This is a genomic window from Candidatus Pantoea symbiotica (assembly GCF_056491525.1).
Genome location: NZ_JBSZHR010000002.1, coordinates 2,810,436 through 3,041,121 on the forward strand (window position 1 = coordinate 2,810,436; position 230,686 = coordinate 3,041,121).

Genomic DNA, 230,686 nt, shown 5'->3' on the forward strand with positions numbered 1-230,686 from the left:
GAATGGTCACCACCATTGCGCCGATATAGGGAATCAGCACCGAAATACCCACCAGCACCGCCAGCAGAAGCGAATAGTTGAGGCCCAGCAGCAGGAACGCCAGCCAGGTGACAAATCCCACCGCCACCATCTCCAGCACTTTGCCGCGAATGTAATTGGTGATCTGCTGATTCATCTCTTGCCACACCACGCCCGCCAAACCGCGATTGCGCGGCAGCACGCGGCGTACCGCATTCAGCATCTGCTCTTTGTCTTTCAGCAGGAAGAACACCATCAGCGGCACCAGCACCAGATAGATCATCAGCGTCATCAAACCGACCAGTGATGCCAGCGAATACTTCACCAGCGATTCGCCCAGGCCGGTGAGACGGCTGCGCAGGTTCTCAACGATGATATCGATGATGCCCGCATCGACCAGCGCCGGATAACGCTTCGGCAGGCCAGCGGCAAACACATAAAGCTTGTTTAGCATGTTTGGCAGGTCACGCGTCAGGTTGATACCCTGCTGCCACGCCACTGGCGCGACAATCAGCACCATCACCAGCAAGATGCCGGCAAACACCACCAGCACCGCGCTGGTTGCCCAGGTTCGGCTACAGCCAACGCGCTGCAAGCGCACCGTTGGCCACTCCAGCAGATAAGCCAGCACCAACGCCACTAACAGCGGTGCCAGCAAACCGCTGAGGAAGAACAGAATGCAAAACGCCGCCAGCAGAATCACCAGCAGCCCGATAGCCTGCGGATCGCTGAAGCGGCGTTTGTACCATTGATAAAGCAGAACGAGCATTTTTACTTCCAGTTGAACGTAGGGTCGCCATTCATGGCGACCGATTGATAATTTGATTGAGGGGATTAATGCGTAATGCTACTGACCAACGCATCCTGGCCGGAGATCATCACGCAGTTGCGTCCGGCATTTTTCGCCTGATAGAGCGCGGCATCGGCTTGCTTGAGACTCTGCTCCTGCGAACCACTTTCCGGCTGCCAGTCGGCAATGCCCACCGACAGCGTGACATTGCCGACCTGATCGATCCAGTTTTCCTCAATGCTGATGCGCACGCGCTCGGCCAGAATGCGCGCATCCTCAACCGAGGTCGCAGGCAGCAGCATCAGGAACTCTTCCCCGCCGTTACGGCACACCACATCGGTTTGACGTGCGCTGCTGCGTAAGGTTCGCGCCACATGTTTAATTACCTCATCACCGACGTCATGACCAAAGGTATCGTTGACACGTTTGAAGTGATCGATATCCAGCGCCAGCACCGAGAACGGTTGACGCATGGTGGCGAAGTAGTCGAGCACCGCGCTCAGGCCACGGCGGTTGAGCAGATTGGTCATGGGATCGCTCTGCACTTCCGATTTCAGGCGACCAATTTTGTCCTGTACTAAACCAATGCCGGTAAGCAGCGCACGTTTGACCTGCGCCGCTTCGAAATACCAGGCGCGAATACCGCCAATCTCGCTCGATACTCCTTGTGAATCCATTTGGCTGGCTTTACGCGCCAGTTGCCACAGCGGCAGCGCAATCAGACGCGCCAGAATCACCGCCACCAGCAAGGTCAGCAGCGCAAACGGCACCGAGTTTTTCAACACTTTCAGCAGTAAACCGGTGAGCGGTGCCAGCGTGACATCGGTCGGTTTCAGCGCCACCACCATCCAGCCGGTGGTCGGCACAATGGCGTAACCGGCCAGCTTGGGCACGTTCTCTTCTGTCAGTTGCACTTCACCGTTGGTTTTCTCTTCGCGCTGGCGATCGCTGACGATGCCCGGCACGCTTTTACCAATCAGCTGAGTATTCTGGTGATACAGCACCTGATTATTGCGATCCAGCACGTAAACATGGGTGCCATCGCGATAGAACTGCTCGCCGAGCAGCGCGTTGAGGATGCTTTTCTTCTTCAGGTAGATGGTGCCGCCGACGTAGCCAAGGTAGCGTCCGTCTTTGCTCCAGATCGGCCAGGAGACAAACACAATCAGGTTATTGGCGGCGGAGATGCTGGGTTTGCTGACCATCGGCTGACGCTGCGCCAGCGCCTCACGCGAAGCCTGGCTGGTCAGCTGCATGCCTTTCAGCATCAGCGATTCGGGCGAAATGGCTTTCACGATGCCGTTGCTGTCCACAACTGCCACCGAGTTGAAACTGTTGGTTTGCTCACGCAGGCGATTCACTTCCTGCTGCGACAAATCGGCATTATCAAAATCATTGCCCAACTGCGTCGCGCTGTAGTGCAGCTGCGACTGAGCCAGCTGAAAGAAGACCTCAGTGGTCGCCGCCAGTTTGGTAGCGTAGGCGCGATTGGCTTCGAGGGTGCTTTCGATCAGGACCATACGTTGCACGCGCCAGGTGGCGTACAAGGTGTTGGCAAGCGTGATGACGATGCTGGTGATCGCCAATAGCGCAATCAGCGTTCGCAGGTCAGTTTTTGGCCGCAGGCGCATTAGCATAACGCGCCGGCCTTAGTGAATAGATTCATCAATATGTGTGCCTGACAGTCTTGTTATTGTTGGATGCACTTGCCCTGGTGAGCTAACGGGCGATTGTACACCCACAACGCAAATTGAGCACGAAGCATCCTGTCAGCCACACACAATTCTTTCTCTGCGCTGGCGCTAATCGATCAAACCGTTGGCATCGTAAAACGGCCACGGACCAGGATAATCGCCGATAGCACACAAATGCGTGCTCATGCCCTGCTGCGCATGCCAGCGATGCAGCAGGAAACCGGGCGGCTCCAGCACAAAATTGGCTGGGCCATTTTCCGCGAGATCAAACGCCACCTGATGCGATACGCCGGGCGCAACACAGGCCAGGGTACCGGCAAAACGCGCCTGTACCGAGCGATGCAGATGGCCGCTCAGCACGCGTTCCACCTGCGGATGGCGCTGGATAATTGCCGCCAGCGCCGCCGGATTGCGCAGCGGTTGGTTATCCATATGTTCTATGCCGCAGAGAAACGGCGGATGATGCAGCATCACCAGCGTCGGCAACTGCGGCTGGCGCTGCAACTGCTCATCAAGCCAGTGCAATTGCGCTTCATCCACATAGCCCCACGGCTGCTGCGGCACGCTGGAATCGAGCGCCAGCAGTTGCACGCCTTTTACCTGCATCTGCCAGTTCAGGGTTTCGCCGTGCTGCAGATAGTGATGCTCCGGAAATGCCGCACGCAGCGCCTGACGATCGTCATGGTTGCCTGGCATCAGTAAAAATGGCAGCTGCAGCTGGCGCAGCGCCTGCTTCAATGTTTGATACTCTTCTGCCGTACCGAAATCGACCAGGTCGCCGGTGATCACCACCATGTCCGGGCGTGGCGAAAGGCGGTTTAGCGTCTCGATGACCCGCAGCAGCGCGGCTTGGGTGTCGACTTTTTTGTAGGACAAACGGCCGTTGGCCTTGATGTGTAAATCGCTAATTTGCGCGATTAGCGTCATTGCTTCAGACACAATAAAGTTTCTCCGACTGCAAAAATTGCAGCGTAATATTTGTTAGCCACCGCTATCACAACGCTTACGGTTCGTAGCGGCGCAATTTATTGCGCGATGAATCGCGCCGCTACGAACCGTGCGGCAATCAATTTCAGCGCTAATACAATGACATTATGAAAACTGCAGCGCAGCGTCCTGCGCCAGCGTCCAGCTCACCGCTTGTCCGGCATGCCAGGCTTCACGTGCGTGGCGATCCACCTGAATCGGCGTGGCCAGCCCGATATCGATCATCAACCGCTGCGACGCGCCCAAAAAGGTGCTGGCAACAATAAAACCCTGCCGCTGATAGCGATCATCGCTAGCCAGCAGCACATCTTCCGGACGGCAGAAACGCTGCGGATTGCCGCGCGTATCGACATCCACGCAGTTAATCGCACCAACAAAATCGGCGACAAATTTTGATGCCGGATGCTGGTAGATGTTCTGCGGCGTATCGATTTGCACCAAACGTCCCTGCTCCATCACCGCGATACGGTCGCCGAGCGCCATCGCTTCCTGCTGATCGTGCGTCACGTAGACTGCGGTGATCGCCAGCTTCTTCAGCAGCGCGCCGATCTCCAGACGCAGACGATCGCGCAGGCGCGCATCCAATGCCGCCAGCGGCTCATCAAACAGCAGCACTTTGGGCCGCGCAGCTAACGCGCGCGCCAGTGCCACACGCTGCTTCTGCCCGCCGGAGAGTTTGTCGATGCTGCGCTGTGCCAGCGCGGTGAGATCCACCAGCGCCAGCATCTCCTGCACGCGCGCTTCGCGTTCGGCACGCGCCACGCCCTGCACTTTCAGGCCGTACGCCACGTTCTCGGCCACATTGAGATTCGGGAACAGCGCGTAGTTCTGGAACACCATGCCGACGTTGCGTTTTTCAATCGGTAAGGCGGTAACGTTGCGATCGTCAAACCACACTTCGCCGCCGACGTCGCAGCTCTCCAGCCCACTGATAATGCGCAGCGTGGTGGTTTTGCCACAGCCAGAAGGACCCAGCAGCACCAGCGTTTCGCCGGGATGAACGGTGAGATCGAGCGGTTGCAGCGCCTGATGATGATTAAAGTGACGTGCGCAGCCGCGCAGCGTCACGGTAACGGCCGCAGGATTCATGCTGCCTCCTTGTGTTGGCGCGAAACCGCGCGGTTAAGCCAGTGATTCACGGCATTGAGCATCAGCAGCAGCGGCAGAATCATCAGAATGAAAATCAGCGTGTAGGCGGAGCCCACTTCCAGCCGCATCGAGGCGTAGCTGTCGGCAAGACCAACCGGCAAGGTTTTAGTCAGCGGCGTGTGCAGCATCCAGGTGATGTTGAATTCGCCCACCGACAGCGTGATCACCATAAAAGCACCGGCGAGAATGCCGTTGCGGCAGTTCGGCACCACCACTGTAAAGAAGCGCTGCCACAAGCTGGCACCAAGGCTGGCCGATGCTTCTTCGAGGCGCGGCATATCCACCGCCTGCATCACCGCCAGCACCGGCCGCATCATAAACGGCAAGGTAAACAGCACGTGACCAATCAGGATAAACAGCCAGCTGTCGCGCAGGCCGGAAAACTGGCCGTAGAGCAGAATGATACCGAGCGCGGTCGCCAGACCGGGCAGCGCCACCGGTAGCATCAAACACTCTTCAATACGCGCCGCCCAGCGGCCCGGCGCTTTCAACAATCCCCACGCGGCGGGCACTCCAATCACCAAGGTGAGCAACAGGCAGAACAGCGCGATCAGCAGCGACAGCCAGAAGGTATCAGCGTACATCTGCCACACTTGCTCCACCCACTTCAGCGTGAAGCCGCTGCGCAGGCCGATAAAATAGTTATTGGTGACGCCCGCCAGCATCGACAGCACCACCGGCACGATCATAAACAGCGCGGTGATGGCGGTGATCAGCAGTTGCAGGCTAAACAGTCCACGACGTTTCATGATTGCGCTTCCTTAGCCTGCGCCAGACGGCGCGCCAGCATCAGCGCCAGCCAGGCGAATCCGCCCATCAACACTGATAGCGCGGCGGCGGTGGCAAAGTTGGCGTAGTTGGTGAACTCGCCGTAAATGGTCAGCGGCAGCACCGCTAAATCGGTGCCGAGCGTAAAGGCGGTGCCAAAGGCGCCCATGCTGGTAGCGAAGCACAGCGCGCCGGTAGAGAGCAACGCCGGTTGCAGACCCGGCACAATCACATCCCAGGTGATGCGCCACTGGCTGGCACCAAGCGAACGCGCCGCTTCTTCCAGCGAGCGATCGAGTTTTTCACTCGCCGCCACCAGCGTGATGATGGCACGCGGCAGCGAGAAATAGAGGTAACCGATAAACAGCCCCGCCAGCGTATAGGCCAGCGTCCAGCGCTCATGCACCAGGCTCATGCTGATTTGCGCCAGCAATCCCTGACGCCCGGCCAGCATCACCACCAGAAAACCCACCACCACACCGGGAAACGCCAGCGGGAAGGTCAGTAGCGCCAGCAAGGTGCCGCGCCCGGTAAAGCGCTGGCGCGCCAGAAAGCAGCCGACGATAGCGGCAATCAGTAACGTCACCAGCGTCACCGCCAGCGACAGCAGCACGGTGTTCAGCAGGCTCAGCAGATAGTGCGGCTGGGTGATCACCGTCCAGTAACCGCTGTGCTGGGTGCTGCGATCGTCCTGCATGCCGATTTGCAGCAAACGGGCAAACGGCAGCAGCCAGAAAGCGCAGAAGAACAGCAGCGCGGGCAGCGTCAGCCACAGCCAGCGGCTGCCCGGTTGCGTAGGTATCTGGCGGCGCGAGGCCGCCAGGGTGTCAGCCATCGACATTAACGAATCTCGCTCAGGTATTTCGCCGAGAAGGCTTTCTGCGCATCGGCCATCTGCTGATAGTTCACGGTTTGCGCACGCGCATAATCGCTGTCTGGCAGGAAGAATTTCTTGGCCTCTGCTGACATCGCCGAGGTGCGCACCGGACGCAGGAAGGCATTGGCCCAAATCGCCTGACCTTTATCCGACAACACGTAGTCGATCACTTTCTTGCCGTTGTCTGCGTGCGGCGCGTTCTTCACCAGGCTAATGACGTACGGCACCGTGACCGTGCCCTCTTTCGGAATCACAAAGGCGACATTGGCGTGATCTTTATATTTGGCGCGATAGGCGTTGAAGTCGTAGTCGAGCAGGATTGGAATCTCACCGGAGATCAGGCGCGCGTAGGCGGTCTGCTTCGGTACGATCGGCTGGTTAGCCTGTAGTTTTTTGAACCACGTCAGCGCAGGCGTGAAGTCATTCATATTGCCGCCCTTCGCCTGGTTGACCGCTACGGCCGCCACGTAACCGACAAAAGCACTGGCTGGATCGAGGTAGCCGATCATCCCTTTGTATTCCGGCTTCAGCAGATCATCCCAGGATTGCGGCACCGGCGCGCCGCCCAGCGCATCGACATTAACCATAAAGCCCATGGTGCCGGAGTGCAGCGCCACCCATTTGCCATCGGGATCTTTCATTCCGGCTGGGATTTCGTCCCAATGCGCGGGCTTATAGGCGCTGATGACACCGGCGCTGTCCGCCTGGATGCCAAAACTGACGCCGTAATAAACCACATCTGCCACCGGATTACCCTTCTCCGCCACCATTTGCGCCAGCGCCTGGCCGGAGTTTTTGTTGTCCTGCGGCACCTGAATCCCGGTGTCTTTGGCAATGGCGTTAAGCTGGGTTCCCCAATCCGCCCACTCGGGAGGACAGTTGTAGCAAATCGCCGTCTCAGCGGCCTGGGTGAAACTACTGAACAGCGAACCGGCGGTCAGTGCGAGCGCCCCGGCAATGATGGTGACTTTTTTCATGATGGTTCCCTGATGTTGGCAATTGAAGAAAAAACGGTTGCGGGTGCAGCGATGCTTTCGCCGCTGCGCAACCGATGTGCCAGTACGCGGGTACCGCGGCTGGCTTGTTGTAACAGCATGTCGATGGCACCCGCGCCGAGCATGTCGGCGGGTTGCGTCACGCTCGCCAGCGACGGCGCGATTTGCTCGCCGATATCGATGCCATCAAAACCCATCACCGACAGCTGCTGTGGAATGCGCACACCGGCGCGCGCCGCCGCACCAATCAGGCTGATGGCGAGCAGATCGTTAGTGCAAATCACCGCGCTAAGCGGCGTGTCGCCTTGTAGCTGCGGCTGCAGCAGCGCGAAATCAGATTGGGTATGGCTGGGCATTTCGATCACCGGCAGCGCGTCGAGTCCGGCTTGTTGCATCGCATCGCAATAGCCTTGATAGCGCAGACGTGCGCGATCCGATTGCAGCATCGGCCCGGCCACCATGCCGATGTGGCGATGACCGAGTTCAAGCAGATGTTGAGTGGCTTCTTGCATCGCCTGACGGTTATCGACGCAAATGGCTGGCCAATGGGTTTCCTGCGGCACGTTGTGCGTCAGGACAAACGGCATGCTGGCTTGATGCAGCGTATGCAGAATGGCGCTGTTATCGGCGTCGGCAACGGTAAGAACCAAACCGGCAACACGCTGATTCAGCATGTGCTCGACAATCGCCGCTTCGCGCTCTGGCTGATAATCACTGGTTGCCACCAGCAGACCGTAACCGGCGGCACGCGCCTGCCGCTCCATCGCTTGCAGTTGGCGGGCGAAGATCGGATTGAGCAGCGACGGCAGCAGCACGCCGAAGGTGGTTGAACTCTGAGTACGCAGTTGGCGGGCAATGTGATTAGGGCGAAAGCCGAGCTGCTCGGAGGCGCTCAACACTTTTTCCAGCGTGTCAGCACGTAGCAGATGCGGATCAGAGAATGCGCGTGCAGCGGTGGCGCGAGAAACGCCAGCCAGTTTGGCCACGCTGATTAAATCGGACATGTTCGCCTCGTAAAGTGCCAATGAGATCGATCTCATTGGCGCTTAAACTAGCGGCGAACTGTGACAGCAACATCGCGGATAAATGACAGCGAGATGACAGCAGCGCTAACTGCTGTCAGTCAGAAATTACAACATCAGGAAGGCATAACCTTCGTTTTGCAGCGACGCCACGGTGGTGCCGCTCGACAGCGTGTGAGTAACGCGCGTATCAATCCAGTCACGTTCCAGCTGATGGAAAGCCACCGACTGATCGCAAATGGTCACCTTCACGCCGGCTTTTCTCAGCTCATCAATCAGCTTGAGATTCGGGTTATCGGTGCCGTACGCTTTGCGGAACTGATCGTTGTTCAGCGCAGCAGGAACCGCATCGCTGTTGATCGACACCACAAACTTCAGCTGATCGAGCGGTACGCCCGCCGCGTAATAGAGGTTAGTGACGCGCGCCACACGCTCCAGCCCGAGGTTGGCCTGATGAATATCCCCTTCATTACGGTTGATCTGGAAGACGATTTTATTGCTCAATCCTGGCGTGGTGGCCGGATTGTAGTCCGGCACACTCACATAATGGATTTTGCCGTAGCCGTCGATCGCCGGCGTGCTCCAGAAGTCAGCCGGTTCGGTTTTCTTGTCGGCAAATTTATCGCTGACCTTGTCGACCAAATCGGGGAGCTGTAATACATTGCCGCCGACAAAACCTGCCAGGGCCGCAATAACGATATAGGATGCTGGACGCATTTCACTTCTCCTGTGCCTGAGATTTACATCTGTAAGAGTGCATAACCCTGATTTTCCAGCGTCGACACGGTGGTCGGGCTGGAGAGTGCATGAATCACCGATGGGTCAATCCACTCTTTCGGGAAGTGATGGAACGCCACCGACTGATCGCACACTGAAACTTTCACGCCCAACTTATTCAGCGCGCCAATCAGCGCCAGATTAGGGTTGTCCGCTTTGTAGAACTGCTGGAAATGCGCGTTATCCAGCATCGCAGGTGTGGCATCGCCGGTAACCGACACCACAAAGTGCAGGTCGTCGGCCGATACGCCCGAAGCGATATAGAGATTCACCACGCGCGCGACACGTTCAAGACCAAGATTTGGCCGCGTCATCTCTCCTTCACTTTTGGTGATTTGAAACACCACTTTGTTGCTTAAACCGACCACCGGTTTGAAGGCGGCATCCGGCTCGTAATGGATTTTGCCGTAGCCGTCGACGGCGGGCGTGCTCCAGAAACCGTCGGGATCGGTAGGTTCGGCAGAAAAATGGCTGACAACACGCTGATATAAGTCATCACCTTTGCTCACGGTGGCGCCAACAAAGCCACCGACAATCGCGATAAGGGCGTATGAGACTACAGAACGCATAAAAACTCTCCGGCATGCACTGCGCGTCAATTCACAGTCCGTTTGAATAAAGTGCCTTATCTATACCACAGCGTGAGCAGGGCAAAAGTCCTGTAGTGACGGGCTGTCCGGCTGAATGGTTGCGTGCGAAATAATTAGCAGGGTTAATTGAAAAAAGCTTTCGATTGACGCTTTGGCAGGAGTTGAGAAAAGAGTGGATGTGAAATTGTGACCATTATCCAGAAGGGATAAGTTTACGTGCGTTTAAAATCCGTCCAACAATTACTGTGCAAAATGCCCTTAACACCATAATCACGATTAAAATCACTGATGGATAACGCGGGCCAACAGCGCTGATTTGCCTCTTCTTTTCAGAGTAAACCTGGAAAAGTTCATGCCAGGCTCAATAATTTTGAGCAACTTTACGTAACTTTAACTTTTTCCGGTTAAGAAGCCTGTTTATCTCGCTGCAGCCTATTCAATTTTTTGCTGCAATTTCGTCGCGCTGTAACCATTTTTTCATTTATACCCCATCAAGCTTCGTCATTTGCTTGTTGCAGCAGTCTGGTTAAGATAGAGCGCGTTACGCAAATGGAAAATAGTGCAGAACATTTGAACCACTTACCTGTCCAATTTCGGGTGACTTTTACAGGATCAAGGCATGTTTAACCGGTTGAAAAAATCATTGCTGGCGGCCCTTATTCCTACGCTGCTGCTGACGCCTGCGCTGAGTGCGCGCGCTGACGTCAGCGATATGCTGCCCGACATGGGCACCACAGCAGGTTCGACGCTCTCGATTAATCAGGAACTGCAGATGGGCGACTTCTACGTGCGCCAGCTGCGCGCCAGTGCGCCTCTGATTAACGATCCGCTGTTGAATCAATATATTAATGAGCTCGGTCAGCGTCTGGTGGCGCATGCCAACTCGGTACGCACGCCGTTTCACTTCTTTTTGATCCAGAACGATGAACTCAACGCCTTCGCCTTCTTTGGCGGCAACGTGGTGCTGCATTCGTCGCTGTTCCGCTACACCGATAACGAAAGCCAACTGGCATCGGTGATGGCGCACGAAATCTCGCACGTCACGCAGCGCCATCTGGCGCGCGCCATGGAAGAGCAGCGACGCAATGCGCCGCTGACCTGGGTGGGCGCATTGGGGTCGATTCTGCTGGCGATGGCCAGTCCGCAAGCGGGCATGGCGGCCCTGACCGGTACGTTGGCAGGCGCGCAGCAAGGCATTATCAGCTTTACCCAGGGCAACGAGCAGGAAGCCGACCGCATCGGCATTCAGGTGCTGCAACGCGCCGGATTCGATCCGCAAGCGATGCCGACTTTCCTGCAGAAGCTGGCGGATCAGAGCCGCTTCTCCTCCAAGCCACCGGAAATTTTGCTGACGCACCCGTTACCCGACAGTCGACTGGCTGATGCGCGTAACCGCGCCAACCAGATGCGTCCGGTGGTGGTGCAGTCGTCGCAGGATTTCTACATGGCGAAAGTGCGTTCGCTCGGTATGTACGCCACGGGCCGCAATCAGCTGACCGATGACCTGCTGAACGAATACGCCAAAGGCAATGTGCGCGAGCAGCAGGCTGCGCAGTACGGCAAAGCGGTGCAGTTCCTGCAGGCTAAAAGCTTTGATAGCGCCAAACGCGTGATCGCCCCGCTGCTGGCGAAGCAGCCGGATAACGTCTGGTTCCTCGATATCATGACCGACATCGACATCGGCCTGAATCAGCCGCAGCAGGCAATCGCCATGCTGACCAGCGCCAAAGGTAGCAGCACCAATCCGGTACTGCAGCTGAACCTGGCTAACGCCTATGTCGAAGCGAAGCAGCCGGCCAACGCCAGCCGCATCCTCAATCGCTACACCTTTGCCCATCCAGACGATGTTAACGCCTTTGATCTGCTGGCGCAGGCTTCGGCGGCGCAGGGTTTACGGGATGAAGAACTTTCAGCGCGCGCGGAAGGTTTGGCGCTCAACGGCCAGCTCGATCAGGCGATCTCTACCTTGAGCAGCGCCAGCGCCCAGGTGCCGCTCGGCAGCCTGAAACAAGCGCGCTATGACGCCCGCATCGATCAGTTCCGTGAACTGCAGAAGCGTTTTAAGGTGTATCAGAAAGGGTAATTTCCTCGGTGCGCATAAATGCGCACCCTACAAAACCCACATCGAACACGCGTAGGGCCGCCATTTATGGCGACCGCCGGTTTCAACAGATCAAAGGAATGCCCAAACTATGATCAGCATTTATCACAACCCGCGCTGCAGCAAGAGCCGCGAGACGCTGGCGCTGTTGCAGGAGAAAGGCATCGAGCCTGAAGTGGTGCTCTATCTTGAGACGCCGCCCGACGTGCCAACGCTACAGCGCCTGCTGCAACAGCTCGGCATGCACAGCGCGCGCGAACTGATGCGCCGCAAAGAGGATCTGTATAAAGAGCTGGCTTTAGCGAATAGCGAGTTAAGCGAGGATCACCTGTTGCAGGCGATGGCGGATCATCCAAAACTGATCGAACGTCCGATTGTGATCAAGGGCGAACAGGCGCGCATTGGTCGTCCGCCAGAAGCGGTGCTGGAGATTCTCTAAAGCTCCAGCGCTTCTTTAACAAAGGGAATGGTAAGTTTGCGCTGGGCGCTGATGGAGGCGCGATCAAGACGATCCAGCGTATCAAACAGCGTGCGCATCTCACGGTCGAGGCGTTTCAGCAGGAAGCGCCCGACATCTTCTGGCAACTCAAAACCACGCAGTCCAGCACGCAGCTGCATCGCCTGTAATTTGTCGTCATCCGAGAGCGGCTGCAAACGGTAAATCTGTCCCCAATCGAGGCGTGAAGCCAGATCCGGTAAGCCGAGATTTAGCTGACGCGGCGGTCGATCGCCGGTAATCAGCAAACGCGTTTTGCCGATTTCCAGAATGCGGTTGTAGAGATCAAAGATCGCCATTTCCCACTCCGGATCGCCTGCAATGCACTCGATATTATCGATGCACACCAGCGCCAGATTCTCCATCCCTTCCAGTACTTCCGGTACAAACCACGTGCGCTTATCCAGCGGCACATAACCCACCGCTTCGCCGCGCGCCGAGAGTTCCGCACAGGCTGCGTGCAGCAGGTGACTGCGGCCACCGCCTTCGCGCGACCAGAAATAGAGATAGCTACCGTGTTGCTGAGAGAGTGCGCCTTGCAGCGCCGCCAGCAGAGACGTGTTTTCCCCCGGCCAGAAACTGGCGAAGGTTTCATCATCGGGTAAATAGAGTGGCAATGAGAGCTGTGCCGGCGTGTTCAGAAGTACCTCAACGGATGAGCGGGCAGAAAACCGCGCAAGTTTATCACGATCTTTGCCGGAGATGAACCGGGCTTCCCTGCCCGGCTTAAAGCCTTAACTTTCGCGCTTCTCTTCAGCGTCCAGCACCACTTCTTCCGGACGTAATACGCTGATTAAACGGAAGATCAAAGCCAGGCCGACACCAACGATGGTCGCCAGCGCCATGCCTTTCAGCTCGGCCGCGCCGATATGCACTTTGGCACCGCTCACGCCGATGATCAGGATCACCGAGGTCAGGATCAGGTTCTGCGCTTTGTTGTAATCCACTTTAGATTCGATCAACACACGAATACCGGACGCGCCGATCACGCCGTACAGCAGCAGCGATACGCCGCCCATCACCGGCACGGGAACCGCCTGAATCGCCGCCGCCAGCTTGCCGACGCACGAGAGCAGAATGGCAAAGATCGCCGCGCCGCCAATTACCCAGGTGCTGTAGACGCGAGTAATCGCCATTACGCCAATGTTCTCGCCGTAAGTGGTGTTCGGCGTGGAGCCGAAGAAACCGGAGATCATGGTGGATAACCCGTTGGCGAACATCGAGCGATGTAGGCCCGGATCGCGGATAAGATCTTTCTTCACGATGTTGGCGGTAACCACTAAGTGACCCACGTGCTCGGCAATCACCACCAGCGCGGCTGGCAGAATGGTCAGCATCGCTACCCACTCAAAACGCGGCGTGTAGAAAGTTGGCAGCGCAAACCACGGCGCATTTTCCACCGCGGTCCAGTCCACAATGCCCATCATGTATGAGAGCGCATAGCCGACCAGCACGCCGACTAAAATCGGGATGATGGCGAGGAAGCCACGGAACAGCACCGAACCAAACACGGTCACTGCCAGCGTCACCATCGAGATGATCACGGTTTTGCTGTCTGGTGATGTGCCGTCAGCGGGCAGTAAACCTGCCATATTCGCCGCCACGCCCGCCAGTTCCAGACCGATAACCGCGACAATCGCGCCCATCGCCGCCGGTGGGAACATCACATCAAGCCAGCCGGTACCGGCTTTCTTGACGATCAGCGCCACAATGCAGAACAGCAAACCGCAGAGAATAAAACCGCCCAGCGCCACTTCGTAACCCAGCGGCAACAGCAGCAGCACCGGCGAAATAAAGGCAAAGCTCGAACCGAGATACGCCGGGATTTTGCCTTTACAGATAAACAGATAGAGCAGTGTTCCAACGCCGTTAAAAAGCAACACCGTGGCCGGGTTGATGTGGAACAGAATCGGCACCAGCACAGTTGCGCCAAACATGGCGAACAGATGCTGTAGGCTGAGTGGAATGGTTTGTAAGAGCGGTGGGCGTTCGCTAACGCCGATTGCACGACGAGTCATTATTATCCCCTATCCTCTTCGTTCTTCGAGCCATGGCTGCGTTGGCTGCTCTCGTTCACCCGAATCACTTACCTAAGTAAGCTCATCGGGATGAACTCGTTTGCCGCCTTGCCCTGGCTCGAATAACTCGAGGATGACAATGTTGTGTTTTTGCCAAAAAAAAGCCGACTCTCTGGCCGGCTGGTTTCTTTTATTTGGTTCCGAAAATCTTGTCCCCGGCATCGCCGAGTCCAGGAATGATGTAACCCTTCTCGTTCAGTCCCTGATCGATTGATGCGGTGTAGAGCTCCACATCCGGATGCGCTTTCTCCAGCGCGGCAATACCTTCAGGTGCGGCCACCAGCACCAGCACTTTAATGCTGGTACAACCGGCTTTCTTCAGCAGATCGATAGTAGCGATCATTGAACCACCGGTTGCCAGCATCGGGTCGACCACCAGCGCCAGGCGCTCTTCAATGTTCGACACCAGCTTCTGGAAATACGGCACCGGCTCCAGCGTCTCTTCATCACGATACACGCCAACCACGCTGATGCGCGCGCTTGGCACGTGCTCGAGCACTCCTTCCATCATGCCGAGGCCAGCACGCAGAATCGGAACTACAGTGATTTTTTTACCTTTGATCTGATCGATTTCAACCGGACCATTCCAGCCTTCAATCGTGACGCGCTCGGTTTCCAGATCGGCGGTGGCTTCATAGGTCAGCAAGCTGCCCACTTCCGAGGCCAGCTCGCGGAAACGCTTGGTGCTGATATCATGCTCACGCATCAGGCCCAGTTTATGTTTGACCAGCGGGTGTTTGACTTCCACGATCTTCATGATTGTTCTCCCGGAATTGAGTTGAGCTAAAAAAAATCGCCGGATTATACCGCCTTTTCGCCGCTGCGCCACATGTCATCGGTCAATAGCCTGCGTCATCTAAGGATTGGCGAAAATCTGAGGCTATGCAAAGGCAGCATGAGATGGGACTCGCAAACGTTTGCCTGCGCTGTTAGAATTGCCGCGCTTAATTTTTGCCACCAACCGCAACTCGCGTGGGGATTCCGCAGTGACCGACAAAACCTCTCTCAGCTACAAAGACGCCGGTGTTGATATCGATGCTGGTAACGATCTGGTTGACCGTATTAAAGGCGTAGTGAAAAAAACCCGCCGCCCGGAAGTCATGGGTGGATTGGGCGGATTCGGCGCGCTCTGTGCGCTGCCGCAGAAGTACCGCGAGCCTGTGCTGGTCTCCGGAACCGATGGCGTCGGCACCAAGCTGCGTCTGGCGATGGATCTCAAACGCCATGACAGCATCGGCATCGATCTGGTCGCAATGTGTGTTAACGACCTGATTGTGCAGGGTGCTGAGCCGCTGTTCTTCCTCGATTATTACGCGACCGGCAAGCTGGATGTGGATACCGCTTCATCGGTAATCACCGGCATCGCCGAAGGTTGCTTGCAGTCGGGTTGTGCGCTGGTCGGCGGTGAAACCGCTGAAATGCCAGGCATGTACCACGGCGAAGATTACGACGTGGCGGGTTTCTGCGTCGGCGTGGTGGAAAAATCAGAAATCATTGACGGTTCGAAAGTGCAGGACGGCGACGTGCTGATCGCGCTGGGTTCCAGCGGTCCACACTCGAACGGTTATTCTCTGGTACGCAAGATTCTTGAAGTCAGCCAGACCGATCCGGCCACCAAACAGCTGGATGGCAAATCACTGGCCGATCACCTGCTGGCGCCAACCCGCATCTATGTGAAAAACATCCTCAGCCTGATCGAGCAGGTTGATGTGCATGCGATTTCGCATCTGACCGGCGGCGGCTTCTGGGAAAACATCCCGCGCGTTCTGCCAGACAACACCCAAGCGGTGCTGGAAGAGAGCAGCTGGCAGTGGCCGTCTGTGTTCAGCTGGTTGCAGCAGGCGGGCAACGTTAGCCGTCACGAAATGTACCGCACCTTTAACTGCGGCGTGGGCATGGTGATTGCGCTGAGCCCGGCAGAAGCCGATAAAGCGATACAGCTGATGACCGACGCGGGCGAAAAAGCGTGGAAAATCGGTGTGATTAAAGCGTCAGATTCTGAAGAGCGTGTGGTTATCAATCCATGAAGAAACTGGTTGTACTGATCTCCGGCAACGGAAGCAATCTTCAGTCCATCCTCGACGCCTGCGCAAGCGGGCGTATCAACGGCAGCGTCGCTGCCGTTTTCAGTAATAAAGCCAGCGCCTATGGTTTAACGCGCGCGCGGGAAGCCAACGTCCCGCCGCATGCGTTAGCCGCCAGTGATTTTGCCGACCGGGAAGCCTTTGATCGCCAGCTAATGCAGGAGATTGATGCTTACGCGCCGGATCTGGTGGTGCTGGCCGGTTATATGCGCATCCTCAGCAGCGCTTTTGTCGCGCACTATCACGATCGTCTGGTGAATATTCATCCGTCGTTATTGCCGAAATATCCGGGCTTGCACACGCATCGTCAGGCGCTGGAAAACGGCGACGAAGAGCATGGCACTTCAGTGCACTTTGTCACTGACGAACTGGATGGCGGACCGATTATTTTGCAGGCGCGCGTGCCGGTGTTTGCTGGCGACAGCGAAGACGAAATCAGCGCGCGCGTGCAGCATCAGGAACACGCGATCTATCCGCTGGTGATCAGCTGGTTTGTTGATGGGCGTTTGCAGATGCGTGAAGGTAAGGCGTGGCTGGATGGTCAGCCGTTGCCACCTGAAGGATATGCACACGACTAATGTAGGGTCGCCATTTATGGCGACCTTCATCACGTCCGCACCATCACCCAAATCTTCCCGTAATGTAATCTTCGGTACGCCGCGCTTTTGGCGACGTGAAGATGCGATCGGTTTCGTCAAACTCCACTAATTGTCCGTTATGCATAAACGCGGTGTAATCTGACACGCGTGCCGCCTGCTGCATATTGTGCGTCACCAATACCAGCGTGAAATGCTGCTTCAGCGTGGTCATCAACTCCTCGATCACCAGCGTTGAGATCGGATCAAGTGCCGAGGTGGGCTCATCCAGCAGCAACACTTCCGGTTCAATGGCAATGGCGCGCGCAATCACCAAACGTTGCTGCTGGCCGTTAGAGAGCGTTAAGGCGTTCTGCCCCAGCTGATCTTTCACTTCGGCCCACAAGGCCGCCGCACGCAGCGCACGCTCACAGGCTTCATTCAACACGCGACGGTCGCGCACGCCCTGCAAGCGCAGGCCGTAAACCACGTTTTCGTAAATCGATTTAGGAAACGGATTTGGCCGCTGGAACACCATGCCAATGCGGCGCCGCAGCGCGGGAAGATCCTGGTTCGCCTGCATCACCGCGTAGTCATCCAGCAGAATCTCACCCTCAATGCGGCAGCGATCGATCACATCATTCATGCGATTAAAGCAGCGCAGCAGCGTCGATTTGCCGCAGCCGGAAGGACCAATCAACGCCGTGATGCGGTTTTTCGGGATCTGCAGATCAATGTTATTCAGCGCCTGGCGTTCGCCATACCACAGCGACAGCTGATTAACGCGAAGGGCAATGTCGTAATCGGGCGTCATCAGAAACCTTTTTAGTGCGTCATGAGCCGGTAACGCTCACGCAGCCGATGGCGCAGCGCCATCGCCAGCAGATTGAGCGACAGGATGATCACCACCAGCAGCAAAGCGGTGGCGTAAACCAGCGGTCGATCAGCATCGATGTTGGGGCTCTGGAACGCCAAATCGTAGATCTGAAAACCGAGGTGCATGAATTTACGATCGAGGTGCAAATAAGGGAACACCGCATCAACCGGCAGCTCTGGCACCATTTTCACCACGCCCACCAGCATCAGCGGCGCGGTTTCTCCGGCGGCACGCGCCACCGCCAGAATCAGGCCGGTAAGCATGGCCGGTACCGCCAACGGCAGCACCACGCGCCACAGCGTTTCCGCCTGGGTTGCGCCCAGCGCCAGCGATCCCTGACGCAGATTATCCGGAATGCGCGACAATCCTTCTTCGGTGGCAACAATCACCACCGGCAGCGTCAGCAGCGCCAACGTTAGTGCGGCCCACAGCAAGCCCGGCGTACCAAAAGTGGGATTGGGTAAGGCGCTGGAGAAGAACAGCTGGTCGATGGTGCCGCCAATCAGCCAGACAAAGAAGCCAAGGCCAAACACGCCGTAGACAATCGATGGCACGCCGGCGAGATTCACCACCGCGATGCGCACCAGCCGCGTCAGCGCATTGCGTCCGGCGTATTCGTGCAACCACACCGCAGCGATGACGCCGAGCGGCATGACGATGATCGACATCAACAGCACCATCAGCACGGTGCCAAAAATTGCCGGAAACGCCCCGCTTTCGCCGCCACCGGAAGTCGGTGAGTCGCTGACGAATTGCCAAATCTGGCTGAAGAAGTGCAGCGTTTTGTTGGTTAATGTCATGGCATTCGGATACCACGCATCAACCACCTGCGCCAACGGGATGGTGTGATCCACGCCGTTCACATCGCGCAGCACCAGCGTATCGCGCTGACTTTCGTGCTGCAGATGGGTTAACTGCTGCGCTAGCGCGTTAAAGCGGCGCTGTAACGCCGTGCGGTTGGCATCAAACTCGGACTGCACTTCCAGAGTGAAGCTGCCGTTACGCTGCTGCTCATCGGCCTGCTGCTGCAGGCTTTCCATCTGCGCATTGAGGCGCGCCATCTTGATGCGACGGATGTTACTCGCCTGGCGCAGTTGCTCATGTACCTGCTGCAAACGCTGATGCAGCAAGGCATCGCGGCTTTGCGCGGTCATCACTTCATTATCCTGGCGCAGCTCCACCAGCCAACCATAAGCATTGCCGCCATTGCGGCGCTGTAGCACCAACACATCGACAGGACGACGGGTTTTCGCCTCGCCCTGGCTGTAAAGCACGCGGAAATCCGGCGCGGCAAAGTCACGGTTACCGGTTTTCACCACATAGCGCCACTGTTCGCCCTGCTGCTGCTTTTGCAAGGTTTCGCCTAGCACCATCACCGCGCTGCCTTCTGGCGGCTGGAATTGATATTGATCGACCGGCTGCGGCCAGAAAGCGCGCACGCCTTGCCAGCCGAGCAAACCAATCAACAAGGTAAACGCCAGCAGGCAAACCGCGACAGCTCCGGCGGTGAGCCAGCGCCAGCGATCGTTCTGTTTCATCGCCGTCATCCCTGGCCCTCATGCTGGCTGTAGCGTTGACGCAGGCGCTGACGAATCAACTCGGCGATGGTGTTGATCACCAACGTGAAGATCAACAGTATCAACGCGCTAAGGAACAGAATGCGGTAATGCGCGCTGCCCGCTGCGGCTTCGGGCATTTCAATGGCAATGTTGGCGGAGAGCGCACGCAGGCCAGCAAATAAGCCGCCTTCGCTGACCGGCGTGTTGCCGGTGGCCATCAGAACAATCATCGTCTCGCCGACGGCGCGGCCAAAGCCAATCATTAATGCAGCGAAGATGCCCGCCGAGGCGCCCGGCAGCACCACACGCGTCAGGGTTTGCCACGGCGTGGCACCCAGCGCCAGCGAGCCCTGCCCGAGCGCGCCCGGCACGCTAAACAGCGCATCTTCCGATAAGGTGAAAATCAGCGGCACCAGCGCAAAACCCATCGCCAGCGCAGCGACTAATAGGTTGCGCTGTTCGTAATGGGCTAAACGCTCGCCAATTTCTGGCCACAACAGCGTCGGCAGCCACAGCGTTAACAGCGTGACGACGAGCAATACCGGCAGCAGCAGAATCACTTCAAAGCCGGGACGTCGCCAGCTGGCAGGCAGCCGCGGACTGAGCACGCCGCACAACAGTAAGGTGGCCGCCAGCACCAGCGGTAGCAGCAACACGCCAACCAGCGCGGTGCTGATGTGCGGTGCCAGCCACACGCCTGCGATCAAACCAATCACCACGCTTGGCAGCGCGCCCATCATTTCTATAGAGGGCTTCACCCAGCGACGTAAACCCGGCGACATAAACCAAGCGGTGTACATTGCGGCGGCCAGCGCCAGCGGCGTGGCGAACAACAGCGCCAGACTGGCAGCTTTCAGCGTACCCAGCACCAGCGGCATCAGGCTGAACTTAGCCTGATAGCTGTCGCCCGCCGCAGTGGATTGCCATACCCAATCGGCCTGCGGATAGTTTTCGTACCAGATTTTCTGCCACAGGTTGCGCCAGGTGAAGTCCGGCCACGGATTATCTAAAGCAAACTGCTGCCATTCCCCGGCGCGTTCAATGATCAAGGCATCACCGCGCGGCGCGAAGGCCAGCGCCTGAATGCCCGGTGCCAGCTGACGCGTTAAGATCGCGCCCTGCTGCTTGCTGGCGAACAGCTGAACCTTGCCCTGCGCATCGTAAGTGGCAAACACGCGGCGCTGCGGTTCCGGCGTGATGCCGCGCGCCTGCTGGCTGCCGTTGAAGGTGTGAATCTGTTGCAGACGCGGCCCTTTATCACTGGCGATGGCAAACCATTGCTGGACGCCCTGCGCATCCTGAATCAGCAAGGTGCGTCCACCGGCCAACATATGCAGGCTTTGTGGCGGCAGATTGAGGGTTTGGGTTTCGCGTAGCTGCGCGCCATCCGGCGTGATTTGCCACACGCGCAGCAAACGCCCGCTGCTGGCGTAAAGCAAGGTGCCATCCGGCGACAACAGCAGATGATCGGCCTGCTGCTGCGGCAACAGGATCTGATTCACTTTTTGCTGATTTTCCAGCGTGAGCAGGCTAATGCCTGCTGCAGTTTGCGCGGCAATCAACCATTGATGATCGTTGAGCGACGTCAGCGCCATGTTACTGACCGGGCCTTGCGGCAAGCGCAGCGGACGATCGCCCAGCGGGAAACCCCATTCGCCGCTGCCGTTGCGGATAACCGGTTGCATTAACAGCAGTTCGCCCTGCATATTGAGCAGCACGCTGCGGTTATCAAAGCTTACGATCGCCGCATCGGGCTTGCCATTCAACGCCAGTGCCGGTGCCGCGGGTTGACCATCGAGCGGAATAAAGCGCGCTTCGTTGCGACTGATGCGCCAGCCCAAATGGCCGTCGCTGCCCATCGCCAGCATTGGGGCTTTGTCCCACAACTGAATATTGGTGGTGGCATGCATCCCGGGCGCGCTAAACAGCGGCAGCACCACCCAGATCAGCCAGAAGAACAGCAGTAACATCAGCAGCAAAATTCCCACGCCGCAAGCTGTGACAACGCGGCGCACTAAATTATCAGTGGCGCGTCGACGACGGTCGCTAAAGTGGACGGGAATACGATTTATGCTCATGCAGGCCAGGTTACCGGTGGAAACAAGTCGCTATGTTGCCCGTAGCTGATTGATAAGACAACCTTTGACGTTGGACAAGCCTGCCATACTCTCGCCATAATGGTGACGGACACTGAGCGGTAACGCATTTTTGTGCATTTTCCGCCGGACATTCCGTCCAGCATCAGCATCTCGGAGTCAGAATGGGTCAGGATAAGCTGTATATAGAAAAAGAATTAAGCTGGTTAAGCTTCAATGAACGTGTGTTACAGGAAGCCTCGGATAAAAGTAATCCGCTGATTGAGCGCATGCGCTTTCTGGGAATTTATTCCAATAACCTCGAAGAGTTCTATAAAGTCCGTTTTGCCGATCTCAAGCGGCGGATTCTGATCAGCGAAGAGCAAGGCAAACCGACCTCTTTGCGACATTTGTTAAAGAAAATTCAGCTGCGGGTACAGAAGTCGGATCAGGAGTTTGATGCGCTGTATAACGATCTGCTGCTGGAAATGGCGCGTAATCAGATCTTCCTGATTAACGAACGTCAGCTGTCACCGAATCAGCAAGAGTGGCTGCGCTACTACTTCAAACATCAATTACGCCAGCACGTTACGCCGATTCTGATTAACCATGACACCGACCTGATCGAATTCCTGAAAGACGATTACACCTATCTGGCGGTGGAGATCATTCGCGGCGACGATATTCGTTATGCGCTGCTGGAGATTCCGTCGGATAAAGTGCCGCGCTTTATTAACCTGCCGGCTGAGTCGCCACGTCGCCGCAAACCAATGATTCTGCTAGATAACATCCTGCGCTATTGCCTTGATGAAATTTTCAAAGGCTTCTTCGATTACGATACGCTGAATGCCTATTCGATGAAGATGACGCGCGATGCCGAATACGATCTGGTAACAGAAATGGAATCGAGCCTGCTGGAGCTGATGTCCTCGAGCCTGAAGCAGCGTCTCAATGCCGAGCCGGTACGTTTCGTTTATCAGCGCGATATGCCGGATGCGATGGTGGAAATGCTGCGCCATAAGCTGTCGATTTCGAATTACGATTCGATTGTGCCCGGCGGCCGCTACCATAACTTTAAAGATTTCATCGGCTTCCCGAACGTCGGCAAAAGCAATCTGGAAAACCGTCCGCTGCCGCAGATTCGTCACATCGGTTTTGACGGCTTCCGCAACGGTTTCGACGCCATCCGTAATCGCGATGTGCTGCTCTACTATCCGTATCACACCTTTGAGCATGTGCTGGAGCTGCTGCGTCAGGCCTCGTTCGACCCGAACGTGCTGGCGATTAAGATCAACATTTACCGCGTAGCAAAAAACTCGCGCATCATGGATGCGATGATTCACGCCGCCTATAACGGTAAGAAAGTCACGGTAGTGGTGGAACTGCAGGCGCGCTTCGATGAAGAGGCCAACATCCGCTGGGCGAAACGCCTGACCGAAGCGGGCGTGCATGTGATCTTCTCCGCGCCAGGTCTGAAAATTCACGCCAAGTTGTTCCTGATTTCGCGCCGTGAAGGCGAAGAAATAGTGCGTTATGCGCATATCGGTACCGGGAACTTCAACGAAAAAACCGCGCGCATTTATACTGACTATTCATTGCTGACCGCCGATGCGCGCATCACCAATGAAGTGCGCCGCGTGTTCAACTTCATTGAGAATCCGTATCGCCCGGTGACCTTCGAGCATCTGCTGGTATCACCGCAGAACTCGCGCGACATGCTGTATAAATTCATTGATGCCGAGATCGCCAACGCGCAGCAAGGCAATCCTGCTGGCATTACATTGAAGATCAACAACCTGGTGGATAATGGTTTAGTTGATCGGCTGTATGCCGCCTCGTCGGCAGGCGTGAAAGTGAATTTGCTGGTGCGCGGTATGTGTTCGCTGATCCCCGATTTACCGGGCATCAGTGAAAATATTCGCATTACCAGCATCGTTGACCGCTATCTCGAGCACGACCGCGTCTATATTTTTGAGAACGGCGGCGAGAAAAAGGTGTTCCTCTCTTCCGCGGACTGGATGACGCGTAACATTGATCACCGCATTGAAGTTGCCGTGGCGATTCTTGATCCACGCGTGAAGCAACGCATTCTGGACATTATCGCCATTCTGTTTAGTGATACGGTGAAAGCCCGCATCGTCGATAAAGAGCTGAGTAATCGTTATGTGCCGCGCGGCAACCGTAAAAAGGTGCGTTCGCAGCTGGCCATTTACGACTACATCAAGAAACTGGAACAACCCGAATAACGCCTATGCCAATCTCACATAAAAGTACGCCGAAACCTCAAGAATTCGCGGCAATCGACCTCGGCTCGAACAGCTTCCATATGGTCATTGCCCGCGTGGTGGATGGCGCTTTGCAAGTGCTGGGACGCCTGAAACAGCGCGTGCATCTTGCCGATGGGCTGGATGCGCACAATCGCCTGAGCGAAGAAGCGATTGAGCGCGGGCTAAGCTGTCTGGCGTTGTTCGCCGAACGTTTGCAGGGCTTCAGTGCCGCCAACGTGACGATCGTCGGTACGCACACGCTGCGTATCGCCAGCAACGCCGAAGAGTTCTTGCAGCGCGCGGCTGAAGTGATTCCCTATCCGATCGAAGTGATTTCCGGCAACGAAGAAGCACGTTTGATCTTCATGGGCGTGGAACACACGCAGCCGGAAAAAGGTCGCAAGCTGGTGATTGATATCGGCGGCGGTTCAACTGAACTGGTGATTGGTGAAGACTTTGAGCCACAGCTGGTAGAAAGCCGCCGCATGGGCTGCGTTAGCTTCGCCAATCTGTTTTTCTCGAAAGGGGAAATCACGCCCGAAAACTTCCGCCGTGCGCGCCTCTCCGCTGCGCAAAAGCTGGAAACCATGGCGTGGCAATATCGTCTGCACGGCTGGCAATATGCGCTGGGCGCTTCGGGCTCCATCAAAGCGGCCTGCGAAGTGCTGCTGGCGATGGGCGAAAAAGAGAAGCTGATTACGCCGGAAACGCTGGAGTTACTGACCACCGAAGTGCTGAAGCATAAGTCGTTCAACGCGCTGAGCCTGCCAGGCTTGTCGGAAGAGCGTAAAGCGGTGTTTGTGCCGGGTTTAGCGATTTTGTGTGGCGTGTTTGATGCGTTAGCGATTCGCGAACTGCGTCTTTCTGACGGCGCACTGCGTGAAGGCGTGCTGTATGAGATGGAAGGCCGTTTCCGCCATCAGGACATCCGCAGCCGCACTGCGCAAAGTCTGGCCAATCACTACGCGATTGATAGCGATCAGGCGCGCCGCGTGCTGGAAACCACCGAGAAGCTTTATCTCCAGTGGCAGGAGCAGAATCCAAAGCAAGCCAATCCACAACTGTCGGCGCTATTAAAGTGGGCCGCGCTGCTGCATGAAGTGGGATTGACCATCAATCACAGCGGCATGCAGCGCCATTCGGCCTACATCCTGCAAAACTCCAACATGCCGGGCTTTAATCAGGATCAACAGATGCTGTTGGCGACGCTGGTACGTTATCACCGCAAAGCGGTGAAGCAGGATGAGATGCCGCGTTTCACCTTGTTTAAAAAGAAACAGTTTCTGCCGATGGTATTCCTGTTGCGTCTGGGCACGCTGCTGAATAATCAGCGCCAGGCGACTACCAAACCGGATTCGCTCAAGCTGAGCACCGATGATGGCCACTGGACGCTGACCTTCCCTGCCGGCTTCCTCAGCCAGAATACGCTGGTGCAGCTGGATCTGGAGCGTGAGCAAGCCTACTGGAATGATGTCACCGGCTGGAAACTGATGCTGGAAGAAGAGGAGTAAAGCGGGCAGCTGGCCCGCAATCTGGTTATGACTACACGCCCCGATAACTATTACGCTGAAAAATACGGTCTCACGCCGACCCATTCTGAAGTGCTGGCGGCCCTGCCACATCTTGAGGTGGGGAAAGCGCTGGATTTGGGCTGCGGCCAGGGCCGCAATAGCCTGTTTCTCAATCAGCATGGCTTTGAGGTGACGGCCTGGGACAGCAATCCCGCCAGCCTGGAACGCCTGAACAGCATCATTGCGGAAGAGAATCTGCAGAACATTCACACCGAGCTTTGCGATCTCAATAGCGTGCGGTTCAACGGCGCCTATCAATTTGTGCTGTCGACCGTGGTGATGATGTTCCTGCAACCGGCAACCATTCCCCAGCTGATTGCCGATATGCAGGCCAGCACGCGTAAATATGGCTACAACCTGATTGTGGCGGCGATGGATACCGATGATTATCCCAATACGCAAAATTTCCCGTTTGCGTTTAAATCCGGTGAGCTCAGCCACTATTACCGCAACTGGCACATCGTGAAGTACAACGAAGATGTCGGTGAACTGCATCGTCGTGATGAAAACGGTAACCGTATTAAAATCCGTTTCGCCACGCTGCTGGCGCAGAAAGCCAGCTACTAAGCCAACGGCCGCCTTGCGCGGCCGTTACTTTGTCTGATGTCGATCAATCCGCCGCACCTTTTTTGCTCATTTTTCACACAGCGATTGCTTTAGCGATCCAAGTGTGACTAAATATTGCCTCCGCCCAACCGGGCAATTACAGGAACCACCCCGCGTGAACAGCGCTATCTCTGCACGAAGACGTCCCAAAACCGGTACCATGACCCGCGTGGTTTTACTGGTCAGCTTCTTAATTTTGTTCGGCCGCCTGCTTTTCATCATTCCCGGTGCTATTGAGCATCATCAGCAAAAGAAAGCCATCCCTGAACCGGTCACTCTGAGTACCAGTGATTCGCGCTAAATACTTTGCGGGTCGCCTGTCGCTGCTAAACATTGTCCTTTGAGACAATGCTGCTTTTTACGTCCTGTTACCCGCAACGCGCTACACTGTGAGCTGACTTTACAGACACAAGGAACGCGTTATGTCTGCTTCGCATTCACAAAAATTAGCTGAAACCCGCCATCACATCCTTAACCTGCTGCTCAACGAGCATGATCTGGTTGATGTTCTGCTGGATAAATCCGTCGATCTTAATGCGGGTGAACTGCGTGATATCACCGACTGGCGTCATGAATTAGAGCGTGAGCTGCAGCAATTACACGCCGCGGATTTGGCCGACATCCTCGAAGCCTTGCCAGAAGAAGAGCGTCAGGCGCTGTGGCGTTTAGTGCCGACGGCGCAGCGCGGTCACGTGCTGGTTGAGGCTTCAGAAACCGTTTGGGCCAGCCTGACGGAAGAAATGTCTGATCGCGATATTCTGCACGCCATCGAGCCGCTGGATATCGACGATCAGGTATATCTGGCGCGCTATTTGCCGCGCGATTTAACCGGACGTCTGCTCACCACTCTTGAGCCAAGCCTGCGCGCACGGTTAATGAGCGTGATCGAGCTGGATCGCGACCGCGTCGGGCAGATCATGGATTTCAACATCCTGACGGTACGCTCAGACGTAACCTTAGCCACGGTGCAGCGCTATCTGCGTAAAGGCAAAAAAATGCCTGACGGCACCGATAAGATCTTTATCACTGACGAACAGAATCAACTGCAGGGTGAGCTGACGCTCACGGATATTCTGCTCAACAAACCGAAGATGCTGGTCGCCGAAGTGATGAATCCGCATCCCACTACGTTTCAACTCAACGATAAAGCGGAAGACGCCGCCAGTGCGTTCGAACGTTATAACCTGATCTCCGCTGCGGTAACCGATGCACAAGGCAAGCTGATTGGCCGTATCACCATTGAAGACGTGGTCGATTTGGTGAACGAGGAGAATGAAAGCAACATCCGTAAAATGGGTGGTATCAGCCAGGGCGAAGACGTGTTTGCGCCGGTGCGCAAAGCGGTGGGCAAACGCTGGGCCTGGCTGGCAGTTAACCTGTGCACCGCATTTGTCGCTTCGCGCGTGATTGGCCTGTTTGAAGCAACCATATCGCAGTTGGTTGCGCTGGCGGCTCTGATGCCTATCGTTGCGGGCATCGGCGGCAATACCGGCAATCAAACCATCACCATGATTGTGCGCGCATTGGCGCTGCATCAGGTTGAACCGGGTAACTTCTCATTCCTGATTATGCGTGAACTCGGCGTGGCATTAATAAACGGCCTGTTCTGGGGCGGCATTATGGGCGGCGTCACCTGGCTGATGTATGACAATCTGCAACTCGGCGGCGTGATGATGCTGGCGATGGTGCTAAACCTGCTGCTGGCCGCGCTGATGGGCGTGCTGATTCCGTTAATCATGACTAAGATGAAACGCGATCCCGCCGTCGGCTCCAGCGTGCTGATCACCGCCATCACCGATACCGGCGGATTCTTTATCTTCCTTGGTCTGGCGACGATATTTTTGCTGCATCATTAAGGCTTTAAACAGTGTGCGTAACGTTGCAGCATATGCTGTAAATTGAGTTGCAACGTTGCGCGCGCCAGTTCACTCAATGCTGGATTGACCCGCGTTGAACCACGCTGATTTAACCACTCCAGTACATCGATTAAATGCCATAACGCTGTTTTTCCATCATGAATCGGACGCGGAAACTGCGGGCTGTGGCTCAGCATTAGCTTGCGCATATTCTGCCGCGAAACACCTATCAACTCTGCAATATCAGTCAGCCCGACTAAATCCGGTGCGGCTTCAATCAGTTCAGCATCTGGCAATGCCTGAAAAACATCATCTAACGCGCTGCGTACCGCGTCCTGTGCAGTGCTGGCTTCGCGGCAGAACGTCATGCTTAATTTTCCCGCTACACCCGCGCCAATTAACGCATCAGTGCAACCTTGCGAACCAAGACGCTCAAGCGTTTCATCGGTGTCGATCTCATCACTGAGCTGAAAACGCAGCGTAAACTCAAATTCCATGTTTCACTCCTCGTCACTTAATCCGCTTAGGACTTTCACTGCAGTTATCCACCACCCGCCTTAGCAATTTGGCATGCGTTTCAGGATTTTTTGGCGTGCTCCAGATGCAGGTAATACAGTAATCCCCACATCGACACTCTGCCGAGTTATCTGGGCAGTACATCTTGCCCCACGCATGGTGGCCGCCGACTGCAATTTTCCAACCTCTTGCTTCTGCATATCGCAAAGCTTCTTCTACCGCTTTATGCGGATGCCGCTTCCTGTCTGATATCGCTGGTTACCTTATGCTCACTGCAAAAAGTTGTCAACTGACAACTAGAGATGTTTCGATACTATTTTCAGCGGCGAATGCTGCAGAAAATAACCAGAACGGTCTCAACGCGCTTTGATTCAATTTATGCTGGAAGACAGCGCACAAAATCAAGCGCACAGTGCCTGAAGTGCATATAGACTCTGTTGTTATCACTGACCTGACGGAGAAGAAGCATGTTTAACGTGGATGATTTTGTGCAGTCTAAGACCGGCGGCCCAAAGATGCAGGTGCTGCGCGTGGAAGGAGATATGCTGTGGTGCGCTCGCGTTGATGATCACATCAAACGAGAAATTGAAGTCAGAGCCGATACCGTGAATCTGTATCATGAAGACGGCGATTTCGGCGTCTGTTAAAAAACGTAATGCTTGTCAGTTAAGCGTGAATCGGTCGCCATGAATGGCGACCCTACGTTTATTTGGCAGGATTTTGTAGGGTGCGCATTCATGCGCACCTGCATATATAGGCAATTTTTTATGGGTTGTCGCGCTGCACATTGTTCTGCCCGATACCGCCAATAAACGGCAGACGCAGCCTGAACGGTGTGAAATCCAGCCCCATGTTTAATCCCAGCAAGTTCACTTCCAGCCCCTCTTCCGCGCCAACCGTTACGCCCAGCACACCCAGCAGGGAAAGCTGTACGCCACGACCTGACGGCGGTAAACCCACCGGATTGAGTAGCGAGCGATAATCTTTGCCGAGCGCGTTAGCCGGTAGATCCAGTTTCAACGCCGGTACCTCGCGGCCAATGTGCGCCATAAAAGTATTGCTGTTGGGTCCCGGCCAGGCGTGATAGGTCGTTGGCCACGGATAGGATTTAATTGCCGCTTCGATCTGCGGAATCATCGCTTCTGCGCTACTGCCGCGATGATCAACCAGCAGACGCGGCTTCGCGCCGTACCAGTAGCCATCCGGGAGATTACTGTTGCGCCGCACTTTATCGCCGCTGCCCCAGCTAATCACTTCATAGCGGTTGTAGCGGGTTTCACCGGCGCGTTTAAAGATAATCCATGGATGCACCGCTACGGCGCCCTTCCAACCATAGGTTGGCGCAGCATAAACCTGCACGATAGCTTCAGCCGCATAACGCTGTGGATCCGGTGCGATACCGGCAGAATCCCGCCTTGCGGACGCCCAGCCACCGCGTTCAGAGGTGAGCTCACCGCTACGCGTTGCCTGCGCCAGACTCGCGCCTAATGAAAGCAAGATGATGCAAAGAAAAGAGATCAGTACGGCTTTGAAAGGCAACATCGACGGCATCCTGATGAGTAAAAATCACTCGCTATCTTGCAACGAAACGGTTGGCTTTGTATTCACGAACTATGCGATGAGGCGAAAAAACGACATGCCTAACAAAAGTACTGTGATTGTACAAAATTTGATTGCCCCATTGTCATTTATAAACGACACTACGGACAGGATTCAGTGCTTGCGAGGATGCTATGCTGTACACGACTCAACGTTATCAGGACGCAACCGGAAAGGTTCCCTACACTGAGTGGATTAAAAAGTTACGCAAAAAAGATCCTCGTGCTGCAGCAAAAATTGATATCCGCATTGACCGCGCTGAGAGCGGCAATTTTGGCGATCATAAGTTTGAATTGGATGGTGTTTGGGAGCTGAGAATTGATTACGGCCCCGGTTATCGAGTCTATTACGCGCTTGATGGCGACAGAATAATTTTACTCCTCATTGGTGGAGATAAATCCACCCAGGCAAGTGATTTAACGAAAGCTGTAAAATTTTGGCGGGATTATCAAAAGAGGTAAGAATATGACTATCATCATTCAGTCTGCTAACAAGAAAAAAGCAATCAGCCACGATGATGCGATGGTCGCAGAGCTGCGCGAAAACCCTGAATATGCACAAATTTATCTGCAGACCGCTCTTGAAGATATTTATGAAGAAGGGGGTATTGCAGCCTTCCTTATCGCCTTGCGCCGTGTTGTTGAAGCGCGAGGTGGCATCAGTGAAATATCTAAAAAATCAGGTCTGTCACGTCAGCAACTTTATAAAACGCTATCTGAAAACGGCAATCCTACCTTGACGACTCTCACGGAGATCACCCGTGCAGCAGGTGTACGGCTTATTCCACAACCTTAAATAGCAGATGTCATAAAAAAGCCCGCAATTAAGCGGGCTTCGTTTTTACGCAGTAATCAGAGCAGGATTTATTCCCACTCGATCGTCGCAGGTGGTTTACCTGAAATATCATAAACCACGCGGGAAATGCCGTTCACTTCGTTGATGATGCGGTTAGAGACGCGGCCGAGGAAATCGTACGGCAGGTGCGCCCAGTGCGCGGTCATGAAGTCGATGGTTTCCACCGCACGCAGTGAAACCACCCAATCATATTTACGACCATCGCCCATTACGCCAACAGAACGCACTGGCAGGAACACGGTGAACGCCTGGCTGACTTTGTTGTACAGGTCAGCTTTATGCAGCTCTTCGATGAAGATAGCGTCTGCACGGCGCAGCAGGTCGCAGTACTCTTTCTTCACTTCGCCCAGCACGCGCACGCCCAAACCTGGACCTGGGAACGGGTGACGATACAGCATGTCGTATGGCAAGCCGAGTTCCAGACCGATTTTACGCACTTCGTCTTTGAACAGCTCTTTCAGCGGCTCAACCAGGCCCATCTTCATCTCTTTCGGCAAACCGCCCACGTTGTGGTGCGATTTGATCACGTGCGCTTTACCGGTGGCCGAAGCCGCGGATTCGATCACGTCAGGATAGATGGTGCCCTGCGCCAGCCACTTCACGTCTTCCAGACGCAGTGCCTGCTCGTCGAATACTTCAACGAATACGCGGCCGATGATTTTACGTTTGGCTTCTGGATCGTTCTCGCCCGCCAGCGCATCAAGGAAGCGCGCTTCAGCGGCAACGTGCACGATGTTCAGGCCGAAGTGGTCGCCAAACATGTCGAGCACCTGCTCAGCTTCATTCAGACGCAGCAAACCGTTGTCGACGAACACACAGGTCAGACGCTCGCCGATGGCGCGGTGCAGCAGCATCGCGGTCACAGAAGAGTCCACACCGCCAGACAGGCCGAGGATCACTTTGTCTTCGCCAACCTGCTGACGAATACGCTCAACCGCATCTTCGATGATTTTGGCTGGCGTCCACAACGCTTCACAGCCGCAGATGTCACGAATGAAACGCTCCAGCATGCGCAGGCCCTGACGCGTGTGCGTCACTTCCGGGTGGAACTGCACGCCATAGAATTTCTTCTCTTCGTTGGCCATGATGGCGAACGGACAGGTTTCGGTGCTGGCAACGGTTTCGAAACCGGCTGGGATGGCGGTGACTTTGTCGCCGTGGCTCATCCACACGTCCAGCAGCGGTTTACCTGCTGCGCTAATCGCATCTTCGATGTCACGCACCAGCGCGCTCTGGGTCAGCACTTCAACCTGCGCATAACCAAATTCACGCTCGTTAGAGCCTTCTACCTTGCCGCCCAGTTGCATCGCCATGGTCTGCATGCCGTAGCAAACGCCCAACACAGGCACGCCGGCGTTAAACACGTATTCCGGGGCACGCGGGCTGTTCAGCTCGGTGGTGCTCTCCGGACCGCCAGAGAGAATGATGCCGTTCGGGTTGAACTGGCGAATTTGCTCTTCGGTGACATCCCACGCCCAGAGCTCGCAGTAAACACCCAGTTCGCGCACGCGGCGCGCAACCAGCTGCGTATACTGAGAACCAAAATCGAGGATCAAAATACGATGTTTATGAATATTTTCAGTCGTCATTGAGGCGTTTCCATTGGGATGGACTTAATAATAAAAGCGCCCGGCGGGTGCCGGGCGCTAAATTTTACGGGATTATGAACCCATGCGGTAGTTTGGTGACTCTTTGGTGATGGTCACGTCATGCACGTGGCTTTCATTGATGCCCGCGCCGCTGATACGCACGAACTCCGCTTTGGTACGCAGATCGTCGATGGTTGGGCAACCGGTCAGGCCCATGCAAGAGCGCAAGCCGCCCATCTGCTGGTGCACGATCTCTTTCAGGCGGCCTTTATAGGCAACGCGACCTTCGATACCTTCCGGTACCAGTTTGTCTGCGGCGTTATCGCTCTGGAAGTAACGGTCTGAAGAGCCTTTGGACATCGCGCCCAGTGAACCCATACCGCGATAAGATTTGAACGAACGGCCCTGATACAGCTCGATTTCGCCCGGAGACTCTTCGGTACCGGCCAGCATTGAGCCAACCATGACGGCCGCTGCGCCTGCTGCAATCGCTTTCGCGATGTCGCCAGAGAAGCGAATACCGCCATCAGCAATAACCGGAATTCCGGTGCCTTCCAGCGCGGCAACTGCATCAGAAACGGCGGTGATCTGTGGAACGCCAACGCCGGTAACGATACGTGTGGTACAGATTGAGCCAGGGCCGATACCCACTTTCACCGCGCTCACGCCTGCCTGCGCCAGCGCCAGTGCGCCTGCGCCAGTAGCGACGTTGCCGCCGATGATTTCCAGGTTCGGGTATTTTGCACGGGTTTCCCGAATACGCTGCAGCACACCTTCTGAGTGACCGTGTGACGAGTCAATCAGCAGCACGTCAACACCGGCAGCCACCAGCGCATCGACACGCTCTTCGTTGCCTGCACCAGCACCTACCGCCGCGCCTACGCGCAGACGGCCTTCCGCATCTTTACAGGCGTTAGGTTTACGTTCGGCTTTCTGGAAATCTTTAACGGTGATCATGCCCAGCAGGTGGAAGCTGTCATCAACAACCAGCGCTTTCTCAACACGTTTTTCATGCATTTTGTGCAGCACAACTTCGCGTGCTTCACCTTCTTTCACCGTTACCAGACGCTCTTTCGGGGTCATCACCGCAGAAACTGGCAAGGTCAGGTCGGTAACAAAACGCACGTCACGGCCAGTGATGATACCCACCAACTCGTTCTCGGTGTTCACCACCGGATAACCGGCGAAACCGTTACGTTCGGTCAGCTCTTTCACCGCCGCCAGCGCGGTGGTTGGCAGCACGGTTTGCGGATCGGTAACTACACCGCTTTCGTGTTTTTTCACCTTACGAACTTCATCCGCCTGGCGCTCAATTGACATGTTTTTGTGAATAAAGCCCAAACCACCTTCCTGCGCCAGCGCAATGGCCAGACCGGCTTCGGTCACGGTGTCCATGGCAGCAGAGAGCATTGGGATGTTCAGACGGATATTTTTCGTCAGTTGAGTGCTGAGATCAGCGGTGTTCGGTAAGACAGTGGAGTGAGCGGGAACGAGCAGAACGTCGTCAAATGTGAGGGCTTCTTTAGCGATTCTTAACATTGCAATATCTCCACCTGGGGGCGATTAAAACAGATAAAATATTGCCGCGGCATTATACAGGCCGAAACCGATTGCCTCCAGTGTTTTTTCAGAAAAAGTCTTGATCCTCAGGGCAAGCAATGTAGTATCAGTTGATTAACCCTCTGATTTAAAATTTGATCTACATCACATGTCGCTACCGCCAACCGCCAATATTTTTACTGTCAGCCGCCTGAACACCACGGTGCGCCAACTGCTGGAAAATGAGATGGGCCTGGTGTGGCTCAGTGCTGAAATTTCAAATTTCACTCAGCCCTCTTCCGGTCATTGGTACTTCACGTTGAAGGATGATGGCGCACAAGTGCGCTGCGCGATGTTCCGCAATAGTAATAGGCGCGTCACCTTCCGTCCTCAGCATGGCCAGCAGGTTTTAGTGCGTGCCAGCATCACGCTGTATGAGCCGCGCGGTGATTATCAGCTGATTATCGAAAGCATGCATCCCGCTGGTGAAGGCTTGCTGCAGCAGCAATTTGAACAGCTGAAAGCGCGTTTGGCTGCGGAAGGCTTATTCGATCAACAGTTCAAACAGCCGCTGCCGGATCCGGCGCGTCAGGTCGGCGTGATTACCTCCGCTACCGGGGCGGCGCTGCACGACGTACTACGCGTACTGCATCGACGCGATCCCTCCTTGCCGGTGATTATTTATCCAACGGCGGTGCAAGGCGTGGATGCGCCAGCCAGCATTGTGCGTGCCATTGAGCTGGCCAACCAGCGCGATGAGTGTGACGTACTGATTGTGGGCCGTGGCGGCGGTTCGCTGGAAGATTTGTGGAGTTTCAATGACGAGCGTGTAGCGCGGGCGATCTTTGCCAGCCGCCTGCCTATTGTCAGCGCCGTTGGGCATGAAACCGATGTCACTATCGCTGACTTCGTAGCGGATTTACGCGCGCCAACGCCTTCTGCTGCGGCAGAACTGGTGAGCCGTAACCAGCTCGAACTGCTGCGCCGTTTGCAGTCGCAGCAGCAGCGCATGGAGATGGCGATGGATTTCTATCTGGCACAGCAGCAGCGTCGCTTCACGCGCATCCAGCACCGTTTGCAGCAGCAGCATCCGCAGCTGCGTCTGGCACGTCAGCAGACTGCGCTCTTCCAGCTGCAGCGTCGTCTCGGTGAAGCTATGGACCAGCGCCTGCGTGTGGCTAATCGTCAGCAGGATCGCCTGCTGCAACGCCTCAATGCCCAGCAGCCGCAGGGACGTATTCTGCGCGCTCAGCAGCAGCTCCAGCAGTGGCACTATCGCTTACAGCAGGGCATGGAAAAGCAGCTCAATCACAATCGTCAGCGCTTTGGCACGCTGGCAGCACAGCTGGAAGGCGTGAGCCCACTGGCGACGCTGGCGCGTGGCTTCAGCGTCACTACCGACACGCAAGGTCAGGTGGTAAAGAAAACCCAGCAGCTCAGCAAAGGCGACTTGCTACGTACCCGGCTGGACGATGGTTGGGTGGAAAGCCAGGTTACCGCCCTCGAACCGCAGAAATCCCGGAGTCGCAAAGCACGTTCATAGTATGAAAACTATACTTTCTGGCACATTCGTTAAAAAGCCAGGGAGATTGGTATGTCTTACAGCGTTATCCCACCCTACATTCTGCGCAATATCATTGATAACTGCTCCGGCGCGCAACAAGACTACGCGCGCCGCACCCTCACCCACGTCCAGCACTTAATGGGCGAACACAATGCTAAACCGGCAAGCACCGCCACAGCGCAGCCTGGCACGGTGCTGCGGGCTATCTACGACGCCGAAGGAACACAAAATCTGCCCGGCACTTTGGTGCGCGATGAAGGCCAGCCGGGAAATGGCGATGTCGCAGCCGAAGAGGCGTGGAACTATCTCGGCATTACCTACGATTTCTTTTGGCAAACCTACCAACGCAATTCGCTGGACAACAAAGGCCTCAAGCTCGATGGCACCGTGCATTACGGTAAGGAGTACCAGAACGCCTTCTGGAACGGTCAGCAGATGGTGTTTGGTGACGGCGACGGCGAGATTTTCAATCGCTTCACCATCGCGCTGGATGTTGTGGCGCACGAGCTGACGCACGGCGTGACGGAAACCGAAGCGGGATTGATCTATTTTCAGCAGGCAGGTGCGCTGAACGAATCGATGTCTGACGTGTTTGGCTCGCTGGTGAAGCAATTCCATCTCAAGCAGAGCGCCGATCAGGCCGACTGGATCATCGGCGAAGGTTTGCTGGCGCAGGGCATCAACGGGCGCGGATTGCGATCGATGTCATCACCCGGCACCGCCTACGACGATCCGGTGCTGGGCAAAGATCCGCAACCAGCCGACATGGCTCACTACATCGAAACGCGTGACGACAACGGCGGCGTACATCTCAACTCTGGCATTCCCAATCGCGCCTTCTATCTCGCCGCTAAAGCGCTGGGCGGCTTCGCGTGGGAACAGGCGGGTCAAGCCTGGTACGACACGCTGTGTGATAAAACGCTGCCGCAGGATGCCGATTTCAGCACCTTTGCACGCTTTACCGTGCAGCACGCGAAACAGCGGTTCAACAACTCAGTGGCGGAGAAGATCCAATCCGCCTGGCAGCAGGTAGGCGTAACATGGACATCCAACTGACCGATGACGCAATCATCGAGCTGGCGCGGGAAGGCGGTATCGCTTTTATTCCCAAACTGCGCGGTGAGCGGCGCTTTGCGCTGGCGGAATTGCCGGAACCGCAAAAGCAGCGCGTCTGCGAGGTGCTGGAACAGGCGATGCCGCTGGGCGAACCGGAAGATCAGGCGGCAAACATCGGTCGCGGCGATCAGCGCTATTACCGTATTCAAATTTCCTACACCACACACCGAGAGGCGGCAAGTCTGGTGATTTTAATTCCCGAACAACTGGCACCACCCGAACTGCAATCGCTGTGGCGAGACGGCGAATAGGTTATCAGAGATCTCTCAAGGCAGAGCGTAACTGGTTGACTATACTCATTATGTGGCTAGCTAGTCCACGTCGAAGAAAACACCCTTAGATGAGGTCTCTGCTATGACACAAAAAAAGCAACGAGGTGGTGCCGGGAACTTTGCAGAGGATCCGGAGCGCGCCAGGGAAGCAGGTAGCGCTGGCGGCAAAGTCAGCGGGGGTAATTTCAGAAACGATCCTGAAAGAGCCAGGGAAGCTGGAAGAAAAGGAGGTCAAAAAAGCCGTCGCCCTTCCAAGCCGCAGTAATTAAGGTGCCTTAAAGGAAGTGTTGTGCCACGGATGGTTAAAAAAAAGGCCGACATCATGATGTCGGCCTTTCTCATCTTGAGAACTTACTTGCTGTCTGGCAACGCGTAAGCAATCACGTAATCACCACGGTCTGGCGACTGACGTGCGCCGCCTGCGGAGATCAGGATGTACTGTTTGCCGGTTTTCGGCGAAACGTAGCTGATTGGACCGCCCTGGCTGCCAACTGGCAGACGTGCTTTCCATACTTCTTTACCGGTTGAGCTATCGAAAGCGCGCAGATAGTAATCCTGCGTACCGGCGATGAACACCAGGCCGCCCTGCGTTGCCAGCGTGCCGCCTAAGGTCGGCATACCAATTGGCATCTTCGCGCGCATTTTGACACCAAACGGACCGGTATCTTCAACGGTACCAACCGGCACCTGCCACACGATCTGACGGGTTTTCATGTCAATCGCCGACAGCGTACCGAACGGCGGAGCCTGGCACGGAATGCCCAGCGGCGACATAAAGCGGTTTTTGTTAACCGCGTACGGTGTGCCTTTCAGCGGAACCGCACCCATACCAGTGTTGATGGCTTCGCCACCGTTGCTGGCTGCAGTCTTGCTGGTGTCTTGTGGGATCATCTGTACCCACAGGCCGAGACGCATGTCGTTAACGAACATGTACTGGTTGTTCGGGTCAAACGAGATACCGCCCCAGTTCATACCGCCCAGCGAACCTGGGAAGCTGAGGGATTTATCGGTATCCGGCACGGTGAACAGGCCATCGTAACGCATGCCTTTAAAGGCAATACGGCACGCCAGCTGATCAAACGGCGTTGCGCCCCACATATCCGACTCAGTCATTTTCTGGTTGCCGATATTTGGCATTTCCACTGAGTGCGGCTGAGTTTTGGTGTACTGCTCGTTCGGGATGTGACCCTGCGGCATCGGCAGCTCTTCAACTTTGGTCAAAGGCTTGCCGGTCAGGCGGTCCAGCACCCAAATCATGCCGGTTTTCGCCCCGATAACCACGGCTGGCTTATTGGTGCCATCCTTCATCGGGAAGTCTACCAGGCTCGGCTGCATTGGCAGGTCAAAGTCCCACAGATCGTTATGCACGGTCTGATAAACCCACTTCTGCTTACCGGTGGTGGCATCCAGCGCCAGGATTGATGCGCCGTAAGTGTGATCCAGTTTGGTACGGTTCGCACCCCACAGATCCACTGAAGAGCTTCCCATTGGCAGGAACACCGTGTTCATTGCCGGATCGTAAGACATTGGCGCCCACGAGTTCGGCGTACTGCGGGTGTAATCTTTACCCGGCATCAGCACCGCATTGGGGTCGTCGTTGCCTGGGTCAAACGCCCAACGCATCTGACCGGTGATAACGTCAAAACCACGCAGCACGCCGCCAGGCATGTCGGTCTGTACGTTATCCGCAACGCGGCCGCCCACCACAACGGTGGTACCGGCCATTGCTGGCGGTGAAGTCAGCTGATACTGCGGATCTGGCGCACTGCCGAGACCGGTTTTCAGGTCAACCACACCGTGCGTACCGAAGGTGTCGCACAGCTCACCGTTGTCGGCGTTGATAGCAATCAGACGCGCATCGATGGTGTTCATCAGAATACGACGCTGGCAGGTATCGCCCGCAGGCAGCACAGCGGCAGTGACTGGCGTTGAGCCCGGCTGCGTTGGCTGCTGCAGCGGTTTGGTGGCATCGAAATAGGCTAAGCCACGGCAGCGGTTCCACACTTCTGCCTGCGCGTTGATTTCGCGTTTCCAGATTTCCTTACCGCTGTCAGCTGCAACCGCAATCACATTGTTGTGCGGGGTGCACAGGAACAGCGTGTTGCCAACCTGCAGTGGAGTTTGCTGATCTTCCGCACCGTTACCGGTTGGGCTGATCGGCGTGTCACCGGTGTGGAAAGTCCAGGCGACCTGTAAGTCTTTCACGTTGTCGCGGGTAATCTGATCGATGGCAGCGAAGCGGTCGCCACCCGGCGTACGGCCGTAGCTACTCCAGTCTTGCTGAGGTTTTGCTTTATCGACCGGAATCAGCGGCAGCTGTTTGCCGTCAAACGCCACGGTAGGATGCGGCTGGAACATCTGCACGAAGGTCGCCACCATGCCCACCGCGATCACCGCAGAGAGCACATAAGAGGCTTTCGCCAGAGAGCTTTTGCCTTCGCTTTTACGCAGAGCTGGCCAGGTGAGGAATGCAAACAGCATCAAGCCGGCCGGCACCATCAAACGTGATACCAGCGGCCAGAAATGCAAGCCTGCATCAAACAGTGACCAAATCAACGTGCCAGCAAACACCAGAATAAACAGGGTGACGGCGGATGATTTGCGACGGAAGAACTGAATGGCCGACAGCAGCATGACGATACCGGCGATGAGGAAGTACCAGCTGCCGCCCAGCGCAACCAGCTTGCCGCCGCCGATAGCGAAGAACAAGCCGATAGCCAGCAGGACCAGGCCAAACAGTACGGACCAGATGCTCAGCCCTTTGCCGGGACGAGCGGAATTTTCTGCCATAACAAAAACTCTCCTGAAAAAATAAAGCGCTGGCGCCAGTAAATCTGTGGCAGCCGATAACAAGGCTCCAGCCGCAGCGGGAGACAGGAATAATTCCGTTACGCTTTATTTTATATCTATTGGTACGGGTGCAATGCCCGTGATTCGGCGCTTGTGAGCGAGGACACAACGCAGGTGAGAGTTATTCTCGCTACAAGGCGGCAGGATTGTACCACCTGGTACAATAAAAAGTGAATATCCATAACGCGGCAGTCACTGGTTAATAGCATTTTTGCTACAAATCCAGTCGTAAGCTATTAATAAATATGACGGCGTATCGTGACTTTTCTTATTGCGACGTTAAGTCGGGGATGAATTCGACACGTTTTTTGGAAATAAGGCCGTCGCCGTGCTGGCAGAAGTAGTCCACCGCACCGCAGGCTTTCAGCACCTGCAACGGTTGATGGCAATCCGGGCATAAGGCGATGAGTGCGAAATGACGTTCACAGCTGGGGCAGTTAAAACCGGTTTCATTGTGAGTGAGTAGTTGCTGACAGGCTGGGCAGGAAAAATTCATCAATTGTCCTCTGCGTGGTGCGCATCGGTCGCCATGAATGGCGACCCTACGCGTTACAGGTTCATAAAAAAAGGGCCCTGCTGGGCCCTTCTCATCTTAACGCTTGTTCTTCTTCAGATGCGACATCAGACGCTGACGTTTACGCTGCTGCGTTGGCGTCAACAGGTTGCGTTTGCCCGCGTACGGGTTATCGCCCTCTTTGAACTGAATGCGAATTGGCGTGCCCATCACGTTGAGTGAACGACGGAAGTAGTTCATCAGGTAACGCTTGTAGGAATCGGCCAGATCTTTCACCTGATTGCCGTGAATCACCACGATTGGCGGGTTATAACCACCGGCGTGCGCATATTTCAGCTTCACGCGGCGACCACGCACCAATGGCGGCTGGTGATCGTCGGCGGCCATGGTCATGATGCGCGTCAACATTGCGGTGCCCACACGTTTGGTGGAGCAGTCGTAGGCTTCGGTCACCGATTCGAACAGGTTACCGACGCCGCTGCCGTGCAGGGCTGAAATGAAGTGGATGCGCGCAAAATCGATAAAGCCCAGGCGGAAGTCCAACATCTCTTTGACTTCATCTCGGGCTTCCTGCGTCATGCCATCCCACTTGTTGACCACGATCACCAGTGAGCGCCCACTATTCAGGATAAAGCCCAGCAGCGACAGATCCTGATCGGAAATTCCGGCACGTGCATCAATCACCAGCATTACAACGTTAGCGTCTTCGATCGCTTGCAACGTTTTGATAACTGAGAATTTCTCGACGGTTTCGGTGATTTTACCGCGCTTACGTACGCCAGCGGTATCAATCAGCACATACTCACGATCGTCGCGTTCCATCGGAATGTATATGCTGTCACGCGTGGTGCCCGGCATGTCGAAGACCACGACACGGTCTTCGCCAAGAATGCGGTTAGTTAGCGTTGACTTACCCACATTCGGGCGGCCAACGATAGCGAGTTTGATCGGCAGTGTGGTTGGGTCGAAGTCTTCTTCTTCCTCTTCCTCCAGCGCATTCTCAGTCTCTTCTTCTAAATCGGCCCAATAGGCGGCGTTCTCTTCTTCTTCAGTGAGTTCGACTTCTGGAACAATTTCTTCCATCCACGGCAACAGTGCGGTTTCCAGCAGGCTGTTAACGCCACGACCATGCGAAGCCGCAATGGCGTGAATCTCACCTAAGCCCAGCGCATAGAAATCCAGCACCGCTGCTTCCGGGTCGATACCGTCAGTTTTGTTGGCGACCACAAAGGTGGCTTTCTCACGCGCACGCAGATGATTGGCGATCTGCTGATCCGCCGGCATCACGCCCGCGCGCGCATCCACCATAAACAGCACCACATCGGCTTCTTCAATCGCCAGCAGCGACTGCTCCGCCATGCGGTTTTCAACGCCCTCTTCGGTGCCATCGATACCGCCGGTATCAATAACAATGAATTCGCGCCCTTCCACTTCGGCGCGACCATATTTGCGATCGCGAGTCAGTCCAGGAAAATCCGCCACCAGCGCATCACGTGTGCGTGTTAAACGGTTAAATAGCGTAGATTTTCCCACATTGGGACGCCCAACCAGCGCGACCACAGGTACCATAACACTTGCCTCAGTTTTTAAAATAATTCGCCCGAATGGCTTGATTATAACGACATTTGACGCCAGGCGTCAGGCTGAAGGCGCAAAGAATACCATGCCTGACTAAAAACGAAACGGCCCCTGACGAATCAGGAGCCGTGTAAGCGAGCGGGAAACGGGTTCCCGCAGAGCCAATTCCTTAACGGGTGATGGCGTAAACTTCTCCGCCTTTCGCCTGGATCAGCAGCTTGTCACCGGCGACAACCGGTTCAGTCTGGAAGCCATCGCTGTCCAGTTTCTGCTGCGCCACGAAGCGGCCGTCAAGGGTGTTGATCCAGTGCAGATAACCTTCGCTATCACCCACCACCAGATAACCGTTGAACAGCACCGGCGAGGTTAGATTACGATGCAGCAGATCGCTTTGACGCCAGATGGCCACGCCACCGTCAGCATTCAGGGCAATCACGCGGTCATCCTGATCGACCAGATAGATACGACCCGCATCCACCACCATGTCTTTCACGCCGCCAATCTCACGCTTCCACAGAACCTGACCAGAACGCAGTTCCAGTGCGGTGAGGTTGCCGTTATACGCCAGCGCATAAATCACACCGTTTACCACGACTGGCGTGGTATCGACGTCGCTCAGGCGATCGATTTCCGTTGCGCCGCTTGGCTGCGAAATACGCTGCTGCCAAATCAGCTGACCTTGGTTGACGATGACTGCGCTCACGCGGCCATTGTCGCCACCAACAATTGCGCCACCAAAGGCCACGGTCGGAGCCGATTCACCGCGCAGTGACAGCGCAGGCATATCGAGGTTGACGGTCCATTTGATCACGCCAGTGCTCTGATCAAGACCTTGCAACATACCGTTGCTGGTGTGGATCAGCACTAAACCGTCGCTCACTACCGGACGCGACAGCGCTTCACCGGCGACCTTGGTCTGCCAGGCAATGCCACCATCGCTGGTATTCAACGCAAATACCTGACCACGTTCGCTACCGATATAGATGCGATCGCCGCTGGCCGTTACGCCGCCAGAAAGCAGTGCCGAGATGTTTTTCGAGAAGAAGCCGGTTTTCTCAGAGAGATCGACTTTCCATTTCTCTTTACCATTGCTGGCATCAAGCGCTTTAACCACACCAAAACGATCCGCAGCATACACGGTACCGTCCAGCCAGGCTGGATGCAGATTGGAATAGAAATCACCAACGCCGTCTCCGACTGAGGTGCTCCACGCGGTCTGCGGCGTAAACTGGTTTTCCACTTTAGGCAGCGGGGCCATTTTCACTACATCTTCTTCGCCGCTGAACAGCGAGCAACCGCTGAGCAGAGTGACTGAAATCAGCCCTGGCAGCAGGTATTTACGTAATTCCATGTGCGCTCTCTTGACTGGCTTAACTTAAGTTATTCATCTTCATCTGCAGCATTTGCTTCAGCGCAGGAGAGGCCTGCGATTCAGCACCTTTGCTCCAGGCATCACGCGCGCCCTGCTTATCGCCTTTGCTCAGCAGTGCTTCGCCACGAATGTCCGCCACAATGGCTGTCCAGCCATCACCTTTAACATTGTTAAGGGTAGAAAGTGCGGCATCGGCCTGACTTTGCTGCAACTGAATGCGTGCCAGACGCAGGTTAATCACCGCCTGCAGGTTGGCATCTTTGGTATCTTTCAGCCCACTCTGTAACAGAGTGATAGCTTTATCGAGCTGATTGGTTTCAACATACTGCTTCGCCAGATCCAGCGACGCCAACGCACCATAGGTGTTGTTGTTTTCGCTAGCGAAAGTGGCTACCGCTGCCAGCGAATCCGGCTTGTCCGCCTGCATCGCACTGGTAAGCTGTTGATATTCTGCTGATGCCGCTTTATCGGTTCCTTCCTGATGGCTGGACCAGAAACGCCAGCCACCCAGCGCAGCGATACCGATGATTACGCCAACGGCCAGGAATTTGCCATTGTTGGCAAAGAACTGACGCAGTGCGTCAACTTGTTCGTTTTCGTTGCTGTAAACTTCCACGCAATCCCTCTCTTTAAAATGGCTGTTGCAGTGCTGCGCTTACTGCAGCAGCGTGCGCAACGTCGCAGCGGCGTCGCTCTGAGCCAGCGTCTGTTGATCGCCAGTACGCAAGTCTTTCACCACAACCTGGCCCGCTTTCACTTCATCTTCGCCCAGCACCAGCGCAATGCGTGCGCCCCACTTGTCTGCACGTCCAAACTGCTTCTTGAAGTTACCGCCACCGAAGTTGGTCATCAGCTTCAATGCCGGATCAGCATCACGTAGTTTTTCCGCCAGTTGCATCGCGGCGGACTGAACGCCCTGCCCCGAAGCGATAACATAGACATCAACAATGCGCGTCGGTTCAAATTCTGGATTAACCGCTTGCACCAGCAATACCAAACGCTCCATGCCCATGGCAAAACCAACCGCTGGCGTGGCACGGCCACCCAACTGTTCAACTAAACCATCGTAACGTCCGCCGCCGCATACGGTGCCCTGCGAACCGAGGCTGCTGGTCACCCATTCAAACACGGTACGGTTGTAGTAATCGAGGCCGCGTACCAGGCGCTGGTTAATGCGATATTTAATGTCCGCGTCGTCCAGCAAGGCGCACAACCCGCTGAAGTGCTCGCGTGACTCCTCATCAAGGAATTCGCCCAGCGTTGGCGCATCGTTTAACAGTTTCTGGATGTCAGGATTTTTGCTGTCGAGCACGCGCAGTGGATTGGTGTACATGCGGCGTTTGCAATCTTCGTCGAGTACGTCCTGATGTTGCTCCAGGAACGCTACCAGCGCGCTGCGGTAGTTGGCGCGCGCGTCCAGCGAACCGATAGAGTTCAGCTCAAGCTCAACGTGATCGGCGATACCCAACGCTTTCCACCAGCGCGCGGTCATCATGATCAGCTCAGCATCCACGTCCGGGCCTTGCAGACCAAAGACTTCCACACCCATCTGGTGGAACTGGCGATAACGACCTTTCTGCGGACGCTCGTAGCGGAACATCGGGCCGGTGTACCACAGACGCTGTTCCTGATTGTACAGCAGACCGTGCTCGATACCGGCGCGCACGCAACCTGCGGTGCCTTCCGGACGCAGCGTCAGGCTTTCGCCGTTGCGGTCTTCAAAGGTGTACATCTCTTTCTCAACCACGTCGGTGACTTCACCGATCGCGCGGCTGAACAACGGGGTGTGCTCAACGATTGGCAAACGGATTTCACTGTAACCATAGCTGGCCAGCACCTGCTTAAGGGTGCCTTCAATACGCTGCCAAATCGCGGTATCCGCCGGCAGGTAATCGTTCATCCCGCGAATCGCTTGAATATTCTTCGCCACGTTAGAATCTCTTTAAGACAAAAAAACCTGAGCGGCATCATACCTTATGAGGATGAAACCGCACAGGTTCAATCACAAACTGGCACGCGACAGGCGCGCACCACGATTATTTTTCCAGCTGCTGCACGTTGATGCGGCGGCTTTCATCCAGCATGCTAGCCTTGGCGCGAATACGCGCTTCCAGCTGGTCGATCATGTCGTTGTTATCGAGACGATCGCGCTGGCGCACACCATCTTCGTAAAAGCCGCTTTTCTTGGCGCCGCCGGTCACGCCGAGAGTTGAAACTGTCGCTTCACCCGGACCGTTCACCACGCAACCGATGATGGAAATATCCATCGGCGTGATGATGTCTTCCAAACGCTCTTCCAGCGCATTCACCGTACCGATGACATCAAACTCCTGACGCGAGCAAGTCGGGCAAGCAATAAAGTTGATGCCGCGCGCGCGGATGCGCAGAGATTTGAGGATGTCGTAGCCGACTTTCACTTCTTCAACCGGATCGGCCGCCAGCGAAATACGCAGCGTATCGCCAATGCCTTCGGCCAGCAGCAGACCTAAACCGATCGCCGATTTCACAGAACCCGCACGCGCGCCGCCCGCTTCGGTGATACCGAGGTGCAGCGGCTGATCGATGGCTTTCGCCAGCAGACGATAGGATTCAACGGCAAGGAAGACGTCGGAGGCTTTGACGCTCACTTTGAACTGATCAAAGTTGAGGCGATCGAGGTGATCAACATGGCGCATGGCGGATTCGAGCAGCGCTTGCGGCGTTGGCTCGCCGTATTTTTCCTGCAGATCTTTTTCCAGCGAACCGGCATTCACGCCGATACGGATCGGAATATTGTAATGACGCGCACAATCCACCACCTGGCGGATACGCTCATTGTTGCCGATGTTGCCTGGATTGATACGCAAACAATCCACGCCATATTCAGCGACTTTCAGTGCGATGCGATAGTCAAAGTGAATGTCCGCTACCAGCGGCACGTTGACCTGTTGCTTAATCAGTTTGAAGGCTTCAGCCGCATCCATCGTGGGAACGGAGACGCGCACGATATCAACCCCGACGCGCTCAAGCTGGCGAATCTGGTTAACGGTGGCGTCCACATCAGTGGTGCGGGTGTTGGTCATTGACTGAACGGCGATGGGCGCACCATCGCCAACTGGCACCTTGCCGACGTAAATCCGTGTTGATTTGCGACGGATAATGGGTGCTTCGTTATGCATATTCTCTCTCCACAATTACCCGGAAAGCGCGCTGCGCGTTATTGCGCACCCAGCGTCAGACGGGCAACCTGGTTATTACGGATAAAACGACTTAAATCAACGGGCTGATTCTGATATTGCACGTCAACCGCACTTGGTGCGCCAATTTTCAGACGATACGGAGCCGTTCCGGACAAACTCAGCTTACCGCCGCTACGTTGCAGACCGCTGAACAACTTCCTGCCGGTCGCATCGCTGACTTCCAGCCAGCAATCGGCTTTGAAGTTCATCACGATGGCATTCGGATCGCCTGCCGGTTGGCTGACTGCCGCATTTCCGGTAGGCATTTGGCCGGCAGGAACGCTGTTGGCTGGGGCCGGAGACGTCGCCGCTGGCGGTGCCGTATCAATCGGCGCCTGGCTTGGCGAAACCACGGCGTTGTCGCTGCCGTTGGTTTGCGCGGTATTACTCGTGCTCGCCGCAGGTGCGGCGGTATTGCTTTCCGGCGTGGCGACAGCGCCAGCACCGTTATCAACTGGCGTACCGGCAGCGTTGGTATCCGCATCGGCATTACTGTCGGTGCTGTTATCGCCCAATGGAATGGACTGGCTATTGTCGCCGCTGCCGTTTTGATCGGCCATCGACACCAAATCAGCCTGTGACGCTTTATGGTTCTGCCACCACCACGCACCGGTTAAACCGACTACGACAAAAATCACCAACCAGGTGAAGATCATCAGCCAGCCATCGCGCTTTTTACGACGCTTACCCAATGAGAAGCTCTGCATCGGCTCGATCTTGGCCGCGCGCACCGGAGCCTGTTTTGCCATCATCGGCAGCAGGTCATCTTCCGGTACATGCACCAGTCGGGCATAGGAGCGAATGTATCCGCGCAGGAATGTCGACGCTAAATCAGCAGGTGACTTATCCTCTTCAATATCACGCACGGTAGTAAGTTTCAGGCACAGGCGTTCAGCGACGTTTTGCTGGGTCAGCCCCATCTGCTCACGGGCCAGACGCAGGCGTTCACCTGTGGAATGTACTGCAGAATTCTCTTGAGTGGCTTCAGTATTCATTAGCTAAATAACGCTGGTACTGTATCGATTGTGGAAAACTTCGCGCCAACCGGTCGCCATAACGTGTAACGTCAGCAGCGTTTCCCTGTTGCGCGGCGAAACGTATCTGTAACCACAGGCTCTCTGCCGTTGCCGGCAAACGCTGATGGTACACTTCTAAAAGCAGCGGAACCGACTGCTGTTCCTGCTGTTCAAGCCGCCTTTCCACTTCCCTTAGCAGTTGACTGCCCTGCTCCGGTGCGGCATCCAGCGCGTAACCTAACTGCTCGCGCGCTGCGGCACTCTCATCAGCCTGCAGGTAACAATAGCCCGAAAACAGGAATGCATCCTGACGAGCATCGATTTCCTGCGCCTCAATTGCCAGCTTAAACTGTTGATGCGCTTCGTCATACTGCCTTAAACCGCAGAGAAACGCACCGTAATTGTTAGCCACATAACCATTCAACGGCGCTAACTGCTGCGCCCGCTGGTAGTGCCAGCGAGTTTGCGCGCTATTCTGCTGAGCCTGCGCCACCCGAGCAAGGGCCAACGGGACACGATAATCTTTTGGCGCTGCCTGCTGAGCACGCAATAAATTGCGCTGTGCGGCGGCATAATCCTTCACCGCCAGGTAGTGCAATCCAAGCTGCAAACGAATATCCGCTGCGCTTTGCTGTGCGGGATGATTGACACAACCGGTTACAACAAAGCCAGCCAGAATCGCTGCGGGTAATCCTTTACGCATTTCAGTCTCTCCATGAAAAATATGCGGAGAGACTGACATGAGTTACGCCCGGTGAATATCAGCAGGCGCTGGCTTTCAGAGCGCCTTCACAGAGATGGCTTCGCCTGCCATTTTCTTACGCAGCGTACGCTTGGTACGGTCGATTACATCACCCGCCAGCTGACCACAAGCGGCGTCGATATCGTCACCACGGGTTTTACGCACGATGGTGGTGAAACCGTAATCCATCAGGACTTTGGAGAAGCGGTCGATACGGCTGTTGGAGCTACGGCCATACGGCGCGCCGGGGAACGGGTTCCACGGAATCAGGTTGATTTTGCACGGCGTCTCTTTCAGCAGTGCCGCCAGCTCATGCGCGTTGTCGGTGCTGTCATTGACGTGATCCAACATCACGTACTCAATGGTGACACGGCCCTGATTGGCGTTGGATTTGCCGATGTAGCGTTTTACCGCCGCAAGGAAAGTCTCGATGTTGTACTTTTTGTTGATCGGCACGATCTCGTCACGAATCGCATCGTTTGGCGCATGCAGCGAAATCGCCAGCGCTACGTCGATCATGTCGCCCAGCTTGTCCAGCGCCGGCACTACACCCGAAGTGGAGAGCGTAACGCGACGTTTTGACAGGCCGAAACCAAAGTCGTCCAGCATGATGTCCATTGCCGGTACCACGTTGTTCAGGTTCAGCAGCGGCTCGCCCATGCCCATCATCACCACGTTGGTGATCGGGCGCTGACCGGTAATTTTTGCGGCACCGATGATTTTCGCGGCGCGCCATACCTGGCCGATAATTTCTGATACGCGCAGGTTACGGTTAAAGCCCTGCTGCGCCGTCGAACAGAACTTGCACTCCAGCGCACAGCCTACCTGCGAAGAGACGCACAAAGTTGCGCGATCTGCTTCCGGGATATAGACGGTTTCAACCAGCTGGTCGCCCACGCGGATCGCCCATTTAATGGTGCCATCGGTGGAACGCATCTCTTCCGCCACTTCCGGCGCACGGATTTCAGCGCGCTGCATCAGCTTACCGCGCAGCACTTTGTTGATGTCGGTCATCTGCTCGAAATCATCGCAGCAGTAGTGATACATCCACTTCATGACCTGATCGGCACGGAACGGCTTTTCGCCCATCTCAAGAAAGAATTCGCGCATCTGCTGACGGTTAAGATCCAGCAGGTTAATTTTTTCATTTTTTGGGGAAACAACCACGGGGGAAGCGGACGACGGCGTCACAATCTGTTCGGACATAATGTTCTCTGGCCTCGTTGTTACACGTTACGGCTCTGGTTAATAGTAGGAAAAAAACAGCGCCCTCGCTGAGGCTGGCTCAACAAGGGCGCATAATTGTACTACATCTGCTGCATGATGCCAGGGGAACCGTTTCACAGATGTTGAACAGCTGTAAAGACGCGTGTTCGCTTAGGCGATCAACGCACTTAGCGAGTGCGTGGGCAGACTTCGTTTTCTGCGAAGAAGTACGCGATTTCGCGTGCTGCAGATTCAGCAGAGTCAGAACCGTGGGTCGCGTTCTCGGTGAAGCTGTCCGCGTAATCAGCACGCAGAGTACCTGCCAGCGCGTTGTCTGGGTTAGTTGCACCCATCAGATCGCGGTGACGCTGAACGGCGTTTTCGCCTTCCAGTACAGAAACCACAACTGGGCCAGAAGTCATGAATTCAACCAGACCATCAAAGAATGGACGGCCTTTATGCTCAGCGTAGAAGCCTTCAGCCTGCTCTTTGGTCAGGTGCAGCATTTTTGCGCCAACGATTTTGAAGCCCGCGCTTTCAAAACGGTTATAGATTGCACCAATCACGTTCTTAGCGACGGCGTTTGGTTTCACGATTGAGAAAGTACGTTCGATTGCCATGTTGACCTCTAGTTAGCATCCTGAAGAATCCGGGAGCTCCTCCCGGTAAGAAAACGCGCCGATTATAGGGATATCATGGCGCGTTGCCTATTAGCGATTAGCGGAATTATTGAAAATAATTGATTTTTGTCGGGGCGCGCAGGCAAAAAGTATGCCATATCCATGCACTCAACCGCGGGTAAAGGCCACCGATGAGAGCTGCCCCGCTTCATCCATCACCACCAGTTGATAACTTCCCGGCTCATCCAGCACCAGCGCCGCACTATTATTATTCGCGTCCCGCTCCAGCGGCTGTCCGTTTAAAAACCACCAGCGCTGCTCACCTTGTCCGCCCTGCACCGCTACCGGCATCACCAGCACAACTTTACCCGGAAGCGGTTGAACGCGCTGGCCGTTGATCACACCGGTAATCACCATCGGCGGCGCGTTGCCCTGATTGAGCGGCGGACAAGCAGGATCGATCGGCGGCAAGCGCTGAGCACGGCGTTCAGCTACCGGCAACCAGGGTTCAAGCGGCAGCGGCCACATCAGGCGCTCGTGGCTTTGTGCATCCGGGCAATCGGCCGCCACGCGTAATCCCCGGCTGTTCTGCCAGTAGCGCTGGCGCAAACCATTAACGCCTTCCTGCCCCGGCGCCAGCAGCGTTGGCGGCACGGTTTGATTCAATACCCAACTCTGACGACGCTGGCGACAATTCTCGTCGCCGATGGGCAACGGTTGACCGCCAGGCCAGCAAATGCTCATGGCGCTGACCGCTTGCGGACGCGGATCGCGCGGCGCACCGTTCACCGGCATATGGCCAGCCAGCAAATTATTGACCTGATTCATCACCGGTACCGCCGAAGCAAAACCAAATTGCCCGGCGACCGGCGTCGCATCGGGTCGCCCAACCCACACGCCAATCAGATAGCGCGGCGTAATGCCAATCGTCCATGCATCGCGATAGCCATAGCTGGTACCGGTTTTCCACGCCAATGGGGCGATCTCCGGCACCGTGCCGCTGGCCGGAGGTTGCGCCGCGCCAGCCAAAATGCGCCGTACAATCCATGCCGCACCCGGCGACAATAGCGGCCTTTCCTGCAGCGGTTGTGTCGTCAGCCAGCGCAAGTGTGCCGCATTGCCGTGACGGGCAAAAGCGCTGTAGGCCGCCACAATCTCATCCATGCGCGCGCCGGTACCGCCCAGCACCAGCGACAGATTGGGTTCTGCGCCGGCTGGAAAGCGCAGATTCAATCCCACGTTACGCAAGCGCGCGGCGACACTTTTTGGCCCCAGCGCATCCAGCAGCTGGACCGCAGGGAGATTGAGCGATCGCTCCAGCGCATCGCTGGCGCTCACCGGTCCGTGAAAACCCGAGTCGAAGTTACCGGGACGATAGTCACCGAAGCGGCGCGGCACATCCTGCAGCAGCGATTCACCATGTATCAACCCATCGTCCAGCGCCATGCCATAGACAAAGGGCTTCAGCACTGATCCGGGCGATCGCACGCTGGCGATCATATCGACGTGACCAAAACGGCTGTCGTCATTGAAATCCACCGAACCGACATAGCCGCGCACTTTCATGTTTTGGTGATCCACCACCAGCAGCGCCAACGAGGTGCGCGGCGGCAAGTTGCTTTTTAGCGACGCCGCCAGATTCTCCAGTTCGCGCTGCAGCGACACATCAATTGTTGAGGTGATTTTGTTGTCGGGTGACAGCGACAACAAGCGGCGGGCCAGCAGCGGCGCACGTTGCGGCATTTGGCGAGGCGGCAGCCACACCGCTTCTTGTTTGATATCGGCGACATCCTGCACTGACCAGACGTGATATTGCGCGAGGCGATCCAGCACCTTGTTGCGTGCGGCTTCGGCGCGCTGTGGCCAGCGGTCGGGCCGCAGGCGGCTCGGCGCCTGAGGCAACACCGCCAGCAGCGCCGCTTCCCCTTTGGTAAGTTGCGAAGGCGGTTTTCCCAGCCACATCCAGCTCGCCGCGCCAACGCCCTCAACCGTGCCGCCAAAAGGGGCGCGATTGAGATACAGTGTGAGGATGTCGCGTTTAGAGAGATGATATTCGAGCTGTAGCGCACGCCACGCCTGCACCACTTTACCGCGCAGCGTGCGCGGTTGCGGATCAATAAGTCGCGCCACCTGCATAGTGAGCGTGCTGCCGCCGGAGACCACGCCGTGATGCAGCACGTTCTGCCCGACAGCGCGCACAATCGCCATCGGATTGATGCCGGGATGATGCCAAAACCAGCGATCTTCGTAAGTCAGCAGCGCCTCGATATAAGCGGGCGAGACATCCTCCAGCGTCACCGGATAGCGCCACACGCCTTGTTGATCAGCAAAGCGCCACAGTGGCGTACCGTCTTCGGCTACCACCACGCGCGCCGGCTGCAACTCACGCAGCGGCAGCGGCGTAAGTCGATCCAGCAGCCACAGCGCGGCCAGCAAAATCAGTAAAAAAAGCGGCAGCCAGCGCCACCGCTTTAGTTGCTTACTTCCAAACATCAATGGTTAACGCACATTGAGTTTTTGCGGCGTGCTGCCAATCGCGCGCCATTCCGGCACATACATCGATTCCACCTGCGGCGGCGGCAAGCGATAGCTGCCCGGCGTGACCGCGCGCGCCAGATACAGCAGCGTGCCCGGCGTGTAGCCATCCAGCGCCAGCGCGGCGACAAAGCGGTCGTCACGGAATTCGATATGCTTAATGTTGGCTTGCTGCATATCCATCATGCTCTCTTTCAGCGCATCGGCACTGTCGCCTAAACTGGCGCTGCTGTCGCTCAGGTTCTGGTTTTCCAGCTCAAGTCCAGCAGGCAGCAGATCCACCACCAGCGCATCACTGACGCGCTCGCTGGCCGCGACTTTGAGACGTACCACCAGCAGTTCACCACTTTTCAGGTTGGTGAGATCCGCTGGCTTACCATCCAGCGTGAAGTACTCACGACTGATCTGCAGCACGTTGCTCATCGGCGACGGTGCGGTGCGCGGATAGCCCACCACATTTAGCGTGCCGTAAAGCGGCGACGCGTTGTCGCTTTTCACCGACACGCCCTGGCGCAGCTGATCTTCCGTCATACCAATATTGAGCGGCTGATTGCTGCTGAGCGGTTCCGCTTTGCCTTGTAGTGTCGCCTGCCAGCTTTCGCCTTTATGTTGCTGCAAGGTGCGGGCGGCTAGGAACAACGCGTTGTTTTCCTGCGTCGAGAACCAGCGCTGTCCATGCACGGCTTTCGCCAGATCGATCAGCAGCGGACCTTGCATCTCCGGCAGCAGCTGGTTTTCCGTCAACAGCGACAAAATCAGTGCGCGATCGCGCACCGGGCTGCCGTAATCGCCGAGCCAGCTGTTAGGCTTACGTTCCAGCCCAATGCCCTGCGCCAGCGCCAGTTGTGCGCGCTGTTGATCGCCCATCAGCTTCAACGCCACGCCAAGCTGCACCATCGCCAGGCCGGATTTAGCCTGATCGCGCTTTTCATACAGCGCACGCAACGCGCCGAGCGGTGCCTGCTGCTGACGTGCCAGCACCAATCCGGCATAGGCCTGCACGCTGAAACGCAAACCATCGGCATCGCTGCTCCAGCTGGTTTCGATCTGCGCGGGATCCTGCAGATAGCGCAGCAGACGTTCGTCGGCGCGGGTAATCACACCATCCGGCACGCTGTAGCCGGCTTCGCTGGCGCGCAGCAGGAAATCAGTGACGTAAGCCGTCAGCCAGAACTCTTCCTGGCTCTCTTTGCTCCACAAACCGAAGCTGCCGTTGCCGCGCTGCATGCCGGCAAGGCGCGCGATGCCGGTATCAATCGAGGCGCGACGCGCTTCATCGTTGCTGGTTTTGATGCCCATAGCCGTCAGCTGCGCATGGTTGGTGAACACCGACGGCCAAATGCCGCTGGCGGTCTGTTCAAGGCAGCCATAAGGATAGGCATACAGCGAACTGATATAGCTGGCGATATTCAGCGGTGGACGGTTGCTGAGTGACAGCTGTCCGCTCAAGGTATCCTGCTGCAAACCATTGAAGGCGCCCGCCATCACCTGCCAGTTTTGGCCGGTTTGCATCACGTTATCGAAGCTCAGCGTTTGTGCCGGATACGCCGGACGCACGCCAATTTTCCATTTTCGCTCGCTGGCGGCCAGCGTTTCGCCCGGCAAACTCATGCCGGACACCTTGACCTGCACATCGCCCTCACCAAAGCCGCCCTGCGCTTTGACCGGAATTTGCAAAGTGGTGCGCGCGCCTTTCGCCAGCTGCACGCTGGCGGGGATCTGGCCGTTAAGAGCGATCAGCCCGCTGGCCGTGACGTTGATTTTCAGCGTCTGCAGTTGATCGGTGAGGTTGGTGAGATCCAGCGCCAGCGTAGATTGATCGCCGCTGGCCAGGAAGCGCGGCGTCGCCAGTTCACTGATCAACGGTGCAGCAACCACCAGCTTGCGATCGACCGAGCCGAAGCTGTCGTCGCTCCACACCTGCGCCATCAAACGCAGTTCGCCATTAAACGCCGGAATTGGCAGTTCCAGCGTACCTTCGCCATTGGCATCCAGCGTTACGGGCTGCAACTGCTGCGCCACAATCTGCACCTCTGTGACCGGTTTTTTACCGCCGCGCGACAGCGCATCGGCATCGTCGCCGTCACCACCAAAGCGCAGCGCGGCCAGCTTGCCACCGCCTTCAATCAGCTGACCAAACACATCGTACTGATCGGCGTTGTAGCGCTTACGGCCAAAAAACGCGTCCCACGGATTCGGGGTTTTGTAATCGGTAATGTTAAGCACGCCGCTGTCCACCGCCGAGAGCAATACCTGAACCTGCTGCGGCAACGCGCCACCTTCACGACTGGCTTTGACCTTCACTTTTAGCGTCTGCTCAGGACGAATTTTATCCGGCGCGTCGAGCGCTAAGCTGAGGCGACGCGCTTCAGTCGTCATCGGCAGATGCAGCAAGCCCACCGCACGTTTCGGCGTGACGCCGCTGGCTTTGTCGCCGTCACGCACCACGATGGCGCTGAGATAGAGATCGTGTCGCTTCCAGCTGTCGCTAATCGGTACATCAATGGTCGCGCCGCCCGCCGGAACGTTTAGCGGTTGCCACCACAGCGTGCCACTGCTGGATTCCACCATCAGATAGCCTTTACCGGCAGCAGGCGATTCCACCTGCACATGCGCGGTGTCGCCCGCCTGATAGGCAGTTTTATCGATTTTCAGTTTGACCTGATCCGGACGCAGTGCGCCGGTGCCGTTGGTGTTGTCCTGCCACCAATATCCGGCCTGGAAGCGCACGCTGCTAATGATGTTGTCGCCGGCATGCACTTCCAGGCGATAGGTGCCCCACTCCACCGGGAAGCTCACTTTCTGGCTGCCGCCCGCTGCAATAGTGATGCGCTGCTGCTCCTCCTGCAGATCCTTTTGATCGAAGCGCGACTGCCAGCCTTCGCTGTCGGAGAAGCTCCAGTAATAGTCGCGACGTTCGTGGATCAGGCGCACATCAAGATCTGACGCCGCCAGTTTTTCGCCCTGCGGATTGGCGTAGACCACGTCGAACTCCGCCAGACTGTTTTCCGCGACGGTCGGCTCATCGTGATAACGGTCGGTGCGATAGTCATATACCGATTCGCTGTTAAACAGCGGACGAATGCCAGGCAGCGCCGGAGCCGGCCAAATTGCCTGAGTCGCGCGGCGCGTCACCGGACGGCCGCCAGTTTCCAGCAGGCTGGCTTGCAGAATCAGATTGAGCGGCGAATGGCTCTCTTTCCAGCTGCTCTCAACGTTGAGTTGCAACTTACCGCTCTCATCCAGCTTCTCATCCACATCATTGAGTGAACGCTTCAGCTCTTCAGTGATGTCGCCAAATTGATAGCCTGGCAGCGCGGCCACCGCTTCACGTGCCGGGCGCAGGAACAGCTGCCCTTGCAACTCGTTACCTGCGGCAGGCGCACCGTACAAATAGCGGCCTTCGACCGCAAAAGTAATGTCGTCATCTGGCGTCACCGGCTGCGCGCTGTTGGTTAGATCCAGTGCCATGCGCTCTGGCAGGAAATCTTCGACGTGGAACGGCCAGCTACGCGGCTGGTTATCGCCGCTGTTGATGCGCAGCGTCCATTCGCCAGTCATTGCGGAAGCAGGTAATGCAAAGCGATGTTGATAGACGCCGTTTTCCGGCTGCCAGACAAAGGTCTGCGACACTTCGCCATTCGGCTGCACCACTTCGGCTTTCACCGGCTGCGGCGGCAATGGTTTGCCGTCAGCATCACGCAGCAGCGCGTTGACGATCACCGTTTCACCCGGACGATAGAGATCGCGCGGACCAAATACGAAGAACTGTTTGTCGTAGCCTTGCGGACCATCAATCGGAAACTCAGCCAGATCCAGCGCCGGACGATTGAGATCGATCAGCGAGGTTTGGCCCTTTTGCGTCGCCAGCAGCAGTTTGCCTTTGGCATTCGCCGGTAAGCGCAGATGACCGTTGCTGTCGCTGGTGCCGCTGGCGAGTTGTTTGCCTTTTTCATCCAGCAACTGCACGCTGACATCATCCAGCGGCGCGCCGTTGGCCAGGCTTTGGGCGAACAGTTCCAACTGTTCGGGGAATTGGTGCAGCGACAAACCGATGTCGCTCAATGTGAAGAGGGTCGCCGGCTGCGTGTAGTTGTAGGTTCCGGCCTGTTTCATCACCGCCAGATAGACGCCCGGCTGTTTCAGCGCATCGACATCGCCCAGCGGCAGCTGCATTTTCTCGCGCGTGTTGCGTGCCGGATTAAGATCGAAGCGGGCGCCGTAAACCAGATCGGCATTCTTCAGTAGCTCGCGCGATTCCCAGTACGACATGTTGTTGCCGTAATTCCACTGGGCGAGAAAATCGGCCAGCGAGGCACTTTTCACGCGGAAGAAATCGACGTCGACGTTATTCACATTTAATGCCAGCACCGGCAAACCCTGCGTCAGACGCAGCGGCAACAGCGATCCGCGACTGGCAAAACCCACCATCGGCTGGATATCGCGCGTGGTGAGTGTTTGATTAAATGGCGTGGATAAGGTGCTGCCATCGGCCGCTTTGAGACCGACATCGACGTTAACCGTCAACTTGCGCGACGGTTCAGGATGACGAAAACGCAGCGCTTTACCGTTTTGCGCCAGCTCCCAGCCGCCGTCGACCTTGCCGCTTTTCTCATCGGTAATTTGCACGTGCGCGGCAAAATCCTGTTTGCTATCAAGCGGCGAGTTGAAGGTCAACACCAGCGCGGCAGCGCCGTCGAGTTGCAGTTCGGAGAAATCAATAACGGACAGCGATTGCGGCGTTGCTGCTGCGGCTGCCGTTTCCTGCGCGTGAATCGTCGAGGTTACGCCGCCCAGTAATACACCACCGATCAGCGCGCTGAGCAGCAGCCGGTTAAAACGTTTTGCCATGGTAATTCCCTCACCAGTCCCAGAAGTTAAGAAAACGTAATTTCGCGCAATTTCACATCAACCCGCCAACTTTAGCAATCACACCCTTGAGATAGCGTTCACATTCCCGGACACTGGGCTTTTCCCGTTTGCTGAGAAGAGGTTGCTATGACAGCCATATTTGTGTCCGCTGATTGGTTGAAAGAACATTACACCGAGGAAACATTGCAGGTGCTTGATGCCCGCATGTTGCCGCCTGGCCAGGAAGCCGTACGCGATCTGCAGGCTGAATATCTGGCTGGCCATCTGCCGAATGCCCCGTTCTTTGACATCGAAGCCTTGTCCGATCACACCTCGCCTTATCCGCACATGATGCCGCGCGCCGAATCCTTTGCGGTGGCGATGCGCGAATTGGGCGTCAGCCAGGATAAACATCTGGTGGTGTATGACGAAGGCAACCTATTCTCGGCACCGCGCGCATGGTGGATGCTGCGTGCCTTTGGCTGCGAAAATGTGTCGATTCTGGCCGGAGGATTACAGGGCTGGAAAGCGGCCGGTTTCGATGTCGCCACCGGACCAGTAAGTTTACCGGAAGGCGAATTCGAAGCGACTTATGATGGCGCACAGGTGAAACGCCTGACCGACGTGCTGCTGATCAGCCACGAAGGCGGCGCGCAAATTGTCGATGCACGCGCGGCCAACCGTTTTAACGCCGAAGTGGATGAACCGCGCCCGGGCTTGCTGCGCGGACATATTCCTCACAGCCTGAACGTGCCGTGGAACAATTTGGTGGTAAATGGTGAACTGAAACCGGCAGCGGAACTGCGCGATCTGTTTGCTCAGGCGGGCGTAAAACTGGATCAGCCAGTGATTGCCAGCTGCGGTTCAGGTGTCACGGCGGTGGTGGTGATTCTGGCGCTGACGTCGTTGGGTGTGCGGGATGTGACGCTGTACGACGGTTCGTGGGGCGAATGGGGCAGCCGCGACGATTTACCGATCGAGAAGTGATAGCAGGTCGCCATAGATGGCGACCTTACTTGTAAAATGCGGATTATATAATCCGCTGGCTGCCCTTAAAATCGCGCAGGAAACTGCCCCAGCGACGTTCATAGAATGGCGTGATGTGGGCAGTAAAGAAGTGGCTCACGCCGCGATCTTCATTCACCACTTCACAAATATCAATGGGTGCATCATCGGCCAGCGTATCCGTTGCTACGCCGCCCGCCGCCTGAATAATTTCATCGATATCGCTATCTGCTTCGATACCAATCAGCAGGTTGGGTTCTTCGGTAGCGCTTTCACGAATGCTGGCGATGTAAGCACGGCGCACCTGTTTGTATTTGGCAAACAGCTGCGTTAACGAATCGACCATCTGCGCTGGCGGCTCGGCCACTTCAGACAGCAGCAGCGCCTGGCCGCCTTCCAGCACGGTTTGCTGGCTCAGCGCACTGCCCTCTTCGCCAATCAGATGCGCGATTTCACCCGGCGAAAACTCTTTGCCCGCTGGCAGCTTCGGATTGAGGAACAGCGTTTCGCCTTGCGTAATCTCAAACAGCGTACGCACTGGCATGCGCAGATAAGGCTGCTCATCTTTGATTGCCTCACCCATCGCTTCTTCGGAGGTGAAGAACGGGATCACGCTGCCGCCACCCTCTTTTTCCCAATGCTGTAATTCGACCGGCGAAGTTGCATCAAACTGCTCAGCGGGACTTTCGCCTGGCACCCAAACATCGGCGTCCAGCAGCAGTTGGAAAAATTCCGGACGGTGCGCAGGCTCGGTGGCCGCCAGCTTCAGCACCTCTTCAAGACGGTTACTCATTTGTCGTATTCCAAAAAAGACGGCAAGCTTACGCCTGCCGTGATGAGGGCTATTTCAGTAACAGATTGGCGACGGTGCGCACACCCAAACCGGTCGCACCAGCGGACCACTGATCCACCGCGCCTTTGCGATACGTCGCGGAGCAGTCAATGTGCAGCCAGCCTTGCTGATATTTGCTGACGAAATGCGACAGGAACGCCGCCGCGCTGCTGGCACCTGCCGCGTGTGACGGGCTGGCGATGTTATTCAGATCGGCAAAGTTCGAAGGCAGATGGCTGCGATGGAACTCGGCCAGCGGCAAGCGCCAGAAGGCTTCGTTTTCGCCGGTCGCGCTGCCAAGCAGCGATTCCGCCAGCACATCGTCAAAGGTAAACAGCGCGTGGTAATCGTTACCCAGAGCAGTTTTCGCCGCGCCGGTCAGCGTTGCCGCATCGATCAGCAGTTCAGGATTCTGTTCGCTGGCATCGATCAGGCCATCGGCCAATACCAGGCGACCTTCCGCATCGGTGTTCATCACTTCTACGGTTTTACCGTTGCGATAGCGAATGATGTCGCCCAGACGGAATGCATTGCCGCTGACCATGTTGTCGGCGCAGCACAGGTACAGTTTCACGCGCTTATTCAGACCGCGCGAAATTGCCAGCGCCAGTGCGCCGGTCAAGGTTGCCGCGCCGCCCATATCGGACTTCATCGAGTCCATAAAAGCGCTTTGCTTCAGGCTGTAACCGCCGGTATCGAAGGTGATACCTTTACCGACCAGACAAGCATAAACCGGCGCACTTTCATCGCCGCTTGGGTTGTAATCCAGCGCCAGCAATACCGGCGCGCGCGTTGAACCACGGCCCACGGTGTGAATACCGGCATAACCCTGCTCGCGCAGATCGTCGCCTTTGGTGATGCGATAGCTCACCGCTTTGCCGCCCACTTCATTGATCAGATCAACCGCGTTATGCGCCAGCTGCTCTGGACTAAGATCTTCCGCCGGCAGGTTGATGGTGTCGCGCACCCAATCAACGATCTTCAGGCGACGCGCAAATTCAGCCTGATCGGCCTCATTGAATTCCGGCCACTCGACCTGGCGTTTGCCTTTCGGGCTGCGATAGCCTTGCCAGAATGCCCAGCACTTATCTAAATCCCAGCCTTCGCCCTGCAGTGAGACGTGACGAATGCCCTGACCGTCCAGCTTGCGACCCGCGCGCTGGATGCTCATCAGCGCATCTGCGCCAGTCAGGTGAATGGTCATGCCACTTTCGTTGCTGCTCAGCAGCGCTTTGTCACCCCAGCGCGCGTCGGCGGCCTGGGAGCTGAGCGTAATTATCATCGGTTGTGTTGTCATCGCGTGGCTCCGTTTGCGTTAGGTGTCACCTTGCGCCAGAACCGGCGCAAGGGGTGCATGAATTAGCGGGCGTTTGTTGCAGGCGAGAGCGCCCGCAGACGTGTTACCGCTTTGTTAACCAGCTCAATAGCGTACTCAATTTCCTCTGCGCTGGTGAAGCGTCCGAGCGAAAAACGCAGCGAGCTGTGTGCCAGCTCCTGCTCAACGCCCATCGCGCGCAGCACATAGGAAGGTTCGAGACTGGCCGAGGTACAGGCGGAACCGGATGACAGCGCCAGATCTTTCAGCGCCATAATCAGCGATTCGCCATCGACGTGGGCAAAACTGATATTGAGGATGTTCGGAGCGCCCTGCTCCAGCGAACCGTTCAGGTTCACGTTACCCAGTTGACTGATGCCATTCCACAGACGCTGGCGCAACTCGGCCAGACGCGCCATTTCGCTGCTCATCTCTTCGCGCGCAATGCGGTAGGCTTCGCCCATGCCGACAATTTGATGCACCGGCAATGTGCCAGAACGCATGCCGCGCTCGTGGCCGCCACCGTGCATCTGCGCATCAATTTGCAGGCGCGGTTTGCGGCGCACCCACAGCGCGCCGATGCCTTTCGGTCCATACAACTTGTGCGCCGAGAAGGACATCAAATCCACCGGCAGTTCAGTGACGTCAATCGGCAATTTGCCGACGCTTTGCGTGGCATCAACGTGGAACAGGATGTCACGCGCACGGCACAGCGCGCCGAGTGCGGCGATATCCTGAATCACACCGGTTTCATTATTGACGTGCATTAGCGACACCAGCACCGTGTCGTCGCGCAGTGCAGATTCGAGCATCTGCGGCGTGACGATACCGTCGCTGCCCGGCTGTAAGAAGGTGACTTCAAAGCCTTCTTGCGCCAGTTGCTGGCAACTGTCGAGCACTGCTTTGTGTTCGGTTTGGCTGGTAATAATGTGCTTGCCGCGCGCCTGATGGCATTGTGCGGCACCTTTAATGGCAAGGTTGTCCGCTTCGGTCGCGCCGGAGGTAAAGACGATTTCACGCGGATCGGCGTTGACCAACTCCGCAATCTGATTGCGAGCCACATCAACGGCTTCTTCAGCCTGCCAGCCAAAACGGTGGGAACGGGACGCGGGGTTACCGAAAGTGCCATCCATCGTGAGGAACTGCATCATTTTGGTGGCGACACGCGGATCCGCAGGTGTAGTGGCTGCGTAATCCAGGTAAATCGGTAATTTCATTGCGCTAAAACTCCGTATAAAAAATCATACGTCTTTATAGCACGAATCGGCCTTTCCAGTATGAACCCGTCATGCTTCAAGTTATAGGTGCGTTGGCTGCACTCACTCACCCCAGTCACATACTTATGTATGCTCCTGGGGATGCGCTCGCTTGCCGCCTTCCTCTAACTCGAATCATTTAGGGTTGGGAAAACCACGCTAAGTTAGATTACGCGCGCAGATTAACGTTGATGGTTTCTTGCACACGATGCTGCTGAAAGCGGCGATTATCGACCGTGTTCTGGCGATCGGCCACTTCGAGGATTTCCTGATTATTCACCAGTTCCGCCAGCGTGATGTTGTTGAGGAAGTCGCTAATGCGCTCACTCAGATCACGCCACAAAACGTGGGTCAGGCAACGCTCGCCGCCCTGGCAGCCTTCTTTGCCCTGGCATTTGGTGGCATCGACAGATTCGTCAACGGCGGTGATGACCGCGCCCACAGCAATCGCGCTTGAATCTTTACCTAACAGATAACCGCCACCTGGACCACGAACGCTGGCCACCAAGCCGTGCTTACGCAGACGTGAGAATAACTGCTCCAGATAGGACAACGAGATGCCCTGACGCTCAGAAATGTCAGCTAGCGGCACCGGGCCCTCATTGGAGTGCAGTGCAACGTCCAGCATAGCGGTTACGGCATAACGTCCTTTGGATGTCAGTCTCATAGCATACAACCTCGTAAGCGTCCGTCCGGTTATCGGCGGGTTATCTGATGAATTGGATGCAGTCTGACATTCCTGAGTAAAACGGTCAACTATTTAACCGAGTAATTTGCTCAACTATTTAACCAAGTGTTTTACTCAACTATTATCCACATTACCTTTGCGCTTTTCGAACGATGCCATCATGCCGCGCAGGATGTTCAGTTCATCACGTTCAGGACGCGCACGCGTATATAAACGACGCAGCTTGCTCATTACCTGGCTTGGCGTGCCTTCACGGATAAAGCCGCTGTTCAGCATCATCTGTTCGATGTGCTGATAGAAGCGCTCGAGATCGTCAACCAGCGGATACGGTGACTCAACAGCTTGTTCCGTCGGCGCGGCTTTTTCCTGCGCGTCCAGCCAGGCCATGCGCACTTCGTAAGCGATAATCTGCACCGCCATCGCCAGATTCAGTGAGCTGTATTCCGGATTGGCCTGAATCGCGACGTGATAGTGACACTTCTGCAACTCTTCGTTGGTCAGGCCGACGCGCTCGCGGCCAAACACCAACGCAACCGGCGCCTGCTGGCCCTCTTCAACGCTTTTAATACCGCACTCGCGTGAATCCAACATTGGCCACGGCAGCGAACGTGAACGTGCGCTGGTGCCAACCACCAAACTACAGCCGGCAATGGCTTCATCCATGGTATCGACAATGCGCGCATTACCAATGACATCGCTGGCACCGGCGGCGAGGGAAATGGCCTGTGAATCCGGTTTCACCAGCGGATTGACCAGATAAAGGTTGGTTAAGCCCATGGTTTTCATCGCGCGTGCGACGGAGCCCATGTTGCCAGTGTGCGAGGTTTCTACCAGTACGATTCGGATATTCTGCAGCATAATTAGAGGTGGTCAGGGAAATGATGGCGCGCATCCTAACATAAAAAGAGGACATTTGCTGAACACGCTGATATACTCCGCGCCGTTTTCCCCGTTCTTTAACATCCAGCGAGAGATACCGATGCATCCGATGCTCAACATCGCCGTGCGCGCAGCGCGCAAGGCCGGAAATTTAATTGCCAAGAATTATGAAACCCCGGACGCAGTTGAAGCTAGCCAGAAAGGCAGCAACGACTTCGTTACCAATGTTGACCGTGACGCAGAACGTCTGATTATCGAAGTAATTCGTAAATCGTACCCGAAACACACCATCATCACCGAAGAAAGCGGTGAACTGGCGGGCGAAGATCAGGACATTCAATGGGTAATCGATCCGCTGGATGGCACCACCAACTTCATCAAACGTCTTCCACACTTCTCAGTATCTATCGCTGTGCGCATCAAAGGCCGCACCGAAGTGGCTGTGGTTTACGATCCAATGCGTAACGAACTCTTCACCGCCGTACGCGGTCAGGGCGCACAGCTGAACGGCTATCGCCTGCGCGGCAGCACGGCTCGCGATCTGGATGGCACCATTCTGGCTACCGGCTTCCCGTTCAAGTTGAAGCAGCATGCAACGCCTTACATCAACATCGTTGGCAAACTGTTCACCCAGTGTGCCGATTTCCGTCGCACCGGTTCAGCGGCGCTGGATCTGGCTTACACCGCAGCGGGTCGCGTTGATGGTTTCTTCGAAATTGGCCTGAAGCCGTGGGATTTTGCCGCGGGCGAACTGCTGGTGCGTGAAGCGGGCGGCCTGGTGACTGACTTTACCGGCAACCACGGTTACGTAATGTCAGGTAACATCGTTGCGGGTAACCCACGCGTAGTGAAAGCGATGCTGGCATCGATGCGTGAAGAATTGAGTGAAGCGCTGAAGCGCTAAGTGAGAAAAGGCGGCTGAATCAGCCGCCTTTTTTATTTACCGACGTTCGTGACTTAATACCTGACGCGGCTGCGTCTTGCGCCCCACGCGTCCCATCAACGCCGCCAGTACCGCTTCAATCACCAGCATAAAGAAGGTGAACCAGCTTGCTTTCGCCGTTGCGGCAGCGGCTTGCTCAGCCACTTCACGCGCTTTCTGCTCTGCCTGCTGTTTCAACTGCTGATATTGCTGTACGGCTTTTTTGTAGCTCTCTTCAGTCTTCGTCACGATCTGCTCAACTTCCTGATCGCTTTTACCGGTACGCGCCTTAATTATATTTTTCAGCGCATCACGATCGGCAGCCTGCAATGTATCTGAATGACGATTCATAACGCCTTTCAACCAATTAGCCAGATCATTGTCAGCATTCTGTGGATTTTGTGCCGTTTGCTCTGCTTGATTTTGCGCGTTATTGGCTTCGTTATTTACATCCTTTTGCAGATTCTCAGGTTGTAATTCTGACTTGCCGGTTTGACGCAGCGTGGTTTGTAATTCATTTTTTAAATCATCTAAATTGATATTACTTTCCTGCAGCTTCTCTTTTGCCATATTGGTGAGTGAAGGCGCCGCAGCGGAAATTCCACTGCCAACCGCATTAACCCCAGCGCCTAAAATATTAAAGGCTCCTCCAATTATTCCAGTGGCTAAGGTAATCGCCAGCCACAGCGTGAGAATGGTGCTGACACCAAACATAAGTAATCCGTGCATCGCCCCTTCGCGCTGCGCCAGGCGCCCTGCAACGTAGCTACCCACGGCCATGGCGATTAACATACTCACGCCAGTCCAGATTAACGCGCCAGTTCCCAGATGCTGCAGTGGGTTTTGTTCCTGCTGCGGATCGATGGTGGTCGCACCAATTGCCGTGCCCAATATACCTAATAAAATATGAATGATTAGCGCAGCGATAACGCCTGCAAATACCGCGCTCCAGGAAATACGCTTCAACGGCAAACCGACATGATTTTCATGAACAGTTTCTACACCGCCATTATTAATCCGGGTTTCAGGCATCGTTTTTTCCTCGCAAAATATTACGATAAATAATTATTGTTACTGAATGGACCAGAAGCCTGACTGGTAACAATTAGCGTAGTCGGTGAACGCTATTTCCACCAGATTAGTACAGGGATGAGATTTAATTATATGAGGCGGATAACGGTTTAAACGCAGACGATACTATTACCGCTGCGTTTATTATTTTTTAGACTACAAGAAAGGACGAATTCCGCCGCCAATGCCTGGTGAAGCACTTTGCCATAATGCAACGCCCGCAACGATTAACAGCACGCTACCCAACAAGGCGAGCAGCGGCACCAGCAGCTTAGCAGAAGGATGGCTGCTGCCAGCCTGTCCTAAACGTTGCGCCAGCACACGGGAACGCTGCACTAACAAGCCGAGCGCCGAAACTGTCAACGCCGTGCCCACCGCCATCGCTACGGCAGAGGCAACGCCCCACACATAAACGCCAATCACTTTGGAAAACAGCAGCATCATGATGGCACCGGAACAGGGCCGCAGCCCCATGGAAAACACCACCAGCGCCTGAGTTTTAGCGCTAACCGCCTGATCCATCTGTGCGGCGCTGGGCAGATGCGCATGACCGCAGCCGCAGTGTTCATCATGCTGATGTGTAGGACGAATAGCGTGGATCTGCAGCTTTGGCTGAGAACGCAGTTGCTGGCGCAGCGATCGCAATGCACGCCAACCGACCCAAACACCCAGCGCGACAACGAGCAGATAACTGCCCTTCTCCAGCCAGTAACTGCCGAGGTGCATCTGCCGTGACGAGGTTTGCAGCACCACCAACATCAGCGTCACCAAACCAATCGCCACGCCGCCCTGCAGCAAAGCCGCCAGCAGCGTCAGTTTCATGCTGGTTTTCAACTTTGCCGGATGAGTGGCGAGGAAGGTGGTGATTACCACTTTGCCGTGTCCCGGACCCAGCGCATGCAACACGCCATATGCCAGACTAAACAGCATCAGCGTCACGCCCGCCTGCTGCGGCTGTTCAGCGACCTGTTGCAACAGCTGCGTCATCTCGCGATTCAGGACTTTTTGCCACAGCACGCTTTGCAGCAAAATCTGCGACCAGTGCTGCCACAGCAGTACGCCAGCAAGCAGTAATAATGCCGCCATCAGCCACAGCGGCCATAAACGACGTGAGCGAGAAGGCAGCGAAATCAATGACATGTGAGCGTTACCGTTTGGGCGAATTGCTGGCCAAGATCCATATCCTCCGGCGGCGCATCGGCTTTATCCAGCGACAGCGCATATTGCTTCAGCGAGTCATCCGGTTTCGGCGTGTGCAGATCGATTTGGCAATGGGATTTAATGGTGTCGTCCATGGTTAATGCCTGTGGATTATCGTAATACATATCAACGAAATAGCTGGGATCAAAGGTCTGAATGCGATACTGCTTCGCACTTAATAACTGTGGCTCGCCAAACGGCACGATGAACTCCAGCACCGCTTTGTTGCCATTACGCGATAAGTTGTACTCTTTCGGCAGATTGAGGAACTTGACCCGATTCTTGTCCTGCCACACTTCAGTGAAATAGTGCTGACCGAGCACGTTGGCCATCACCTGCGCCGCCAGCTTTTTCCATACCACATCGCCAGGTTTGGCCTTACCTGCGTCGTATAGCAGATCGGCAGAAGTAATCTCATCCATGGTCCACACCATTTTCATGCCGCTGAGATGTTGGTTGTCACTGATGAACTCGGTTTTCATGTCAATAAAGCTGTGCGGATGTGACCAGGCTGCGGTGCTGAACAACAGCGTAAACGTAATGAGTGCAATTTTCATGTGTTATAAAGTAACAATTTTAAAGTGAAGTGTAGAGTGGTCCAGAAAAATTGTGACCCGCCCTAAAGCTCTGAACAAAAGTCACGACAAAGTGCAAGGTTACCGCGTGGAGTTAGCTATTCTTAGCTCAAAAGTGACCTGCGGATAAACCATTGATGAGTTCTGCACCTTCCTCTGCACCACTCTTCAGCCGCTCCCAGCGTCGTTGTCATCTGTTACTGCTGCTATTTCTGCCCGCTCCCGCGTTGACGCTTGATAAGCTCTGCCAGTTAAATGGCGTGGCGCCTGTTGTCGCCCGACAGGATATCGCGGATGTCGGAGAGGAGATACAGCGTTACCATCAACTGGAGCTACACCAGATGGTCGATGGCAGCTTCCGCATTCATGGGACGGAACTGGACAGGCGGCTGTGCCTGATCCACTGGCTGCGACGCGCGCTGCGTTTGTCGCAGGATTTTGTCTGCGAGCATTTTGCCCCGGTGCTGCGTCAGCGCCTGAAAGTACTGAAAATCGAGAAAGCGCTGTGGGATGAAACCAACCTGCAGGCGCTGATCCAGCACTGTAGTTTGCGCCTGGCGCGCGACTTCAGCGCGCGCGACCGCCTGTTTCTGCAAATCTTCATGAAATACTCGCTGTGTCAGCGGCAAAACGCCCTGTTCAATGACGGGCAACGTGCATGGCTGGCGGAAAAAGCCGAACGTGCTGCCGCCGACGACGTAATTCATCACTGGCAGAAACGCTGCCATATAACGCCGGACGTGAGCGAAACCGACTTCTGGACGCTGTTGTTTAGCTTGATTCACGCGCCAATCGCTACGCAACTGGAGCATCCACAAGCGGTAAAGCTGATGCAGTCAGTGGAAGCGCTGATTACGCGCTTTGAGCAGCTGGCACAAACCACCTTTAAGAATCGATCCGAACTTACTCAGCAACTCTTTACACATCTGGCGCAGGCGCTGGATCGCAGTCATTTTGCCATCGGCATTGATAACAGCGTGGCGCTGGATGTCGCACGACTCTACCCGCGCCTGCTGCGCACCACGGAGCGCGCGCTTGAGCATTTCAGCCGTAATTTTGCCACGCGCTTTAGTGCCGAAGAGGTGAGTTTGGTGGCGGTATTATTTGGTGCCTGGCTGATGCAGGAGAGTGCATTGCAGGAAAAGCAGGTGCTGCTGCTGACAGGCGCGGATGCCGCGCTGGAGCAGTTGCTGGAGCAGCAGCTACGTGAAATGACATTGCTACCGATTAACATCAGCTATCAGGATGTTGTGCACTTTCAGCGTGAAGGCGCGCCGCGTGATATCGCGCTGGTGATCACGCCGTATGCCATTTCGTTGCCGCTGTTTTCACCGCCGCTGATCCAGGCTGAGCTGCCGCTGAGTAGCCATCAGCAGCAGCGCATTCGCCAGTTGCTGGAGAGTTAAGCGGCGCGCGGACGCAGGAACAGCGCCGGCAGCGCCACTAACGCCATCACCCAGAACAGATGTCCTTGCAGATGAGCAAACAGCACACCGCAAATCATGGTCATCACCGCAATACCGCCGCCCATGGCCAGCGCCGAGTAAAGCGATTGCAGACGAATCACTTCCGCACCTTTGCGCGCGGCAATAAATCGCATCGCCGCTAAATGGCAGACGGTAAAGCTACCGCAGTGCAGAATCTGCGCCACGATCAGCAGCGGCAAGGCGGTGCTGGAGCCGAGCATCGTCCAGCGGATAATGGCGCACACGCCCGATAACAGCAGCAGATCGCGCGCGCTCCAGCGGCGGAACAGCCGGCTGCTAAGAGCAAAAATGATGATTTCAGCCACCACGCCCAGCGACCATAAATAGCCGATAATCGATGCGGAATAACCGCTCTCCTGCCACCAAATCGCGCTGAAGCTGTAGTAAGCCGCATGTGCGCCCTGCAACAATGTCACGCATAACATAAAGCGCCACACCGCATTTTCGCGCAGCAAATCACGCCATGCCTGCCAGCCACCGTCGGTGGATGTCTGACGTTCACTGCCCTGCGGCTTAGTCGCAGGCGTTAACATCATCCCACCCAACATGCTGATCGCGCCCAGTGACAGCAGCACCAGAATCGCCTGAGACGAGAACGCAGTAACTAGCATGCCGGTTAAGGCAGAACTGATGACAAACGCCAGCGACCCCCACAAACGAACCGGGCCATAAGTCAGACCGATTTGCTGCGTCCAGGTGGCGGCCAGCGCATCGCTTAACGGCACCAGCGGTGAGAAAAACAGGTTGAAGCCGATCATCACGAACAGCAGCCACATCCACTGTTGCCCCAGCCAATAACCGATGGCGAACAGGCAGGTCATCAGCGCCAGCAGGCGCAGCGCGGTGATCAGCTGGGAGGGATTTTTTACCTGCGAAGCAATCAGCAAGCTGCCGACAAAACGCGCCACCATGCCGCAACCCAGCAGCAGGCCGATTTTTTCCGCATCGAGTCCGGTGCCTTTTAGCCAGACGCTCCAGAAAGGAAGATAAATGCCGTAACAGAAGAAGTAAGTGAAGTAGCCCAAACCGAGCCATTTGGCGGAGCCGATTGCCATATTCCCTCCAGCAAAAATGCTGCTAAGCAGCACGAGTGGCCGCTACTTTGTCAGAGCGCTGCCGCGACGGCAATAAAAAAAGGATGGCTTGCGCCATCCTTTTTTGCACTGCATCGACTAGCGTAAAACTTACGCGTACACCGGCAGACGGCTGCAGATTTCCAGCACTTTCTGTTTAGTACGTTCGATGGTCGCTTCGTCGTTGATGTTGTCCAGCACGTCAGCGATCCAGCCTGCCAGCTCGCGAACGTCAGCTTCCTGGAAACCACGACGCGTCACCGCTGGGGTACCAATACGCACGCCTGAAGTCACGAACGGGCTCTTCGGATCGTTGGGTACGCTGTTTTTGTTCACGGTAATGTTAGCGCGGCCCAGAGCGGCATCGGCTTCTTTACCGGTCAGGTTTTTGCTGACCAGATCGATCAGGAACAAGTGGTTGTAAGTGCCACCGGAAACGATGTTGTAACCGCGCTCCAGCAGAACTTCCACCATTGCTTTCGCGTTCTTAGCAACCTGCTGCTGATAAGTTTTGAACTCTGGCTCCATCGCTTCTTTGAATGCCACCGCTTTACCGGCGATAACGTGCATCAGAGGACCGCCCTGACCACCCGGGAACACCGCGGAGTTCAGTTTTTTATACAGATCTTCATCACCGTTTTTCGCCAGGATCAGGCCGCCGCGCGGACCCGCCAGGGTTTTATGGGTGGTTGAGGTCACGATATGGGCATGAGGAACCGGATTTGGGTAAACGTCTGCGGCGATCAGGCCCGCAACGTGCGCCATATCAACGAACAGGTACGCGCCAACGCTGTCTGCGATTTCACGCATTTTGGCCCAGTCGCACACGCCAGAATAAGCAGAGAAGCCGCCGACGATCATTTTTGGCTTGTGGGTTTGCGCCAGTTCAGCCAGCTCTTCGTAGTTGATTTTGCCAGTTTCATCGATGCCGTAAGGGATAACGTTGTACAGCTTACCAGACAGGTTTACCGGGGAACCGTGCGTCAGGTGACCACCGTGCGCCAGGTTCATACCCAGAATGGTGTCGCCCGGCTGCAGCAGCGCAGTATAAACCGCGAAGTTGGCCTGAGAACCAGAGTGCGGCTGCACGTTAGCGAAATCTGCGCCGAACAGCTCTTTAGCGCGATCGATCGCCAGCTGCTCAACGATATCGACGTATTCACATCCGCCGTAATAACGTTTGCCCGGATAGCCTTCGGCATATTTGTTGGTGAGCTGTGAACCTTGGGCCTGCATTACGCGTGGGCTGGTGTAGTTTTCAGAAGCAATCAGTTCAATGTGCTCTTCCTGACGCACTTTCTCTTGCTCCATAGCCTGCCACAACGCGGCATCATAATCGGCAATGTTCATATCACGCTTTAACATCCGGACTCTCCTGACTCAGCTAACTTTTTAACGGCAGTTTAGGCCCCGGCTAGGGGGCGAAGGCGAACAGTGTAAACGGTTTTGACAGGTGACGGTAGCGTCAATCCCCTCTTTTTGCGCAAACGATTGGCATGGCGCTGGAACGGGTTTTTTACGCTTTTTTGCAAGCCGGAAAATCACGAAATTTGCTCACTTTCATCGGGAAAGAATTTCAGCTTTGCGGGCCAGCCCGCACCTTTTTTGCTTAATCCTTAATCACAAAGAGGGATTTACAGGCGCTTCGATTACTCATAAGATGCATTTTAAATACATGTTTAAATTCACTCTGAGGATTTCACCATGCTCGACGCGCAAACCATCGCTACCATCAAATCGACCTTGCCCGCCATTGCCCAGATCGGTCCGCAACTTACCGGCCATTTCTACCAGCGTTTACTGACGCAACATCCTGAACTGAAAAATGTGTTCAACATGAACAATCAGCGCAGCGGCAATCAGCGGGAAGCGTTGTTCAACGCCATTGTGGCGTATGGCAGCAACCTGGAGAATTTGGCCGTGCTGTTGCCAGCGGTGGAGAAGATTGCGCAGAAGCATGCCAGCCTGAACATCCAGCCTGAGCAGTACGCGATTGTCGGTGAAAATCTGCTGGCGACGATTGATGAGCTGTTGCATCCGGGTGAAGAGGTGCTGACCGCGTGGGGCAAAGCGTATGGTGTGCTGGCCGATGTGTTTATCCAGCGTGAAGAAGCCATCTATTCGGCCTCCGAAGAGAAAACCGGCGGCTGGCGCGGTGCGCGTGATTTCCGTATTCGCGCCATCAATCAGGAAAGTTCGGTGATCAAGAGTTTTGAACTGGTGCCAAACGACGGTCAGCCGGTGGCAACCTTCCTGCCCGGTCAGTATCTGGCGATCAGCTTACAACCGGCAGGTTTTGAAAATATCCAGCATCGCCAGTATTCGCTGACGCACCAACCAAATGGGCAGTTTTATCGCATCGCAGTTAAACGCGAAGCGCTGGGCAGCGTGTCGGGCTGGCTGCACGATAACGCGCAGGTGGGTGATATCGTGCAGTGCGCGGCACCAGCCGGTGATTTCTTCCTGCAGGCTGAAGCAGTTACGCCGATTACGCTGATCTCGGCTGGCGTCGGCCAAACCCCCATGCTGGCGATGCTGGCTAACCTGGCGCAGCAGCAACATGCAGCGGCGGTTAACTGGCTGCACGCCGCAGAAGCCGGTTCGCAGCATGCATTTGCCGAAGAGGTGAAATCCCTTGGCGCACGCCTGCCAAACTTCACCAGCCACGTTTGGTATCGTCAGCCAGAAAGTGCAGATGCCGGACGCTACGACGCGCAAGGCTTGATGGATTTAGCGAGCGTATCCGCCGCGCTTAACCAGGCCGAGCGTCAGTTCTGGATCTGTGGTCCGCTGCCATTTATGCAGTTTGTCGCGCGTCAATTGGTTGATGCCGGCATCAATGCCGATCGCATCCATTACGAAGTGTTTGGTCCGCACAAGGTGCTGTAAAACAAAAAAACCTGCGCGAGGCAGGCTTTTTCAGGCAATGCGCGAAGGGGCTTAAATCGCCTCTTCGTCCTCTTCACCGGTACGGATACGCACAACGCGCGCCACGTCAAAGACAAAGATTTTGCCGTCGCCGATTTTGCCGGTCTGCGCGGTTTTCATAATGGTTTCTACGCAGGTATCGACGATATCGTCACCTACCACCATTTCGATTTTCACTTTTGGCAGAAAATCGACCATGTACTCAGCTCCGCGATACAGCTCAGTGTGACCTTTCTGACGACCAAAGCCTTTCACTTCACTGACCGTCATCCCGGTGATGCCCACTTCAGCTAACGCTTCACGTACATCATCGAGTTTGAATGGTTTGATAATTGCATCGATCTTTTTCATGACAGATCCTTTTTAACTCCCTCCATGATGGACGGATAAATATAGTATACGTGTTCCTGCCGCCGCCGCAGCAAGCTACTCTTTAAATTCGCTGGCGTCCAATTCATGGCGCGACAGCAGCTTATAGAATTCAGTGCGGTTACGTCCAGCCAGACGCGCAGCGTTGGTGACATTTCCTTTGGTCATCTGCAGCAATTTACGCAGATAGTTGAGTTCAAACTGATTACGCGCTTCGACGAAAGTGGGCAGCGCGGTATTTTCGCCCGCCAGCGCCTGTTCAACTAAAGCATCACTGATCACCGGCGCGGTACTTAAGGCGACGCACTGCTCAATCACGTTGACCAGTTGGCGCACATTGCCCGGCCATGCGGCGCTGACCAACCGCTTCATTGCATCCACCGAGAAGCTACGCACAAAAGGTTTATGGCGATCGGCAGATTGGCGCAGCAGATGATTTGCCAGCAGCGGGATATCTTCAGCACGCTCGTGCAGCGCGGGAATTTTCAGGTTCACCACGTTAAGACGATAGTAGAGATCTTCGCGGAAACTCTTCTTCTCCATTGCTTTGGGCAAATCGCGGTGCGTCGCGGAAATAATCCGCACGTTGATATCCAGATCGCGGTTGCTGCCTAACGGACGCACTTTGCGCTCCTGCAGCACACGCAGCAGTTTCACCTGCAGCGCCTGCGGCATGTCGCCAATCTCATCGAGAAACAGCGTGCCGCCTTCGGCCGCCTGAAACAAACCTTCACGTGCGCTGACCGCGCCGGTAAAGGCGCCTTTAGCGTGGCCAAACAGTTCGGACTCTAAAAGTTGTTCCGGCAGCGCACCGCAGTTGATGGCGATGAACGGCTTAGTGGCGCGCGGGCTGGCGGCGTGAATTGCCTGCGCCAGCACCTCTTTACCGGTGCCACTTTGGCCGTTTATCAATACGCTGACGTCAGATTGCGCCACCATGTGCGACTGCTCCAGCAAACGCAGCATCTGCGGATTACGGGTCACAATCGCTTCGCGCCAGCCGTCATCGCTGACCGGCGCGCGCTGGGCCAGCGCTTCATCTATCGCTTTATACAAAGCGTCACGATCGACCGGTTTGGTCAGAAAGCTGAACACGCCTTGTTGTGTGGCGGATACCGCTTCCGGGATCGATCCGTGCGCGGTGAGAATGATCACCGGCAAGCCCGCATGACGTTTCTGCACTTCACCGAACAGCGCCAGACCATCCATTTCATCCATGCGCAGGTCGCTAATCACCAGATCGACCTTCTCTTTTTGCAGATGGCGCAGGGCTTCTGGCCCGCTGGCGGCTGTCGCAACCTGATATCCTTCACTGCTCAGGCGCATGCCAAGCAGTTTCAATAAGCCCGGATCGTCATCCACCAGCAATAAACGTGCGGCTTGTTTCATGATTACTGATCCTCACTTTGCACATCGCTGCCGCCGTGCGATGCGTCGCTGCTGTCGGGCGCTTTGCGCGACGACAGCTGGCGTTCAATATCGGTTAAACGCTCTAACTTGCGTTGGGTATCGGCCAGCGACTGACGCATTTTGGTTTGCTGCTGGCGCAAGTTATCCATCTCGGCGTCATTACTCTGCTGCAAAGCGGCGTAACGTCCACGCGCTTCACTCAGCTCCAGTTGTGCCGCCTGATTGCTACGCCACAGCTGCAACAACGGACGCACCGACGCCGGATAAGCGGCGCTGTAACCGTCTAAGGTGGTGACAAAATCACGGCGCTCAACCGGCGTGACGTTACCGTTAGCGAGCAAGATGCCCTGCTTGAAGGCGCGCGCCCAGCCTTGCACCGGCCAACGACGTGCTTCTGCCCGCGCTTCGGCTGGCGATAAGCGCTCAGCGCAATCAATGGCGCGCTGCCAATAGAGCGGATTGCCGGAGGCGGCTGGCGTTTCGATTTGCCACACGTTTTGGCAATCGGTCGCCAGATAATCCGGCAGGCGCACGTCCGGTTCAGGCACGCTGACGCCATTATGCTGCGTACGATCTTGTGACGGTGCCTGGCAGGCGCTGAGGCCCAAAACCAGCACTGCACTGGCCACAAGTTTGAATAGGGTTAATTTCATTAATCAGGCATTCCCGGCGCTGGTCGTCAGAATGATACGAAAACAGACATCCGCATCCTTGCGCGTTACCAACTGCAGATCGCCGTGCATCCTGCGCAGACAATCTTTGGCGATGCTTAAGCCCAGCCCGCTGCCTTTGACCGGCCCTTTGCGCTGTTGGCTGCCCTGATAAAAGGGCTCAAAAATCATCGCCTGCTCTTCAGCCGGAATCGGTGTGCCGGTGTTTGCCACCTCAATCCACACCTGGTTGCCCTTCTGCTGGCTCTGCAGCCAGATGTTACCGGATTCGCTGCCGTAGTTCACGGCGTTCGAATAGAGGTTATCAATCACCCGCTGCAGCAGCGTCGCTTCCGCCAGACAGTGATGCACTTGCAGATCAACATGAGTGGTCATTTCACGCGCATTGGCGGGCAACGAGTGCACTTTTACCACTGAATCAATGATTTCATTTAGCGCCACGGGCTTAAGCGCCATCGGCCCATCAGCCAGTTTGCGGTTGTAATCGAGTAACTGCTCGATCAGCCGCTGTAAATGGCGGCTGCTGGTATCGAGGATTGCCACCACTTCCTGCTGCTCGGCATTCAATGGACCAGCGACCTGATCGGCCAGCAGTTCAGTGCCTTCACGCAGGCTGGCGAGCGGCGTTTTTAGCTCGTGCGACAGGTGACGCAAAAATTCGTGGCGCTGCTCTTCCAGCCAGCTTAAGCGCTCACTCAGCCAGACGATGCGCTGCCCCAGCGACCGGATCTCACGCGGCCCCCGGAAGCTGCCGCTATCACCCAGCGCTTTGCCTTCGCCCAATCGATTGATCATGCGTTCTACCCGTTTCACCGGACCGATGATCATCCCGGTAAACAGCAAAACCAGCACCAGGCTTATCAGGAACAGAATCAGCGCCTGCCAGCCAAAAAACTGGCCGCGATCGGCGATTTCACGCTGCAGCTGTAAGCCGCGCGAAAACACCACTTCACGTGTTGCCTGCACCATTTGTGTGTTGGTATCGGAAAAGCGCTCCAGCGCGCTGGCAGCTTGCGCCTCGGGATTGCCGTTATCGCACTGCAACTGCTGCAGCTGCGGCAAGGTGGTTTGCAGCACTTTAAAGGAAGGCAGATCGGGCAAACTGGCGGCGTGACTGCTGAGCATTTGGCCGTAGCGCGTCCACTGCGTTTGATACAGCTTCGCCAGCGACGCATCACCGAGCACGCAATATTGGCGGTAGCTGCGCTCCAGCTCCAGCGCGGTTCGCGCCATCGCTTCGCTTCGACGCACATCGGTAAAGGTGTTGCGGTTGGTATCCGCTGCCTGGTTGCTTAACGCCGAAAGACTTTCCCACGCTTGCCACGCCAGCACCAGCAACGGCAGCAGTACCAGCAGGAAAGCCATTAACACTAATTGCCGCAGGGATCGGGGAAACAGACGCCATTTCATCACAACCGCGCTTCCTTAAATGTGAGCTGCAGGCATGCTAGCGAAGTATCAAAACGGAAGAAAGGCCAGATATGAAAACGGCAGGCCTTTTGGCCTGCCGTGAGAGCGACGCCGCAGCATCGCTTGCAAATTAGGTGGAGCCTAACTCAACGTTGCGTCCGATGTTTGATAACGTTGCAAAGCAAACGATTATCGGTGAGGTGGACGACAGGCTCCGTTTGGTGCGTCATTCGGTTTTTATGAGCTCAGCCGCTAAAGCGGGGCAATCATAAACAGGTGAATGAGCCACGCAAGGAGTATAGCAAGTATCGTGCCAATAAATAAATAGCGTTTATTATCAGAGGAATGCCAGACAGGAAGCGGGATCCGGGAGAAAAGCGGACCGGACGGTCAGTGAAAAGTGTCGCTGATTAGCAACGGGTTTGGCGTGTTAATTTCCCATTCATATAAATCAATGAGTTAAATGTCACCTTTTGGCGACAGTGTAATGGCGGGATTGTCGTTGTTTTCCGACAGGTTGAAACTTATGCAGATTTTAGCAAGGTCGCCATGAATGGCGACCTTACAAAACACGCAGAAGAATAAAAAAGGCCGCTATTTAGCGGCCTTTGTTTTGCTTATCCCAACTGCTTGCGCGCGTTGCGGAAAATACGCATCCACGGGCTGTCCTCACCCCACTCTGCCGGATGCCATGAGTTGCTCACGGTACGGAACACACGCTCTGGGTGCGGCATCATAATAGTGACGCGACCGCTTTCGTTGGTTACCGCAGTGATGCCGTTTGGTGAGCCATTCGGGTTGGCCGGATAGCTTTCTGTCACTTTGCCGAAGTTATCGACGAAGCGCAGCGCCACTAAACCTTTGCTCTCCAGCTGTGCCAGATGCGCGCCGTCACGCACTTCGACAAAACCTTCACCGTGCGATACCGCGATTGGCATATGCGATCCGACCATGCCATCCAGCAGCAGCGATGGACTCGCCGCCACTTCAACCAGGCTGAAACGCGCTTCGAAACGCTCGGACTGGTTGCGCACAAAGCGTGGCCACAGCTCGCTGCCTGGAATCAGTTCACGCAGGTTCGACATCATCTGGCAACCGTTACACACGCCGAGTGCCAGCGTTTGTGGACGATGGAAGAAGTTCTCGAACTCATCACGCACGCGGCCGTTGAACAGGATGGATTTCGCCCAACCTTCGCCCGCACCCAGCACGTCACCGTACGAGAAGCCGCCGCAGGCGACCAGCGCCTGGAACTCTTCCAGACCGCGACGGCCAGCCAGCAGATCGCTCATGTGCACGTCAACCGCAGTAAAGCCCGCACGATGGAAGGCGGCAGCCATTTCCACGTGTGAGTTGACGCCCTGCTCACGCAGCACTGCCACACGCGGACGCGCGCCCGTTGCGATCATCGGTGCCGCAACATCTTCTTCTGGCTTGAAGGTCAGATGGACGTTCAGACCTGGATCGTTATCGTCTTTCTTCGCTTCATGCTCCTGATCGGCGCAGGCTGGGTTATCACGCAGACGCTGCATCTGCCAGGTGGTTTCTGCCCACCATGTACGCAACGTGGTACGGCTTTCGCTGTACACCGCGCTGTCGCCAGAACGGATCACGAAGCGATCGCCCGGCAGTGCTTTACCAATCACATGCAGGTTAGCGCTCAGGCCGTGGTCAGCAAACACCTTCTCGACTGCTGCACGATCCGCTGCGTTGATCTGCAGCACCGCGCCCAGCTCTTCGGTGAACAATGCGGCTAACGCATCGCTGCCCAGCGCGGCGATATCCGCTTCGATGCCGCAGTGACCGGTGAAGGCCATCTCCGCCAGCGTGACCAGCAGGCCGCCGTCAGAACGGTCGTGGTAAGCCAGCAGTTTCTGCTCGGCCACCAGCGCCTGAATGGCGTTGAAGAAGCCCGCCAGCTGCGTGGCGTCACGCACGTCGGCAGGCTTGTCGCCCAGCTGACGATAAACCTGCGACAGCGCAGTCGCGCCAAGCGTGTTCGCGCCGTTGCCGAGATCCACCAGCAACAGCAGGTTGTCTTGATCCGCTTGCAGCTGTGGCGTCACGGTGCGACGCACATCTTCAACGCGGGCAAAAGCGGTGATCACCAGCGACAGCGGCGAGGTCATTTCGCGCTGCTCGGTGCCATTCTGCCAGCGGGTTTTCATCGACATCGAGTCTTTGCCCACCGGAATGGTGATGCCCAGCGCCGGACACAGCTCTTCGCCGACCGCTTTCACCGCAGCGTACAAGCCGGCGTCTTCGCCCGGGTGACCAGCAGCGGCCATCCAGTTCGCAGACAGCTTAACGCGTTGCAGCGAACCAATTGAGGTTGCTGCGATGTTGGTCAGCGCTTCACCGACGGCCAGACGACCTGAGGCGGCGAAGTCGAGCAACGCCACTGGCGCGCGCTCGCCGAGGGAGAATGCTTCACCGTGATAGCTATCGAGGCTGGCGGTGGTGACAGCGCAGTTCGCAACCGGAATCTGCCACGGACCTACCATCTGATCGCGCGCGACCATGCCGGTTACGCTGCGGTCACCAATGGTGATCAGGAAGGTTTTTTCTGCCACGGTCGGCAAGTGCAGCACGCGATTTACCGCATCCGCCACGCTAATGCCGTCACGCTGCAGCGCATCACCTTTAGCCTGCTGGCTGGCAACATCACGCGTCATCTTCGGCGTTTTGCCCAGCAGCACGTCGAGCGGCATGTCGATTGGCTTGTTGTCGAAATGGCTGTCGGCAAGGTTCAGATGTAGCTCTTCGGTGGCTTCACCGATGACGGCATAAGGTGCGCGTTCACGCTTACACAGCTCGTCAAACAGCGCCAGTTGTGCAGGGGCAACCGCCAGCACATAACGTTCCTGCGACTCGTTACACCACACTTCCAGCGGGCTCATGCCTGGCTCATCGCTGAGGATGTCGCGCAGGTTGAAGTTACCGCCACGATTACCGTCGCTCACCAGTTCTGGCATGGCGTTCGACAAACCGCCCGCGCCGACGTCGTGGATAAACAGAATCGGGTTGGCTTCCCCCAGCTGCCAGCAGCGGTCGATCACTTCCTGGCAACGACGTTCCATTTCTGGGTTGTCGCGCTGTACTGACGCAAAGTCGAGATCGGCATCCGATTGGCCAGACGCCATCGAAGATGCCGCGCCGCCGCCTAAACCGATGTTCATCGCCGGTCCACCCAGCACGATCAGTTTGGCGCCCACCACGATTTCGCCTTTCTGCACGTGATCGGCACGGATGTTACCGATGCCGCCCGCCAGCATGATTGGCTTGTGATAGCCGCGCAGCTCAACGCCATTGTGGCTGTTTACGCGCTCTTCGTAGGTACGGAAGTAGCCGTTCAGGGCTGGACGACCAAATTCGTTGTTGAACGCCGCGCCGCCCAGTGGGCCTTCAGTCATGATATCCAGCGCGGTGACAATGCGATCCGGCTTACCGAAATCCTCTTCCCACGGCTGTTCAAAACCAGGAATACGCAGGTTCGATACCGAGAAACCGACCAGACCGGCTTTTGGCTTCGCGCCACGTCCGGTTGCGCCTTCATCACGGATTTCGCCACCGGAACCGGTCGCGGCACCCGGCCACGGTGAAATGGCGGTTGGGTGGTTATGGGTTTCGACCTTCATCAGGATATGCGCTTCTTCCTGATGGAATTCATATTCGCCCTTCTGCGCATCGGCGTAGAAGCGGCCAACCTCAGAACCTTCCATTACCGCTGCGTTGTCTTTATAAGCAGACAGCACATGCTCAGGATTATGTTCAAAGGTGTTTTTGATCATTTTAAACAGCGACTTCGGCTGCTTTTCGCCGTCGATAATCCAGTCGGCGTTGAAGATCTTGTGACGACAGTGCTCAGAGTTTGCCTGCGCAAACATGTAGAGCTCAATGTCGTTTGGATTGCGGCCCAGCTTAGTAAAGGCATCAAGCAGATAATCGATCTCATCATCGGCCAGCGCCAGGCCCAGCGTGGTGTTGGCCTGCTCCAGCGCACTGCGACCGGCGCCCAGCACGTCAACGCTTTTCAGCGGCTGCGGCTGATGGTGAGCAAATAGCTGCTGCGCATCGTTGAGGTCAGCGAACACCGTTTCCATCATGCGGTCATGTAGCAGGCTCGCCAGCTGCTGCCACTGTGCTTCTGTCAGCTCAGGTGCCTGCACATAGAAGGCCATACCGCGCTCAAGACGCAATACCTGTGGCAGATCGCAGTTGTGGGCAATGTCGGTGGCTTTCGATGACCACGGAGAGATGGTGCCGGGACGCGGCGTTACCAGCAACAGACGCCCTTGTGGCGCGTGTTCGGCGAGAGAAGGACCGTATTTCAGCAGGCGTTGCAGGCGGGCTTGCTCATCCGCGCTGAGCGGTGCACTAACATCGGCAAAATGGACGTACTCGGCGTAAATATCACTCACCGGAAGGTGAGCGTCCTGAAAGCGGGTCAGCAGTTTGTTTACACGAAATGCCGACAGAGCGGGCGAACCACGCAGAATTTCCATCATTAAAGATCTCTCGTCTTTGAAGTGCCGGGCGACGCTTCATTGGGCGCAACAGGGGAAAACGGGCGGTATTATAGAGAAACAGCACGGGTTACGAAACCGTTTGCGCATAAATTCTGGCACCTGGCGTTTGGCTGAATTTTGCACAATTCTTGCTATAAAAGTTGCCCTGCCCCTTTTTGTTGCGCAAAATGCCCCTCGCTCTGGGAGTTAAAACAACATAAATACTGCCTTTAAAAGACAGAGGCCTGTGAGCCATTACGAGACAACTATTTGAAACGCCTAAAAATAAACTATCTGTTTATCGGTCTGATCACCGTGCTACTTGCGCTAGCATTGTGGCCTTCCATCCCGTGGTACGGGGGCGGAACAGACGCGCTATCACAGATCAAATCACGCGGAGTGCTGCGCATCAGTACCGTTAACTCTCCGCTGACTTACTACACCATTAACAATGCACCAGCCGGTATGGATTACGAGCTGGCGAAGCGCTTCGCCGATTACCTGGGCGTGAAACTGGAAGTTGAGGTGCGTCCTAACCTTGGCGATCTGTTTGACGACCTTGATGACGGTAAAGCGGATTTGCTGGCTGCCGGCTTGATCTACAACAGCGAGCGCCTCGCGCACTACCAAAGTGGCCCGAGCTACTATTCGGTGTCACAGCAACTGGTGTACCGCATTGATAAGCCCCGGCCGAAGAATCTCGGCGATCTCAAAGGCCGCCTGATTGTGCAGTCTGGTTCGGCATATCTGTCAACTTTACGTTCCGCCAAAGCTGACAGCTATCCCGATCTCGACTGGGCGATCTCCACCGATCAGGGCCAGAAAGCGCTGCTTGAAGCGGTTGCCGACGGCAAACTCGATTACACGGTGGGCGATTCGGTCACCATCGGCCTGCTGCAGCGTATTCATCCGCAGCTGGCGGTAGCATTTGATGTGACCGATGAAGAGCCGGTAACCTGGTATTTGCCGCGTAACGATGACGACAGCCTCAGCGCGGCGATGCTCGACTTCTACAGCCAGATGGGCGAGGAAGGCACCATGGCGCGGCTGGAAGAGAAGTATCTCGGCCACGTTGGCACCTTTGATTACGTTGATACCCGCACCTTCCTGCGCGCCATTGATAACACGCTGCCGGATATCAAACCGCTGTTTGAGAAATATTCTGCCAGCATGGATTGGCGTTTACTGGCGGCAATCTCTTATCAGGAATCGCACTGGAATCCGCAGGCTACGTCGCCAACCGGCGTGCGTGGCATGATGATGCTGACGCGCAATACCGCCGATAGCCTTGACGTTGACGATCGCCTCGATCCCGAACAGAGCATTCGCGGCGGCAGCGAATATCTCAAGCGCATGATGGAGAAAGTGCCGGAGACCATTCCGGAGGATGAACGCATCTGGTTCGCGCTGGCGGCATATAACATGGGCTACGCGCACATGCTGGATGTACGCAAGCTAACGGCGAAACAGGGCGGCAATCCGGACAGCTGGGCCGACGTGAAGCTGCGTTTGCCGATGCTGAGCCAGAAGCGCTACTACACGCAAACCACCTACGGCTACGCGCGCGGCCACGAAGCCTATAACTACGTTGAGAACATCCGTAAGTATCAGATCAGTTTGGTGGGATATTTGCAGGAGCAGGAGAAGCGTTTAGCGCAGCAGTCGGCGTTGGAAGCGGAGTTAGGCGCCGGTTACCCGGCGGTCGAACCGAAAATTGCGATGAATTAACCGGTGCGCTGCGCCTGACGCAGCGCCTTCTTCTGCTCGCGACGCATGCGGAAGAAGTCACTCAGCATCCCGGCACACTCTTCCGCCAGCACGCCGCAATCAATCTGAATTTGATGATTCATGCCAGGATGACCAATCACATCCAGCAGTGAACCGGCCGCGCCGGTTTTCTCATCTTTAGCGCCATACACCAGTCGCGTGATGCGGCTATGCACCATCGCACCGGCGCACATCACACAGGGTTCCAGCGTGACGTACAGCGTGGTATCCAGCAGACGATAGTTTTCCAGTACTTTGCCGCCCTGGCGCAGCGCCATGATCTCGGCATGCGCGGTAGGATCGTGCTGACCAATCGGCCGATTCCAGCCTTCGCCAATCACCTTGTCGCCCTGCACCAGCACCGCACCGACCGGCACTTCGCCCTGCTCCCACGCGCGCTTCGCCAGTTCCAGCGCATAACGCATCCAATATTCATCAGTTTGTGGGTTCACCGGGCAACTCCTGTGGACATTTAAGGCGGCGCATTATAGCGATGCTGCTGCTGGAATCGAAGCGTTATTCCAGCTGTTGCAGCTCACCGCTTGGCGTGACGCGCCAGCGATGCTGACAGAAGAACAGCAGCGGGTTGTCCTGCTTGCTGTCGCTGTAGCCGCTATACAGTTGCAGCGGCGTGCCGATTTTCTCCTCCAGCTGCGCCACCTTTTCATGGCCGAGACAGCGCATCGACAGTAAACGTCCGCCACGGCCCGGTTTCATCTGGCTGGCGATCAGTTGCACGCGCGGTAAAAATGCCGAATCGAAATAGACTTGCTCCACCAGCGACTGCGGCGAACCGGTAATCAGCCAGACATCGGCATCATTACTGCTGAGATAGTCGGTAAGCCGCTGCTGCACCACCGGAAAAGCGGTAACACGCTGGCGGAACCACTCGGCGAATTCAGCCTCACGCTGGCGCAGACGTGTTTCGCTGTGCCCAAAGGTGATCGCCCACAGTAACAAACTCATCGGCCAGCGTGCGGCACGGCCTTTGAACAGCATCCCAAGACCGATCACCGGCAACAGCGGCACCACCAGCAGCAGATTGATCGGCTGACGTCGCAGCAGATAGCGCATAAAGGTGCCAAACATGTCTTGCTGATGTAGCGTGCCATCGAGATCGAAAAACACCACGCGTCGTTGTGTACCCTTTGTCAAACAGCACTCCTTCTCTATCCTTCGCGGTTTCTGCACTACAGTGTAGCCAGCTTCGGCGTTCGAGGCGAAAGCTGCTATTTTTAATTCCAATGACTACAATGCCATTTGAATAGTTTATTCTTCGCGTTTACGCGCTGTTTGCGGATAAAGGAATTAAGGATCGAACCATGAGTTCATTGCTGCGCATTCGTCAGCTCTACCCTCGACTGGCGCTAAATGAGCGTCGGCTGGCGGATTTTTTGCTGTCGCAGCCGGATCGTGCACGGCATCTCAGTTCACAAAAACTCGCCGAGGAATCGGGCGTTAGCCAGTCCAGCGTGGTGAAGTTCGCCCAGAAACTGGGCTATAAAGGCTTTCCGGCGCTGAAGCTGGCGCTGAGCGAATCGATGGCCGATCGCGATGCGATCACCGTGCATAACCATATTCTCAGCGACGATCCGCTGAAAGTGGTCGGCGAAAAGTTGCTGACCGAGAAGATCTCAGCGATCCGCGCCACGCTGGATATCAACAGCGAAGAGAAGCTGCTGCAAACCTTACAGCTGTTGAAGAACGCCAATCGTATTTTGCTGGTTGGCATCGGTGCGTCCGGTTTAGTGGCGAAAGATTTTTCGTGGAAGCTAATGAAGATCGGCATCAATGCGGTGGCGGAACAGGATATGCACGCCTTGCTCGCCAGCGTGCAAGCGATGGCGCCGGGCGATGTGCTGCTGGCGATTTCTTATACTGGCGAACGTCGCGAAATCAATCTTGCTGCGCAGGAAGCGGCGCAAGTTGGTGCCGATGTGCTGGCCTTTACCGGTTTTACGCCGAATGCCCTGCAGCAATGCGCCACGGTTTGCCTCTACACCGTTGCGGAAGAGCAGAGCACGCGCAGCGCGGCGATCTCGTCAACCAGCGCGCAGCTGGCGCTGACCGATCTGCTGTTTATGGCGCTGGTACAAAACGATCCCGAACGCGCCTCCAGCCACATCCGCCACAGCGAAGAGTTGGTGAAAAAGCTGGTCTGATGAGATCAGGCGCGTATAATACCCGCGCCTTTTCTGCTGTTATTGGACTTCCGCTATGGCCCTGCTCATCACCACTAAATGCATCAATTGCGATATGTGCGAACCTGAATGCCCAAACCAGGCAATCAGCTTAGGCGATGCGATCTATGAGATTGATGTCGACCGCTGCACCGAGTGCGTGGGCCATTATGATGTGCCGACCTGCCAAAGCGTCTGCCCGATTGATAACACCATTATTCTCGATCCACAGCACCCGGAAAGCCGCGAGGCGCTGTGGGAGAAGTTCGTGGTGTTGCACCCTTAGTTCTCGATAATCACCGTTGCGCAGGCGTAATGGCGTTCATCCGCTAACGTCACATGCACGTGCTTAACGCCGAGCTGGCTGGCAATCACCTTGGCCTGCTCAAAGAAACGTAATCCCGGCTTGCCCAGCGCATCGTTATACACTTCGAACTGATTGAAGGCCAGCCCCCCGCGAATGCCGGTGCCGAAGGCTTTTGCTGCCGCCTCTTTCACCGCAAAACGTTTGGCAAGAAAGCGCACCGGTTGCTGGTGCGCCTGATATTGTTGCCACTCGGCTTCGCTCAATACGCGGCGCGCCAGACGGTCGCCGGAGCGCTCAATGACGCCTGCAATGCGCTCGATCTCTACGATATCGCTGCCGAGTCCGAGAATTGCCATTAGCGACGCGCTTCCCGCATCAGCTGCTTCATTTCGCTGACCGCATCGGCCAGACCGCTGAACAGCGCGCGACCAATAATCGCATGACCGATATTCAGCTCGTGCATTTCCGGCAGTTCAGCAATCGGCTGCACGTTGTGGTAGGTCAAACCGTGGCCGGCATTCACTTTCAGGCCAAGGCTGGCGGCGAAAGTCGCGGCTTTACGAATGCGTGACAGCTCAGCCTGGCGCTCAAGACCTTCGGGCGCTTCGGCATAAGCTCCGGTGTGAATTTCGATGTAAGGCGCGCCGCTGGTAACCGCCGCTTCAATCTGGCGGTGATCGGCATCGATAAACAGTGAAACCAGAATACCGGCGTCGCTCAACAGGCGCACCGCCGCATTGATTTTATCCTGCTGACCCGCCACATCCAGCCCACCTTCGGTGGTCACTTCCTGACGCTTTTCTGGCACCAGGCAAACGAAGTGCGGCTTGATTTCGCAGGCAATGTCGATCATCTCGTCAGTGACCGCCATCTCCAGATTCATGCGCGTCTGGATGGTGTCACGCAGAATGCGCACATCGCGGTCGGTGATGTGGCGGCGATCTTCACGCAGATGCACGGTAATGCCGTCGGCGCCGGCCTGCTCAGCAACAAACGCGGCCTGCACCGGATCGGGATAGTTTGTGCCACGTGCGTTACGTACGGTGGCAATGTGGTCAATGTTGACGCCTAACAGCAACTCAGCCATGACAATCCTTAAATGTGTTCAGTGTGTTTGCAGTGTACCGCGCTGAATATATCAGGCGGTACGACCAGCGCTAGTCGTTTGCCACATCTGGTTTCTTTTTTGGCACAAACTGGCGAAACAGTTCCTGACTCTTCAGCGGTTTGCCGCCAAGATAGGGCTTCAGCGCCATACGCGTAAAGCGTTTGGCGGCGCGCAGCGTATCAGCATCCGGGAATTCGCGTTCCCACAACGCCCGCAGCTGACGGCCGGTAAAGCTGCGCTGATTGACCACCAAACTGGCAATGAAGCCCTTCTCTTCCCGGTAGCTGTAGGTCATGCCGTCAGCGACCTCTTCGCCACTGCCGGCGCAATGCAGAAAATCCACGCCGTAGCCGAGATGCCCAAGTAGCGCCAGCTCAAAGCGGCGCAGCGCCGGTTCAGGCGAGCCGTTGCCTGCCGCCAGCGTTTGGATGCAATTCAGGTAATCGAAGAACATGTCAGAGAAGGGAATTTGCTGTTCCAGCACGCGCGACAGCAGCTCATTGACGTAGAGTCCGCAATAAAGCGTGATGCCGCTGAGCGGCAATGCCAGCGAAACGGCTTCGGCATTGCGCAGCGTTTTGACGTCACCGCGTCCACCCCAGCGCACCAGCAGTGGCGTGAAGGGTTGCAGCGCACCTTTCAGTTGGGAGCGGCGCGATCGGGCGCCTTTGGCAAGGACGCGGACGCGTCCTTCACTTTCGCTGAAGAGATCGAGGAGCAGGCTGGTTTCGCTGTAAGGGCGACTGTGCAGCACAAAGGCGCGTTGCCAGCCTTCCATCAATTAACCTTCGTCAGAGTAACCTAAGCTGCGCAGCGCACGTTCATCGTCCGCCCAGCCAGATTTCACTTTAACCCACAATTCGAGATGCACTTTCGCTTCAAACATCTCTTCCATGTCTTTACGCGATTCAATGCCGATGGTTTTGATCTTGGCGCCTTTATTGCCGATGACCATTTTCTTCTGGCCTTCGCGCTCAACGAGGATCAGGCCATTGATGTCGTAGCCACCGCGATCGTTCGAAACAAACTGCTCAATTTCTACGGTAACGGAGTAAGGCAGCTCAGCGCCAAGGAAGCGCATCAATTTTTCACGGATGATCTCAGACGCCATAAAGCGCTGTGAGCGGTCAGTGACATAATCTTCCGGGAAATGATGCTCAGATTTTGGCAGGCATTTGCGCGCAATCGCCGCAATAGCGTCAACATTTTTGCCGCTTTCCGCTGAGATCGGAACGATTTCGAGGAAGTTCATCTGCTGGCTAAGGAACTGCAGATGCGGCAACAGAATGCTCTTGTCCTGGATGTTGTCGACTTTATTGATCGCCAATACCACAGGAACTTTGTTATCACGCAGCTTGTTGAGCACCATCTCGTCGTCTGGCGTCCAGCGCGTGCCTTCAACCACAAAGATCACCAGCTCAACGTCACCGATGGAGCTGCTGGCGGCACGGTTCATCAGGCGGTTGATTGCCCGCTTCTCTTCCATGTGCAGCCCTGGCGTATCCACGTAGATCGCCTGATAAGCGCCTTCGGTGTGGATGCCCATGATGCGGTGACGCGTGGTTTGCGGCTTGCGTGAAGTGATCGACACTTTCTGCCCCAGCAACTGGTTCAGCAAAGTGGATTTACCGACGTTTGGTCGGCCTACAATCGCGACAAAGCCGCTATATGTTTCGAGTTCGCTCATTCGAGTCCTGACTTGGGCAGCGTCGCTTTCGACGCTGCGATGTGACTATTTATTCGAGGCCAAGCTTAATTAACGCCTGTTCGGCGGCTGCTTGCTCGGCTTTACGGCGGCTGGAGCCAATGCCCACCACCGGTTCCGCCATGCCACTCACCTGACAGTGAATGGTGAATTCCTGATCGTGGGCTTCGCCACGCACCTGCACCACCAAATACGATGGCAGCGGCAGATGACGTCCCTGCAAATACTCCTGCAGGCGCGTTTTCGGATCTTTTTGTTTATCGCCCGGACTGATCTGTTCCAGTCGCGAGTGATACCAGTCGAGAATTAACTTTTCGACGGTTTGAATGCTGCTATCGAGGAAAATGCCGCCAATTAAGGCTTCAACGGTATCCGCGAGAATCGATTCACGACGGAAACCGCCGCTTTTCAGCTCGCCCGGACCGAGGCGTAAACATTCGCCAAGGTCGAACTCTCGCGCCATCTCCGCCAGCGTATTGCCGCGAACTAACGTGGCGCGCATGCGGCTCATATCGCCTTCATCCACACGCGGGAAGCGGTGATAGAGCGCATTGGCGATCACGTAGCTGAGAATAGAATCGCCAAGAAATTCAAGACGTTCATTGTGTTTGCTGCTGGCGCTACGATGCGTCAGTGCCTGCTGCAATAAATCCGGATGAGTAAAAGTGTAGCCCAGTTTGCGCTGCAGCTTGTTAATGACGATGGGGTTCATGCTATTCCAGTTATTCTGTGCGTCTATCACTGCATACGAAACAGGGCTGAGGTTCCAACCTGTTCTGTTTGGTGTGCACTGGCCTCCCGAAAGAGAGGCCAACCTTTTTTGAAGCTAATTAGTGAATCCCACCAATGCGGCTAAAGCGCACGCCGGTCGGCCACTGTCCTTCTTGTTTCTCGAAGCTCATCCAGATAGCCACCGCTTTGCCGACCAGATTCTTCTCGGGCACAAAGCCCCAGTAGCGGCTGTCGGCGCTGTTATCGCGGTTATCGCCCATCATGAAATACTGCCCTTGCGGCACAATCCAGGTCGATTGCGGCTGGCCCGGCTGCTGATAATACATGCTTGCCTGACTTTGCGCTTCGTTTACCAGCAAGATATCGTGCGTTACGCTGCCCAATGTCTCTTTACGGGTGCCGAGACGCAGGCCGCCCTTCATGGTTTCGCCCTGCGGCGCCTGGAAGAAGCCGTTGCCGGTTTCATTGCCATCAAAGCCGCTGAAGGTCTGAATGAAGTTGCTTGGCTCAACGTTAGTGTAAGTCACCGGCAGCGCTGTGTCGCAATTGCCGCTGCTGCAACCCGGATTGATGGTCAGGGTTTTGCTGTAAGGATCAAACACCACTTTGTCGCCCGGCAAGCCAATCACGCGCTTGATATAATCCACGCTTGGGTCTTTCGGGTATTTGAATACCGCGACATCACCGCGCTGCGGATGGCCAGTTGGGATCAGCGTGGTTTGAGTAATCGGATCTTTAATGCCGTAAGCAAACTTCTCCACCAGGATAAAGTCGCCAATCAGCAGCGTTGGCATCATTGAGCCCGATGGAATCTGGAACGGCTCAAAAATAAACGAACGCACGATCAATACCACTGCCAGCACCGGGAACACCGATGCTGTGGTTTCAACCCAACCCGGCTGCGCGGCTACTTTCGCCAGCGTTTTACTGTCAAGTGCATTGCCAGCTTGCGCTTGAGCAGCAGCCTGTTTCGCACGACGCGCCGGTGCCCATTTAAAGCGATCGATACACCAGATAACGCCAGTGATCAGTGTTGCGATCACTAAAACCAGGGCGAACATGTTAGCCATTAAAAATCCTTATTTGCTGTCTTTACCGACATGCAGAATGGCAAGGAATGCTTCCTGCGGCAGCTCAACGTTGCCGACCTGCTTCATTCGCTTCTTACCGTCTTTCTGCTTCTGCAACAGTTTCTTCTTACGGCTCACGTCACCGCCATAGCATTTCGCCAGGACGTTTTTACGCAGCTGTTTTACCGTTGAGCGAGCGATAATGTGGTTGCCGATTGCCGCCTGAATCGCAATATCAAACTGCTGACGTGGGATCAGATCTTTCATCTTCTCCACCAGATCGCGGCCACGATATTGTGAGTTATCACGGTGAGTAATCAGCGCCAGCGCATCAACACGTTCTGAGTTAATCATCACGTCGACACGCACCATGTCAGAGGTCTGGAAACGTTTGAAGTTATAATCCAGCGAGGCATAACCGCGCGAGGTTGATTTCAGACGGTCAAAGAAGTCGAGAACCACTTCCGCCATCGGAATCTCATACGTCAGCGCAACCTGCTTGCCGTGGTAAACCATGTTGGTCTGCACGCCACGTTTTTCGATACACAGCGTAATGACGTTGCCGAGAAACTCCTGCGGCAGCAGCATGTGACACTCCGCAATCGGTTCACGCAGCTCGGCAATATTATTCAGCGGTGGCAGCTTCGACGGGCTATCAACGTAGATAGTTTCGCCGTCGGTGGTTTCCACTTCATACACTACGGTTGGCGCGGTGGTGATGAGATCCAGATCGTATTCACGCTCCAGACGCTCCTGAATGATCTCCATGTGCAGCAGACCGAGGAAGCCGATGCGGAAACCGAAGCCCAGCGCCGTTGAGCTCTCTGGCTCATAGAACAGGGACGCATCGTTCAGGCTCAATTTGCCCAGCGCATCACGGAACGCTTCATAGTCGTCAGAGCTAATCGGGAACAGACCGGCGTAAACCTGTGGCTTCACTTTCTTGAAACCAGGCAACACTTTCTCCGCCGGATTGCGCTGCAAGGTCAGGGTATCGCCCACTGGCGCGCCGAGGATATCTTTAATCGCACACACCAGCCAGCCTACTTCACCACAGTTCAGTTCGTTGCGATCAACACGCTTCGGCGTGAAGATGCCGAGACGGTCAGCGTTGTAGCTTTGACCGGAGCTCATGACTTTAACTTTGTCGCCTTTGCGCAGCGTGCCGTTCTTAATACGAATCAGCGATACCACACCAAGGTAGTTATCGAACCAGGAATCGATGATCAGCGCCTGCAGCGGACCTTCCGGATCGCCTTCTGGCGGCGGAATGTCACGCACCAGACGTTCCAGCACATCGGGCACGCCGACGCCGGTTTTCGCCGAGCAACGCACCGCATCGGTCGCGTCAATGCCGACGATATCTTCAATCTCTTCCGCTACGCGCTCTGGATCGGCGGCAGGCAGGTCGATTTTGTTCAGTACCGGTACCACTTCCAGATCCATTTCCATTGCGGTGTAGCAGTTTGCCAGCGTCTGCGCTTCAACGCCCTGCCCTGCATCGACCACCAGCAATGCTCCTTCACACGCCGCCAGCGAGCGGGAAACCTCATAAGAGAAGTCAACGTGACCGGGAGTATCGATAAAATTGAGCTGGTAAGTTTCACCGTTCAGCGCTTTGTAATCGAGCGTCACGCTCTGCGCTTTAATGGTAATGCCGCGCTCACGTTCCAGATCCATGGAGTCCAGAACCTGCGCCGCCATCTCACGATCGCTCAGGCCACCACAAATTTGAATCAAACGGTCAGAGAGCGTTGATTTGCCGTGGTCGATGTGAGCGATGATGGAGAAATTTCGTATGTGCTTCATTTATATGAATATCTTCACGTAGAAAATCAGTGGGAAACTTGAGCACGGACACATTCAGGAAAGTGAGCTTTACCCGGAACCCTGTCGGCCTCATTAATGACGACGCATATTACACTGTTAACGCCGCGCGTTAAAGAATGGAACTGTGGGGAATCGCAACAGATTTCAGCGGTTAAGCCGATTGGGAAAGGCCGCATCAAATGCGGCCTGGACGGGGATCATGCTTCGCTTTCCACGCGCAGCGCATCAGGCGGTAACGCAACGCTAAGAATCACCGGCTGGAAAGCCTCGCGATCGCCGAAGAGTTTGGATACACCTTTCGCGACGATAAAGCCGCCAATGCCGCCCAACAGCGCGCCACAGGCCGCAGCCAGATCGCTGGCGAACAGCATCTGGAAGATGCCCGCCACTAAAAACAGGCCAAACAGCGGCGTCATGTAAACCAGCAAAGCGGAACCCAACAAGCTGCTCTCGCGGATGCCTAACTCAATGCGCTGGCCAGGTTGCAACGGCTCCGCGCTGGCGATAGTCATCACGTGGGCATTTTTCGGTCCCAGCTGATTAAGCGCGTGGCTGCCGCAGCCTTTACGCGCCGAGCAGCTGTTACAAGACGTTTTCGCTTCCGTGTGCAGTGTGGCGATGCCTTCTTTCCACGCCACCACGGTGGCCCATTCTCTCATCATTTTGGTGAACCCGAATCTATGCTGTCCGCAATACGTTTAGCCGTGGCTGGCGGTAACTCGCCCACCACCGTGATTTCGTTATTATTGCGTACTTCTGTCTGCACCGTACGGCGCCCAGTGCGCAATGCCTGCACGCTGCTGCTTTTATCTGCTGGCGTAACGTTGATGGCAAAGCTAAACAGGCCATCGCTGTATAGGCGCGATTCGACCGTTTTGTTCATCGATGGGATATCACGGCGACTTTGTGAGATCAGTTTCATGCCCGCCGGGAGCCAGCCTGGCTGCCAGCTGAGTTCAACTTTGTCACCCGCTGGTAAAGACAGCGATGGCGGCAAGTTGGCCTTCTCCAGCCCTTGCATCAAGTTGCGTACGCCTTCATCGACGGCAAAGCTGATGACACGGAACTGCTCCAGCGTTTCGCCATCACGATCGAGCAGATCGATACGCAGCGGCAATTTGGTATCCACATCCAGCCACACAACATAGCTGTAGCGCGTGCCATCACGTGACACGATGCGCACCACTTCGCACATCTGATCGGCCATGCGCGAGCGACCAACCGGAATGAAATCATAGGCTTCGCCCAAACGGGAGAAGTCGGCGAACATCAAACCGGGTAAGGCATCGATGATGTGATTGCCCGGCAGCGAGAAGGGATCTAATCCCGGCTCGAAATAACTGATGTCGTTTCCGCGCTGGATCACTTCACGGCGCGGCCCATCCATCTGCAGCAGTTGGGCGAAGATACGATTGTCGATAACCGCGTGGCGATAACGCAGAGATTCAATGCCGAGACGCGAGACATTGATGTAGGCAAATTCGTAGTTGAGGTTCTGGCTTGCCTGCTCCATCTGTTGTAACAACGCCCCGGACGCAGAGGTCTGCGCCGAGGCGATAGATGAGCAAAACAGGCTGCCTGCCAGCAGGCTAACGGCACACCAAAGCTGCTTCATTACTGCTGCTGAGTTCCTAACGACTGATTTCCGGGAACATTAGCCTGAGCCTGTTGCGGATCGTTTTTCTCAAACTGAACCTGATCGGCATGCAGACGACGTTGCAGTTCATAATCCTGCAGCATGGCATTGACGCGACGACGCTGTTCCTGCACCTGCTGATTAGAGCTGTTGGTGTCGAAGGCTTCAGAAGGCACGCCTAAGCTGACAGGCGAAGCTTTACCCATCATCGGCAAGGTATTGAATGCCGGTGAATCGGACGCTTCAGTCGCGCTGCCGGTTGGTGAACTGTTGTAGTGCTGAACACCAACAATCACCGCCAGTGAAACACAGGCAGCAACACCGACTTGCGTCAGCTGTGCCGCCCAACTGCCACCGCGACGCCAGAACGGCATCTTCTCGTAACGTGACGGCTCAGGCTGCGCTTCAGGGATCAGCGGAGTGACTTTGCGTGCCGGCTCGTTTTCGATGGCCGCAGCCACACGTGCGGAGATATCAAAATGCAGCACTTCTCCGATATCACCTCGTAAGGTGTCGCGGATGAGATGGTAGCTTTCCCAGCTTTGCTGAAGATCCGCATCCTTAGATAACGACGCCAACAGCTCGTTATCTAAAGTTTCACCATCCATTAAAGCGGAAAGTTTTTCTTTCTGCATGCCTTGGTACCCTTCCAGTAGCCGTTATCACTGACGTTGGATAAGCGGTTGAACTTTATTATCAATAGCCTCTCGTGCACGGAAGATACGCGAACGTACGGTACCGACCGGACAATCCATGATGACGGCAATCTCTTCGTAACTCAGGCCATCCAATTCCCTGAGGGTAATGGCCATACGAAGATCTTCGGGAAGCGCCTCAATGGTACGAAAGACGATTTGTTTCAGTTCCTCAGACAACATTAAGTTCTCAGGGTTCGAAATTTCTTTCAGTGCACCTGCACTTTCGAAATTTTCCGCATCAATTGCATCCACATCACTGGATGGCGGACGTCGCCCCTGAGCAACCAGATAATTTTTCGCTGTATTGACCGCGATGCGGTACAGCCATGTATAAAAGGCGCTGTCGCCACGGAACGATTCCAGTGCGCGATACGCTTTAATAAAAGATTCCTGAACCACATCAGGCACATCGCCTGACGGAACATAGCGTGAAACCAGGCTCGCCACTTTATGCTGGTATCGAATCACCAGTAAATTAAAGGACTTTTGATCTCCCTTCTGAACCCGCTCAACGAGAACCTGATCCGTTAACTGCTCGCTCATCCGAGGTAATATCTCCCCAAAACTTTTTTATGCGTAAGTGAACTGCCAGCACATCTCATTGTTCTGAGCAAGCATGCGCTTAGAGTGACCTAATGGTCTGAAGTTCACTACGACCAGAAATTTTCCGTATCGGAACCACGACATCATTGTTGTTGATTGTCTTTCAGTGTAGCGACTTGCCACGCTGGTGGTGTCTTTTGCGGCACCGATAATCGCTGGCAGAGTACCTTATGACGCCGTCATTTTCACCTTTATTACCTGAATTTTCAGAGTGTTTGATATAAAAAACACATTGTGCTTAATTTCAGAGTTAACTTACTGAATTCACGTTATTATCTCCCTCTGCTGAATAATTTTTCCGCGCAATTTGTTCAAAATACTTCACAGCATCCCCATCCCGGCTTATGCTCAAGCCACCTTTTGTTTAGTAAATTAAACACCATGACTTCTCTCCCGGAATATCAGTGTGATGTCCTCATCGTAGGCAGCGGTGCGGCAGGTTTATCGTTAGCGCTGCGCTTAGCGCCGCATTATCAGGTTACCGTGCTGAGTAAAGCGCAGGTGAATGAGGGCTCAACGCTGTATGCACAGGGCGGGATTGCGGCGGTGTTTGACGAAACAGACAGCATCGAATCACACGTTGAAGACACGCTGGTTGCTGGCGCAGGCTTGTGCGATCGCGATACGGTGAGCTTTATTGCCAGCAACGCGCGTCACTGCGTGCAGTGGCTGATTGATAACGGCGTCGCCTTCGATAAAGAGCCGCAGGCTGATGGCGAAGCGCGTTATCACCTCACGCGCGAAGGCGGACATAGTCACCGCCGCATTCTGCATAGCGCCGATGCCACCGGCCGCGCGGTAGAAACCACGCTGGTAAGCCAGGCGCTGAGCCATCCGAATATCCGCATTATAGAGCGCACCAATGCGGTGGATTTGATTCTCTCCGACAAACTTGGCCTGTCCGGCAAGCGCCGCGTGGTTGGCGCGTGGATTTGGAACCGTAAACGTGAGCAGGTGGAAACCTGTCGCGCGCGCGCCGTGGTGTTAGCCACTGGCGGCGCAGCGAAAGTCTATCAGTACACCACCAATCCAGACGTGGCGTCTGGCGATGGTATTGCAATGGCATGGCGCGCCGGTTGTCGCGTGGCGAACCTCGAATTTAATCAATTCCATCCCACCTGTTTATTCCATCCGCAAGCGCAAAACTTCCTGCTGACCGAGGCACTGCGCGGTGAAGGCGCCTGGCTGTTACGTCCCGACGGCACGCGCTTTATGCCTGACTTTGATGAACGTGCCGAGTTGGCGCCGCGCGATATTGTGGCGCGCGCCATTGATCATGAGATGAAACGGTTGGGCGTCGATTGTATGTATCTCGACATTAGCCACCAGCCGGAAAGCTTTGTGCGCGCGCACTTCCCGATGATTTACGAAAAGTTGCTGACCTTTGGCCTCGATCTCACCAAACAGCCGATTCCGATTGTGCCAGCCGCGCATTACACCTGCGGCGGCGTGATGGTCGACCAGCAAGGCCGCACTGACGTAGATGGGCTTTATGCGATAGGCGAAGTGAGCTACACCGGCTTACATGGCGCAAACCGTATGGCATCCAACTCTTTGCTCGAGTGCCTGGTTTATGGTTGGTCAGCGGCTGAAGATATGATCGCACGCTTGCCGGACGTCGCGGCGGTAGAACATCTGCCTGCGTGGGACGAAAGCCGCGTTGATGATGCCGATGAACGCGTAGTGATCCAGCATAACTGGCATGAACTGCGGCTATTCATGTGGGATTACGTGGGCATTGTGCGCACCACTAAGCGTCTGGAGCGCGCACTGCGACGCATTAATTTGCTGCAACAGGAGATCGATGAATATTACGCGCACTTCCGCCTCTCTAACAATTTGCTTGAGCTGCGCAATCTGGTGCAGGTCGCCGAATTGATGGTGCGCTGTGCGCTGGAGCGAAAGGAGAGCCGAGGGCTGCACTTTACCCTCGACAATCCTGATCTGCTGGATGAAGCGTTACCAACCATCCTGCAGCCCGAAGTTAGCGGAACAGGTAAAAGTCTTTCACCAGACTGAGCCAGTCGGCTGAATAGCTTTTATCTTCATCACGAATGGCGAGACGTTCCAGCAACGTTTCGCCGGCGGAGGGAGAAAAGCCCAACACCACGCGATTCGGCGGACGCTGCGCATAGGCGGCGACATCATAGCGATAACGCAGATGCCAGCCATCCGCCAGCGCCAGCGAAATCAATGCTTCGCCTGCTTCAGCCGGCAGCACCACACAAAATAGCCCTTCCTCTTCAATCAACTGGGCGGCACAGCGCAGCAGTGTGAGATGGTCGAGCGTGGCGGTGCTGCGTGCGGTATCACGCGCGACACTGCCTGTTGCCATGCCGGGCGCAAAAAACGGTGGGTTACTGACGATGAGCGAAAAGCGTTTTTCACACTGCTCGCTCCAGCTGACAATATCCTGATGGTGCACATGAATGCGATCCGCCCACGGCGAAGACTGCATATTTTCCTGTGCCTGCTGTGCTGCGCTGGCTTCCAGTTCGACCGCATCAATCTCTACCGAATCGGGCGTGCGTTGCGCCAGCATCAGCGCTATCAACCCGCTGCCGCAGCCAATATCGAGGATGCGACGCGAGCCTGCCACTGGCGCCCAGGCCCCAATTAACACGCCATCGGTGCCGACTTTCATCGCACAGCGATCGTGCGCCACGAAAAATTGCTTAAAGGTAAAACCATCTTTTCTTAACGTCGGCCGCACCTGCGGCTGGTCCTGAGACATACTTCACTACCATTGAATTTTTTACTGCCAGAAGTGTAACGTGGTGGCGATGGGAATTCACCTGCGCCTGTAATACCTACACAAACAGATGAAGATTATATTCGTTCTGTCTATAATCAGCGCCCCAAACTGAGGTAGACCATGACCGTAACCACATTCTCCGAACTCGAACTCGACGAAAGCCTGCTACAAGCTTTGCAGGAAAAAGGCTTTACTCGCCCTACTGTTATTCAGGCCGAGACCATTCCTGCCGCGCTGGAAGGCCGTGACGTTCTGGGTTCGGCTCCAACCGGGACGGGGAAAACTGCAGCGTTTTTGCTGCCCGCTTTACAGCATTTGCTCGATTTCCCGCGCAAGAAATCAGGCCCACCACGCATTCTGATCATCACCCCAACGCGCGAACTGGCGATGCAGGTTGCCGATCACGCGCGCGAACTGGCTAAACACACGCATCTGGATATCGCCACCATCACCGGTGGTGTGGCGTATATGAACCATGCCGAAGTGTTCAGCGAAAACCAGGACATCGTTGTCGCGACTACTGGCCGTTTGCTGCAGTACATCAAAGAAGAGAACTTTGACTGCCGCGCAGTAGAAACGCTGATTCTTGATGAAGCTGACCGCATGCTCGATATGGGCTTTGCGCAGGACATCGAAACCATCGCCGCAGAAACCCGCTGGCGCAAACAGACGCTGCTGTTCTCAGCGACGCTGGAAGGCGATCACATTAAAGACTTCGCCGAGCGCTTGCTCAATGAGCCGGTGTTTATTGAAGCCGACCCAAGCAAAAGCGAACGTAAAAAGATTCAGCAATGGTATTACCGCGCCGACGATCTGCAGCATAAAAACAAGCTGCTGATTCACCTGTTGAAACAGCCAGACGCCACGCGCGTCATCGTGTTTGTGCGTAAACGTGAACGTCTGCATGAGCTGGTCACCTGGCTTCATGAAGCCGGCATTCGCACCAGCTATCTCGAAGGCGAAATGGTGCAGGTTAACCGTAACGAAGCGATCAAACGTATGAATGATGGCCGCGTTACGGTGATGATTGCCACCGATGTTGCTGCGCGCGGTATCGACATTGACGATATCTCGCACGTGATTAACTACGATTTGCCGCGCACCGCTGATACCTATCTGCACCGCATCGGCCGTACCGCGCGTGCAGGCCGTAAAGGTACCGCAATCTCGCTGGTCGAAGCGCATGACCACGTGCTGCTTGGCAAAATCACCCGTTACATCAACGAGCCGTTGAAAGCGCGTGTGATTGATGAGCTGCGTCCAGAAAGCCGTGCGCCAAGTGCCAAAGTGACGGGAAAACCGTCGAAAAAAGCCCTTGCGAAGCGTCAAGAGCGTAAAGAGAAAGAACAAGAGAAACCGCGCGTCAAACAACGCCATCGCGATACCAAAAATGTGGGTAAACGCCGCAAGCCAAGCGGTAGCGATGCACCAGAGTCTGGTGCGGAATAAAACAGCACTCGCTGTAATTAATCGCCTCTTTTGAGGCGATTTTTTTGTTTTAAGCGTAGCGAAAAAGCGCTTTCGCTATCAAACGGCCTCAATAAGTCTTTCTTTGTCATCAAGCCATATAAAAAAAGCCGCACCAATCAACATTGGCGCGGCTTGTATTGCTGTGTGTCTTTTCGTCAGCGCTGCAATTACAGGCTTTCGGTGAATGTACGTGTAATCACGTCACGCTGCTGCTCTGCCGTCAGCGCGTTAAAGCGTACGGCATAGCCTGATACGCGAATGGTCAACTGCGGATATTTTTCCGGATGATTGACGGCATCTTCCAGCGTTTCGCGACGCAGCACGTTAACGTTCAGATGCTGACCACCTTCGATACGCACTTGCGGCTTCTGCTCAAGTGGAATTTCACGGTAAGCGATTTCGCCGAGGTCGCTGATAGCAACAACCTGATCTTCCGCGAAATCTCCTTTAGCGCACAGGCAGCGCGCTTCGGCTTTATCATCGTCCAGCAGCCAGAATGAGTTCAACAGCTGTGGATTATTTGCCTGAGTAATTTGAATACCGGTAATCATAGTAGGTCTCCAGGGCTTTACGCTGTCGCAACCGGACAGCGAGGTTCATGAGGTTATGGAATGCTGTGGTATATCACTGCAAGAAACCCGCCGTTTTGACCTGTATCAATTTCGTCCAGTCACTATTACAAGCTGAAAAACTAACAACTTGATTCATAACAACTTTACTCGATAACTTTTTACGTAAATATTCAAATTATTTTTACCCTTCTGCTGTTGAGTTCGACACGTTAAGCTAGGCGCACTATTTTGCAGGGAGTCAATGATGGCTGAGAAGCTGACCTGGCACGACGTGCTGGCTGAAGAGAAAGAGAAACCTTACTTCGTGGAAACGCTGAAAGCGGTGGCCAATGAACGCGCTGCCGGCGTAACGGTGTATCCGCCGCAGAAGGATGTGTTTAATGCCTTTCGGCTGACCGAACTGGGCGATATCAAAGTGGTGATTTTGGGTCAGGATCCTTATCACGGCCCGAATCAGGCGCATGGTCTGGCCTTTTCTGTGCTGCCCGGAGTGGCGATCCCGCCGTCATTACTGAATATGTACAAAGAGCTGGAGCAGGATATTCCCGGCTTTGTGCGCCCTACGCACGGTTTTCTTGAAAGCTGGGCAACGCAAGGCGTGATGCTGTTGAACACCGTGTTAACGGTGGAAGCCAGTAAGGCGCATTCACATGCGCGCTTTGGCTGGGAAACCTTTACCGATAACGTTATCAGCGCCATCAACCAGCATCGCGAAGGGGTGATTTTCTTACTGTGGGGATCGCACGCGCAGAAGAAAGGCAGCATCATTGATACGCAACGTCATCATGTGCTGAAAGCGCCACACCCTTCTCCGCTCTCCGCGCATCGCGGCTTTTTTGGCAGCAAACACTTCTCGCAGGCGAATGCGTTGCTGAGCCAATCAGGCCAGTCACCGATTGACTGGATGCCGGTGCTGCCTTAAAAAACAAACGGCCGCATTACGCGGCCGTTGTTATGATAGCGACGGATTAGCCTTTGGCTTTGGTCACTGCCACCATCGCCGGACGCAGCAGGCGACCGTTGAGGGTGTAACCGCGCTGCATCACCATCAGTACGTGATTGGGTGCCATCTCTTCTGATTCCATCATCGACATAGCCTGATGGATCTCTGGATTGAATGGCACATTGGTTTCGCCAACCACTTCCACGCCAAACTTACGCACCGCTCCCAGCAGCGACTTCAGCGTCAGCTCGATACCTTCAATCATCGAAGCCAGTTCAGCGTTATCTTTGTTTGCGACTTCCAGCGCGCGCTCCAGGCTATCGATCACTGGAAGCAGCTCGTTGGCAAATTTTTCCAGCGCAAATTTATGCGCCTTTTCCACATCCATTTCAGTACGACGACGGATATTCTCGATCTCCGCCTGCGCACGCAGCTGTGCATCACGCACGCCGGTTTGCGATACGGCTAACTCGGCTTCCAGTTGCGCGATACGCTCATCACGCGGATCCACCTCAGCGGTTGTCTCTGCGTCCACGTGCTGCTGATCCTGTTGAATTTCGTCTGAGACTTGCTCGTTTGGGGTGTTCTGTTCTTTACTACTCATGAATTTCTCCGCGTTTTGCACATTCATCTCGCTGGTTGGCTTATTATGGGGATCAGTTTGACGGTTTCAAGTAAACCCATCACATTGCCTGGCCGTTTTGGCTTATAAGGAACTCGCGCTAAATGAACAAACACTTTAACTGCATCGGGATTGTCGGCCATCCGCGCCATCCTACTGCGTTAACCACCCATGAAATGCTCTGGCGCTGGCTAACGGCAAAGGGTTATGAGGTGATTGTCGAGCAGCAGATTGCGCGCGAACTGGATTTGAAAAATGCCGAAACCGGCAGCCTTGCGGATATTGGTCAACGCGCTGATTTAGCGGTTGTAGTAGGTGGCGATGGCAACATGCTTGGTGCTGCCCGCGTGCTGGCGCGCTATGACATCAAAGTAATTGGCATTAACCGTGGCAACCTCGGTTTTCTGACCGATCTCGATCCGGACAACGCGCAGCAGCAGCTGGACGATGTGCTGCAGGGCGATTACTTCGTCGAAAGCCGCTTCCTGCTGGAGGCGCAGGTGTGCAAAGAAGATTGCTCGCCGCGCATTGGTAGCGCTATTAACGAAGTGGTGTTGCATCCCGGTAAAGTCGCGCACATGATTGAATTCGAAGTCTATATTGATGAGGTGTTTGCCTTTTCACAGCGCTCCGATGGTTTGATCATCTCCACGCCAACCGGTTCCACCGCCTATTCGCTCTCGGCTGGCGGCCCCATTCTAACGCCGTCACTGGATGCCATTACGCTGGTCCCGATGTTCCCTCATACGCTCTCAGCGCGCCCGCTGGTGATTAACAGCAGCAGCACCATCCGCCTGCGTTTTTCTTCCCTGCGCAGCGATCTGGAGATCAGCTGTGACAGCCAGATTGCCTTACCTATTCAGGAAGGTGAAGATGTCCTGATTCGCCGCAGCGCCAATCATCTCAATCTCATCCACCCTAAAAATTACAACTATTTTAATACCTTAAGTTCAAAATTGGGTTGGTCTAAAAAATTGTTCTGAAAATCAGCACTGACTACTTTACTGTATAAAAAACCAGGATATACTGTATGTAAAACCATATCTGTTTTTACATACAGGTGATTCTATGCTGGCACAACTGACCATCAGTAACTTTGCTATCGTTCGTGAACTGGAGATCGACTTTCATCGTGGTATGACGGCGATCACGGGTGAAACCGGCGCAGGTAAATCTATCGCCATCGATGCGCTGGGCCTGTGTTTGGGCGGACGCGCTGAAGCAGATATGGTGCGTCAGGGTGCCAGTCGTGCGGATATCTGCGCCCGCTTCCAACTCAAGGCTTCGCCTTCCGCACAGCGCTGGCTGGTGGAGAATCAGCTGGATGAAGGCAATGAGTGTCTGCTGCGTCGTGTGATTAGCGCGGATGGTCGTTCGCGTGGCTTTATCAACGGCACGTCGGTGCCGCTGTCGCAGCTGCGTGAATTGGGTCAATTGTTGATTCAGATTCACGGCCAGCATGCGCATCAGCTGTTGCTCAAATCCGATCACCAAAAACATCTGCTGGATGCTTATGCAGCCCACGATGATTTGCTATCTGAAATGCGCCAGCACTATCAGCGCTGGCATCAGAGTTGCCGTGCGCTGGCGCAGCATCAGCAGCTCTCGCAAGAGCGTGAATCACGTCGCGAGCTGCTGCAATATCAGTTGAAAGAACTCAATGAATTCGCCCCGCAGTTGGGCGAATTTGAACAGATTGATGAAGAGTACAAACGTCTGGCGAATAGCGGCCAGTTGCTCTCTACCAGCCAGCAAGCGCTGCAAATTCTCGCCGATGGTGATGACACCAACCTGCAGAGCCTGCTGTATAGCGCCCGTCACATGCTGGGTGAATTGGTGACGCTGGATAATAAAGTCAGCGGCGTGTTCAATCTGTTGGAGGAAGCCGCAATCCAGCTCAGTGAAGCCAGCGACGAACTGCGTCACTATTGTGAACGTCTGGATCTCGATCCCAATCGCCTGCATGAGCTGGAGCAACGTCTGTCACGGCAGATCGCACTGGCGCGTAAGCATCATGTCTCACCTGAAACCTTGCCGGTGCTTTATCAGCAGTTGCTAGATGAAGCGGAACTGCTTTCGCAGCAAGAGAGCGACCAGGAAACCTTGCAATCTGAAGTCATCGCTCACCATAAAGCCGCGTTAGTCAGTGCTGAAAATCTGCATCAACTGCGTGAACACTCCGCTCAAGAGTTGAGCCAGCTGATTACGCAAAGCATGCGCACGCTGGCGATGCCGCACGGCCAATTTGCCATTGTGCTGGAGTTCAATGCGGATCAACTCACTGCAGATGGCGCAACGCGCATTGATTTCCGCGTCACGACTAACCCAGGTCAACCGCTCCAGCCGCTGGGTAAAGTGGCGTCCGGCGGTGAGCTGTCGCGTATTGCGCTGGCAATTCAGGTGATCACCGCACAGAAAATGGAAACGCCAGCAATGATCTTCGATGAAGTGGATGTCGGTATCAGCGGCCCAACCGCCGCAGTCGTAGGCCAAATGCTGCGTCAACTGGGCGAATCAACCCAGGTGATGTGTGTTACACACCTGCCGCAGGTTGCTGGCTGCGGTCATCAGCACTTCTACGTCAGCAAAGAGACCGATGGTGCGATGACAGAAACCCATATGCAGCCGCTAGATAAACGCGCGCGTCTGCAAGAGTTGGCGCGTTTGCTGGGCGGCAGCGAGGTGACGCGCAACACGCTGGCCAACGCTAAAGAACTTTTAGCCGCCTGATACAGCACTTTTTTCCCGTCTGGTGGTCATATGCTTGCTCTGTAGAGGTTTCAAATAGCGAAAAGGTTTATTATCATCGGCAGTTATGTCGTCTGAGTAATAAAGCCTGCCGCAGGCAGAGTTCAGAATTTGATGGCAAAAAAATAGCCTGCTGAAAGGCGTTTGGCCCCAGAAAAGGAATGTATAGATGCGCTGTAAAACGCTGACTGCCGCGGCAGTAGTAATGTTGATGATGACCGCTGGATGTTCCACCCTTGAGCGCGTTGTGTATCGTCCGGATATCAATCAGGGGAATTACCTGGTCGCCAACGATGTGTCGAAGATTCATAACGGCATGACGCAGCAGCAGGTTGCCTACACGCTCGGTACGCCGATGATGCGCGATCCATTTGGCAGCAACGTTTGGTACTACGTGTTCCGCCAGGAACCAGGTCATGAAAGTGTGAAACAGCAAACCCTGACGCTGACCTTTGATAGCAACGGAACGCTGACCAACATAGACAATAAGCCGAAGCTCACTGGCAAAGAAGGCTAAGTGAACGGCAATAAAAAAGGCGCTTAAGCGCCTTTTTTAGTTTTTACTTTCTGACTATTTCTTTTCAGCTGAACGCTCTGCTCGCTGACGCCGCAACTCTTTCGGATCGGCAATCAGCGGACGATAAATCTCAATGCGATCACCATCCTGCACGACATCAGCCAATTTTACCGGGCGGCTATAAATCCCGACCTTGTTCAAGTTCAGGTCAATATCTTTACGCAGTGACAGCAAACCCGACGCCTTGATCGCTTGCTCAACGGTAGCGCCTTCCTCAAGCGTGACGGCTCTTAAATACTGCTTATCCGGCAGTGCGTAAACCACTTCCACGCTGATATCAGGCACGATAAACCTCTTTCGCGCGCTGACTGAATGCCTGCACCATGCTGTTCGCCAGCTCTTTAAAGATGCGGCCGAACGCCATTTCTACCAGCATATTGGTGAACTCAAAATCGAGGTTCAACTCAACTTTGCAGGCATCATCACCCAATGAGGTGAAGTGCCAGCCGCCGGTTAATTTACGAAACGGGCCATCAACCAACTGCATCAATATGCTTTGGTTGCTGATCAGCGTATTACGTGTGGTGAAAGTTTTACTGATGCCGGCTTTCGAGACATCAACGGCCGCGGTCATTTGATCTCCGCTGTTATCCAGCACGCGACTGCCGGTGCAGCCCGGCAGAAACTGAGGATAAGCATCCACGTCATTCACAAGACGGTACATCTGCTCAGCGCTATAAGGGACCAGCGCTGAACGACTAATCTGGGCCATAATGGTTCCTGTTCATCACAAAACCATTGAATAATACCATTTTCGGTCACCAAACAAAAATTCACGGCTTTGCTTGCTGTGCTAAAATGGAGTGTTTTTTACCGCCCTGCAGGACAGGGGATGCGCCCATAAACTGAGTGATGTAGACTACGCCGCACTATGACAAAGAAAAAAGTTAACAAACCCGGTTCAGCCACTATTGCCCTCAATAAACGCGCACGTCATGAATACTTCATTGAAGAAGAGTTCGAGGCGGGTATGTCGTTACAAGGATGGGAAGTCAAATCACTGCGTGCCGGTAAGGCAAACATCAGCGATAGCTACATTCTGCTGCGCGATGGTGAAGCTTACCTGTTCGGCTCTACTTTCCAGCCGCTAGCGGTGGCTTCAACGCATGTGGTGTGTGATCCCACGCGAAGCCGCAAGCTGCTGCTAAAACAACGCGAACTCGATTCGCTGTATGGTCGCGTTAACCGTGAAGGCTTTACCGTGGTTGCACTGTCGATGTACTGGAAAAATGCCTGGGCCAAACTGAAGATTGGTGTGGCGCGCGGTAAGAAAGAGCACGACAAGCGTGATGACGTTAAAGAGCGCGAATGGAAGATGGATAAAGCACGTATTATGAAGAATTCAAAGCGTTAAGCGCTGGATCTTGACGTCACTTGTCTGTAGTATTGAAATTTCTTGGGGCTGATTCTGGACTCGACGGGATTGTGAAGCCTTAGGAGCATGCCGAGGGGCGGTTTGCCTCGTAAAAAGCCGCAAAAAAATAGTCGCAAACGACGAAAACTACGCTTTAGCAGCTTAATAACCTGCTTTGAAGCCCTCTCTCCCTAGCTTCCGCTCTTAAGACGGGGATCAAGAGAGGTCAAACCCAAAAGAGATCGTGTGGATGCCTTGCCTGGGGTTGAAGCACTAAATCTAATCAGGCTAGTTTGTCAGTGGCGTGTCTGTCCGCAGCTGGCCGGCGAATGTAAAGACTGACTAAGCATGTAGTGCCGACGGTGTAGTAATTTCGGACGCGGGTTCAACTCCCGCCAGCTCCACCAAAATTCTCCATCGATGATTACCAGAGTCATTCGATGAAGTCCTAAGAGCCCGTATGGCGCAAGCCTTACGGGCTTTTTTGTATCTGGACTCTTTCAAGGCGACTCGCATGAAAATCCCAAACCGACTCCAGCCTCTCGTCGATGATGGCTTGGTAGATGAAGTACTACAGAGACTAAGAAGCGGCAAAGAAGCTGACGTTTATACCGTGTTAACGGGCGGCAAAATCCAATGTGCCAAAGTGTACAAGGACGCCACGCAACGAAGTTTTAAGCAGGCCGTACATTATCAGGAAGGACGTAAAGTCCGTAACAGCCGCAATTCACGTGCGATGCAAAAAGGGTCGAAATTCGGGCGTAAGCAGCAAGAAGAGACCTGGCAAAGCGCCGAAGTTGATGCGTTATTCCGCCTGGCGAATGCTGGCGTGCGCGTCCCACAGCCCTACATTTGCATCGACGGCGTATTGTTGATGGAGCTGGTCACAGACGCAGAAGGCCTGGTTGCGCCACGCCTGAGTGATGTGTTCCTCTCCGAAGAGAACGCCATGAAGGATTTCGATACCATGATCCGCAATATCGTGCGCATGCTGTGCGCCGGCATTGTTCATGGCGATCTGTCGGAATTCAACGTGCTACAGGATGCCAACGGACCGGTCATTATCGACTTGCCGCAAGCTGTCGATGCCGCCGCAAACAACCACGCAGAATCAATGTTTGAGCGCGATGTAAACAACATCACCGCTTATTACGGGCAATACGCGCCGCAGATTTTACAAACGCGCTATGCGAAAGAGATCTGGCAGTTATATGAAGACGGAAAGCTGACGCCAGAAACGCCGCTGACCGGCCTCTTCGTAGAAGAGTTGCATGAAGTGGATATGAATTCTCTGATGGATGAGATCATCGCCGCCGAAGATGAGTTCTACGATCGTCAGCGCGCCGCTAAAGAACGCGACGAAGAATAGATGCGGCTCCACAGCTCGGGCTGGCTGGCAATAAACGCCTCGGCTATCGCATGCTTATTGCCCCCCGGATTCCATAACGTTACCAGCGTAACATTCAATCCCTGATTGCCGACTTCGGTGGGCAATAGTTGCACATTGCGCCACTGCTGGGCCTGAAAATGCATCGGCAGGAATCCCCAGCCTGCGCCACTTTCCAGCAAATGTTGCAGGATGGCGCGATCGTTAACGAACAGGGACTTGCCAGAAATTTGCAGGCGTCGGCTAATCTGTTCATCGTAGTGGGGATGCATCACCAACTGCGGAATCAGTGACAGATCAAGCAGCGTCACCGGCTGCGGCTGATCGCGGAAGAGCGTGCGGGCGGCGAAAAAATTAAGTTCGATGGTTCCCAGCGCCTGCCATTCCATCTCATTTCCCAGCGTGCGATGCTGCGCCTGGCAGATAGCAACATGCGCCCTCCCATTTTTGAGCGCCGCTTCAGCCTCATCACGCGTAACGCTCCATGTGTTAAAACGGATGTTCTTCTCGGCCATGTATTCAATCACAGCGTGAAGAAAAGCGTGCGGAACGAAAGGATCGTAAACCAGCACCAGTTCCTGCTCGATGGCAGCAGGCAATGCGCGCGCGTAAGATTCAAATGCCTGCGCCTGGCGCAGAAAAAGATGCGCCTGGCGATGTAGCTGTTGGCCTTTCTCAGTCAGCAGTAACCTGCGCCCTTCCCGTAAGAACAGCGTGTAACCCAACGCATCTTCAAGATAATCCAGCAAGTCACGCACCGTGGTGCGATCCTTCCCCAGCAACAGGGCAGCTTTCGAAACGCTGCCGGTTTCAGCAATCGTGGCAAAGGCTTCAATTTGCGAAAAAGAGTAGCGCAACGCGGTCATAACAGATTCCATAATTGAGAGGGTTTTTCCCCCATTTAGTGATTTTATCAGGGGATTAACCGTTCATATACTGCTGCGTATTCACTCCTCAAGCGCAGAGAACAAAATGCAAAAACGTCTTTTACAACCCATCCTGATGGCCGCATCGCTAAGCGCGATCGCCCTTTCCTTCGCCTCGCACACCTTCGCGGCGGAAACACAGAATTGCGGTGGCGTAATGCTGCAATCTTGCCCGCAGCCTTTTGATAAAAAGCTGCCGAATCCGCATCAGATGCTGAGCTGGAGCCAGGCCGATCGCGTGGTGGGATTCCGCAATGATTACCGCAACTACGCGGGCGATGTATTTCATCATGGCGATTCAACGCCATTGAAAGCCGCCAGCAAGCCGCTGACCGATGCTTCTTACACCTTTAACGGCGAACGCTATTCATTGTCCGATTACCTGAAACGGGAAAATGTCAGCGGCATGCTGGTGCTAAAGAACGGGAAAATTGCCTATAAATATCTCGGCGAAGGCAACACCGACCAGACATTATGGACGTCTCGTTCAGTGGGCAAATCGGTCGTTTCCACGCTGGTAGGCATTGCTATCAAGCAAGGTAAAATCCATTCACTTGACGATCGGGTGACGGATTACGAACCAGATCTCAAAGGCAGCGCCTGGGATGGCGTCACGCTGAAGCAATTGATCCAGCACACTTCCGGTGTTGCCTGGAACGAGGATTACACCAATCCCAACTCTGACTTTGCGCATCTGACGCAGTGTGAAGCGCGCCCTGGCACCTACGATTGCGTGCGCAATATCATCAAACAGCTGCATCGCGCACATCCGGCGGGAGAATCCTGGTCGTACTCATCCGGCGGTGCGTGGTTGCTCGGCGATGTGCTGGAGAAAGCGACCGGCATGTCAATCGCCTCCTGGCTGGAGCAATCCATCTGGAAGCCTTACGGCATGGCCAGCGATGGCGTGTGGCATGCCTATGCCAAAGGCCAGCACGACGTGGGCGCGCATGGTTTTAACGCCACGCTGGAAGATTGGGGCCGCTTCGGCTTGTTCATCATGAATGATGGTCGTTTGCCAAATGGTCAGCAGATATTGCCCGATCACTGGCTGGATGATGCATCCAACTGGACGCAGGCGCGTAACTCGGTATCCGCCGCTCATCCTGAAGGCACCTATGGCTATCAGTGGTGGAACAACGCGGTTGCCGCCAATGCGCAACATGTCGCTCCAACCGCCGATAAAGCGTTGAAAAATTCCCTGTGGGCGCTGGGAATTTATGGTCAGGTGATTATGGTGAACCGTGCTGAAAACCTGGTGATCGTGCAATGGTCAACCTGGCCGGAAGCGGAACCAAAGATGAATGCTCAGCCACTTGAAGCGGCGTTAATGTATAGCGCGATTGCGCAGCAACTGGCAGATTAATGCTGCGCGGCCACCGTTAAGGTGGCTCCCTTCACTCTCTGCAACAACCTAAAATGCTATCTGGTGTCGATTTAACCAACGAAACTAGACCTTTTTCATTCCTGGTTTATTCTTAAATCTTTCCATCCCGGCCTATGCCAGGATGAATACCTGAGACGACATATTTCATGAAAGAGGGAATTATGAAAAAGACCATTATTGCACTGTCAGCCATTCTGATGGCTTCTTCGGCTTTTGCCGCGACCACACATGCAACTGATGAGACTGTCGCTAACGCGCAGGCCGGTGCTAACACCGCTAAAGAAAAACTGCATCAGGCGCAGAACGAAGGTAAAGAGCAGCAGCTCAAAGCCAAGCATGCCGCTGAAGGTAAAAGCGACAGCATGACCAGCAAAGCTAGCGAAGGTACGCAGAAAGCCTGGAACAAAACCAAAGAAGGTTCTGAGAAAGGTTGGGATGCCACCAAAGAAGGCACGCAGAAAGGCTGGAATAAAACCAAAGAAGGTGCCAGCGATCTGAAAAAGAAAGTGACTGAATAACTTTCTTCGCTCAACTAAGAGGCCGCTTTTGCGGCCTTTTTTATTGCCTGTTTTTCCTCAACTTTGCATCTTCAGCGCTATCCCCTTAGACTTTACGCAACACTCCATTAACCAATAAAGCTTATGTCTGACTCCTTTACCCGCCAGCCTTTGCCTTTACCCAACGGTCACAACAAAGTGCTGTTGCACTCCTGCTGTGCGCCCTGCTCGGGCGAAGTGATGGAAGCGATGCTGGCTTCCGGCATCGATTACACCATCTTCTTCTACAATCCGAACATTCATCCGCTGAAAGAGTACGAGCTGCGTAAAGAGGAGAACATCCGTTTTGCCGAGCAGTTTGGCGTGCCCTTTGTCGATGCCGATTACGACAAAGATAACTGGTTTGAGCGGGCGCGCGGCATGGAGTGGGAACCGGAGCGCGGCGTGCGCTGCACCATGTGTTTCGACATGCGCTTTGAACGCACCGCGCTGTATGCACATGAAAACGGCTTCCCGGTGATCACCAGTTCACTCGGTATTTCGCGCTGGAAGAATATGCAGCAGATCAACGACTGCGGCGTGCGCGCTGCGGCGCACTACCCCAATATGCTTTATTGGGAGTTTAACTGGCGTAAAGGTGGTGGCTCGTCACGCATGATTGAGATCAGCAAGCGTGAACGTTTTTATCAGCAAGAGTATTGCGGCTGCATCTATTCACTGCGCGACAGCAATCGCCATCGCGTAGCCAGCGGCCGCGAGCGCATTGAGATCGGCGTGCAGTATTACCAGCCAGACGAAGAGTAAAGAAAAGGGCAGGAAATTCTGCCCTTTTTCGTTAACGAAACACCAGCGTTAACACCACGATGACGATCATCATCAGTATCAGGTGAAACACCACCTTATTGAGATTGCGGTTACGCATTTCGCCTCCATGTGTTTAAAACCACTGACCAAAACGCTTGATGTAGAGCATTTTCATGCCCTGCGCGACCACGCAATAACCGAGCAGCGTCGCCACCAGCCATGGAAAGTAAGACCATGGCAGCGGCACCAATCCCACCATCGCACCCAGCGGTGAGAACGGCAGCAGAATGCCGGCGATCATCACACACGCAGTGGTCAGCAGCACCGGCAGCGCCGCACGGCTCTGAATAAACGGAATCTTTTGCGTGCGCAGCATGTGCACCACCAGCGTCTGCGACAGCAAGCCTTCAATAAACCAGCCGGACTGGAACAGTGACTGCATTTCTGGCGTATTCGCCGCGAACACGTACCACATCAGCGCGAAAGTGGTGATATCGAAAATCGACGACGTTGGCCCAATCCACAGCATAAAGCGTTTGATATTACGCGCGTCCCATTTACGCGGTTTGCGCAGGAACTCGCGGTCCATTTTGTCCCACGGCAGCGCCAGCTGGGACAGATCGTACATCAGGTTCTGAATCAGCAAATGTATAGCCAGCATCGGCAGGAACGGAATAAAGGCGCTCGCCACCAACACCGAGAATACGTTGCCGAAGTTAGAGCTGGCGGTCATGTTCAGGTACTTGATGATGTTGCCGAAGGTTTCGCGTCCCTTCATTACGCCCTCTTCCAGCACCATCAAATCTTTTTCCAGCAGAATGATATCGGAGGACTCTTTGGCAATATCCGCCGCGCTATCAACGGAAATCCCGACATCGGCATCACGCAGCGCCGGGGCATCATTAATCCCGTCGCCGAGGAAGCCCACGGTATGCCCTTGCTGCTGCAGCGCGCGCAGAATGCGTGATTTTTGCAGCGGCGTGAGTTTAGCGAATACCGAACTCTGCGCGGCGGCATCGGCCAGCTGCTCGTCGCTCATCAGGGCAATCTGATCGCCGATGATGATGGCGCCGCTGTCGATGCCAACCTGCTGGCAAATGCGCGCGGTGACCACCGGATTATCGCCTGTCAGCACTTTGACGCTGACGCCATTGTCGCGCAGCGCGCCGATGGCTTTGGCGGCACTCTCTTTCGGTGGATCGAGGAAAGTCAGCAGCCCTTCAACCGTTAATCCTTGCTCATCCGCCACGCTCAGCGGCTGTTGTAAACCCGGCTCCGCCAGCACGCGGCTCGCCACCAGCAGCACGCGGAAACCCTGCTCATTGTATTGATGTGCCAACGCCAGCAGTTCTGCCCGACGCGTTTCGTTCAGCGGCTGCACCAGTTTGCCTTCACGCTCGGCAGTCGCGATGCTCAGCATCTCTTCCACCGCGCCTTTGCAGATCAACATCTGTTGATTGAGACGACGATCGCGCACCACCACCGAAACGCGACGGCGAATGAAATCGAACGGCAGTTCATCCACTTTGATATAGGTATCGCCCACCGCCTCGCTGACGCGGTTTTTGCCGTACTGCAAAATTGCGCGATCCATCAGGTTCAACGTGCCACTTTGATAATGGCTGTTGAGCCAGCTCAGCATCAGCACGCGTGAGTTCTCCACGCCAGCACAATCCAGATGATGCTCCAGAATGATGTTGTCCTGCGTCAGCGTGCCGGTTTTGTCGGTGCAGAGAATATCCATCGCGCCAAGGTTTTGAATCGCATTCAGACGCTTGACGATCACTTTACGCCGCGACATGGCGATGGCACCTTTCGCCAGATTCGAGCTGACGATCATCGGCAACATTTCAGGCGTTAAGCCCACCGCCACCGCCAGCGCAAACAGTGACGCGTCAAGCCAGTCACCTTTGGTTAGGCCATTAATCAGCAGCACTATCGGCACCATCACCAGCATGAAGCGGATCAGCAGCCAGCTCACGCTGTTTACCCCGCGATCAAAGGCGGTTTGTGAGCGGTTACCAACAATCGATTTCGCCAGGCTGCCGAAATAGGTTTCGCTGCCTGTCGCCACCACTACCGCTTTCGCGCTACCGCTGGACACGTTGGTGCCCATCAGGCAAACGCTACCCAGTTCCAGCAGCGAGGTGCCCTGCTCGCTGGCCCCGCTGCTTTTACTGGTGACGTGGCCGGTGACGTCATATTTTTCAACCGGTAACGATTCGCCAGTCAAAATCGCCTGGCTGATAAACAGATCGCGTGAATCCAGCAGGCGCACATCGGCAGGCACCAAATCTCCCGCCGACAGATAGATGATGTCACCCGGCACCAGCGTGGCGATATCCACTTCCTGTTTGAGCGGCGCTTGCTGCGCTGACTCACGACGCAGCACCGTTGCGGTGGTGCGCACCATTGATTTCAGCGCCTGCGCCGCTTTATTGGTACGGAACTCCTGCCAGAAGCGCAGCAAACCGCTGAGCGTTACCATCGTCACAATGATGATGACACCGGTCAGGTCGGTCTCCTCGCCGTTGCGCAGCGGCAGCCAGAAATCAGTGAAAAAGCTCACCAACGCCAGCGCCATCAGGACATAGATAAACGGATTGTTGAACGCCTGCAGCAACTGCAATAACGCCGGTGGCGCTTTGTCGTGCTCAACCTGATTGCGGCCATAGACGCCTAAACGTGCCTCGGCTTCACGTTCACTCAGGCCAAGCGCATCGCTGCGCAGACGCACCAGCGTTTCATCGGCAGTGAAACCGGCTTCATCTTCAATCAGGTAACGAGGTGTTTTTTGACGCGGCTGGCGCGTGGTATTCCAGGCCTTTTTTTCCTGGTTGAGTTTCATGTCAGTCATGGTGACATTCCTCTTTATTACGGCAATAAAAATCCCTGCATGCGTGGCACACAAATTAAATTAACGGCTATGCGTTTTTTAAATTAAAAATAACCTGTCGGGAATTTCCATATCACCTCCCGGAAATTAAAGACGAAAAGAGTCGCTCGCAAAATAACGAGTAATAAATAAAGACGAAGGTAAACACCACGCAATCGAACAGCGAAAAGCTGTCTAATGCGCAGCGCAAATCAGCACGCTGAGGTTCAGCGCGCGTATCGAGGCGGAGGGAAAAGTGTGTTAAAAATCATGTGCATGATGATCTTCCCACGGGCTTTGGCCCGTTACAGTGTCGTTTTAAGGGAACAATCATCAAAAAAAGGGAGGATTGCTGCCCGCCATGGTGGCAAGCAGCGACAAAAAAGTTCGCGCGTCAGCTTGCCTTGTGATGCCAACTAAAAGGGTGACTGTCCAACTGAACTCTCCTGCTTTGAAATTGCGGCCATTATATTCCCGGAAGGAACGAAGTAAAGTTAATTATTGGTTAATCACAGAACATTTATATTTCGTTGCAGTTGAGTTGATATATACCATTCCGGTCGCCATGAATGGCGACCCTACGATGGCCATGCAACCTTCAACCCTTATAACTGAACCACCCGACTTAGACCATTAATGCATATGCATAGCCTGAAATTGACTATTCTTCACTGCTGCGCTCTCGTAAACTCGCGTTACTTTTTTTAGGCAAGGAAACAACATGAAAAAAATTATTCCATCACTGCTGGCGTTATCGCTGGTAGCCGCCTTCTCTGTTCAGGCAGCGACGCCGAAAGATACGCTGGTTATTGCCCAGTCCACCGACGATGCCGACAGCTTCGATCCCGCGCAGGGCTTTGAACTCACAACAGTGCAAGCGTTCACTAACATTTATCAGCGCCTGGTTCAGTCCGATCCGACCAATCCTACCGACTTGAAGCCAACGCTGGCTACCTCCTGGCAAGCGGGCAGCGATAATCGCAGCCTGACGTTTGAACTGCGCAAAGGCGCTCAGTTCGCCAGCGGCAATCCGCTGCGTCCGGAAGATGTTATCTTCTCGCTGGGTCGCGTGGTGAAACTGAACCTCGATCCCTCCTTTATTCTTACCCAGCTCGGCTGGAATAAAGATAACGTCGATACCTTCCTGAAGAAGGTTGATGACAACCACGTCCAGATCAGCTGGAGCGCTAACGTCAGCCCGGCGTATGTGCTCAGTCTGCTCTCCGCGCCGGTCTCTTCGATTGTTGATGAGAAAACCGCGCAGGCCAACGCGAAGAACGGTGACTTCGGCCACGCATGGCTCGGCACCCACTCTGCCGGTAGCGGCCCGTATCAGATTCGTAAAGTGGTGCTGCATGAAGCGATTCTGCTGAGCGCCAACCCAACATCACCGGCGGGCGCACCGAAGCTGAAAAATATTCTGATCAAAAACGTCCCGGAACCGGCTGCGCGCCGTCTGCTGCTTGAACAGGGCGATGTAGATATCGCGCGTAACCTCGGCGCGGATCAGATTGCCTCGCTGAAAGGCAAAGCGGGTGTGAAGACCGAAGCGATCCCGATGGCGTCGCTCTATTACATCCAGTTCAACATTGGTGAAAATCCGGTGCTGAAGAACCCGGCGCTGTGGGAAGCGGCTCGTTACCTGTTCGACTATAAAGGTATCGCTAACGACCTGCTGAAAGGCCAGTTCGACGTGCATCAGACCTTCCTTCCAAAAGGCTTCCTCGGCGCAATCAACGACACGCCATACACCTACGATCCTGAGAAAGCCAAAGCGATTCTGAAGAAAGCCGGTCTGACTAACGTCAGCTTCAAGCTCTCCACCAGCAATCAGCCGCCTTACCTCGATATCGCGCAGGCGCTGCAGGGCAGCTTTGCTAAAGGCGGCGTGAAGGTTGAAGTGCAGCCTGGCCTGAGCTCTGAAGTCTCTACCCGCGTGAAGGCGCACAAATACGAAGCCACCCTCAATGCCTGGGGCGCAGACTATTTCGATCCTAATACCAACGCCGCGTCCTTCGCTTACAACCCGGAAGATGGCAGCAAAACTGTGGCTTACCGTTCTGACTGGCATATTCCAGAGCTGAACAAGCAAACGCTGGCCGCCACCGCCGAGAGCGATAACAACAAGCGCATCGAACTTTATCAGGCGATGCAGCGTGAAGTGCTGAAGAACTCGCCGTACGTGATTGGCTTGCAGGCGAAAAACCTGATTGCGCTGCGCGACAATCTGCAAGGCTATGTGCAGGGCATCAACCCGGACATGGTCTATTACTCGCAGGTTTCTAAGTAATGGCAGTGTCAGCTTCACAGGCCGGGTTCGCCCGGCCACTCTGGCAACGTTTTAGCCACATCGTCACCAGCCTGCTTTCGCTGCTGGTGACGTTGGTCGGTTTGTTAGCGTTCACTTTTATGCTGTCGCACCTGTCGCCTGTCGATCCGGTGCAACAGATCGCCGGCGATCACGCCAGCGAAGCCACTTACGCGCAGGTGCGCCACGATCTCGGCCTCGATCAGCCGGTGCTGGTGCAGTTCTGGCGCTATATCAGCCATCTGGCGCGCGGCGATCTCGGCTTATCGCACCTAACCAATCAACCGGTCAGCGCCGACCTGATGCGTACCTTCCCCGCCACCATTGAGCTGGCGACCTGCGCGATGATTTTTGCTGCAGTGTTCGGCATTGCCCTGGCGCTGCTGGCGGCGTGGAAACCGGGCAGCATCATCGATAACGTGGCGCGCTTTGTGTCGCTGCTTGGCTACTCGGTGCCAGTGTTCTGGCTCGGCCTGCTGGGTTTGCTGCTGTTTTACGCCGTGCTGCACTGGTCCGCCGGACCGGGCCAGCTCGATGACATCTGGATCTACACGCTGGAGCCGAAAACCGGCTTTGTGCTGATTGATAGCTGGATGTCCGGCGATCCCGAGATGTTCCGCAATGCGATTGCCCATTTGTGGCTGCCAGTGGTGATTCTCGGCCTGCTGGCGATGGCGGGCATTACGCGCCTGCTGCGCGCAGCGCTGCTGGAAGAGAGCAACAAAGAGTACGTGGTACTGGCGCGCGCCAAAGGTGCCAGCCGTGGCCGCATTTTGCTGCGTCATATTTTCCCCAACGTGCTGGGCACGCTGATTACCGTTATCGCCCTCTCCTACGCCACGCTGCTGGAAGGTTCGGTATTGACCGAAACGGTATTTGCCTGGCCGGGCGTCGGTCGCTACATGACCAACGCGCTGTTTTCCTCTGATGTACCGGCGATTCTCGGCTCGACCTTGCTGATTGGCAGCTGCTTTATCCTGCTCAACGCGCTGGCCGATGCCCTGACCTGGTTAACCGATCCGAGAACCCGATGACTCAACAACTCTCTGAACTGGAAACGCTGCGTCCGCGCCGCCGCCGCGCGCGCGTGACCTCACTCACCATCGGCCTGACGCTGGTGCTGATTGTGGTGGCGATGGCATTGTTCGCGCCGTTGCTGGCGCCCTTTGATCCCAATGCGCAGATCATTTCACAGCGTTTACAAGCGCCGTCGGCGCTGCACTGGTTCGGCACCGATGGCTTTGGCCGCGATCTGCTGTCACGCGTGATTTACGGCGCGCGCCCAACGCTGCTGCTGGTGTCACTGATTCTGGTGTTGACCATTCCGGTTGGCCTGTTGGTAGGCATCACCGCCGGTTACGTTGGCGGCTGGACCGAGCGCGTGTTAATGCGCATTACCGATATCTTCCTGTCGCTGCCGAATCTGGTGATCGCGCTGGCGCTGGTCGCCATGCTCGGCCCCGGCTTGATGAATGGCGCATTGGCGCTGGCGCTTACCAGCTGGCCGCCGTTTGCCCGTCAGGCGCGTGCGGAAACGCTGGCGCTGCGCCGCAGTGATTACCTCGCCGCCGCGCGCATGCAGGGCATCACCGGCTTGCGCCTGATGTTTGGTCATATTCTGCCGCTGTGTATGCCAACGGCGGTGGTGCGCGCCGCGCTGAGCCTCGGCGGCATTATTCTTTCTGCCGCTGGCCTCGGCTTCCTCGGCATGGGCGTGCAACCGCCTACCGCTGAATGGGGTTCGATGGTGGCGGAAGGCAGTAAAGTGATCTTCGACCAATGGTGGGTTGCCGCCGCACCCGGCGGCGCGATTCTGTTCGCCAGCCTGGCGTTTAACCTGACAGGCGATGGCCTGCGTGACCGACTGGATACTCGCCATGCCAAATGATCTGTTAATTGATGTACAAGGCCTGACGATTCGCAGCGATGATGCGCTGCTGGTCGATAACATCGGCTTTCAAATTGGCCGCGAGCGCGTGGCGTTGGTGGGTGAATCCGGCTCCGGTAAATCACTCACCGCGCGCACGCTGATGGGCTTGCTGTCGCCTTCACTACATCTGAAGGCCGAGCGTTTGCAGATTGTCGGCACCGATGCGCTGAGCCTACGCGAGCGTGACTGGATCCAGCTGCGCGGTAGCAAAGTAGCGATGGTGATGCAGGATCCGAAATATGCGCTCAATCCCACGCGCACTATTGGCTGGCAGGTGGAAGAACCGCTGGTGCTGCACCACAAATTGAGCCGCGCCGAGCGCAAAGAGAAAGTGTGCGAGATGCTGGATGCGGTTGGCTTGCCCGATCCGCGTCAGCTGATGAAGCGCTATCCGCATCAACTCTCTGGCGGCATGGGACAACGCGTGATGCTGGCGATCGCCCTGATCACCGATCCTGTATTACTGATCGCCGATGAACCGACCTCAGCACTCGATCACGCAATGCGCGATCAGGTGCTGGCGCTGATTCGTCGTCTGGTGGAGCAGCGCAACATGGGTTTGCTGCTGATCAGCCACGATCTGCAGCAGGTTTCCGAACACTGCGAGCGCGTGATGGTGATGTATCAGGGCCGCGTGCTGGATACCTTGCCGGCGTCCGAGCTCTCCAACGCCAGCCATCCTTATACCAGCACGTTGTGGGCCTGTCGTCCGAGTAAAGCCACGCACGGCGAGCGCTTGCCGGTGCTGGATCGTGCGGCGCTGGAGAAGAATTATGATTGAGTTATCGAACCTCAGCGTTTCGCACAAGCAAGGTTACGAGCTGCGCACCGTGGTGCACGATGTGTCGCTGCAGGTTGCGGCCGGCGAGTGTTTTGGTCTGGTTGGCCCGTCCGGCTGCGGCAAGTCGTCGCTGCTGTGGGTGCTGGCGGGATTGAATCCGCACTGGAGCGGCAGCATGTCGCTGGCGGGCACCGCCGTGCAGCCCGGTAAAGCCTTCACCGGCCAACTGCGTCGCGATGTGCAGATGGTGTTCCAGGATCCCTACGCTTCACTGCATCCGCGCCATCGCCTGCGTCGCACGCTGGCGGAACCGCTGAAAATGCTCAAGCGTGATAATATCGATGACCGCATTAATGCCGGCTTCCGCCATGTCGGGCTGGATCCGGCGCTGGCGGATCGCTATCCGCATCAGCTTTCGGGCGGTCAGCGTCAGCGCGTGGCGATTGTGCGCGCCCTGCTGCTGGACCCGAAGATCCTGCTGCTGGATGAGCCGACCTCGGCGCTGGACATGTCGGTACAGGCCGAGATCCTCAACCTGCTCAACGATCTGAAGCAGAAAGATGGTTTAACCATGGTGCTGGTCAGCCACGATCCGGATGTGATCGATCACATGTGCGATCGCGCGGCGCGCATGGCGCAGGGCCACATCGTGGAACAACATTCAACAACAAGGAATACCGTATGACGGTTAAGTTACGCCCGCTGGAGCGGGAAGATTTACGCTTTGTGCATCAATTAGATAATAACGCCAGCGTGATGCGTTACTGGTTTGAGGAGCCGTACGAAGCCTTCGTCGAGCTTTCTGACCTGTATGACAAACACATCCACGACCAAACCGAGCGTCGCTTTGTGGTAGAGCATGATGGACACAAAGCCGGTTTGGTGGAGTTGGTCGAGATTAATCACGTGCATCGCCGCGCTGAGTTTCAGATCATTATCGATCCTTCACATCAGGGCAAAGGCTTAGCCACGAAAGCGGCAAAGTTAGCGATGGATTACGGCTTTTCGGTGCTGAATCTCTACAAACTCTATCTGATTGTTGATGAAGAGAATAAGAAGGCGGTGCATATCTACACCAAGCTGGGTTTTGAGGTGGAAGGCGTACTGAAGCACGAATTTTTCATCAACGGCGAATACCGCAACACTATCCGCATGTGCATTTTCCAGCAGCAGCATCTGGCGCAGCATAAAAGCGCTAATGCGATGGTGAAGCCCACCGCGCAGTAATCGTTGGGTCGCCATGAATGGCGACCCAACAGCTGTTTGCCGAGGTTTTCGTAGGGTGCGCATTCATGCGCACCTTCATACATAAGCATTTATTGCTCAAGTGAGCGGCATTACGCCAAAAATGGCGGCGTAATCAACCGCGCGCCCCGACGACGTTCAGCTTCGGCTGCGGATGTTCAGGTTTGAGATCGTACATACCGCCATAAAAGGGATCGACCAGCAGCCAGCCGGGGAAGCCCAACAGCGGAATATTGCCCAGCAAATACCACAAATTGGCGTTGGCCTCGATCGGCAAGGTTAGCGGCACGTAGCCCGGACTCTCCAGCATCACCTGATAGTGCTTCTTACCAAAATAATTCCCGGTAGATTTCGCCAGCTCAACGGTTTGCGGCGTATAACCCTGTGCCACCGCGCGTCCGGTCTCATCCTGCACGGTGAAACGCGCGCCCTGCGGCAAGGAGTCGATTTTTACCGGTTGCGTTTCAGTGCCGACAATAGTGGCGCAGCCGCTCAGCAGTAGCGCACAGGCAGGAAAAAGAGGTCGCAGGTTCATAGCAGGTCCGCTTCAGCATCAGATAGGACAGTGTAAACTGCCCTTCTGTGCTTAATCGCGCTATCACTGATGATTTTCTGCGCTTTATTGCGGTTGACAACAAGCAGCAATCGCCGCGATATCCTGCGGCGTGGTGCGGCAGCAGCCGCCAATCAGACGTGCGCCCGCCTGCTGCCATTCGGCGAACTTGTCGTGCAGCGTGCAACCCGATGGCGCGGAGTGCCAGGTTTTGCTGCTGGCGTCGTACTGCTCGCCGGAGTTCGGATAGACCAGCAGCGGTTTGTCACACAGCGCCTGTAAGCTGCGCAGTGCGGGCGTCACGCTCTCCAGCGCCACGCAGTTGATGCCAATCGCCACTACTTGCGGTGCCGCATTCACCAGCTGCGCCACTTTGCTCAGCGGCGTACCGTCGCTGATGTGTTCGGCATCGCGCAGGGTAAAAGAGAACCATGCGCTGCTGTCAGGGAATTCGGCCAGTAAACTCACCAGCGCCTGCGCCTCAGCGAAGGACGGCAACGTTTCGCAGGCTAGCAGATCGACACCCGCTTCCAGCAACGCCGTAACGCGCGGACGGTGGAATGCTTTCATCTGCTCTTCCGGCAGCGCGTAATCACCACGATACTCCGCGCCATTCGCCAGAAACGCGCCATATGGCCCGACGGATCCGGCCACCAGCAATGGCGCGGTGCTGGCCGAGGATGCGCGATAATCGTCACGCGCGCGCTGCGCCAGCTGTACGCTCTGGGTGATCAGTGCCAGCGCCTGCGCTTCATCTAAGCCGCGCGCGGCAAAACCCTGTGGCGTGGCCTGATAGCTAGCGGTAATCGCCACATGCGCGCCAGCAGCAAAGTAGTCGTGATGCACCTGATAAATCAGCTCAGGATTTTCTACCAGCACTTTGGCCGACCACAACGCATCGGCCAGATTGCAGCCGCGCGCTTCCAGCTCGGTCGCCAGCGCACCATCAAGAATCAGCGTGTCAGTTTGGGTTAGTGCCTGCGCGATGGGATTACGCGACATCGTTGGCCTCCTCAGCCTTAAGGGATGACTTGCGTCGTTGCGTGACATGGTATGCGGCATAGCAGAACAGCACAAACGGAATGCCGCACCACAACGCAATGCGCTGCGACGGATCGAACGCCAATCCGACGCACGCCAGCAGGCAAAGCAGGAAACCCAGAATCGGCGTCAGCGGATAGAGCGGCGCGCGATATGCCAGCTGTTGTAAAGTGCCGCCCGCCTGCAGATGGCGACGACGGAACACATAGTGTGAGGCGCAGATGCTGAGCCACACCGCTACCACGGCAAAACCGGAAATCGCCGACAGCGCCACAAACACCGTGTCCGGCGCAATCACGCTTGAGAACAGCGCCAGCAGGCCGCCAATCATGCTTACGGTCAGCGCCAGCACCGGAATGCCGCGACGATTAACGCGCGCAAAACAGCGCGGCAGCGTCTTCTCATTGGCCAGCGACCACAACATGCGGCCAGAAGCATACAGGCCGGAGTTGGCGGCGGAGAGGATGGCGGTAAGGATCACGAAGTTGAAGATATCCGCCGCGTACGGGATGCCGATCTTTTCAAACACCAGCACAAACGGGCTTTTGACGATCCCCGCCTGATCCATCGGGATCAGCGCCGCCAGCACGAATACCGTGCCGATAAAGAAGATGATCAACCGTGCAACGGTGGTGCGGATCGCCAGCGGCAACGCTTTTTGCGGCTGCTCGGTTTCACCGGCGGCGATGCCAATCAATTCCGTGCCCGAGAAAGCGAAGTTGACCGCCACCATGGTCATCAGAATCGGCAACGTGCCATGCGGCAGCCAGCCGGAAGCGGTGAGATTGTGCAATCCCGGCGCGGCGCTGCCGTCTTTCATCGGGATAAAACCAAAGATCGCGCCTGCGCCGAGAATGATAAAGGCGATGATGGTGATCACTTTGATGATGGAGAACCAGAATTCACCTTCGGCGAAGAAGCGCGTCGAGACAATATTCAGCAGATAAATAGCGATGCAGAACACCAGACACCACATCCATACCGGCACGCTCGGGAACCAATACTGCATGCAGAATCCGGCGGCGGTAAGGCTGGAACCCAGCGCCACCGTCCAGGTGAGCCAGTAAAGCCAGGCGACGGTATAGCCTGTGGCCGGGCTGAGATAGCGTGCGGCATAGACGTGGAACGCGCCGGTTTCCGGCATCGCAACGGCCAATTCGCCGAGACAAACCATTACCAGCCACACCACCAGCGCACCAATCAGATAGGCCAGCAACGTACCGGCTGCGCCGGTGGTTGAGATGATATAGCCGGTATTGAAGAACAGTCCGGTTCCGATCACACCGCCAAGCGACAGCATCACCAGATGCCGTACTTTCATGGTGCGCTTAAAATTTTCCTGCGGAGGCGTATCCTGAGTTTGCATCATATTTATCCGTATGGACGTCTGAACATCTATATGGACACAGGGTTATACGCGTCAGCGTGCGGATTTGCAACGGGGCAGAAGGTAAGGATTAAGTGAGGATTTGCGGCCCCGCGTTGACGGGGCGCAAGATCAGGCGCCGAATACGCCTTGCAGATAACGCTCAAGCGCAACGCGCGAGCTGAAGCCGTGCGGAATACCGTAATGCTCCTGCGAATCGCCCATTAAATAGAGTGGGAATTGTGTGTAGTGATCGCAGGTTTTCATCTCTGAGGCCGGTTCAGCAAAGCTCTGGCTTTTTTCTTTCAGCGTCGGGTGAATGATTAAGGCGGTCCGTCCCATACGCGCTTCGCGATTGACGTACACATAGTTATCGCCGCGACGATAACCGTAAATTTTTGGCGTTTGGGTATCCATTTCGAAGCCCACTTTCTCAAGTACGCGCGCTACCTCATCTGGTCGTAAATACATGCTTGCTCCTCTCTTCTCACAGCCCCGCAACCTTACAGCAGCAGGATGGCATGGGCATTCGGAATTTTCCCTAAAGCCTGGCACATCCCTGCGTTTAATCACGCTTCGTCTACACTGAGTATTACGTTTTAAATCAAAGGGAGCTAAAAAATGTTTAATCGAAGCGCAAAAAACGATGACATTGATATTAATCAGGATGTAAACGAACTGGCCGATTCGCTAGAGGCGTTACTTAAATCTTATGGCAGTGAAGCTAAAGATGAGGTTGATAATGCACGCAGCCAGGCGCAGGCGCTGCTGAAGCAGACGCGTGCCAAACTGAGCGGCGGACAGAGTCGCGTATCGCAAGCGGCGCGTGACGCCGGTACGCAGGTTGATGCGTATGTACACGACAAGCCGTGGCACGGCGTTGGCGTGGGTGCGGCAATCGGTTTAGTGCTAGGTGCGCTGCTGGTGTCTTCACGCCGATAAGCCTGAAAGTAGACTCAATAAGCCTCGCTGATGCGGGGCTTTTTTGTGGGCGCGAGATAGTGCTCGCTTTCCCTCACCCGCAAGCGGGAGAAGGCTGGGATGAGGTCCAGATCGCACAAAATCCAACCAACCTTCCCACCTCATTCCCTTTACAAAAAATTTTTCCGGCCTGGAAGGCGCATGATCTCTGGGCTTAGCGATTATCCGAAGATCAAAATAACAAAACCCTATATCTGGTGGGCTTGACCCTTTTAATCACTACATCTAGTATTCAACCCATCAACCAGCTACCAAATGTCGTCAAGGACGAAGTTCGATGCAAACAGGAATTTGCTTCGTATCTCGCAATCTGACCGCAATCAAAGGGAAATACGAATCATGCGCATTATTATTTACACCAAAGACAACTGTGTCCAGTGCAATGCGACAAAAAATGCCATGGACCGCAAAGGTATCGACTATCAGCTGATTAACCTTGATACCCAACCCGAAGCCATCGACAACCTCAAATCTCTCGGCTATCGCCAGGTGCCGGTGGTGATGACGCAGGACGATCACTGGAGTGGCTTCCGTCCCGACAAAATTGCCAGCCTGCGCCAGCTCGCGGCCGTCGGGGGATAAGCCATGTTTCCACTGGTCTATTTCTCTAGCCAGTCGGAAAACACGCACCGATTCATCACGCGTCTTGGGCTACCTGCCCGCCGTATTCCGGTTGATGGCACGCAGCGCCTGCATATCGAACAGCCCTACATTTTAGTGGTGCCGAGCTACGGCGGCGGCAGTTCGCGCGGAGCCGTGCCGAGACAAGTGATTCAATTCCTTAATGATGATGCCAACCGACGCGGGATTCGCGGGGTGATTGCTGCCGGTAACCGCAACTTCGGTGAAGGCTATTGCCTGGCGGGCGACATCATTGCGCAGAAATGTCAGGTTCCCTATCTCTACCGCTTTGAGCTGATGGGAACCCCCGACGATATCGCTAATGTAAAAGCGGGAGTGACCCAATTTTGGCAACGACAGACACCCTAAACAGCTCGCTGACTGATTACCACGCGCTTAACGCGATGCTGAACCTGTATGACGCCGATGGCCGCATCCAGTTCAGCAAAGATCACGAAGCGACGCGCCAGTTCTTCCTGCAGCATGTGCAACCCAATACCGTGCAGTTTGCCTCTGCGGGTGAACGCCTGCGCTATCTGGTGGCCGAAGGCTACTACGAAGCCGAAGTGCTGAATCAGTACGATTTCGCTTTCCTGTGCCAGCTGCACGATGAAGCCGATGCGGCGGGTTTCACTTTTCACACCTTCCTCGGTGCATGGAAGTTTTACACCAGCTACACGCTGAAAACTTTCGACGGCAAACGCTATCTGGAAACTTTCGAACAGCGCGCCTGCATGGTGGCGCTGACGCTGGCACGCGGCAATGAAACCTTAGCGCGCGAGCTGCTGGCAGAAATGCTGAGCGGTCGCTTCCAGCCGGCTACGCCAACCTTCCTTAACTGCGGTAAGCAGCAGCGCGGCGAGCTGGTCTCCTGCTTCCTGCTGCGCATCGAAGACAATATGGAATCGATTGGTCGCGCTGTGAACTCGGCGTTGCAGCTGTCGAAACGCGGGGGCGGCGTAGCGTTCCTGCTCTCCAACCTGCGTGAATCAGGTGCGCCGATTAAGCGCATTGAGAACCAGTCGTCCGGCGTGATTCCGGTGATGAAGATGCTGGAAGATGCATTTTCCTACGCCAACCAGCTCGGTGCGCGTCAGGGCGCAGGCGCGGTGTGGCTGAATGCCCATCATCCGGATATTTTCCGTTTTCTCGATACCAAACGCGAAAATGCCGACGAGAAGATCCGCATCAAAACGCTGTCGCTTGGCGTGGTGATCCCGGATATCACCTTCCAGCTGGCGAAAGAGAATCGCGATATGGCGCTGTTCTCGCCGTACGATGTTGAGCGCATCTACGGCAAAGCCTTTGGTGATATCAGCATCAGCGAGCATTACGACGAGATGCTGGCGGACGATCGCATCACCAAAACCTATATCAAACCGCGCGATTTCTTCCAGACGCTGGCAGAGATTCAGTTTGAGTCGGGCTATCCGTACATCATGTTCGAAGACAGCGTGAACCGCAGCAATCCGATTGCCGGCCGCATCAACATGAGTAATCTCTGTTCCGAGATTTTGCAGGTTAATAGCGCCAGTGAGTTCTATGACGATCTCAGCTACCGTCGCGTCGGCAAAGATATCTCCTGCAACCTCGGCTCGCTCAACATTGCCCATGCGATGGATTCGCGCAATCTGGCGCAAACCGTGGAAACCGCCGTGCGTGCGCTGACCGCAGTTTCCGAGATGAGTGAGATCAATTCGGTGCCGTCGGTGGCGGAAGGCAATCGCCGCTCGCACGCGATTGGCCTCGGCCAGATGAACCTGCACGGTTATCTGGCGCGCGAAGGCATGGCGTACGGTTCAGAAGAAGCGCTGGATTTCACCAATCTCTACTTCTATTGCGTCACCTATCACGCCGTGCGCACCTCGAATCTGCTGGCGCAGGAGCATCAAAAGAGTTTCGACGGTTTCGCCGACTCGAAATACGCCAGCGGTCAATATTTCGACAAGTACACCGAACAAGCGTGGCAACCACGCACCGCGCGTGTGGCAAAACTGTTCGCTGATGCCGGACTGGCTCTGCCGACGCAGGCCGACTGGCAAGCGCTGCGTGCAGCGGTGATGCAGCATGGGCTGTACAACCAGAACCTGCAGGCGATTCCGCCAACCGGTTCGATCTCGTACATCAACCATGCGACCTCCAGCATTCACCCGATTGTGTCGCGCATTGAGATCCGTAAAGAGGGCAAAACCGGCCGCGTCTATTATCCGGCTCCGTTTATGACCAACGACAATCTCGACCTTTATCAGGATGCGTACTCGATTGGGCCCGAAGCGATTATTGATACCTACGCCGAAGCCACGCAGCATGTCGACCAAGGCTTGTCGCTGACGCTGTTCTTCCGCGACGACGTCACCACGCGCGATATCAACAAAGCGCAGATTTACGCGTGGAAGAAAGGCATTAAAACGCTCTATTACATTCGTCTGCGCCAGATGGCGCTTCAAGGCACCGAGGTGCAGGGCTGCGTCTCCTGCTCACTGTGATGAAAACTATGCAACTAAAACAGATTCAAGCGATTAACTGGAACCGCATCCAGGACGAGAAAGACCTCGAAGTGTGGAACCGACTTACCAGCAACTTCTGGCTGCCGGAAAAAGTGCCGCTCTCCAACGATCTGCCAGCGTGGCAGTCGCTGGACCACCAGCAACAGCAGCTGACCATTCGAGTGTTTACCGGTTTGACGCTGCTCGACACCATCCAGAACGTGATTGGTGCGCCGGGTCTGATGGAAGATGCGATTACACCGCATGAAGAAGCCGTGCTGTCGAACGTCTCCTTTATGGAAGCGGTGCATGCGCGTTCGTACAGTTCGATTTTCTCCACGCTGTGTAATACCGCAGATGTCGATGCGGCGTATCGCTGGAGTGAAGAGAATGAAGCGTTGCAGAATAAAGCGAAGATTGTGCTGGAGCACTATCGCGCCGAGGATCCGCTGAAGAAGAAAATCGCCAGCGTATTCCTTGAATCGTTCCTGTTCTATTCCGGTTTCTGGCTGCCGATGTATTGGTCGAGCCGTGGCAAGCTGACCAACACCGCTGACCTGATTCGTCTGATCATTCGTGACGAAGCGGTTCACGGTTACTACATCGGCTATAAGTACCAAAAAGCGCTGGAAAACGTTGATGCTGGCCGCCGCGAAGAGTTGCAACAGTTCGCGATTGATTTGCTGCTGGCGCTGTACGAAAACGAAGTGGTGTATACCGAAGCGTTGTACGGCGAAGTCGGCTGGGCGGAAGAGGTGAAAACCTTCCTGCACTACAACGCCAATAAAGCATTGATGAACCTCGGCTACGAAGCGCTGTTCCCGGCGGAATTGACCGCAGTGAACCCGGCGATCTTGTCCGCGCTGTCGCCTAACGCCGATGAAAACCACGACTTCTTCTCCGGCTCAGGCTCTTCCTATGTCATGGGCAAAGCAGTAGAGACCGAAGACGAAGACTGGAACTTTTAACATTAAAACCCGGTGCGCATTAATGCGCACCCTACGTCGTAGGGTCGCCATTTATGGCGACCTGGATTCCACATTTATTTCCATCGCCTCGTCATAATTGATATTTAAATATCCCTAAACCGCACTTCTCTATTTTCCCTCACAACATCTTTTTTCACGTCATTGACACCATTTTCGCCATGAAATAGTGATAAACCCCACTCTCCTTCATAAAAAATTAATCCACGCGCATCCCTTGTGAGCACTGGCGATTTTAGCCATTGACCGCTGCGTGCGCCACCGAATATCGCCATCCAGGGTTGTCAGATAATTTCACTATGCTAGGGTATAGGGCGCTTAAATTTAATCAGGACCACAACAAGAAATAGTTAAACATTTAACCGGGAAATTAATTACTGCATGGCAATTAAACTCGAAGTAAAGAATTTATATAAGGTATTTGGGGATAATCCCGAAAAGGCATTTAAGCTGATCGATAAAGGCGAAAGCAAAGAGAGTATTCTGGCAAAAACCGGTCTCTCTGTTGGCGTCAAAAATGCCAGTCTGGCCATTGAAGAAGGCGAGATCTTCGTCATCATGGGGCTTTCAGGTTCAGGTAAGTCCACCATGGTTCGCCTTCTCAATCGTCTGATCGAGCCCACTCGCGGCCAGGTAATCATAGACGGTGTCGATATTGCCAAAATATCGGAATCGGAACTGCGTGAAGTACGCAGAAATAAGATCAGCATGGTATTCCAATCCTTCGCATTAATGCCGCACATGACGGTGCTAAATAACGCTGCTTTTGGCATGGAATTAGCCGGCGTCGCTTTGGCGGAACGTCAGGAAAAAGCGCTGGAAGCATTGCGTCAGGTTGGCCTGGATAATTACGCTCACTCTTATCCCGATGAACTTTCTGGCGGCATGCGTCAACGCGTTGGATTAGCCCGCGCATTGGCGATTAATCCTGATATTTTATTAATGGATGAAGCCTTCTCAGCACTTGATCCGCTGATTCGTACCGAAATGCAGGATGAACTGGTAAAACTGCAGGCGAAACATCAGCGTACCATCGTGTTTATTTCTCACGACCTCGATGAAGCAATGCGTATTGGCGACCGTATTGCCATTATGCAGGGCGGCGAAGTGGTGCAGGTCGGCACGCCGGATGAAATCCTCAATAATCCTGCCAACGATTATGTGCGCACCTTCTTCCGCGGCGTCGATATCAGTCACGTGTTTAGCGCCAAAGATATTGCGCGTCGCAGCGCAGGTTCACTCATCCGTAAAGCCGCCGGTTTTGGCCCGCGATCCGCCATCAAGCTGCTGCAGGATGAAGATCGCGAGTATGGCTATGTGCTGGAGAAACAGAAGTTTGTTGGTGTGGTCTCCACCGATTCACTGAAAGCCGCGCTGGCGGCCGGTGAAGGGCTGGATAGCGCGCTGCTCGACACGCCGTTAGCGGTTCCTGCCGATACCTCCCTGAATGATCTGCTATCGCATGTGGCACAAGCGCCCTGCGCCGTGCCGGTGGTCAGCGAGGAGAATCAGTACGTCGGTATCATTTCGAAAAGCATGTTGTTGCGTGCTTTAGACCGTGAAGGAGCCTAATCATGAGTGAACAAACAGCGAATCCGTGGGAAAGCGCCAGCCAAACCACCCAGCAACCTGCCACAACCGATACCAGCGCCGCCGCCAGCAGCAGCGATCCCTGGGCGAGCGGCGGTGCCGCGCCAGCGGATAATAACAGTGCCGATGCATGGGGCGATCCCTCCGCCGCCAGCAGCGGTGGCCACGATGCCGCCAGCAATGCTGCCAGCAGCAGCGACTGGCTGAGCAGCGCGCCCGCCCCCGCTCCCGAGCACTTCAACATCATGGATCCGTTCCATAAAACCTGGATTCCCCTTGATAGCTGGGTAACCGAAGGCATCGATTGGGTGGTCAGCCATTTCCGTCCGGTGTTTCAGGGTATTCGCGTGCCGGTGGATTACATCCTCAGCGCGTTCCAGCAGTTATTGCTCGGCATGCCCGCGCCGGTAGCGATTGTGGTGTTTGCGCTGATCGCCTGGCAGATTGCCAGCCCAGCGATGGGTATTGCCACGCTGGTCTCGCTGATTGCCATCGGCGCAATTGGTGCCTGGTCGCAGGCGATGGTAACGCTGGCGCTGGTGCTGACCGCCCTGCTGTTCTGCATCATTATCGGCTTGCCGCTCGGCATCTGGCTGGCGCGCAGCGAACGTGCCGCGCGCATTATCCGTCCGCTACTGGATGCGATGCAGACCACGCCCGCCTTCGTTTATCTGGTGCCGATCGTGATGCTGTTTGGTATCGGCAACGTGCCGGGCGTGGTGGTGACCATTATCTTTGCGCTGCCACCGATTGTGCGCCTCACCATTCTTGGCATTAAGCAGGTGCCAGCCGATCTGATTGAAGCGAGTGAATCCTTCGGTGCCAGTCCGCGTCAGATGCTGTTCAAAGTGCAGCTGCCGCTGGCGATGCCGACCATCATGGCCGGTGTCAATCAGACGCTGATGCTGGCGCTGTCGATGGTGGTCATCGCCTCGATGATCGCGGTTGGCGGTCTCGGTCAGATGGTGCTGCGCGGCATTGGTCGACTGGATATGGGCCTCGCCACCGTCGGCGGCGTGGGTATCGTGATTCTCGCCATCATCCTCGATCGTTTGACGCAGTCGATGGGCCGCGACAGCCGCAGCCGTGGCAGCCGCCACTGGTACAGCACTGGCCCGCTGGGTCTGCTGCTGCGCCCCTTCAGTAAAAAAGCCTGATTTCAATGGGCGGTCCGCTGCGGCCGCCCGTCTCCGACGTAACACGTAAAATAAGGAATGACTATGCGCAAGACAGCTCTCATCGCCGCCGTCCTGACGACGTTCGCCGCGACGCACGTGTCCGCCGCCGACCTGCCCGGTAAAGGCATCACCGTTAAACCAACTCAAAGCACCATATCTGAAGAGACCTTCCAGACGCTGCTGGTGAGCCGCGCTCTGGAGAAACTCGGCTATACCGTTGAGAAGCCAAGCGAGATTGATTACAACGTGGCGTACACCACCATCGCAGCCGGTGATGCCACCTTTATTGCCACTAACTGGAAACCGCTGCACGACGATATGTATAAAGCAGCGGGCGGCGATGCCAAGTTTTATCGTCAAGGCACTTATGTCGGTGGCGCTGCGCAGGGTTACCTGATCGATAAGAAAACCGCCGAGCAGTATCACATCACCAATATCGAGCAGCTAAAAGATCCAAAAATCGCCAAGCTGTTTGATACCAATGGCGATGGCAAAGCGGATTTGACCGGCTGTACGCCAGGCTGGGGCTGTGAAGCGGTGATTAATCACCAGATTGATGCCTACAAGCTGAGCAATACCGTAGAGCACAATCAGGGCAACTACTCAGCGATGATCGCCGATACCATCACGCGCTTTAAGCAGGGCAAACCGGTGTTCTACTACACCTGGACACCGTATTGGGTCAGCGATGTGCTGAAGCCGGGTAAAGATGTGGTATGGCTGCAGGTGCCGTTCTCTTCAATGCCAGGCGAACAGAGCAAAGTTGATACCAAGCTGGCGAACGGTGCTAACTACGGTTTCCCGGTGAACACCATGCACATTGTCGCCAACAAAGCCTGGACCGAGAAAAATCCGGCAGCAGCAAAACTGTTTGCTGAGATGAAGCTGCCAATTGGCGACATCAACGCCGAGAATGCAGCGATGCATGCGGGCCACGCTTCTGAAGCCGATATCAATGGCCACGTTGATGGCTGGATCCAAGGTCACCAGGCGGAATTCGATAAGTGGATTCAGGACGCACTGGCGGCAGCGAAGTAACGCAATTTACATTAGCGTTGGTATTGTGGCGGCGCGATTTATCGCGCCGTTTTTCTTGCGATAAATGCACTAAAATCACTTTGCGCAATAAATTGCGCCGCTACGGTAAGTGACTGTCTCAATCTTTCCCTCTCCCCAATAAGCGAAGCGTGCGCTATAGCGCACTGGTACGTCCTGTTAATTAACACACCATTGAAATAATTTTTTCGGTTACTATTACCCACAAATGATTATCTCTCTTCTCCTCGCGCAATGAATGCTTCCCGCTTAGCGATCGAATTCCATCATTTTTGCTGGTATCGCATCCGCGCGGACGTTGTTAAGAGCATGTTAATCAACACCTTGATTTTAGTGGACAAGCTGCGTGCTAAAAGTGTTTAGAAATCGTAAAGATGAGACCAAACCGCTGAGCGATACTGTTCATTGATGATTGGCTTTGTTATGGTTAGCAGCGCAGTTATTCACCAGAGTTATTTTTTCTCGCGAAATTATTTATCAGTAAAAAGGTTTCCCGGGATCAATTGATGACATCGGCTGCCTGCATGATCAGGCGGGATGTCAGGGCAAAATGCCCTGGGTTAAGGAACAACCTGGAATGTCAGATGTTGACAATGTGATCGTACTAACAATCACCTGCGGAAATTGTGACTACGCTTAATCTGTCACCATCATTACTATACCAGTTGCAACTAAGAGGTTTTTTTAAAATGGAAAGTTCGTTTACTCCCATTGAACAGATGCTAAACATCCGTGCTAACCGCCATAAAGATTTTCCGCTGCAGGAGATCATTCTGACCCGCTTGTGCATGCATATGCAGGGAAAACTGCTGGATAATCGCAACAAAATGTTGAAGGCGCAGGGAATTAACGAGACCTTATTCATGGCGCTGATTACCCTTGATGCGCAGGAAAATCAGAGCATTCAGCCTTCAGAACTGAGTTCTGCTCTCGGCTCTTCACGCACCAATGCCACGCGTATCGCCGATGAGCTGGAGAAGCGCGGCTGGATCGAACGCCGTGAAAGCGAGAACGATCGTCGCTGCCTGCATCTGCATTTGACCGAAAAAGGTAATGAGTTCCTGCGTCAGCTGCTGCCACCGCAGCATCAGAGCCTGCAATACTTGTGGTCTTCGCTCTCCACTAACGAGCAGGATCAGCTGGAATCGATTACCCGTAAGTTACTTAACCGTCTCGATAAAATGGACGAAGATCAGGTTATCGCTTCCCTGTCGCGCTAATAGCAAGAAGTGCGACACAATCACCTTCCGAAATCGCTATTTTAATCCCCTTTTGTCCGGCCAGCGCTCAAGCGCTGGCTTTTTCGACTCGGGCAACCGTGTTGAAGGATCAGCACATCCCGACTAAATGGAAAACGTGGAGAACGACATGAGTGCGACAGCGGAAGCTCAAAGCCCGCAACAGCCAGCGAATAAAAAGAAGAAGCGCAAAGGTGTGCTGATCCTGCTGGCTATCGTGTTTGTAATTATTGGTGTTTCGTATCTGGCTTACTGGTATTTGGTGCTGCGTCACTTCCAGGAAACCGATGATGCCTATGTGGCAGGTAACCAGGTGCAGGTGATGGCGCAGGTTTCCGGCAGCGTAAACAAAGTGTGGTTTGATAACACCGACGTGGTGAAGAAAGGCGACGTCCTGGTGTCGCTGGATAAAACCGATGCCGAGCAGGCGTTTGAGAAAGCGCAGACCGCCTTGGCCACCAGCGTGCGTCAAACCCACCAGCTGATGATCAATGGCAAGCAGTATCAAGCCACCATCAAGCTGCAACAAACCGCGCTGGAACAGGCCGAAGCTGACCTGAAACGCCGCGAGCCGCTGGGCGCGTCTAATCTGATTGGTCGCGAAGAGCTGCAACACTCGCGTGATGCCGTGGCAACCGCCAAAGCACAGCTGGATGTGGCAGTGCAGCAATACAACGCTAACCAGGCGATGATTCTGAATACCGCGCTGGAAAACCAGCCGGCGGTACAGCAGAGTGCGGCTGAATTGCGCGATGCCTGGCTGGCGCTTCAGCGTACCGAGATTCGTAGCCCGATTGATGGCTTCATTTCACGTCGTAGCGTGCAGGTGGGTTCGCAAATCTCCACCACCACGCCGCTGCTGGCGGTGGTGCCGTCAACTAACCTGTGGATCGATGCGAACTTCAAAGAGACGCAGCTTGCCGGTGTGCGTATCGGCCAATCGGCCACGGTGATCAGCGATATCTACGGCGATGACGTGGAGTATCACGGCAAAGTGGTAGGTCTGGATATGGGTACCGGCAGCGCCTTCTCGCTGCTGCCTGCGCAGAACGCCACCGGTAACTGGATCAAAGTGGTTCAGCGTCTGCCGGTGCGTATCGAGCTGGATCCGAAACAAGTGGCGGAACATCCGCTGCGTATCGGCCTCTCCACGCTGGTGAAAGTAGACACGCAGAACAAAGATGGCGCCACGCTGGCCAGTGCCGCGCGTTCGCAAGCCGCGTATGAAAGTAATGCGTTGGCAATCGATCTCGCACCGGTTAACCAGCTGATTACTGACATCGTTCGTGCCAACGCTGACTAACGCCGCGGGAGGCTGTTATGGCACAAAAACCGCTTGAAGGTGCGCCGTTAGTCCTGATGACCATCGCCCTGTCGCTGGCGACGTTTATGCAGGTACTCGACTCCACCATCGCTAACGTGGCGATTCCGACCATCGCCGGTAACCTCGGAGCCTCGAACTCGCAGGGCACGTGGGTAATTACCTCTTTCGGGGTGGCAAACGCCATCTCGATTCCGATTACCGGTTGGCTGGCGAAGCGCATCGGTGAAGTGAAGCTGTTTACCTGGGCGACCATTCTGTTTGTGCTGGCGTCCTGGGCGTGCGGCATGTCCGAAAGCCTCGAGATGCTGATCTTCTTCCGTATCATTCAGGGCGTGGTTGCCGGTCCGCTTATTCCGCTGTCGCAGAGTTTGCTGCTGAACAACTATCCGCCCGCGAAACGCAGCGTGGCGCTCTCGCTGTGGGCGATGACGGTGATTGTCGCGCCGATCTGCGGCCCGATTTTGGGCGGCTGGATCAGCGATAACTATCATTGGGGCTGGATCTTCTTCATCAACGTACCGATTGGTTTGGTGGTGGTATTGCTGACGCTGCAAACGCTGCGCGGACGTGAAACCAAAACCGAAATCCGCCCGATCGATATGGTGGGTTTGGTGCTGCTGGTGGTGGGCATTGGCTCGCTGCAGGTGATGCTGGATCGTGGTAAAGAGCTCGACTGGTTTAGCTCCACCGAAATCATTGTGCTGATGGTGGTCGCCGTGGTGGCGCTATTGGTGTTGCTGGTGTGGGAGCTCACCGACGACCATCCGATAGTCGATCTGTCGTTGTTCAAGATGCGCAACTTCACCATCGGCTGTTTGTCGATAAGCCTTGCCTATATGCTCTACTTCGGCTCGATAGTGTTACTGCCGCAGCTGTTACAGGAGGTATATGGCTACACCGCCACCTGGGCCGGATTGGCGTCGGCGCCGGTGGGGATTCTGCCGGTAATCCTGTCGCCGATTATTGGGCGCTTCGCGCACAAGCTGGATATGCGTAAGCTGGTGACCTTCAGCTTCATCATGTATGCCGTCTGTTTCTACTGGCGTGCCTACACGTTTGAGCCGGGGATGGATTTTGGTGCATCGGCGTGGCCACAGTTTATTCAGGGCTTTGCGGTAGCGTGCTTCTTTATGCCACTGACCACCATTACGCTTTCAGGCTTACCGCCAGAACGTATGGCGGCGGCATCGAGCCTGTCGAACTTCGTGCGTACGCTGGCGGGTTCCATTGGTACTTCGATCACTACCACTATGTGGAGTAACCGTGAATCGATGCATCACAGCTATCTGTCGGAGTCGGTGAATCCGTACAACGTCAATTCACAGCAGATGTATGACCAGCTGGAAAGTCTGGGCATGACCCAGCAGCAGGCCTCGGCGTATATCGCGCAGCAAATTACTAATCAGGGTCTGATTATCTCGGCGAATGAGATCTTCTGGGCATCGGCGGGAGTGTTCTTGATCTTGCTGGTTCTGGTGTGGTTTGCGCGTCCACCATTTGGTGCGGGCAGTGGCGGTGGTGGCGCTCACTAAGCGATACAAATAAAAACGGGCCTTACGGCCTAATGCCAGTCAGTTAAGCCTGACTGGCATTTCTTCTTTTGGCTGTCGGGTACTTCCAGGGCCTCTCTTTCACCACTCTCGGGAACGACCTCTCCCGTCGCCCCGGCAGTTTGACTATCTGCGCTATCGCGTCCACATTTTTCACCAGTTCCGGGATCCGCCCCGGTGACGCGCCCTCAAGCGTCCAGAGCAGCTTCATTACCCAGGCCGCAGACTCGCTGAAGCTCAGCTGACTAGGCCAGTATCCCTTAAGCGTCGACGCCATTTTTATCATCTGATATCTCACCAGATTATACGCAAGCAGCACGCCCCACAGCTCCTGACGCACCATCTCCGGTTTTTTGCTGCGCAGCGTCAGCCGGTTATCCTGCAGCCCCTGCTTGAATTCCCGATATCCCAGCTCTATCTCCCAGCGATGGCTGTACAGGTCCGCTATCTCTTTCCCCGGATAGCGCATCGCATCCGTCATCGACGTCAGGAACCGCCACGTCTTTCCTTTAATTTCCCGGCTGATAAGCCTCATCACTGCATATTCCGCCAGATGAGGCCACTTCTTCCGCGCCTGAGGGGACGTTTTAACACGGATGAGCGCATCTCCTTTTCCCAGGCGGCGTACCTCTTCGTACTGCAGGTCTTTGCGGGCTGCTATCATCCAGTGACGGTTTTCCCCCGCCTGATGCCAGGCGCTGAGCAGGCCGAACGAGGTATAGCCCTTGTCGAACAGCGTCAGGCTGTTGTCGGGGACGCGTGGGATAAGCCCTTCCGCCAGTATCATTTCGTTCTCATTCTGGCAGCCCATCACGGCGCCGCCGATAAGATGGCTGGTCAGCTCCATCAGGCAGACCACGCGTACCTGCGGATAGGGCGATGCACCGGCAACCGTTTTTGTGCGGGCGATAGCCTTTTCATTATCCGGCGTTTCCTGCGTGCGCCAGACGACGCCGTCAACCGCGTGAAGCGTCAGCCCACACCAGTCAGGATGCGTGGTCTGCGCGTGCCAGAGGTCGCTGCTTTGTTCGAAGACACGCCTGACGGCATCGTCTCCCAGGCGCTGCCGGGCCTGCACCACGGCGCTGGGCGCAACAAAAGGCCGGTTTCCCGGCAACAGAATATCAAGGCGATTCACGATGGCGTGCAGGGGCTCTTTGCGCTCAAGCGCCATGCCGATAAAGCACCAGACCATCATATCGGTGGTAAGACGGCGCTTGCGAAGGGTAACGGAGCCTGACTCCTGAATGCAGCGGGCGATCAGTTCGGGCTCAAGGACATCCGCGAGTGTAGTGAGTGGGTTACGCAGAGAATCGTAGCAAGAGACAATATCAAAGGCCTGACGGAGCTGCATAAAAAAATCCGGAAACGAAACGTTCCCGGATTCTTACACAGCCACTGGATCGTTCAACTGATCCTTAACTGATCGGCATTAGGCCTTACGGCCCGTTTTTTTATGCGTTCTGACGCCACCATTCGGCGAGCAGAATACCGGTCGCCACGGACACGTTGAGACTTTCAACGTTGCCGGTGCCACCAATCGACAGGCTGAGATCGCCCTGCTGGAAAGCGCTGTCTGACAGACCTTCGCTCTCCTGACCCAACACCAGCACCATTTTGGCAGGCAGCTCGGCTTTCGCCAGCGGTGTGCCTTCGTGGCTTGAGGTGGTAACGATGGTGTAACCCGCTTTACGGAACGCTTCCAGGCCATCGGCAAAACTTTCGCCGCTGATTGCCTGTACGTGCTCAGCGCCACCTTCGGCGGTACGTACTGCCGCACCCGATTCCAGCAGCGAAGCATCATTCACCAGTAAACCTTTCACACCGAAGTGCGCGCAGCTACGCATAATGCCGCCAAGGTTGTGCGGGTTGCTGACATCTTCCAGCGCCAGCACGCAATCTTTGGTCGGTGCCTTTGTCAGCCACTCAGTAACCGGCATGCCCATGCGTTTTTTAATGATGAAGCACACGCCACCGTGATGTTCAGTTCCTGAGGCTTTGGTCAGCTCAGCATCTTCTACCACGTGATAGGCTTTGCGGTTGGCCGCCAGCCAGCGCAGGGTTTCGCGGAAACGCGGTGTCACGCTCTGAATAAACCAGGCGCGCACGATGCTTTCCGGACGGCTCAGGAACAGCGCCTGACAGGCATTTTCACCGTAGACGCGCGTCTCTTCCTGACGCTGACGGCGAATCTGCTCTGGATCGATCACCGGCTTGTTCGCGGCCTCATCCAGTTGGCTGTCATCGGCAACCGGTGGACGAGAAACGGTGCGCCACGGCGAATCACCGAAGCTGCGGTTGTCGTCACCACGATCGTCACGACGACCAAAGCTGCGTCCGCGCTCGGTATTGCTCGCACCGCGCGGTGCCGAGCTGCGTGCGCCGCTACGGCCACCTTCTTCATTATTACGTGCACCGCTGCGAGGACCAGAACGACGATTATCTTCCTGGCGCGCAGCAGGACGGCCGCCTTTGCCGGTACGGGGATTCGGCTTTTGACCGCCATCCTCATCACGTACGTACATCACTTTTACCTTGCCGCTTTTGCCTTTAAATTCGTCGTTCATCTGTTCCTCCAGCATTGAGAGCGCGAAGATTACCTGATGTGTCGGTGCTTAGCTATCAACTATTGAACCTATTGGGCAATCCAGATTGAGCATAGCACTCAACCTTTTCATAATGTCCGGCAATCATCAGATTTACAGGTCCGGGTTGAGGTAAATATGAATACAGTTTGTGCCTCCTGTCAGGCAACCAACCGCGTGCCCGAGTCGCGCATTGCCGATGGAGCAAAATGCGGTCGCTGCGGCGGTGAGCTGTTCAACGGTGAAATCGCCAACGCGACGGCCGCCACGCTGGATAAATATCTGCAAGACGATCTGCCCGTGGTGATCGACTTCTGGGCGCCGTGGTGCGGTCCATGCGTTAACTTCGCACCGGTGTTTAAAGATGTCGCAGACGAGCGCCGCGGCAAGGTACGCTTCGTGAAAGTGAATACCGAAGCCGAACCTGCGCTGAGCTCGCGTTTCCGCATTCGCAGCATCCCTACGATTATGCTGTTCAAGAACGGTGAGATGGTCGACATGCTGAATGGCGCAATGCCGAAAGCGCCCTTCAACGAGTGGCTCGACGAATCGTTGTAAATCGCTGATGGCCAGCCGCGTGCTGGCCTTCCTTATTACCTTTCCCGGCTAATTCCATTACACTGGCGTTTTTTATCCTGCCTGCGAACCTATGTTTGAAAATGCCGTTCTGCGCTTACGTGCGCAACGTTTAGCGCGCGCCACGCGCCCGTTTCTTGCGCGCGGTAATCGTGTCATACGTTGCCAGCGCTGCCTGCTGCCGCAGAAAAACTGTCTGTGCGCCACCATCCAGCCACAGCAAGCGCGTAGCCGCTTCTGCCTGGTGATGTTCGATACCGAGCCGATGAAGCCGAGTAATACCGGAAGATTAATCGCTGATGTTCTGCCGGACACCGAGGCGTTTGGCTGGTCACGCACCGAGCCGGATGCCGCACTGCTGGCAGCGGTGAAGAATGAGCATTATCAGCCGCTGGTGGTTTTCCCCGCGTCTTACGCCGATGCCGATCGTGAAGTGCTCACCAGCCCGCCACTCACCGGCAAACCGCCGCTGTTTATTATGCTCGACGGCACCTGGACTGAAGCGCGCAAGATGTTCCGCAAAAGTCCGTGGCTGGATGCGTTGCCGGTGATGTCGCTGAACGTTTCTGCGCCTTCGCGCTACACGCTGCGCGAAGCCCACGGCGAAGGCCAGCACTGCACCGCCGAAGTGGCTGCCGCGCTGCTGGAACAGGTGGGCGATCTTGCCGCCGCCGCCGAGTTACAGCACTATTTCGCACGCTTCCGTCATGCTTATCTGGCGGGAAAACCGCATCATCCGGTGCATAGCCTCGAAAATGTCCTTTAAGGATTTGCTTCTTTTGTAACCTGCTAATTTGATTTATAGTCGCGCATCGCCACGGAGTTGGCCTTACTTGCAAAGGATGCACGATGAAAATCTTCTGGCTGCTCATGCTGCTGCTCACCGGCTGCAGCACCGCCCCACAACCCGATCGCACTTTTCCGCCGCAGCTGCAATCAGCCAGCACGCGACCTACTATTCTGATTTCATCCAGCGACTTGTTGCCCGGCGATCTGTTGCTCTCATCTGCCACGTCACCTCAATCCTGGGGCATTCGCCTGTTTACCCTGACCGGCGTAAGCCATGCGGCGATTTATCTTGGCGATGAACAGGTCGCGGAAGCGGTAGGTAGTGGCGTTAAAATCATCACGCTCAATCATGCTATAGATGAAAGCAATAATCTGCTGGTGCTCCGCGTACCGGGCATGACCAGCGATCAGATGCTGCGCTTGCGTGAGTTTGCTGATTTACAGCAAGGCAAAAAGTACAACTTCAAGGGCATCGTGATGTTTATGCCGTTTATGGTGTCACGCCGCTTGTGTGAACTGCCGCTCGTCAATGAAGAAGTGCGCAGTACCTGTTTAACCGCGCTTGCGCGCTTGCAGTTGGCTGATGTTGATGACCCCCAAGCCAATCGTTTTTTCTGCTCCGAATTTGTATTGGCGGGCTATCGCCACGCAGGTATTGAACTGTTGCAGGGACAAGCCAATTGGGTCAGCCCGGCGGATTTACTGCATTTACGTGACGGTGATGTCTCTACCTGGCAGACGCAGCAAAATATGCAGTACGTCGGCCATTTAAAACGCTGGGATTTGAAAGAGATCCTCAGCCTGCGATCGGCGAATCGGCAAGCGCGGTAAAAAGCGTTTACAATCATGCCAATCTTGATAGCAGGAGCGGATGATGAGCCAACGCGGACTGGAAGCGCTGTTACGACCTAGATCAATCGCGGTAATCGGTGCATCAATCACACCGGGCCGCGCCGGCTACTTTATGATGCGTAATCTGCTGGCCGGTGGATTTAGTGGTCCGGTATTGCCGGTAACGCCGAAGTATAAGGCAGTGAGCGGCGTGCTGGCCTGGCCCGATATCGCCAGCCTGCCCTTCGCACCCGATCTCGCCATCATCTGTACCCACGCCAAACGTAATCTCGACCTGCTGCAGCAACTGGGTGAAAAAGGCTGTAAGGCCTGCATCATTCTCTCGGCGCCGTCCAGCCAGCTGGAAGAGCTGAAAGCCTGCGCGAGTCAATGGCAAATTCGCCTGCTCGGGCCCAACAGCTTAGGCTTGCTGGCGCCGTGGCAAGGATTGAATGCCAGCTTCTCGCCGGTGCCGATTGCTAAAGGTCGCATTGCTTTTATTTCGCAATCCGCAGCGGTCTCTAACACCATCCTCGATTGGGCGCAGCAGCGTAATCTCGGTTTTTCCTGGTTTATCGCGTTGGGTGATAGCCTGGATATCGACGTAGATGATCTACTGGATTTTCTCGCGCGTGACGGCAAAACCAGCGCTATTCTGCTCTACCTCGAACACCTCAGCGATGCGCGCCGCTTTGTTTCCGCTTCGCGCAGCGCCTCACGCAACAAACCGATTCTGGTGATAAAAAGTGGTCGCAGCCATCAGGCGCAGGCGATGCTCGGCACCCACAGCGGGCTAGATGCTGCCTGGGATGCGGCGATTCAGCGCGCCGGTTTGCTGCGCGTGCAGGATACGCACGAGCTGTTTACGGCGGTTGAGTCGCTGAGCCATATGCGTCCACTGCGCGGTGATCGCCTGATGATCATCAGCAACGGCGCGGCACCGGCAGCGCTGGCATTGGATGAACTGTATGCACGCAACGGTAAGCTGGCGACATTGAGTGATGAAACGTTGCAGGCGCTGGCCGCACTGCTGCCTGAAGGCGTTGGGCGCGGCAATCCGCTCGATTTGAAAGATGACGCGACACCCGCGCGCTATGTTGCCTGTATTGAACGGCTGCTGGATAGCCATGAACTCGATGCACTAATGATCATTCATGCGCCAAGCGCCGTTTCGCCATCCAGCGAAACCGCCGAGCAGATTATCGCTGCGGTTGCCAAACATCCGCGTGGTAAGCAGGTCACGCTGCTGACTAACTGGTGCGGCGAATACTCCTCGCAGGCCGCGCGCCGCGCTTTCACTCAGGCCGGCATTCCCACCTGGCGCACGCCGGAAGGCACCGTCACCGCGCTCATGCATCAGGTGGAATATCGCCGCAACCAGAAGCAACTGCGTGAGACGCCCGCGCTGCCGATCGGTTTGACGCAGAACAGTGCGCAGGCGCATCAGCTGATTCAACAAGCGCTGGATAAAGGCATTACCACGCTGGATACCCATGAAGTTCAGCCGGTGTTGCAGGCTTACGGCCTGGCGACGCTGCCCACCTGGATTGCCAGCGACAGCGTCGCTGCTGCCAGCATTGCCAATCAGATTGGTTATCCGGTCGCGCTCAAGCTGCGTTCGCCGGACATTCCGCATAAGTCTGAGGTACAAGGCGTAATGCTGTATCTGCGTAGCGCCGCAGAAGTGGAACAAGCGGCTGAAGCCATTTTCGATCGCGTGCGTGAAACCCATCCGCAGGCGCATATCGATGGCCTGCTGGTGCAGAGTATGGCGAACCGCGCCGGGGCGCAGGAGTTACGCGTGGTGGTCGAACAGGATCCGCTGTTTGGCCCGATTATCCTGCTGGGTGAAGGCGGCGTGGAGTGGCAGCCAGACAAGCAAGCTGCCGTGGCTTTGCCACCGCTGAATATGACGCTGGCGCGCTATCTGGTGATTCAGGCAATGAAAAGCGGCAAAGTACGCAGCCGTAGCGCGATGCGACCGCTGGATATTACCGGGCTGAGCCAGCTGTTAGTGCAGGTTTCCAACCTGGTGGTCGATTGTCCGGAAATTCAGCGCCTGGATATTCATCCGCTGCTGGCATCGGCCGATGAATTCACGCTGCTGGATGTGACGCTGCAGCTGGCGCCTTTCAACGGTGATAACGAAACGCGCCTGGCGATTCGTCCTTATCCACATCATCTTGAAGAGCAGGTGCAGCTGAAAGATGGGCAATATTGCCTGTTCCGCCCCATCCTGCCGGAAGATGAACCGCAGCTGCGCGCCTTTATCGCTCAGGTAACTAAAGAAGATCTCTACTATCGTTACTTCAGTGAAATCAATGAGTTTACTCATGAAGATTTGGCGAATATGACGCAAATCGATTATGACCGCGAAATGGCGATTGTCGCCGTACGCCAGCACAATGGCGTCGATGAGATCATTGGCGTAACGCGCGCGATCTCCGATGCCGACAATATCGATGCTGAATTCTCGGTGCTGGTGCGATCTGACCTGAAAGGCTTGGGCATGGGCAGGCGCTTGTTGGAGAAGATGATTCGCTATACGCGCGATCATGGCCTGCAACAATTGAACGGTATCACCATGCCAAACAATAGCGGCATGATTACGCTGGCGCGAAAACTCAATTTTCGCGTGAATATTCAACTGGATGATGGCATTGTCAGCCTGAATTTGCCGCTTGGTGATGTCATCAGCTAACCTGTACAGAAAGGTAAAAGTCCTCCTCTACAGGCCGGTTGATGGTATTATTTACCGTTAGGATCATGATTTGATGGCAAAAGGCCATGCAATGAACAGAGAAGAAGTGCACTGTGATGTTGTCTAAATTTAAACGTAATAAACACCAACAACACCTCGCACAGCTGCCTAAACTGTCACAATCCGTGTCGGATCTGACGACGCTTTACTCGCCTGCCGAGTTTCGCGAAACCCTGCTGACGAAAATTGCCGCAGCAGAAAAGCGTATCTGTATTACCGCGCTGTATCTTGAAAATGATGACGGCGGGCGGGGAATAATGCAGGCGCTGTACGCAGCGCGTCAGGCACGTCCGGAGCTGGATGTCTGTATTCTGGTTGACTGGCATCGTGCGCAGCGTGGTCGCATTGGCGCCGCCCGCGGCGTGACCAATGCTGACTGGTATTGCGAAATGGCGGCTCAGCATCCGGATATCGCTATTCCGGTTTACGGCATTCCGGTTAACACCCGTGAAGCGCTCGGCGTGCTGCATTTAAAAGGGTTTATCATTGATGATACGCTGCTCTACAGCGGCGCGAGCCTGAACGATGTCTATCTGCATCAGCATGATAAATACCGTTATGACCGCTATCAGCTGATCCGCAATCCACAGCTTACCGATACCATGTATGCGTGGATCTGCGAAAATCTCAAAGAATCCGATGCGGTTAATCGCCTCGATAAAACTGAGCGCCCTTCCAGCCCGGAAATTAAGAACGAAACGCGTCAATTCCGTCAGGAACTGCGCAGCTTTAACTATCAGTTTACCGGCAATGCAGATAATGAGTCACTTGCCGTCACGCCGCTGGTTGGCCTGGGCAAACGCAGTCTACTGAATAAAACCATTTTCCATTTGATGCCTTGCGCCGAGCGCAAGCTGACGTTGTGCACGCCTTATTTCAACCTGCCAGCTATTCTGGTGCGTAACCTGATTCATTTACTGCGTCAGGGCAAAGAGGTTGAGATCATCATTGGCGACAAAACGGCCAATGACTTCTACATCCCGCCAGAACAGCCGTTTAAGATTATCGGCGCGCTGCCTTATCTTTATGAGATCAACCTGCGTCGCTTCCTTAGCCGTTTGCAGTATTACGTCAATAACGGTCAGCTGACGGTGCGCTTGTGGAAAGATGGCGAGAACAGTTATCACCTGAAAGGCATTTGGGTGGATGATGAATGGATGATGATCACCGGTAATAATCTCAATCCGCGCGCGTGGCGACTGGATCTGGAGAATGCGGTGCTAATTCACGATCCACTGAATCAATTGGCCGAACAGCGTGAAAAAGAGTTGGCGCTGATTCGTGAGCATACTTCCGTGGTGCAGCATTTTCGCGAGCTGGAAAGTATCTCGGATTATCCAGCGAAGGTGCGCAAGCTGATTCGTCGCCTGCGCCGTATCCGCATCGATCGTTTGATTAGCCGTCTGCTCTAGCCGATGCGTGCGCTCATCCTCTACGTGGTTTTGCTGTGTAGTGGATGTGCGCATGTCGCCCAGGATAACTGGACCGGCAAAGATAAAGCACAACACTACTTCTCTTCCGCTGTTCTGGCTGCCGCTGGTAGCGAAATTTCCCAGCATCAAAATCACAGCCACCGGCAGAATTTGCGTTTCGGCTTTCTGTTTTCGTTAAGTTTTGGTGTGGGGAAAGAATTATATGACAGCCGCTCGGCAGGGAGCGGCTGGAGTTGGAAAGATCTTAGCTGGGATGTCGCCGGTGCCGCCAGCGGTATCACGCTGTGGAATCTCAGCCAGTAGCTACAGCACAATCCCCTTTCCTTTGCGATGCAGCATCAGCGATACCAGGAATGCTAAAGCGCCCATTGCCGAAACATACCAGAAGAAGCTGGTTTCAATACCTTCCCTTTTCAGCAGCAAGGCTACGTATTCTGCCGACCCACCAAAAATAGCATTCGCCACCGCATAGGAAAGCCCAACGCCTAGCGCCCGGACTTCTGGCGGGAACATCTCGGCTTTCAGGATTCCACTGATCGCGGTGTAGAAACTGGTGATGATCAGCGCCAACATGATCAAAGCGAATGCCAGCCAACTGCTCTGCACATTTTGCAACAGCATCAGAATCGGAACCGTGCAGATTGCTGCCCCGGCACCGAAAATCATCATTGAGGCGCGACGACCGATTTTATCTGACAGTGCGCCAACAATCGGCTGAATCAACATGAACACCAATAAGCAACCGGTCATTAATCCACTGGCACTGCGCGCATCCATCCCGGCGGTGTTCACCAGATATTTTTGCATGTAGGTCGTGAAGGTATAGAAGCTCAGCGAACCACCTGCGGTAAAGCCCAGCACCATTAGAAACGCACGAGTATGGTTGCGCAGTAATCCCGTAATACTGCCGGCATCACGATGTTCGCGATGTTTTTTCTCTGAGGTTTCGTTGAGTGAACGACGCAACCACAAAGCCACGACAGCCAGCGCCGCCCCGAGGAAGAATGGGATACGCCAGCCCCAACTGCGGAGTTCTTCATCGCTAAGAATTTGCTGCAAGACGACGACGGTCAGCACCGCCAATAGTTGGCCGCCAATGAGCGTCACATACTGGAACGAGGCATAAAATCCTTTTCGTCCTTCCAGTGCTACTTCGCTCATATAAGTGGCACTGGTACCGTATTCCCCACCAACCGATAATCCCTGAAACATACGCGCCAGCAATAGAATTACGGGTGCGGCCAGGCCTATTTCGCCGTAGCCAGGTAGACAAGCGATCACTAATGATCCCAGACACATCATGCACACTGAGATCAGCATTGAAGCTTTGCGGCCATGACGATCAGCGATGTAGCCAAATAGCCATCCACCTATCGGACGCATTAGAAAACCAGCAGCGAAGACGCCGGCAGTTTGCAGCAATTGGGTGGTGGTATCACCGCTTGGGAAGAAGACGTGGGCAAAATAGAGGGAGAAGAAGGAGTAGACGTAGAAATCAAACCATTCGACTAAATTGCCGGAAGAAGCGCCAACAATCGCCCAGATGCGTTTTTTACTGTCGGCTGCCGTTTCAGATAGTGCCACTTTTTGTTGTTGTGAGTCAGTCATGCTTACCTCTTTTCCTTGCGAAGAATTAACGCCAAAGGATTCAGTAAAGCATCTATTAACTGGTTGCGGGAGTAGTCTCGATTCCTGGATTACAAAATGTGACTAACAGGGAGTTTTTAGTGCAATTTTTTGCTGATTTTCATGCAGATTCAGTTAACTACTGACTTTAAACAGCTATATAAAGACGTAAAAAAGCCCCGAACTCTCGTTCGGGGCTTCTTCACTTGTTTGATGCCTGGCAGTTCCCTACTCTCGCATGGGGAGACCCCACACTACCATCGGCGCTACGGCGTTTCACTTCTGAGTTCGGCATGGGGTCAGGTGGGACCACCGCGCTAAAGCCGCCAGGCAAATTCTTTGTGCAAAAACGAATAACATCCGCTTCCGCTGATTCTTTAATCCGTAAACAAGCTGAAAATATCCGGTCTCTCAGACCAAAACGCCTCTGGCGTTGTAAGGTTAAGCCTCACGGGTCATTAGTACCGGTTAGCTCAACGCATCGCTGCGCTTACACATCCGGCCTATCAACGTCGTAGTCTTCAACGTCCCTTCAGGACTCTCAAGGAGTCAGGGAGAACTCATCTCGGGGCAAGTTTCGTGCTTAGATGCTTTCAGCACTTATCTTTTCCGCACTTAGCTACCGGGCAATGCCATTGGCATGACAACCCGAACACCAGTGGTGCGTTCACTCCGGTCCTCTCGTACTAGGAGCAACCCCCCTCAATTCTCCAGCGCCCACGGCAGATAGGGACCGAACTGTCTCACGACGTTCTAAACCCAGCTCGCGTACCACTTTAAACGGCGAACAGCCGTACCCTTGGGACCTACTTCAGCCCCAGGATGTGATGAGCCGACATCGAGGTGCCAAACACCGCCGTCGATATGAACTCTTGGGCGGTATCAGCCTGTTATCCCCGGAGTACCTTTTATCCGTTGAGCGATGGCCCTTCCATTCAGAACCACCGGATCACTATGACCTGCTTTCGCACCTGCTCGAGCCGTCACTCTCGCAGTCAAGCTGGCTTATGCCATTGCACTAACCTCCTGATGTCCGACCAGGATTAGCCAACCTTCGTGCTCCTCCGTTACTCTTTGGGAGGAGACCGCCCCAGTCAAACTACCCACCAGACACTGTCCGCAGCCCGGATTACGGGCCTACGTTAGAACATCAAACATTAAAGGGTGGTATTTCAAGGTTGGCTCCACGCAGACTGGCGTCCACGCTTCAAAGCCTCCCACCTATCCTACACATCAAGGCTCAATGTTCAGTGTCAAGCTATAGTAAAGGTTCACGGGGTCTTTCCGTCTTGCCGCGGGTACACTGCATCTTCACAGCGATTTCAATTTCACTGAGTCTCGGGTGGAGACAGCCTGGCCATCATTACGCCATTCGTGCAGGTCGGAACTTACCCGACAAGGAATTTCGCTACCTTAGGACCGTTATAGTTACGGCCGCCGTTTACCGGGGCTTCGATCAAGAGCTTCTCCTTGCGGATAACCCCATCAATTAACCTTCCGGCACCGGGCAGGCGTCACACCGTATACGTCCACTTTCGTGTTTGCACAGTGCTGTGTTTTTAATAAACAGTTGCAGCCAGCTGGTATCTTCGACTGCCTTCGGCTCCATCCGCGAGGGACTTCACCTGATGACAGCGTGCCTTCTCCCGAAGTTACGGCACCATTTTGCCTAGTTCCTTCACCCGAGTTCTCTCAAGCGCCTTGGTATTCTCTACCTGACCACCTGTGTCGGTTTGGGGTACGATTTCGTGTTACCTGGAGCTTAGAGGCTTTTCCTGGAAGCAGGGCATCAGTTACTTCACCACCGTGGTGGCTCGTCATCACGCCTCAGCCTTAAGATATCCCGGATTTACCAAAGATATCAGCCTACACGCTTAAACCGGGACAACCGTCGCCCGGATAACCTAGCCTTCTCCGTCCCCCCTTCGCAGTAACACCAAGTGCAGGAATATTAACCTGCTTCCCATCGACTACGCTTTTCAGCCTCGCCTTAGGGGTCGACTCACCCTGCTCCGATTAACGTTGAACAGGAACCCTTGGTCTTCCGGCGAGCGGGCTTTTCACCCGCTTTATCGTTACTTATGTCAGCATTCGCACTTCTGATACCTCCAGCACCCCTCACAGGACACCTTCAACGGCTTACAGAACGCTCCCCTACCCAACAACGCCTAAGCGTCGCTGCCGCAGCTTCGGTGCATGGTTTAGCCCCGTTACATCTTCCGCGCAGGCCGACTCGACCAGTGAGCTATTACGCTTTCTTTAAATGATGGCTGCTTCTAAGCCAACATCCTGGCTGTCTGTGCCTTCCCACATCGTTTCCCACTTAACCATGACTTTGGGACCTTAGCTGGCGGTCTGGGTTGTTTCCCTCTTCACGACGGACGTTAGCACCCGCCGTGTGTCTCCCGTGATAACATTCTTCGGTATTCGCAGTTTGCATCGGGTTGGTAAGCCGGGATGGCCCCCTAGCCGAAACAGTGCTCTACCCCCGAAGATGAGTTCACGAGGCGCTACCTAAATAGCTTTCGGGGAGAACCAGCTATCTCCCGGTTTGATTGGCCTTTCACCCCCAGCCACAAGTCATCCGCTAATTTTTCAACATTAGTCGGTTCGGTCCTCCAGTTAGTGTTACCCAACCTTCAACCTGCCCATGGCTAGATCACCGGGTTTCGGGTCTATACCCTGCAACTTAACGCCCAGTTAAGACTCGGTTTCCCTGCGGCTCCCCTATACGGTTAACCTTGCTACAGAATATAAGTCGCTGACCCATTATACAAAAGGTACGCAGTCACCCCATAAATGAGGCTCCCACTGCTTGTACGTACACGGTTTCAGGTTCTGTTTCACTCCCCTCGCCGGGGTTCTTTTCGCCTTTCCCTCACGGTACTGGTTCACTATCGGTCAGTCAGGAGTATTTAGCCTTGGAGGATGGTCCCCCCATATTCAGACAGGATACCACGTGTCCCGCCCTACTCTTCGAACTCACAGTATGTGCACTTTCGTGTACGGGGCTATCACCCGGTATCGCGCGACTTTCCAGACGCTTCCACTAACGCACAAACTGATTCAGGTTCTGGGCTGTTCCCCGTTCGCTCGCCGCTACTGGGGGAATCTCGGTTGATTTCTTTTCCTCTGGGTACTTAGATGTTTCAGTTCCCCAGGTTCGCCTCGCAACACTATGTATTCATGTTGCGATGATGCACTGAGTGCACCGGGTTTCCCCATTCGGACATCGTCGGCTGTAGCGGTTCATATCACCTTACCGACGCTTTACGCAGATTAGCACGTCCTTCATCGCCTCTGACTGCCAGGGCATCCACCGTGTACGCTTAGTCGCTTAACCTCACAACCCACAGGCGTTTTGCAACGCTGCAGACTGCAGGCATTGAGAGACTCGAACATGTTGTTATTCATTTCCTATTACGGAGAAATGAACCAACACGTCGTTTCAATTTTCAGCTTGTTCCGGATTGTTAAAGAGCATAATACTTCGCAGCACACCGTTTCCGGTACGCTCTGAAGTATTGTTTTGAGTCACTGTAATGGTGGAGCTAAGCGGGATCGAACCGCTGACCTCCTGCGTGCAAGGCAGGCGCTCTCCCAGCTGAGCTATAGCCCCATACAGTTACTGCAGAGACCACTACTACCACTCACCAGGAGTCACATTTTTCTCACGAAGAATGCTAATTTCGTCTCAGGCAAGGCAAAGTGTCACGACGTATAGTTCACTATACGAGCGGCGCTTTAACGCAGCATGAGAAGAAATTTGGTAGGCCTGAGTGGACTTGAACCACCGACCTCACCCTTATCAGGGGTGCGCTCTAACCACCTGAGCTACAAGCCTGTAGAGGTTTTTTCTGCTCGTTACTTTCTATCAGACAATCTGTGTGAGCACTATGCGGGAAGGTATCTTCAGGTAAGGAGGTGATCCAACCGCAGGTTCCCCTACGGTTACCTTGTTACGACTTCACCCCAGTCATGAATCACAAAGTGGTAAGCGCCCTCCCGAAGGTTAAGCTACCTACTTCTTTTGCAACCCACTCCCATGGTGTGACGGGCGGTGTGTACAAGGCCCGGGAACGTATTCACCGTAGCATTCTGATCTACGATTACTAGCGATTCCGACTTCACGGAGTCGAGTTGCAGACTCCGATCCGGACTACGACGCACTTTATGAGGTCCGCTTGCTCTCGCGAGGTCGCTTCTCTTTGTATGCGCCATTGTAGCACGTGTGTAGCCCTACTCGTAAGGGCCATGATGACTTGACGTCATCCCCACCTTCCTCCAGTTTATCACTGGCAGTCTCCTTTGAGTTCCCGGCCGAACCGCTGGCAACAAAGGATAAGGGTTGCGCTCGTTGCGGGACTTAACCCAACATTTCACAACACGAGCTGACGACAGCCATGCAGCACCTGTCTCAGAGTTCCCTAAGGCACCAAAGCATCTCTGCTAAGTTCTCTGGATGTCAAGAGTAGGTAAGGTTCTTCGCGTTGCATCGAATTAAACCACATGCTCCACCGCTTGTGCGGGCCCCCGTCAATTCATTTGAGTTTTAACCTTGCGGCCGTACTCCCCAGGCGGTCGACTTAACGCGTTAGCTCCGGAAGCCACTCCTCAAGGGAACAACCTCCAAGTCGACATCGTTTACGGCGTGGACTACCAGGGTATCTAATCCTGTTTGCTCCCCACGCTTTCGCACCTGAGCGTCAGTCTTTGTCCAGGGGGCCGCCTTCGCCACCGGTATTCCTCCAGATCTCTACGCATTTCACCGCTACACCTGGAATTCTACCCCCCTCTACAAGACTCTAGCCTGCCAGTTTCGAATGCAGTTCCCAGGTTAAGCCCGGGGATTTCACATCCGACTTGACAGACCGCCTGCGTGCGCTTTACGCCCAGTAATTCCGATTAACGCTTGCACCCTCCGTATTACCGCGGCTGCTGGCACGGAGTTAGCCGGTGCTTCTTCTGCGGGTAACGTCAATCGGTGAAGTTATTAACTCCACCGCCTTCCTCCCCGCTGAAAGTACTTTACAACCCGAAGGCCTTCTTCATACACGCGGCATGGCTGCATCAGGCTTGCGCCCATTGTGCAATATTCCCCACTGCTGCCTCCCGTAGGAGTCTGGACCGTGTCTCAGTTCCAGTGTGGCTGGTCATCCTCTCAGACCAGCTAGGGATCGTCGCCTAGGTGAGCCATTACCCCACCTACTAGCTAATCCCATCTGGGCACATCCGATGGTGTGAGGCCCGAAGGTCCCCCACTTTGGTCTTGCGACGTTATGCGGTATTAGCTACCGTTTCCAGTAGTTATCCCCCTCCATCGGGCAGTTTCCCAGACATTACTCACCCGTCCGCCACTCGTCACCCGAGAGCAAGCTCTCTGTGCTACCGTTCGACTTGCATGTGTTAGGCCTGCCGCCAGCGTTCAATCTGAGCCATGATCAAACTCTTCAATTTAAGTTTGATTTGCTGAAACAAGTTCAGCGATGCTCATCTGTAAAACGTCATAATGAATTTCATTATGTGTTCACTCGTGAGGCTTTGATATTTTTTACGTCCGGAGACGCTGATATCAATCCTGCGAGTGCCCACACAGATTGTCTGATAAATTGTTAAAGAGCGTTGCGAACAGCGGCTGAACCGTCTGTCGCGAGGTGGCGTATATTACGCTTTCCTCTTTCGGAGTCAAACACTTTTTTCAGCGTTTTCATCCGGCGGGATGAATTTCTTCACTCCCTGCTGAGCCGTCTGCGTTGCCGCTTTGCCGTCTCAGTGGTGGCGCATTATAGGGAGTTCCTTTCAGCTGACAAGTGCTAATTTGAAGTTTTCGCGCAACCGCTCACTTTCCAGGCTATACGTTGTAAAAAGCAGCTAATTCTTGTGATAAGGTCAAAAAAAACGGGCCCGCAGGCCTAATGCCGATCAGTTAAGGATCAGTTGAACGATCCAGTGGCTGTGTAAGAATCCGGGAACGTTTCGTTTCCGGATTTTTTTATGCAGCTCCGTCAGGCCTTTGATATTGTCTCTTGCTACGATTCTCTGCGTAACCCACTCACTACACTCGCGGATGTCCTTGAGCCCGAACTGATCGCCCGCTGCATTCAGGAGTCAGGCTCCGTTACCCTTCGCAAGCGCCGTCTTACCACCGATATGATGGTCTGGTGCTTTATCGGCATGGCGCTTGAGCGCAAAGAGCCCCTGCACGCCATCGTGAATCGCCTTGATATTCTGTTGCCGGGAAACCGGCCTTTTGTTGCGCCCAGCGCCGTGGTGCAGGCCCGGCAGCGCCTGGGAGACGATGCCGTCAGGCGTGTCTTCGAACAAAGCAGCGACCTCTGGCACGCGCAGACCACGCATCCTGACTGGTGTGGGCTGACGCTTCACGCGGTTGACGGCGTCGTCTGGCGCACGCAGGAAACGCCGGATAATGAAAAGGCTATCGCCCGCACAAAAACGGTTGCCGGTGCATCGCCCTATCCGCAGGTACGCGTGGTCTGCCTGATGGAGCTGACCAGCCATCTTATCGGCGGCGCCGTGATGGGCTGCCAGAATGAGAACGAAATGATACTGGCGGAAGGGCTTATCCCACGCGTCCCCGACAACAGCCTGACGCTGTTCGACAAGGGCTATACCTCGTTCGGCCTGCTCAGCGCCTGGCATCAGGCGGGGGAAAACCGTCACTGGATGATAGCAGCCCGCAAAGACCTGCAGTACGAAGAGGTACGCCGCCTGGGAAAAGGAGATGCGCTCATCCGTGTTAAAACGTCCCCTCAGGCGCGGAAGAAGTGGCCTCATCTGGCGGAATATGCAGTGATGAGGCTTATCAGCCGGGAAATTAAAGGAAAGACGTGGCGGTTCCTGACGTCGATGACGGATGCGATGCGCTATCCGGGGAAAGAGATAGCGGACCTGTACAGCCATCGCTGGGAGATAGAGCTGGGATATCGGGAATTCAAGCAGGGGCTGCAGGATAACCGGCTGACGCTGCGCAGCAAAAAACCGGAGATGGTGCGTCAGGAGCTGTGGGGCGTGCTGCTTGCGTATAATCTGGTGAGATATCAGATGATAAAAATGGCGTCGACGCTTAAGGGATACTGGCCTAGTCAGCTGAGCTTCAGCGAGTCTGCGGCCTGGGTAATGAAGCTGCTCTGGACGCTTGAGGGCGCGTCACCGGGGCGGATCCCGGAACTGGTGAAAAATGTGGACGCGATAGCGCAGATAGTCAAACTGCCGGGGCGACGGGAGAGGTCGTTCCCGAGAGTGGTGAAAGAGAGGCCCTGGAAGTACCCGACAGCCAAAAGAAGAAATGCCAGTCAGGCTTAACTGACTGGCATTAGGCCCGCAGGCCCGTTTTAATCGGAAGTGATTACTGATGAGCAACTATCACATCATCTTTTACATCCATTTCGATGGTTTTTCCCGGAACCAAGGCACCAGAAAGAATCTGCTGTGCCAGCGGATTTTCAATCTGCTGCTGGATAGCACGTTTCAATGGACGCGCACCATAAACCGGGTCATAGCCATTCTCGCCGAGCAGTTTGAGCGCCTCATCGGAGATATGCAGCTGATAGCCGCGCTCCTCAAGACGTTTATACAAACGTTGTAACTGAATCTGCGCAATGGAAGCAATGTGTTTTTCGCCCAATGGGTGGAACACCACCATGTCATCGATACGGTTGATAAACTCTGGGCGGAAATGCTGCCCCACAACCGTCATCACCACCTCTTTCATTTCCGCGTAATCCAGAGAACCGAAACGTTCCTGAATAAGATCGGAGCCAAGGTTGGAAGTCATGATCACCACGGTATTACGGAAATCGACCGTGCGACCCTGTCCATCGGTTAAGCGACCATCATCCAGCACCTGCAACAGGATATTGAAGACATCAGGATGCGCCTTCTCAACCTCATCCAATAAAATCACTGAATAAGGACGACGACGCACCGCTTCAGTCAGATAACCGCCCTCTTCATAGCCGACATATCCCGGAGGCGCACCCACCAGCCGTGATACCGAGTGTTTTTCCATAAACTCGGACATATCAATACGCACCATCGCGTCATCGCTGTCGAACAGGAAGTTAGCCAGCGCTTTACACAATTCGGTTTTACCGACACCCGTTGGTCCAAGGAACAGGAAGGAACCAATTGGACGATTCGGATCCGACAAGCCGGCGCGGCTACGACGAATCGCATTCGAAACCGCTTCTACCGCTTCGTTCTGACCGATAACCCGTGAGTGCAGCTCTTGCTCCATACGCAGCAACTTATCACGTTCACCTTCCATCATGCGTGCTACAGGAATTCCGGTCCAACGCGCCAGCACATCGGCAATCTCCACATCCGTTACGCGATTACGTAACAGCTTCATGGTTTTGCCTTCAGACTGCGTAGCAATGGCTAACTGTTTCTCAAGTTCCGGAATTTTTCCGTACTGCAGTTCAGACATCTGACCCAGGTCGCCAACGCGACGTGCTTGCTCCATAGTCAGGCGCGCTTGTTCCAGCTCTGCTTTGATGTTCTGCGTGCCAGTTAAAGAGGCTTTTTCTGCTTTCCACTCTTCTTCCAGCTCAGCATATTCACGCTCTTTCTGGCCAAGTTCGCTTTCCAGCATTTCCAGACGCTTCACGCTGGCATCATCAGACTCTTTCTTCAGCGCCTGCTGCTCCAGTTTTAACTGGATGATACGGCGCTCAAGGCGATCGAGTGATTCTGGCTTCGAATCCATCTGTAAACGAATACTTGAAGCTGCTTCGTCTATCAGGTCGATGGCCTTATCCGGCAGCTGGCGATCAGAGATATAACGGTGCGACAAAGTCGCCGCAGCCACAATCGCCGGATCGGTGATCTGCACATGGTGGTGCAGTTCATAGCGTTCTTTCAGTCCGCGCAGAATCGCGATGGTATCTTCCACACTCGGCTCAGCAACAAAGACTTTCTGGAAACGACGTTCCAACGCCGCATCTTTCTCAATGAACTGACGATACTCATTCAGCGTGGTTGCGCCGACACAGTGCAACTCACCGCGAGCCAATGCTGGTTTCAGCATGTTGCCCGCATCCATTGCACCATCGGCTTTACCGGCGCCAACCATGGTATGCAGTTCGTCGATAAACAGAATGACGTTGCCTTCCTGCTTCGCCAGGTCGCTAAGCACGCCTTTGAGGCGCTCTTCAAATTCACCACGATATTTGGCGCCCGCGACCAGCGATCCCATATCCAGCGCCAGCACGCGACGGCCTTTCAGCCCTTCCGGCACTTCACCATTGATGATGCGCTGCGCTAAACCTTCGGCGATAGCCGTTTTACCGACGCCGGGTTCACCAATCAGTACCGGGTTATTTTTGGTACGACGCTGCAACACCTGAATGGTGCGGCGGATTTCTTCATCACGACCAATCACCGGATCCAGCTTGCCGAGTTCGGCACGCTCTGTAAGGTCGATGGTGTATTTTTTTAACGCCTGACGCTGATCTTCAGCCCCTTGATCGTTCACGCTGTCTCCTCCCCGTAATTGCTCGATGGCCTTAGAGAGTTTTTCCGACGTCGCGCCAACTGATTTCAAAAGATCAGCCAGCGAACCACGTGAATCGAGGGCCGCCAATACAAATAATTCAGATGATATAAAGTTGTCGCCGCGCTTTTGCGCCAGCTTGTCGCACAAGTTAAGTACCCGAATCAGATCGGCGGATGGCTGTACATCGCCATCGGTCCCTTCAACCTGCGGTAGTCGATTAATCGCTTGTTCAATGCTGGTACGCAGGCCAGCCACATCGGCACCCGCTGCGCTGAGCAACGGACGCACCGATCCGCCTTCCTGATTGAGCAATGCGCTCATCAAATGAAGGGGTTCAATGAATTGATTGTCATGTCCCAGAGCAAGGGACTGTGCATCGGCAAGTGCCAGTTGAAATTTATTAGTAAGACGATCCAGACGCATAATTCCTCCCATTACAGGTCAAAATGCTACTGGAGATTAAATGAGGTCATCCCTCAAATTTTTCAAGGTTAATGACCTGAGTTGTGAGCAAAAAATACGCTAACTGGACCGTCTTGTGGAGTAAGGTTATCTCAGCCAAATCAAAGTTGCCATACGCCCGGTGATTCCGTCGCGTCGGTAGGAGAAAAAATCATCGCGCTCCTGGAAGGTACAACGCGTAGAACCACTGATGGAATGTACGCCGGCCGCTTGTAACCGCTGACGAGCCAGCAGCCAAATATCCCCGAAGTATTTGTTACCAACCGGGCGGAAAGCTTCTTCCGCTTTGGAATCATGCGCCATAAATGCCGTTCTGACTTCCGGACCAACTTCAAATACCTGTGGCCCAATCGCCGGACCAAGCCATGCATGAATGTCATGTGGCGAGCAGTGAAACTGTGACAACGTCTGTTCCAGCACGCCATTACAGAGACCACGCCAACCCGCGTGCGCTGCAGCGACTTCACTACCATCCTTGCTACAAAACAGCACCGGCAAACAATCCGCCGTCATCACTGCGCAAACAACCCCGCTTTCACGGGTGATGGCGGCATCTGCGCGTGGTAGCGGAGCGCTGGCGGGTAAACGTGCAACCACTTGGCCATGAATCTGATCCAGCCATTGCGGCATTGCAGGTAGCGCCAGTTGCTCAACTAAATGTTGACGATTCTGCGCAACATGCGCTTCAGCGTCGCCAACGTGCCCACCAAGATTCAACGAATCCCAGGGGGCAGCGCTGACGCCGCCGTATCGCGTGGTGGAACATGCCCGAACATGCTGCGGCGCAGGCCAATCCGGGATGATCCATTCACTCATAGCCAATCCATCTGATCGCGGAATTCAAGGGTATCGGCTTTCAGCGCATCAATTAAATCGACCATATCCTGCGGCAATGGCGCATGCCATTCCATCTCAATACCGGTAATGGGGTGATAGAGACGTAACATCGTGGCATGCAGCGCCTGGCGATCAAAACCACGTAGCGTAGTGATGAACGCTTCTGATGCACCTTTTGGCGGACGCGGACGGCCTCCGTACAGCGGATCGCCCACCAGCGGATGGTTGATATGCGCCATATGTACACGAATCTGATGCGTACGACCGGTTTCGAGGCGTAAACGCAAACGCGTATGGGCACGGAAGTGCTCCATGATGCGATAGTGCGTGGTGGCCGGTTTACCCATCGGGTGCACCGCCATGTGTGTGCGTTTAGTTGAGTGGCGCGCCATTGGCTGATCCACAGTACCGCCTGCGGTCATGGTGCCAATCGCTACCGCTTCATATTCACGCGTGATTTCGCGCAGCTGCAGCGTTTCAACCAAGTGAGTTTGTGCAGGAACGGTTTTCGCGACCACCATCAAACCGGTGGTATCTTTATCCAGACGATGAACAATCCCTGCGCGAGGCACGTCAGCGATCGGTGGATAGTGATAAAGCAGTGCGTTAAGCACCGTGCCATCAGGATTACCGGCGCCGGGATGTACCACCAAACCGCGAGGTTTGTTGATAACCAGAATGTCGTCATCTTCATAGACGATGTTCAGCGGGATGTTTTGCGCTTCCCAGCGTTGCTCTTCTTCGATCTCAGCATCAATCGAGACATGCTCACCGCCAAAAACTTTTTCTTTTGGTTTATCGATGATAGTGCCGTTGACGCTGACTCGGCGCTCAAGAATCCATTCTTTTATGCGAGAACGTGAATAATCAGGGAACAATTCTGCCAAAGTCTGATCTAAGCGTTGTCCAAGTTGTGCTTCGGACACCGTTGCGGTGAGTTGAACTTGTTGTGCCATATACAGCTTCTTCGTTAACGTTGGGTTTTCACGGCGATGCCGTTTAATATAATGTGCTATCGTACCTGGTCATAACTGGGAGCTATACGGACAGCTTCTGCTACAACACTTTGAGGATAATCATTTCGTCATGACGCGTATGAAACATCTGGTGGCTGCTGCCACACTGAGCCTGAGCCTGGCGCTTGTGGGTTGTTCTGGCTCATCAGATCCAGTCCCGGACAGCCCGCCGTCTGAAATTTACGCCACGGCCCAGCAAAAGCTGCAGGACGGTAACTTTAAAGCGGCGATTAAGCAACTGGAAGCACTGGATAACCGCTATCCATTTGGTCCTTACTCGCAGCAAGTACAGCTGGATTTGATCTACGCGTATTACAAAAATGCCGATCTGCCACTGGCGCAAGCCGCTATATCTCGCTTTATGCGTCTCAATCCAACCCATCCGAATATCGACTATGTCATCTATATGAAAGGTCTGACGGATATGGCGCTGGATGATTCTGCACTGCAGGGCTTCTTCGGTATCGATCGTTCCGATCGTGATCCGACGCACGCTCGTGATGCTTTCCGTGACTTCTCGCAATTACTGCGCGGTTATCCAAACAGCCAATATGCTGCGGATGCGCAGAAACGTTTGGCATTCCTGAAAGAGCGCCTGGCGAAGTATGAACTCTCGGTGGCGCAATTCTATACCAAGCGCGGTGCCTATGTCGCTGTTGTTAACCGCGTGGAAACCATGATGAAGGATTATCCGGATACTGAGGCGACGCATGAAGCGCTGCCGTTGATGGAAAATGCTTACCGCCAGCTGCAGTTGACGGCTGAAGCCGACAAAGTAGCAAAAATCATTGCGGCAAATAATCAGTCCTGATTATGACACCCACAAAAAAGCAGCCCATGAGGCTGCTTTTTTTTATGTCATTTAGTAGATAACTTAACAATTTTAGAGATTTATCGCTGCGGTTATCCATTCAATCATGCGCCCTTCCGCACTGGTCTTCAAGCATTTCCGGCTACTTTCCCGGCCTTTCTCACAATTAAGCGGCATTGACAAAAAGTGACATTTCAATGTGATTTAGATCACACATTTTCTTAATATCCGCGGTATGCTGGTCCTACCCAGACGGAAATGACAGAGAGGTTTAACTATGATTCTGAACATTACCAGCAAACAAATGGAAATCACCGAGGCCATCCGTAACCACGTTGAAGAGCGTCTCGCCAAGCTGGAAAAATGGCAAACACATCTGATAAACCCTCACATTGTGTTATCGAAAGAGCCGAAGGAGTTTGTGGCTGATGCCACTATTAATACCCCTAACGGAACGCTGGTTGCCAGTGCGAAACATGATGATATGTACACGGCCATCAATGACTTGATTGCTAAGCTGGAGCGACAACTTAATAAAGCGCAACATAAACCCGAAGCACGTCGCGCCAATAGTAGTGTGAAAGATTTTCTTCCTACGGAATAAACAAACATCTTTAGTAACGCGCCTTCGGGCGCGTTTTTTATTGACAGCTTTAAATCACTGCGGTTACTCTCAAGCCACTTCATTTATGGAAACAACCATGAAACATCTGCCGTTCTTCTTCGCATTCTTTTTTACCTTCCCCTGATTGGGAGGCGATTCGTCATGTGAAAATGAATGCGAAGACGAACAACAAAGCCTCCCAAATGGGAGGCTTTTTTATTGGACATTTTACAGGTGAGCCCTATGAATCCCGAAAATCCGCTGCTGGCCTTGCGCGATAAAATCAGCGCCGTTGATGAAAAACTGTTAGCGCTTTTGTCGGAGCGTCGCACACTGGCTGTTGAAGTTGCCCAGGCTAAACTGGCAACGCATCGCCCTATCCGCGACGTAGAACGTGAACGCGCGCTGCTGGAAAACCTGATTTCTCTGGGTAAAAAGCATCAGCTTGATGCGCATTACATTACCCGCCTGTTCCAGTTGGTGATTGAAGATTCTGTTCTTACCCAGCAAGCCTTGCTGCAAAAGAATCTCAACCATCCACACGCTCACGCGCCGCGCATTGCATTCCTCGGCCCGAAAGGTTCTTACTCACATCTTGCCGCGCGTAAATACGCCACCCGACATTTTGATTCGATGGTGGAGATTGGCTGCCTGAAATTCCATGACATTATTCATCAGGTGGAAAGTGGCCAGGCGGATTACGCAGTAATGCCGATCGAAAATACCAGCTCTGGCTCGATCAACGACGTTTACGATCTGCTTCAGCAAACCTCGCTATCGATTGTGGGTGAACTGACCATTCCGATTGAGCACTGTGTGCTGGTCAACGGCAGCACCGATCTACAGCAGATCGAAACGGTGTATAGCCATCCACAGCCATTCCAGCAGTGCAGCCAATTCATCAATCGCTTCCCGCAATGGAAAATCGAATACACCGAAAGCACCGCCGCAGCAATGGAGAAAGTGGCCGCGATGAATTCACCGAAGGTGGCCGCATTAGGTAGTGAAGCGGGCGGTGAGCTGTATGGATTGCAGGTACTGGAGCGCAACCTGGCCAATCAGCAGCAGAACCATACGCGCTTCATCGTGCTGGCACGTAAAGCGATTGAAGTTTCCGGCCAGGTTCCGGCAAAAACTACGCTGATCATGGCAACTGGCCAACAAGCGGGCGCATTGGTTGAAGCGCTGATGGTATTACGTAACCACGGCCTGATCATGAGCAAACTGGAAAACCGTCCAATCAACGGCAATCCATGGGAAGAGATGTTTTATATTGATGTGCAAGGCAATCTGCAATCAGAGAATATGCAGCTGGCGTTAACGGAGTTAAGCGGCTTAACCCGTTCATTAAAAGTTCTCGGCTGCTATCCAGGCGAGAATGTGGTGCCGGTTGAACCGCGCCTCTAAGCAAAAAGGCATCCTCACGGATGCCTTTTGTTTTTACTGCCGGCTATCGTTCGCCGATCGCAGCATGCTTCTGCTTTCGACCAGGAAGCGTTTCGCGTAATCACCAAACCAGTGTTCAACGCGCTCGAAGCTATTGATGAAGGCTTGCTTATCGCCCTGCTCGAGCAGTTTGATCGCATCGCCAAATCGTTGGTAATAACGTTTGATCAGCGCCAGATTACTCTCCGAGGACATAATGATGTCCGCGTAAAGCTGTGGGTCCTGTGCGAACAGACGTCCAACCATCGCCAGCTCAAGGCGGTAGATCGGTGAAGATAGCGCCAGCAGCTGATCCAGATTAACGTTCTCTTCCGCCAGATGCAGACCATAAGCGAAAGTCGCAAAGTGACGCAGTGCCTGAATAAACGCCATATTCTGGTCATGCTCAACGGCACTGATACGATGCAGCCGCGCGCCCCAAACCTGAATCTGCTCAAGGAACCACTGATAAGCTTCCGGCTGACGGCCATCGCACCACACCACAACCTGCTTCGCCAGGCTGCCGCTGTCTGGGCCAAACATCGGATGCAAGCCCAGAACCGGTCCGGTGTGCGCGGCTAGCATCGCTTGCAGCGGGCGATTCTTCACCGAGGCCAGATCGACCAGAATGCAATCTTCTGGCAACTTCGGCAGCTCACCGATAATTTGCTCTGTCAGATGGATTGGCACACTGATGATCACCATGCCCGCATCTTTCAGCAGCTCGTCCGAACGTTCCCAATCGCCTTTATCCAGAATGCGGACCTGATAGCCAGAAAGTGTCAGCATCTTTTCAAACAGACGCCCCATCTGGCCGCGGCCACCCACTATTACCACCGGACGCAGCGTAGGACACAGTGTTTTGAAGCCTTTGTCATTTTCATGCGCATAAGATTCACGCATCAAGCGACGCAATACATCTTCAATCAAATCCGGCGAGACACCGAGCGCTTCAGCTTCCTGACGGCGAGAAGCCAACATGCTGGCCTCACGCTCGGGAACATAGATCGGCAAACCGTAGCGGCTTTTAACTTCCCCTACTTCGGCTACCAGCTCCAGTCGCTTTGCCAGTAACCCAAGCAGTGCTTTATCTACTTCATCGATTTGATCGCGTAGCGCGGTCAGTTCAGCCACCATGTCTCATTACACCTCGTGTGACAGACGCGCCGACAGCACTCCCTGCAGATCCTGATGGATTTCACGCAGCAACGTTTCAGTGGTTTCCCAGTCGATGCAAGCATCAGTGACGGATACACCGTATTTCATTTCGCTACGTGGTTGTTCAGAAGACTGGTTGCCTTCATGAATGTTGCTTTCCAACATCAGGCCAATGATGGAACGGTTTCCATCTTTAATCTGCGCGATAGCCGATTCGGCTACGCCAGGCTGGCGGCGATAGTCTTTGTTAGAATTACCATGGCTGCAATCTATCATTAAGGCCGGACGCAGTCCCGCTTTCAGCATCTCTTTTTCACACTGAGCGACATCTTCTGGACCGTAGTTTGGTGCTTTACCGCCGCGCAGAATCACATGTCCATCTGGGTTGCCCTGGGTTTGCAGTAAGCAAACCTGACCAGCCTGATTGATACCTACAAAACGGTGCGGCATTGCAGCGGCGCGCATGGCGTTAATCGCGGTACCAAGGCTGCCATCCGTACCATTTTTAAAACCAACCGGCATGGAAAGGCCTGAAGCCATTTCACGGTGGGTTTGTGATTCGGTGGTACGCGCACCGATCGCTGACCAGCTAAACAGATCGCCAAGGTATTGTGGGCTATTTGGATCCAGTGCTTCGGTCGCCAGCGGTAATCCCATCTCGACGAGATTAACCAGCAGCTGACGTGCGATATGCAGGCCGGCTTCCATATCAAACGAGTTGTTCATGTAAGGATCGTTGATTAACCCTTTCCAGCCGACGGTGGTTCGAGGTTTTTCAAAATAAACGCGCATAACGATGTACAGCTGATCCTTCAACTGTGCAGAGAGAGATTGCAACTGACGGGCATAGGCAAGTGCGGCTTCGGTATCGTGAATTGAACAAGGACCACAAACCACCAACAGGCGCGGATCGCGGCCCGCAATAATGTCGGCAATGGTCTGGCGAGAAGACGCAATTTGCGCTTCCTGCGCCGCAGTGAGCGGGAATTTGGCTTTCAGCTCTTGCGGGGTAATCAAAATTTGTTCGTCGGCGATATGCACATTGTTCAGCGCGTCTTTTTGCATGATTGCGATCCTTTTTACTCGTTTATGCGGTTTGGGATCCTCTGTGAGGATGGCGCTTACTTTACCACACCCTGTACATCTTGCAATCCACACATGTACACTTTTATTACCACTAAAATAAAAAACCACTTTAAAACACATATAAGATATAAATATCATTAACTTAAACAAAACCACCAAAACATCAAGATGTAAATAAATAATTACACAACAATAAATCCCGTTAATGATTTTTGCCAGCAGCCGAGCTAACATTTTGTTATTCATTATTTTTCAGGGATCGTGCGATGTCCATTTCGCTTGTCACACTGCGCCCTTTCACGTTGCAGGATATCGATGCATTCACTCAAGCCGTCAACGAATCGCTAGGTACGTTAAAACCCTGGATGGCTTGGGCTCACGATAGTTATCATCCCGATGAAGCGGCCAGCTGGATCGATTTCACGCGCATTCAACGCAGTAAAGGCGAGGCGGAAGAGTTCGCTATTGTGGATGGCAACGATCGGTTGCTGGGAAGCGCCGGTATTCGTTTCGCAAAGAATCCGGACGAAAGCAGTACATTAGGGTATTGGGTGCGCAGCGATGCTCAGCGGCAAGGCGTTGCGACGCGTGCGGTGGTGCAGTTGGTCGAATTTGGCTTCCAATATCCACGTATCAATCAGCTGGAGATTCTGGCAGCAGAAGAGAATCAAGCCAGTCGCGCGGTTGCCTTACGCTGCGGCTTCACATTGGTTGATTATTGCTTTGGGCTGATCATTCTGGAGAGCGGAGCGGTGAATGGCGCAATCTATCATTTAAAGCGCTCATAAAAAAAGGGGCTGGCCAAATGGCCAACCCCTTGTTTGCTATTAACTTTGAGAAGTCGCTTACGCGCCAAGACGCTCTTTGATACGAGCTGACTTACCGGTACGCTCACGCAGGTAATACAGTTTGGCTTTACGTACAGCACCACGACGTTTAACAGCAATGCTGTCAATTACTGGAGAGTGAGTCTGGAAGACACGCTCAACACCTTCGCCGTTAGAAATCTTACGAACAGTGAATGCAGAATGCAGACCGCGGTTACGAATAGCGATAACCACGCCCTCGAATGCCTGCAGACGCTTCTTAGAACCTTCTACGACCCATACTTTCACTTCCACGGAATCACCCGGACGGAATGAAGGTACGTCCTGCTTCATCTGCTCTTGTTCAAGTTGCTTGATAATGTTGCTCATAATTAAATCTCTTATCCTGGGTAAACTGATAGTGAGGGAAGATTACTCTCCCGCCTCATCGTTTTGTTGCTGCTGATGTTCACGCTGGAACTCATTTAGCAACCGTGCTTGCTCTTCAGTCAGAGCCAGGTTTTCCAGAAGTTCAGGTCTTCTTAGCCAGGTACGGCCTAACGACTGTTTCAGGCGCCAGCGGCGAATATCGGCATGGTTGCCCGACAGTAAAACTGGCGGAACTTCCATCCCTTCTAACACTTCAGGTCGGGTGTAGTGCGGGCAATCCAGCAAACCATCCGAGAACGAATCCTCATCGGCTGACGCCTGTTTCCCCAGTACGCCGGGAATAAACCGGGCGACCGAGTCAATCAACGTCATGGCTGGCAGCTCACCGCCACTGAGAACGTAATCACCGATTGACCATTCTTCATCAATCTCTGTGTGAATCACGCGCTCATCTATCCCTTCATAGCGACCGCATACCAGAATCAACTTCTGATTGGTCGCCAGTTCGCAAACGCCCTGTTGGTCCAGTTTGCGTCCCTGAGGTGAAAGATAAATCACCTTAGCGCCTTCTCCCGCCGCCGCTTTCGCTGCGGAGATGGCGTCCCGTAAGGGTTGCACCATCATCAACATTCCCGGTCCGCCGCCGTAAGGACGATCGTCCACGGTACGGTGCCGGTCATGCGTGAAGTCACGAGGACTCCAGCTTTGAATGTCGAGCAGGCCATTTTTTACTGCCCGGCCAGTTACCCCGTACTCGGTAATAGCGCGAAACATCTCTGGAAACAGGCTAATAACACCAATCCACATCGCGTTCGCCGTTACGTTACCGGATTGTCCGGAGATCAAAAACCAGGATCCCAATCTACTTCAATAAGGCCAGTAGAGAGATCGACTTTCTTGATAACCTGTTCATCAAGAAACGGAATTAACCGCTCTTGCGCACCGAATGCATCCTTCAGGTTTGCCTTAACGACGAGAACGTCGTTCGATCCGGTTTCCATCAAATCAATGACTTTGCCCATCTCGTAGCCTTCGAGGTTCACTACTTTCATACCCATAAGGTCTTTCCAGTAGTAATCGCCTGCTTCCAGCGCTGGCAGCTGCGTGGAGTCGACCGTAATTTCGCAATTGGTCAACTGTGCCGCAGCGTCCCGATCGTCAATGCCTTTGACTTTGATGATCAGGTCCTGATTGTGGTGCTTCCAGCCCTCGAGTTCGACCTGCTGCCATTTACCGGCGCGCTGGATGAACCAAGGTTGGTAGTCGAAGATGCTTTCAGCGTCTTCAGTGGAGGAAAACACTTTGAGCCAACCCCGAATTCCGTAAGCCGCGCCCATTTTTCCCAATACAATCGGGTTAACGGGAGGCTGCCCGGCAGGTTTAATGCTCATGCTCACCACCGTGACAGATTAAGCTGCTTTCTTTGCTTCTTTGATCAGCGCGTTAACGCGATCAGAAAGCGTTGCGCCCTGGCCAACCCAGTGCTCAATACGGTCCAGATCCAGACGCAGACCTTCAGCCTGACCAGAAGCGATCGGGTTGAAGAAACCTACGCGCTCGATGAAACGACCGTTACGAGCATTGCGGCTGTCAGTTACGACGACCTGATAGAACGGACGCTTTTTAGCGCCGTGACGTGCCAAACGAATTGTTACCATAACATCCTCATTAGTTAATAAAGCGCTCGGGCCCCATCGAGGAACGGGGCCCGAGCGCGATATAAAAAGCCCGAAAATTTTACTCATTTTGGCGCAAAAAGCAACCTGAGTGTGTCAAATAACCGGCTTTCTGTGCGGCCGCCTTAGCGACCAGGGAATCCAGGCGGCATCATACCTTTCATGCCACGCATCATTTTGGCCATGCCGCCTTTCTTCATTTTCTTCATCATGCGCTGCATATCATCGAACTGTTTCAGCAGTCGGTTGACGTCCTGCACCTGCATGCCTGAGCCCAGCGCAATACGACGTTTGCGCGAACCCTTGATAATTTCTGGCTTTTCACGCTCTTTACGCGTCATCGAATTGATGATGGCTTCCATGCGAACCAGCACTTTGTCATCCATCTGTGATTTCACGTTGTCTGGCAGCTGTCCCATGCCCGGCAGTTTGCCCATCAGGCTCGCCATGCCGCCCATGTTGCGCATCTGCTTCAACTGCTCAAGGAAGTCGTTGAGATCAAAACCGTCGCCGGTTTTCAGTTTCTTCGCCAGTTTCTCCGCCTGATCGCGGTCAACTTTGCTCTCAATATCTTCGATCAGCGACAGAACATCGCCCATGCCAAGAATGCGCGACGCGATACGCTCTGGATAGAAAGCTTCCAGCGCTTCGGTCTTCTCGCCCATCCCCATAAATTTGATTGGCTTGCCGGTGATGTGACGAATCGACAGCGCCGCACCACCGCGCGCATCACCATCGACTTTCGTCAGGATCACACCGGTCAGCGGCAGCGCTTCGTTGAAGGCTTTCGCGGTGTTGGCGGCATCCTGACCGGTCATGGCATCGACCACAAACAGCGTTTCCACCGGATTGATCGCGGCGTGTACCTGTTTGATTTCGTCCATCATCGCTTCATCGACGTGTAAACGACCGGCGGTATCCACCAGCAGCACATCGTAGAATTGGACTTTGGCTTGTTTCAGCGCGTTCTGAACAATGTCGACCGGCTTTTGACTCAGATCTGACGGACAGAAATCAACGCCGACCTGCTCAGCCAGGGTTTCCAGCTGTTTGATCGCCGCTGGGCGATAAACGTCAGCAGAAACCACCAACACTTTCTTCTTGTGCTTCTCGCGCAAGAATTTACCCAGTTTTGCCACGCTGGTAGTTTTACCGGCACCTTGCAAACCGGCCATCAGCACCACGGCTGGCGGCTGAGCATTCAGATTGAGCGCATTATTTTCAGCGCCCATCGCCGCAACCAGTTCATTGCGCACGATTTTGATGAACTCCTGGCCTGGCGTCAGGCTTTTGTTCACATCGTGGCCAACGGCGGCCTCTTTCACGCGATTAATAAATTCACGCACCACCGGCAGCGCAACGTCAGCTTCCAGCAGCGCCATGCGAACTTCACGCAGCGTGTCTTTGATGTTGTCTTCGGTCAGCCTTCCGCGGCCGCTGATATTGCGCAGGGTTTGCGACAAACGATCGGTTAAATTATCAAACATGCTCTCTCACTTAGAACCGTAGCGAGGCCGCCATAGGCGACACAATGCGGCGGATTATAACACGAAGACGAAGCGATCTCTGCAATTGACCGTCAGATCGTTTGGAGCCTGCTGCTGCTGGCGCTATACTGCTTTTTTCCTTATCTGACCGATACCTGAAAGGATCTATGTTCGTTTTCGCGATCGTGGCGCTGTTCGCCTACTCCCTCAGTCTTGCATTGATCATTCCCAGCCTGCTTAAACGCAACGGTGGCTGGCGTCGTTTTGCTGTGCTTTCTGCCTGCGTGGCGCTGATTGCGCACGCCGTTGCCCTGCAGCAGCGCATTTTTGCTGTTGATAACGGGCAAAACCTCAGCCTGCTCAATATCGGCTCGCTGGTTAGCCTGCTGATCTGCGCCATCATGACGATTGTCGCCTCGCGTAATCGTGGTTGGCTGCTGCTACCCATTGTTTACAGCTTTGCGTTGATAAATCTGGCCTTTGCCACCTTTGTGCCGAATGCCTTTATTACGCATCTGGAAACCACACCGGGCATGATGGTGCACATCGGCCTGTCGCTGTTTGCCTATGCCACGCTGATCATTGCGGCACTGTATGCGCTGCAGCTGGCGTGGATCGATTACCAGTTGAAAAATAAGAAACTGGCTTTCACTCAGGATATGCCGCCGCTGCTCAGCATTGAGCGCAAAATGTTCCACATCACGCAAATTGGTGTCGTGCTGTTGACGCTGGTGCTGTGCACCGGTTTGCTCTTCATGCATAACCTGTTTAGCGCTGAGAATGTGGATAAAGCGGTTCTCTCCATCATTGCCTGGTTTGTCTACATCGTTCTGCTTTGGGGACACTATCGTGAAGGCTGGCGCGGACGCCGCGTCGTGTGGTTTAACTGTGGCGGCGCATTGCTGCTAACCATGGCCTATTTCGGCAGCCGCGTTCTTCAGCACCTGCTCACCTCTCACTAAGGATTTTGTGTTGGAACACGTTTCAACCACCACGTTGATCATTACGCTGGTCATCATGGTGCTGGTCTCTGCGTATTTCTCCGGTTCAGAGACCGGCATGATGACGCTCAATCGTTACAAACTGCGCCATAAAGCCAAAAGCGGTAATCGCGGCGCGCGTCGGGTGGAAAAACTTCTGCGTCGTCCCGATCGCCTGATCAGCCTGGTTTTAATCGGCAACAACCTCGTTAATATCCTCGCCTCCGCTCTTGGCACTATTGTCGGTATGCGCCTGTATGGCGATGCCGGCGTGGCGATTGCCACCGGTATTCTGACTTTTGTGGTGCTGGTATTTGCTGAAGTGCTGCCGAAAACGGTCGCAGCGCTCTATCCAGAAAAAGTGGCCTATCCCAGCAGCGTGTTACTGGCTCCGCTGCAGTATGTGATGTTGCCGCTGGTGTGGCTGCTCAATACCATCACCCGCATTTTGATGCGCATGGTGGGCATTAAAACCGACGGTTCAATCAACTCGGCGTTAAGCAAAGAAGAGTTGCGCACCATCGTGCATGAATCACGTTCGCTGATGTCGCGCCGTAATCAGGACATGCTGCTGTCAGTGCTCGATCTGGAGAAAGTCAGCGTGGATGACATCATGGTGCCGCGCAATGAGATCGTTGGCATCAACGTCAATGATGACTGGAAATCCATTGAGCGCCAGCTGAGTCATTCGCCGCATGGACGCATCGTCCTGTTCCGCGATTCTCTGGATGACTGTGTTGGTATGCTGCGTGTGCGTGAAGCCTGGCGCATGATGACCGAAAAGAAAGAGTTCAACAAAGATCGCCTGCTGCGTGCTGCTGATGAAATTTACTATGTACCGGAAGGCACGCCGCTTAACGTGCAGCTGGTTAAATTTCAGCGTAATAAAAAGAAAGTCGGCATGGTGGTTGATGAATATGGCGATGTTAAAGGCTTAGTAACGATCGAAGATATTCTGGAAGAGATCGTCGGCGATTTCACCACCTCAATGTCGCCATCGCTGGCCGAAGAAGTGATGCCGCAAAATGATGGTTCGGTATTGATTGAAGGCAGCGCCAATGTGCGTGAAATCAACAAAGCCTTCAACTGGACGCTGCCGGAAGAGGATGCGCGCACCATTAATGGCATGCTGCTGGAAGCACTGGAAGAGATTCCGCTGGTTGATACCCGCGTTACCCTTGGTGCCTACGATATCGATATCCTCGATGTGCAGGACAACATGGTGAAGCAGGTGCGCATCACGCCGCACCACGCACTAAAATCCTCCATCGGCTCCTGAAGCCTGCAAACAAAAACGCCGCGATAATCGCGGCGTTTTTCATTGTGTCTTAACTAGATGTGCAGCTCTTTCAGCTTTTCAGCTGGCAGCTTCAAATCTTCGTTGCGGTTCACGCCGATGTCGTGAGCCAGCACATTGCGCGCGATCTGCTGCGCTTCATCCAGTGAGTGCAGTTTGTAGCTGCCGCACTGATATTCGTTCAGCTCTGGAATCTGGCCCTGCTCTTTAACTTTCAGAACATCTTCCATCGCGCCTTTCCAGGCTTTCGCTACACGCTGCTCGTCAGGCGTACCAATCAAACTCATGTAGAAGCCAGTACGGCAACCCATCGGAGAGATGTCGACGATTTCAACGCCGTCACCATTCAGGTGATTACGCATGAAGCCAGCAAACAGGTGCTCCAGCGTATGAATGCCACGCTCAGTCAGAATTTCAATATTCGGACGGCAAAAACGCAGGTCGAAAACGGTGATGGTATCGCCATGCGGAGTTTTCATGGTTTTTGCTACGCGTACTGCAGGTGCGCCCATGATGGTGTGATCAACAGTAAAACTATCCAGTAGTGGCATACGTCACCTCCTGTTTTGAGATTTTTTTTAAAACGATGAAACTTTTCTGTTCGTCCAGCGTCTGAATATATGAAAGACGCGCATTTGTTATCATCATCCCTGACAACAGAGATGTTTATTTTGGCCACATTGATGTGGCCATTTTCTTTTCTAGCCTTCGCGACCCGCGAGGTAACTTTCGAAATCCAGCGTATCGCTCTGTTCCAGCTTCTCTTGTGCCTGCACCGACTCCAATGCCTGACGACTAAAGTCCTCTTCAGTCAGAATCTCTAACGACTCTTCACACAGCAGATGACGATATTGCTCTGCCAATGCCACGCCAGCGCCGGTCAAACCGTTTTCTTTGATCGCATGCAGAATGCGCGCCGAATAGGTTAGCTCAGGATCGTCGAAAGATGCCACCAGTTGATCGCAAACCTGTTGATATTGCGTGTTGCCGTGATTACTGTCGAGCACTTCCGCCACGCGACGCAGATCGGCAAACAGCGCTTTGCCCACTTCAACCAGCGTATGTTCGGTTTCGCTACAACCCACAGCAATGACCTGGCCGGGTTTACGCCCTTCCATCACCACGCGGTTCCAGTTTTTACGCGTACACAACAGCTCATCCGCGCTCATTTCCGGCGCGTCAGCCAGCGTACACCAAATCAGGAACAGATCGAGGAAACGCGCCTGATCGGCATCCACGCCAATCGCGGAGAATGGGTTGATGTCCAGCGAACGCACTTCAATGTATTCAATCCCGCCGCGCAGCAGCGCATCAGAAGGTGCCTCGCCTGAACGCGTTACGCGTTTCGGACGAATTGGTGCATACAGCTCGTTTTCAATCTGCAGCACGTTGGTGTTCAGCTGCAACCAGTTGCCATCGGCATCTTTGGTGCCCATGGCGGCATACTCTTCCGACGGCGTTTTGATCGCCGCTTTCAGTGCCGCAACGTAGCCTTCCAGCGAGTTAAAGGTGATGCCCAACCCGCTCTGCGATTTATTGGTGTAACCGAGGTCACTCAGGCGCAGCGAGGTGGCGTGAGGCAGCCACAGCGTGCCTTTGCCGTCGGTTTCAAACGGCAGATTGCTGTCACGCCCTTGCAGGAATGAGGAGCAGATCGCTGGCGATGCACCGAACAGATAAGGAATGACCCAGCCAAAGCGATAGTAGTTGCGAATCAAACGCAGATAGCCGGCAGAGATGGTCTCTTTGCCGCTTTCGGCATCTTTCACATCCGCCCACTCCTGCCAGAACGACAGCGGCAGCGAGAAGTTGTAGTGCACGCCAGAGATAATCTGCATCAGCGCGCTATAGCGATTCTTCAGCCCCTGACGATACAGCGTTTTCATTTTGCCGATGTTGGAGCTGCCATACTGCGCCAGCTCGATGCTATTAACATCATCAATGAAGCCAGGCATGCTGAAAGGCCACAAGCGCTCATCGCCCAACTCACGCGCCACATGGCGGTGAATATCGCGCAGAAACGCCAGTGAACGATCGATGCTCTGATCGACCGGTGTGATGAACTCCATCAGCGTTTCAGCGAAATCGGTGGTAATCCAATCATGCTTAAGCGCCGAACCGAGTGACTCAGGATGTCCTGTGGTTGCCAGGTGACCATCGGGTTTTACGCGTAACGATTCGCGCTCAATACCACGGCCGATACCCTTTAACGCGTCAGGATGCGCTTCCAGCCAGGAAAGTGCCTTAGATACGTCCGGGATCACATTAACCTCCCGCTGTGTGAATAATTTATTTTTGTTCAGCATAATGTTAACCGTAGCCTCGAATCTGTGCGAATCAATGCCACCATTGCATTGTTTGTAATGTGGCGGTCGCGATAACGATATAACGCAGCGTTTTACCGATGGCGAGGAACAGCACCGAAGGCAGCCAGGCAAAGCGCAACCAACCTGCGAGCACGCAGAGTAAGTCGCCCACTACCGGCAGCCAGCTGAAAATCAGTGCTGCAGGTCCCAATCGGTGTAACCACGTCATTGCTGTGTCGTGCCATCGCCCTTGCCCTTTTGGCGGCATCAGGCGACCAAGAAGAATGTTGGTCAGGCCACCCAGCGTGTTTCCCACTGATGCAGCCAATAACAATCCATAAACCGAACCCTTTTGGGCGATCAGCAGTGCAACCAGCACCGCTTCCGAGCTCCCCGGTAACAGAGTCGCACTCAGGAAGCTGCTGCCGAATAACGATCCATAGGTCAGAAATTCATTCACAGTAAACGGACATCAACCACGTCCATGCCTGCTGCTTTGGCGGCTTGTACGCCGAAGTCAGCATCCTCAAACACCACACAGCGCTCGGGCGCGATGCCCATCAATTCAGCGCAGCGTAAAAAGGTATCCGGCTGCGGTTTATGACGCTGTACGTCATCCGCTCCGACAACCGCATCAAACAGGTGGTAAACGCCTAGCTCTTCGAGCAGGGCTTTTGCCAGGCTGTGTTCACTGCCGGTGCCCACCGCCATCGGACGGCGACCATGATAGGCTTTGACCACGTCCATCAACGGCAGTGGACGCACGTCATCCAGCAACATCGCTTTCAGCGCAGCGGTTTTTTCCGCCGCCAGCAGATGTGGATCGTGCGTTGCATTGTTCTGCTCAAGAATGAACTGCGCCAGTTGCCAGGTTGGAGCGCCGTTGAAGCCCACCATTTTTTCTTCATCCATGGTGAAACCATAGCGGCCAAGCACCTGTTGCCAGGCTTTTCGATGTGTCGGCTCAGTATCCAGAATTGTGCCGTCCATATCGAAAATCAGGGCGTCATATTGGTCGTACATTGTCACTCCATCGAGCACCACAAAATGAGCCATTACTTTAGCGTAATGCGCTCAGGTTGTCGCCAGGCGCGCTTAACCGCAAATGCTTTGAAAGCATTAGTTTTTTTCGTTTTCGGAAAAAGGTCAGAGTGCAATGCCGGGGTTAAACGCCGGTTAATTCAGCAATTTTTTTGCAAGTGGATTTGATTGGCGCAGGATTCAGAAACTGAGAGTCAAAAACAGAAAGGTAATGAAGAAGAGATGGTGCATCCAGGAGGATTCGAACCTCCGACCGCTCGGTTCGTAGCCGAGTACTCTATCCAGCTGAGCTATGGATGCATCGAGTTACTGCTGAAGTCAATTTTGAGAAGTTTTAAAGAGGAATGGTGCATCCAGGAGGATTCGAACCTCCGACCGCTCGGTTCGTAGCCGAGTACTCTATCCAGCTGAGCTATGGATGCATTGAGGTTTTCTTACGATGGACTAACTGAAACAACCTGAGGATGATACGAAGAATGGTGCATCCAGGAGGATTCGAACCTCCGACCGCTCGGTTCGTAGCCGAGTACTCTATCCAGCTGAGCTATGGATGCATCGAGTTAATTCTTGTACAACGCAGGGTGCTAACAACTCACCATGAAAGGAACTGCTCGTTCACTCTTACTTCACCATTCCGAATGGTGCATCCAGGAGGATTCGAACCTCCGACCGCTCGGTTCGTAGCCGAGTACTCTATCCAGCTGAGCTATGGATGCATCGGAAATGGCGGTGAGGCGGGGATTCGAACCCCGGATGCAGCTTTTGACCGCATACTCCCTTAGCAGGGGAGCGCCTTCAGCCTCTCGGCCACCTCACCTTACGCGTTCTTCCGAACCGTGCTTCTGAACTTGTTTCTGCTCATCGGCACTGCGTGGCGCACATATTACTTTCCCGGACTTATAAGTCAAACATTTATTTCCAGCCTTTTGTTTGATTGCACAAATGACGCTCAATTCGGATGCTTTAACGACAAAAAGAGTGATTTATCAACAAAGAAAGGCTGCTGGAGAACACAAATGAGGATTAAAAGACTGGAGGGATTGAGAAAGAAAAACGGGAGATGTGCGGGACTGGAGGGGGAAAAACCGGTAGCGCCTCGCTCAGGAGCGAGGCGCTGAATCCGTTAGTAACTCGAGGCTTGAGTTTTTTCGGCTTGAATACGCTGATAGATCTCTTCGCGATGAACCGAAACTTCTTTAGGCGCGTTAACACCAATGCGGACCTGGTTACCTTTAACACCCAGCACCGTTACAGTCACCTCATCGCCAATCATGAGGGTTTCACCAACTCGACGAGTTAGAATAAGCATTCTTTGCTCCTTGAAAGATTAAAAGAGTCGGGCTTGTTCGGTCTCCCGGCCGTATCCATCATATAACGCTGAACAATGCCTATGACAAATACACCATTGTGCTTCGCCATGCCAATACATTCTGCTGATAGTTAGTTTAGCCGAAATACACTACATCAACCGGACTTTGTCATTACCTGGTGTGCACCGCGTTAAAAAAGCGCCAGAAAACGGGCTTCTGGCGCTTATCACAATGCGAAGTTTTATACGTTACAGTCGGTTACTGACCCATTCCTGCACGCCAGCTAGCGCGCCAGCCAGCGCCTGCGGATTTGTACCGCCGGCCTGAGCCATATCTGGGCGACCACCGCCTTTACCGCCAACCTGAGAGGCAAGTTCGCCAATCAGCTCGCCAGCTTTTACGCGGTCAGTAAGATCTTTGGTCACACCAGCAATCAGTGAAACTTTGCCATCATCTACCGTTGCCAGCACGATGATGGCAGACGTTAATTGGTTTTTCAGGTCGTCGACCATGGTACGCAACATTTTCGGCTCAACGTTGCTCAGTTCACTGACCAGCAACTTCGTGCCTTTAACGTCAACCGCTTTGCTACTCAATGAAGCGCTTTCCTGCGCAGCTTGCTGATCGCGCAGTTGTTGCAACTCTTTTTCCAGCGCACGGACGTGATCAACCAGGCCGCGCACCTTCTCATTCAGATTACTGCCATTGGCTTTCACCAATTGCGCCACATCCAGCAGCTGTTGGCTCTGCGCATTCACTTGTGCCAACGCACCTTCGCCGGTTACGGCTTCAATGCGACGTACACCTGCAGCAGTACCCGATTCAGACTGAATGCGGAACAGACCAATATCACCGGTACGCAGCGCGTGGATACCACCACAGAGTTCGGTAGAGAAATCGCCCATGGTCAGCACACGTACGCGCTGATCGTATTTCTCGCCAAACAGCGCCATTGCGCCCTTCTGTTTTGCGTCATCGAGATCCATGATTTCGGTCTCAACGGCAAGGTTGCGGCGAATCTGTGCGTTAACAATATCCTCAACCTGACGGATTTCCTGCGGCTTCATGGCTTCAAAATGAGAGAAGTCGAAACGCAGATACTTATCGTTAACCAGCGAGCCTTTCTGTCCTACGTGATCACCCAACACCTGACGCAGTGCTGCATGCAGCAAGTGCGTGGCGGAGTGATTCAGACGGATGCGCGCGCGGCGAGTTTCATCAACCTGGGCATGCAAACGGTCGCCAACGCGTAACTGGCCGCTGCTCAGCTTACCGATATGACCAATCGCTTTACCATACTTCTGCGTGTCCTGAACGCTAAATTCAGCATTCTGCCCAGCCAACACGCCAGTATCGCCAACCTGTCCACCTGACTCGCCGTAGAACGGCGTTTCGTCAAGCACGACCACCGCGTCCTGACCTGCACTGATCTGCTCAACTTGCTGACCGTCGACGAACAGTGCTTCGACTGTCGCATTCAGTTCCAGATGGTCATAGCCTTTGAAGTCGGTTGCGGCATCGATGCGAATGACATTGTTATAGTCGGCACCAAAACCACTGGCTTCACGCGCACGCTGACGTTGCTGCTCCATCGCGGCTTCAAAACCGGCTTCATCAATCTTCAGATTGCGCTCACGGCACACGTCAGCGGTCAAATCCGCCGGGAAACCAAAGGTATCGTACAGACGGAACACCGTTTCGCCATCAAGCGTATCGCCCTGCAGCTTCGCCAGTTCCTCATCCAGCAGCGCAAGTCCACGCTCCAGCGTTTTAGCAAACTGCTCTTCTTCGTTCTTCAGCGCGTTTTCAACATGCTTCTGCTGACGCTTCAGATCTTCACCTGCGGCACCCATCACCTCGATCAGTGGCGCAACCAGCTTGTAGAAGAATGCTTCTTTCGCACCCAGCATATTGCCGTGACGCACTGCGCGACGAATGATGCGACGCAATACATAGCCACGGTTTTCGTTCGATGGGATCACGCCATCGGCGATCAGGAAGGCACAAGAGCGAATATGGTCGGCGATAACGCGCAGCGACTTGTTATCCAGATCGGTTGCGCCAGTTACCTGTGCAACCGACTTGATCAGTTTGGCAAACAGATCGATTTCATAGTTGGAGTTAACGTGCTGCAGAACGGCAGCAATACGCTCCAGACCCATACCGGTATCCACTGACGGTTTCGGCAGCGGCTCCATGGTGCCGTCGGCCTGACGGTTGAACTGCATGAAGACGATGTTCCAGATCTCGATGTAACGATCGCCATCTTCTTCCGGGCTGCCCGGCGGGCCACCCCAGATATGATCGCCGTGATCGAAGAAAATTTCGGTGCATGGACCGCAAGGACCGGTGTCGCCCATCTGCCAGAAGTTATCTGAAGCATAAGCGCTGCCTTTGTTGTCACCGATACGGATAATGCGCTCGCGCGGCACACCAATATCGTTAGCCCAGATTTCGAAGGCTTCATCGTCTGTTTCATAGACGGTCACCCACAGGCGCTCTTTAGGCAGCTTAAACCACTGCTCACCCGTCAGCAGTTCCCATGCATAAGCGATCGCTTCTTTTTTGAAGTAATCACCAAAGCTGAAGTTGCCCAACATTTCAAAGAAGGTGTGATGACGTGCCGTGTAGCCCACGTTTTCGAGGTCGTTATGCTTACCGCCGGCACGCACACAACGCTGAGACGTCGTTGCACGCGCATAGTCGCGCTTATCCTGACCGAGGAAAACGTCTTTAAACTGGACCATCCCGGCATTGGTAAACAGCAAAGTCGGGTCGTTGTTCGGTACGAGGGAGCTGCTGGCTACAACCTGATGTCCCTTGCTATGAAAAAAGTCGAGAAACGCTTGACGGATCTCAGCAGTGCTCTTGCTCATAAAATTCCTGGAATCACGCTAACGAACGTTCCCTTTCGCTGGCAAACCCTATCCATCCGGCCTGCCGCTGACTGAGGAACAAAAAGTGGGAATAAGATAAATTTTCTTCAGTGGGAAGTAAAATCACATCGCCTTTCAGTCGTCACTATTTCTGAAAACAGCCTGAATATCTTCCATCATAAAGCCTTTCGACATCAAAAAACGCTGAACCTTGCTTTTCTCGGCCCAGGTTTGCGGTAAGGGTTCGCCAAATTTGCGTTTGGCAAGGTCGGCTGCGCACTGGCTCCAGTCCACTTCGGTATCGAACAGCGCCTGATTTATCTCATCGCGGCCAATGCCTTTTTGCTGCAACTCCATACGCACGCGCTGCGGACCATATCCCTTACGCGCACGGCTTTGAATAAAGCGTTCGGTAAAGCGCTCATCGTTGAGCCAACCGCTCTCCTGACACCAGTCGAGCACTTTTTCCAGTAACTCGTCGGGAATCGGCGTGTTTTCCTGCTGCTGCAGGTAGGCCGCGCGTTGGGATGAGAGCTGCAACTTACGCTTCAGCTCTGCGCGGCTGTGATCGCGCTGCGAAAGGATACGCATAGCACGGTCCAGCAAACGGGAATATGTTGGCACAGGTGCCGCAGATGGTGACGATGACATAGGATCAACCTTGTTCTAACAGTCGTGCAGGGACGCAGGGTAAAGCAAGAAGGCAGAGAGGAAAAGCGCTGGCGGGGAAAAGCAAAAACGGGAGCATCTCTGCTCCCGTTAATATTTTAGAAATCTTCGTTGGTTTCGCTGGCTTCTTCGCGATCATCAGCGGAGATTTTCGCTGTATCAGCAGCGGCGACTTCACCACTTAACAGCAAGTCACGCAGCTTCTTGTCGATCTCATTCGCAATCGCCGGGTTCTCTTTGAGGAAGTTGGTGGAGTTAGCTTTACCCTGACCAATCTTCTCACCGTTGTAGCTGTACCACGCACCGGCTTTCTCAACCAGCTTATGCTTCACGCCAAGATCCACCAGCTCGCCAAAGGTGTTGATACCTTCGCCGTACATGATTTGGAATTCAGCCTGCTTAAACGGTGCCGCAATTTTGTTCTTCACGACTTTCACGCGGGTTTCGCTACCGACCACTTCGTCGCCCTCTTTAATCGCACCGATACGGCGGATATCCAGACGAACAGAAGCGTAGAATTTCAGCGCGTTACCGCCGGTTGTGGTTTCCGGGTTACCGAACATCACACCAATCTTCATACGAATCTGGTTGATGAAGATCAGCAGCGTGTTGGACTGCTTCAGGTTACCAGCTAGCTTACGCATTGCCTGGCTCATCATACGAGCGGCCAGACCCATGTGTGAATCGCCGATCTCGCCTTCGATTTCCGCTTTCGGCGTCAGCGCCGCCACGGAGTCGACGATAATGACGTCAACCGCGCCTGAACGCGCCAGCGCATCACAAATTTCCAGTGCTTGCTCACCGGTATCCGGCTGTGAACACAGCAGGTTATCGATATCAACGCCCAGTTTTTTTGCGTATACCGGATCCAGTGCGTGCTCGGCATCGATAAAGGCACAGGTTTTACCTTTACGCTGTGCAGAAGCAATAACCTGCAGCGTCAGCGTGGTTTTACCCGAAGACTCCGGTCCATAAATCTCAACGATACGTCCCATCGGCAAGCCACCCGCGCCCAGCGCGATATCCAGTGACAGTGAGCCGGTAGAGATGGTTTCGACATCCATTGAGCGGTCTTCACCCAAGCGCATGATGGAGCCTTTACCAAATTGCTTCTCAATCTGGCCCAGTGCGGCAGCTAAAGCCTTCTGTTTGTTCTCGTCGATCGCCATTTCCACTCCTAATCATGCTGGGTGAGTCGACATCAAGTATGTCGCTCGTTCTGTTGGCGCTAATTATACTGTATGGTCATACAGTATCAAGTTTAATTTATCAGAAATTCATCAAGCAGCGTTTGCAGCGCCCAGGCCACTGATTGACGACGCACCGCATCACGGTCGCCAGCAAAGATCTGGCGCTGCGCTAATACGCGCCCCTCTGGTCCCGCAATCGCAAACCACACGGTGCCCACCGGTTTATCGGGCGTACCACCCTCCGGACCGGCAATACCGCTTACCGCGATGGCGTATTCCGCCGCCGCTGCTTTTGCCGCACCGGTCGCCATCTCACGCACCGTCTGTTCACTTACGGCGCCATGCTGCTGTAGCGTTGTGTCCTGTACACCCACCATCTGCTGCTTAGCGTCATTGCTGTAAGTGACGAAACCGCGCTCAAACCAGGCGGAGCTGCCGCTGATATCGGTAAAGACTTTCGCAATCCAGCCACCGGTGCAGGATTCCGCTGCGGTCACCGTTGCCTGACGTTTCTTCAGCTGCTCGCCAATGCGGCGACTTAGCTGCTGTAACTGTTCATCGTTCATCGCCTTCTCCCGTTGTGGCGCTTCACGTTAGCAGTAAATGGTGCGCTGAAAAGCCCTTTTCAACCTTCAGCCATCATTTCTGCGTAGTGGCTTCCAGATACCTCAACCTGTTTTCACTGCAACCATAAACAGACGCGGGAAGGCTAACAAAACCTGGCCGTTACTGCGTGCGGGGTAAGCCGGAATGAGTGCCTGATGATAATCATGGAGAAATGCTGCCTGCTGGGTTTCATCAAGCCCCGCAAGGAAAGGACGCAGCCCGGTGGCACGCAACCAGGTAATGATGCCCTGCGCATCTGCCATCGGGTGATAATAAGTGGTGCGCCAGATATCAACTTTGCAACCTGCGTCCGTCAACAAGTCGTAGTAGTGATCGGTAGTCAGCAGACGTTTGCGATCCGCCGCCTGTGGTGAAATCAGCGTCTGCCATTTTTCATTCGCCGCCACTTCACGCATCAAGCGGTGCGACGGTTCTTCAAGGTTATCGGGCATCTGAATCGCTAACGCGCCATCGATGGCCAATTGATCAACCAGATGTGGCAGCAATGTGTGATGCTCGGTCAACCACTGCAGCGAGGCATTGGCATAGATGACCTGCTGCGGCTGTTCGGCCTGCCAGAGGCGAATATCAGCCTGTTGAAAGAGGCAGGCGGGAAGACGTTCACGCGCCTGTTCTAACATTGCGGCAGAGCTATCAATGCCGGTTATCTGCGCCTCCGGCCAGGCTTGTGCCAGTAGCTCGGTACTGTTGGCGGGTCCGCAACCAAGATCAGTGGCAAAGCGCACATCATCGTGCGGAATGCGTTCTAACAGCTCGCGCGCTGGGCGGGTTCGCTCGGATTCGAATTGGCGATACAGCTGTGGATTCCAGTCTTGCATGGCAATGCTCCTGTCTTGGCTGAGGGGCTAAACACTACCTGCTTTTCTCGCCTTAATAGAAAGAGAAAAGTGCGATATCTCACCTTTTTATCCTCGCTAACTGGTTAGCCTGCGCAGATAGCATTAAGTTAAAACGATGTTTCATTTTCTAACTAAGGAGCTTGTTATGTCTGCACAACCCGCATTGCCCGGCGTATGGTGTCCGTCAGTAACGCCCTTTGACAGCAACAATAATCTGGATATTGATGCGCTTGGCCGTCATTTTTCACGCCTAAATCAATCAGGTATTGATACCTTGCTGTTGATGGGCAGCATTGGCGAATTTGCCTCGCTCTCGCAGCAGGAGCGCCTGTTACTGATTCGCGAGGCGCGCCAACTCTCGCCACTGACCATGGTGGCAAACGTCTCCAGCACCTGTATTGCGGACATGCTGCAACTGGCGGATGCGGCCTGGCAGAACGGATTTGATGCTGTGATGGTGCTGCCTCCTTACTATTACGGGCAGACACACAAACAGCTGCTGAGCTATTTCAAAGCGCTGGATACACAGCTGGGCGGCAAATGGTTCGCCTACAATTTCCCCGCGCGTACCGGCTGCGATTTAACGCCTGCGCTGGTCGCAGAACTGGCGGCAGAGTTACCCAACTTTATTGGCATCAAAGACACCATGGATTGCTTGTCGCACAACCGCGCAATGATTGAAGAAACCAAGAAAGTGCGCAGCGATTTCACCGTGCTTTCCGGTTATGACGAATATCTGCTGCCCAATCTGCTGGCTGGCGGTTCAGGTGTGATTTCCGGCTTAAACAATATTGTGCCGGAGCTGTTTGCCCGTGCGATGCAGGCCTGGCGGGCGGGCGATTTAGCGCAGCTCAGTGAGATCCAGCAACGCATTGGTAAGTTGATGGCGATTTACACCATTGGTGATGATTTTGTTACCACCATAAAAACGGCCGTTGCACGCCGATTTGATTCAATGCGCAGCTACTCGCGCAATTATGGTGGCGAGCTAACAGCGGAACAGTGCGAAGAAGTGGATCGTTTGCTGAGTTGAAACAAGCAGGACGGCGCCGAGCCGTCCAGTGATTAGTTCTTTTTGACGAACTCAGATTTGAGTTTCATCTGACCAAAGCCATCAATCTTGCAATCAATGTTGTGATCGCCTTCGACCAGGCGAATGCTTTTGACTTTGGTACCAATTTTCAGCGTGGAAGAGCTGCCTTTAACCTTGAGATCTTTAACGACAGTTACGCTGTCGCCATCCGCTAGCAGGTTGCCGTTGGCATCGCGCACCACCAAGCCGTCAACTGCATCATCGGCGCTTGCCGTCCAGATGTGGCCGCAAGATGGGCAATTCAGGTTCTCGCCATCTTGCCAGGTGTAATCGGCCTGGCATACAGGACAGGCAGGTAAGGTACTCATAAGCGCTCCTCAGAAGTCGGATGCGGTGAAGATGGCACCGCAAAAGGGGCGCCATCTTATACCCTCACACTTTATATGGACAGCATTAAAACATGCCGCCCTGACGTGCTTTAGCCACGGCTTCACCCAACTGCCACACCGCCATTGCATAGTGGGTGCTGTGGTTGTAGCGCGTAATGGCGTAGAAGTTGGGCAGGCCGTACCAATATTGATAACTGGTGCCGAGATCCAAACGCAGCAAGCTTACCTGAGAGTTACCATCCAGCGATCCCTGTGGCGTTAAACCACTCGCGGCTAAGGTGCTTACCGGGTACTTGGTTTTAAAGCCATTCTCCAACGCTGGAGCCTGACCGCTGGCTGGCACTGCAACGTTTTCGCCCGCACGCCAGCCGTGTTCTTTGAAGTAGTTGGCTACGCTGCCAATTGCATCAACCGGATCCCAAAGGTTGATATGACCATCGCCATTAAAATCGACCGCGTATTGTTTATATGAGGATGGCATGAACTGTCCATAACCCATCGCACCGGCAAAGGAGCCGCGCAGATCCAGCGGATCGTCTTGCTCTGTACGCGCCATCAGCAGGAAGGTCTCCAGCTCACCGCTGAAGTAAGCTGCGCGACGCGGATAGCTAAATGACAAGGTTGCCAGCGCATCCAGCAAGCGCGTTTTGCCCATTACCCTGCCCCAGCGCGTTTCGACGCCGATAATGCCGACAATGATTTCCGGCGGCACACCGTAAACTTGCTGCGCACGCTGCAGCGCATCCTGATACTGATTCCAGAATGCCACGCCATTCTGCACGTTATCCGGCGTAATGAACTTATTGCGATAGCGAATCCACGCACCGTTTGGTCCGGTTGGCGGCGTGTAGCTCGGCGCTTGCTGGTCCATCAGGCGCAGTACGTAATCCAGACGCTTCGCCTGGCCAATCACCGCGTGCAACTGCTCACGGTTAAAACCGTGTTTGGCCACCATTTGATCGATGAACTGTTCAGCGGCAGGGTTACCCGCAAAATCGCCAAACATCGGTTGAACCGCGTGTGAAGGTTCCAGCAAAAAACCGCCTTTAGGTGCAGGCACAACGGCGGGCTGCTGGTGGGATGCAGGCTTACTGCTGCAGGCAGCAAGCAGAGTAATAAGCGGAAGAAGAGCAACCTTAAAACGCATTGGATATCCATAAGCCAGGTGAAACCGGAAGCACTCATGGTAATCGTTCATCGGAGTGACATACAGAGCAATATCTTAAAATTTAACCGTTTCTCGCCAGTTTCAGCCGGTTACAACGTGAATTTGCGAAACGGCTCCACACTTTACCTTTTTCATTAAATTTTGCTTTTTACCGTTTGCAGCAATTTGTTATGGTCGGCAGCCATAAAGCCCTGCTGGCGGATGAAGGTCCGGTGGCAAAAATGGTAATATCCCGCTTTCGTTATCCGTCCACACGATAACGACACTTCCGGGCTGCATTGACCCAGCCTCAGGTAATTAAAAGAATGAACGTTGAGTGAGAATGAGATGAAAGGAGCAGAGCAAATGGACTTTAGTGGCCATACGCCGATGATGCAGCAATACCTGCGCCTGAAGGCCGATCATCCTGACATCCTGCTGTTTTACCGCATGGGCGACTTCTACGAGCTGTTTTACGATGACGCGAAACGCGCTTCACAGCTATTAGAGATCTCCCTGACCAAACGCGGCGCTTCTGCCGGTGAACCGATCCCTATGGCGGGCGTGCCTTACCATGCGGTTGAAGGCTATCTGGCGAAACTGGTCCAGCTCGGCGAATCGGTGGCGATCTGTGAACAGATTGGCGATCCGGCCTTGAGCAAAGGCCCGGTTGAGCGAAAAGTGGTGCGTATCGTTACACCCGGCACCATCAGCGATGAAGCCCTGCTGCAAGAGCGCCAGGATAACTTGCTCGCCGCTATCTTCCAGAGCCAACGTGGTTTTGGATATGCAACGCTGGACATCAGTTCTGGCCGCTTCCGCCTGAGTGAACCCGGCGATCTGGAGACGATGGCAGCAGAACTGCAGCGCACCAACCCGGCTGAACTGCTCTATCCTGAAGATTTCCAGGCAATGACGTTGATCGATCAACGCCGTGGCCTGCGTCGCCGTCCGCTATGGGAATATGAAATCGATACGGCGCGCCAGCAGCTGAACCTGCAATTTGGCACCCGCGACTTAAATGGTTTTGGTGTTGAGCAGGCGCATCTGGCACTGCGTGCAGCGGGATGCCTGCTGCAATATGTCAAAGATACACAGCGCACTTCGCTACCGCATATTCGCTCACTGAGCATGGAGCGCCAGCAGGATAGCGTGATCATGGATGCTGCTACGCGCCGCAACCTGGAAATTACGCAGAATCTGGCTGGCGGCATTGAAAACACGCTGGCGGCGATACTGGATAAAACCGTTACGCCTATGGGCAGCCGTATGCTGAAACGCTGGCTGCATATGCCGTTGCGTGATGTTACGACCATCGCGCGTCGTCAGGAGTCTATTGCCGAACTGCAATCGCTCAGTCAGGAGCTGCAGCCGGTACTGCGTCAGGTGGGCGATCTTGAGCGTATTCTGGCGCGACTGGCACTGCGCACCGCGCGCCCACGCGATTTGGCACGTATGCGCCATGCCTTCCAGCAGTTGCCAGAGTTGAACCAGCAGTTGGAAGGCGTTGAAGCTACCCAATTAATCAATCTGCGATCGCAAATGGGCGAATTCAACGAGCTACGAGAGTTGCTGGAACACGCAATTATTGAATCGCCGCCGGTGCTGGTACGTGACGGTGGTGTGATCGCTCCGGGATACAACGCTGAACTCGACGAATGGCGTGCGCTGGCTGATGGCGCCACCGATTATCTTGATCGTCTGGAAATCCGTGAACGCGAGAAACTCGGGCTGGATACGCTGAAGGTCGGCTTTAACGCGATTCACGGCTACTACATTCAGGTCAGTCGTGGTCAAAGCCATCTGGTGCCGATTCACTATGTTCGCCGCCAGACGCTGAAGAATGCTGAACGCTATATCATTCCTGAACTGAAAGAGTATGAAGACAAGGTTCTGACGTCGAAAGGTAAAGCGCTGGCGCTGGAGAAAGGTCTTTACGATGAGCTGTTTGACCGCCTGCTACCGCATCTTGAAGCCCTGCAAATCAGTGCGGCAGCACTCTCTGAACTGGACGTGTTAGCGAACCTGGCCGAACGCGCCTGGACGCTGAACTATTGCCGTCCTGTGCTGCAAGAAAAAGCGGGCATCCGTATTACTGCGGGCCGCCATCCGGTGGTCGAACAGGTATTAAAAGAGCCGTTTATCGCTAACCCGCTTTCACTTTCACCGCAGCGGCGCATGCTGATTATCACTGGCCCCAATATGGGCGGTAAAAGTACCTATATGCGTCAGACAGCGTTGATTGCATTGATGGCGTGGATTGGCAGCTATGTGCCAGCGGAAGAGACGGTCATCGGTCCAATCGATCGCATATTCACGCGCGTCGGTGCCGCTGATGATCTGGCTTCCGGACGCTCAACCTTTATGGTGGAGATGACGGAAACCGCCAACATCCTGCATAACGCCACCGAAAACAGCCTGGTACTGATGGATGAGATCGGGCGCGGCACATCAACTTACGACGGTTTATCGCTGGCATGGGCCTGCGCTGAAAGTCTGGCGAATCGCATTAAAGCCATGACGCTGTTCGCCACCCACTATTTCGAGCTGACCACGCTGCCGGAAAAAATGGAAGGCGTGGTGAATGTGCATTTGGATGCGGTCGAACACGGCGACACCATCGCCTTTATGCACAGCGTGCAGGATGGCGCTGCGAGCAAGAGCTATGGTCTCGCGGTGGCGGCACTGGCGGGCGTGCCGAAGGACGTGATTAAGCGCGCGCGTAATAAGCTGAAGGAGCTGGAAGCGTTATCTGGCAGCTCTGCCGCATCCACGGTGGAAGGTTCGCAAATGCAGTTGCTGGTGGCGGAAACCTCACCGGCGGTTGATGCCCTCGAGGCTCTGGACCCAGATAGCTTAACGCCTAAACAAGCGCTGGAGTGGATCTATCGCTTGAAAACGCTGGTGTAGTTAATCGCCCGCTCAGAAACTACGTTCTGTGCGGGCGATTTTTCTGTATTACAATTCCCTGGTGTTAAGCAATATCAGCAGGCTAATCACAATAAAATCGCCCAGCTTTAAATCACGCTATATCCCCCATCGATCACTAAATTCTCACCATTGACCATGGCCGTTTCATTGCTGCTGAGATAAAGCACCGTGCTCGCGACTTCGTCAGGCGTGGCAAAACGTCGTGCAGGGATTTTCGATTTCATCTGCTCGGCTCGCTCCCCATGCCAGTAACGCTTACCTAATTCCGTCTCAACCACCGTAGGTGAAATGGCATTGGCGGTAATGCCAAACGGCCCCAATTCTGCTGCCAACACGCGCGTAAAAGAAACCATGCCTGATTTGCTGGTGCAGTATGCCGCGTGCTCATTGAGCGCAATGACGCTGGCCTGTGAGGCGATATTAATCAAACGGCCAAAACCTTGTTCCTTCATATAACGGGCACAATGCTGAGCAAGGAAGAATGGTGCGGTCATGTTAATCGACATCGTGGTATTCCAACTGGCGAGTTGCACTTCGCCGACGGCTTCCAGCATGCCAATGCCGGCGTTATTGACCAGAATGTCGATACGGCCAAAATCCTGATGGATTTGCTCTACCAGCTCGCCAAGCGCCTCGACGTTAGCCAGGTCGAAAACGTAACCTCGCGCAGGATTGTCCATCTTGTTGGCAACCGATTTGACCTCTTCTGCGCGATCAACCATCGCGACTTGCGCGCCCGCAGCACTTAAACAGCGAGCAATAGCGTAGCCAATTCCCGATGCGGCGCCGGTGACAATGGCGACCTTATTTTGCAGTGAAAATAGTGTTGTCATGTTGCTATCCTTTTCATTGAGGGTATTTATTCTGATTCGGTAGCGGTTATCTTTAATGCCGCGTTACGCTCTATCTTTGGTTGGGGATTGCGTATAAAGAATGTCATCACGCCGCCGGCAAAATAGAGCAAAGAGAAAGTGATAATCACGTGCTTTATTTCAAATGACAGACCGAACATCAGTGCGGCAACCGCCGGGCCAATAAGATTTCCGAAACCACCTCCCAGATTTTGTACCGAGACAGCCGCGCCTTTATGTTGCGGCGCCAGCATCGGGAATATCGCTCCCATTGGCACAAAGGATGTGAGTGTTAAAGCTAATAACAGCGCGCAGACGATGGCCAACGCCAGATTGCCAGGGAAAAGCGAGGGTAAATAATAGAAAGCGGCAGTGGTAATCGTGCATCCGAAGAAACCAAACCAGCGCATTTGAAAAATCCAGCCAATGCGATCGCCAATAATGCCCCAAAGTACATTGGTTATCGGTTGCACGAGGAAAAATACGCCCCAGATAGTCGCCCATTCTTTAGTAGAAAAACCTAATTCACGGGTAAAATAAATCGGCATAAAGACCGGTAAGCCAAATAATGCCACATTACATAGGATGCGCGTTATCAACGCAAAGAACATACTGCGATCTTCAAAGATCAAGGTTATTCCGCGCGATATTTCACGTAACTTTTCTTTGCGACTGACGCCTTCACTATTTAGATTTTCTTCACTCTGATTTTTAACCGTAAGGAATATAATCACGCCGCCCACCGCAGCAAACAAAAGTGATAGCCAAAGCGTATTAATGAAGCCAATCTCCGGAACCAGAAGGCCGGAAAGGAAGGAAGCCGTAATGCCATAACCAATGGTAAACATCGACCATATCCAGCCGGTAGCAGAGGCAAGTCGATGCTCAGGCGTGCGCTGCACCACTAATACGTAGAAGCCATAAAAGAACAGCGGATAAGCGAAGCCACGCAGCGTATAACTGACCAGCATCCAGATAAAGTTATTTTCACTCACGCCAAAGTAAACAAATACGGCATGTAGCACCATCCACCAAATAGCGCCGGTGAGCATGATTTTCTTAGGACCATAAATTTCACTGACCGCACCAGAAAGCCAACTTGAGACCGCAGCAGTTAATGCATAAACGGTGAAAACTAATGAAACCTGTTTTTCTCCATAGCCGAGATCGTAGAGATATCGTGAAAGATGAGCCAGTTCAATGCCATCGCCGGTCATAAAGATGGCCATCGCAATATATCCCCATAGCAGAGATATTGGCATACCGAACACAACTCTGGAGTATGGTGAATTTGTACTACTGCTTTGCACACTCATTGTTCTTCTCACTCCCTTTTAATTATTCATTACCTGAATATCCTGGTGATACAGCGAGCAAGAAAATGGCATAGCATCGAGCTAAAAACTTTTACGGGAGTGACACAGAGAAAGGAACAATGGCAATATTGCAAAGAAAGTCGTGCGTAGCATTACATTTTATTAAATGAGAGCAAGATAAAAAGCGCATTTATTAGATGTTTAATTAACATCTACTAAGTTTAATTTACGTTTATCTTTATATTACGTAGGAAAGGGATTACGTGATGGCGTTAAAATTTTTCATAATGAGATAACAGAATCAGTGTCTTTATTTTTATCCAATAAAAAAGCGGTGGTTTTCACCACCGCTTCTTGTGTTACCCAAGTATTCTGTTATTCGCGAAACAGTGCTTCGATGTTCAAACCTTGCGTCTGCAGAATCTCACGCAGACGACGCAGTCCTTCCACCTGGATCTGACGTACGCGTTCACGGGTTAACCCGATTTCACGACCTACATCTTCCAGCGTTGCCGCTTCATAGCCTAACAGGCCGAAACGACGTGCCAGCACTTCACGCTGCTTGGCATTCAGTTCAAACAACCACTTAACGATGCTCTGTTTCATATCATCGTCTTGCGTAGTGTCTTCCGGACCGTTGTCTTTCTCATCGGCCAGGATATCCAGCAGCGCTTTTTCGGAATCGCCACCCAAAGGTGTGTCGACCGAGGTAATGCGCTCATTGAGACGCAGCATACGGCTCACGTCATCAACAGGCTTGTCTAGCTGCTCGGCAATCTCTTCGGCACTTGGCTCATGATCGAGCTTGTGCGAAAGTTCACGCGCGGTACGCAGGTAAACATTCAACTCTTTAACGATGTGGATGGGCAGACGGATGGTACGGGTTTGATTCATGATCGCCCGTTCAATTGTCTGACGAATCCACCACGTGGCGTAAGTTGAGAAACGGAACCCACGTTCTGGGTCAAACTTCTCTACGGCGCGAATCAAGCCGAGATTACCCTCTTCAATCAGATCCAGCAGCGCCAGACCACGATTGCTATAACGACGGGCAATCTTTACTACCAAGCGTAAGTTACTTTCAATCATGCGGCGACGAGAAGGAATATCACCCCGCAGTGCACGGCGCGCAAAGAAGACTTCTTCTTCTGCCGTCAGCAGCGGTGAATAACCAATCTCGCCGAGGTAAAGCTGCGTCGCATCCAAAACGCGTTGCGTCGCACCCTGTGACAACAGCTCTTCTTCCGCTACGTCGTTGTTATCACCAGGTTCGTTCTCAACGAGAGCCTTCTCATCAAAAACCTCAGCTCCGTTGTTTTCCTCGAATTCCGCATCTTCATGTAAATCGTTAACTTTCAGCGTATTCTGGTTCATTAGCGGCTCCTACCCGTGATCCAAGGGCAGAACCAAGGTTCTGCCGGATTATCGCTGCGGTAAATAACGCAACGGGTTTACGGATTTCCCCTTGTAACGAATTTCAAAGTGCAATCGTACTGAACTGGTACCGGTGCTACCCATGGTAGCGATTTTTTGCCCCGCCTTAACTTCCTGTTGTTCCCGGACCAGCATAGAGTCGTTGTGGGCGTAGGCGCTCAGGTAGTCATCATTGTGTTTGATGATGATTAAATTACCGTACCCACGGAGCGCGTTGCCTGCGTACACCACTCTTCCCGAAGCTGTGGCGACAACAGGTTGTCCACGCGAACCGGCGATATCGACCCCTTTGTTTCCGCCTTCCGCAGCGGAGAAGTTATCGATGATCTTCCCATCAGTCGGCCAACGCCAGCTTCCCACTGGAGTTGTGCTGTTAGTCGTGCTGCTGACTGTAGGTGGTGCGACAACCGGAGCTGTGGTCGTTGCCACATTATTTGCTCCTTTCGACGGCAGCAATTTGCTACCCGACGAATTACCCGAATCATCAGAATACGTAATAACAGGTTGCTGTGCAACAGGGGTGGATTTAATTTGCGTCTGGCTCGGGGTAACTGGCACGCCGCCCTGAGTTGCATCAGCTACGGTGATAGCGTTTCCACCGGTGATGGTTTGGCCATTGCCGTTGCCCACCTGCAGCGTTTGCCCGGCATTCAAGCCATACGGGGCTGCGATGTTGTTGCGCTGTGCCAAATCGCGAAAATCGTTGCCGGTAATCCAGGCAATATAGAACAAGGTATCGCCACGTTTTACGGTATAGGTTTCGCCGCCGTAGCTACCTTTAGGAATATTCCCATAATTGCGATTGTACACAATGCGACCATTTTCTGTGGCCACATTATTATTGTCACTTACCATTCCACCTGACGGTTGCGCCGATGGTGTGCCGCCGCTTAACATTCCGCCATGCGGCATCGCTGGCACAGTGCTGTTTTGCGAAGAGATCATGCCGCCACTTGGGGCTGAAGCCATACCGCTATCGCCGCTGTTACCACCAATCTGGCTAATAGGTGCCTGTGTATTATCGCCAGAACTACAGCCCGCCAGCCAAAAACCTACCAAAGAAAGTGCCGCCAAACGGCGTAATTGAAATGCTGTGCTTCCCATGCTCACTGATCCCCCGTGATGGCAACCCTGAATATAAATGTGTAACGGCGTTAACCGCATTATCCACTGCGCGTAACGTTAAAAACGGTTTTTAGCATTGATAAACAAGGATAGTAACAATATCAACTGTGCCGTGCCATGTAACAGTTGTGAAGAATTGCGTAAGGGTGACTTAGGCCAGATCGCCCTGAACCAACGGCACAAAGCGCACAGGCTCGATGATTTCTTCAATCAATTCATCGCCCTGACGACGCAAACGCTTCAACACCTGCTGATCCTCGCCAACCGGCAGCACCATTTTGCCGCCGTCACCTAATTGCGCTATCAGCAAAGTCGGAATTTCAGGCGGCGCGGCGGTCACGATAATGGCATCAAACGGGCCACGCGTCGCCCAGCCCTGCCAGCCATCGCCATGTCGGGTGGAAATATTGTGCAGATCGAGTTGCTTGAGGCGGCGCTTAGCCTGCCACTGCAAGCCCTTGATGCGTTCAACGGAATAAACATGATTAACCAGATGCGCCAGAATAGCGGTCTGATAGCCAGAACCGGTGCCGATTTCCAGCACGCGCGATTCCGGCGTCAGCTCTAACAAGGCGGTCATGCGCGCTACCATGTAAGGCTGAGAGATGGTCTGGCCGTTGCCAATTGGCAGCGCGACGTTTTCCCAGGCTTTATGTTCAAACGCCTCATCGATAAAACGCTCGCGCGGCACATCAGCAATGGCTTTCAGCAGGTGTTCATCATGAATGCCCTGCGCGCGCAGTTGCTCTAAAAGCGTTTCGATGCGGCGATTCACCATGCGAGTTTTACCTCTGTCTGGATCAGCCAGTCACTTAATACCTCTTGTGCTGCATGCGCGGTCAAGTCCACATGCAGCGCGGTCAGCGAAACATAGCCCGCATCCACCGCAGCGAAATCGGTATCCGGGCCTGCATCCAGCTTTTGCCCCGGCGGGCCAATCCAATAGAGCGGCTGGCCGCGCGGATCTTCGGTGCAGATAACCTGATCGGCGGGATGACGGCTGCCGCAGCGGGTAACGCGGAAACCTTTGATCTCCGCTAACGGTAAATCAGGCACATTGATATTGAGAATGCGGCCAGTACGCAGCGGAGCACGCGACAGCGCGCGTAACAGCGTACAGGTGATGGATGCGGCGGTGTCGTAATGCTGATGTCCGTTGAGCGAAACGGCAAGCGCAGGCAAGCCCAGATGGCGCCCTTCCATCGCCGCAGCGACGGTACCGGAGTAAATCACATCGTCGCCAAGATTTGGACCGGCATTGATGCCGGACACCACGATGTCGGGACGCGGCTGCATCAGCTTGTTAACGCCGAGGAACACGCAGTCAGTTGGCGTGCCCATCTGCACCGCGATATCACCGTTTTCGTGCGTAAAGGTACGCAGCGGCGTTTCCAGCGTTAACGAGTTTGATGCGCCGCTACGATTGCGATCGGGCGCGACAACCTGCACCTCGGCAAACTCACGTAAAGCACGCGCCAGCGTCTGAATACCCGGCGCATGAATTCCATCATCGTTACTCAGCAATATCCGCATCGTTACCTTCTTGTTGGAGAAGCTCACGCACCACGCTGGTGGCAAAGCTGCCGGCGGGCAGCCAGAACTGCATCTCCAGCGTCACATCATCCCACCATTCCCAGCGCAGATCCTTTGGCACCACCAGCATTGCACGGCGTGCGGCATCAACGCGCTCGCGCTCAAGCAGTGTAATCAATTCTTCTGCGCCTGCCAGGCTCTGCTGCTCAAAAAGCAGCGCATCGCCTTGTGGACCCGGATCGCCGCGCCCCGGCAGCGGCGCAGTAATACGCAGCTGATGATTATCAACGCGCTGCTGTACGTCAGACAACTCTTCCGCCTGCGCCACAAACCAGCTGCCGCGACCGGCCAGCTGCACCGCATCGCCTACCTGCACCACATCCAGAGCGCCATCACGCTGCAAACGCGCGCTGGTCACCTGATTAAACAGATGACTTCGGGTCGCTGACAACAGCAAACCTTTCATATTGCGATCGCGCGGACGGAATGTCTCCTTCGCCCACTGTTTCGCCTGCGTCAGGTTGTTCCCGCCGCGACCAAAGCGCTGCTCACCAAAATAGTTCGGCACGCCGCGCTGTTGAATCAGCTGCAAACGTGCGTCGACTTCACGGCGATCGGAAATCTGACGCAGCACTAAGCGGAACGCATTGCCCGCCAGCGCGCCGGTACGCAGTTTACGCTTGTGGCGAATTACCTGCAGGATCTCAACGCCTTCCAGCTGGAATCCCGCCAGATTCGGCATGCCATTGCCGGGCACGCGGAAACAGAGCGTTTGCTCGGTGACTGCATGACGATCTTTCATGCCGGCATAGCTGAGATCGCGCACCGGCACGCCGAGAAACTTGGCGATGGCTTCGGCGACAAAGCGCGTATTGCAGCCAATTTTACGGATGCGCACCAGCAACTGCTCGCCTTCGCCATCGTAGGGGTAGCCGAGATCTTCAATCACCACAAAATCTTCGGGATTGGCTTTGATGACGCCGGTGGCAGTGGGCACGCCGTGCAGGTAATGCAGCTCACTCATGCCTGATCGGCCTTTATCAGCAACGCGACCGCTTCACAGGCAATTCCTTCGCCACGACCGGTAAAGCCAAGCTTTTCGGTGGTGGTGGCTTTGACGTTGACGTCGTCCATATGGCATCCGAGATCTTCGGCGATATTGACGCGCATCTGCGGCACATGCGGCAACATTTTCGGTGCCTGCGCAATGATGGTCACATCGACGTTACCGATGCGATAGCCTTTCAGCTGGATTCGACGCCAGGCTTCACGCAGCAAACCACGGCTGTCAGCGCCTTTAAACGCCGGATCGGTATCCGGGAATAACTTGCCGATATCGCCCATCGCTACCGCGCCGAGTAAGGCATCGGTCAACGCATGCAGCGCCACGTCACCATCAGAATGGGCAATAAAACCGTGTTCGAAGGGAATACGCACCCCGCCAATCACTAACGGACCTTCGCCGCCAAAAGCGTGAACGTCAAAACCGTGACCGATACGCATCATGCGCTCTCCTGTAACTGAATCTGGGTAAGATAGAAGGCCGCCAGCGCCAGATCTTCTGGCCGCGTCACCTTAATATTGTCGCTACGTCCGCTCACTAACGCCGGATGATAACCGCAATACTCCAGCGCCGACGCTTCATCGGTAATGGTAGCGCCTTCATGGAGTGCGCGCGTCAGGCAAGCAGTGAGCAGTTGATGCGGGAAAAATTGCGGTGTTAACGCGTGCCATAAATCCTCGCGTTCAACGGTGTGGGCAATGGCGGTTTTGCCGGGTTCGGCGCGCTTCATGGTGTCGCGCACCGGCGCGGCCAGAATCCCGCCAACCTTGCTGTATTCACGTACCGCTAACAGGCGCGCTAAATCGTCCGGATGCAGGCAAGGACGCGCGGCGTCATGCACCAGCACCCATTCGCTGTGTTGAATAGCATTTAAGCCCGCCAGCACCGATTCGGCTCGCGTGTCGCCACCGGTCACTCTGAGAATGCGGGAATCCTGCGCCAGCGGCAGTGAGTCGAACCAGCCATCGTCATTGCTGACCGGCACAATCACCTGTTTTACCGCAGGATGTGCCAGCAGACGTGCGACGCTGTGTTCAAGAAGGGTGAATTGACCAATGGTCAGATACTGTTTTGGGCAGGCAGCCTGCATACGGCTGCCCACACCTGCGGCGGGCACCACGGCAATCACATCCGCAAGGATCGGGCGCTTGTTCATGGCTTATCGTTGTTGATTTTGCGCAGCTTGTTGCGCGTTACGTTTGTTCTGGTCTGGCACCAGACGATAGAAAGTCTCACCGGGCTTAATCATGCCCAGTTCATTACGTGCGCGTTCTTCGATCGCTTCAGAGCCGCCATTGAGATCGTCAATTTCGGCGAATAGCTGATCGTTACGCGCTTTAAGCTTGGCGTTATTCGCCTGTTGTGACGCGACGTCTTCGTTGACGCGCGTATAGTCATGAATACCGTTCTTACCCAGCCACAGGGAATATTGAAGCCATCCCAGCAGCACGAGTAGCAGTAACGTCAGTTTTCCCATCCCCGCCCCCTGAAAAACGGCCCAATCATCCCATAACTTGACGCTGGACTCCACAGCGGCGGCGAAAATGCCGCGCACGGGCGTTTAGCCGGACAAATAATGCCAGAGTAGAAGGCGAGACGGCAGGTAAAGTTTTGTAACCTGCCGATGCGTTTGCACATCAGCTGGGCGTTACCAACCAGAGAGAAATGAGAACAGCAGCCAGAACAGGCATATCACCACCATCGCCGTGGCGATACCGCTCCAGAATAAGTGAGTGCGGATCATCAGGCTGAGCACGATGCCAATCAGCACCGAAACCGGCAGCAGCGCGAGGAAGAATGGCCAGGTGTAGAGGAAGAAGAACAGCGTGTTGGAGCCGTAGAGCATGAACGGAATCGCCAGCGCGCACCAGTACGAGAGAAAGCCAAACACGCCGCCCGGCAGTGACGAGCGAGGCTCATCCGGGGTGCGTTCATCTTTGCGGGCTAGCATGGGCGTTACGTTCTGCATAGAGGTCCTGTTGACGCTAAGCGCGGCAAACCCAGAGGGATTTGCCGCTGTCGGTTCAGGATCTGATGATATCGCGGTGACGCAGCAGGTCTAACAATTGGCCGGCGAGTTTTGTAACCAATTGTTCGCCATCAAGGTGGATTTCCGGGGCGTCTGGCGCCTCGTAAACGCTATCGATGCCGGTGAAATTTCGCAGCTCACCGGCACGGGCTTTTTTGTATAAACCTTTAGGATCGCGCGCTTCGCACACCACCAACGGCGTATCGACAAACACTTCGATAAACTGCCCTTCCGCGAGCAGATCGCGCACCATGTTACGTTCCGCGCGATGCGGCGAGATAAAGGCGGTCAACACTACTAAACCGGCATCGACCATCAGTTTCGCCACTTCGCCGACGCGGCGAATGTTCTCTTTACGATCGTCATCGCTGAAGCCGAGGTCACGGCACAGGCCGTGACGCACGTTGTCGCCATCCAGCAGATAGGTATTCACCCCCGCCCGATGCAGCGCCTGCTCCAGCGCGCCGGCCACGGTAGATTTCCCCGAGCCGGAAAGCCCGGTGAACCACAGCACCACGCCTTGATGGCCGTGCTGCTGTTCGCGCTCCTCGCGCGTTACCGGATGATCGTGCCACACCACGTTTTCATCGTGCTGCGCCATTACTTGCCACCCAGCAGATCGCGCGCGTTCCAGTGTGGGAAGTGACGACGTACCAGCGCGTTCAGTTCCAGCTCGAAATCGCTGAACTGGCCCGCTTGCGCACGCACATCGGTCAGCGGCTGATTGATCATGCCCGCGCCAACCGTCACGTTGCTCAGGCGATCGATAAAGATCATGCCGCCGGTCACCGGATTCTGACGATAAGCGTCCAGCACCATCGGTTCGTCAAAGGTCAGTTCCACCAGGCCAATGCCGTTAAGCGGCAGGCTATCCACCGTGCGCTTCTCCAGCGAGTTGATCTCCACCTGATGGATCACTTTCTCCACGCGCGCGCGGGTTTTCTTACCGGCGATCTTCACTTCGTAACTTTGCCCCGGCTGCAGCGGCTGTTCCGCCATCCACACCACGTCAACGTTGGCGGATTGCACTGCCTGCAGATCGGCTTCCGCATCTACCAGCAGATCGCCACGGCTGATGTCGATCTCATCTTTCAGCACCAGCGTAATCGCTTCACCAGCGCCCGCTTCAGGCAGGTCGCCATCGAAGGTGACGATACGCGAGATGCTAGATTCAACACCAGAAGGCAGCACTTTCACGCGCTGGCCGACTTTCACCACGCCCGAAGCCAGCGTACCGGCATAACCACGGAAATCGAGATTCGGACGGTTGACATACTGCACCGGGAAACGCATCGGCTGATGATCCACCACGCGGTTCAGTTCAACCGTTTCTAATACATCGAGTAGTGTTGGGCCGCTGTACCACGGCATGGTGACGCTTGGCGTTGCCACGTTATCGCCTTCCAGCGCCGACATCGGCACAAAGCGAATATCGAGGTCTTCCGGCAGTTGCGCGGCGAAATCGAGGTAATCCTGTTTGATCTGCTCGAAGGTCTCTTGCTTGTACTCCACCAGATCCATCTTATTGATGGCGACCACCAGATGCTTGATGCCCAGCAGCGTGGAGATAAAGCTGTGACGACGCGTCTGATCCAGCACGCCTTTACGCGCATCGATCAGCAGGATCGCCAAATCGCAGGTCGATGCGCCGGTCGCCATGTTGCGGGTGTACTGCTCGTGTCCCGGCGTATCAGCAATAATGAATTTACGCTTCTCGGTAGAGAAGTAGCGATACGCCACATCGATAGTAATGCCCTGCTCGCGCTCGGCCTGCAAGCCATCAACCAGTAATGCCAGATCCAGCTTCTCGCCCTGGGTGCCGTGACGTTTGTTGTCGTTGTGCAGCGAGGAGAGCTGATCTTCATAAATTTGACGCGTGTCGTGCAGCAGGCGACCAATCAAGGTACTTTTGCCGTCGTCGACGCTACCGCAGGTCAGGAAACGCAGCAGGCTTTTATGTTGTTGCGCGGTCAGCCAGGCTTCTACGCCGCCCTGATCGGCAATCTGTTGTGCAATAACGGTATTCATCTGCGTCTCCTTAGAAATAACCCTGACGTTTCTTCATTTCCATCGAACCGGCCTGGTCGCGGTCAATCACGCGGCCCTGGCGTTCACTGGTGGTGGAGACCAGCATCTCTTCAATAATTTCCGGCAGCGTCTGCGCTTCTGATTCCACCGCACCGGTCAGCGGCCAGCAGCCGAGGGTACGGAAACGCACCATGCGCTGTTTGATCACTTCGCCTGGCTGCAGATCGATACGGTCGTCATCGATCATCATCAGCATGCCATCACGCTCCAGCACCGGACGCGGCGCGGCGAGATACAGCGGCACGATCTCGATATTTTCCAGGAAGATGTACTGCCAGATATCCAACTCGGTCCAGTTGGAGAGCGGGAACACGCGGATGCTTTCGCCTTTGTTAATCTGGCCGTTGTAGTTGTGCCACAGCTCAGGACGCTGATTTTTCGGGTCCCAGCGGTGGAAGCGATCGCGGAAGGAGTAGATACGCTCTTTCGCGCGCGACTTCTCTTCATCACGACGCGCGCCGCCAAATGCCGCATCAAAGCCGTATTTGTTCAGCGCCTGCTTCAGGCCTTCGGTTTTCATGATATCGGTGTGTTTGGCGCTGCCGTGGACGAACGGGTTGATGCCCATCGCCACGCCTTCCGGGTTGCGATGCACCAGCAGCTCCGCGCCCATCGCTTTCACGGTGCGATCGCGGAACTCGTACATTTCACGGAATTTCCAGCCGGTATCAACATGCAGCAGCGGAAACGGCAGCGTGCCCGGATAGAAGGCTTTGCGCGCCAGATGCAGCATGACCGAGGAGTCTTTACCGATGGAGTACATCATCACCGGATTGCTGAACTCGGCCGCCACCTCGCGGATGATATGGATACTCTCTGCCTCCAGCTGTCGCAGATGAGTAAGTCGATTTTGGTCCATAATTTTTCCTCAAGCCAAATTGACAACGGCGGACTCGCGAGCCCCCTGCTGTGCCGAATGTTGGAACCAGGCCAATTGCCCGTGCAAGTTCACTACTTCGCCAATCACTAACAGTGCTGGCGTGGGCGCGGCGGCTGCCAGCGCTTCCAGTTGATCTAAGGTTCCGGTCAGCACCTGCTGATCCTGACGCGTGCCGCGCCCAATCACCGCCACCGGTGTGGAGGCCGCGCGGCCATGTTCGATAAGCCCGGCAGCGATTTCCGCCGCTTTCACCGTGCCCATATAAATCGCTAAGGTTTGACGTGCGCGCGCCAGCGACGGCCAATCAATGCCGTCGCCATCAGCGCGGCAGTGACCGGTAATAAACAGCACGCTCTGCGCGTGGTCGCGATGGGTCAGCGGGATACCGGCATAAGCGGTTGCGCCTGCCGCCGCGGTAATGCCCGGCACCACCTGGAACGGAATGCCCGCCGCCTGCGCCGCCTGCAGCTCTTCGCCACCGCGGCCAAAGATAAACGGATCGCCGCCTTTGAGACGCACCACGCGTTTGCCCTGTTTAGCCAGCGTCACCAGCATCTGATTGGTCTCTTCCTGCGGCACCGAATGCGCACCGGCGCGTTTACCGACGCAGATGCGGTCGGCATCGCGGCGAACTAATTCGAGGACTTCGTCGCTGACCAGATGGTCATACAACACCACATCGGCCAGCTGCATCACCTGCAAGCCACGCAGCGTCAGCAAACCGCTGTCGCCCGGACCGGCGCCCACCAGCGTGATTTCACCCTGATTGTCGCTATCGTTTTCCAGCTCGTGATCCAGCGTGCGCCGCGCTTCATTGACGTTGCCCGCCGCCATTTGGCTGGCGAACAGACCATTAAAGGCGCGCTCCCAGAAACGACGGCGTTCAGACATGCGGTGATAGCGCTGCTTGACCTTTTCGCGCCACTGCCCAGCCACTTCCGCCATCTGTCCGAGATTGGCCGGCAGCAAGGCTTCAATTTTTTCACGCAGCAAGCGCGCTAACACCGGCGCGGTGCCGCTGGAAGAGATCGCCACCACCAGCGGTGAACGGTCAACAATCGACGGGAAGATAAAGCTGCATTTCGGCTGATCGTCCACCACGTTCACCAGCTTGTGGCGCGCGTTGGCGGCATCGAACACCTGCGCGTTGAGCGCGTTGTCATCGGTAGCGGCAATCACAAGGAACACGCCATCCAGCTGCGCCGGATCGAAGCTGTGGGCGATCCATTCAATCGCCTCAATTTCCAGCAGCGCCTGCAGCTCATGGCCGAGTTCGCGCGCGGCGACCAGCACGCGCGCACCGGCACGCCGCAGCAGTTCTATTTTGCGCGCAGCGATTTCGCCACCGCCGACAACCAGCACCGGACGGCTTTTGAGATCGGCAAAGAGAGGCAGATAATCCACGTTAACCTTGCTAGTTTTACAATAAGTTAACGCGACTATACGTCCCGCCCTTCGGACAGATGAAATTACGAATTGGAATGAGTAGTTACCGAATGGAATAACGACCCAGGATTGCTGATAACATTTTGTGCTTAACAAATGATATTGCTGGTGTTTCGGAGCAAATCAAATTGTGCAAGCGTCATCACAGTTTCATACTATCTCGGAATTTTTTTAGCATCACTGGATGTCAGAAAAGGACTATCACTATGTTTGCCACTTTCCGCCGCTGCGTGCTGGCAGCACTGCTTGCGGGCGGTTTGCCTTTCTTCGCTCAGGCTGCGAGCACTTCTACCGCGCCGGGGCATTTTGCCGAACAGCAATTACGCCATATCGCCACCTATTTCCCCGGCCGCATGAGCGGCAGCCCGGCCGAGTTGCTGACTGCCGATTATCTGCAACAGCAGTTCAGCCAGTTGGGATATCAGAGTAATACCCGCCAGTTCAAAACCAGCTATAACTGGCTGGAGAAAAAGGGCGAGAGCCGCACGCACAAAGTCACGGCCACCTCGGTGATTGCCGCGCGTGCCGGTGAAGTGCCGCAGGAGATCCTGATCGTTACGCATCTGGATACCTGGACACCGCTCAGCCGCCATGAAGCGGATAACAATCTCGGCGGCCTGCGCTTGCAGGGCGTGGATGACAATGCCTCCGGGCTGGGCGTGATGCTGGAGCTGGCGCAGGCACTGAGTAAGACGCCGCTGCATTACGGCGTGCGCTTTGTGGCGCTGAGCGCCGGTGAAGCCGGTTTGCATGGCATGGATGATTATCTGGCGCGCATGAGCACACAGGAGAAGAAGAACACGCTGCTGGTGATCGATCTGAATAGCCTGATCGTCGGCGATCATCTCTACTTTAATAGCGGCATCAATACACCATCAGCGGTACGCAAGCAGACCAGCGCGCGCGCCGTGCAACTGGCGCACCGTTACGGCATCTCCGCCGCCAGCCACGCGATGACCGCACGCGATTATCCCGGCGTCAATCCGTTCGATAAAGCCGGCATGCCATTGCTGGATGTCACCGCCGCCAACTGGGCGCTGGGCAATAAAGATGGGCAGCAACAGCGTGCGCGATCCAGCCATTTCCCGACAGGCAATGTGCGCCATCAAACCGAGCGCGATAACCTCAACTATCTCGATCACTGGCTGCCAGGCCGCATCACGCAACGCACGCGTGATAGCGTGAAGATTCTGCTGCCGCTGCTAACCGAGCTCGCTAATCCGACAACCTGAGGATTCACTATGTACGTGGTATATCTGAACTATTTTCGTCCGGTAGAAGAAGTGGAAGCGTTACTCGACCCACATGTTGCGTGGCTTAATCGCTATTTTGACAGCGGCGTATTTATTGCGGCGGGACGTAAAGATCCGCGCACCGGCGGCGTGCTGCTGGTGAAGGATATTGATCGTGCGCGGCTGGATACCATTCTGGCGGAAGATCCGTTTGTGGCAGTGGCACATTATGAAGTGACGAAAGTGAATGTGACGCGTGCGGCGGAAGAGTTTGCGGTGTTGAAAGGGATTTGATTAAAAAGGAGCGCATGAATGCGCTCCCTACGTTGTAGGGTCGGCATTTATGCCGACCTGGTCAATCACCCCTCATGCAACCCGCATTCGCGCTTCAGGCCGAAGAAGCGTGTCTCTTCTTCTGCCATGCCCGGTTCCCACTTTTTGGTGGTATGCGTATCGCCCACTGACAGATAACCTTCATCCCACAGCGGATGGTATTTCAATCCGTGTTGGGTCAGATATTGATGCACCTGACGGTTATCCCAATCAATGATCGGCAGAATCTTGAACACGCCGCGCTGCACCGCCAGCACCGGCAAGCTGGCGCGACTGCCAGATTGATCGCGGCGCAGGCCAGCAAACCAGGTTTGCGCGCCCAGCGTTTCCAGCGCGCGGTTCATCGGTTCCACTTTGTTGATCTGGTTGTACTGCTCAATCCCTTCGACGCCCTGCTCCCACAGTTTGCCGTAACGTGCTTCCTGCCATGCCGCTGAGGTATCAGCACGGAAAATCTGCAGGTTGAGATTGAGCTTATCGGTCAGCTCATCAATAAAGCGATAGGTTTCCGGGAACAGATAACCGGTATCGGTCAGGATCACCGGAATGTCCGGCTTCTGCTGCGTCACCATATGCAGCAAAACCGCCGCCTGAATACCAAAGCTGGATGACAGAACAAATGCGCCTGGCAGCTGTTCTAATGCCCAGCCCACACGTTGTTCAGCGGAGAGTTTCTCCAGCTGCACGTTGCTTTCAGCCAGCGCCATAATGCGGTCAACTTTTGATGAACCATTCAGTGCTGCGAGATCGAGTACCGTCATACTGCCTCCGAGTCCCAGAAATCACGGGCGGGATCAACCACGGCTTTAATGATGCCGGTGCGAATCACGAAGTCGCCAAAGCCTTCATCGGCCTGACGCTCGGTTGCCCAGCGCGCCACTAGCTCATCGATGCTGGCAAGGATTTCGCCTTCGTTGATGTTCTCGCGGTACATGCGTGGGATGCGCGTACCTTCGCGGTTGCCGCCAATGTGTAAGTTGTAACGACCCGGCGCTTTACCCACCAGACCTAACTCCGCCAGCAAAGCACGGCCACAACCATTTGGGCAACCGGTAACGCGTAACACTATGTGCTCTTCGCCGACGCCGTGCTTGTGCATAATCTCTTCCACTTTGGTGACGAACGACGGCAGGAAGCGCTCGGCTTCGGCCATCGCCAGCGGACAAGTCGGGAACGCCACACATGCCATGGAGTTTTCACGCTGCGGCGTGACCGCTTCCATCAAACCGTGTTCACGGGCGATGGCTTCGATCTGCGCTTTTTGCTTCTCCGGCACGCCAGCCACAATCAGGTTCTGGTTGGCGGTTAGGCGGAAATCACCCTGATGAATTTTGGCAATTTCGGCAATGCCGCGTTTCAGCGGACGGCCAGGATAATCCAGCAGACGGCCGTTCTCGATGAACAGCGTCAGGTGCCATTTCTTATCGATGCCTTTCACCCAGCCAATACGGTCGCCGCGCGAAGTGAACGCATACGGACGAATCGGTTCGAATGTCAGACCGGCGCGCTTTTCCACTTCCGCTTTGAAGGTCTCAACGCCGACGCGTTCCAGCGTGTACTTGGTCTTGGCATTTTTACGATCGGTACGGTTACCCCAATCGCGCTGCGTAGTGACGACAGCAGCCGCCACGTCGAGGATCTTCTCAACCGGCAGGAAGCCGAACTCGCTCGCGGTGCGCGCGTAGGTCGCTTTGTTACCGTGATCAATCGACAAACCACCGCCAACCAGCAGGTTAAAGCCAATCAGCTTGCCCTTCTCGGCGATGGCGATGAAGTTCAGGTCATTGGCGTGCAGATCGACATCGTTATGCGGCGGCACCACAACCGTGGTTTTGAATTTACGCGGCAGATAGGTTTCGCCAAGAATCGGCTCTTTATCTGTGGTCGCGACCTTCTCTTTGTCCCACCAGATTTCAGCGTAAGCGCGGGTTTGCGGCAGCAGATGCTCTGACAGCTTTTTCGCCCATTCGTACGCTTCCTGATGCAGCTCTGATTCCACCGGATTCGAGGTGCACAGCACGTTACGGTTAACGTCGTTGGCGGTCGCCAGCGCATCCAGCCCGACTTCGTGCAGCATCTGGTGCGTCGGCTTCACGTTCTTCTTCAGAATGCCGTGAAACTGGAAAGTCTGACGGTTAGTCAAACGGATGCTGCCGTAAATGGTTTTATCGGTGGCGAATTTATCAATCGCCAGCCACTGCGTTGGCGTGATGATGCCGCCCGGCAGACGGCAGCGCAGCATCATGGCGTGACGCGGTTCGAGTTTCTGCGCTGCGCGCTCGGCACGAATGTCGCGGTCATCCTGCTGGTACATACCGTGGAAACGGATCAGCAGGAAGTTGTCGCCGGTGAAGCCGCCGGTCAGACCATCGTCGAGATCATCGAGGATGGTGCCGCGCAGGTAGTTGCTCTGTTTTTTCAGACGCTCAGCGTCGACCAGCTTGCCTTCAACGACCAGCGGTCCAGGATGTTTTTCGCTCATTAGTAAACGTCTCGCTGATAACGGCGCTCAATGCGCAGCTCACTTAAAAATTCGTCAGCCGTTTCACGATCCATGCCGCCGTGTTCGACCACCACATCCAGTAATGCCTGCTCAACGTCTTTCGCCATACGATTGGCGTCGCCGCAGACGTAAAGGTGCGCGCCTTCCTGTAACCAGCTCCACACCTCCGCACCTTTGGCGCGGATTTTATCTTGTACGTAAACTTTCTCGGCCTGATCGCGTGACCATGCCAGATCGATATTGGTCAGCAGGCCATCTTTGACGTACTTCTGCCACTCCACCTGATAAAGGAAATCATCGGTGAAGTGCGGGTTGCCGAAGAACAGCCAGTTTTTACCGCCTGCGCCATCGTTGTCACGCTGCTGCATAAAGGAACGGAACGGCGCGATGCCGGTGCCCGGACCAATCATGATCACTGGCGTTTCCGGATTAGCCGGTAAGCGGAAGTTATCGTTGTGCTCAATGAAGACGCGAATTTCGCCATCCTCTTCGATACGATCCGCTAACCAGGTTGAGGCGCCGCCGCCGCGCTGGCGACCGTCAATTTCAAAGCGCACCGCACCCACGGTGATGTGCACTTCGGTTTCGTTCTCCGCCTGTGAAGAGGCAATTGAATACAGGCGCGGCGTCAGCGGACGCAGCAGGCCAGTTAATTGTTCGGCATTCAGTTCTGTTGGTGCCTGACGCACCATATCGACAATCGGGAAGCTCTGCGCATAGCTCTGCAGCTTCGGCTTGTCACCGGCCAGCGCCAGCAACGCGTCATTGCGGGACAGCGCCGCATACTGCTCAACGATTTGTGGCGTGTTGACCGTCAGCTCGAAATGCGTTTTCAGCGCTTCAGCCAGCGGCAGAGTTTTGCCCTGCACCTCTACCGGCTCGTCACCTTTAAGCCACACCAGCTGCAGCAATTCCTGCACCAGTTCGTCATCGTTTTCAAACCACACGCCCAGCGCATCGCCCGGCTGGTAGCGCAGGCCAGAATCGCCAAGGTCGATCTCAATGTGACGTACATCTTTATCCGAATCGCGTCCGGTGATCTTCTGGTTAGCCGCAAAGCTGGCCACCAGCGGCTCTTCTTTGGTGTACGGACTGCTGTCGACCAGATTGACGCTGCCCGCCGCCGTGATGGCGGCCTGTGCTGGCGATTCGCTCGGCACTCGCGCTTTCAGAATTTCAGTGATCTGCTGACGCCAGGCGTTCGCCTGCTCTTTGTATTCAACATCAGCATCCACACGATCCAGCAGACGTTCTGCACCCAGCTCAGCCAGACGCTCATCAAAGTCTTTACCGGCTTTGCTGAAAAACTCATAAGAGGTATCGCCAAGGCCAAACACCGCAAACGCGGTGCCCTCAAACTTCGGCGCTTTCTTCGACAACAGGAACTTGTGCAGCGCCACGGCTTCTTCCGGTGGCTCGCCCTCGCCTTGCGTGGAGGTCACTACCACCAGCAGCTTTTCCTGACCGATCTGCTTGAATTTGTAATCGCCGGCGTTAACCAGATTGACGCTCAGCTTGGCGGCCAGCAGGTCATCACGCAGCTGCTCAGCCAGGCGACGCGCGTTACCGGTCTGCGAGGCGGAGATCAGCGTGATGGTCGGGGTTTCTGCCTGAACCGGCGCTGGCGCGGCAACCGCACCCGGCGTCTGATTGACCATGCCCCAGAAATAGCCGGAGAGCCAGGCCATCTGAGTGGTGTTGAAATCCGTGGTCGCCGCCTGTAAGCGCGCGAGTTGCTCCGGTGATAACGGAAGCAGTGAACCTGGTGCCTGAGTCGTCATTGCGTTAAAAATTCCAGTGTCAGAAGTCCGGATCAATATGTTGCGAAAGAATGCGTAGGTTACCGGGCTGTATATTAACGATTAAATACGCCTTCGACATATTAAATAACCAAAATGACTAAGTGGTTTTTCGGGTAAAGTTAACCAGCAAAAGTGGTAAATGAAGGCGATATGATTCAATGAGTTAATTAGACGTTTGGCGTTGAGAAGGCGTAAAATGCCCTTTTCGTTGCCAGCGGGTGCGAAAAATCTGCAATTCAGGTAGACTTCAGCGGTTTTTAAGTCTGAGAGCCATTATGTCTACCACGTTATTTAAAGAGTTCCAGTTCGAATCTGCCCACCGCTTACCTCACGTGCCGGAAGGCCACAAATGCGGGCGTTTGCACGGCCATTCGTTCCTGGTGCGATTAGAAATTACCGGCGAAGTGGATGCGCATACCGGTTGGGTAATGGATTTTGCCGAACTGAAGGCGAAGTTTAAGCCGCTGTATGAACGCCTCGATCATCACTATCTGAATGACATTCCGGGTTTAGAAAACCCTACCAGTGAAGTGCTGGCAAAATGGATTTGGGATCAGATGAAGCCGATTCTGCCGGAATTAAGCGCGGTGATGATTAAAGAGACCTGCACCGCCGGTTGTATCTACAAAGGTTAATTGTGTTTTCGGGCTGCGTTAGTGCAGCCTGACTTTCCTGCTATACGCTTCTTTACTTACCTTTCATCCCACTGTCATCTGTCGCCTCTACGTTGTTGTCTCCTTCATTAAAGATCAAGAGAATCAACAATGAACCTGGTAAAACGCCTTTCCCTGATTGCAGTTTTTGTTTCCGCCTCTGCCGCCGTTCAGGCGCAAAATATTCTCGATTTTCCACAACCGGATAAAGTGCCGGATGAGTTCTTTGCCGTAACCGAAATTCCAGCCGGCGGCATGATCAAATATGAAACCGACGCCAAAACCGGCTTTATTTTTGCAGACCGTTTTCAGTCAATGCCGGTTGCCTATCCTGCAAACTATGGCTCGCTGACGCAGTCGCTGGCGGGAGATGGTGATCCGCTGGATGTGATTTTCTATACTCGCGCGCCGCTACAACCGGGCACGTTGATCATACTCCGTCCGATTGGCGTGCTGAAAATGATTGATGGCGGCGAAAAGGACGACAAAATCGTCGCCGTGCCAACCAGCAAAATCGACCCGACCTACGACGACATTAAAGAGATGAGCGACCTGCCGAAGATCGAGCAAGAGCGTTTGCAGGCATTCTTCCGCGTGTATAAGCAGTTGCCGGATGGTCGGAAGAAAGTGGAGCTGAATGGTTTTGAAGATGCGGCGAAAGCCAAAACTGAAATCAAACAGGCGTTTGATGCCTATAAAGCGAAGCAGTAAAGTTTGCGGTCGCCATGAATGGCGACCCTACATGTAGGGTGCGCATTTATGCGCACCAGGCCGAATTAGGCAATATTCAAATACTTATGCGTCTGCATCGAAAGCCGCCAGTTGCGGGCGATACAGGTTTCAATACAGAGTTTGGTGGCCGCATCGCCACGACTGATCGGTTGCAGCGCCACAATGCGCTTTTTATCGTCGTGCAATCCCGCCAGCAATTCATCTAACGCTTCCACATCACGCTCACGCGCCACAGGATGCTTGATTTCATCTGCGCGCTGCAATGCCTGCGGCAATACGTCGTAGCCACCGCGCATATTCACCTTGGGTGAAACCGTCACCCAGGTCGCGTCGGAACACTGCACGTCGTGCGTGCCGCTGGTTTCGATCTGGCAGGCAAATCCCGCCGCTTCTAATTGTTCCGTCAAAGGACGCAGATCAAAAATCGCCGGTTCGCCCCCGGTAATCACCACATGACGAGCGGTCCAGCCCTGACGTTGAATGGTGTCGATCAGCATTGCCGCATCGGCGCTGCCCCATGCATCGCTTTCCACGGTTTTAACCAGAATATCGCCGAGCGAGGTCTCCCGATCCGCCCGCTTTTCCCAGGTATGTTTGGTATCACACCAGCTACAGCCCACCGGACATCCTTGTAAGCGGATGAACAGCGCCGGAACACCGGTGTAAAAACCTTCGCCCTGCAGCGTCTGGAACATTTCGTTAATCGGGTAGAACATTTTTCACTCACGTCTAAAATTTGAGGCGCAGATTATGGCAGATCTTGCGCGCTGAGTAACAGCTGCTTCGTGCCAAATAAAAGCAAAAGCCCCGCACAAGGCGGGGCTTTATTCAGACGATGCCGCCCGCAGGCAGCATACTCAGACGATTACGCCTGGCCTTTAACTTCTTTCAGACCGTTGAACGGTGCTTTGCTGCCCAGCGCTTCTTCGATACGAATCAGCTGGTTGTACTTAGCAACACGGTCAGAACGGCTCATAGAACCGGTTTTGATCTGGCCAGCTGCAGTACCTACCGCCAGGTCAGCGATGGTTGCATCTTCGGTTTCACCTGAACGGTGTGAAATCACCGCAGTGTAACCCGCATCTTTCGCCATCTTGATTGCAGCCAGAGTTTCGGTCAGTGAACCGATCTGGTTGAATTTGATCAGGATGGAGTTAGCGATGCCTTTATCGATACCTTCTTTCAGGATCTTGGTGTTGGTTACGAACAGGTCGTCACCTACCAGCTGGAGTTTGTCGCCCAGCACTTTAGTCTGGTATGCGAAACCAGCCCAGTCAGATTCGTCCAGACCATCTTCGATAGAAACGATTGGATACTGATTAGCCAGATCTTCCAGGAAATGCGTGAACTCTTCTGAAGTGAAGGCTTTGTTGCCTTCGCCAGCCAGCACATATTTGCCGTCTTTGTAGAATTCAGATGCTGCGCAGTCCATCGCCAGGGTGATGTCTTTGCCCAGCTCGTAGCCTGCTGCTTTTACCGCTTCAGCGATAACAGCCAGTGCTTCGGCGTTAGAGCCCAGGTCTGGCGCGTAGCCACCTTCGTCACCTACAGCAGTGCTCATGCCTTTAGACTTCAGCACTTTCGCCAGGTGATGGAACACTTCAGAACCCATACGAATCGCTTCTTTCAACGTTTTCGCGCCAACTGGCTGAATCATGAATTCCTGGATGTCGACGTTGTTGTCGGCGTGCTCACCACCGTTGATGATGTTCATCATTGGCAGCGGCATAGAGTATTTGCCTGGGGTGCCGTTCAGTTCAGCGATGTGTGCGTACAGCGGCAGGCCTTTAGAGGCAGCAGCAGCTTTAGCAGCAGCCAGTGAAACCGCCAGAATGGCGTTAGCACCGAAGTTAGATTTGTTCTCAGTACCGTCCAGCTCGATCATGATCTTATCGATGTTCGCCTGGTCTTTGGCATCTTTACCGGTTACCGCGTTAGCGATTGGACCGTTAACAGCCGCAACCGCTTTGGTTACGCCTTTGCCCAGGAAACGAGATTTGTCACCGTCACGCAGCTCCAGTGCTTCGCGAGAACCGGTTGATGCACCTGATGGCGCAGCAGCCAGACCAACGAAACCGCCTTCCAGATGCACTTCTGCTTCTACAGTTGGGTTGCCACGGGAGTCGATGATTTCGCGACCGATGACTTTTACGATTTTGGACATTCGATTTTCCTCAGTACAAGTTAGTCAATCCTAAGACAAACAACGCGCGAAAAGTTCGCGCGCTGTTCGTGAAACTTACTTCGCTAAACGCTTCTGGTGTTCCTGCGCGGCTTTCACAAAGCCAGCGAACAGCGGATGACCATCGCGTGGGGTCGACGTGAATTCCGGGTGGAACTGACAGGCAACAAACCACGGGTGGTTCGGGATCTCAATGATCTCAACCAGCTGATCGTCGCCAGAACGACCGGCAATATGCAGACCCGCCGCTTCAATCGGCTTCAGCAACATATTGTTTACTTCGTAACGATGACGGTGGCGCTCGGTAATGATTTCAGAACCGTACAACTGACGCACTTTGCTTTCCGGCGTCAACTGGCACTGCTGGCTGCCCAGACGCATGGTGCCGCCCAGATCGCTCTGCTCAGTACGCTGCTCAACGTTGCCCTCTTCGTCACGCCATTCGGTGATAAGCGCAACCACCGGATACTTACAGTCTGGCACAAATTCCGTAGAGTTCGCGCCTTCCATACCGGCAACATTGCGGGCAAATTCCATCAGCGCAACCTGCATGCCCAGGCAAATCCCCAGGTAAGGCACGTTGTTCTCACGAGCGTATTGCGCCGTCATCATTTTGCCTTCCACACCGCGGTAGCCGAAGCCGCCAGGGATCAGAATAGCATCCAGATCTTTCAATAATTCGACACCGCGCGTTTCAACATCCTGCGAGTCGATCAGTTTGATGTTCACGGTAACGCGATTTTTCAGGCCGCCGTGTTTCAACGCTTCAATCACTGACTTGTATGCATCCGGCAGTTCGACATATTTGCCGACCATACCGATGGTCACTTCGCCGCCCGGATTGGCTTCTTCGTAAATCACCTGTTCCCATTCGGCCAGGTTCGCTTCCGGTGCGTTCAGATTGAAACGCTTGCAGATGTAATCATCCAGACCTTGCGATTTCAGCATGCCTGGAATCTTGTAGATGGAATCCACATCTTTCAGGGAAATAACCGCTTTTTCTGGCACGTTACAGAACAGCGCGATTTTAGCGCGTTCGTTCGCCGGCACAGCGCGGTCAGAACGGCAGATCAGCACGTCTGGCTGAATCCCGATCGACAGCAGCTCTTTCACTGAATGCTGGGTTGGCTTGGTTTTCACTTCGCCTGCGGCCGCCATATACGGCACCAGCGTCAGGTGCATATACATGGTGTGTTCACGACCGACATCGACCGCCATCTGGCGAATCGCTTCGAGGAACGGCAGAGATTCGATATCACCCACAGTACCGCCGATCTCGACCAGAACGACGTCATGACCTTCGCCGCCTTCAATGATGCGCTCTTTGATGGCGTTGGTGATGTGTGGGATAACCTGAATCGTGGCGCCCAGATAGTCACCGCGACGCTCTTTGCGCAGCACTTCTGAGTAGATACGACCGGTAGTAAAGTTGTTGCGGCGCGACATTTTAGTGCGGATGAAGCGCTCGTAGTGACCTAAATCCAGATCGGTTTCGGCCCCATCATCGGTAACAAACACTTCACCGTGCTGCGTTGGGCTCATGGTACCCGGATCGACGTTGATGTACGGATCGAGTTTCATGATGGTCACATTCAGACCACGTGCTTCAAGGATAGCTGCGAGGGAGGCTGCGGCAATGCCTTTGCCCAGAGAGGAAACGACCCCGCCGGTCACAAAAATATAATTCGTTGTCATGCTGAACCTGAGAGTTTAGGTTTAAAGACGGTGGAATAACCAAGACGGGAAAATAGTATACTTGAAGTCGTCTTAAGCCACAATTGATGAATCACACCATCGTCCTCCACAGGTAAGCCGGTAACATAGCGGATAGCATGGTGTGAAATGTTGATGTACGTCACAAAGTCGCCGCAAGGCTGAATCGAGTAAGCTCAAGCGGCGAATTTATGCGCAGTGCTGGAATAATCGCCAAATTCGCTTACTGCTTGTTCTCCAACACTTTCACCTGCTGCCAGGCCTCTTCCATTTGATCCAGGGTGGCATCGCTCATCGCTAAACCTTGTGAGGCGATAATGGCTTCAACCTGACGGAAGCGGCGCTCAAACTTATCGTTGGCTTTCTGTAACGCGACTTCCGCTTTGCTGCCTAAATGGCGTGATAAATTGACGGTCGCAAACAACAAATCACCGATTTCCTCTTCCAGCTTGTCTTTATCTACCACCGCTTGCTGCGCTTCGTGCATCACTTCGTCGATCTCTTCATGCACTTTATCCAGCACCGGACCGAGATTATTCCAGTCGAAGCCCACCGTGCTGCAACGCTTCTGAATTTTGTGCGCGCGCATCAATGCTGGCAGCGCTTTAGGGATGTCATCTAACGCAGAGTGCTGCGATTTTTCCGCGCGTTCGCTGTGTTTGATCGCTTCCCAGTTTTTCAGCACTTCTTCGCTGGTTTCGGCCTGAACATCGCCAAAAATGTGCGGATGACGGCGTTCAAGTTTGTCGCTGATGGCGTTGCAGACGTCGTCAAAATTGAAGCGCTGCTGCTCATCGGCCATCTGTGCGTAGAACACGACCTGAAACAGCAGATCGCCAAGTTCACCGCGCAGATCGGCAAAATCTTCGCGCTGAATGGCATCGATCACTTCGTAGGTTTCTTCCAGTGTGTAGGGCGCGATCGAGGCGAAGGTTTGCTGACGATCCCACGGGCAGCCGCGCTCCGGGTCGCGCAAGGTTTGCATGATGGTGAGCAGGCGGTTTAAGGGCGTCATGAGAGGATCCTTTGGGGCTGATATGTAAAAAGGTCGCCATGAATGGCGACCCTACGGCGTAATTTGTCGGGTCGGCATTTATGCCGACGTGGAAATCAGTGCAAACGGCGCGCGTCGATAATGTCCGGCACCTGATTAAGGCGTGCCAGCACGCGGCCAAGCACTTGCTGGTTGTAGATCTCAATATCCATATCAATGGTCGCCAGCTGTTTTTTGGTGTCGCTGCGGCTAGAGACGCCGAGCACGTTGACCTTTTCATTAGCCAGAATGGTGGTGATATCGCGCAGCAGGCCGCTACGATCGTTGGCGGTGACACGCACCACCAGCGAGTAACCGCTGGAGTAATCCTCGCCCCACACCGCATCAACGATTCGTTCCGGTGCATGCGAAATCAGCTCGGTTAACTGGTCGCAGTCGGCACGGTGAATCGAGATGCCGCGTCCCTGGGTAATAAAGCCCACGATATCGTCGCCAGGAATCGGCTGGCAGCAACGGGCGATGTGGTGCAGCAGATTGCCCACGCCTTCCACTACCACGCGACCGCTCTCTTTACGCGCCGACGGTGCATGTGACTTCTGCGTCAGCAGGCGCAGCGCCTCGCGATCTTCCTCTTCGGCGCTCGGCTTGTTGAGCTTGCCTTGCAGGAAATTGACCATCTGATTGAGGCGAATATCGCCGCCGCCAATCATCGCCAGCAGCTCATCCTGCGAACTGACGTTATAGCGCGGCAGCAGCAGTTTCTCCGCTTCGCGCATGCTGATATCCATCTGATTCAGCTCGTTTTCGAGGATCTGACGGCCAGCGATAATATTTTTGTCACGATCCTGTTTGCGGAACCAGGCGTGAATTTTCGAGCGCCCGCGGCTGGTGGTGATATAGCCGAGGTTCGGATTCAGCCAGTCGCGGCTTGGATTCGGCTGCTTCTGGGTGATCACTTCAATCTGATCGCCCATCTGCAACTGATAGGTAAACGGCACGATGCGCCCGCTGATTTTGGCGCCAATGCAGCGGTGGCCGATATCACTGTGAATGTGATAGGCGAAGTCGAGCGGCGTTGAACCCGCCGGCAGATCGACCACGTCGCCTTTCGGGGTAAACACATACACGCGATCGTCGAATACCTGGCTGCGCACCTCTTCCAGCATCTCGCCGGAATCGGCCATCTCTTCCTGCCAGGTAATCAGCTTACGCAGCCAGGCGATGCGTCCTTCATGTCCTGCCGCGCCGCGCGCATTGCTCGAGGTTGGACCTTCTTTGTACTTCCAGTGTGCGGCGACGCCCAGCTCGGCATCTTCGTGCATCTGGCGCGTACGAATCTGGATTTCCACCGTTTTGCCCTGCGGACCGAGCACCACGGTATGAATCGATTGATAACCGTTGGGCTTGGGATTGGCAACGTAGTCGTCAAACTCACTCGGCAGATGGCGAAACAGCGTATGTACCGTTCCGAGCGCGCCGTAGCAATCCTGCAAGCGTTCAGCCACGATGCGTACCGCGCGCACGTCAAACAGCTCATCGAACGCTAACGACTTCTTCTGCATCTTGCGCCAGATGCTGTAGATGTGTTTTGGACGGCCATACACTTCGGCACGCACGCCCTCTTTCTGCATCTCGGCGCGCAGGTTGGCGACGAAGCTTTCGATATAGCCTTCGCGATCGATACGGCGTTCGTGCAGCAGCTTAGCAATACGTTTGTATTCATCGGGATGCAGATAGCGGAAGCAGTAATCTTCCAGCTCCCATTTGAGCTGACCGATACCAAGGCGGTTGGCCAGCGGCGCGTAGATATTGGTGCTCTCTTTCGCCGCGAGCACGCGCTCATCTTCTGGCGCGTCTTTCATTTCACGCAGATGGGCGATACGTTCCGCCAGCTTGATGACCACGCAGCGGAAATCTTCCACCATCGCCAGCAGCATGCGGCGCACGTTATCCACTTGCTCAGAAGCCATCGAATCGTTGTGAATCGCTTTCAGCTGACGAATGGCATCCATGTCGCGCACGCCGTGCACCAACATCACAATCTCTTTGCCAAAGGCTTTTTCGAGATCCTCTTCGCTTACCACATCGGCGTTGGCGAGCGGGAACAGCAGCGCCGCGCGCAGGCTGTCGATGTCCATGCTGAGCATGGTGAGGATTTCCACCATCTCAATACCGCGCCACAGCAGCAGAGCTTGATCAGGATGGTTGTGCGTTTCGGCTTCACAGTAGCGCCACGCATCCGCCAGTCGCTGACAGGATTGCGGATTGTTGATACTTAAACTGGCGATCCACTGGTCGAGGGCAAATTCGCCCGCCGTATTTAAATGCGCACTTCTAACCGCAACCATATCCTCTCCTGCCACAGCGATGTGGACATCGCTTATGCTTTGCTAAACAGCACCATGGATTCGAGATGACTGGTATGAGGGAACATATCCAGCATCGCGACCCTTTCCAAATGGTAGCCCGCTGACAGCAATGTCTGACTGTCACGCGCCAGCGTTGTAGGGTTACAGGAAACATAGACCACACGTTCTGGCGCAAGTTTAACCACATGCGTCATCACGCCCGCGGCCCCAGCACGCGCTGGATCCAGTAACACCTTGTTAAATCCCTGCGTCGCCCACGGCTGACGCGATACATCTTCCTCCAGGTTATGCTGGAAGAAGCGAACATTCTCAAGATTATTCTGGGCTGCATTATACGCTGCCTGCTGCACTAATGCTGCAACGCCCTCCACACCTACAGCATTTTGTACGAACTTTCCTAGAGGCAAAGTAAAGTTTCCCATACCACAGAACAAATCCAGCACACGATCCTCTGGCTGCAAATCCAGCCATTCGATGGCTTTGGCCACCATCTGCTGATTAACGCCATCGTTGACCTGAATAAAATTCTGCGGGCTAAAGGTTAGCGGCAAATTCAACGAGTGATAAAAAGGTTCACACGCATTCAGCGCCTGCAAACTTTCACTGCCATCAGCCAGATAGAGCGACAGTTGCTGCTCATGCGAAAAACGTTCCAGTTTTGCGCGGTCGCCTGCAGAGAGTGCATCAAGATGACGCAGCACCATCAGCGGGCCATTGTCTGCCAGCACCAACTCAACGTGGCCCAAACGTTTGACCGCCTGTAAATCGCTGAGACACTGGTGCAACGGCTGCAGTAACGCTTCAAGTTCGGGCACCAAAACCGGGCATTGCTTCAGCTCAACCAGATCGTTGCTAGCGGCCTGGCGGAAACCCATTTGCAGACGCTGCTGTTTTGGCTGCCACTGCAACCCTAAACGCGCACGACGACGATAGCCCCACGCGCTGCCGCTGATGATCTCATCGACTTTCACCGGCAGCGGCGCTTCACGGCTTAGCATGCGGCTTAAGGCACGCGCTTTACTCTCCTGCTGCAAAGCCACCGACGCATGCTGCTGCTGGCAGCCGCCGCACACGCCGAAATGGACGCAGCGCGGTGTTTCCCGCTGTGGGCTAGGATTGAGGATCTTGTTGGCTTTGGCGCGCGCGTACTTGCTTTTATCCTCGAACACCGTCACTTCCGCCTGTTCACCGGGCAGCGCGCCGCTGACAAACATCGCCTTGCCTTTATGGCGCGCAACACCTTGTCCAAAAGAATCGAGGTCTTCAATGGTGACGGATATGCGCGCCTTAGTCGTCACACGCTGTTTTGCGGAGTAAAATTGCGCCATAGTATTGTGAAATCTCTACTTTAATTGGGTGTGCAGCCATTAACCGCGCTCGCACAGGGAAAAATGCCAGGAATCGCCAGGCCACAATTATGACCAAATACAGCCTGCGGGCGCGAATGATGATTTTGATACTGGCGCCAACGCTGATGATTGGCCTGCTGCTTAGTACCTTCTTTGTGGTGCACCGCTACAACGAATTACAGCATCAGGTGCACGACGCGGGGGCGAACATCATCGAACCGCTGGCGGTCTCCAGTGAATACGGCATGACGTGGCACAACCGCGATGCGATTCGCGAATTAGTCAGCCTTCTGCATCGCCGCCACTCCAATATTGTCCGTGCCATCACCATTTTCGACAACAACAATCACGTCTACGTCACCTCGAATAACAACCAAAACCTCTCGTTATTACAGAAAGAGGACATCTCAACGCTGGAAGATGGCGTCTCGGTGGAGCGGCAAGGCAATGTGATGATTTTGCGCACGCCAATCATCTCTGAACGCTATTCGGTGGATGAGCTGCCTGGCGAAGACGCCAAACCAGCCGGGAATCCGCTGGGTTATGTGGCGATTGAGCTGGATCTGCAATCGGTGCGGCTCGAGCAGTACAAAGAGGTGTTTGTTGCCACGCTACTGCTGCTGTTCTGTTTGTGCATCGCCATGCTGTTTGCCTATCGCCTGATGCGCGACGTCACCGGCCCGATTCGCAACATGGTCACCACCGTGGACCGCATTCGCCGCGGCCAGCTGGACAGTCGCGTGGATGGCTACATGCTGGGCGAGCTGAGCATTCTGAAAAACGGTATCAACGCCATGGCGATGTCGCTCACCGCCTATCACGAAGAGATGCAGCAGAACATTGATCAGGCGACTTACGATCTACGCGAAACGCTGGAGCAGTTGGAGATTCAGAACGTGGAGCTGGATCTGGCGAAGAAGCGCGCGCAGGAAGCGGCACGTATCAAATCGGAGTTTCTCGCCAACATGTCGCACGAGCTGCGAACGCCGCTGAACGGCGTAATTGGCTTTACTCGCCAGATGCTAAAAACCGGGCTGAGCACCAACCAGCGCGACTACATGAGCACCATCGAGCGTTCGGCGAATAACCTGCTGAGCATCATTAACGACGTGCTTGATTTCTCGAAGCTGGAAGCGGGCAAGCTGGTGCTGGAGTCGATCCCGTTCCCGCTGCGCGCCACGCTGGATGAAACGCTGGTGCTGCTGGCGCCATCTGCCCATGACAAAGGGCTGGAAATTACCGTCTGCCTGGAAAAACAGGTGCCGGACAACGTAATTGGCGATCCGCTGCGCCTGCAGCAGATCATGATCAACCTGATTGGCAACGCGATTAAATTCACCGAGCACGGACATATCGATCTGCGCGTCGAGCTACGCAGCATCAGCAACACGCGTGCTGAGCTGGAGATTCAGGTGCATGACACCGGCATCGGTATCTCTGAACAGCAGCAGTCGCAGCTGTTCCAGGCGTTTCGCCAGGCCGATGCCAGTATTTCACGTCGTCATGGCGGCACCGGTTTAGGGTTGGTGATCACGCAGAAACTGGTGAGCGAAATGGGCGGCGAAATTGCCTTCCACAGCCGTCAGAATCAGGGCTCGACCTTCTGGGTGCATATTCATCTCGATCTCAATCCGAATGCCCCAGCCATTCCGCGCATGCTGGATGATTTGCGTGCCACGCCGCTGGCGTATATCGAGCCACATCCAGCGGTGGCGAAAGCGGTGCAGGAGATGCTAAGCATCACACCGTTGCAGGTGCAGCACTTCTCCAGCCTGGAAGAGATGCCCGATACGCACTTTCCGCTGCTGCTGATGGGCTTGCCGGTAACCGAACCGCATCCTGCGACGCTGTCGGATGCGTTTATTACTCGTCTGCATGCGCGTGCCGATTCGGTGCTGCTAGCGCTGCCGAGTGAAATGATGCTGTTTGCCGACGACTTGCGGGCGCGCGGCATTGCCGGTTGTATCGCCAAACCGGTTTCGTTAACGCGCTTGCTGCCAATGCTGCTCGACTTACATGACTGGCAAAGCGATGCGCTGCCGCGTGGCGCACGTCAGCCATTGACGGTAATGGCGGTAGATGACAATCCCGCCAATCTGAAACTGATTGGCGCGCTGCTGGAGGAGCAGGTGCAGCACATCATTCTTTGTGATAACGCCGAGCAGGCGATTCGCCAGGCGCGCCTACACAAGCTGGACGTGATTCTGATGGACATTCAGATGCCAGATATCGATGGCATCCGCGCCAGCGAAATCATCCGCAGCCTGCCGCTGCACGCCACCACACCGATTGTCGCCGTAACCGCGCATGCGTTGGATGGTGAACGTGCGCAGCTTATCAATGCTGGCATGAATGACTATCTGGCAAAGCCGATTGACGAGGACAAACTGAGCCAACTGCTGCAACGCTACGCGCCGAACCGGGTCACGCCGCAGCCGCAACCGCAACCGCCTGAAGTTGCGCCGTCACTGGATTGGACGCTAGCGCTGCGTCAGGCCGCCAATAAACCTGATTTAGCCCGCGATCTGCTGCAAATGCTGCTCGATTTCCTGCCAGAAGTGGAAGAGCGCGTTGAGAGTGCGATGGCGAGTAATGATGTGGTGGGATTGCGCGAGATTATTCACAAGCTGCACGGCAGCGCCAGCTACAGCGGCGTGCCGCGCCTGAAACAGCTGTGTCAGCAGTTGGAGAAGAGTTTGCATCAGGAGAGCGATATCGACGCGCTTGAGCCGGAGCTGCTGGAGTTAAGCGATGAGATGGCGAACGTGGCGCGAGAGGCGAGAAAATTGTTGGCGTTAGGTTAGTGCGGTGATGGACCAGGTCGGCATAAATGCCGACCCTACAACGGCTATGCGTGCGCATTTGTAGGGTCGCCATTCATGGCGACCTGGCTTACAGCTCTCTCCCCAGCTTAATCACCGCCGCGACATTACGCGCCGTCAGGCGCACGTTCTGCGCCGCGTTGGCCAGCGCGTCATCCAACGTGCAGATGCTAAACAGCACGCTGAACACCGCATCCAGCCCGTGTTGATGCACCACGCCGACATCCGCGGTTAAACTTCCGGCAATGCCAATCACCGGCTTATTAAACTGCTTCGCGACCTTTGCCACGCCAATCGGCACCTTGCCATTAATGCTCTGGCTATCAATGCGCCCTTCGCCGGTAATCACCAGATCGGCATCTTTCACCTGCTCGGCCAGGCCCAAGGCTTCAGTAACAATTTCAATGCCGCTGCGCAACTCGGCCTGACAAAACGCATGCAGCGCCGCGCCCATGCCGCCCGCCGCGCCGCCGCCATCAATGTGTAAAACATCAATATCCAGATCGCGATGAATCAGAGTAGCGTAATGTTCCAGTGCTTTGTCCAGCTGCTGCACCAGCTGCGGCGTTGCGCCTTTTTGCGGACCAAAGATCGCCGACGCGCCCTTTTCACCGGTAAGCGGATTGCTGACATCACAGGCCACTTCAAAGCGGCACTCTTTAATACGCGCATCCAGCTGTGCGATATCAATGTGCGCCAGCTGCGGCAATGCACCGCCGCCATAGGCAATTTCCTTGCCGTGCTCATCCAGCAGCTGCGCGCCCAGAGCCTGCATCATGCCGGAACCACCATCATTGGTGGCGCTGCCGCCAATGCCGATGATGATGTGATCGACACCACGATCGAGCGCATCTTTGATCAGCTCGCCGGTGCCAAACGAGGTGGTAATCAGCGGATCGCGCTGTGCGGCGGGTACTAACTCTAGCCCGCTGGCCGCCGCCATTTCGATAAACGCGGTACGCTCATCGCCTGACAAACCGTAGAACGCTTCAACTGGCTTGCCGAGCGGTCCAGTAACCGTCAGCCGGACAATGTTTCCCTGCGTTGCCGCCACCATCGCTTCAACCGTGCCTTCGCCACCGTCGGCAACCGGTATTTTCACGTAGTCAGCTTCAGGAAAGATCTCGCGGAATCCCGCTTCAATCGCCGAAGCCACTTCCAGGGCGGATAAACTCTCTTTATATGAATCCGGTGCGATGACAATTTTCATAGGCAATCCAGCGCGGTTGATGACGGACATCCGTCCTGCGAAGGCAGCGAGCCGTCCGGCATCCGCAGACGCCGGACGATTGCACTACCGGGTGATCTCAACTTTCGCTAATTTTTCATAATAGCAGGCCAGCGCGCTATGGTCGGAAGTGCCCTGTCCGTCGACCTTGAGCGCTTGCATCATCTCCATTACTGCAGCGGTCAGCGGCAGATGCGCGCCAATCTCGTGCGAGGTATCCAGCGCATTAGCCAGATCTTTGATGTGCAGATCGATACGGAAGCCCGGCTTGAAGTTACGATCCAGCACCATCGGCGCTTTGGCATCCAGCACGGTGCTGCCCGCCAGGCCACCACGAATCGCCTGATAAACCAGCTCAGGATTAACGCCCGCTTTGGTCGCCAGCGACAGCGCTTCTGACATCGCCGCGATGTTGAGCGCCACGATTACCTGATTCGCCAGCTTGGTGACGTTACCCGCACCAATGTCGCCGGTGTGCACCACCGAACCCGCCATCGCTTTCATGATGTCGAAGCACTGATCGAACACTGCTTTATCACCGCCGACCATCACCGACAGCGTGCCTTCAATCGCTTTCGGCTCGCCGCCGCTGACCGGCGCATCGAGCATTTTGATGCCTTTCGCCGCCAGCGCATCATGCACTTCACGGCTGGCCAATGGCGCAATGGAACTCATGTCGATCACGATCAGGCCAGGCTTCGCGCCTTCGATGATGCCGTTAGCGCCGAGGCACACCTCTTTAACCTGCGGCGAGTTCGGAACCATGGTGATCAACACATCTACCTGTTCTGCTACCTCTTTTGGCGTCTTCGCCACGGTGGCGCCTAGCTCCACCAGCTCTGCTTCGTTGCCGACATTATGGTCGCGCACCACCAGCGAATAACCGGCTTTCACCAGGTTTTTACTCATCGGTTTGCCCATGATGCCGAGGCCGATAAATCCAATTTTCATTGCCTTTCCTCTCAGTCAGTTATTTTTTAAATTTGTCACACAGCGCCTGCGTGGCGTTACGGAACACGCCCAGATCGCTGCCTACCGCCACAAAGCTGGCGCCCCACTCCAGATAGCGGCGCGCATCGGCTTCCACCGGCGCCAGAATCCCGCTCGGTTTCCCCGCCGCTTTGGCGCGTTCGAATACGTGTTTAATCACTTTCAATACTTCGGGATGCGCAGGCTGGCCGAGATAGCCGAGCGCTGCCGAGAGATCGCCCGGCCCAACGAAGATGCCATCGACACCATCGACTGCGGCAATAGCATCGATATTGTCCACCGCCTGTTGCGTTTCGATCTGCACCAGCACAGTGATGTTATCGTTGATGGTGCTGTTGTAGTCCGGCAGCGTGCCGTACATGTTGCTGCGGTGCGAAACCGAGACACCGCGAATGCCAGCCGGTGGATAGCGAGTAGACGCCACCGCGCGAATCGCCTCTTCCTCGGTTTCCACAAACGGCACCAGGAAGTTGTAGAAGCCAATATCCAGTAAGCGCTTGATGATGATCGGTTCGTTGCACGGCGGACGCACCACTGGCGCGCTGTGGCTGCCCTTCAGCGCCATCAGCTGCGGCACAAAGGTGGTGATGTCATTTGGCGCGTGTTCGCCATCCAATACCAGCCAGTCAAAGCCCGCCAGGCCCAGCACTTCGGTGGTTAATGGATTAGCCAGCGCGCACCAGCTGCCAATCAGGGTTTCTCCTGCCAGCAAACGGCGACGAAAAGGGTTCGGCCAGGCATTGCTCATTGTCTTCACTCCTGTCGGTTACAGCAGGCTCCCGCGCGGGGAGCCGGAAAAGTTAGCGCACCAGGCACGGACGCTTGTTATCAAAGGTCCAGTTCGGTACGAGGAACTGCATGGCTTGCGCATCATCGCGCGCGCCCAAACCGTGTTTCTGATACAGCGCGTTGGCCTGCATCACCTGATCCATATCCAGCTCGACGCCAAGGCCCGGTTTTTGCGGCACCTGCACCATGCCGCCTTTAATCTGGAACGGCTCTTTGGTCAGGCGCTGATTGCCTTCCTGCCAAATCCAGTGGGTATCGATGGCAGTAATCGCGCCCGGTGCGGCGGCGGCAACGTGGGTGAACATCGCCAGCGAGATGTCGAAGTGGTTGTTAGAGTGCGAGCCCCACGTCAGGCCGAAGTCGTGGCACATCTGCGCCACGCGCACCGAACCCTGCATCGTCCAGAAGTGCGGATCGGCCAGCGGGATATCGACCGATTGCAGCGACAGCGTGTGGCCCATCTGACGCCAGTCGGTGGCGATCATGTTGGTGGCGGTCGGCATGCCGGTGGCGCGGCGGAACTCCGCCATCACTTCACGACCGGAATAGCCTTGCTCAGCACCGCACGGATCTTCCGCATAGGCCAGCACGCCTTTCAGTTGCTTACCGAGCAGAATCGCCTCGTTCAGCGACCATGCGCCGTTAGGATCGAGCGTCACGCGCGCCTGCGGGAAGCGCTTCGCCAGCGCCGTTACCGCTTCGGCCTCTTCGCCGCCGCGCAGCACGCCGCCTTTCAGTTTGAAATCGTTAAAGCCATATTTTTCATACGCCGCTTCCGCCAGGCGCACCACCGTATCCGGCGTCAGCGCTTCTTCGTGGCGCAGACGATACCAATCGCATTTGTCATTTTCCTGGCTCTGATACGGCAGCGAGGTTTTCTTGCGGTCGCCGACATAGAACAGATAGCCGAGCATTTCCACACGATCGCGCTGCTGACCATCGCCGAGCAGCGAGGCAACGTTCACGCCCAGGTGCTGCCCAAGCAGATCGAGCAACGCCGCTTCGATGCCGGTCACCACGTGAATGGTGGTACGCAAATCAAAGGTTTGGTTGCCGCGCCCGCTGGAATCGCGATCGGCAAAGGTGCTGCGCACCAGATTGAGGATGTTTTTGTATTCGCCAACGGTTTTCTGCACCACCAGCGCCGCCGCATCTTCCAGCGTCTGACGAATCTTTTCGCCGCCCGGAATCTCACCCACGCCGGTATGTCCGGCATTGTCTTTAATGATGACGATATTGCGGGTGAAGAACGGTGAATGTGCGCCGCTCAGGTTGAGCAACATGCTGTCGTAACCGGCCACCGGAATGACCTGCAGCGATGTAATTTTCGGTGTCTGACTCATTTCCTGCTCCTTAGACTTAGCCGCGACCAAATGCTGGACGCTTGCGGTCGAATGACCAATTGGGAACCAGATACTGCATAGCGGTGGCGTCATTACGTGCGCCCGCTGGCAGCGATTTGTACAAAGCGTTGGCATGATGCAGACGATCCCAATCCAGCTCGATGCCGAGGCCCGGCTTATCCGGCACGGCGATTTTGCCGTTACGGATCTGCAGTGGCTCTTTGGTCAGGCGCTGATCGCCCTCCTGCCAAATCCAGTGCGTATCAATGGCGGTGGGTTTACCCGGCGCAGCCGCGCCAACGTGGGTGAACATCGCCAGCGAAATATCGAAGTGGTTATTGGAGTGACAGCCCCAGGTTAATCCCCAGTCGTCGCACAGCTGCGCCACGCGCACCGCGCCGCTCAGCGTCCAGAAGTGCGGATCGGCCAGCGGAATATCGACGGAATTGAGCATCACCGCGTGGTTCATTTCGCGCCAGTTGGTGGCAATCATGTTGGTGGCGACCGGCAAGCCCGTCGCGCGGCGGAATTCGGCCATCACTTCGCGGCCAGAAAAACCCTGCTCGGCACCGCACGGATCTTCGGCGTAGGTAAGCACATCGCCCATGCCTTTACACAAGCGAATGGCTTCGTCGAGCGTCCAGGCACCGTTGGGATCGACAGTGATGCGCGCATCGGGAAAGCGTTTTTTCAGCGCCTCCGCCGATTCAATTTCCTGCTCGCCCGGCAGCACGCCGCCTTTGAGTTTGAAATCTTTGAAGCCGTATTTGTCCTGCGCCGCTTCCGCCAGCCGCACCACGGATTCCGGCGTCAGCGCCTCCTGATGGCGCAAGTGATACCAATCGTGGCTGGCATTTTCGCCGGTCAGATAGGGCAAATCGGTTTTGCGACGATCGCCGAGATAAAACAGATAACCCAGCACCGTGACTTCATCGCGCTGCTGGCCCGGACCGAGTAGTTCCGCCACCGGCACGCCGAGGCATTGGCCGAGCAGATCGAGCAGCGCGGCTTCCAGCGCGGCCACCGCATTGACGCGCAGCTCGAAGGTCCACGCGCCTTTGCCGAAGGTATCGAAATCCGCCGACTGATTGCCTTTGTGCACCTGCTGCACCAGACGATTCATGCGCGCAACCTGCTGGCCTTTCACCTGAGGAATCGCCTCAACCAGCGTTTGGTAGATGGTTTCACCGCCCGGCGCTTCACCGACGCCGGTATGTCCGGCGCTGTCAGTGAGCACCACGATATTGCGGGTGAAGCAGGCGCTGTGCGCGCCACCGATGTTGAGCAGCATGCTGTCGTACCCGGCAACCGGAATCACCTGCATTTCGGTGATGACCGGCGTGCTTTGCGTAGTCATAGTCCGTCCTTATGGCCTGGTTTTCAGTTCGACGCGTTTGATATCGCCGGCAATCACCAGGAAGCTAAATGCGGCGACAAAGGCATGGATACCGACATAAACCAGCGCGCCTTCGAAGGAACCGCTGGTGGCGATGATGTAACCGATAGCGATTGGCGTCACGATGCCGGAGAAGTTACCGAACATATTGAACAGACCGCCGCTCAAGCCGCTGATCTCTTTCGGTGCGGTATCTGCCATCACCGCCCATCCCAGCGCACCAATGCCTTTACCGAAGAACGCCAGCGCCATGAAGAACACCACCACCCATTCAGTATCGGTGTAGTTACACATCACCATTGAAATGGAGAGCAGCATGCCGAGCACAATCGGCGTTTTACGCGCGATATTCAGCGAACCGGTTTTGCGCATCAGGTAATCAGAAATCACCCCGCCCAAGACGCCGCCAAGGAAGCCGCATACCGCCGGAATCGAGGCAATAAAGCCCGCCTTCAGAATCGACATGCCGCGCGCCTGCACCAGATACACCGGGAACCAGGTGATAAAGAAGTAGGTTAAGGCGTTGACGCAGTATTGCCCGAGATAGATGCCCAGCATCATGCGGGAAGTCAGCAGCTGTTTGATCTGGAACCACTTCTCGCTCCAGCTCACTTTGCGGTCGTCCTTTTTGACGTCCATGTTAATCAGCGCGCCGCCCTGCTCCATGTACTCCAGTTCGGCTTTGTTAACGCCTGGATGATCGGTGGGATCGTGGATCACTTTCAGCCAGATGAAGCTGAGGATGATGCCCAATCCGCCCATGAACCAGAACACGTGCGCCCAGCCCACTTCGGATACCAGCCAACCCATGATCGGCGCAAAGATCACCGTGGCGAAGTATTGCGCCGAGTTGAAGATTGCTACTGCGGTGCCGCGCTCCTGCGCCGGGAACCAGGCCGCAACGATGCGGCTGTTGCCGGGGAAGGATGGCGCCTCAGCCAGGCCGACCAGGAAACGCAGCAGGAACAGCGAAATGATAATGCCAAAGCCGCTGAACAGATCGACGAAGCCCTGCAGCAAGGTGAACAGCGACCAGAGGAAGATGCTCCAGAAGTAGACGCGTTTTGAGCCGAAGCGGTCGAGCAGCCAGCCACCCGGAATCTGCCCAATAACGTACGCCCACGAGAAGGCGGAGAAGATGTAGCCCAGGCCGACCGAATCAAGGCCGATATCTTTGGACATCGCCGAACCGGCAATCGAAATGGTTGCGCGGTCACCGTAGTTGAACGAGGTGACGATAAATAACATCACCACAATCCAGTAACGGGCATTGGTGCGCTTCTGCACCGCTTCCGCTGTCTGGCTGAAACTATTCATGATGCACTCCTGAAATATAGCGAACGCTACATCCACTCTGACTGCATACACATCGCGTTGGGTATCAGAATGATGTTGGGTTAAACACGGCGATTTTTATATTTGGCAATACGATGATGCGTCGTGACGAATAACCTAACGTTGAAGAACGAGAATCAGTATAGGAACAGCCTGGAGGCGAAACACTGGAAGAACGCATGAGGATGAAGGGCGAATGAGAATGATTTTATGGCATCTGCACATAACGCTGCGGCGTGGCTCACGGAACGCTTTTTTCCACCGCGATTTTGCCTGGTAAACGTACAGGCCAATAGCAGTTTGTGAGTCCCTTCACTTGCGTTTGGATAAACGAACCAAAATCCTCTGATAAATCTCCTTAAAGCCAGTCAGTTGCACAATGCATACGGCAAATACCCCTGCATATACTGAGGCTGGCAAAAAACGATGACGTGATGGACGTATTTTAAACCGCGCTGCTAAGTACAGTGCGACGAACTGGAAGGTGAGCAATGAACCGTCCTCTGACAGAAAAACCGCTCTATATCAAAGTGCACGATGCCGATAACGTGGCGATCGTGGTCAACAATCAGGGATTGCCGTCCGGCACCCGTTTCGACGACGGACTGCAACTGACGGAGCATGTGCCGCAGGGACATAAAGTCGCGCTGAGTGACATTCCGCAAGCGGGCGCAATCCTGCGCTACGGTGAAGTGATTGGCTACGCGCTGCGTCCGATCCCACAAGGTAGCTGGATTGAAGAATCACTGGTGGCGCTGCCCGAAGCGCCACCGCTCAACAGTTTGCCGCTGGCAAACAATGTGCCGCCCGCGCTGCCGCCGCTGGAAGGTTATACCTTCGAAGGCTATCGCAACGCGGATGGCAGCGTTGGCACGCGTAACCTGCTCGGTATCACCACCAGCGTTCACTGCGTGGCAGGCGTGGTGGATTATGTGGTGCAAATCATTGAGCGTGATTTGCTGCCGCGCTATCCCAATGTCGATGGCGTGGTGGCGCTGAATCATCTGTATGGCTGCGGCGTGGCAATCAATGCGCCCGCCGCCGTGGTGCCGATTCGCACCATTCATAACCTGGCACTGAATCCCAATTTCGGTGGCGAAGTGATGATCGTCAGCCTCGGCTGCGAGAAATTACAGCCGGAACGATTGCTGACCGGCACACCGGACGTGCAGGCGATTTCGCTGGATGACAACGACATTGTGCGGTTGCAGGATGAGCGGTTGGTCGGCTTTGGCGCGATGGTGAATGAAATTCTACAGGTCGCCGAACGACATCTGAAAAAACTTAATCAGCGCCAGCGCGAAACCTGTCCAGCATCAGAGCTGGTGATCGGCACACAATGCGGCGGCAGCGATGCTTTCTCCGGCGTAACGGCGAACCCCGCCGTGGGATTTGCTTCCGACTTACTGGTGCGCTGCGGTGCAACGGTGATGTTCTCGGAAGTGACTGAAGTGCGAGATGCTATTCATCTGCTGACGCCGCGCGTGGTGGATGAAACGGTCGGCAAACGACTGCTGGAAGAGATGGCGTGGTATGACGATTATCTCAGCCAGGGCCAAACCGATCGCAGCGCCAATCCCTCGCCGGGCAACAAAAAAGGCGGGCTGGCGAATGTGGTGGAGAAAGCGCTGGGTTCGATTGCGAAGTCAGGTCGCAGCCCAATTGTTGAAGTGTTATCGCCAGGTCAGCGCCCTACCAAACGCGGGCTAATTTATGCAGCAACACCAGCCAGCGATTTCGTCTGTGGCACGCAGCAGATGGCATCGGGTATTACCTTGCAGGTCTTCACCACTGGGCGCGGCACGCCTTACGGTTTAGCCGCCATTCCGGTGATTAAGATGGCAACGCGCAATGCGCTGGCCGAGCGCTGGCATGATTTGATGGATATTAACGCCGGAACTATTGCGACGGGCGAAGAGAGTATTGAACAGGTCGGTTGGCGACTGTTTGAGTTGATTCTGGAGATTGCCAGCGGCCGTAAGCAGACGTGGTCGGATCGTTGGGGGATTCGTAATCAGCTGGCGGTATTTAATCCGGCGCCGGTGACGTGATGACCAGGTTGGCATGAATGCCAACCCTACAACGCTTCTGGAGGGTCGCCATTCATGGCGACCTCACCCATTACAGCAACTTACCCCAGCTCTCAACCCAAGGTGACGTCACTGATTCTGGCTCCGGATCTTCCGTCGCATCCACCAGCAGCACCTCGCCGATGCGCTGTGCGCTCTGCTCCTGCAAGGTGGCATCGAAGGTTTTACCGGCACCGCAGAAATTGTCATAGCTGCTATCACCCAAGCCAATCACGCCGTAACGCAATTCGGGTTGATAACCCAGCTCATCGCGCACCTTAACATACAGGCGGGCAATGTTATCCGGGAAGTCGCCTTGGCCGGTAGTTGAGGTGACAATCAGCACCACCTCTTTGCTGTATGCCTGCCAATCCGCCATCGACGGATCTTCAAACACCTTCACCTCGTGGCCCTGCTCTTCCAGCACCGTCTGTGCTTCTTCAGCCACCAGCAGCGCATTGCCGTAAACCGTACCTGTAAAAATGCCAATCTTTGCCATCTTGCCGCTCCTTTATTCTGTTGGCTTATCCTGGACTGCATCAATGGCAAACTCAACCCTGGGAACATCAGGGATCTGATCCTGCCAGCCAAATTGCTCAAGCATCTGCTGCCAGACACGATCCAACCCGGCGCGAATCACTAAGGGCTCGCCGGTGACGGGATGGGTAAAGCTAAGTGCGCTGGCGTGCAGCATCAGGCGATTAAGGCCAAAATGTGCCGCCGCACCACGATTCTGTCGCAGATCGCCGTGCGCGCTGTCGCCAATAATCGGATGACGCAGATGCACCATGTGGCGACGCAGCTGATGTTTACGGCCGGTGTGCGGTGCCATCTCCACCAGCGTATAGCGCGCGGTGTTATAACGGCTGATGGCGACCGGCATCTCAACGTGTGCCAGCGCCCGGTAATCCGTTACTGCCGGTTGGGCAACAGGTTCCTGAGTGGCGAATTTGTCGGCAATCTTATCCAGCTCTTCCACCAGCGGATAATCCAGCGTTGCGCTGCCTTCCAGCCAACCGCGCAGCACCGCATGATAGGTTTTCTGCATCTGATGCTGTTCAAACTGCTGCGCCAGTAAATGGGCGACTTCACTCGATAAGGCCATCAGCAACACGCCAGAGGTTGGGCGATCGAGGCGGTGCACGGTGAAGACATGCTGACCAATCTGGTCGCGCACCGTTTGCATCACCACCACTTTTTCGTTGCGATCGAGCCAGCTGCGATGCACCAGCCAACCGGCTGGCTTATTAACGGCGACCAGCCACTCATCTTGATAAAGGATTTCGAGCATCAGGCGGAAGGTTCCTGGAACAGCGCATCAAACTTATTGAGCGTCAGCAATAATGCCGCATAGCCCGCGGTGTCGGCTGGCAATGCAACTTCATAATAAGGTGTGATAGCGAAATTCTGCGGTAACGGCGCGCCACTTTCGAGCAGCGCATAAAAGCGCGGCATCAATACCCATTGCAGCCATTTCAGCGGCTCCATGGTATCGAGACAGAAAGGTTCGGTACTGGCGAAGGCGCTCGCCTCGGGGGATTGTGACTGCCAATGGCCGTGTTCGCGCATCACCGCTTCGACCTGCTGCAGGCGCTGAAAAATCATTTGCGACGACATGCGCCACCTCCAGAGAAAAATTGGGCGGCAAGCATACCATCAGTCACGCCCGGCGCAAAAATGGCATAAAAAAAGGGAGCACTGTGATTACAGTGCTCCCGGTTTTCGTTTGCAGCATTCCAGCTACTGCTGTGCTCCCTGCTCATCCATGACAACTTTTCCTGCGCTTTCCGTCGCTTGTCATCATGACATTGGTCCTTAGCATCCTGGCCCGCCACATTCCGCGTGGCTCTCATTCTCCGTCCTGGAGGTGTCCCTGACTCAATCCTGAGTGTCCTGCTTCATCCTGAAGCCTTCCTTGTGTCGTAAACTCCGTTACGTTCCTGCCTCTTGGCTGACATTCTCCTGAACGTCTCTTAATCCCCAGCATCCTGCCAGTGGTGACTATTCTCCCAGAAACCATCGCAATAACAAGCCAGTAAGAAGCGTTAATGGATTAAGCCCTGTCTTAATTTTCAGATTGATGCCATAAGTTCATGATTCACAATATTTTTACATTTACGGCTTCCAGAAGTCTGCACGATGATCTAGCGATCTCTCACACGAGACGTGAGAGATCTCTCACAAAGTGCAGCCTGAAAATCTGCAAATCACTGAGTAACCGGTTGTAAAGCATTAAGAAATGTCTTAACGGATGGCGCCAACACTTCACGCTTTTTAGTGCCAGGCTCCTCCAGAATGACCTCACCGGTAAGATTGCACAGCGCAATCACATCATTCTCTGAATCGGTGGTGGCAATAAACAAAGTTGGTGCCTGTCTTAAGCGGCGCTTCATAACCAGATGACCGATCAGGTTCTCCTGCAGGCGGGTGAAATCCGCTTCACTCCATACCTGCAGCAGTGTAATTGGTCGCTGCTCTAAGGTTGCCGTCATATCGCCGGCAAATTGCGTGGTGTAAAACGCACTGATTTCCGGTTGCAGTTGCAGATCCAGTGCACGCTCTACCGCTTCAAGCGTGGCCGGTAACGTAAACGGCTGCGGCTGCCACAACACGCGGTCATCCAGCGTGCTGATGATGCAGTCGGAAGGAACGCCAAGCAGATCGGCGCTGGCGGGAAAATGTCCGGTTTGTTGCTGCCAATGTTCAACGTAGCGGGCGGTAAACTCACGCAGAGCATCTACGGTTTGCTGCATCATTCATATTCTCGCAGGTGTTAGGTTACACTTAACCACTTTGATGAAATTTAGTGGTAACCGTTATGTCTTC

General features: G+C 54.8%; 205 protein-coding genes, 7 tRNA genes, 3 rRNA genes, 1 other RNA gene and 1 other annotated feature (2 of these 217 only partly in view). Of the genes, 75 read left to right on the plus strand and 141 right to left on the minus strand.

The features are described from left to right. From ACXIZX_RS13680 to ACXIZX_RS13725, 10 genes are all read right to left on the minus strand, one after another. Nucleotides 1-787, minus strand: the 5' portion of a protein-coding gene (locus tag ACXIZX_RS13680; RefSeq protein WP_479404366.1) for an AI-2E family transporter. It extends 287 nt beyond the left edge of the window; only the first 787 of its 1,074 coding nucleotides appear in the window; it begins with the start codon at nucleotides 785-787; its stop codon lies beyond the left edge, outside the window. Between the two features lie 65 nt (nucleotides 788-852). After that, nucleotides 853-2,445, minus strand: coding sequence for a sensor domain-containing diguanylate cyclase (locus ACXIZX_RS13685; RefSeq protein WP_479404367.1), 1,593 nt, complete (start codon nucleotides 2,443-2,445; stop codon nucleotides 853-855). A 165-nt stretch (nucleotides 2,446-2,610) separates the two neighbouring features. Continuing rightward, nucleotides 2,611-3,429, minus strand: coding sequence for a phosphodiesterase (locus tag ACXIZX_RS13690; protein ID WP_479404881.1), 819 nt, complete (start codon nucleotides 3,427-3,429; stop codon nucleotides 2,611-2,613). 165 nt (nucleotides 3,430-3,594) lie between these two features. Next, a complete protein-coding gene (locus ACXIZX_RS13695; RefSeq protein ID WP_008108346.1) occupies nucleotides 3,595-4,578 on the minus strand; it encodes an ABC transporter ATP-binding protein in 984 nt (327 codons plus the stop codon). Further along, nucleotides 4,575-5,387: an ABC transporter permease gene (locus ACXIZX_RS13700; protein WP_008108344.1), complete on the minus strand. Its 813-nt coding sequence runs from the start codon at nucleotides 5,385-5,387 to the stop codon at nucleotides 4,575-4,577. The genes ACXIZX_RS13695 and ACXIZX_RS13700 overlap by 4 nt, the downstream gene beginning before the upstream one ends. After that, on the minus strand, nucleotides 5,384-6,247 hold the full coding sequence (locus tag ACXIZX_RS13705; RefSeq protein WP_479404368.1) for an ABC transporter permease: 864 nt from the start codon (nucleotides 6,245-6,247) through the stop codon (nucleotides 5,384-5,386). The genes ACXIZX_RS13700 and ACXIZX_RS13705 overlap by 4 nt, the downstream gene beginning before the upstream one ends. Next, nucleotides 6,247-7,260 (minus strand): ABC transporter substrate-binding protein, encoded by a 1,014-nt coding sequence (locus ACXIZX_RS13710; RefSeq protein ID WP_323274607.1) that lies wholly within the window; start codon nucleotides 7,258-7,260, stop codon nucleotides 6,247-6,249. Before ACXIZX_RS13710 ends, ACXIZX_RS13705 begins: the two co-directional genes overlap by 1 nt. Beyond that, nucleotides 7,257-8,282: a substrate-binding domain-containing protein gene (locus ACXIZX_RS13715; RefSeq protein ID WP_479404369.1), complete on the minus strand. Its 1,026-nt coding sequence runs from the start codon at nucleotides 8,280-8,282 to the stop codon at nucleotides 7,257-7,259. Before ACXIZX_RS13715 ends, ACXIZX_RS13710 begins: the two co-directional genes overlap by 4 nt. A 126-nt stretch (nucleotides 8,283-8,408) precedes the next feature. Continuing rightward, the gene (locus tag ACXIZX_RS13720; protein WP_008108337.1) at nucleotides 8,409-9,017 is read right to left on the minus strand and encodes a DsrE family protein; all 609 of its coding nucleotides are present in this window, start codon (nucleotides 9,015-9,017) and stop codon (nucleotides 8,409-8,411) included. A gap of 23 nt (nucleotides 9,018-9,040) precedes the next feature. Then, complete coding sequence (locus tag ACXIZX_RS13725) at nucleotides 9,041-9,646, minus strand: DsrE family protein (RefSeq protein ID WP_479404370.1); 606 nt, start codon at nucleotides 9,644-9,646, stop codon at nucleotides 9,041-9,043. A 640-nt stretch (nucleotides 9,647-10,286) separates the two neighbouring features. On the opposite strand from ACXIZX_RS13725, the gene bepA reads away from it, so the two are divergent. Continuing rightward, nucleotides 10,287-11,750: a beta-barrel assembly-enhancing protease gene (gene bepA / locus ACXIZX_RS13730; RefSeq protein ID WP_479404371.1), complete on the plus strand. Its 1,464-nt coding sequence runs from the start codon at nucleotides 10,287-10,289 to the stop codon at nucleotides 11,748-11,750. Nucleotides 11,751-11,859: 109 nt separating this feature from the next. Then, nucleotides 11,860-12,207 carry an arsenate reductase (glutaredoxin) gene (arsC, locus tag ACXIZX_RS13735; RefSeq protein WP_479404372.1) on the plus strand — a complete coding sequence of 116 codons (348 nt, stop codon included), beginning with the start codon at nucleotides 11,860-11,862 and terminating at the stop codon, nucleotides 12,205-12,207. Here the strand turns inward: arsC and hda are convergent. From hda to upp, 3 genes are all read right to left on the minus strand, one after another. Next, nucleotides 12,204-12,905, minus strand: coding sequence for a DnaA inactivator Hda (gene hda, locus ACXIZX_RS13740; RefSeq protein WP_036649513.1), 702 nt, complete (start codon nucleotides 12,903-12,905; stop codon nucleotides 12,204-12,206). The two genes, arsC and hda, sit on opposite strands and share 4 nt — an antisense overlap. A 93-nt stretch (nucleotides 12,906-12,998) precedes the next feature. Further along, on the minus strand, nucleotides 12,999-14,282 hold the full coding sequence (gene uraA / locus ACXIZX_RS13745) for a uracil permease (protein ID WP_154181602.1): 1,284 nt from the start codon (nucleotides 14,280-14,282) through the stop codon (nucleotides 12,999-13,001). A gap of 190 nt (nucleotides 14,283-14,472) precedes the next feature. Beyond that, nucleotides 14,473-15,099, minus strand: a complete 627-nt coding sequence (upp, locus tag ACXIZX_RS13750) for a uracil phosphoribosyltransferase (protein WP_008108331.1) — start codon at nucleotides 15,097-15,099, stop codon at nucleotides 14,473-14,475. Between the two features lie 229 nt (nucleotides 15,100-15,328). Between upp and purM the strand changes: the two genes are divergently transcribed. Together purM and purN are read left to right on the plus strand one after the other, a co-directional pair. Next, nucleotides 15,329-16,369: a phosphoribosylformylglycinamidine cyclo-ligase gene (gene purM, locus ACXIZX_RS13755; RefSeq protein ID WP_479404373.1), complete on the plus strand. Its 1,041-nt coding sequence runs from the start codon at nucleotides 15,329-15,331 to the stop codon at nucleotides 16,367-16,369. Beyond that, nucleotides 16,366-17,004 carry a phosphoribosylglycinamide formyltransferase gene (gene purN, locus ACXIZX_RS13760; RefSeq protein ID WP_008108329.1) on the plus strand — a complete coding sequence of 213 codons (639 nt, stop codon included), beginning with the start codon at nucleotides 16,366-16,368 and terminating at the stop codon, nucleotides 17,002-17,004. The genes purM and purN overlap by 4 nt, the downstream gene beginning before the upstream one ends. 43 nt (nucleotides 17,005-17,047) lie before the next feature. On the opposite strand, the gene pstB is transcribed toward purN, so the two are convergent. From pstB to ACXIZX_RS13775, 3 genes are read right to left on the minus strand one after another with little or no spacing between them, the layout of a single operon-like run. Beyond that, the gene (gene pstB / locus ACXIZX_RS13765; protein ID WP_008108328.1) at nucleotides 17,048-17,815 is read right to left on the minus strand and encodes a phosphate ABC transporter ATP-binding protein PstB; all 768 of its coding nucleotides are present in this window, start codon (nucleotides 17,813-17,815) and stop codon (nucleotides 17,048-17,050) included. An 11-nt stretch (nucleotides 17,816-17,826) separates the two neighbouring features. Continuing rightward, a complete protein-coding gene (gene pstA / locus ACXIZX_RS13770) occupies nucleotides 17,827-19,425 on the minus strand; it encodes a phosphate ABC transporter permease PstA (protein WP_061717952.1) in 1,599 nt (532 codons plus the stop codon). Then, on the minus strand, nucleotides 19,422-21,515 hold the full coding sequence (locus tag ACXIZX_RS13775; protein WP_479404374.1) for an ABC transporter permease subunit: 2,094 nt from the start codon (nucleotides 21,513-21,515) through the stop codon (nucleotides 19,422-19,424). The genes pstA and ACXIZX_RS13775 overlap by 4 nt, the downstream gene beginning before the upstream one ends. A 182-nt stretch (nucleotides 21,516-21,697) precedes the next feature. Here ACXIZX_RS13775 and ppk1 point away from each other — a divergent pair, with 182 nt between their 5' ends. The 5 genes from ppk1 to mgtE all read left to right on the plus strand — a co-directional run bounded on the left by ppk1 (nucleotide 21,698) and on the right by mgtE (nucleotide 27,812). Continuing rightward, nucleotides 21,698-23,758: a polyphosphate kinase 1 gene (gene ppk1, locus ACXIZX_RS13780; protein WP_008108325.1), complete on the plus strand. Its 2,061-nt coding sequence runs from the start codon at nucleotides 21,698-21,700 to the stop codon at nucleotides 23,756-23,758. Between the two features lie 5 nt (nucleotides 23,759-23,763). Further along, complete coding sequence (gene ppx / locus ACXIZX_RS13785) at nucleotides 23,764-25,290, plus strand: exopolyphosphatase (protein WP_179449893.1); 1,527 nt, start codon at nucleotides 23,764-23,766, stop codon at nucleotides 25,288-25,290. Between the two features lie 21 nt (nucleotides 25,291-25,311). Then, a complete protein-coding gene (gene tehB / locus ACXIZX_RS13790; RefSeq protein ID WP_071531666.1) occupies nucleotides 25,312-25,917 on the plus strand; it encodes a tellurite resistance methyltransferase TehB in 606 nt (201 codons plus the stop codon). A 154-nt stretch (nucleotides 25,918-26,071) separates the two neighbouring features. Next, on the plus strand, nucleotides 26,072-26,257 hold the full coding sequence (locus ACXIZX_RS13795) for a YfgG family protein (RefSeq protein WP_008108322.1): 186 nt from the start codon (nucleotides 26,072-26,074) through the stop codon (nucleotides 26,255-26,257). A gap of 121 nt (nucleotides 26,258-26,378) precedes the next feature. Continuing rightward, complete coding sequence (mgtE, locus tag ACXIZX_RS13800; RefSeq protein WP_008108321.1) at nucleotides 26,379-27,812, plus strand: magnesium transporter; 1,434 nt, start codon at nucleotides 26,379-26,381, stop codon at nucleotides 27,810-27,812. On the opposite strand, the gene ACXIZX_RS13805 is transcribed toward mgtE, so the two are convergent. Next, on the minus strand, nucleotides 27,809-28,309 hold the full coding sequence (locus ACXIZX_RS13805; RefSeq protein WP_179449891.1) for a helix-turn-helix transcriptional regulator: 501 nt from the start codon (nucleotides 28,307-28,309) through the stop codon (nucleotides 27,809-27,811). The two genes, mgtE and ACXIZX_RS13805, sit on opposite strands and share 4 nt — an antisense overlap. A 486-nt stretch (nucleotides 28,310-28,795) precedes the next feature. Here ACXIZX_RS13805 and ACXIZX_RS13810 point away from each other — a divergent pair, with 486 nt between their 5' ends. Further along, nucleotides 28,796-28,975: a hypothetical protein gene (locus ACXIZX_RS13810; protein WP_008108319.1), complete on the plus strand. Its 180-nt coding sequence runs from the start codon at nucleotides 28,796-28,798 to the stop codon at nucleotides 28,973-28,975. Between the two features lie 118 nt (nucleotides 28,976-29,093). On the opposite strand, the gene ACXIZX_RS13815 is transcribed toward ACXIZX_RS13810, so the two are convergent. After that, nucleotides 29,094-29,870 (minus strand): DUF3750 domain-containing protein, encoded by a 777-nt coding sequence (locus tag ACXIZX_RS13815; protein ID WP_008108318.1) that lies wholly within the window; start codon nucleotides 29,868-29,870, stop codon nucleotides 29,094-29,096. 191 nt (nucleotides 29,871-30,061) lie between these two features. On the opposite strand from ACXIZX_RS13815, the gene ACXIZX_RS13820 reads away from it, so the two are divergent. Both ACXIZX_RS13820 and ACXIZX_RS13825 read left to right on the plus strand, forming a co-directional pair. Then, a complete protein-coding gene (locus ACXIZX_RS13820; protein WP_179449889.1) occupies nucleotides 30,062-30,388 on the plus strand; it encodes a type II toxin-antitoxin system RelE/ParE family toxin in 327 nt (108 codons plus the stop codon). A gap of 4 nt (nucleotides 30,389-30,392) precedes the next feature. Further along, complete coding sequence (locus ACXIZX_RS13825; protein WP_154155677.1) at nucleotides 30,393-30,722, plus strand: addiction module antidote protein; 330 nt, start codon at nucleotides 30,393-30,395, stop codon at nucleotides 30,720-30,722. A gap of 68 nt (nucleotides 30,723-30,790) precedes the next feature. Here ACXIZX_RS13825 and guaA read toward each other — a convergent pair whose 3' ends face one another. Then, nucleotides 30,791-32,371, minus strand: coding sequence for a glutamine-hydrolyzing GMP synthase (gene guaA, locus ACXIZX_RS13830; protein WP_008108317.1), 1,581 nt, complete (start codon nucleotides 32,369-32,371; stop codon nucleotides 30,791-30,793). Nucleotides 32,372-32,443: 72 nt separating this feature from the next. Then, complete coding sequence (gene guaB, locus ACXIZX_RS13835) at nucleotides 32,444-33,910, minus strand: IMP dehydrogenase (protein WP_008108316.1); 1,467 nt, start codon at nucleotides 33,908-33,910, stop codon at nucleotides 32,444-32,446. A gap of 169 nt (nucleotides 33,911-34,079) precedes the next feature. Between guaB and xseA the strand changes: the two genes are divergently transcribed. From xseA to ACXIZX_RS13855, 4 genes are all read left to right on the plus strand, one after another. After that, on the plus strand, nucleotides 34,080-35,453 hold the full coding sequence (gene xseA, locus ACXIZX_RS13840; RefSeq protein WP_179449887.1) for an exodeoxyribonuclease VII large subunit: 1,374 nt from the start codon (nucleotides 34,080-34,082) through the stop codon (nucleotides 35,451-35,453). A gap of 51 nt (nucleotides 35,454-35,504) precedes the next feature. Continuing rightward, on the plus strand, nucleotides 35,505-36,530 hold the full coding sequence (locus ACXIZX_RS13845) for a M4 family metallopeptidase (protein ID WP_061717959.1): 1,026 nt from the start codon (nucleotides 35,505-35,507) through the stop codon (nucleotides 36,528-36,530). Continuing rightward, complete coding sequence (locus ACXIZX_RS13850) at nucleotides 36,515-36,841, plus strand: protealysin inhibitor emfourin (protein ID WP_061717960.1); 327 nt, start codon at nucleotides 36,515-36,517, stop codon at nucleotides 36,839-36,841. The genes ACXIZX_RS13845 and ACXIZX_RS13850 overlap by 16 nt, the downstream gene beginning before the upstream one ends. A gap of 103 nt (nucleotides 36,842-36,944) precedes the next feature. After that, a complete protein-coding gene (locus ACXIZX_RS13855) occupies nucleotides 36,945-37,127 on the plus strand; it encodes a con-10 family general stress protein (protein WP_312664108.1) in 183 nt (60 codons plus the stop codon). A gap of 86 nt (nucleotides 37,128-37,213) precedes the next feature. Here the strand turns inward: ACXIZX_RS13855 and ACXIZX_RS13860 are convergent, their stop codons facing one another. The 13 genes from ACXIZX_RS13860 to ACXIZX_RS13920 form a co-directional block, all read right to left on the minus strand. Beyond that, nucleotides 37,214-39,652, minus strand: coding sequence for a glucose/quinate/shikimate family membrane-bound PQQ-dependent dehydrogenase (locus ACXIZX_RS13860; protein ID WP_479404375.1), 2,439 nt, complete (start codon nucleotides 39,650-39,652; stop codon nucleotides 37,214-37,216). A 328-nt stretch (nucleotides 39,653-39,980) separates the two neighbouring features. After that, entirely contained in the window at nucleotides 39,981-40,208 is a 228-nt protein-coding gene (locus ACXIZX_RS13865) for a zinc ribbon domain-containing protein (protein ID WP_479404376.1), read from the minus strand. A gap of 96 nt (nucleotides 40,209-40,304) precedes the next feature. Next, nucleotides 40,305-41,795 (minus strand): ribosome biogenesis GTPase Der, encoded by a 1,491-nt coding sequence (der, locus tag ACXIZX_RS13870; RefSeq protein ID WP_179449879.1) that lies wholly within the window; start codon nucleotides 41,793-41,795, stop codon nucleotides 40,305-40,307. A 178-nt stretch (nucleotides 41,796-41,973) separates the two neighbouring features. Next, nucleotides 41,974-43,155: an outer membrane protein assembly factor BamB gene (bamB, locus tag ACXIZX_RS13875; protein ID WP_154155662.1), complete on the minus strand. Its 1,182-nt coding sequence runs from the start codon at nucleotides 43,153-43,155 to the stop codon at nucleotides 41,974-41,976. Nucleotides 43,156-43,174: 19 nt separating this feature from the next. Next, complete coding sequence (locus tag ACXIZX_RS13880) at nucleotides 43,175-43,792, minus strand: YfgM family protein (RefSeq protein ID WP_008108308.1); 618 nt, start codon at nucleotides 43,790-43,792, stop codon at nucleotides 43,175-43,177. A 39-nt stretch (nucleotides 43,793-43,831) separates the two neighbouring features. After that, nucleotides 43,832-45,106 carry a histidine--tRNA ligase gene (hisS, locus tag ACXIZX_RS13885; RefSeq protein ID WP_179449875.1) on the minus strand — a complete coding sequence of 425 codons (1,275 nt, stop codon included), beginning with the start codon at nucleotides 45,104-45,106 and terminating at the stop codon, nucleotides 43,832-43,834. Nucleotides 45,107-45,212: 106 nt separating this feature from the next. Next, nucleotides 45,213-46,334, minus strand: a complete 1,122-nt coding sequence (gene ispG / locus ACXIZX_RS13890; protein ID WP_008108306.1) for a flavodoxin-dependent (E)-4-hydroxy-3-methylbut-2-enyl-diphosphate synthase — start codon at nucleotides 46,332-46,334, stop codon at nucleotides 45,213-45,215. A 38-nt stretch (nucleotides 46,335-46,372) separates the two neighbouring features. After that, on the minus strand, nucleotides 46,373-47,389 hold the full coding sequence (rodZ, locus tag ACXIZX_RS13895) for a cytoskeleton protein RodZ (protein ID WP_179449872.1): 1,017 nt from the start codon (nucleotides 47,387-47,389) through the stop codon (nucleotides 46,373-46,375). Further along, complete coding sequence (pilW, locus tag ACXIZX_RS13900) at nucleotides 47,379-48,113, minus strand: type IV pilus biogenesis/stability protein PilW (protein ID WP_154155660.1); 735 nt, start codon at nucleotides 48,111-48,113, stop codon at nucleotides 47,379-47,381. The genes rodZ and pilW overlap by 11 nt, the downstream gene beginning before the upstream one ends. A gap of 75 nt (nucleotides 48,114-48,188) precedes the next feature. After that, nucleotides 48,189-49,358, minus strand: coding sequence for a dual-specificity RNA methyltransferase RlmN (rlmN, locus tag ACXIZX_RS13905; protein ID WP_007884898.1), 1,170 nt, complete (start codon nucleotides 49,356-49,358; stop codon nucleotides 48,189-48,191). Nucleotides 49,359-49,546: 188 nt separating this feature from the next. Beyond that, nucleotides 49,547-49,978: a nucleoside-diphosphate kinase gene (ndk, locus tag ACXIZX_RS13910; protein ID WP_007884899.1), complete on the minus strand. Its 432-nt coding sequence runs from the start codon at nucleotides 49,976-49,978 to the stop codon at nucleotides 49,547-49,549. A 168-nt stretch (nucleotides 49,979-50,146) separates the two neighbouring features. Next, nucleotides 50,147-52,471 carry a peptidoglycan glycosyltransferase PbpC gene (gene pbpC / locus ACXIZX_RS13915; protein WP_479404377.1) on the minus strand — a complete coding sequence of 775 codons (2,325 nt, stop codon included), beginning with the start codon at nucleotides 52,469-52,471 and terminating at the stop codon, nucleotides 50,147-50,149. A 6-nt stretch (nucleotides 52,472-52,477) separates the two neighbouring features. Further along, nucleotides 52,478-57,364, minus strand: coding sequence for an alpha-2-macroglobulin family protein (locus ACXIZX_RS13920; protein ID WP_479404378.1), 4,887 nt, complete (start codon nucleotides 57,362-57,364; stop codon nucleotides 52,478-52,480). Nucleotides 57,365-57,511: 147 nt separating this feature from the next. On the opposite strand from ACXIZX_RS13920, the gene sseA reads away from it, so the two are divergent. Beyond that, nucleotides 57,512-58,351 carry a 3-mercaptopyruvate sulfurtransferase gene (gene sseA / locus ACXIZX_RS13925; protein ID WP_179449866.1) on the plus strand — a complete coding sequence of 280 codons (840 nt, stop codon included), beginning with the start codon at nucleotides 57,512-57,514 and terminating at the stop codon, nucleotides 58,349-58,351. Nucleotides 58,352-58,394: 43 nt separating this feature from the next. Here sseA and sseB read toward each other — a convergent pair whose 3' ends face one another. The 5 genes from sseB to trmJ form a co-directional block, all read right to left on the minus strand. After that, a complete protein-coding gene (gene sseB, locus ACXIZX_RS13930) occupies nucleotides 58,395-59,162 on the minus strand; it encodes an enhanced serine sensitivity protein SseB (protein WP_008108294.1) in 768 nt (255 codons plus the stop codon). A gap of 49 nt (nucleotides 59,163-59,211) precedes the next feature. Continuing rightward, nucleotides 59,212-60,498 carry an aminopeptidase PepB gene (pepB, locus tag ACXIZX_RS13935; protein ID WP_179449862.1) on the minus strand — a complete coding sequence of 429 codons (1,287 nt, stop codon included), beginning with the start codon at nucleotides 60,496-60,498 and terminating at the stop codon, nucleotides 59,212-59,214. Nucleotides 60,499-60,560: 62 nt separating this feature from the next. Continuing rightward, entirely contained in the window at nucleotides 60,561-61,733 is a 1,173-nt protein-coding gene (locus ACXIZX_RS13940) for an IscS subfamily cysteine desulfurase (protein WP_479404379.1), read from the minus strand. Between the two features lie 208 nt (nucleotides 61,734-61,941). Continuing rightward, nucleotides 61,942-62,439, minus strand: coding sequence for a Fe-S cluster assembly transcriptional regulator IscR (gene iscR, locus ACXIZX_RS13945; protein ID WP_008108287.1), 498 nt, complete (start codon nucleotides 62,437-62,439; stop codon nucleotides 61,942-61,944). A 135-nt stretch (nucleotides 62,440-62,574) separates the two neighbouring features. Further along, the gene (trmJ, locus tag ACXIZX_RS13950) at nucleotides 62,575-63,318 is read right to left on the minus strand and encodes a tRNA (cytosine(32)/uridine(32)-2'-O)-methyltransferase TrmJ (RefSeq protein ID WP_008108285.1); all 744 of its coding nucleotides are present in this window, start codon (nucleotides 63,316-63,318) and stop codon (nucleotides 62,575-62,577) included. A 121-nt stretch (nucleotides 63,319-63,439) separates the two neighbouring features. On the opposite strand from trmJ, the gene suhB reads away from it, so the two are divergent. After that, nucleotides 63,440-64,243 (plus strand): inositol-1-monophosphatase, encoded by an 804-nt coding sequence (gene suhB, locus ACXIZX_RS13955; protein ID WP_008108283.1) that lies wholly within the window; start codon nucleotides 63,440-63,442, stop codon nucleotides 64,241-64,243. Nucleotides 64,244-64,279: 36 nt separating this feature from the next. On the opposite strand, the gene ACXIZX_RS13960 is transcribed toward suhB, so the two are convergent. The 3 genes from ACXIZX_RS13960 to ACXIZX_RS13970 form a co-directional block, all read right to left on the minus strand. Beyond that, on the minus strand, nucleotides 64,280-65,293 hold the full coding sequence (locus ACXIZX_RS13960; RefSeq protein ID WP_061717979.1) for an MFS transporter: 1,014 nt from the start codon (nucleotides 65,291-65,293) through the stop codon (nucleotides 64,280-64,282). A gap of 195 nt (nucleotides 65,294-65,488) precedes the next feature. Continuing rightward, nucleotides 65,489-66,472, minus strand: a complete 984-nt coding sequence (locus ACXIZX_RS13965) for a nickel/cobalt transporter (protein WP_479404380.1) — start codon at nucleotides 66,470-66,472, stop codon at nucleotides 65,489-65,491. After that, nucleotides 66,463-67,089, minus strand: a complete 627-nt coding sequence (locus ACXIZX_RS13970; protein WP_479404381.1) for a DUF1007 family protein — start codon at nucleotides 67,087-67,089, stop codon at nucleotides 66,463-66,465. Before ACXIZX_RS13970 ends, ACXIZX_RS13965 begins: the two co-directional genes overlap by 10 nt. A gap of 155 nt (nucleotides 67,090-67,244) precedes the next feature. On the opposite strand from ACXIZX_RS13970, the gene csiE reads away from it, so the two are divergent. Continuing rightward, entirely contained in the window at nucleotides 67,245-68,513 is a 1,269-nt protein-coding gene (csiE, locus tag ACXIZX_RS13975) for a stationary phase inducible protein CsiE (protein WP_479404382.1), read from the plus strand. On the opposite strand, the gene ACXIZX_RS13980 is transcribed toward csiE, so the two are convergent. Then, the gene (locus tag ACXIZX_RS13980; protein WP_061717987.1) at nucleotides 68,510-69,649 is read right to left on the minus strand and encodes a 3-phenylpropionate MFS transporter; all 1,140 of its coding nucleotides are present in this window, start codon (nucleotides 69,647-69,649) and stop codon (nucleotides 68,510-68,512) included. The genes csiE and ACXIZX_RS13980 overlap by 4 nt on opposite strands. A gap of 129 nt (nucleotides 69,650-69,778) precedes the next feature. After that, the gene (glyA, locus tag ACXIZX_RS13985) at nucleotides 69,779-71,032 is read right to left on the minus strand and encodes a serine hydroxymethyltransferase (protein ID WP_008101485.1); all 1,254 of its coding nucleotides are present in this window, start codon (nucleotides 71,030-71,032) and stop codon (nucleotides 69,779-69,781) included. A gap of 339 nt (nucleotides 71,033-71,371) precedes the next feature. Here glyA and hmpA point away from each other — a divergent pair, with 339 nt between their 5' ends. Beyond that, nucleotides 71,372-72,556 carry an NO-inducible flavohemoprotein gene (hmpA, locus tag ACXIZX_RS13990; RefSeq protein WP_479404383.1) on the plus strand — a complete coding sequence of 395 codons (1,185 nt, stop codon included), beginning with the start codon at nucleotides 71,372-71,374 and terminating at the stop codon, nucleotides 72,554-72,556. 51 nt (nucleotides 72,557-72,607) lie between these two features. On the opposite strand, the gene glnB is transcribed toward hmpA, so the two are convergent. The 5 genes from glnB to purL all read right to left on the minus strand — a co-directional run bounded on the left by glnB (nucleotide 72,608) and on the right by purL (nucleotide 80,963). Further along, nucleotides 72,608-72,946 carry a nitrogen regulatory protein P-II gene (gene glnB, locus ACXIZX_RS13995; protein ID WP_007886217.1) on the minus strand — a complete coding sequence of 113 codons (339 nt, stop codon included), beginning with the start codon at nucleotides 72,944-72,946 and terminating at the stop codon, nucleotides 72,608-72,610. 75 nt (nucleotides 72,947-73,021) lie between these two features. Then, nucleotides 73,022-74,353, minus strand: coding sequence for a two-component system response regulator GlrR (gene glrR / locus ACXIZX_RS14000; RefSeq protein WP_479404384.1), 1,332 nt, complete (start codon nucleotides 74,351-74,353; stop codon nucleotides 73,022-73,024). 2 nt (nucleotides 74,354-74,355) lie between these two features. After that, nucleotides 74,356-75,027, minus strand: coding sequence for a two-component system QseEF-associated lipoprotein QseG (gene qseG / locus ACXIZX_RS14005; protein WP_479404385.1), 672 nt, complete (start codon nucleotides 75,025-75,027; stop codon nucleotides 74,356-74,358). 3 nt (nucleotides 75,028-75,030) lie between these two features. Then, on the minus strand, nucleotides 75,031-76,458 hold the full coding sequence (locus ACXIZX_RS14010) for a sensor histidine kinase (RefSeq protein ID WP_479404386.1): 1,428 nt from the start codon (nucleotides 76,456-76,458) through the stop codon (nucleotides 75,031-75,033). Between the two features lie 614 nt (nucleotides 76,459-77,072). Then, nucleotides 77,073-80,963 carry a phosphoribosylformylglycinamidine synthase gene (purL, locus tag ACXIZX_RS14015; protein WP_154155637.1) on the minus strand — a complete coding sequence of 1,297 codons (3,891 nt, stop codon included), beginning with the start codon at nucleotides 80,961-80,963 and terminating at the stop codon, nucleotides 77,073-77,075. Nucleotides 80,964-81,233: 270 nt separating this feature from the next. Between purL and mltF the strand changes: the two genes are divergently transcribed. Beyond that, on the plus strand, nucleotides 81,234-82,691 hold the full coding sequence (gene mltF, locus ACXIZX_RS14020; protein WP_008101499.1) for a membrane-bound lytic murein transglycosylase MltF: 1,458 nt from the start codon (nucleotides 81,234-81,236) through the stop codon (nucleotides 82,689-82,691). On the opposite strand, the gene tadA is transcribed toward mltF, so the two are convergent. Together tadA and yfhb are read right to left on the minus strand one after the other, a co-directional pair. Next, nucleotides 82,688-83,182: a tRNA adenosine(34) deaminase TadA gene (tadA, locus tag ACXIZX_RS14025; protein ID WP_008101500.1), complete on the minus strand. Its 495-nt coding sequence runs from the start codon at nucleotides 83,180-83,182 to the stop codon at nucleotides 82,688-82,690. The two genes, mltF and tadA, sit on opposite strands and share 4 nt — an antisense overlap. A 64-nt stretch (nucleotides 83,183-83,246) precedes the next feature. Further along, nucleotides 83,247-83,885 (minus strand): phosphatidylglycerophosphatase C, encoded by a 639-nt coding sequence (gene yfhb / locus ACXIZX_RS14030; protein WP_008101503.1) that lies wholly within the window; start codon nucleotides 83,883-83,885, stop codon nucleotides 83,247-83,249. 167 nt (nucleotides 83,886-84,052) lie between these two features. On the opposite strand from yfhb, the gene ACXIZX_RS14035 reads away from it, so the two are divergent. After that, entirely contained in the window at nucleotides 84,053-84,892 is an 840-nt protein-coding gene (locus ACXIZX_RS14035; protein ID WP_007886185.1) for a MurR/RpiR family transcriptional regulator, read from the plus strand. 55 nt (nucleotides 84,893-84,947) lie between these two features. Continuing rightward, on the plus strand, nucleotides 84,948-85,196 hold the full coding sequence (locus tag ACXIZX_RS14040; RefSeq protein WP_008101505.1) for a YfhL family 4Fe-4S dicluster ferredoxin: 249 nt from the start codon (nucleotides 84,948-84,950) through the stop codon (nucleotides 85,194-85,196). Here the strand turns inward: ACXIZX_RS14040 and acpS are convergent. The 11 genes from acpS to rpoE all read right to left on the minus strand — a co-directional run bounded on the left by acpS (nucleotide 85,193) and on the right by rpoE (nucleotide 94,539). Then, nucleotides 85,193-85,573: a holo-ACP synthase gene (acpS, locus tag ACXIZX_RS14045; RefSeq protein WP_061718003.1), complete on the minus strand. Its 381-nt coding sequence runs from the start codon at nucleotides 85,571-85,573 to the stop codon at nucleotides 85,193-85,195. The two genes, ACXIZX_RS14040 and acpS, sit on opposite strands and share 4 nt — an antisense overlap. Beyond that, nucleotides 85,573-86,304 carry a pyridoxine 5'-phosphate synthase gene (gene pdxJ, locus ACXIZX_RS14050; protein ID WP_008101508.1) on the minus strand — a complete coding sequence of 244 codons (732 nt, stop codon included), beginning with the start codon at nucleotides 86,302-86,304 and terminating at the stop codon, nucleotides 85,573-85,575. The genes acpS and pdxJ overlap by 1 nt, the downstream gene beginning before the upstream one ends. Before the next feature lie 70 nt (nucleotides 86,305-86,374). Next, nucleotides 86,375-87,103, minus strand: coding sequence for a DNA repair protein RecO (recO, locus tag ACXIZX_RS14055; RefSeq protein ID WP_008101510.1), 729 nt, complete (start codon nucleotides 87,101-87,103; stop codon nucleotides 86,375-86,377). A 3-nt stretch (nucleotides 87,104-87,106) separates the two neighbouring features. After that, nucleotides 87,107-88,012, minus strand: coding sequence for a GTPase Era (era, locus tag ACXIZX_RS14060; protein ID WP_008101512.1), 906 nt, complete (start codon nucleotides 88,010-88,012; stop codon nucleotides 87,107-87,109). 49 nt (nucleotides 88,013-88,061) lie between these two features. Further along, entirely contained in the window at nucleotides 88,062-88,742 is a 681-nt protein-coding gene (rnc, locus tag ACXIZX_RS14065) for a ribonuclease III (RefSeq protein WP_036620136.1), read from the minus strand. 118 nt (nucleotides 88,743-88,860) lie between these two features. Further along, on the minus strand, nucleotides 88,861-89,832 hold the full coding sequence (gene lepB, locus ACXIZX_RS14070; RefSeq protein ID WP_154155635.1) for a signal peptidase I: 972 nt from the start codon (nucleotides 89,830-89,832) through the stop codon (nucleotides 88,861-88,863). Nucleotides 89,833-89,841: 9 nt separating this feature from the next. Next, nucleotides 89,842-91,641 (minus strand): translation elongation factor 4, encoded by a 1,800-nt coding sequence (lepA, locus tag ACXIZX_RS14075; protein WP_008101519.1) that lies wholly within the window; start codon nucleotides 91,639-91,641, stop codon nucleotides 89,842-89,844. A 218-nt stretch (nucleotides 91,642-91,859) separates the two neighbouring features. Further along, complete coding sequence (gene rseC / locus ACXIZX_RS14080; protein ID WP_008101521.1) at nucleotides 91,860-92,324, minus strand: SoxR-reducing system protein RseC; 465 nt, start codon at nucleotides 92,322-92,324, stop codon at nucleotides 91,860-91,862. Beyond that, nucleotides 92,321-93,277, minus strand: coding sequence for a sigma-E factor regulatory protein RseB (gene rseB / locus ACXIZX_RS14085; RefSeq protein WP_008101523.1), 957 nt, complete (start codon nucleotides 93,275-93,277; stop codon nucleotides 92,321-92,323). Before rseB ends, rseC begins: the two co-directional genes overlap by 4 nt. Beyond that, nucleotides 93,277-93,933 (minus strand): anti-sigma-E factor RseA, encoded by a 657-nt coding sequence (gene rseA, locus ACXIZX_RS14090; protein ID WP_008101525.1) that lies wholly within the window; start codon nucleotides 93,931-93,933, stop codon nucleotides 93,277-93,279. Before rseA ends, rseB begins: the two co-directional genes overlap by 1 nt. Before the next feature lie 27 nt (nucleotides 93,934-93,960). Continuing rightward, nucleotides 93,961-94,539, minus strand: a complete 579-nt coding sequence (gene rpoE / locus ACXIZX_RS14095) for an RNA polymerase sigma factor RpoE (protein ID WP_007886161.1) — start codon at nucleotides 94,537-94,539, stop codon at nucleotides 93,961-93,963. Between the two features lie 441 nt (nucleotides 94,540-94,980). Here rpoE and nadB point away from each other — a divergent pair, with 441 nt between their 5' ends. Then, nucleotides 94,981-96,618, plus strand: a complete 1,638-nt coding sequence (gene nadB / locus ACXIZX_RS14100; RefSeq protein ID WP_479404387.1) for an L-aspartate oxidase — start codon at nucleotides 94,981-94,983, stop codon at nucleotides 96,616-96,618. On the opposite strand, the gene trmN is transcribed toward nadB, so the two are convergent. Next, nucleotides 96,584-97,333 (minus strand): tRNA(1)(Val) (adenine(37)-N(6))-methyltransferase TrmN, encoded by a 750-nt coding sequence (gene trmN / locus ACXIZX_RS14105; RefSeq protein ID WP_479404388.1) that lies wholly within the window; start codon nucleotides 97,331-97,333, stop codon nucleotides 96,584-96,586. The genes nadB and trmN overlap by 35 nt on opposite strands. 141 nt (nucleotides 97,334-97,474) lie before the next feature. Between trmN and srmB the strand changes: the two genes are divergently transcribed. After that, on the plus strand, nucleotides 97,475-98,803 hold the full coding sequence (gene srmB / locus ACXIZX_RS14110) for an ATP-dependent RNA helicase SrmB (protein WP_008101533.1): 1,329 nt from the start codon (nucleotides 97,475-97,477) through the stop codon (nucleotides 98,801-98,803). 188 nt (nucleotides 98,804-98,991) lie between these two features. Here the strand turns inward: srmB and grcA are convergent, their stop codons facing one another. Next, a complete protein-coding gene (gene grcA, locus ACXIZX_RS14115; RefSeq protein WP_479404389.1) occupies nucleotides 98,992-99,375 on the minus strand; it encodes an autonomous glycyl radical cofactor GrcA in 384 nt (127 codons plus the stop codon). Between the two features lie 265 nt (nucleotides 99,376-99,640). On the opposite strand from grcA, the gene ung reads away from it, so the two are divergent. After that, complete coding sequence (gene ung / locus ACXIZX_RS14120) at nucleotides 99,641-100,318, plus strand: uracil-DNA glycosylase (RefSeq protein ID WP_192411375.1); 678 nt, start codon at nucleotides 99,641-99,643, stop codon at nucleotides 100,316-100,318. A gap of 46 nt (nucleotides 100,319-100,364) precedes the next feature. Here the strand turns inward: ung and grpE are convergent, their stop codons facing one another. Then, on the minus strand, nucleotides 100,365-100,943 hold the full coding sequence (gene grpE / locus ACXIZX_RS14125) for a nucleotide exchange factor GrpE (RefSeq protein ID WP_154155627.1): 579 nt from the start codon (nucleotides 100,941-100,943) through the stop codon (nucleotides 100,365-100,367). 122 nt (nucleotides 100,944-101,065) lie between these two features. Here grpE and nadK point away from each other — a divergent pair, with 122 nt between their 5' ends. From nadK to bamE, 3 genes are all read left to right on the plus strand, one after another. After that, nucleotides 101,066-101,944, plus strand: coding sequence for an NAD(+) kinase (gene nadK, locus ACXIZX_RS14130; protein ID WP_008101540.1), 879 nt, complete (start codon nucleotides 101,066-101,068; stop codon nucleotides 101,942-101,944). 85 nt (nucleotides 101,945-102,029) lie between these two features. Further along, nucleotides 102,030-103,691 carry a DNA repair protein RecN gene (recN, locus tag ACXIZX_RS14135; protein WP_479404390.1) on the plus strand — a complete coding sequence of 554 codons (1,662 nt, stop codon included), beginning with the start codon at nucleotides 102,030-102,032 and terminating at the stop codon, nucleotides 103,689-103,691. 187 nt (nucleotides 103,692-103,878) lie between these two features. Then, nucleotides 103,879-104,226 (plus strand): outer membrane protein assembly factor BamE, encoded by a 348-nt coding sequence (gene bamE, locus ACXIZX_RS14140; protein ID WP_061718027.1) that lies wholly within the window; start codon nucleotides 103,879-103,881, stop codon nucleotides 104,224-104,226. 54 nt (nucleotides 104,227-104,280) lie between these two features. On the opposite strand, the gene ACXIZX_RS14145 is transcribed toward bamE, so the two are convergent. Beyond that, nucleotides 104,281-104,571: an RnfH family protein gene (locus ACXIZX_RS14145; RefSeq protein WP_479404391.1), complete on the minus strand. Its 291-nt coding sequence runs from the start codon at nucleotides 104,569-104,571 to the stop codon at nucleotides 104,281-104,283. After that, entirely contained in the window at nucleotides 104,564-104,998 is a 435-nt protein-coding gene (locus ACXIZX_RS14150) for a type II toxin-antitoxin system RatA family toxin (RefSeq protein WP_008101549.1), read from the minus strand. The genes ACXIZX_RS14145 and ACXIZX_RS14150 overlap by 8 nt, the downstream gene beginning before the upstream one ends. Before the next feature lie 159 nt (nucleotides 104,999-105,157). Here ACXIZX_RS14150 and smpB point away from each other — a divergent pair, with 159 nt between their 5' ends. The 3 genes from smpB (at nucleotide 105,158) to ACXIZX_RS14165 (ending at nucleotide 107,009) form a co-directional block, all read left to right on the plus strand. Further along, nucleotides 105,158-105,640 (plus strand): SsrA-binding protein SmpB, encoded by a 483-nt coding sequence (gene smpB / locus ACXIZX_RS14155; RefSeq protein ID WP_007886141.1) that lies wholly within the window; start codon nucleotides 105,158-105,160, stop codon nucleotides 105,638-105,640. Between the two features lie 44 nt (nucleotides 105,641-105,684). Beyond that, nucleotides 105,685-106,047, plus strand: a transfer-messenger RNA (tmRNA) gene (gene ssrA, locus ACXIZX_RS14160). 107 nt (nucleotides 106,048-106,154) lie between these two features. Further along, complete coding sequence (locus tag ACXIZX_RS14165) at nucleotides 106,155-107,009, plus strand: PA4780 family RIO1-like protein kinase (RefSeq protein ID WP_036647485.1); 855 nt, start codon at nucleotides 106,155-106,157, stop codon at nucleotides 107,007-107,009. Here the strand turns inward: ACXIZX_RS14165 and ACXIZX_RS14170 are convergent. Continuing rightward, on the minus strand, nucleotides 106,976-107,893 hold the full coding sequence (locus tag ACXIZX_RS14170; RefSeq protein WP_479404392.1) for a LysR family transcriptional regulator: 918 nt from the start codon (nucleotides 107,891-107,893) through the stop codon (nucleotides 106,976-106,978). The two genes, ACXIZX_RS14165 and ACXIZX_RS14170, sit on opposite strands and share 34 nt — an antisense overlap. Before the next feature lie 106 nt (nucleotides 107,894-107,999). On the opposite strand from ACXIZX_RS14170, the gene ACXIZX_RS14175 reads away from it, so the two are divergent. The 3 genes from ACXIZX_RS14175 to ACXIZX_RS14185 all read left to right on the plus strand — a co-directional run bounded on the left by ACXIZX_RS14175 (nucleotide 108,000) and on the right by ACXIZX_RS14185 (nucleotide 110,641). Next, nucleotides 108,000-109,319, plus strand: coding sequence for a serine hydrolase domain-containing protein (locus ACXIZX_RS14175; protein WP_479404393.1), 1,320 nt, complete (start codon nucleotides 108,000-108,002; stop codon nucleotides 109,317-109,319). Nucleotides 109,320-109,501: 182 nt separating this feature from the next. Continuing rightward, the gene (locus ACXIZX_RS14180; RefSeq protein WP_008101580.1) at nucleotides 109,502-109,858 is read left to right on the plus strand and encodes a hypothetical protein; all 357 of its coding nucleotides are present in this window, start codon (nucleotides 109,502-109,504) and stop codon (nucleotides 109,856-109,858) included. 123 nt (nucleotides 109,859-109,981) lie between these two features. Beyond that, nucleotides 109,982-110,641, plus strand: coding sequence for an epoxyqueuosine reductase QueH (locus ACXIZX_RS14185; RefSeq protein ID WP_479404394.1), 660 nt, complete (start codon nucleotides 109,982-109,984; stop codon nucleotides 110,639-110,641). A gap of 133 nt (nucleotides 110,642-110,774) precedes the next feature. Here the strand turns inward: ACXIZX_RS14185 and mgtA are convergent, their stop codons facing one another. Further along, on the minus strand, nucleotides 110,775-113,498 hold the full coding sequence (gene mgtA, locus ACXIZX_RS14190; RefSeq protein ID WP_479404395.1) for a magnesium-translocating P-type ATPase: 2,724 nt from the start codon (nucleotides 113,496-113,498) through the stop codon (nucleotides 110,775-110,777). A gap of 739 nt (nucleotides 113,499-114,237) precedes the next feature. On the opposite strand from mgtA, the gene ACXIZX_RS14195 reads away from it, so the two are divergent. From ACXIZX_RS14195 to speG, 6 genes are read left to right on the plus strand one after another with little or no spacing between them, the layout of a single operon-like run. After that, nucleotides 114,238-115,806, plus strand: a complete 1,569-nt coding sequence (locus ACXIZX_RS14195; RefSeq protein ID WP_479404396.1) for an ABC transporter substrate-binding protein — start codon at nucleotides 114,238-114,240, stop codon at nucleotides 115,804-115,806. Continuing rightward, nucleotides 115,806-116,858 (plus strand): ABC transporter permease, encoded by a 1,053-nt coding sequence (locus ACXIZX_RS14200; RefSeq protein WP_061718036.1) that lies wholly within the window; start codon nucleotides 115,806-115,808, stop codon nucleotides 116,856-116,858. Before ACXIZX_RS14195 ends, ACXIZX_RS14200 begins: the two co-directional genes overlap by 1 nt. Next, complete coding sequence (locus ACXIZX_RS14205) at nucleotides 116,855-117,712, plus strand: ABC transporter permease (RefSeq protein ID WP_008101592.1); 858 nt, start codon at nucleotides 116,855-116,857, stop codon at nucleotides 117,710-117,712. The genes ACXIZX_RS14200 and ACXIZX_RS14205 overlap by 4 nt, the downstream gene beginning before the upstream one ends. Then, complete coding sequence (locus ACXIZX_RS14210) at nucleotides 117,702-118,535, plus strand: ABC transporter ATP-binding protein (RefSeq protein WP_479404397.1); 834 nt, start codon at nucleotides 117,702-117,704, stop codon at nucleotides 118,533-118,535. Before ACXIZX_RS14205 ends, ACXIZX_RS14210 begins: the two co-directional genes overlap by 11 nt. Further along, the gene (locus ACXIZX_RS14215) at nucleotides 118,528-119,220 is read left to right on the plus strand and encodes an ABC transporter ATP-binding protein (protein WP_479404398.1); all 693 of its coding nucleotides are present in this window, start codon (nucleotides 118,528-118,530) and stop codon (nucleotides 119,218-119,220) included. Before ACXIZX_RS14210 ends, ACXIZX_RS14215 begins: the two co-directional genes overlap by 8 nt. Continuing rightward, entirely contained in the window at nucleotides 119,217-119,762 is a 546-nt protein-coding gene (gene speG / locus ACXIZX_RS14220) for a spermidine N1-acetyltransferase (RefSeq protein WP_008101618.1), read from the plus strand. The genes ACXIZX_RS14215 and speG overlap by 4 nt, the downstream gene beginning before the upstream one ends. A gap of 133 nt (nucleotides 119,763-119,895) precedes the next feature. Here speG and ACXIZX_RS14225 read toward each other — a convergent pair whose 3' ends face one another. The 4 genes from ACXIZX_RS14225 to ACXIZX_RS14240 all read right to left on the minus strand — a co-directional run bounded on the left by ACXIZX_RS14225 (nucleotide 119,896) and on the right by ACXIZX_RS14240 (nucleotide 123,211). Beyond that, nucleotides 119,896-120,315 carry a hypothetical protein gene (locus ACXIZX_RS14225; RefSeq protein ID WP_008101619.1) on the minus strand — a complete coding sequence of 140 codons (420 nt, stop codon included), beginning with the start codon at nucleotides 120,313-120,315 and terminating at the stop codon, nucleotides 119,896-119,898. An 84-nt stretch (nucleotides 120,316-120,399) separates the two neighbouring features. Then, nucleotides 120,400-121,335 (minus strand): homocysteine S-methyltransferase, encoded by a 936-nt coding sequence (mmuM, locus tag ACXIZX_RS14230; protein WP_479404399.1) that lies wholly within the window; start codon nucleotides 121,333-121,335, stop codon nucleotides 120,400-120,402. After that, nucleotides 121,325-122,740, minus strand: a complete 1,416-nt coding sequence (gene mmuP / locus ACXIZX_RS14235) for an S-methylmethionine permease (RefSeq protein ID WP_179450852.1) — start codon at nucleotides 122,738-122,740, stop codon at nucleotides 121,325-121,327. Before mmuP ends, mmuM begins: the two co-directional genes overlap by 11 nt. 132 nt (nucleotides 122,741-122,872) lie before the next feature. Further along, nucleotides 122,873-123,211: a DUF2002 family protein gene (locus ACXIZX_RS14240; RefSeq protein WP_154155573.1), complete on the minus strand. Its 339-nt coding sequence runs from the start codon at nucleotides 123,209-123,211 to the stop codon at nucleotides 122,873-122,875. 150 nt (nucleotides 123,212-123,361) lie between these two features. Between ACXIZX_RS14240 and ACXIZX_RS14245 the strand changes: the two genes are divergently transcribed. The 11 genes from ACXIZX_RS14245 (at nucleotide 123,362) to emrB (ending at nucleotide 135,732) form a co-directional block, all read left to right on the plus strand. Then, a complete protein-coding gene (locus ACXIZX_RS14245) occupies nucleotides 123,362-123,682 on the plus strand; it encodes a DUF883 family protein (protein WP_008101623.1) in 321 nt (106 codons plus the stop codon). A 378-nt stretch (nucleotides 123,683-124,060) separates the two neighbouring features. Further along, nucleotides 124,061-124,303 carry a glutaredoxin-like protein NrdH gene (gene nrdH / locus ACXIZX_RS14250; protein WP_008101624.1) on the plus strand — a complete coding sequence of 81 codons (243 nt, stop codon included), beginning with the start codon at nucleotides 124,061-124,063 and terminating at the stop codon, nucleotides 124,301-124,303. Between the two features lie 3 nt (nucleotides 124,304-124,306). Continuing rightward, nucleotides 124,307-124,711, plus strand: a complete 405-nt coding sequence (nrdI, locus tag ACXIZX_RS14255) for a class Ib ribonucleoside-diphosphate reductase assembly flavoprotein NrdI (protein WP_007886412.1) — start codon at nucleotides 124,307-124,309, stop codon at nucleotides 124,709-124,711. Next, complete coding sequence (nrdE, locus tag ACXIZX_RS14260; RefSeq protein ID WP_479404400.1) at nucleotides 124,690-126,828, plus strand: class 1b ribonucleoside-diphosphate reductase subunit alpha; 2,139 nt, start codon at nucleotides 124,690-124,692, stop codon at nucleotides 126,826-126,828. Before nrdI ends, nrdE begins: the two co-directional genes overlap by 22 nt. An 8-nt stretch (nucleotides 126,829-126,836) precedes the next feature. After that, nucleotides 126,837-127,796 carry a class 1b ribonucleoside-diphosphate reductase subunit beta gene (nrdF, locus tag ACXIZX_RS14265; protein WP_036647504.1) on the plus strand — a complete coding sequence of 320 codons (960 nt, stop codon included), beginning with the start codon at nucleotides 126,837-126,839 and terminating at the stop codon, nucleotides 127,794-127,796. 399 nt (nucleotides 127,797-128,195) lie between these two features. Next, nucleotides 128,196-129,386 carry a glycine betaine/L-proline ABC transporter ATP-binding protein ProV gene (gene proV / locus ACXIZX_RS14270; protein WP_008101632.1) on the plus strand — a complete coding sequence of 397 codons (1,191 nt, stop codon included), beginning with the start codon at nucleotides 128,196-128,198 and terminating at the stop codon, nucleotides 129,384-129,386. A 2-nt stretch (nucleotides 129,387-129,388) separates the two neighbouring features. Then, the gene (gene proW, locus ACXIZX_RS14275; protein ID WP_179449810.1) at nucleotides 129,389-130,561 is read left to right on the plus strand and encodes a glycine betaine/L-proline ABC transporter permease ProW; all 1,173 of its coding nucleotides are present in this window, start codon (nucleotides 129,389-129,391) and stop codon (nucleotides 130,559-130,561) included. Between the two features lie 63 nt (nucleotides 130,562-130,624). Then, on the plus strand, nucleotides 130,625-131,620 hold the full coding sequence (gene proX, locus ACXIZX_RS14280) for a glycine betaine/L-proline ABC transporter substrate-binding protein ProX (RefSeq protein ID WP_479404401.1): 996 nt from the start codon (nucleotides 130,625-130,627) through the stop codon (nucleotides 131,618-131,620). Nucleotides 131,621-132,327: 707 nt separating this feature from the next. Beyond that, the gene (mprA, locus tag ACXIZX_RS14285; protein ID WP_008101638.1) at nucleotides 132,328-132,858 is read left to right on the plus strand and encodes a transcriptional repressor MprA; all 531 of its coding nucleotides are present in this window, start codon (nucleotides 132,328-132,330) and stop codon (nucleotides 132,856-132,858) included. 148 nt (nucleotides 132,859-133,006) lie between these two features. After that, nucleotides 133,007-134,179 carry a multidrug efflux MFS transporter periplasmic adaptor subunit EmrA gene (gene emrA, locus ACXIZX_RS14290; protein WP_008101640.1) on the plus strand — a complete coding sequence of 391 codons (1,173 nt, stop codon included), beginning with the start codon at nucleotides 133,007-133,009 and terminating at the stop codon, nucleotides 134,177-134,179. Nucleotides 134,180-134,196: 17 nt separating this feature from the next. Further along, on the plus strand, nucleotides 134,197-135,732 hold the full coding sequence (gene emrB, locus ACXIZX_RS14295) for a multidrug efflux MFS transporter permease subunit EmrB (RefSeq protein WP_061723537.1): 1,536 nt from the start codon (nucleotides 134,197-134,199) through the stop codon (nucleotides 135,730-135,732). 43 nt (nucleotides 135,733-135,775) lie between these two features. Here the strand turns inward: emrB and ACXIZX_RS14300 are convergent, their stop codons facing one another. Further along, complete coding sequence (locus ACXIZX_RS14300; protein ID WP_479404402.1) at nucleotides 135,776-137,104, minus strand: IS4 family transposase; 1,329 nt, start codon at nucleotides 137,102-137,104, stop codon at nucleotides 135,776-135,778. Nucleotides 137,105-137,204: 100 nt separating this feature from the next. Further along, on the minus strand, nucleotides 137,205-138,317 hold the full coding sequence (locus ACXIZX_RS14305) for a tRNA/rRNA methyltransferase (RefSeq protein ID WP_179453246.1): 1,113 nt from the start codon (nucleotides 138,315-138,317) through the stop codon (nucleotides 137,205-137,207). Between the two features lie 156 nt (nucleotides 138,318-138,473). On the opposite strand from ACXIZX_RS14305, the gene trxC reads away from it, so the two are divergent. The 6 genes from trxC (at nucleotide 138,474) to ACXIZX_RS14335 (ending at nucleotide 145,028) form a co-directional block, all read left to right on the plus strand. Continuing rightward, nucleotides 138,474-138,893: a thioredoxin TrxC gene (gene trxC, locus ACXIZX_RS14310; RefSeq protein ID WP_008101648.1), complete on the plus strand. Its 420-nt coding sequence runs from the start codon at nucleotides 138,474-138,476 to the stop codon at nucleotides 138,891-138,893. A 91-nt stretch (nucleotides 138,894-138,984) separates the two neighbouring features. Next, nucleotides 138,985-139,677 carry a tRNA-uridine aminocarboxypropyltransferase gene (locus ACXIZX_RS14315; protein ID WP_479404403.1) on the plus strand — a complete coding sequence of 231 codons (693 nt, stop codon included), beginning with the start codon at nucleotides 138,985-138,987 and terminating at the stop codon, nucleotides 139,675-139,677. 83 nt (nucleotides 139,678-139,760) lie between these two features. Continuing rightward, the gene (locus tag ACXIZX_RS14320; RefSeq protein WP_479404404.1) at nucleotides 139,761-140,531 is read left to right on the plus strand and encodes a YaeF family permuted papain-like enzyme; all 771 of its coding nucleotides are present in this window, start codon (nucleotides 139,761-139,763) and stop codon (nucleotides 140,529-140,531) included. 43 nt (nucleotides 140,532-140,574) lie between these two features. After that, nucleotides 140,575-143,232, plus strand: a complete 2,658-nt coding sequence (locus ACXIZX_RS14325; RefSeq protein ID WP_479404405.1) for a bifunctional acetate--CoA ligase family protein/GNAT family N-acetyltransferase — start codon at nucleotides 140,575-140,577, stop codon at nucleotides 143,230-143,232. Nucleotides 143,233-143,348: 116 nt separating this feature from the next. Continuing rightward, nucleotides 143,349-144,704, plus strand: coding sequence for a CDP-diacylglycerol--serine O-phosphatidyltransferase (pssA, locus tag ACXIZX_RS14330; protein WP_179453247.1), 1,356 nt, complete (start codon nucleotides 143,349-143,351; stop codon nucleotides 144,702-144,704). A 3-nt stretch (nucleotides 144,705-144,707) separates the two neighbouring features. After that, on the plus strand, nucleotides 144,708-145,028 hold the full coding sequence (locus ACXIZX_RS14335) for a YfiM family lipoprotein (protein ID WP_479404406.1): 321 nt from the start codon (nucleotides 144,708-144,710) through the stop codon (nucleotides 145,026-145,028). On the opposite strand, the gene ACXIZX_RS14340 is transcribed toward ACXIZX_RS14335, so the two are convergent. From ACXIZX_RS14340 to ACXIZX_RS14365, 6 genes are all read right to left on the minus strand, one after another. Beyond that, nucleotides 145,029-146,333, minus strand: a complete 1,305-nt coding sequence (locus ACXIZX_RS14340) for an MFS family transporter (RefSeq protein WP_479404407.1) — start codon at nucleotides 146,331-146,333, stop codon at nucleotides 145,029-145,031. Between the two features lie 233 nt (nucleotides 146,334-146,566). Continuing rightward, a 5S ribosomal RNA gene (rrf, locus tag ACXIZX_RS14345) occupies nucleotides 146,567-146,682 on the minus strand. A 106-nt stretch (nucleotides 146,683-146,788) separates the two neighbouring features. Then, nucleotides 146,789-149,694 (minus strand): 23S ribosomal RNA (locus tag ACXIZX_RS14350). 200 nt (nucleotides 149,695-149,894) lie between these two features. After that, a tRNA-Ala gene (locus ACXIZX_RS14355) sits at nucleotides 149,895-149,970 on the minus strand. 148 nt (nucleotides 149,971-150,118) lie between these two features. Continuing rightward, nucleotides 150,119-150,195 (minus strand) — tRNA-Ile (locus ACXIZX_RS14360). A gap of 73 nt (nucleotides 150,196-150,268) precedes the next feature. Further along, nucleotides 150,269-151,808 (minus strand): 16S ribosomal RNA (locus tag ACXIZX_RS14365). The 16S, 23S and 5S rRNA genes sit together here with 2 tRNA genes alongside, the layout of an rRNA operon. 537 nt (nucleotides 151,809-152,345) lie before the next feature. On the opposite strand from ACXIZX_RS14365, the gene ACXIZX_RS14370 reads away from it, so the two are divergent. After that, nucleotides 152,346-153,674, plus strand: a complete 1,329-nt coding sequence (locus tag ACXIZX_RS14370; RefSeq protein ID WP_479404402.1) for an IS4 family transposase — start codon at nucleotides 152,346-152,348, stop codon at nucleotides 153,672-153,674. A gap of 43 nt (nucleotides 153,675-153,717) precedes the next feature. Here the strand turns inward: ACXIZX_RS14370 and clpB are convergent, their stop codons facing one another. The 3 genes from clpB to rluD all read right to left on the minus strand — a co-directional run bounded on the left by clpB (nucleotide 153,718) and on the right by rluD (nucleotide 158,123). After that, the gene (gene clpB / locus ACXIZX_RS14375; RefSeq protein WP_179452283.1) at nucleotides 153,718-156,291 is read right to left on the minus strand and encodes an ATP-dependent chaperone ClpB; all 2,574 of its coding nucleotides are present in this window, start codon (nucleotides 156,289-156,291) and stop codon (nucleotides 153,718-153,720) included. A 126-nt stretch (nucleotides 156,292-156,417) separates the two neighbouring features. Further along, nucleotides 156,418-157,146 (minus strand): purine nucleoside phosphorylase YfiH, encoded by a 729-nt coding sequence (gene yfiH, locus ACXIZX_RS14380; RefSeq protein WP_179452282.1) that lies wholly within the window; start codon nucleotides 157,144-157,146, stop codon nucleotides 156,418-156,420. Next, the gene (gene rluD / locus ACXIZX_RS14385) at nucleotides 157,143-158,123 is read right to left on the minus strand and encodes a 23S rRNA pseudouridine(1911/1915/1917) synthase RluD (RefSeq protein ID WP_008109013.1); all 981 of its coding nucleotides are present in this window, start codon (nucleotides 158,121-158,123) and stop codon (nucleotides 157,143-157,145) included. The genes yfiH and rluD overlap by 4 nt, the downstream gene beginning before the upstream one ends. Before the next feature lie 130 nt (nucleotides 158,124-158,253). Between rluD and bamD the strand changes: the two genes are divergently transcribed. From bamD to pheA, 4 genes are all read left to right on the plus strand, one after another. Then, nucleotides 158,254-158,994, plus strand: a complete 741-nt coding sequence (gene bamD / locus ACXIZX_RS14390; RefSeq protein ID WP_008109011.1) for an outer membrane protein assembly factor BamD — start codon at nucleotides 158,254-158,256, stop codon at nucleotides 158,992-158,994. 277 nt (nucleotides 158,995-159,271) lie between these two features. After that, on the plus strand, nucleotides 159,272-159,598 hold the full coding sequence (gene raiA, locus ACXIZX_RS14395) for a ribosome-associated translation inhibitor RaiA (RefSeq protein ID WP_008109009.1): 327 nt from the start codon (nucleotides 159,272-159,274) through the stop codon (nucleotides 159,596-159,598). Nucleotides 159,599-159,694: 96 nt separating this feature from the next. After that, nucleotides 159,695-159,819, plus strand: a sequence feature (Phe leader region). Next, the gene (pheL, locus tag ACXIZX_RS14400) at nucleotides 159,696-159,743 is read left to right on the plus strand and encodes a pheA operon leader peptide PheL (RefSeq protein ID WP_100703679.1); all 48 of its coding nucleotides are present in this window, start codon (nucleotides 159,696-159,698) and stop codon (nucleotides 159,741-159,743) included. It overlaps the preceding feature by 48 nt. Before the next feature lie 22 nt (nucleotides 159,820-159,841). Continuing rightward, on the plus strand, nucleotides 159,842-161,005 hold the full coding sequence (pheA, locus tag ACXIZX_RS14405) for a bifunctional chorismate mutase/prephenate dehydratase (RefSeq protein ID WP_479404408.1): 1,164 nt from the start codon (nucleotides 159,842-159,844) through the stop codon (nucleotides 161,003-161,005). Nucleotides 161,006-161,038: 33 nt separating this feature from the next. Here the strand turns inward: pheA and tyrA are convergent, their stop codons facing one another. Together tyrA and ACXIZX_RS14415 are read right to left on the minus strand one after the other, a co-directional pair. Further along, the gene (tyrA, locus tag ACXIZX_RS14410) at nucleotides 161,039-162,160 is read right to left on the minus strand and encodes a bifunctional chorismate mutase/prephenate dehydrogenase (protein WP_479404409.1); all 1,122 of its coding nucleotides are present in this window, start codon (nucleotides 162,158-162,160) and stop codon (nucleotides 161,039-161,041) included. Between the two features lie 6 nt (nucleotides 162,161-162,166). After that, on the minus strand, nucleotides 162,167-163,246 hold the full coding sequence (locus ACXIZX_RS14415) for a 3-deoxy-7-phosphoheptulonate synthase (protein WP_061719955.1): 1,080 nt from the start codon (nucleotides 163,244-163,246) through the stop codon (nucleotides 162,167-162,169). A gap of 287 nt (nucleotides 163,247-163,533) precedes the next feature. Between ACXIZX_RS14415 and ACXIZX_RS14420 the strand changes: the two genes are divergently transcribed. Continuing rightward, nucleotides 163,534-164,055: a GNAT family N-acetyltransferase gene (locus ACXIZX_RS14420; RefSeq protein ID WP_179452280.1), complete on the plus strand. Its 522-nt coding sequence runs from the start codon at nucleotides 163,534-163,536 to the stop codon at nucleotides 164,053-164,055. Between the two features lie 57 nt (nucleotides 164,056-164,112). On the opposite strand, the gene rplS is transcribed toward ACXIZX_RS14420, so the two are convergent. From rplS to ffh, 5 genes are all read right to left on the minus strand, one after another. Further along, nucleotides 164,113-164,463: a 50S ribosomal protein L19 gene (gene rplS / locus ACXIZX_RS14425; protein ID WP_007893316.1), complete on the minus strand. Its 351-nt coding sequence runs from the start codon at nucleotides 164,461-164,463 to the stop codon at nucleotides 164,113-164,115. A gap of 42 nt (nucleotides 164,464-164,505) precedes the next feature. Continuing rightward, on the minus strand, nucleotides 164,506-165,270 hold the full coding sequence (gene trmD / locus ACXIZX_RS14430) for a tRNA (guanosine(37)-N1)-methyltransferase TrmD (RefSeq protein WP_036649673.1): 765 nt from the start codon (nucleotides 165,268-165,270) through the stop codon (nucleotides 164,506-164,508). 35 nt (nucleotides 165,271-165,305) lie between these two features. Continuing rightward, nucleotides 165,306-165,854, minus strand: coding sequence for a ribosome maturation factor RimM (gene rimM / locus ACXIZX_RS14435; RefSeq protein ID WP_008108998.1), 549 nt, complete (start codon nucleotides 165,852-165,854; stop codon nucleotides 165,306-165,308). An 18-nt stretch (nucleotides 165,855-165,872) separates the two neighbouring features. Then, nucleotides 165,873-166,121 (minus strand): 30S ribosomal protein S16, encoded by a 249-nt coding sequence (gene rpsP / locus ACXIZX_RS14440; protein WP_007893313.1) that lies wholly within the window; start codon nucleotides 166,119-166,121, stop codon nucleotides 165,873-165,875. A 143-nt stretch (nucleotides 166,122-166,264) separates the two neighbouring features. Next, complete coding sequence (gene ffh / locus ACXIZX_RS14445; protein ID WP_008108995.1) at nucleotides 166,265-167,626, minus strand: signal recognition particle protein; 1,362 nt, start codon at nucleotides 167,624-167,626, stop codon at nucleotides 166,265-166,267. Nucleotides 167,627-167,793: 167 nt separating this feature from the next. On the opposite strand from ffh, the gene ACXIZX_RS14450 reads away from it, so the two are divergent. Continuing rightward, nucleotides 167,794-168,588 (plus strand): cytochrome C assembly family protein, encoded by a 795-nt coding sequence (locus ACXIZX_RS14450; RefSeq protein ID WP_008108993.1) that lies wholly within the window; start codon nucleotides 167,794-167,796, stop codon nucleotides 168,586-168,588. Nucleotides 168,589-168,598: 10 nt separating this feature from the next. Continuing rightward, on the plus strand, nucleotides 168,599-169,885 hold the full coding sequence (locus ACXIZX_RS14455) for an HlyC/CorC family transporter (RefSeq protein WP_008108991.1): 1,287 nt from the start codon (nucleotides 168,599-168,601) through the stop codon (nucleotides 169,883-169,885). Nucleotides 169,886-169,938: 53 nt separating this feature from the next. Here the strand turns inward: ACXIZX_RS14455 and luxS are convergent, their stop codons facing one another. From luxS to tam, 15 genes are all read right to left on the minus strand, one after another. Further along, nucleotides 169,939-170,454, minus strand: a complete 516-nt coding sequence (luxS, locus tag ACXIZX_RS14460; RefSeq protein ID WP_007893307.1) for an S-ribosylhomocysteine lyase — start codon at nucleotides 170,452-170,454, stop codon at nucleotides 169,939-169,941. Nucleotides 170,455-170,604: 150 nt separating this feature from the next. Then, nucleotides 170,605-172,209, minus strand: coding sequence for a glutamate--cysteine ligase (gshA, locus tag ACXIZX_RS14465; protein WP_479404410.1), 1,605 nt, complete (start codon nucleotides 172,207-172,209; stop codon nucleotides 170,605-170,607). 31 nt (nucleotides 172,210-172,240) lie between these two features. Continuing rightward, nucleotides 172,241-172,669, minus strand: coding sequence for a YqaA family protein (locus ACXIZX_RS14470; RefSeq protein ID WP_061719953.1), 429 nt, complete (start codon nucleotides 172,667-172,669; stop codon nucleotides 172,241-172,243). Then, nucleotides 172,666-173,232: a fructose-1-phosphate/6-phosphogluconate phosphatase gene (yqaB, locus tag ACXIZX_RS14475; RefSeq protein WP_008108985.1), complete on the minus strand. Its 567-nt coding sequence runs from the start codon at nucleotides 173,230-173,232 to the stop codon at nucleotides 172,666-172,668. The genes ACXIZX_RS14470 and yqaB overlap by 4 nt, the downstream gene beginning before the upstream one ends. Before the next feature lie 241 nt (nucleotides 173,233-173,473). Then, nucleotides 173,474-173,550 (minus strand) — tRNA-Arg (locus ACXIZX_RS14480). A gap of 45 nt (nucleotides 173,551-173,595) precedes the next feature. Further along, a tRNA-Arg gene (locus ACXIZX_RS14485) sits at nucleotides 173,596-173,672 on the minus strand. 55 nt (nucleotides 173,673-173,727) lie between these two features. Further along, nucleotides 173,728-173,804, minus strand: a tRNA-Arg gene (locus tag ACXIZX_RS14490). An 85-nt stretch (nucleotides 173,805-173,889) separates the two neighbouring features. Next, a tRNA-Arg gene (locus ACXIZX_RS14495) sits at nucleotides 173,890-173,966 on the minus strand. A gap of 8 nt (nucleotides 173,967-173,974) precedes the next feature. Then, nucleotides 173,975-174,067, minus strand: a tRNA-Ser gene (locus ACXIZX_RS14500). A gap of 306 nt (nucleotides 174,068-174,373) precedes the next feature. Then, nucleotides 174,374-174,559: a carbon storage regulator CsrA gene (gene csrA, locus ACXIZX_RS14505; RefSeq protein WP_008104508.1), complete on the minus strand. Its 186-nt coding sequence runs from the start codon at nucleotides 174,557-174,559 to the stop codon at nucleotides 174,374-174,376. A gap of 249 nt (nucleotides 174,560-174,808) precedes the next feature. After that, nucleotides 174,809-177,436, minus strand: coding sequence for an alanine--tRNA ligase (gene alaS, locus ACXIZX_RS14510; RefSeq protein WP_479404411.1), 2,628 nt, complete (start codon nucleotides 177,434-177,436; stop codon nucleotides 174,809-174,811). A gap of 135 nt (nucleotides 177,437-177,571) precedes the next feature. Continuing rightward, nucleotides 177,572-178,027, minus strand: coding sequence for a regulatory protein RecX (locus ACXIZX_RS14515; RefSeq protein ID WP_154155465.1), 456 nt, complete (start codon nucleotides 178,025-178,027; stop codon nucleotides 177,572-177,574). A gap of 176 nt (nucleotides 178,028-178,203) precedes the next feature. Further along, on the minus strand, nucleotides 178,204-179,274 hold the full coding sequence (recA, locus tag ACXIZX_RS14520) for a recombinase RecA (RefSeq protein ID WP_008104515.1): 1,071 nt from the start codon (nucleotides 179,272-179,274) through the stop codon (nucleotides 178,204-178,206). A gap of 92 nt (nucleotides 179,275-179,366) precedes the next feature. Next, nucleotides 179,367-179,861 (minus strand): nicotinamide-nucleotide amidase, encoded by a 495-nt coding sequence (gene pncC, locus ACXIZX_RS14525; protein WP_479404412.1) that lies wholly within the window; start codon nucleotides 179,859-179,861, stop codon nucleotides 179,367-179,369. A 102-nt stretch (nucleotides 179,862-179,963) separates the two neighbouring features. After that, entirely contained in the window at nucleotides 179,964-180,740 is a 777-nt protein-coding gene (gene tam, locus ACXIZX_RS14530; protein WP_479404413.1) for a trans-aconitate 2-methyltransferase, read from the minus strand. 166 nt (nucleotides 180,741-180,906) lie between these two features. Here tam and ACXIZX_RS14535 point away from each other — a divergent pair, with 166 nt between their 5' ends. Beyond that, nucleotides 180,907-181,794, plus strand: coding sequence for a dihydrodipicolinate synthase family protein (locus ACXIZX_RS14535; RefSeq protein WP_479404414.1), 888 nt, complete (start codon nucleotides 180,907-180,909; stop codon nucleotides 181,792-181,794). 32 nt (nucleotides 181,795-181,826) lie between these two features. Here the strand turns inward: ACXIZX_RS14535 and ACXIZX_RS14540 are convergent, their stop codons facing one another. Together ACXIZX_RS14540 and mltB are read right to left on the minus strand one after the other, a co-directional pair. After that, complete coding sequence (locus ACXIZX_RS14540) at nucleotides 181,827-182,162, minus strand: zinc ribbon domain-containing protein YjdM (RefSeq protein WP_061719946.1); 336 nt, start codon at nucleotides 182,160-182,162, stop codon at nucleotides 181,827-181,829. Between the two features lie 85 nt (nucleotides 182,163-182,247). Beyond that, the gene (gene mltB / locus ACXIZX_RS14545; RefSeq protein ID WP_154192294.1) at nucleotides 182,248-183,330 is read right to left on the minus strand and encodes a lytic murein transglycosylase B; all 1,083 of its coding nucleotides are present in this window, start codon (nucleotides 183,328-183,330) and stop codon (nucleotides 182,248-182,250) included. Nucleotides 183,331-183,696: 366 nt separating this feature from the next. On the opposite strand from mltB, the gene mutS reads away from it, so the two are divergent. Then, the gene (mutS, locus tag ACXIZX_RS14550; protein WP_479404415.1) at nucleotides 183,697-186,240 is read left to right on the plus strand and encodes a DNA mismatch repair protein MutS; all 2,544 of its coding nucleotides are present in this window, start codon (nucleotides 183,697-183,699) and stop codon (nucleotides 186,238-186,240) included. Nucleotides 186,241-186,347: 107 nt separating this feature from the next. On the opposite strand, the gene ACXIZX_RS14555 is transcribed toward mutS, so the two are convergent. The 15 genes from ACXIZX_RS14555 to cysG form a co-directional block, all read right to left on the minus strand. Then, entirely contained in the window at nucleotides 186,348-187,094 is a 747-nt protein-coding gene (locus ACXIZX_RS14555) for a GolD/DthD family dehydrogenase (RefSeq protein ID WP_479404416.1), read from the minus strand. 26 nt (nucleotides 187,095-187,120) lie between these two features. Beyond that, nucleotides 187,121-188,428, minus strand: coding sequence for an MFS transporter (locus ACXIZX_RS14560; protein ID WP_479404417.1), 1,308 nt, complete (start codon nucleotides 188,426-188,428; stop codon nucleotides 187,121-187,123). A gap of 375 nt (nucleotides 188,429-188,803) precedes the next feature. After that, a complete protein-coding gene (gene rpoS, locus ACXIZX_RS14565; RefSeq protein ID WP_007893257.1) occupies nucleotides 188,804-189,802 on the minus strand; it encodes an RNA polymerase sigma factor RpoS in 999 nt (332 codons plus the stop codon). Between the two features lie 48 nt (nucleotides 189,803-189,850). Continuing rightward, a complete protein-coding gene (gene nlpD / locus ACXIZX_RS14570; protein ID WP_277967169.1) occupies nucleotides 189,851-190,966 on the minus strand; it encodes a murein hydrolase activator NlpD in 1,116 nt (371 codons plus the stop codon). A gap of 172 nt (nucleotides 190,967-191,138) precedes the next feature. Beyond that, nucleotides 191,139-191,765 (minus strand): protein-L-isoaspartate(D-aspartate) O-methyltransferase, encoded by a 627-nt coding sequence (locus ACXIZX_RS14575; RefSeq protein WP_008104533.1) that lies wholly within the window; start codon nucleotides 191,763-191,765, stop codon nucleotides 191,139-191,141. After that, on the minus strand, nucleotides 191,759-192,520 hold the full coding sequence (surE, locus tag ACXIZX_RS14580; RefSeq protein ID WP_479404418.1) for a 5'/3'-nucleotidase SurE: 762 nt from the start codon (nucleotides 192,518-192,520) through the stop codon (nucleotides 191,759-191,761). The genes ACXIZX_RS14575 and surE overlap by 7 nt, the downstream gene beginning before the upstream one ends. Then, nucleotides 192,501-193,544 (minus strand): tRNA pseudouridine(13) synthase TruD, encoded by a 1,044-nt coding sequence (gene truD, locus ACXIZX_RS14585; RefSeq protein WP_479404419.1) that lies wholly within the window; start codon nucleotides 193,542-193,544, stop codon nucleotides 192,501-192,503. Before truD ends, surE begins: the two co-directional genes overlap by 20 nt. Next, a complete protein-coding gene (ispF, locus tag ACXIZX_RS14590) occupies nucleotides 193,541-194,023 on the minus strand; it encodes a 2-C-methyl-D-erythritol 2,4-cyclodiphosphate synthase (RefSeq protein ID WP_061719965.1) in 483 nt (160 codons plus the stop codon). Before ispF ends, truD begins: the two co-directional genes overlap by 4 nt. Next, entirely contained in the window at nucleotides 194,023-194,739 is a 717-nt protein-coding gene (gene ispD / locus ACXIZX_RS14595; RefSeq protein ID WP_061719932.1) for a 2-C-methyl-D-erythritol 4-phosphate cytidylyltransferase, read from the minus strand. The genes ispF and ispD overlap by 1 nt, the downstream gene beginning before the upstream one ends. 3 nt (nucleotides 194,740-194,742) lie before the next feature. Then, nucleotides 194,743-195,060, minus strand: coding sequence for a cell division protein FtsB (ftsB, locus tag ACXIZX_RS14600; RefSeq protein ID WP_007893240.1), 318 nt, complete (start codon nucleotides 195,058-195,060; stop codon nucleotides 194,743-194,745). A gap of 171 nt (nucleotides 195,061-195,231) precedes the next feature. Beyond that, a complete protein-coding gene (locus ACXIZX_RS14605) occupies nucleotides 195,232-195,552 on the minus strand; it encodes a DUF3561 family protein (RefSeq protein ID WP_008104547.1) in 321 nt (106 codons plus the stop codon). Nucleotides 195,553-195,607: 55 nt separating this feature from the next. Then, nucleotides 195,608-196,213 carry an adenylyl-sulfate kinase gene (gene cysC, locus ACXIZX_RS14610; protein ID WP_061719931.1) on the minus strand — a complete coding sequence of 202 codons (606 nt, stop codon included), beginning with the start codon at nucleotides 196,211-196,213 and terminating at the stop codon, nucleotides 195,608-195,610. Beyond that, nucleotides 196,213-197,640, minus strand: coding sequence for a sulfate adenylyltransferase subunit CysN (gene cysN / locus ACXIZX_RS14615; protein WP_479404420.1), 1,428 nt, complete (start codon nucleotides 197,638-197,640; stop codon nucleotides 196,213-196,215). The genes cysC and cysN overlap by 1 nt, the downstream gene beginning before the upstream one ends. Nucleotides 197,641-197,650: 10 nt before the next feature. Then, the gene (cysD, locus tag ACXIZX_RS14620) at nucleotides 197,651-198,559 is read right to left on the minus strand and encodes a sulfate adenylyltransferase subunit CysD (protein WP_007893231.1); all 909 of its coding nucleotides are present in this window, start codon (nucleotides 198,557-198,559) and stop codon (nucleotides 197,651-197,653) included. 9 nt (nucleotides 198,560-198,568) lie between these two features. Further along, nucleotides 198,569-199,984 (minus strand): siroheme synthase CysG, encoded by a 1,416-nt coding sequence (gene cysG, locus ACXIZX_RS14625; protein ID WP_179452267.1) that lies wholly within the window; start codon nucleotides 199,982-199,984, stop codon nucleotides 198,569-198,571. 248 nt (nucleotides 199,985-200,232) lie between these two features. Here cysG and ACXIZX_RS14630 point away from each other — a divergent pair, with 248 nt between their 5' ends. Continuing rightward, the gene (locus ACXIZX_RS14630) at nucleotides 200,233-201,258 is read left to right on the plus strand and encodes an aminopeptidase (RefSeq protein WP_479404421.1); all 1,026 of its coding nucleotides are present in this window, start codon (nucleotides 200,233-200,235) and stop codon (nucleotides 201,256-201,258) included. A gap of 9 nt (nucleotides 201,259-201,267) precedes the next feature. Further along, entirely contained in the window at nucleotides 201,268-201,552 is a 285-nt protein-coding gene (locus ACXIZX_RS14635; RefSeq protein WP_008104557.1) for a YciI family protein, read from the plus strand. A gap of 65 nt (nucleotides 201,553-201,617) precedes the next feature. Here the strand turns inward: ACXIZX_RS14635 and ACXIZX_RS14640 are convergent, their stop codons facing one another. The 3 genes from ACXIZX_RS14640 to cysJ are packed head-to-tail and all read right to left on the minus strand — an operon-like array spanning nucleotide 201,618 to nucleotide 205,875. Beyond that, nucleotides 201,618-202,352 (minus strand): phosphoadenylyl-sulfate reductase, encoded by a 735-nt coding sequence (locus ACXIZX_RS14640; RefSeq protein WP_008104559.1) that lies wholly within the window; start codon nucleotides 202,350-202,352, stop codon nucleotides 201,618-201,620. Then, entirely contained in the window at nucleotides 202,349-204,073 is a 1,725-nt protein-coding gene (gene cysI, locus ACXIZX_RS14645) for an assimilatory sulfite reductase (NADPH) hemoprotein subunit (protein WP_179452265.1), read from the minus strand. The genes ACXIZX_RS14640 and cysI overlap by 4 nt, the downstream gene beginning before the upstream one ends. After that, nucleotides 204,073-205,875: an NADPH-dependent assimilatory sulfite reductase flavoprotein subunit gene (gene cysJ, locus ACXIZX_RS14650; protein WP_179452264.1), complete on the minus strand. Its 1,803-nt coding sequence runs from the start codon at nucleotides 205,873-205,875 to the stop codon at nucleotides 204,073-204,075. The genes cysI and cysJ overlap by 1 nt, the downstream gene beginning before the upstream one ends. 293 nt (nucleotides 205,876-206,168) lie before the next feature. On the opposite strand from cysJ, the gene queD reads away from it, so the two are divergent. Both queD and ACXIZX_RS14660 read left to right on the plus strand, forming a co-directional pair. After that, a complete protein-coding gene (gene queD, locus ACXIZX_RS14655; RefSeq protein WP_155726973.1) occupies nucleotides 206,169-206,531 on the plus strand; it encodes a 6-carboxytetrahydropterin synthase QueD in 363 nt (120 codons plus the stop codon). A gap of 129 nt (nucleotides 206,532-206,660) precedes the next feature. Further along, on the plus strand, nucleotides 206,661-207,260 hold the full coding sequence (locus ACXIZX_RS14660) for an inorganic diphosphatase (protein ID WP_479404422.1): 600 nt from the start codon (nucleotides 206,661-206,663) through the stop codon (nucleotides 207,258-207,260). 65 nt (nucleotides 207,261-207,325) lie between these two features. On the opposite strand, the gene queE is transcribed toward ACXIZX_RS14660, so the two are convergent. From queE to rlmD, 6 genes are all read right to left on the minus strand, one after another. Beyond that, on the minus strand, nucleotides 207,326-207,997 hold the full coding sequence (gene queE, locus ACXIZX_RS14665) for a 7-carboxy-7-deazaguanine synthase QueE (RefSeq protein WP_154192321.1): 672 nt from the start codon (nucleotides 207,995-207,997) through the stop codon (nucleotides 207,326-207,328). Nucleotides 207,998-208,146: 149 nt separating this feature from the next. Further along, entirely contained in the window at nucleotides 208,147-209,445 is a 1,299-nt protein-coding gene (gene eno / locus ACXIZX_RS14670; RefSeq protein WP_179452263.1) for a phosphopyruvate hydratase, read from the minus strand. A 75-nt stretch (nucleotides 209,446-209,520) separates the two neighbouring features. Beyond that, on the minus strand, nucleotides 209,521-211,158 hold the full coding sequence (pyrG, locus tag ACXIZX_RS14675) for a glutamine hydrolyzing CTP synthase (protein ID WP_007891723.1): 1,638 nt from the start codon (nucleotides 211,156-211,158) through the stop codon (nucleotides 209,521-209,523). 241 nt (nucleotides 211,159-211,399) lie between these two features. Further along, nucleotides 211,400-212,191, minus strand: a complete 792-nt coding sequence (gene mazG / locus ACXIZX_RS14680; RefSeq protein ID WP_479404423.1) for a nucleoside triphosphate pyrophosphohydrolase — start codon at nucleotides 212,189-212,191, stop codon at nucleotides 211,400-211,402. A 95-nt stretch (nucleotides 212,192-212,286) separates the two neighbouring features. Next, nucleotides 212,287-214,518 (minus strand): GTP diphosphokinase, encoded by a 2,232-nt coding sequence (gene relA / locus ACXIZX_RS14685; protein WP_008104575.1) that lies wholly within the window; start codon nucleotides 214,516-214,518, stop codon nucleotides 212,287-212,289. A gap of 32 nt (nucleotides 214,519-214,550) precedes the next feature. Then, nucleotides 214,551-215,867, minus strand: coding sequence for a 23S rRNA (uracil(1939)-C(5))-methyltransferase RlmD (gene rlmD / locus ACXIZX_RS14690; protein ID WP_479404424.1), 1,317 nt, complete (start codon nucleotides 215,865-215,867; stop codon nucleotides 214,551-214,553). An 89-nt stretch (nucleotides 215,868-215,956) separates the two neighbouring features. Between rlmD and barA the strand changes: the two genes are divergently transcribed. Beyond that, on the plus strand, nucleotides 215,957-218,692 hold the full coding sequence (barA, locus tag ACXIZX_RS14695; RefSeq protein WP_179452260.1) for a two-component sensor histidine kinase BarA: 2,736 nt from the start codon (nucleotides 215,957-215,959) through the stop codon (nucleotides 218,690-218,692). A gap of 88 nt (nucleotides 218,693-218,780) precedes the next feature. Here barA and ACXIZX_RS14700 read toward each other — a convergent pair whose 3' ends face one another. The 6 genes from ACXIZX_RS14700 to ACXIZX_RS14725 form a co-directional block, all read right to left on the minus strand. After that, nucleotides 218,781-219,920, minus strand: coding sequence for a glycerate kinase (locus ACXIZX_RS14700; protein WP_479404425.1), 1,140 nt, complete (start codon nucleotides 219,918-219,920; stop codon nucleotides 218,781-218,783). A gap of 84 nt (nucleotides 219,921-220,004) precedes the next feature. Further along, nucleotides 220,005-220,889, minus strand: a complete 885-nt coding sequence (gene garR / locus ACXIZX_RS14705; protein WP_179452258.1) for a 2-hydroxy-3-oxopropionate reductase — start codon at nucleotides 220,887-220,889, stop codon at nucleotides 220,005-220,007. A gap of 19 nt (nucleotides 220,890-220,908) precedes the next feature. Beyond that, nucleotides 220,909-221,676, minus strand: a complete 768-nt coding sequence (garL, locus tag ACXIZX_RS14710; RefSeq protein WP_061719917.1) for a 2-dehydro-3-deoxyglucarate aldolase — start codon at nucleotides 221,674-221,676, stop codon at nucleotides 220,909-220,911. 52 nt (nucleotides 221,677-221,728) lie between these two features. Next, nucleotides 221,729-223,060, minus strand: coding sequence for a glucarate dehydratase (gudD, locus tag ACXIZX_RS14715; protein ID WP_008101394.1), 1,332 nt, complete (start codon nucleotides 223,058-223,060; stop codon nucleotides 221,729-221,731). Nucleotides 223,061-223,076: 16 nt separating this feature from the next. Continuing rightward, a complete protein-coding gene (locus ACXIZX_RS14720) occupies nucleotides 223,077-224,417 on the minus strand; it encodes an enolase C-terminal domain-like protein (protein ID WP_479404426.1) in 1,341 nt (446 codons plus the stop codon). A 9-nt stretch (nucleotides 224,418-224,426) separates the two neighbouring features. Next, nucleotides 224,427-225,773, minus strand: coding sequence for an MFS transporter (locus ACXIZX_RS14725; RefSeq protein ID WP_179452256.1), 1,347 nt, complete (start codon nucleotides 225,771-225,773; stop codon nucleotides 224,427-224,429). 509 nt (nucleotides 225,774-226,282) lie between these two features. Here ACXIZX_RS14725 and garD point away from each other — a divergent pair. Next, nucleotides 226,283-227,842 carry a galactarate dehydratase gene (garD, locus tag ACXIZX_RS14730; RefSeq protein ID WP_479404427.1) on the plus strand — a complete coding sequence of 520 codons (1,560 nt, stop codon included), beginning with the start codon at nucleotides 226,283-226,285 and terminating at the stop codon, nucleotides 227,840-227,842. A gap of 70 nt (nucleotides 227,843-227,912) precedes the next feature. Here garD and ACXIZX_RS14735 read toward each other — a convergent pair whose 3' ends face one another. The 4 genes from ACXIZX_RS14735 to syd all read right to left on the minus strand — a co-directional run bounded on the left by ACXIZX_RS14735 (nucleotide 227,913) and on the right by syd (nucleotide 230,616). After that, nucleotides 227,913-228,359, minus strand: a complete 447-nt coding sequence (locus tag ACXIZX_RS14735) for a flavodoxin (protein ID WP_008101384.1) — start codon at nucleotides 228,357-228,359, stop codon at nucleotides 227,913-227,915. A gap of 12 nt (nucleotides 228,360-228,371) precedes the next feature. After that, on the minus strand, nucleotides 228,372-229,151 hold the full coding sequence (truC, locus tag ACXIZX_RS14740; protein ID WP_277967180.1) for a tRNA pseudouridine(65) synthase TruC: 780 nt from the start codon (nucleotides 229,149-229,151) through the stop codon (nucleotides 228,372-228,374). Beyond that, nucleotides 229,151-229,477, minus strand: coding sequence for a YqcC family protein (locus ACXIZX_RS14745; protein WP_479404428.1), 327 nt, complete (start codon nucleotides 229,475-229,477; stop codon nucleotides 229,151-229,153). The genes truC and ACXIZX_RS14745 overlap by 1 nt, the downstream gene beginning before the upstream one ends. 590 nt (nucleotides 229,478-230,067) lie before the next feature. Beyond that, nucleotides 230,068-230,616 carry a SecY-interacting protein gene (syd, locus tag ACXIZX_RS14750; RefSeq protein WP_008101379.1) on the minus strand — a complete coding sequence of 183 codons (549 nt, stop codon included), beginning with the start codon at nucleotides 230,614-230,616 and terminating at the stop codon, nucleotides 230,068-230,070. 62 nt (nucleotides 230,617-230,678) lie between these two features. Here syd and queF point away from each other — a divergent pair, with 62 nt between their 5' ends. After that, nucleotides 230,679-230,686, plus strand: partial view of an NADPH-dependent 7-cyano-7-deazaguanine reductase QueF gene (queF, locus tag ACXIZX_RS14755; RefSeq protein WP_479404429.1) — the beginning only. 838 nt of this gene lie beyond the right edge of the window; 8 of the gene's 846 nt are visible here — the first part of the coding sequence; it begins with the start codon at nucleotides 230,679-230,681; its stop codon lies off the right edge, out of view.

Bases quoted from the DNA above. Each gene is read 5' to 3' on its own strand.
- ACXIZX_RS13685 (WP_479404367.1), bottom strand. From the start codon at position 2,445: ATGCTAATGCGCCTGCGGCCAAAAACTGACCTGCGAACGCTGATTGCG.
- ACXIZX_RS13690 (WP_479404881.1), bottom strand. From the start codon at position 3,429: ATGACGCTAATCGCGCAAATTAGCGATTTACACATCAAGGCCAACGGC.
- ACXIZX_RS13695 (WP_008108346.1), bottom strand. From the start codon at position 4,578: ATGAATCCTGCGGCCGTTACCGTGACGCTGCGCGGCTGCGCACGTCAC.
- ACXIZX_RS13700 (WP_008108344.1), bottom strand. From the start codon at position 5,387: ATGAAACGTCGTGGACTGTTTAGCCTGCAACTGCTGATCACCGCCATC.
- ACXIZX_RS13705 (WP_479404368.1), bottom strand. From the start codon at position 6,247: ATGTCGATGGCTGACACCCTGGCGGCCTCGCGCCGCCAGATACCTACG.
- ACXIZX_RS13710 (WP_323274607.1), bottom strand. From the start codon at position 7,260: ATGAAAAAAGTCACCATCATTGCCGGGGCGCTCGCACTGACCGCCGGT.
- ACXIZX_RS13715 (WP_479404369.1), bottom strand. From the start codon at position 8,282: ATGTCCGATTTAATCAGCGTGGCCAAACTGGCTGGCGTTTCTCGCGCC.
- ACXIZX_RS13720 (WP_008108337.1), bottom strand. From the start codon at position 9,017: ATGCGTCCAGCATCCTATATCGTTATTGCGGCCCTGGCAGGTTTTGTC.
- ACXIZX_RS13725 (WP_479404370.1), bottom strand. From the start codon at position 9,646: ATGCGTTCTGTAGTCTCATACGCCCTTATCGCGATTGTCGGTGGCTTT.
- bepA (WP_479404371.1), top strand. From the start codon at position 10,287: ATGTTTAACCGGTTGAAAAAATCATTGCTGGCGGCCCTTATTCCTACG.
- arsC (WP_479404372.1), top strand. From the start codon at position 11,860: ATGATCAGCATTTATCACAACCCGCGCTGCAGCAAGAGCCGCGAGACG.
- uraA (WP_154181602.1), bottom strand. From the start codon at position 14,282: ATGACTCGTCGTGCAATCGGCGTTAGCGAACGCCCACCGCTCTTACAA.
- upp (WP_008108331.1), bottom strand. From the start codon at position 15,099: ATGAAGATCGTGGAAGTCAAACACCCGCTGGTCAAACATAAACTGGGC.
- purN (WP_008108329.1), top strand. From the start codon at position 16,366: ATGAAGAAACTGGTTGTACTGATCTCCGGCAACGGAAGCAATCTTCAG.
- pstB (WP_008108328.1), bottom strand. From the start codon at position 17,815: ATGACGCCCGATTACGACATTGCCCTTCGCGTTAATCAGCTGTCGCTG.
- pstA (WP_061717952.1), bottom strand. From the start codon at position 19,425: ATGACGGCGATGAAACAGAACGATCGCTGGCGCTGGCTCACCGCCGGA.
- ACXIZX_RS13775 (WP_479404374.1), bottom strand. From the start codon at position 21,515: ATGAGCATAAATCGTATTCCCGTCCACTTTAGCGACCGTCGTCGACGC.
- ppk1 (WP_008108325.1), top strand. From the start codon at position 21,698: ATGGGTCAGGATAAGCTGTATATAGAAAAAGAATTAAGCTGGTTAAGC.
- ppx (WP_179449893.1), top strand. From the start codon at position 23,764: ATGCCAATCTCACATAAAAGTACGCCGAAACCTCAAGAATTCGCGGCA.
- mgtE (WP_008108321.1), top strand. From the start codon at position 26,379: ATGTCTGCTTCGCATTCACAAAAATTAGCTGAAACCCGCCATCACATC.
- ACXIZX_RS13805 (WP_179449891.1), bottom strand. From the start codon at position 28,309: ATGGAATTTGAGTTTACGCTGCGTTTTCAGCTCAGTGATGAGATCGAC.
- ACXIZX_RS13810 (WP_008108319.1), top strand. From the start codon at position 28,796: ATGTTTAACGTGGATGATTTTGTGCAGTCTAAGACCGGCGGCCCAAAG.
- ACXIZX_RS13815 (WP_008108318.1), bottom strand. From the start codon at position 29,870: ATGTTGCCTTTCAAAGCCGTACTGATCTCTTTTCTTTGCATCATCTTG.
- ACXIZX_RS13820 (WP_179449889.1), top strand. From the start codon at position 30,062: ATGCTGTACACGACTCAACGTTATCAGGACGCAACCGGAAAGGTTCCC.
- ACXIZX_RS13825 (WP_154155677.1), top strand. From the start codon at position 30,393: ATGACTATCATCATTCAGTCTGCTAACAAGAAAAAAGCAATCAGCCAC.
- guaA (WP_008108317.1), bottom strand. From the start codon at position 32,371: ATGACGACTGAAAATATTCATAAACATCGTATTTTGATCCTCGATTTT.
- guaB (WP_008108316.1), bottom strand. From the start codon at position 33,910: ATGTTAAGAATCGCTAAAGAAGCCCTCACATTTGACGACGTTCTGCTC.
- xseA (WP_179449887.1), top strand. From the start codon at position 34,080: ATGTCGCTACCGCCAACCGCCAATATTTTTACTGTCAGCCGCCTGAAC.
- ACXIZX_RS13845 (WP_061717959.1), top strand. From the start codon at position 35,505: ATGTCTTACAGCGTTATCCCACCCTACATTCTGCGCAATATCATTGAT.
- ACXIZX_RS13850 (WP_061717960.1), top strand. From the start codon at position 36,515: ATGGACATCCAACTGACCGATGACGCAATCATCGAGCTGGCGCGGGAA.
- ACXIZX_RS13855 (WP_312664108.1), top strand. From the start codon at position 36,945: ATGACACAAAAAAAGCAACGAGGTGGTGCCGGGAACTTTGCAGAGGAT.
- ACXIZX_RS13860 (WP_479404375.1), bottom strand. From the start codon at position 39,652: ATGGCAGAAAATTCCGCTCGTCCCGGCAAAGGGCTGAGCATCTGGTCC.
- ACXIZX_RS13865 (WP_479404376.1), bottom strand. From the start codon at position 40,208: ATGAATTTTTCCTGCCCAGCCTGTCAGCAACTACTCACTCACAATGAA.
- der (WP_179449879.1), bottom strand. From the start codon at position 41,795: ATGGTACCTGTGGTCGCGCTGGTTGGGCGTCCCAATGTGGGAAAATCT.
- bamB (WP_154155662.1), bottom strand. From the start codon at position 43,155: ATGGAATTACGTAAATACCTGCTGCCAGGGCTGATTTCAGTCACTCTG.
- ispG (WP_008108306.1), bottom strand. From the start codon at position 46,334: ATGCATAACGAAGCACCCATTATCCGTCGCAAATCAACACGGATTTAC.
- rodZ (WP_179449872.1), bottom strand. From the start codon at position 47,389: ATGAATACTGAAGCCACTCAAGAGAATTCTGCAGTACATTCCACAGGT.
- pilW (WP_154155660.1), bottom strand. From the start codon at position 48,113: ATGCGTAAAGGATTACCCGCAGCGATTCTGGCTGGCTTTGTTGTAACC.
- rlmN (WP_007884898.1), bottom strand. From the start codon at position 49,358: ATGTCCGAACAGATTGTGACGCCGTCGTCCGCTTCCCCCGTGGTTGTT.
- ndk (WP_007884899.1), bottom strand. From the start codon at position 49,978: ATGGCAATCGAACGTACTTTCTCAATCGTGAAACCAAACGCCGTCGCT.
- pbpC (WP_479404377.1), bottom strand. From the start codon at position 52,471: ATGTTTGGAAGTAAGCAACTAAAGCGGTGGCGCTGGCTGCCGCTTTTT.
- ACXIZX_RS13920 (WP_479404378.1), bottom strand. From the start codon at position 57,364: ATGGCAAAACGTTTTAACCGGCTGCTGCTCAGCGCGCTGATCGGTGGT.
- sseA (WP_179449866.1), top strand. From the start codon at position 57,512: ATGACAGCCATATTTGTGTCCGCTGATTGGTTGAAAGAACATTACACC.
- sseB (WP_008108294.1), bottom strand. From the start codon at position 59,162: ATGAGTAACCGTCTTGAAGAGGTGCTGAAGCTGGCGGCCACCGAGCCT.
- pepB (WP_179449862.1), bottom strand. From the start codon at position 60,498: ATGACAACACAACCGATGATAATTACGCTCAGCTCCCAGGCCGCCGAC.
- ACXIZX_RS13940 (WP_479404379.1), bottom strand. From the start codon at position 61,733: ATGAAATTACCGATTTACCTGGATTACGCAGCCACTACACCTGCGGAT.
- iscR (WP_008108287.1), bottom strand. From the start codon at position 62,439: ATGAGACTGACATCCAAAGGACGTTATGCCGTAACCGCTATGCTGGAC.
- trmJ (WP_008108285.1), bottom strand. From the start codon at position 63,318: ATGCTGCAGAATATCCGAATCGTACTGGTAGAAACCTCGCACACTGGC.
- suhB (WP_008108283.1), top strand. From the start codon at position 63,440: ATGCATCCGATGCTCAACATCGCCGTGCGCGCAGCGCGCAAGGCCGGA.
- ACXIZX_RS13960 (WP_061717979.1), bottom strand. From the start codon at position 65,293: ATGCCTGAAACCCGGATTAATAATGGCGGTGTAGAAACTGTTCATGAA.
- ACXIZX_RS13965 (WP_479404380.1), bottom strand. From the start codon at position 66,472: ATGTCATTGATTTCGCTGCCTTCTCGCTCACGTCGTTTATGGCCGCTG.
- ACXIZX_RS13970 (WP_479404381.1), bottom strand. From the start codon at position 67,089: ATGAAAATTGCACTCATTACGTTTACGCTGTTGTTCAGCACCGCAGCC.
- csiE (WP_479404382.1), top strand. From the start codon at position 67,245: ATGAGTTCTGCACCTTCCTCTGCACCACTCTTCAGCCGCTCCCAGCGT.
- ACXIZX_RS13980 (WP_061717987.1), bottom strand. From the start codon at position 69,649: ATGGCAATCGGCTCCGCCAAATGGCTCGGTTTGGGCTACTTCACTTAC.
- glyA (WP_008101485.1), bottom strand. From the start codon at position 71,032: ATGTTAAAGCGTGATATGAACATTGCCGATTATGATGCCGCGTTGTGG.
- hmpA (WP_479404383.1), top strand. From the start codon at position 71,372: ATGCTCGACGCGCAAACCATCGCTACCATCAAATCGACCTTGCCCGCC.
- glnB (WP_007886217.1), bottom strand. From the start codon at position 72,946: ATGAAAAAGATCGATGCAATTATCAAACCATTCAAACTCGATGATGTA.
- glrR (WP_479404384.1), bottom strand. From the start codon at position 74,353: ATGAAACAAGCCGCACGTTTATTGCTGGTGGATGACGATCCGGGCTTA.
- qseG (WP_479404385.1), bottom strand. From the start codon at position 75,027: ATGAAATTAACCCTATTCAAACTTGTGGCCAGTGCAGTGCTGGTTTTG.
- purL (WP_154155637.1), bottom strand. From the start codon at position 80,963: ATGATGGAAATTCTGCGTGGTTCGCCCGCTCTGTCGGCATTTCGTGTA.
- ACXIZX_RS14035 (WP_007886185.1), top strand. From the start codon at position 84,053: ATGAGTTCATTGCTGCGCATTCGTCAGCTCTACCCTCGACTGGCGCTA.
- ACXIZX_RS14040 (WP_008101505.1), top strand. From the start codon at position 84,948: ATGGCCCTGCTCATCACCACTAAATGCATCAATTGCGATATGTGCGAA.
- acpS (WP_061718003.1), bottom strand. From the start codon at position 85,573: ATGGCAATTCTCGGACTCGGCAGCGATATCGTAGAGATCGAGCGCATT.
- pdxJ (WP_008101508.1), bottom strand. From the start codon at position 86,304: ATGGCTGAGTTGCTGTTAGGCGTCAACATTGACCACATTGCCACCGTA.
- recO (WP_008101510.1), bottom strand. From the start codon at position 87,103: ATGGAAGGCTGGCAACGCGCCTTTGTGCTGCACAGTCGCCCTTACAGC.
- era (WP_008101512.1), bottom strand. From the start codon at position 88,012: ATGAGCGAACTCGAAACATATAGCGGCTTTGTCGCGATTGTAGGCCGA.
- rnc (WP_036620136.1), bottom strand. From the start codon at position 88,742: ATGAACCCCATCGTCATTAACAAGCTGCAGCGCAAACTGGGCTACACT.
- lepB (WP_154155635.1), bottom strand. From the start codon at position 89,832: ATGGCTAACATGTTCGCCCTGGTTTTAGTGATCGCAACACTGATCACT.
- lepA (WP_008101519.1), bottom strand. From the start codon at position 91,641: ATGAAGCACATACGAAATTTCTCCATCATCGCTCACATCGACCACGGC.
- rseC (WP_008101521.1), bottom strand. From the start codon at position 92,324: ATGATGAGAGAATGGGCCACCGTGGTGGCGTGGAAAGAAGGCATCGCC.
- rseB (WP_008101523.1), bottom strand. From the start codon at position 93,277: ATGAAGCAGCTTTGGTGTGCCGTTAGCCTGCTGGCAGGCAGCCTGTTT.
- rseA (WP_008101525.1), bottom strand. From the start codon at position 93,933: ATGCAGAAAGAAAAACTTTCCGCTTTAATGGATGGTGAAACTTTAGAT.
- rpoE (WP_007886161.1), bottom strand. From the start codon at position 94,539: ATGAGCGAGCAGTTAACGGATCAGGTTCTCGTTGAGCGGGTTCAGAAG.
- nadB (WP_479404387.1), top strand. From the start codon at position 94,981: ATGACTTCTCTCCCGGAATATCAGTGTGATGTCCTCATCGTAGGCAGC.
- trmN (WP_479404388.1), bottom strand. From the start codon at position 97,333: ATGTCTCAGGACCAGCCGCAGGTGCGGCCGACGTTAAGAAAAGATGGT.
- srmB (WP_008101533.1), top strand. From the start codon at position 97,475: ATGACCGTAACCACATTCTCCGAACTCGAACTCGACGAAAGCCTGCTA.
- grcA (WP_479404389.1), bottom strand. From the start codon at position 99,375: ATGATTACCGGTATTCAAATTACTCAGGCAAATAATCCACAGCTGTTG.
- ung (WP_192411375.1), top strand. From the start codon at position 99,641: ATGGCTGAGAAGCTGACCTGGCACGACGTGCTGGCTGAAGAGAAAGAG.
- grpE (WP_154155627.1), bottom strand. From the start codon at position 100,943: ATGAGTAGTAAAGAACAGAACACCCCAAACGAGCAAGTCTCAGACGAA.
- nadK (WP_008101540.1), top strand. From the start codon at position 101,066: ATGAACAAACACTTTAACTGCATCGGGATTGTCGGCCATCCGCGCCAT.
- recN (WP_479404390.1), top strand. From the start codon at position 102,030: ATGCTGGCACAACTGACCATCAGTAACTTTGCTATCGTTCGTGAACTG.
- bamE (WP_061718027.1), top strand. From the start codon at position 103,879: ATGCGCTGTAAAACGCTGACTGCCGCGGCAGTAGTAATGTTGATGATG.
- ACXIZX_RS14150 (WP_008101549.1), bottom strand. From the start codon at position 104,998: ATGGCCCAGATTAGTCGTTCAGCGCTGGTCCCTTATAGCGCTGAGCAG.
- smpB (WP_007886141.1), top strand. From the start codon at position 105,158: ATGACAAAGAAAAAAGTTAACAAACCCGGTTCAGCCACTATTGCCCTC.
- ACXIZX_RS14165 (WP_036647485.1), top strand. From the start codon at position 106,155: ATGAAAATCCCAAACCGACTCCAGCCTCTCGTCGATGATGGCTTGGTA.
- ACXIZX_RS14170 (WP_479404392.1), bottom strand. From the start codon at position 107,893: ATGACCGCGTTGCGCTACTCTTTTTCGCAAATTGAAGCCTTTGCCACG.
- ACXIZX_RS14175 (WP_479404393.1), top strand. From the start codon at position 108,000: ATGCAAAAACGTCTTTTACAACCCATCCTGATGGCCGCATCGCTAAGC.
- ACXIZX_RS14180 (WP_008101580.1), top strand. From the start codon at position 109,502: ATGAAAAAGACCATTATTGCACTGTCAGCCATTCTGATGGCTTCTTCG.
- ACXIZX_RS14185 (WP_479404394.1), top strand. From the start codon at position 109,982: ATGTCTGACTCCTTTACCCGCCAGCCTTTGCCTTTACCCAACGGTCAC.
- mgtA (WP_479404395.1), bottom strand. From the start codon at position 113,498: ATGACTGACATGAAACTCAACCAGGAAAAAAAGGCCTGGAATACCACG.
- ACXIZX_RS14195 (WP_479404396.1), top strand. From the start codon at position 114,238: ATGAAAAAAATTATTCCATCACTGCTGGCGTTATCGCTGGTAGCCGCC.
- ACXIZX_RS14200 (WP_061718036.1), top strand. From the start codon at position 115,806: ATGGCAGTGTCAGCTTCACAGGCCGGGTTCGCCCGGCCACTCTGGCAA.
- ACXIZX_RS14205 (WP_008101592.1), top strand. From the start codon at position 116,855: ATGACTCAACAACTCTCTGAACTGGAAACGCTGCGTCCGCGCCGCCGC.
- ACXIZX_RS14210 (WP_479404397.1), top strand. From the start codon at position 117,702: ATGCCAAATGATCTGTTAATTGATGTACAAGGCCTGACGATTCGCAGC.
- ACXIZX_RS14215 (WP_479404398.1), top strand. From the start codon at position 118,528: ATGATTGAGTTATCGAACCTCAGCGTTTCGCACAAGCAAGGTTACGAG.
- speG (WP_008101618.1), top strand. From the start codon at position 119,217: ATGACGGTTAAGTTACGCCCGCTGGAGCGGGAAGATTTACGCTTTGTG.
- ACXIZX_RS14225 (WP_008101619.1), bottom strand. From the start codon at position 120,315: ATGAACCTGCGACCTCTTTTTCCTGCCTGTGCGCTACTGCTGAGCGGC.
- mmuM (WP_479404399.1), bottom strand. From the start codon at position 121,335: ATGTCGCGTAATCCCATCGCGCAGGCACTAACCCAAACTGACACGCTG.
- mmuP (WP_179450852.1), bottom strand. From the start codon at position 122,740: ATGCAAACTCAGGATACGCCTCCGCAGGAAAATTTTAAGCGCACCATG.
- ACXIZX_RS14240 (WP_154155573.1), bottom strand. From the start codon at position 123,211: ATGTATTTACGACCAGATGAGGTAGCGCGCGTACTTGAGAAAGTGGGC.
- ACXIZX_RS14245 (WP_008101623.1), top strand. From the start codon at position 123,362: ATGTTTAATCGAAGCGCAAAAAACGATGACATTGATATTAATCAGGAT.
- nrdH (WP_008101624.1), top strand. From the start codon at position 124,061: ATGCGCATTATTATTTACACCAAAGACAACTGTGTCCAGTGCAATGCG.
- nrdI (WP_007886412.1), top strand. From the start codon at position 124,307: ATGTTTCCACTGGTCTATTTCTCTAGCCAGTCGGAAAACACGCACCGA.
- nrdF (WP_036647504.1), top strand. From the start codon at position 126,837: ATGCAACTAAAACAGATTCAAGCGATTAACTGGAACCGCATCCAGGAC.
- proV (WP_008101632.1), top strand. From the start codon at position 128,196: ATGGCAATTAAACTCGAAGTAAAGAATTTATATAAGGTATTTGGGGAT.
- proW (WP_179449810.1), top strand. From the start codon at position 129,389: ATGAGTGAACAAACAGCGAATCCGTGGGAAAGCGCCAGCCAAACCACC.
- proX (WP_479404401.1), top strand. From the start codon at position 130,625: ATGCGCAAGACAGCTCTCATCGCCGCCGTCCTGACGACGTTCGCCGCG.
- mprA (WP_008101638.1), top strand. From the start codon at position 132,328: ATGGAAAGTTCGTTTACTCCCATTGAACAGATGCTAAACATCCGTGCT.
- emrA (WP_008101640.1), top strand. From the start codon at position 133,007: ATGAGTGCGACAGCGGAAGCTCAAAGCCCGCAACAGCCAGCGAATAAA.
- emrB (WP_061723537.1), top strand. From the start codon at position 134,197: ATGGCACAAAAACCGCTTGAAGGTGCGCCGTTAGTCCTGATGACCATC.
- ACXIZX_RS14300 (WP_479404402.1), bottom strand. From the start codon at position 137,104: ATGCAGCTCCGTCAGGCCTTTGATATTGTCTCTTGCTACGATTCTCTG.
- ACXIZX_RS14305 (WP_179453246.1), bottom strand. From the start codon at position 138,317: ATGAACGACGAATTTAAAGGCAAAAGCGGCAAGGTAAAAGTGATGTAC.
- trxC (WP_008101648.1), top strand. From the start codon at position 138,474: ATGAATACAGTTTGTGCCTCCTGTCAGGCAACCAACCGCGTGCCCGAG.
- ACXIZX_RS14315 (WP_479404403.1), top strand. From the start codon at position 138,985: ATGTTTGAAAATGCCGTTCTGCGCTTACGTGCGCAACGTTTAGCGCGC.
- ACXIZX_RS14320 (WP_479404404.1), top strand. From the start codon at position 139,761: ATGAAAATCTTCTGGCTGCTCATGCTGCTGCTCACCGGCTGCAGCACC.
- ACXIZX_RS14325 (WP_479404405.1), top strand. From the start codon at position 140,575: ATGAGCCAACGCGGACTGGAAGCGCTGTTACGACCTAGATCAATCGCG.
- pssA (WP_179453247.1), top strand. From the start codon at position 143,349: ATGTTGTCTAAATTTAAACGTAATAAACACCAACAACACCTCGCACAG.
- ACXIZX_RS14335 (WP_479404406.1), top strand. From the start codon at position 144,708: ATGCGTGCGCTCATCCTCTACGTGGTTTTGCTGTGTAGTGGATGTGCG.
- ACXIZX_RS14340 (WP_479404407.1), bottom strand. From the start codon at position 146,333: ATGACTGACTCACAACAACAAAAAGTGGCACTATCTGAAACGGCAGCC.
- ACXIZX_RS14370 (WP_479404402.1), top strand. From the start codon at position 152,346: ATGCAGCTCCGTCAGGCCTTTGATATTGTCTCTTGCTACGATTCTCTG.
- clpB (WP_179452283.1), bottom strand. From the start codon at position 156,291: ATGCGTCTGGATCGTCTTACTAATAAATTTCAACTGGCACTTGCCGAT.
- yfiH (WP_179452282.1), bottom strand. From the start codon at position 157,146: ATGAGTGAATGGATCATCCCGGATTGGCCTGCGCCGCAGCATGTTCGG.
- rluD (WP_008109013.1), bottom strand. From the start codon at position 158,123: ATGGCACAACAAGTTCAACTCACCGCAACGGTGTCCGAAGCACAACTT.
- bamD (WP_008109011.1), top strand. From the start codon at position 158,254: ATGACGCGTATGAAACATCTGGTGGCTGCTGCCACACTGAGCCTGAGC.
- raiA (WP_008109009.1), top strand. From the start codon at position 159,272: ATGATTCTGAACATTACCAGCAAACAAATGGAAATCACCGAGGCCATC.
- pheA (WP_479404408.1), top strand. From the start codon at position 159,842: ATGAATCCCGAAAATCCGCTGCTGGCCTTGCGCGATAAAATCAGCGCC.
- tyrA (WP_479404409.1), bottom strand. From the start codon at position 162,160: ATGGTGGCTGAACTGACCGCGCTACGCGATCAAATCGATGAAGTAGAT.
- ACXIZX_RS14415 (WP_061719955.1), bottom strand. From the start codon at position 163,246: ATGCAAAAAGACGCGCTGAACAATGTGCATATCGCCGACGAACAAATT.
- ACXIZX_RS14420 (WP_179452280.1), top strand. From the start codon at position 163,534: ATGTCCATTTCGCTTGTCACACTGCGCCCTTTCACGTTGCAGGATATC.
- rplS (WP_007893316.1), bottom strand. From the start codon at position 164,463: ATGAGCAACATTATCAAGCAACTTGAACAAGAGCAGATGAAGCAGGAC.
- trmD (WP_036649673.1), bottom strand. From the start codon at position 165,270: ATGTGGATTGGTGTTATTAGCCTGTTTCCAGAGATGTTTCGCGCTATT.
- rimM (WP_008108998.1), bottom strand. From the start codon at position 165,854: ATGAGCATTAAACCTGCCGGGCAGCCTCCCGTTAACCCGATTGTATTG.
- rpsP (WP_007893313.1), bottom strand. From the start codon at position 166,121: ATGGTAACAATTCGTTTGGCACGTCACGGCGCTAAAAAGCGTCCGTTC.
- ffh (WP_008108995.1), bottom strand. From the start codon at position 167,626: ATGTTTGATAATTTAACCGATCGTTTGTCGCAAACCCTGCGCAATATC.
- ACXIZX_RS14450 (WP_008108993.1), top strand. From the start codon at position 167,794: ATGTTCGTTTTCGCGATCGTGGCGCTGTTCGCCTACTCCCTCAGTCTT.
- luxS (WP_007893307.1), bottom strand. From the start codon at position 170,454: ATGCCACTACTGGATAGTTTTACTGTTGATCACACCATCATGGGCGCA.
- gshA (WP_479404410.1), bottom strand. From the start codon at position 172,209: ATGCTGAACAAAAATAAATTATTCACACAGCGGGAGGTTAATGTGATC.
- yqaB (WP_008108985.1), bottom strand. From the start codon at position 173,232: ATGTACGACCAATATGACGCCCTGATTTTCGATATGGACGGCACAATT.
- csrA (WP_008104508.1), bottom strand. From the start codon at position 174,559: ATGCTTATTCTAACTCGTCGAGTTGGTGAAACCCTCATGATTGGCGAT.
- alaS (WP_479404411.1), bottom strand. From the start codon at position 177,436: ATGAGCAAGAGCACTGCTGAGATCCGTCAAGCGTTTCTCGACTTTTTT.
- ACXIZX_RS14515 (WP_154155465.1), bottom strand. From the start codon at position 178,027: ATGCGTATCCTTTCGCAGCGCGATCACAGCCGCGCAGAGCTGAAGCGT.
- recA (WP_008104515.1), bottom strand. From the start codon at position 179,274: ATGGCGATCGACGAGAACAAACAGAAGGCTTTAGCTGCCGCACTGGGC.
- pncC (WP_479404412.1), bottom strand. From the start codon at position 179,861: ATGAACGATGAACAGTTACAGCAGCTAAGTCGCCGCATTGGCGAGCAG.
- tam (WP_479404413.1), bottom strand. From the start codon at position 180,740: ATGCAAGACTGGAATCCACAGCTGTATCGCCAATTCGAATCCGAGCGA.
- ACXIZX_RS14535 (WP_479404414.1), top strand. From the start codon at position 180,907: ATGTCTGCACAACCCGCATTGCCCGGCGTATGGTGTCCGTCAGTAACG.
- ACXIZX_RS14540 (WP_061719946.1), bottom strand. From the start codon at position 182,162: ATGAGTACCTTACCTGCCTGTCCTGTATGCCAGGCCGATTACACCTGG.
- mltB (WP_154192294.1), bottom strand. From the start codon at position 183,330: ATGCGTTTTAAGGTTGCTCTTCTTCCGCTTATTACTCTGCTTGCTGCC.
- mutS (WP_479404415.1), top strand. From the start codon at position 183,697: ATGGACTTTAGTGGCCATACGCCGATGATGCAGCAATACCTGCGCCTG.
- ACXIZX_RS14555 (WP_479404416.1), bottom strand. From the start codon at position 187,094: ATGACAACACTATTTTCACTGCAAAATAAGGTCGCCATTGTCACCGGC.
- ACXIZX_RS14560 (WP_479404417.1), bottom strand. From the start codon at position 188,428: ATGAGTGTGCAAAGCAGTAGTACAAATTCACCATACTCCAGAGTTGTG.
- rpoS (WP_007893257.1), bottom strand. From the start codon at position 189,802: ATGAACCAGAATACGCTGAAAGTTAACGATTTACATGAAGATGCGGAA.
- nlpD (WP_277967169.1), bottom strand. From the start codon at position 190,966: ATGGGAAGCACAGCATTTCAATTACGCCGTTTGGCGGCACTTTCTTTG.
- ACXIZX_RS14575 (WP_008104533.1), bottom strand. From the start codon at position 191,765: ATGGTGAATCGCCGCATCGAAACGCTTTTAGAGCAACTGCGCGCGCAG.
- surE (WP_479404418.1), bottom strand. From the start codon at position 192,520: ATGCGGATATTGCTGAGTAACGATGATGGAATTCATGCGCCGGGTATT.
- truD (WP_479404419.1), bottom strand. From the start codon at position 193,544: ATGAGTGAGCTGCATTACCTGCACGGCGTGCCCACTGCCACCGGCGTC.
- ispF (WP_061719965.1), bottom strand. From the start codon at position 194,023: ATGCGTATCGGTCACGGTTTTGACGTTCACGCTTTTGGCGGCGAAGGT.
- ispD (WP_061719932.1), bottom strand. From the start codon at position 194,739: ATGAACAAGCGCCCGATCCTTGCGGATGTGATTGCCGTGGTGCCCGCC.
- ftsB (WP_007893240.1), bottom strand. From the start codon at position 195,060: ATGGGAAAACTGACGTTACTGCTACTCGTGCTGCTGGGATGGCTTCAA.
- ACXIZX_RS14605 (WP_008104547.1), bottom strand. From the start codon at position 195,552: ATGCAGAACGTAACGCCCATGCTAGCCCGCAAAGATGAACGCACCCCG.
- cysC (WP_061719931.1), bottom strand. From the start codon at position 196,213: ATGGCGCAGCACGATGAAAACGTGGTGTGGCACGATCATCCGGTAACG.
- cysN (WP_479404420.1), bottom strand. From the start codon at position 197,640: ATGAATACCGTTATTGCACAACAGATTGCCGATCAGGGCGGCGTAGAA.
- cysD (WP_007893231.1), bottom strand. From the start codon at position 198,559: ATGGACCAAAATCGACTTACTCATCTGCGACAGCTGGAGGCAGAGAGT.
- ACXIZX_RS14630 (WP_479404421.1), top strand. From the start codon at position 200,233: ATGTTTGCCACTTTCCGCCGCTGCGTGCTGGCAGCACTGCTTGCGGGC.
- ACXIZX_RS14635 (WP_008104557.1), top strand. From the start codon at position 201,268: ATGTACGTGGTATATCTGAACTATTTTCGTCCGGTAGAAGAAGTGGAA.
- ACXIZX_RS14640 (WP_008104559.1), bottom strand. From the start codon at position 202,352: ATGACGGTACTCGATCTCGCAGCACTGAATGGTTCATCAAAAGTTGAC.
- cysI (WP_179452265.1), bottom strand. From the start codon at position 204,073: ATGAGCGAAAAACATCCTGGACCGCTGGTCGTTGAAGGCAAGCTGGTC.
- cysJ (WP_179452264.1), bottom strand. From the start codon at position 205,875: ATGACGACTCAGGCACCAGGTTCACTGCTTCCGTTATCACCGGAGCAA.
- ACXIZX_RS14660 (WP_479404422.1), top strand. From the start codon at position 206,661: ATGAACCTGGTAAAACGCCTTTCCCTGATTGCAGTTTTTGTTTCCGCC.
- queE (WP_154192321.1), bottom strand. From the start codon at position 207,997: ATGTTCTACCCGATTAACGAAATGTTCCAGACGCTGCAGGGCGAAGGT.
- eno (WP_179452263.1), bottom strand. From the start codon at position 209,445: ATGTCCAAAATCGTAAAAGTCATCGGTCGCGAAATCATCGACTCCCGT.
- pyrG (WP_007891723.1), bottom strand. From the start codon at position 211,158: ATGACAACGAATTATATTTTTGTGACCGGCGGGGTCGTTTCCTCTCTG.
- mazG (WP_479404423.1), bottom strand. From the start codon at position 212,191: ATGACGCCCTTAAACCGCCTGCTCACCATCATGCAAACCTTGCGCGAC.
- relA (WP_008104575.1), bottom strand. From the start codon at position 214,518: ATGGTTGCGGTTAGAAGTGCGCATTTAAATACGGCGGGCGAATTTGCC.
- rlmD (WP_479404424.1), bottom strand. From the start codon at position 215,867: ATGGCGCAATTTTACTCCGCAAAACAGCGTGTGACGACTAAGGCGCGC.
- barA (WP_179452260.1), top strand. From the start codon at position 215,957: ATGACCAAATACAGCCTGCGGGCGCGAATGATGATTTTGATACTGGCG.
- ACXIZX_RS14700 (WP_479404425.1), bottom strand. From the start codon at position 219,920: ATGAAAATTGTCATCGCACCGGATTCATATAAAGAGAGTTTATCCGCC.
- garR (WP_179452258.1), bottom strand. From the start codon at position 220,889: ATGAAAATTGGATTTATCGGCCTCGGCATCATGGGCAAACCGATGAGT.
- garL (WP_061719917.1), bottom strand. From the start codon at position 221,676: ATGAGCAATGCCTGGCCGAACCCTTTTCGTCGCCGTTTGCTGGCAGGA.
- gudD (WP_008101394.1), bottom strand. From the start codon at position 223,060: ATGAGTCAGACACCGAAAATTACATCGCTGCAGGTCATTCCGGTGGCC.
- ACXIZX_RS14720 (WP_479404426.1), bottom strand. From the start codon at position 224,417: ATGACTACGCAAAGCACGCCGGTCATCACCGAAATGCAGGTGATTCCG.
- ACXIZX_RS14725 (WP_179452256.1), bottom strand. From the start codon at position 225,773: ATGAATAGTTTCAGCCAGACAGCGGAAGCGGTGCAGAAGCGCACCAAT.
- garD (WP_479404427.1), top strand. From the start codon at position 226,283: ATGAACCGTCCTCTGACAGAAAAACCGCTCTATATCAAAGTGCACGAT.
- ACXIZX_RS14735 (WP_008101384.1), bottom strand. From the start codon at position 228,359: ATGGCAAAGATTGGCATTTTTACAGGTACGGTTTACGGCAATGCGCTG.
- truC (WP_277967180.1), bottom strand. From the start codon at position 229,151: ATGCTCGAAATCCTTTATCAAGATGAGTGGCTGGTCGCCGTTAATAAG.
- ACXIZX_RS14745 (WP_479404428.1), bottom strand. From the start codon at position 229,477: ATGTCGTCGCAAATGATTTTTCAGCGCCTGCAGCAGGTCGAAGCGGTG.
- syd (WP_008101379.1), bottom strand. From the start codon at position 230,616: ATGATGCAGCAAACCGTAGATGCTCTGCGTGAGTTTACCGCCCGCTAC.